Source organism: Pseudomonas sp. Leaf48 (genome assembly GCF_001421885.1).
Taxonomy (GTDB): Bacteria; Pseudomonadota; Gammaproteobacteria; order Pseudomonadales; family Pseudomonadaceae; genus Aquipseudomonas.
In genome coordinates this window covers 1-230,686 of the sequence record NZ_LMLH01000023.1, presented here as the reverse complement: position 1 = coordinate 230,686, position 230,686 = coordinate 1, and the positions used below count along the sequence as shown (strand labels likewise).

Here is a 230,686-nt window from a genome sequence, read left to right as displayed (position 1 = left end):
GTTGGCCAGGAAGCCGGAATACTGTTCTTGTTCCGTTACCTTCGAAACACAACCGACCTGAAACACGCAGCTCAGGGCAATACCCGCCATCCATTTATTCGACATGGTCATGTGTTCTGTTCTCTAGTTATGAAAGTTGTCATTCAGGTTCCAACCTGGCCCCGGTACCGACCCGAGCTACGCAAAACTTGCGCTTGCACGTCGGTCATATGCGGGGCGGATGCTCGCCGCAGCGGCTGGAGAATCCGAATCAAAAACCCTCAATAACTATTAAACAAAAGCGTAAATGCCTATCAGCGCAGATGACTTAAAAGCTTCACACGCTTGGGGTATCCCGATCATCCAGGTGCAGATCAGGCACTGGCATCGTCTTCATGCTCATCGGCGAACGCCATGAGTACCTTCAGATCAAGCACGTCCAGCTTGATCCGGGAGATGAAGGCAGAGAAGGCCAGATTGGCGGCCAGACGCCGCAGGTCAGAGGCCCAGGCCGGCTGATAGACCGGGCCCTTGAGCCATCCGGAATCGAAAAGCGGAGCCAGGCGTACGGTGTCCCCAAGGCTCAGGCGCCCGGCAAACAGATGGTTTACCAGTTCCGGGCGGTTGTCGCGGATGGCGATACGCAGCAGGGTATGCACGCCGAGCAATCCTGTCAGGTAGGCGGCGTCCTTGGTGAACGCCGAGCCTCCATGCAGGGGCGCACCGCGGAAAATCCTTTGGGTCGAGCGGAAGGACTCCTCCTGTGACTGACCGGCGGCCAGGAAACCTTCGAATACCTCGATGAAATCGGCGCCATCGAGCGCCTGTTTTACCGCGACCACGCGCAGGGCCAGGCGCCGCAGACGGTTTATGTCCATGCTGGCGGTAAACAATTCGGCCAGGGTGGCAATGCCTTCCTGGGTCTGGGTGGTGCGTGGCGCCCCCAGGCCGAGGCTTTTAAGATTGGGTTGCAGAGCTCCGTTTTGTGCAGTGGCGACGTGCACAAAGGCCTCATGCTGCAAGAGCTGGTTTTTGTCCAGTTCGCAAAACAGGGCGTTGGCACGCAAACGGATGCGGCTCGACCCGGCGATGGCTTTGGCGGCCAGGGTCGTATCAAGCACCACAGTTACCTGACCGGGGCCAAAGAAAGCGTCCAGTTCCGGCTGCATCCAGGCCGCGAAGTCCTGAGCCGGAATGTCGGCCGGGCTCGGTGGAATCCGCGCACCGCCCAGGAGTGCGTCGGTGGTCTTGAGGAAAAATTCTGCCGCGTCGAGCATGCTCAGATTGAGGCTCGGGTAAATGAAATCCGGGCGTCGGTACAAGGCTTGGGAATATTGAGTGAAGGCGGGCGTTCCAATGGCGCCCAGCATGCGTGCGGCGGTGGCATAGCTGCGTGCGGTCATGGCGAGGTAGTTTGCGGCCGGATGCCCCACGTCGCAGCGATCGATGAAGGATTCCAGGGCGGCGATGTCGGCGCTGTGCTCGCGCGGGTGCAGTTCTACAGCGGGCAACTGTGGTTTGCCGGCGCGCCAATGGGCCAGGAATGCCTGCTCGACACCATCGGGCCAGGAAAGGGCGTCGAGCACGCGAATCTTGCGGGCCAAACCTGGCAGAGCGGCATCGAGTTCGCACAGCGGGGCGGCGCTCATGGCGTTCTCCTTGAGAGACTTTGCCATTGCAAAGCTTAGCCCCTGTGCGTCGCAACAGGGCGATGGCGGCCCTTTTTCTCACTGAAAGACAAGACTTCAGGATGAAAAGCCGGATAATGGCGGCCAATTCGCTTAGCTCGTTATTCTGGTAATCCCGCATGGAAATCAAGGTCAACTTTCTCGACAACCTCCGACTTGAAGCCAAGTTCGATGACTTCACGGTGGTGGCCGATCAACCTATTCGCTATAAGGGCGATGGCTCGGCACCGGGTCCGTTCGACTACTTCCTGGCCTCATCGGCTCTGTGCGCGGCTTATTTTGTGAAGTTGTACTGCGACACCCGCAATATCCCAACGGAAAACATCCGCCTGTCGCAGAACAACATTGTCGACCCGGAAAACCGCTACAACCAGATTTTCAAGATTCAGGTCGAGTTGCCGGCGGATATCTCGGCCAAGGACCGCCAGGGCATTCTGCGTTCCATCGACCGTTGCACGGTAAAAAAGGTCGTGCAGACCGGGCCGGAGTTTGTGATCGAGGAAGTGGAAAACCTGGACGCCGATGCCCAGGCATTGCTGATGCCGAACCCGGCTTCGGATGCAGGCACGTACATTATGGGCAAGGATCTGCCACTGGAGCAGACCATCGCCAATATGTCGGGCATTCTGGCCGACCTGGGCATGAAGATCGAAATCGCTTCGTGGCGCAATATCGTGCCCAACGTATGGTCGCTGCATATCCGCGATGCGCACTCGCCGATGTGTTTTACCAATGGCAAGGGCGCGACCAAGGAAGGCGCATTGGCCTCGGCCCTGGGCGAGTTCATCGAACGCCTCAATTGCAACTTCTTCTACAACGACCAGTTCTGGGGCGAAGAGATCGCCAACGCGGAGTTTGTGCATTACCCGGACGAGCGCTGGTTCAAGCCAGGCTCTGGCGATGCGCTGCCGGTTGAAATACTCGACCCGTACTGCCTGGACATCTATAACCGCGATGGCGAGCTGCGAGGCTCCCATCTGTACGACACCAACTCAGGCAATACCCAACGCGGCATCTGTTCGCTGCCCTATGTGCGCCAGTCCGACGGCGAGGTGGTGTATTTCCCCTCCAACCTGATCGAAAACCTGTACCTGAGCAACGGCATGAGTGCCGGTAACACCCTGGCTGAAGCGCAGGTGCAATGTCTGTCGGAGATTTTCGAGCGCGCGGTAAAACGCGAAATTCTCGAAGGTGAAATGGCACTGCCTGATGTGCCTCAGGAAGTATTGGCGAAATATCCGGGCATTCTGGCCGGTATCCAGGGGCTGGAAGAGCAGGGCTTCCCGGTGCTGGTCAAGGATGCTTCACTCGGTGGCGAGTTCCCGGTGATGTGCGTGACCTTGATGAACCCGCGCACCGGCGGTGTATTTGCCTCGTTCGGCGCGCACCCAAGCTTTGAGGTGGCGCTGGAGCGCAGTCTGACCGAGTTGCTCCAGGGCCGCAGTTTCGAAGGCCTGAACGATCTGCCTGCGCCAACCTTTGAGGGGCACGCGGTAACCGAGCCGAATAACTTTGTTGAACACTTCATCGATTCCAGCGGTGTAGTGTCGTGGCGCTTCTTCAGTGCGACTTCCGATTATGAATTCGTCGAGTGGGATTTTTCCGGCAAGGGAGAAAACTCCAATGCCGAGGAAGCCGCGACCTTGTTCGGCATTCTCGAAGACATGGGCAAGGAAGTGTACATGGCCGTGTACGAGCACATCGGTGCAACGGCCTGTCGTATTCTGGTTCCCGATTACTCGGAAATTTATCCGATCGACGATCTGATCTGGGACAACACCAACAAGGCACTGTTGTTCCGCGCCGACATTCTCAATCTGCACAGTTTGAGCAAAGTGGGGCTCAGAACACTGGCCAAGCGTCTGGAAGACAGTGAGCTGGACGACTACACCGACATCACCACCTTGATCGGCATCGAATTTGACGACAATACGCCCTGGGGCAAGTTGACGATTCTGGAACTGAAGCTGCTGATCTACGTTGCCTTGCAGAAGTTTGAAAAGGCCAAAGACCTGGTTGAAGCCTTCTTGCAGTACAACGACAACACGGTGGAGCGCGGGTTGTTCTACCAGGCCTTGAACGTGGTGCTGGAAGTGCAACTGGACGACGATCTGGAACTGGACGATTACGAAGTCAATTTCCGCCGGATGTTTGGCAATGAGCGGATGGACGCTGCGATCGGCTCAGTGGACGGCAGCGTGCGTTTCTACGGCTTGACGCCTACGAGCATGAAGCTGGAAGGGCTCGACAGGCACCTGCGGCTGATCGACAGCTATAAAAAACTGCACAAGGCGCGAGCTGCTGTGGTGGCGTCAGCGAAGTGATCGCGCTGACAAAAAAGCACCTCGGGTGCTTTTTTGTTTTGCTGGCCAGATAATCGTCTAGATTCATACCGGTAGGTCGTGGTCTTGATTGCGCAAAACTATTGAAAAAAACTTCTATTAGCTTTAAATGGGTAGAATGAAGGCATTGCGCCACCATTGAATAAGTAAGCATCGCCATTTTGGGCTCAGGGAGCGCTGATGAGTTTTCCTCCATTGACCGACTCCCTGCGACAAACGAACTCCCGCGAAGTTATTTCCTCTCAACCCAATGTAAACCCGGATTCTGTCGGCATGGCCTACGCGGGCAACAGCGGCATGATCGAACAATTGCTGGACTCGGCGCGAAACTGGGTCCCTACCACCGCGTGGGCAGTTTACCGCGCGGGTGAGCTAATGAACCTGGTGGGGCAGGGCGACCCGGGTTTGCCGTGGCCGTCAAGCGTTGCCAATGAAGAGTTCGACGCCTTTTGCAAGAGCCGGTGCTTGCACCGCTGGCCCACCGGCAAGGGCGAAAGTGAGCTCGGTTGGCTACTTGCTCCACTCAAGGATGCTGCAGATCCGGCGCTCGCCGAGTTTTCCCGGCAGTTGGGCATTGAAGTCCAGACCAATACCCTTGCCCGTGCGCAGATCACTCAGCGTGTGTTGTACGAAATTACCTATCTGGCCAGCTCGACCCGCGACCGATCGGTGTTCCTGGTGGGGGTTCACCAGTTGCTCGCCAGCCTGATCGATGCCGAGAACTTCTATCTCGCGCTGTACGACCCCCACACCGGCAAGATTGATTACCCGTACTACGTCGACATCATCGACGTTGATGCCGTCGAGTCCCAGCACTATGAATTCCTTGACCCTTCGCACCTGTCATTGACCGGGCAGGTGTTGACCTCTGGCCAGCCGTTGCTCATCGACTCCGCCGGGATTCTCGAGGCTCAGGCCCAGCAGCGCTTCTACTGCGTGGGTGATCGTCCCGAATTCTGGATGGGCGCACCGTTGAAAAACGCCTCCGATGAGGTGTTTGGCATGTTGGCCATGCAGGTCTACGACGTTTCCCGTACCTACAGTGCCGAAGACCGCGCGCTGTTCCTGGTGGTGGCTCGCCACGTGGCCATGGCGCTGGACCGGATTCTGCACCGCGAGGACCTGGAAGCGACAGTGGTACGTCGCACCCTGGAGCTTTCGGCACTCAACTATGCATTGAGGCAGGAAGTGACAGACCGCGAGCGCGCCGAGCATCTGCAGAGCGCGCTGTTCCAGATTGCTGAACTGTCCAGCCAGCCCGGCGACATGGCCGAGCTGTTTCAAACCTTGCATGGCATCGTTGGTGAGCTGCTGTTCGCGCGCAACTTCTATATCGCACTGTTCGATGACGCGAGCGGTGAAGTGACCTTCCCCTATTATGTCGATGAGCGGCAGACGACCTGCCCTGCGGCACGGCGTGGCCGCCGGGGGTTGACCGAGTACGTTATCCGTCAGCGGCGCCCCTGCCTGATTGATCGCGCAAAAGCAGAGCGATTGTCAGCAGACAGTGAAATCGAACTGGCCGATGAGTATGTCCGGTCCAATTCCTGGCTGGGCATTCCATTGTTTGATGGCGATGTGGTGCGGGGGGTGCTGGCGGTGCAAAGCTATACCTCGCAGGTGCGTTATACCCTGCGCGACCAGGAGCTGCTGACGTTCGTGTCCCGGCACATTGACACGGCGCTGTCGCGTCGCACCGCCGCCGAAGCGATTCATGCCGCCAACCTAAAGCTCGAAGCCCGGGTGCAGAGCCGCACCCGCGAACTCGATCACGCCAATGCCAAGTTGCAGCACGAAAACTCCCACGATGCGCTGACCGGGCTGCCCAATCGTACTTACCTGCAACAGCGCCTCAATCACGCATGGTCTCGATTCGGCAGCGAAGGCGGGCACCTGGCGGTGATGTTCATCGACCTCGACCGTTTCAAGATGGTCAACGACAGCCTTGGTCACCATTTTGGCGACCTGCTGCTGATGCAGGCCGCCCACCGTTTACGCGGTTGCTTGCGCGATACCGACATGCTGGCGCGTCTTGGCGGCGATGAGTTTTCGGTGCTCGCTCCCGAAGCGCCGCTGGAGGTGATGATCGAAATCGCCGAGCGGATCCTTGTGGCGTTCGACCTGCCGTTTTTCATCAATGGCTACGAAGTTTTTTCCTCGTGCAGTATCGGTATCGTCAGCGCCGACACGCAGTTTCATCAGGAACCGGCCGACTTGCTGCGCGATGCCGACGCGGCCATGTACCGGGTCAAGAGTGCCGGACGCGACAGCTATGCGGTGTTCAACCAGGAGGTGCGCCGGGAAGTCTCGGATCAGGTCGAGCGGGAAGGGGCCTTGCGCAACGCGCTCAAGCGTACGGACGAACTGCTGCCGTATTTCCAGCCGATTGTCAGCGTCGAAACCGGCGAAGTATTGGCCCTGGAGGCACTGATCCGCTGGCATCAGCCGGGTGGCCGGGTAATAGCGCCGGGCGAGTTTTTGCCGGATGTCGAGGGCTTGCGCCTGATCGGTCGACTGGACCTGTACATGCTTGCCAGCATTGCCGCAATTCTCGCTCGACCCGAGCACGCCAACTGGCCGCCTGTGCACGTCAACTGCTCCAGCTACAGCATGACCCGTCCGGATTTCGCCGGTGATGTGCTTTCACTCCTGGCCCAGCACGGGGTCGAGCCGTCGCGGATTTGCCTGGAATTGACCGAAGGTGCGCTGGTGGCGGAGCCGGCCATTGCCCGATTGACCATGCAGCAATTGGCGGACAACGGCATGTCGGTGGTACTCGATGACTTCGGTACCGGGTTTTCATCCCTGAGCTATGTGCATCAGTACCGTTTCAACGGTCTGAAGATCGACAAGTCATTCATCTTTGAACTGACCAGCAGTTCGCGCAGTCGCGCGATCGTCCGGGCGATTGTGCGCATGGCCCAATCCCTGGACCTCAGCGTGGTGGCCGAAGGTGTCGAGGATGAAGCAACCCTGGTATTGCTGCGTGAAATGGGCGCAGAGCAGGCCCAGGGTTACTATTTTGCCAAGCCGATGGGGCTGGAGGCTTTGTTGGCGACGACGCTGGACGTCACCAGGCAGCGTTGAGTTTTCGGAAAATATCGACACGCTGCGCTTGAACCGGGCTTTACTGGAATAAAGTGTGCCTATCAGGTCGAACCCCTTGCCCATGTCCCGGTTCTTCCCCGCCATATTGCTCGCACTGCTGCTCGCCGGTTGTGCCACCGCGCGCTTGCCTCACGACTATAGCGAGGCGCTTCCCGCCACCGATTCGTCGTTCGGGCGCTCGATCCAGGCCCAGGCCGCGCCGCATGAGGGGCGGTCGGGTTTTCGCCTGTTGCCCAACAGCAGTGAAGCGTTCCGCGCGCGCGCCGAGTTGATCCGCAATGCGCAGAAAAGCATCGATCTGCAGTACTACATCGTACATAACGGCCTCAGTACCCGGGCACTGGTGCGTGAGTTGCTGCTGGCGGCCGATCGCGGTGTAAGGATCCGCATGCTGCTCGATGACACGGCCAGCGACGGTCAGGAAGAGGTCATCGCGACCCTGGCCGTGCACCCCAACATCCAGGTGCGTGTCTTCAACCCTTTGCATCTGGGGCGCAGCACCATCGCGACCCGAACCATGGGCCGTCTGCTGAACCTCTCCCAGCAGCACCGGCGCATGCACAACAAGCTGTGGCTGGCGGACAACAGCGCAGCCATCATTGGCGGTCGCAACCTGGGAGACGAATACTTCGACGCCAAGCCCGATCGCAACTTCACCGACATGGACCTGCTGTGCATAGGTCCGGTCGCGCAGCAGTTGGGCCACAGCTTCGATCAGTACTGGAACAGCGCCCTGAGCCAGCAGATCAGTGATTTCGTGCTCAACAGGCCAACCGCCGAAGACTTGCGACAGAGCCGCCAGCGCCTGGAACAATCGCTGCAGTCCACGCGTATCGAGAACCAGGCTCTGTATAACCATCTCATGACCTACCGTACAAAACCCCAGCTCGAGAAGTGGCGCAAGGAATTGATCTGGGCCCATGGCAAGGCGATGTGGGATGCCCCTAGCAAGGTACTGGCCGACGGCGAACCGGCCCGTGCGCTGTTGATGGCTACGCAGCTGCGACCGGAGCTTGATCGCGTCAACAAGGACCTGATCCTGATCTCGGCCTATTTCGTCCCGCAACAGCAGGGTTTGCGTTACCTCACCGGTCGTGCCGATGCCGGCGTCGATGTGCGCCTGTTGACCAACTCTCTGGAAGCCACCGATGTTCCGGCGGTGCATGGTGGCTATGCGCCCTATCGCAAGACCTTGCTCGAACATGGCGTGAAGCTCTATGAGTTGCGCCTGCAGCCGGACGACCCCAGCGGAGGTTCTTCCCGTGGCTTCAGTGGTGGTTCAGACTCCAGCCTGCACACCAAGGCCATGATCCTGGACAAGCAGAAGGTGTTTATCGGCTCCTTCAATTTCGACCCGCGTTCGGTACTGTGGAACACCGAAGTCGGCGTGCTGGTCGACAGCCCTGAACTGGCCGGCTACATGCGCGATCTGGCGCTGGAAGGCATGGACCCGTCCGTGAGTTACCAGGCTCGCCTGGAAAACGGCGAAATCGTCTGGATCGCCGAAGACGATGGGCGCCTGCATACCTTGCACAAGGAGCCCGGCGGCAAATGGCGCAGCTTCAAGGCCTGGCTCAGCGACAAGGTCGGCCTGGAGAAAATGCTCTAGATCCGGGCCTGTGCCTGCAGGTCATCGGGCAGTCAGCAAGCACAACGGCCCCCGACCTTGCCGGCCTTGTGGGGAGGCCTACATCGTCTATCGTTAAAGCTCACCCCCAGGATGATCGTTTTGGGTTTAGTGCGATTGAACGGGGACATCGAGTGATTGAGTACACTTGAACAGGAGTAAATCATGATGCGCAGCCTTTACATGACTGCACTGGCGACACTGGCCATCACGGCTGGGGTGTACGGGGTATCGCTGCCGGCCTACGCGACCGACCAGGCCGATCAACGGCAGGAATCGCGCGATACCAAGCAGGAAGGGCGCGATGCCGCCAGGGAGGTCAAGGAAGAATGCAAAGAGGGTGATGAAAAGAGCCGAAACGACTGCCGCCAGGACAAGCGCGACACCAAGCAGGACAACCGCGATACGGCTCGGGATATCAAATACTGACAGTCAGTGATCCCCGGTTGCACCTGGCTGCCGGGGCTCAAGCGCTAGCGATGATTGCCAACGGCTTGCTGCCATCCGGACTCTTGCCCAGGGAGAGAAGAGTCCGGATGCGGTCCGCAAGTGACCTCTGGATCATGCATCTCAGGGCAGGGCATACACCCGGAACAGTCTTCTGAGCGGCTCGCTGATTCCTCCCAGATACTTGTCGTAGCCTTGCTCGACGGCGCCGAGGCGATAAGCCTCGCTCAGTGCCGTATCGACCAGCAGGCGAAAGTCTTCGTCATTGCGATCGACGATCATGGCCACCGGCGAGTACTCGAAGATGCGGTCCAGGACCATCAGGTCATCGTTGGTGCCGCCTTTGGCCACCTGGTTCTTCAGCAGTATGCGTTCGGCGAAGAAGGCATCGGCCTTGTGCTCGGCCACCAGCCTTGCACCTTCTTCAACACTGGGCACAGTCACCAGTGAAGCGATGACGTTGAGCAAGCGCATGTGAACGCGAATCCAGTCTTCGGTCACACCACCCTCGATGGAACTGAAGGTCTTGTTGGCCAGCCCGCGATTGACCGTAGCCCGCCAGGTCGGACCGCTGTAAGCCACCTGCCCGTTGAGCACGTTGAGCAACGGTTCGGCGGCGTCCTTGCGCACCATGACCGAAAGCCCGGCGGTGTACACCGGGATCGAGTAACTGACCGACTTGCGTCGCTCAAGGGTAGGCGCGGTCGGCGTGCAGAGTATGTCGACCTTGCCCAGTTTAACCGCGCTGGTCTCGTCGGCCACCGTGACGGGCAGGTAGTGCACCTGCAGGTCGGGCAGGTCCAGTTCACTCTTGAGTTTGTCGGCGATCTTCAGGCACAGGTCGATGGCATAACCGCTGGCCTTGTCGCCGTCCTGGACACTGAACGGTGCCAGGTCCGGCACGTAGCCAAGGTTAAAGGTATTGCTGGTGCGTATGCGCTCCAGGGTGTTGGCGCCGGCCACCATCGGTAGCGCGGCGAACATCAGGGTTAGCAACAAGCGGGTGGTTTTTGCAAAAGGTGCGTTCATGTCCTGTTTCCCCGTTTACAGATGTCTGTGCAGTCCCGTCTGGCATGCCTAAACATTGCCGGTCCTGGCTTGGCTAGCGTCTGGTGCGTCAACGAAACGCTTGGCGAGGAAGCCATAGAGCAGGTAGCCGAAGGCGAGCACCAGGGTGCCCCCCATCACCGCATCCTTGCCGCAGGCATACAGGGCGTACAGCGAGTAAGTTACCGCAATCAGCAACACCACCACGTTGCGCGTGTACACCCCGGGCGCGACGCCAGCCTTGTGCATGATCACCAGCAAGCCGGTGAGCGCAGTCAGGTAAGGAATGAGGTTGGTCACGGCCGCCAGGCTCACCAGCTTGCTGAATTGCGCCGCCGCGTCAGGCGAGATGGTCGACAGCGCCATGGCGGTCTGCAACACGCCACACACGATCATGCCGACCACGGGCGCGTTCATGGAGTTGACCTTGCTGAACAGCTTGAGGAACAGGTTCTGGTCAGCGGTCATCTTGGCGGTCTGGGCCAGGGTGAACTGCCAGCCCAGCAGCGAGCCGACACAGGCCATGACCGCCAGGGCCATCACGATGTTGCCCACCATGGGGCTGAATATCTTGGCGTAGACCAGCGCAAAAGGCGCCGAGGAGTTGGCCAGTTCTTCGTTGGGGATGATGCCCTGGATGACGGTGGTAGACAGGACGTACACCACCGCCGCACCCAGGGTACCGAACAGGCACGCCAGCGGCACGTTGCGTTTTGGGTTTTCCACGGCATCGGTCGCCTGTGCCGCCGACTCCATGCCCAGGAAGGCCCAAAGGGTCAGGGGGATCGCCTTGGAGATGGCTTCGGAGATTGGCAGGCTGTTCGGGTTCCAGGCGGCAGCCAGGACACTGGAGTCAAACCAGAACCAGCCGATGATGCTCAGGCCCGCTACCGGAATGATCACGCCCCACACCGTGAAAGCGCCAATCTTGCCGGTGATGTTGGGGCCACCGAAGTTGGCAAAGGTGGTCACCCAGATCAAACCTATTGTGCCAATGCACAGCGGGATGGCGCCGGTGCCCAACCAGGGTACGAACGCGGTCATGTAGCCCACCGCCGAGATGGCCACGGCCACGTTGGCGATGGCCAGCGAGAGAAAGTACAGGTACGAACAGAGGAAGAACCCCGACTTGGCATGAGCTTCTTCCGTGTAGGCAGACAAGCCGCCGGAACGCGAACAGAACACGCCGCATTGAGCGAAGCAGTAGGCAATCGCCATGGAACCGATTGCCGTGAAAATCCACGACAACAGCGAAACCGCACCCAGTTGCGCCATGTTTGTGGGCAACATGATGATGCCTGAGCCCATCATGTTGACCGTCACCAGCGTCGTGAGCCCCATCAGACCCATTTTCTTGCTTGAATCTGCCATCGCAAACTCCTTGCCCTGTTCAGGTTATTGACCCTCGGCCTGGCGCGTTGCTACTGATCGCCAGGCCGGGGCTAGCCTTGATGCTTGTTCAGATAGACGTTGTACGTTGGCGGCTACTGGTTTTTTGCCTTCCATCTCGACGCCGTGGTTGAAGCGCATGAATCCGGAACAACGATTCTCCTTTGGGCAGGCTAAGGGTCAGGTCTTGAGTACGTATCCGTAGGCACGAATCCGTCCTCCTTGCTCTTTGAGGTACACGCCTTGAAGTTCCGGGGTAAATCCGGGCAAGGCGTTGATGCCTTCTTCCAGTGCCAGGAAATACTTGAGCACCGCGCCACCCCAGATTTCCCCCGGCACCACGCACAAAACGCCGGGCGGATAAGGCAGCGCCCCTTCGGCGGCGATGCGGCCGTCGGCATCGGCCAGCGCCACCAGCTCGACATTGCCGCGGATAAATTCGATCTGTGCTTGCTGCGGGTTCATGGCTTTTTTCGGGAAGTGTTCCTTGCGGAACATGTCCTTCTGCAATTGCTGCACGTTATGGCTGCGGTAGAGGTCGTGCATTTCCTGGCAGAGCTGGCGGATGGTGTAGTCGCGGTAGCGATCCTCGTAGCGCGCATAGATGGCCGGCAACACACGGCTCATGGGGGCGTTGTCACTGAGGAACTGTTCGAAACGGGCCAGTTGCGCGGCCAGATGGCTCATTTTTGCCCAGTCTTCGGCTGGCGTGAGCAGGAACAGAATCGAATTGAGGTCGCACTTCTCGGGGACTATGCCGTTCTGGCGCAGGAAGTTGGCCAGGATGCCGGCGTGGATGCCGAAGTCGGTGTAGCTGCCATCGATCGGGTCGATGCCGGGGGTGGTAAACAGCAGCTTGCAGGGGTCGATGAAGTATTGCTTGTCGGCATAGCCTGGAAAGGCATGCCAGCGATCCTTGGGGTGGAACTCGAAGAAGCGGATATCGCTGGCGATATCATCGGTCGGGTGGTCCTGCCATAGACGCCCATCGATGGTTTCCGGCACGAATGGGCGGACCAGGGTGCAGGCTTCGAGAATCAACTTGCGCGCGTTGATGCCGAACTTCACGCAATCTTCCCACAGGCGCAAACCACTGCGTCCGGCATGGATGCGTGCATTGACGTCCAGTGAAGCGAACAGCGGATAGAACGGGCTGGTGGAGGCCTGGGCCATGAAGGCGTTGTTCAGCCGTGCGTGATTGCAGTAGCGCGCCTGGCCCTTGATGTGGCGATCTTTCTTGTGGACCTGTGAGGCCTGGGAGAAGCCGGCCTGTTGTTTGTGTACCGATTGGGTGACGAAAATTCCGGGATCGTCCGGGCCCAGGTCAAGCAGCATGGGCGAGCAATCCTTCATCATCGGGATGAACTGCTCATAGCCCACCCACGCCGAGTCGAACAGGATGTAGTCACACAGCTTGCCGATGCGGTCCACCACCTGGCGCGCGTTGTAGATCGTGCCGTCATAGGTGCCCAGCTGGATGATGGCCAGGCGGAATGGGCGTGGCAGCTGCGCCTTGTCCGGGGCGACCTCATTGATCAGGTCGCGCAAATAGTCCTCTTCAAAGCAGTGGGCATCGATGCCGCCAATGAACCCGTAGGGGTTGCGCGCGGTTTCCAGATAAACCGGCGTCGCTCCGGCCTGGATCAGTGCGCCCTGGTGGTTGGATTTGTGGTTGTTGCGGTCGAACAGCACAAGGTCGCCAGGGGTCAACAGGGCGTTGGTCACCACCTTGTTCGAAGCCGATGTGCCATTGAGCACGAAATAGGTCTTGTCGGCATTGAACACCTGGGCGGCATGTTTTTGCGCCAGCAGGGCAGGGCCTTCGTGGATCAGCAAGTCACCGAGTTTGACGTCGGCATTGCACATGTCGGCGCGGAACAGGGTTTCGCCGAAGAAATCGAAAAACTGGCGGCCGGCGGGGTGCTTGCGAAAGAACTGGCCGCCTTGGTGACCCGGGCAGGCGAAGGTCGCATTGGCGGCCTCGGTGTAGTGCTTGAGGGCATCGAAGAAGGGCGGCAGCAAACACTCTTCATATTGCCTGGCGGCGGTCTCGAGCTGGTTGCCGTAGTACTCGGCGTTATGTTCGTCGAGGTCGAACACGCCATTGACCAGCAGGATCACCTCATGCAGCCGTTTATAGACCTCCAGCGCACGGTTGCCACCATCTCTGGGTATCACCAGAAACAGCGGGATATCGAAGCCTGTGCGTTTGATGGCATCCAGCACGCCACCCATGACATCGTCCACTGTAAGTACCGCAGCGGCGACATTGGTAAAGTCGGTATGGTCCAGGGCAACGAGAGGGCGGGAAGTATGGAAACAGTCTCGAACGGTATCACCGGCAGCGATTTTCAAAGCACTCATAACCAGAGTCTCTCCGTCTGTCTTGACGTTGAGTTACGGGGACAAGCGCCTGCAAGGGCGCTAGCTTCACAGTCAGAACTGATTGCCCTTTCGGTATAGTCCATTTTTGAGACGTTGAACTAATTGGTGAGGTTTTTTCGTATTATCTTGAAACGATTCTGCAGTCGCTCGCCTTATCGCACTTTAAGTCCATGACCTTGGTTATTACATCGGACCAGGGCAGTCTCAGATTGACCGCTGGTTTACGCGCGCCATCAGTTGCTCGGCAGTCTCTTTGCGCTCCGAGTAGCGATCTACCAGAAATTCCTGGCGGTCGCGCAGCAGCACGGTGAACTTCACCAGTTCTTCCATCACGTCGACCACACGGTCGTAGTACGCCGACGGCTTCATTCGGCCTGCGTCGTCGAACTCGGTAAAGGCCTTGGGTACCGAGGACTGGTTGGGGATGGTAAACATCCGCATCCAGCGTCCCAGCACACGGAGCTGGTTGACCACATTGAACGACTGCGAGCCGCCACAGACTTGCATCACTGCCAGTGTCTTGCCCTGAGTGGGGCGAACGGCGCCGAGCTCCAGCGGAATCCAGTCGATCTGCGCCTTGAACACCGCCGACATCGCGCCATGCCGTTCCGGCGAGCACCAGACCTGACCTTCTGACCACATGACCAGCTCGCGGAGCTCCTGCACCTTGGGATGGTCTATCGGAGCATCATCGGGCAATGGCAATCCGGACGGATTGAAGATGCGCGTCTGTGCACCAAAGTGCTGCAGCAGACGAGCAGCCTCTTCGACCAGCAGACGACTGAACGAACGCTCGCGAGTAGACCCGTACAGCAGCAGGATGCGCGGCTTTTGGTCATCGGGGTGTTGCGGGACCTGCGTGTCATCGAACAGCGTTGGATCAAGGTTGGGAAGGTGGTCTGACATATGTCCTCTTGCTCAAAGAGAGCCGATTCGATCCAGCTCACGCATCAGTTCGTCGCGGCTGAGGTTTTTGAAGGGCAGGGCGAGAAAGGCTATGCAGCGTTGCTCGATGTGCGCCAGTGTGGCGCGGAAGGCGGCGTCGACCAGCGCATCATCACCCGTCACGTCGGAGGGATCCTCCAGCCCCCAATGGGATTTCAGCGCCGGGCCGAAATACACCGGGCAGGATTCGCCCGCTGCCTTGTCGCACACGGTAATGACGATATCCGGGGGATTGTCCTCGAAAGCGTCATTGCCCTTGCTGCTCAAGCCCTGGATGCTGATGCCGGCCTGCTTCAGGGTGGCAAGACTGCGCGGCAGCACCTGGCCCCTGGGAAAACTGCCGGAGCTGACCGCTTCGAATCCTTCGGGCGCCAGGTGATTGAACATGGCTTCTGAAAGGATGCTGCGGCAGCTGTTGGCCGTGCACATGAACAGGACTCGCATGGGTTTCTCCTGCCGCTATGGGCGACATCAAAGGCTCAGGCGCAGTGCCAGGGCCGAGAGGGTGATTAACAAAACCGGAAGAGTCAGCAGGATGCCGACCTTGAAGTAGTAACCCCAGGTGATGCGCATGCCCTTGCGCTCCAGTACATGCAGCCAGAGCAGGGTGGCAAGGCTGCCAATGGGGGTGATCTTCGGGCCCAGGTCGCAACCGATGACGTTGGCGTAGATCATGGCCTCGCGGATCAGTCCTTCGGCGCCGCTGGCCTGGATAGACAGTGCTCCGATCAACACGCTGGGCATGTTGTTCATCACCGAAGACAGCAACGCGGACAGCAGTCCGGTACCCATGGCGGTAACCCACAGACCCTGTCCAGCCAGAAAGTCGAGCACCTGGGTGAGCAAGTCCGTCAGCCCGGCGTTCTTCAGACCGTATACCACCAGGTACATGCCCAGGGAGAAGACCACGACCTGCCAGGGGGCTTCACGCAACACCCGCCGCGTGGAGATCCTGTGCCCTCTGGCAGCCACCGCGAAAAGGGTTGCCGCACAGGCCGCCGCTACCGCGCTGATGGGAATGCCCAGTGGTTCCAGGGCGAAAAGGCCGACCAGCAGGACGAGCAACGTCCACCAGCCAACCACAAAAGTAGCGCGGTCGTGAATGGCCGCCGCAGGTTCCGGTAGTGCATCGACGCGATAGCGCGGGGGCAAATCTCGCCGGAAATACACAAACAGCACCAGCAAGGTAGCAACCACACTGGCCAGGTTTACCGGCACCATGACGGAGGCGTACTCGGCGAAACCCAGCCCGAAGTAATCGGCCGACACGATGTTCACCAGATTGGACACCACCAGCGGCAGGCTGGCGGTGTCGGCGATAAAGCCAGCGGCCATCACGAAGGCCAGTGTTGCGGCGGGCGAGAAGCGCAGGGCCAGCAACATGGACATGACGATGGGCGTGAGAATCAGCGCCGCGCCATCGTTGGCAAACAACGCCGATACAGCGGCGCCCAGCAGCACGCAAAACGCAAACAATCGGTAGCCGCTGCCATTGGCCCAGCGTGCCACGTGCAGGGCGGCCCATTTGAAGAAGCCGGCTTCATCCAGTAACAGACTGATTATGATAACGGCGATAAAAGTCGCGGTTGCGTTCCAGACAATGGCCCACACAGTGGGAATGTCCTGCAGCGACACCGCGCCGACCGCCAGGGCGATGATCGCGCCGATTGTTGCACTCCAGCCTACGCCGAGGCCTTTGGGTTGCCAGATGACCAGAATCAGGGTGAAGACGAAGACTGCAGTAGCAACCAGCATCGAAAGTGCTCTCTATCAGGGATTCAACAGCAGGCAACATCGCGGACAGGGCGTCCATCCATGTTCTGCAGGCGGGAGGCATCGTTTTTCAGCCATTCGGTATTGGCCTGCAACGTCATCTGAAGGATTTCGTGTACCCAGGCCGGCAAGCCCGGATTGAGCCGGTAGTAAACCCACTGCCCCTGACGACGATCGAGCAGCAAACCGATGCTGCGTAACTGGGCAAGATGACGGCTGATCTTCGGCTGGCTGTCATCGAGGGCACACATCAGCTCGCAGACACAAAGCTCGCCTTGACCTGCAATCAGCAAGGTGGCGCGGGCACGGGTCTCGTCGGCCAGGCTCTTGAATACTTCGGGTGGGGTCATCATGGGGTGAGTCTTTCACATATGGATAACCTAATATACGGATATCCATATGTTTAAGGCAAGCCGCAAAGCGAGCTTCCAACCCAATGCGGCGCCTCAGCAACGGCTGCAAAGCATCGCGGCGACCGAGCGTGGAAGGCGTATCCGGGGTTGCCAGCCTACGTCTGACAGCACGAACTCGATCGCCTGGCTATAGCGTTCAGTTCTTCTTCTTTAGTAGTTTGCCCAGGTAGTACTTGAGGCTGAAACGGTCTTTGGGCCGTGGCTTGTAGTGGGTCTTGTTTCTTTGGGTCGGATCGATCGCCATGGTTCCTGCGGTGTAGTAATACAGCGCGATGGACCTGCGGGTGATGTGCTCGGGGGTCGTCAAAGGCTCCGGGTGCCCATGATTGCTATCTTTATCGGTATTGAAAATGACGCAGCGGTTGAAAATCGGCAGGATCTTCTTGACGCAGTTCTTCATGCCGATATCCCAGATCTCCAGGTTGCCGCCATATTCCTCTTGCCAGTTTTCATTCAGATAAATGATGACATTCAGTCTGCGCTCGACATTAAGCTTTTTGTTGAGCCGGAAGTCCGAGTGCACCCCCAGGAAACCACCACTTTTGGTTTCATGCAGACCGCCACCGGTGAAATAGGGGTCAGGTATCAAACCTTCGATGCCGGTGAGCTTTTCAAGAAACTGCAGCATCGGCGCCGAGTTGAATGCGTTAAAAACAGTTTTCAGAAAAGGCGGACATTCGTTGGGGCTGATTTGACGTTTAAGCTGACCCTTATAGCCGCGCTCATAGAGCATTTCGTTGTTTGTTGGCTCGGCCGGGAAGTGTGAGCAGATCGCTGCAATCAGCTCTTCGTGCAAGAAGTTATCGATGACGATGTGCGGAAATGGCTCGGCCTGAACATAGTGACTGGTCAAGGAGTGCCCAAAGTCGCTGGCCGCGTTCTGGTCGAAATCAAGCTCCGCAGACAAGGTGATAGGTAGTGCTTGAGTGATGGGTGCCATTACCGCTCCAATAACTTAATGTAAAAACCTGTGGATGCCTCGCAGCAGGGCTGGCAGCACGGCTCGTGCATGCCTGCTCAGCTTAAGCCTTGCCGGCATCCTTGTTCAGGCGTTTAAGAATGTTGTTGTACATTTTGGTTCGTCTGTGGGTGGTCTCATAGCCGCCCGTCGCTGCGACAGTTCCGGCCTGGATATGATCGAGATAGCTGAATATTTTACGTGGCGATAACATCTCGACAACATAGCCAAGCTCGGTCATGCGGTCCTGGAGGGTATAGCCGGGAACACGATCATCCATCGAGAAATGCATGCCGTGTTGCTTGATGAGCTTGCAGTTCCACAGTGTGCAGAAGCTCTTCAGATAGACTTCTTTATAGGGCTTTGGCTCTCTGGATTTTAGCCCCATGGAAATTTTCAAACGCCTGAAGTGATGCTTGAACAAACGTGAGCTAAACCGCCAGAATGTTCGCACGGTTCCACGATTTAGTTGTTCGACACAGCCGACGGCTACGACGTTGCGGTTCTTGATGCACTTGTTCAACATCAGCGAAAAGATATTCTTATCAAAAACAAATGTGTCCGTGTGCATCAAAAATAAATAATCAGTTTCAACTCGCTGCAGCACCATGTCCAGTGCCTTGCCATGGGCGATATGACCTGCCTCCGGTTCGGAAACAGAACGCTCTATCAAATTGATCCAGTCGAGTGTCCGCAGGTATTCAGTGCTTTCATCGGCGGAGTAGTTATCCACTACCCATATCGGCACGTTGTCGCTGGACAGATGCTGGTGCAACAGATCCAGGCAGATCTTGGTGATTTCCGCTGTTTTGTAATTAACTATTACAACGCTGAAAGTTTCAGGGCTTTTAGTCGCAAAACTGGTGTTGTTCATCGTTCAGGGCACTCAGTAATATTATAGTTAGATGTAGAGATGATTGATCCTGTGTCCAGTTTTCGTTTGTATGTATACATGGGTTTCTTGACAACGATAAAGCCCTGTTTGCAGCTTGCTTCTCATACACTGAATGATCATGGCTTAGACAGGCCTGATGGCGAGCAATAGACGCGGACTTCATCGTATTAGAGTCCACTCGTCAGGTAAATATCCATGTAGCAATTTTTTCATTTTCAGACTGATCAGGCAGCGGTGTGGTTGCATGAAATTCAGTTCTGAAGTACGACCCCATCGCAGGTAGAGCCTGCCATTAGCCGATTGCTGCCTGCCGCACAGCGCGCGTTCTTCTGATTTTTCGCTGATTGGCTCGACCGCCTGGCCAATCCTGAAAATGCAACGTTGTGCTTGTCAGTGGCTGTCGAGTGGCGCAGTCAGGCCTGGCAACGACTGTCTTAAAAGTGAAATAAATAGTCGCTCAGAAATATTGCTGAAATATTTCATTCTTATGATCCAGAGAGGTTTACTAAAAGGTCACCCGTCCATGCGTCGAGCCGTGTTCAATCTGAAAGGGGGTGTTGGCAAGTCAAGCATCGCCTGCAATCTCGCTGCCGTGAGTGCTGCCGAAGGCTACAGGACGCTACTGGTGGATCTCGATCCCCAGGCCAACTCGACCTGCTACCTGACAGGGCTGGCCGGTGATGATATTCCCATGGGGATCGTCGATTTCTTCAAACAAACCCTCTCCAGCGGCCCGGCCAGTAAAAGGAATCGCGTGGCCATCACCCAAACCCGCTACGACAATCTGCATCTGGTCACGGCTCACCGCGAGCTGGCTGACCTGCAGACCAGGCTCGAGTCCCGGTTCAAGATCAATAAGCTTCGTCGTTTGCTGGTAGAACTTTCCGAGGATTACGAACGCATTTACATCGATACGCCGCCGTGCCTGAATTTTTATACGATCAGTGCGCTGATCGCCGCCGAGCGGGTATTGATTCCTTTCGATTGCGACAGCTTTTCCCGGCAGGCGCTCTACAAGGTCATCGCGCAAGTGGCCGAGCTACAGGCCGACCACAATGAGTCCCTGGTTGTGGAGGGCGTGGTGGTCAATCAATTTGTGGCGCGTGCCAACTTGCACCAGATGCTGATCAACGAGTTGGTGGCCGAAGGCTTGCCAGTGTTGCCGGATTATTTGAGCAGCACAGTCAAAATGCGTGAATCCCATGAAGCCTCGGTGCCGATGATCCATCTGGCACCACGTCATAAGCTTACGCTGCAATACGTAAGCCTGTTTTCAGCGCTGGAAGGGGCCAGTCATTAGCCGGGCTCAATGTAAGTTCTGCCGGTTTGACGCCGGCTATGCAGTTCAGGAAAACAACAGCTAAACTTTCCTGCGCTGGGGTGGAATGTCGCCTTGGGATGTCAATGTCTGGCAAGGGAGCCACCCGCCATGAGTGTCGAACAGAGTCATTACAGTGCGCCGACCCTGCTGGTGGTCGATGACACGCCCGATAACCTGATGCTGATGACTGATCTGCTCAAAGATCACTATCGGGTCAAGGCCGCCAATAGCGGAGAAAAGGCCTTGCGAATACTGCAGGGCGACGCACTGCCGGACTTGATTCTGCTTGACGTGATGATGCCCGGTTTGTCCGGCCATGAAGTGGCAGAACAGATCAAGCGCGATCCACGAACCCGCGACATTCCTATCATCTTTCTGACAGCGCTGGCCGGAACCGAAGATGAGATCCATGGCCTGGAACTGGGGGCTGTCGACTACATCACCAAACCCATCAGGCCGGCGCTGGTTCTGGCGCGGGTCGACACCCAGCTCAAGCTCAAGGCTGCCAAAGACTTCCTGCGCGATCACAACGACTATCTGGAGCAGGAGGTCGAGCGTCGCACGCGCGAGGTGACGGCGATCCAGGACGTAGCCATTCAGGCCATGGCTTCCCTGGCGGAGACTCGCGATAACGAAACGGGCAACCATATCCGCCGGACCCAGCACTACATAAAGGTTCTGGCGCAATACCTGCGTGATCATCCACGATTCAGTCACTTTCTCAACGAGCAGACGATCGAGTCGCTATTCAAGTCGGCGCCGCTGCACGATATTGGCAAGGTCGGCATTCCCGACCATATCCTCCTCAAGCCAGGTCGTTACACCGAGCAAGAGTTCGAGATCATGAAAACCCATACGACCCTGGGGCGTGACGCCATCCAGCTTGCCGAGGACCGGCTTGGTTTTCGCGCCGACTTTCTCAACCTGGCCAAGGAGATTGCCTACAGTCACCAGGAAAAATGGGACGGCAGCGGCTATCCCCAAGGGCTGGCTGGCGACGACATTCCCATCAGCGCCCGGTTGATGGCGGTAGCCGATGTCTATGACGCGCTGATCAGCCGACGGGTCTATAAAGCCGGGATGCCCCATGCGCAAGCCGTCGAGATTATTCGTCAGGGGCGGGGTACGCACTTCGATCCGGACGTCTGCGATGCCTTCCTGTCCTGTGTTGAACAGTTCCAGGCCATTGCCTTGCGTTTCGCCGATACCGATCAGGACATGGCCGACAAGCTGGTTGCCCAGGAACGTCTCGGTCAGAAGCCCTGAACCCGCTCCTGCGAGCTCCCTTTGCCAGTGTTTTTTTCAGGTTTACGAGGATAGGTCATGGCTCGATTGCGCACCCTGCTTGAGCGCCTCGCGCTATTGCACAAACTGATCCTGGGGTTTTCGGCGCTGTTGGTGTTGGTGCTGGTGCTTGGTGCACAAAGCCTGCGGACCCAGCAATCGCTCAAGCAGGACATGCAAAACCTCCACCTGCAGGAACTGGTCGGCATGGAGCACTTGCAGGAAGCTCGGGTGCAATTGCCGCATATGATGCAAGCGCTGCAGCGTGCGGTAGGCACCGACAGCGCACAGTTGCGGGTCGAATCGCTGCAGCAGTTGGGAGAATTCCAGGACCGCCTGCAAAAGGCCTTGGCGCGCGCCAAAGTGACGCTCAGGCTCGCGGAGAACCTGGCGCGCCTGGCCGAGTTCGACATGCTGCTGCAAAGGTTGCAGCATTATGGCGAACAGGCGTCCCTGTTGATTAACCAGGGCAAGCAGACCCAGGCGCAGTCGCTGGTCAACAGCAACGAGTTCCAGCAGATTGCCCGGCAAGCCGACACCCTCCTGTACGCCATCGCCCAGATCAAGGAAGCCTCGATCCGTGACACGGCCAAGGATATTGCCGAATACGCCGAACGCAGTACCCGGCTGACCTACGTCCTGTTGTTCGGTGGCTTGTCTCTGGCGCTGCTTCTGTCCTGGCTGGTCAGCCAGTCGATTCGCAATCCGCTCAACCGGGTGCGGGTTGCAGTCGATCAGTTGGCCGCCGGGCAACTCGATCAGCCGATTCCCCACACTGATCTGAATAATGAAACCGGCGACCTGGCGCGGGCCATCGCCAAATTGCAGACCGAGTCCCAACAACTGGAGCGTCAGCGCTGGATCAAGGCGCATACGGCCCAATTGCAGGTCGATCTGCAGCAGACCGAAACGCCCGCCGAACTGGCGCAGGTATTCCTGCAACACATGGCCGGCCTGCACGGAGTCTGCCAGGGGGTGCTGTACAGTGCCCAGGAAGACGGCGACCAGTTGCTGCTGATGGGACGCTATGCCACCGATGCCGAGCGACCACCGCAGGAGCAGGTTCTCTTCGGCGATGGGCTGTTGGGACAGTGCGCGGTGGACCGTCAGCCGCGACAGTTTCAGGCGCCGCCCGAGTATTACCGGCGTCTGCACACACCGCTTGGCGAGACCGTGGCCAGTTGCATGCTGTTGCAACCGATCGTGCATGGTGCGCGGTTGCTTGGGGTACTGGAGCTTGCCGCACTGGCGCCGTTAGGCGAGCGCGAGATGCAGCTGTTGCATGAAGCCACCCCTCGCCTGGCTGCGGCCATGGCGATCATGGAGCGCAATCAGGCGGTGAAGTCGCTATTGGCAGAAACTCGTCGCCAGGCCAGTGAAGTCGCAGAACAGGCGTTGCAACTCAAGGAGCAGGCAAAGGTACTCGAGTCCCAGCAATCGGCGTTGCGTGCTACCGAGGCACAGCTGCGCGCAGTGCTCGACAGCAGCCCGGTGGCCATGGTGATCAGAGGTGCCGATGGCCGTCCGACTTACTGCAATCCGCAGTTCGAAAGCTTGTTCGGGGTCCGCTTCGCTGAACTTGAAGCGACGGACCCGGGGCAGTTCTGGGTTGACCCGCAGGCACACCAAAGTTTCCTCGCCGCGGCAGCCCAGGGTACGGTGCTGAACTTCGAAGGCAGCCTGCAGTGCGCCGCCGGTGAACCCCTGGAAGTACTGGTTTCGGCGGTCACGCTCAAGCTGGGGGAGTTGGGCATCGGGGCCAACTGGTACTTTGACATCACCGAGCGCAAGACCGCCGAGGCCGAGGTGCAACGCGCACGCGAGGCGGCAGAAGAGGCGACTCGGGCCAAGAGCAACTTCCTGGCGACCATGAGCCACGAGATCCGCACACCGATGAATGCCATCATCGGCATGAGCCACTTGGCATTGCGCACCGATCTTGACCCGCGCCAGCGCAACTACATCGAAAAGGTCCATCGCTCGGCAGAGTATTTGTTGGTCATCATCAACGACATCCTCGATTTCTCAAGGATCGAGGCCGGCAAGCTGCATCTGGAGCACATTCCCTTTCACCTGGAGGACGTGCTTGAAGGCTTTGCCAGCATGATTGGCCTCAAAGCCGAGGACAAAGGCCTGGAATTGCTGTTCAGCATCGCAGCCAAACTGCCGACCGCGTTGATCGGCGACCCATTGCGCCTGGGCCAGGTGTTGGTCAACCTGGGCAACAATGCGACGAAATTCACCGAGCAGGGCGAGATCGTTCTCGGCGTAGAGCAGCGCGGCGGTGCAGGGGAGCAGGCGCAGTTACACTTCTGGGTGCGTGACAGCGGCATCGGCATGAGCAGCGAGCAATGCTCACGCCTGTTTCAGCCGTTCAGCCAGGCCGACAGCTCTACCACGCGCAAGTACGGCGGGACCGGGTTGGGCCTGGCCATCTCCCGACATCTGGTGGAGCTGATGGGCGGCAATATTTGGGTCGAGAGCGAGCCGGGTCAAGGCTCCGTTTTTCATTTCGAGGTGAGCCTGGGCGTGCAACGCGAAGGCCAGTTGCGGCGCATGGCGACCGCCGACGAATTGGTCGGCACCCGTGTGCTGGTGGTCGACGACAATGCCAGCGCCCGCGAGATTCTTTCCACCATGGCACGCAGTTTCGGCGTCCAGGTCGACGTCGCACACAGCGGAAAAGTGGCACTGAGCATGCTGCAGGAGGCCCAAACCAAGGCACGGCCCTATGACCTGGTGCTCATGGATTGGCGCATGCCGGGCATGGACGGTGTGGAGACGGTGCGGCAGATGCATGCCGCCAAAATGGTACAAACCCCTCAAGTCATCATGGTCACCGCGTTTGGTAACGAGGAGATGCGCTTAGAGGCCGACCGGCATGACATTCAATTGCCGATGGTGCTGACCAAGCCAGTCACTCCGTCGACTTTGCTTGAGTCGTTGTGCGCGATGCTCGGCAAGATCCCCCTCAGCGATACCCGGGCCAGCGCGCGGCTCGGCCAGAGCGCCAGCGTCATGGCCAGCCTGCGTGGCGCGCGACTGCTGCTGGTGGAGGACAATGACCTGAACCGGGAACTGGCGTGTGAACTGCTCGAGAGCGCCGGAATCGAGCTGTGTCTGGCCGTCCACGGAGCAGAGGCGCTCGAGCAACTGGAGCGAGACGCCGACTTCGACGGGGTGTTGATGGACTGCCAAATGCCGGTGATGGACGGCTACACCGCTACCGCCAGAATACGCGAGCAGCCACGCTGGGCGCAGCTGCCGGTGATCGCCATGACCGCCAATGCCATGGCCGGGGACCGCGAGCGGGCGCTTGCCTGCGGCATGAACGATCACATCTCCAAGCCGTTGAACATCGAAGACATGTTCGCCACTCTGGCCCGGTGGATACATCCGCGGGCAGGCCGTAGTGCACCCGCGACCGAAGTTTCACCGGTCACTGCAGTACCGACCACGGGCTTGCCCGGCAGCCTCCCTGGTATTGATCTGCAGGCGGGTCTTGCCACCTGCATGGGCAAAGTCGAACTGTACCTGCGCCTGCTGCGCAAGTTTCACGCCAGCCAGCAGGATTTCTCCACTGCGTTCCTCGCAGCCCAGGATGAAAGTGATCCTTCGGCAACGGCCAGGCTGGCCCATACCTTGCGCGGTACGGCGGGCAACATCGGTGCCCTGGACGTGGCGCAGGCGGCCAGCGCCCTGGAGCTGGCGTGCCAGAGGGGAGCAGACGAGCAGGAACTGGCACAGCGACTGGAGCAAGTCGAACGCTGTCTGACACCGGTGCTGGAAGGATTATCGGCGCTGAACGAACCGACCTCGTCCCTGGATGCATCTGCCACGCCACCTTTGGACAAAGAATGGCACACGCAATTGGCCCACGTCCGATACCTGCTGGCCGAGAGTGACACCGAGGTGCTGACTGCCTTGCACAAACTGCAGGGGCTGGCGTCAGGCCCTCGGGTGGTCGAGCAGTTGCATCGGGTTGTCCGGCAAGCCGAGAGCTTCGATTTCGATCAGGCACTGGAATTACTGGAAACGCTGTCCTGATCCTCCCGCCGGCGAAACAGGCGTATAGCCGGGCTGATTGGCAAGACTGATCTGCCAGCGCTGATCTGCCAGCGTTGGTTGGCCAGGTGCTGCAATGTGCATAGCACCTGGCCCGCCGGTTTCAGTTCAACAGGGCCAAGCTCAAGCTTGCGCCACACCCACTTCAGCTGAGGTCGAGGCGTTGCTGCGCACAGCCTGATACAGCAGGCTGGACACCACGAACCCGATAACGGCCAATACGCTCATCAGACTGAACACGTAGTTGTAGCCCTGCTGTCCAGGGAAATGGTCGAGTATCGCGCCGTAGACCACGTAAGCGAACATGCCCGGTGCATAGCCGATCAGACAACCGATACCGAACGCCGAGCCGGTGATGTGCTGAGGGATGCCCACTTCACCCATGGGTGCCCAGAACACGCCGCGCATGGAAAAGACAATCAGCGCGAAGGACAGGGTGGCGGCCATGCCCGCGTAGATGAAGCTGGGACTCTTGGGGATCAGCAGGATCACGCCCATCAGCGGCAGCAAGGCCAGGAACGCCCATTTCAGGTAACGACTGGTGCTCTTGAACTGCTTGTCGGCGATAAAGCCTCCGGCCGGGCCGCCGAGGATCTTGAGGAAATACTGATTGATGATGCCGTAGGCGCCTACCAGTGCCACCGGCAGCCCATACATCTCTTTGAGGTAGGGAATGAAATAGGTCAAGCCGCAGTAGACGATGTAAACCATGAACACGTTGAGGCTGACCAGCCAGATGCCCGGCACCTTGACCGCTTCGAGCAGGTTCGCCAATCCGTTCTTCGGCTTGGCAGTCGACTGTGCGGTGCCGCTCTTGAGCAGGATCCAGGTCAGGGTACCGGCCAGAATGTCGATGACCGAGTAAAACACAATCGCCGACTTCAGTCCGGTTTCCCCGGAACCCATGGCGACGAAGACTCCCAGCGCAGAGAAGGCGACCAGGGTATCAATGACACCACGGCCACCTTCCAATAGACCGAACAGCCGGCCTTGCTCCTTGTCGTCGCCGAGATTGCGGATGGCCTTGAGCAGCGATGGCCAGAAGAGGCAGTCGGCGCAGACCGCCAACAGGCAAAATACAATCAGCAGGCTGTTGAAGGGCGGGAAGGTCGCCAGGTAGAGCCCCAGGCTGCCGGTGCCGAGCAGGCCCAGAGGAATCAGTTTTCGTGTATCGAAACGGTCCGCCAGCATGCCGCCCACGACGAACAGCGCAGTGGCGATGATGGCATTGGCGCTGAGCAGCAAGCCGATTTGCGTGTGGCTCAGGCCCATGAATTCCTGCATGGGCACATAAAAGGCATCCTTGAGGTTTGCCAGCTTGTAGATGGTGCCGCCACCGAGGATGAGAATCAGGAATCTGAGCCATTTGGCCTTGTCACGAGTTGTCATTTTTGTACTCCAGGCGAATTGGTAATCACTGTTGCGTGTCAGGTCAATGCGTCGAAGGGTTGGCCAGGGTCAATTCGGCCAGAGTTCGAAACTCCGCCAGCAGACTTCTTACGTAAGCGACCTGGTTGTTCGCCCAGCGGTGTTCGTCAGCCAGCATTCGCTCCAGCGAGTAACCCGATGGCAGCGGCGTATCACTCATTTCCCGGTAAGCGATAAAAGGGTCGGCAGCCTCATCGGTCTGCCGGAACGCCGGAGCCACGTAGTGATTTTCCTGTTCGAGGATGAACGCGATCACTTGCGGGGTTGTTTCACCGAGCATCAACAGTTCGAACAACATGCGCGCGTTGGGCAGGTCATCTTCGGCGCAACCTTGCTGCACGCCGTAATGGCCGAAGCCGTTGAGTTCGGGGACGATGCGCACGCCCTTCAGGTGGGTCTGGCGAATGTGCGGCGCCAGTGTACGAAGGGCCTGCAGGGGCTGCTCGCAGGCATTGATCATGTTGCCGAAGTCGAACAAGGCATGCAGGCGAGGGTGATTGAGACGGTTGAGCAGTTGCGCGATCTCGGCGCTCTTGAGTTCCTCGTGCTGTTCGAAATCGAAGTACAGGTCATGCTCGTCAGCTTGCCGGGCAAGGTAATGCAGGTCGGATTCGATCACGTCCATGACCCGCGACAGCGCACCTTCGTAGCGCGAGTAGACGCGGATGTTGCGGGTGCCCACGGCCTTGGCAATGGCGATCACTTGATCGACGTCCTGTTTGCGCGTGCTGCTGATTTCCAGGTGCACATCCAGTTCGAGCCCGCGGGCCTTTTCGGCAAACGCCTGGAGTTGCCCGGCAGTCATCTGGCTCAAGCTGTTTTCCTCGCCGTCGAGCAAATGCAGGCTCAGACCCTGCAGTTCGTGGCGATAGGCGAAGTCCAACAGGTCGGCCGGCTTGACGCGACCGTGGGTGAGGTTGGTCAGCAGGGGATAGGCATGGGCAAACAGGCGCAGTTGGCCCAGGCGGTCGAGCAGCTGCCGAGCCAGCGCTTGAGTCAGTACTGGCGGTGCGTCGGTCTCGACAACCTTGTGGCTGAGCAAGGCATTGAAACGTTCCTGGATCTTATTGTTCATTCGAGTCGTTCCTGGTTCAGACGCCGGGTCTGCCGGCGCAGCCTTTATCGCGCCAGCCGGGAACTCTCGATAGATCCATTATCAGTTAAATCATAAGACCACTTGTCTTACTCAAGTGGCCTTTTGCAGATAGCCCATGTTGCTCAAGGCTTGGGCAAGTGCTTCGACTCGCTCCCTGGCCTGATCTTCAGGTGTGCTGGCAAAACCGATCAGCAGCGCGGGCGGCAGGACATGTTCGAGGCAGTAGTCGCTCAAGGCATAGGTGTGAATATTGTGTTGGGCCAGTTCCCTGGCGATGGCGGCGTCATCCAGATGCGCCGGCAGCCAGGCGATCAAGTGCATGCCGGCATCCACCGCAGTGACCTTGAAGAAACCGTTCAGGCGCTGCTGCAGTTGTTCGACCAAGGCTTGCTGACGAGCCGTATACAGCGCACGCATGCGCCGTATATGGCCGATGAAGTGGCCTTCGCCCATGAAGTCCGCCGTCACGGCCTGCAGCAGTGTGGGAGGGCTGCGATCCATGACCGCACGCAGGGTACAGAAAGGTTCGATCAGGGCCTGCGGCAGTATCACGTAACCCAGTCGCAGCGAAGGGAAGAGCACTTTGCTGAACGTTCCGACGTAGATCACCCTGGCCCCTTGGTCCATGGCATAGAGCGCAGGCAGGAGACGGCCGTTGTAGCGAAACTCACTGTCGCAGTCGTCCTCGATGATCCAGCTCTGGTTGCGGGCAGCCCAATCGATGAGGGCCTGGCGTCGGGCGGAACTCATGGTGATGCCCAGGGGATGCTGGCGCGAAGGTGTGGTAAACGCCAGGCGGGCTTCGGGACACCGGGCCAGGCCTTGTTCGACATCAATACCCTGATCGTCGATGCGCAACGGTACCACCTGACCACCCTGGGCCTGGAAGGCGATGCGAGCCGCGATATGCCCCGGGTCCTCCATCCACACGCTGTCCTGTGGATTGAGCAGCAGCATGCCCAGCAGGTTAAAGGCTTGCTGGGCGCCGGAGACGATCACCACCTGCCCGGCACTGCAGTCGATGCCACGGGCATCAAAGACGTACTCGGCAATGGCCTGGCGCAGGCTCTGCAAGCCTTGCAGTTCGCCATAGCCAAGCAGGGCCTTGGTCGGTTTATGCAGGTGGCGGTTCATCAGGCGCTTCCACACCGCTTGCGGGAATGCGTCGTAGGCGCTGTGGCTGGGCAGGAACGAGGTCGGTGTCTGCGCAGCCCAGCTTTCATAGGAAACGCCCTGAAAGTGACTGCTGCGCAGAGACAGCATGGAGTGGCTCAGGTCAGACAGCCGAGGAGGCGGGGGCTGCGGCTGATCGTCGGCACTACCGCGGTTCTCCCACTCGTTGCCGACATAGGTGCCGGCCCCGGTACGCGAGGTCAGAAAACCTTCGGCAATCAGTTGATCGAATGCATTGAGAATGGTGATTCGCGAAAGCTTCAGCTCGTTGCTCAAGGTCCGGGTCGATGGCAGGCGCACGCCGCCTTGAATCCTTCCACTGAGAATCTGTTTGCGAATCTGCAAGTAGAGTTGGCGGTACAAGGGAATCGCGCTGGCAGGATCCAGTTCGATACCTGACAACAGCAAACCTGCGGAGGATTTCATGATTCGTACGTCTTGCCGGATTGTGGTTTTGACCTGGAGCATTGTCAGGCAACTGGGTACGAAAGGGTATCGAGAGCCGCTGGATAAGTCATCTACCGCTGGCATTGCCCATCGCACTGTCGATTTCACGGTCCCTCGTTCGACTATCCATCAGGGCGCGCCCCCCTGCTGATCGCTGCGATCCCGGGCGCTGCCGGCGTGCTCATCGCCCGCTATGTGCGCAGCGGTGAGGTGCGCACAGGAAGCGTTGCGGGCTAGCCGGCACCCAGCATTTCGCGCATCCGGTACCACAACATGCCCAGGGCCAGCAGTGGTGAACGCAGTGCCCGGCCGCCGGGGAACGTCATGTGTGGCACGCCGCTGAACACGTCGAAGCCTTTGCTGTGACCGGCGTGGATCGCTTCGCCCAACAGTTTGGCGCACCAATGGGTGACGTTCAGGCCGTGGCCGGAGTAGCCCTGGGCGTAGTACACGTTGGGGTGCTGGCTCAAGCGCCCGACCTGGGGGAAACGATTGGCAGAGATGCCGATCATGCCGCCCCATTGGTAGTCGATGCGCGCATTCGCCAGTTGCGGGAATACCTTGAGCATCTGCGGGCGCATGTAGGCGGCGATGTCCGCTGGGTCGCGGCCGGAGTAGTGGCAGGCGCCACCGAACAACAAGCGCCGGTCCGCCGAGAGCCGATAGTAATCCAGGCCGACTTTCTGGTCGCACAGCGCAACGTTGTGCGGAATGAGTTGCGCGGCAGACTCCTCGGACAGCGGTTCGGTGGCGATGATGTAGCTGCCGGCCGGCAGCACCTTGCCACTGAGTCTGGGTTCGAGTTCCTCCAGATGGGCGTTGCAGGCCAGGACCAGGCTGCCGGCGCGCACGGTGCCACCGGCACAGCGTACCTGCACCGTGCTGCCATGGATCAACTCCAGCACCGGGCTCTGCTCGAAGATCTGTACGCCAAGGGACTGCGCGAGCTTCGCTTCGCCGAGCACCAGGTTCAGCGGGTGCAAGTGCCCCGAACCCATGTCCACCAGGCCACCGGCATACACAGCGGAGTTCACCACCTGCTCGCGGATCTGTCCCGCTTCAACCAGGCGGGTTTCATGGGCGTAGCCTGATTCGAGCAGTTGTGCGTGTTCGGCCTTCAGCCCGGCAAAATGCGCCGGTGTATTGGCCAGCTCGCAAAAACCCCAGCGCAGGTCGCAATCGATCCCGTGTTCGCGGATGCGCTCGCCCACCAGTTGCACCGATTCGATGCCGGCGCGCTCAAGGTAACGCACGCCTTCGGTGCCAACATGTTTGGCAAAACCACTGACGTCATGACCAATGCCGCGAATCAACTGGCCGCCGTTGCGCCCGCTGGCGCCCCAGCCAATTCGCCGGGCTTCCAGCAGCACTACCGAGAGCCCGCGCTGGGCCAGTTCGATGGCGGTGTTGACGCCGGTGAAGCCACCGCCGATCACGCAGACATCTGCCTCAAGGTCCGAGGCCAGGGCAGGGCGTGGTGCCATGCCTTTGGCCGATGCAGCGTAATAGGACTGGGTGTGTTCGTTGGTGTACTGATTCATTTGTTGGACTTCACTTTGCTCCACGAACGGGTCATCAGACGCATGATCGACTGGGGCGGGGTGGTGGAAATGTAGAGCTTGTCGAGGACTTCCTGAGGCGGGTAGACCTCGGGATTGTTGACCAGCTCAGGGTCCATGTATTGCTTGGCTGCCGGGTTCGGGTTGGCGTAGCCCACCGCCGCGCTGACCTTGGCAATCACTTGCGGGTCCAGAAGGTAGTTGATGAAGGCGTGCGCTTCTTTCGGATTGCTGGCGTCGGAAGGAACAGCCAGCAGGTCGAACCACAGGTTGGCGCCTTCCTTGGGAATGGAGTAAGCGATGTTCACGCCGTTATTGGCTTCCTTGGCGCGGTTGGCGGCCTGGAACACGTCACCGGAATAACCGAAGGCCACGCAGATGTCGCCGTTGGCCAGGTCCGACACGTACTTGGATGAGTGGAAGTAGGTGATGTAAGGGCGGATGGTCAGCAGCTTGGCTTCGGCCTTTTTGTAGTCTTCGGGGCTTTCGCTGCGTGGGTCCATGCCCATGTAGTTGAGGATCGCCGGGTAGACTTCGTCCGCCGAGTCCATCATCGAAACGCCACACTGGCTGAGCTTCTTCAGGTTCTCAGGTTCAAACAGCACGGCCCAGGAGTCGATGCGGTCGATGCCCAGTACCTGCTTGACCTTGTCGACGTTGTAGCCGATGCCGTTGGTGCCCCACAGGTACGGCACCGAGTGCTCGTTACCCGGATCGTTTTTCTCCAGCAGGGCCAGCAGTTTCGGGTCGAGGTTCTTGAAGTTCGGCAGTTGCTCGCGATCGAGCTTGAGGAACGCGCCGGCCTTCACCTGACGGGCGAGGAAGTGGTTGGAAGGCACCACTACGTCATAGCCGGTGCGACCGGCGAGCAGTTTGCCTTCCAGGGTTTCGTTGGAGTCGAAGACGTCGTAGATCACCTTGATCCCGGTCTTGGCCTGGAAGTCGGCGAGGGTGGTTTCGCCGATGTAGTCGGTCCAGTTGTAGACGCTGACTGTTGGCTGAGCCTGGGCACCGGCGCTGAACAGCGCGGCCAGTGCGATCGGGAACATGGTTTTCAATAGACGCATATCGACACCTCTTGGAGTTATTGGCTTTTTCAGGTGATTCTTTGGCGTTGGGGCGACCGCCTTCGCGAGCAAGCTCGCTCCCTCAGGGGAATGCATTCCAGATGTGGGAGCGGGCTCGCTCGCGAAGAGGCCAGATCAGTCACCATTCATGTTGAATGGCACACCGCATTCGCGAGCAAGCCCGCTCCCACAGGGGAACGCGGACTCATGGGGAGCATTGTCTTTTAAACGCTCAGCATCAGGAACTCCCGCTCCCACGAACTGATCACCCGCTTGAAGTTCTCGTGCTCGGCGCGTTTGACCGCGACGTAGCCACGCACGAACTTGTCGCCCAGATAACGGCCGATGGTTTCGCACTCTTCCATGCGGGTCAGGGCGTCTTCGATGGTGATCGGCAAGCGCAGGTTGCGGCGCTCATAGGCACGACCCTGAACGGCTGCGCTTGGCTCGATGTGTTCGACCATGCCCAGGTAACCGCACAACAGACTGGCGGCGATCGCCAGGTACGGGTTGGCGTCGGCCCCCGGCAAACGGTTTTCCACGCGCATGGCATCGGGGCTTGAAGTCGGTACACGCAGGCCGACGGTACGGTTCTCTTCACCCCACTCGACGTTGACCGGTGCCGAGGTGTCCGGCAGGAAACGGCGGAACGAGTTGACGTTCGGCGCGAACATCGGCAGCAATTTCGGGATGTACTTCTGCAAGCCGCCAATGTGGTGCAGGAACAGTTCGCTCATGTTGCCATCGGCATCGGCGAAAATCGGCTTGCCGGTGGCGATCTCGACCACGCTCTGGTGAATGTGCATCGCGCTGCCCGGCTCATCGCCCACCGGCTTGGCCATGAAGGTCGCCGCGACATTGTGCTTGAGCGCCGCCTCACGCATGGTGCGTTTGAATACGGTGATCTGGTCGGCCAGGTCCAGGGCATCGCCGTGACGGAAGTTGATTTCCATCTGCGCCGGGCCGTCTTCGTGGATCAGCGTGTCGAGGTCCAGGCCCTGCAGTTCGCACCAGTCATAGACGTCTTCGAACAGCGGATCGAATTCGTTGGCGGCATCGATGGAGAACGACTGACGTCCGCTTTCCGCACGGCCCGAACGGCCCAGTGGTGCCTTGAGCGGCAAGTCTGGATCTTCGCAGCGCTGGGTCAGGTAGAACTCCATTTCCGGCGCGACAATCGGCTTCCAGCCTTTGTCGGTGTACAGCTGCAGCACTTTCTTGAGCACGTTGCGCGGCGACAGTTCGATCGGGTTGCCGAACTTGTCGAACGTGTCGTGGATGACGATGGCCGTCGGCTCGATCGCCCATGGCACTACGTAGACGGCGTCGGACACCGGCTTACAGACCATGTCGATGTCAGCCGGATCGAGCAGGTCGTAGTAGATGTCGTCGTCGACAAAGTCCCCGGTTACCGTTTGCAACAACACACTTTCCGGCAGGCGCATGCCTCGCTCATGCAGGAACTTGTTGGTGGGTGCGATTTTGCCGCGTGCAATGCCGGTCAGATCGCTGACGACGCACTCGACTTCGGTAATCTTGTGATCTTTCAGCCATGTGAACAGCTGATCGAAAGGGGCATTCATAAAGACCTCGTTATTGGTTTTATTAACGCCAGGGCAAGCCGATTTCATCTTTCAGGCACTTCCCCTGTAGCGCGTTGACGACTATCTTGGGCGAGCCTTGCCGTTCCATCTATCCACTTTATCCAGCACAAAGCGCACCAAAAGAGTGCGCAGGGTCGCCCATGACAACCTGCAACTCGCTACAGGTCCAAGCGTTCAACACCGCCGATGTCGCCGAGCAGATCCGCGCCACGCCGGGTTGGGTGCAGCATTACCAGCAGATGTCGCCGGGGCATTTCGCCGGCCAGATTCGCTATCTGGACCTGCAGGGCGTGGAGATTTACGAAGAGTCCATGAACACCCGGGTCGAACAGAATTTCAGCGCGCCCCAAGGTTCGTTGGCGTTCTGTTTCGACCGCAGCGACAACGCGCTCTACCTGCTCAATGGCGAAAGCCGAAATATCTGGATCACCCCGGAGAACTATCAGGAAATTGCCGTGGTGTTCGGCCCGCAGTTCGTGCAACGGCACAGCCTGGACATGGCCAGGCTCGAAGGCTTGTTCCTGGCGCCGCTCAACTCCCGGCAGAATGCCTTGTTCAGTCGCTGGCTCAGCGGCACCCTTACGCGCCTGTCGCAGACCTTCGACCCGCCGAGCCGCGAAGCCCTGACCGAGCAGTTGCTGGAAGACTGCCTGTTCATCCTCGATAACGCCTGCGTGTGTCTCGACCAGGGCGCGTTGCAGCGCCGGGCGGGGGAGCGGGCGATCATGAAACGGGTAGGGGAATGGGCCGCGGATACTCCGGAAGAACACCTTAACCTGCTGGAACTGTCCCAGATTGCCGGGGTTTCACTGCGCCAGTTGCAGCATGCCTTCAAGACCTACACCGGCATGGCCCCGACCCAATGGCTGCGCCTGCGCCGACTGAACAGCGCCCGCCGCGAGTTGCTCAGTTGCACGCCGACGCAAACCACTGTGGCCGAAGTGGCGATGAACTGGTCGTTCTGGCATTTAGGACGGTTTTCCAGCAGCTACCGCGCGCTGTTCAAGGAATTGCCGAGTGACACCCTCAAACGCGCGAGCGCCGTGCAAACGAACGGGCGCGGGCGGCGCAAGTAGGTCGGCAGGGTAATCATGCCGATCACCCCCGCTTCCACATCGCGAACCGTGAAGTGGACCGCAATCCACCTGTAGGAGCGAGCCTGCTCGCGATGGACGTCAACGATAACGCGGGTTTCCTGAATACCCGTGGCACCCTCAGGTTTTTCGCGAGCAGGCTCGCTCCTACAGAGAATGTTTTGATCTAAAAGCCCCGGCAGCCCAGGGCATCAGGGCGCTGGTGACCGTGACGTTGGCGGCCGCGAGCATATGTACGATGACGGAGCGATTCATGGTCCGCAGGGGGATATACCGCGGCCGATTCTGCGTGGACGCTGGCCTACGTAGGCTTCGATGTGCCAACGCCGTTTCTGGCGTGGCATGTGCCGTAGATCAGTCGAGACCCGCAAACACTGAAATCGCCGAGACTGGCATTGTTGGCGCAAAAGGCCGACCGGAAACCGGATGCCGGTTGAGAGCTGAACTACAATCTGTCCATGTGAACCACGCCCCTCTGGAGGTCATCATGAACAGGCTTTCGCCACTCGGTCTTTGCGTCGCATTGTCGCTTTTCAGTGCCCCGGGTTGGGCTGCGACGGTGGTGCCGTTGAAAGGCCAGAGTTCCCAGCAAACCCAGGCAGACATGAGCGAATGCAACAGCATTGCCGCCAGCCAGAGCGCGTCGACTACCTCGTCGACTTCCGGTGGCAGGGTCAAGGGTGCTGCCGTAGGTGCCGCCGCCGGCGCAACTGCGGCACAGGTGCGCGGCAATCAACATGACGATGCCTATGACCGCGTTGACGATGATGTTAAACAGGACTATCGGCAGGACCGCGCCAAGGAAACCGCAGCAGCCGGTGTCGTGGTCGGCGGATCGCGTCAACGCCAGGATCGCCGGGAGCAGGAGAAAACCTCGGCGGCGAACACCACCACGGCCTATAACAGTTGCTTGCAGGGCAAGGGATATCAGATCAATCCTTGAGCCTTTGCCACGGTGGCCGACCAATGCCGCGGCAATACCGACAGGCCACCGGTTAGACCTTTCAACCGCCGCACGCTGAAGAAACTACCTAGAGCACTAGGGCAATCGCCGTATTCGACGGTGATTGCCTCAATATCCAGCCCCCGGGCTCTGACATAGGCTTCCTATAGAGAACGCCCAACTGCCGGAGTCGCTATGCGTTTGTTTGAATTGATCACGTTGACCGTACGTGTGCGTACGGTTGCCGAGGCACTGGTGCGCATCGAAGCCGCGCTCAAAGGTCCGCAGGTCGGTGGCGTGTTGATGGGCTGCTGGGCCTCGGAGATTGGCCAGTTGAATCAGATCGCTGTGCTGCGCGGTTTTGCCGATGAACAGCAAAGGCAAGTCGAACGCGAGCGCTTCCTGTTGGACGGCGGCGACTTTGGTGCCAACGAATTCATCACCGATCTGCGTATCGAAAACTACAGCCTGTTTCCCTTCCTCGAGCCCCTGGCTGCTGGCCAGCACGGGCCATTTTACGAAATGCGCGTGTACGACCTGGTCAGCAGCGGCTTGCAGCCCACGCTCGATGGTTGGCGCAAAGCCATTGAAGCGCGAACCGCCGAGCAGTACTCGCCGGTGTACGCAGCTTTCTACGCCACCGACGGTTGCCTGCCGCGCTACCTGCATATCTGGCCGTGGAAGACCCTCGAGCAGCGCGTGCAAGTGCGCACCCAGGCAGTCACCGACGGTGTCTGGCCACCGGAGAATTCCGGCCCGCAGCTGCGTGACATGCGCTCGACAATTTACCTTCCGGCGACGTTCTCTGCGCTGCAGTGACTTCAGTGGGCAGCGCGGGTAGACGGCAGCAGGATGGTCAAAATCCCCAGCAGCGGCAAAAACGAGCAGAGCGTGTACACGTACTCGATGCCGTGGATGTCCGCCAAGTACCCCAGCAGCGCAGCGCCAATGCCGCCGAAGCCGAACATCAGGCCGAAAAATACCCCGGCGATCATGCCGACGTTGCCGGGGACCAGTTCCTGGGCAAAGACCACGATGGCCGAAAAAGCCGAGGCGAGGATGAAACCGATGATGATGCTCAGTGCGGCGGTCCAGAACAGGTCGACGTAGGGCAGGGCGAGGGTGAAGGGCGCTGCACCGAGTATGGAAAACCAGATGACCTGCTTGCGGCCGATCCGGTCGCCGATCGGGCCACCGAAGAAAGTGCCCGCCGCGACCGCACCGAGAAACAGGAACAGGTACAGCTGCGAGCTGGCGACCGACAGGTCGAACTTCTCGATCAGATAGAAGGTGAAGTAGCTGGTAAAGTTGGCCATGTAGAAGTATTTGGAAAACACCAACATCGCCAGTACCACAAGGGCAAAGGTCACCCGTCTCCTGGACAGGCCATGGGTCGCCTTGCCGCCTTGCTTGAGCTTGAACAGGTCCAGATGTTTACGATACCAGCGGCTCAGTCCGTACAGCACGAGAATGGCGAACACTGCGAACAGACCGAACCAGGCGACGTTGCCCTGGCCGTAGGGAATGATGATCGCCGCGGCCAGCAGCGGGCCCAAGGCACTGCCGGCGTTGCCGCCCACCTGGAAAGTCGACTGTGCCAGACCGTAGCGTCCGCCTGATGCCAGCCGGGCGACTCGCGACGTCTCCGGGTGGAAGGTCGAGGAGCCAATGCCCACCAGCGCTGCAGCCACGAGAATGGCCGCAAAACTGCCGACCAGCGACAACATCACAATACCAATCAGGGTGCACACCATCCCCGCTGGCAGCAACCAAGGCTTGGGATGGCGGTCGGTGTAGAAACCGATCCAGGGTTGCAGCAGTGACGCGGTCAGTTGAAAGGTCAGGGTGATCAGGCCAACCTGAGTGAAGGTCAGGCCGTAATTAACCTTGAGCATCGGGTAAATCGACGGTAATACGGCCTGGATCAGGTCATTGATCAGGTGCGCCAGGGCACAGGCGCCGATCACGCGCATGACCAGCGGGCTGGCCTGGCTGGAAATCGAGGTGGTGGCGGTGGGAGACGCGGTAAGGCTGGTGGACATGGGCGAGCTTCCAGACAAAAAAGCGCAAATGCGCTGCCGTTTTTTCGGGGTTTGGCGCTATCCTAAGGGCCGAAGCTCTGCCCGTCTCGCGCAATTGAGGCGCTGACTATCGCAAAAAGGGCGAAATTATTATTCCGTTGAATAAACTTCTGGCTGATATCGACCAAGGCGACTGGAGTGTTCGTAGCAGTGCTACCGACTACCCGGAAGACTGGGTGATCCAGCCGCATTGCCATGAAAAACATCAACTGATCTACGCCATCGAGGGTGTGATGGTGGTGCACTCGGCGCTGAGCCAGTGGACGGTACCACCCAGCCGTGGCATCTGGATGCCCAGCGGGCATATTCACTCGATTCGCTGTGTCGGTGCGATCAAGATGCGCAGCGTGTTTGTGCGTCCTGACGATTGCCTGGGTCTGCCAGCCGAACCGAAGGCGGTCAGAGTGTCCGCGCTGCTGAGCGAATTGATCAAGGTCTCGGTGGATTTCGCGCCATCCTTCGCAGTGGATTCGCGGGAGGACCGGGTGATGCGCTTGATCCTGGACGAGTTGACGATCCTGCCGACCTTGCCACTGAACTTGCCACAGCCCACCGATCCGGCCATCAGAACCATCTGCGACGCGTTGCAGCGTAATCCCGGAGATGGTTCGACCCTGGCGCACTGGAGTTCACGACTCGGTGTCGACGAGAAAACCATCCAGCGCAGATTTCACCGGGAAACCGCCATGACCTTCGGCCAATGGCGCCAGCAGTCGCGCTTGTTGCTGGCCCTGGAGCGCATAGCGGTCGGGGAAAAGATCATCGACGTCGCCGGTGAACTCGGCTACGACAGCCCCAGTGCGTTCACGACGATGTTCAAGAAACAGTTCGGCAAGACACCCAGTGATTTTTTCAGGTAGTCAAAAGCCATTTTCCTGTAATGGAAGTATCGAAACACAAGGCGCGAACGGTTTCACCCGCCGCGCCTGGCGGTCATTTGCTGGCGTCCAGTACCACGCGATAACGCGCCTTGCCGCTGCGCAGATGATCGATGGCTTCGTTCACCCGGCTCATGGGGAACATCTCGACCTGCGGCAAAATCTGATGACGCGCGCAAAACTCGAGCATCTTCGCCGTGTTGGCCGGCGAGCCGACCGGTGAACCGGACAGGCTCTTCTGCCTTGGGATCAGTTCGAACACGCCCACCGGTATGGCGCTGGGCACGATGCCCACGAAGTGCAGGCGACCCTTGCCGCGCAGGGTGGCGAGCATGGCGGACCAGTCGAGGTCGGCGCTGGCAGTCACCAGGAGGAAATCGAGGGTGCCAGCAATGGATTTCAGGGCATTACTGTCGGTCGAGGCGATCACATTGTGCGCGCCCAGACGCCTGGCTTCGTCCTGCTTGTTCAACGACGAGGTGAAGGCGGTGACCTCACAGCCCCAGGCGTTGAGCAAACGCAGGGCCAGGTGACCAAGCCCGCCGATGCCTACCACGCCGACCCGGTCGGTCGGTTTGACGTCGAACTCCACCAGCGGGTTGAACACCGTGGAACCTGCGCAAAACAGTGGGCCGGCCATGGCTGGATCGAGGCTGGCAGGTATCGGCAGCGCCCAGGCCCAGTGCGAACGCAAGCGATCGGCGAAGCCGCCGTTGCTGCCGATGATCGTCGGCTTGGCAGTGTTGCAAAGCTGATGGGAGCCTTCGATACAGGAGGAACAATGCATGCAACTGCCCTTGTACCAGCCGATGCCCACCCGCTGGCCCGCCTTGAGGCCGCGTACCTGTGAGCCCGCCCGCACAATAGTGCCGACCACCTCGTGGCCGGGGATAAAGGGATATTTGCTGACGCCCCATTCGTTATCGATCATCGACTGATCGGAGTGGCACACGCCGCAGTATTCCACTGCAACTTCGACCTCTTCGTCGCCCAATGGGCCAGGGTCGTAGCTGTGTCGCTGCAACGGCCCGCCGGCCGCCGTTGCAGCCCAGCCGGTGAAAGTAGTGAGTTCGCAACTGTCGCTCATTGAACACCTCGGAATCAGGAGACAGGGGTTGCCCCCGGACGCTGCAGCGCAGCCTGAAAAGTGTAGCGGCACCGGGCGCTGTCGCCATCGCCATCCACCGGGCAAATAGGCAGGCATCGCCAATGTGCAATGAACTCCTGCCGGGCGCCTGCCTCTGAACATCAAGAGCGCCGATCAGCTTTCAGATTGCCAGCCAACCATCGTACTTACCGCCGCACCCGGGAGACGCCCCATGAGCAACTCTGCCACCCTGGAACAATTGCTCGAGCCATTTGCGTCCCGCCCTGTAGCGCGCACAGCAGCGGGTGATCTGCAGCGACTGATGCAGAAACTCATCGTGCACGGATTTAGTCACCTGCCTTTACCCGGCCACGGGCAGACCCTGGAGCGCTGGCGAACATTGGCGGCGGTGGCCGCTTGTGACCTGGCGCTGGCCAAAGTGTTTGAAGGGCATACCGATGCGCTGGCGATCATGGCCGAGCTTGAACCTGACGCAACGCCGGTGCCGGGGAGTTGGGGGATCTGGGCCGCCGAACCGCCATTCGCACGGGTCAAAATCATTGGCCGCGAGGGCGATCAGCTGTACCTGCAGGGTAAAAAAGCCTGGTGTTCCGGCGCCCCATTGCTCGATCACGCGCTGGTAACCGTCTGGGACGAGCAGCACCAGCCGCAATTGGTCGCCGTTGCCTTGTCGCAACCGGCTATCAGCATGAGCGAAGAAGGCTGGCAGGCGGTCGGCATGGCCAGCAGTGCCAGCTTGGATGTGCATTTCGAACTGGCGCTGGCCCGTGGCGTCGGCATGCCCGGACAGTACCTGGATCGCCCGGGATTCTGGCAAGGCGGTGCCGGCATCGCTGCGTGCTGGTTCGGTGCGGCCTGCGCCCTGGCAGGCTACTTGCGTCAGCATTGCACCAAGCCACACCACGACGTGCATGCCCAGGCACATCTCGGCACCGTGGATGCGACGCTGGGTGCGGCGGCCGCTGCGCTGCGGGAAACGGCGCAGTGGATCGATGCCCATCCCCGCGACAGTGCCGAACTGCAGGTTCGACGTGTGCGGGCGCAGGTAGAAGCGGCGGTCAGTGTGGTACTCGAACATGTCGGACGGGCACTGGGGGCCACACCGTACTGCCGGGACAGTCACTTCGCCCGGCTCGCGGCAGACTTGCCTGTCTATGTGCGGCAGAGCCATGCAGAAAAAGATCTCGCCGAGTTGGGCAAACAGGTCGCGGCGCAACCGGTGGGGGAGTGGTTACTGTGAAAGCAGGGCAGTCATTGGCGGAAAATCTGATTCGCGGTCCGGGTACATCACTGGCGCAGTGGCAGTCCAGCCCGGCGCTTGCCCGGGTACCGATGATCAGCCATCGAACACTTGTGCCGCAGGGAAGTCGGCTGGTGGTTGTCGCCCCCCATCCGGACGATGAGATCCTCGGTTGCGCAGCAATTCTGGCCGGCATGCAGGGCCGGGAGGCCGACATCTTGATGATCGCAGTCACCGATGGCGAAGCCAGTCATCCAGGTTCGCGGCAATGGAGCCCGGCGCGCTTGCGTCAGCAGCGTCCGCTGGAAAGTGTCCATGCATTGCAGCGACTGGGCCTCGATACCCAGGCGCTGCACTGGCAGCGTCTGAGTGCGCCAGACAGCGCTGTGCCGGATCATGAAGATCATCTGGCGGCCCGACTGATGGCACTGCTTGAACCGGGTGACCGGGTTGTCACGACCTGGCGTCACGACGGGCATTGCGACCATGAAGCCACGGGACGGGCGACTGAGCGTGCCGCCAGGCAAAAGCAGGCCTGTCTGATTGAGGTACCGGTGTGGGCCTGGCATTGGGCACACCCGCAAGATCCGCGAATTCCCTGGGCACGAGCGCACAAGCTGATGCTGGACCCGCCGCAGTTGGCGCGAAAGCGTGAGGCGATTGCCGCCCATGTTTCGCAAGTCAACGCCGATGGCGACAATGGCGCGGTACTGAGCGACGACGCTATCGAACGACTGTTGCAGCCCTTTGAACTGGTATTTACATGAGCCTGTCGCCTGATTACTTCGAACAGATGTTCCGTGCCAGTGACGACCCCTGGTCCTTTCGCACCCTTTGGTACGAGAAGCGTAAACGCGAGCTGACCCTGGCCAGCCTGCCGCGCCAACGCTACTCGCGGATTTACGAGCCCGCCTGCGCCAACGGCGAACTCAGCGCGTTGCTCGCGATGCGTTGTGAGAGTCTGCTGTGCCAGGAGCTCAACGCCAGGGCCGTGGGACTGGCCCGTGCCCGGTTGAGCGGGTACGCCCATGTCAGGGTCGAGCAGGCGCGCATCCCCGCCGATTGGCCAAACGGGCTGTTCGACCTGATCGTATTGAGTGAAATCGGTTATTTCCTCGACGCCGGCGAATGGACGCAGGTTATTGATAACGCCCTGCGCAGTCTGGGCCCGGACGGTGGTGTACTGGCCTGTCACTGGTTGCAGCCGATCGAAGGTTGCTCCCAGGACGGACGCCAGGTGCATGCACTGCTTGCCGAACGGCTGCACCTGTATCGACTGATACGCCATGAAGAAGCCGGGTTTGTCCTCGAATACTGGAGCCGGCAGCCGGCCTCGATAGACCTCGACGAAACCTGCGACTGATCACTCGGCCAACGATTGCAGAAAATCGCCGAAGCCTTCGCGACAGCGACAATCCTTGCGCGCGCTGGTGATCACCCGGTTGGTCGCCGTCCACATGATGTTGGCGCCACTGCGCTCCAGGTCGGCGATCAGTTGCACGTCTTCGTGGGTGGGCAGGGCCCTGAAACCGCCAGCATCGAGATAGGCCGTCGAGGAGACGCCAAGGTTCGCGCCGTGAATATGCCGATGACCTTCGACAATCCGGTAATGGGCGTCGTAGCGCTCGCGTACCGCCAGTGGATGTTCCGACCAGTCGATGACCTGGACCAGACCACAGACCGCATCCACATTGAACTTGAGCTGATCGGCCAGCCACGAGCGCGGCACGATGCTGTCTGCGTCGGTGAAGGCCAGCCAGCGTGCGCCCGCGGCCAACAGATGTTCGGCACCATGGGCCCGTGATTGTCCGACGTTGCGATGGTTGCAGGTCAATGTCCTCACGCCGTAAGCCTGGGCAATCTGCAACGAGTTGTCGGTGCAGGCATCGAGCACGAGCAGTACCTGTACCTCTTCATTGCCCAGGCCTTCGTGAAGCGCGGCCACCAGCAGCGATTCGATGCAGTCATCGAGAAACGCTTCTTCGTTGTGCACCGGCACAATGACTCCGATCATTTGCGGCTCCCCATGACCCATGCATCAGTTACATGGCTTTGGGATGTCGACCGGAGCCCTTTCGCATTGGTTGCAACTTTTTGCGCACAGCCCCGGGGCTGACCATTGATCGCTAGTCACAGTGAAAAAAAGGAACCGCCGGTTCAGCACCTTGCCCTTATTCATATGCCAACCCGGCTAAGGAGCAATGACCATGCGAGCAATGACCTATCACGGCGCCCATAAAGTCAAAGTCGACACTGTCCCCGATCCGGTCATCGAACAGGCTGACGACATCATCCTGCGCGTCACCGCCACAGCGATCTGCGGTTCGGACCTGCACCTGTATCGCGGCAAGATTCCCACCGTGGAGCACGGCGATATTTTTGGTCATGAGTTCATGGGCATCGTCGAAGAGACCGGCTCGGCGGTGACCCGGGTGCAGCGCGGTGATCGTGTGGTCATTCCGTTCGTGATCGCCTGTGGCGAATGCTTCTTCTGCCAGCTGGAGCAGTACGCGGCCTGCGAAACCACCAACGATGGACGCGGTGCCAACCTCAACAAGAAATCTATCCCGCCGGGCGCTGCGCTATTTGGTTACAGCCGCCTGTATGGCGGCGTACCCGGCGGCCAGGCTGAACTTGTGCGCGTGCCAAAAGCCAATACCGGGCCGTTCAAGGTGCCCGGCATTCTGGCGGACGAGAAAGTATTGTTTCTCTCCGATATTCTGCCGACGGCCTGGCAAGCGGTGCGAAATGCCGGCATTGGCCAGGGTTCCAGCCTGGCAATCTACGGCGCCGGACCGGTAGGCCTGCTCTGCGCAGCTTGTGCGCGGATGCTCGGTGCTGAACGGATTTTCATGGTCGACGATCATGACTATCGACTGGCCTATGCCGAGAAAACCTACGGGGTGATCCCGATCAATTTCGAGGACGATGACGATCCCGCCGATACCATTATTCGCCAGACCACAGGCATGCGCGGGGTGGACGCCGTGATCGACGCGGTAGGATTCGAAGCCAAGGGCAGTACTACCGAGACCGTGCTGGCGACCTTGAAGCTCGAGGGCAGCAGCGGCAAAGCCTTGCGCCAATGCATCGCCACGGTGCGCCGTGGCGGTGTGGTGAGCGTGCCCGGTGTCTACGCTGGATTCATCCATGGCTTCATGTTCGGCGATGCGTTTGACAAGGGCCTGACATTCAAGATGGGGCAAACCCACGTGCAGCGCTTTCTGCCTGAACTGCTGGAGCACATCGAGCTCGGCCGGTTGAACCCAGAGGCAATCGTCACGCACCGTCTCTCCCTGGAGCAGGCGGCTGAAGGCTACGAGATCTTCGACAAGTGCCAGCAGGACTGCCGCAAGGTGATCCTGATTCCGGGGGCGACCAATACGCTGCTGACCGAGCCCATTGAAGACACCGAGACCGTCCCGGTGTTTGCCGATCGAGGGGTCACCACCTTGTAGCGACGCTGTAATGTCGAGCGCTAGGGGCCCGAGCGGCGCCTGCCAAGTCGATTGAGTGCAAGCAGGGCACCGCTGACCAACAGCGCGGCGCCGACCACCAGCAGCGCCGAAGGACGAATCGGCGCAGGCTTTGGGGTGTCGGTTTCCAGCTCGAACGTGTCCACGGCATTGCGCACAATTTCATCGGTTGCATAGTAGGGCGGCGATTGCTGCGACTCATACTCCATCAGGTGCAGTTGCAGGCGGGCACCATCGCCCAGGATCAGGGTCAGGTTCTCGATGGTGCCGGCGACCCGCCCCGGATAGACAGGCTCACCGCCAGGGTCCAGTTGGTCATACAGGAACTGCCGGCCTTCGAGCCAGCCGACCGCTGTCTGCAGTTCGGGGCCCAGGTAATACTTTCCATCGAGGAAAAAGCCGGGGAAATGTGGCGTACGTTCACGGCTTTCAACGCTGTAGCGCTCGCCCGGCCGCATTCCGGTTGCCTGGTCGATCATGATGATGTGCTCCTGTCTGATGGTCTGCGATAGAGAACGGCCTGTCTGCAGGGTTCCATCGAGATGAGGAAAGGTAAGCCCGGTGTCCGCAGACAACTATCAGGTAGCGCAGATAAATCGAACTCTGCACGGTCGATCGATTCAACCTTGGACATGACGCCGCCAGGAGATGCAGTTGAACAATCCAGCGATTTTCATCGGATGTGCAGGCTGGCAGCTTGGGCGCGAGCATTTGCCTGCCTTCCCGGTGGCCGGAACTCACTTGCAACGCTATGCAGCGCAGCTTGGCGGCGTGGAGATCAACAGCTCGTTCTATCGCCCGCACCGTCGGCAAACCTACGAACGCTGGGCTGAGTCGGTGCCCAAGGGGTTTCGTTTCTGCGTGAAGGTGCCGAAGTTGATCACTCACGAACGGCGTCTGCAGGGGTGTGCCCGGGAACTTGAAGCGTTTGTCTGGCAGTGTTGCGGATTGAACGATCGACTGGGTTGCCTGCTGGTGCAATTGCCGCCTTCGCTGGTATTCGATCGTGATATCTCTGAAGCTTTTTTCATCGAACTCAGACGATTGCATGACGGCCATGTGGTGCTGGAACCCAGGCATGAATCCTGGCGCGATGCCGAGCCGCTGCTGCAGGAATACCGGGTTGCCCGGGCGGCGGTCGATCCTTCACGCATCGCTGGTGACGCGGCACCGGCGGGCTGGCCGGGATTGCGGTATTGGAGGCTGCATGGCTCGCCGCGAATCTACTTCAGCCCCTATGAGGTGCCAGCGCTGCGGATTCTGGCGGATGAACTACAGACGCCTAGCGGTACTTGCGAAGCGACCTGGTGCATTTTCGACAACACAGCCAGCGGCGCTGCACTCGGCAATGCCTTGACGCTCTCGCATTTCTGTAGGAGCGAGCACGCTCGCGATGGTCGCCAACGATAACGCTGGAAACCTGACACCCCGCGGCGCACTCAGGCTCATCGCGAGCATGCTCGCTCCTACAGTCCGGGTTCCAGTTGCAAAGAGGTGGATATGACCAGCAACTCGCCATACCAGGTGCAAGGCGTCAATGAACCAGACCCGGAGGCTCCGGATCGCTACGACCCACTGACAAAACCCGACGATGAGCGTCCGGACAGTCGGGAAGCGCCGGGCAGGGAAATGCCGGAGGCCGACGAACCCACTCCACTATCGGACGACAGGCGCTGAGACACTTTTGGGAAAGCACGGGAGGCCGTCACTCGACCTCCCGCTCGGCCATCATCTAGTTGCCATCGGCAACCTTGCGCTCGATCTCGTCAATTTTTCGCTGCTGCTCTTCTTCGTCCTGTTCCTCTGTTTCAGAAGAAGAGGGCGTAACGGTCTGATCGACTCCCTCGCTATCACGCAGATCCCTTTCGACCACATTGACGGTTGTGCCGGAAGAATCGGTGGGCGGGGCGTTTGAGTCGGTGTTTTTTTTGGTGTCGTCGATATTCATATCACTTTCCTCCACTGTCCTGAGATATGGATATCAAAGGGGCAAAGGAAGTTTGTCCGCCCCGACTGGCGGAAAAAAGGCCTCCAGTGCTACTCGTCCAAAACGATCCCCGATCCGCCGGATTCCAACGGGATGTCCTTCAACTTGGGCAACCCGTCCTTGATGCGCAATACGCTCTCTTGATAGTGAACGTGTACGCCTGGGCAATACTCGAGGTCCGGGATGACCGCCGCATACACATCGATGAGCCCCATGCCCGGGTGTTCAGTGAACAGATGCCCGCCACAGTTCTTGCACCACTTGCGGTAACTCTGCACTGTCTTGTTGTAGGTACCAATGTTGTCAGCCCCCCGGGTGACTTGCACTGCCTCGGGTTTCCATAGCGTGAAGGCATTGACCGGCCCTGCTGACCAATGCCGGCACGACGCGCAATGGCAATACCCCATGGCGACCGGCTCGCCGCTGACGGTGAACTCGACGGCGCCGCAAAAACAACTGCCCGTGTAAGACCGTTCAGTACTCATGGTATGACTCCTCGCTCAATTGTCAGGCGCTTGGCATGAATCGCCGCCTTTACGCGTCGACGTAGTGCACTGCCGTCGTCGGCGTGCGTCGCACCTGTAGTTCGAAAATGTCAGGGCGCCCATAGTGCCCGGCAACGTCGAGCGTGCGCCGCGCTGGCGCTACGAGTGCAACGTCGATGTCCGCATACAATATGGCCGCCTCCCGGTGTAACGGACCGGCCACGATCCGGCCCTGGGGATCGACCACCACCGAGTCGCCGTCGTTGATCCATTCATCCGGATCGGGGAACAGTTGCGCAAGCGCTGGAACGTCCTGGGGAATATCACTGCCACGCAGCGAGGTGCCGCTGCCGAGCACCCAGCAGCGGCCTTCGAGCGCAATGTGACGCATGGTGCTGATCCAACCCTCGCCACAGTCGTACGTCGGGGCGACGTAGATTTCCACCCCCTGGGCATACAGGGCATAGCGTGCCAGGGGCATATAGTTTTCCCAGCAGATGAGCGTGCCGACCCTGCCGACCGGTGTCTCGACCGTACGCAATCCGGCTGCATCGCCAAAGCCATGCACCATACGCTCGGGATTGGTCGGCATCAGCTTGCGGTGCCGGTTGATCACTTCACCGTTGGCACCGATAACGACTACGCTGTTGAAGAGGGTGCCGCCGCCATTCCCGCGCTCGCATTCATTGATGCCGCACACGATTGTCACGGCATGAACGCTGGCGGCCTCGCACAAGTCGCGCAGGTCACCGCTGGCGATATCGACAGCGTTGGCCTGTAGCTGTGCATGCAACTGGCCCATGACAGCCCCGTTTCTTCCTGCCGCCAGCCGCCAGATCCATGCCGGATAACCTGGAATATACGATTCGGGTAAAACAATCAGCGAGGCACCTGCCGCCGCGGCCTCAGCGACCGATTGCACAGCTCGGGCGATCGTCGCACTGCGATCGAGCAGCACGGGCGGACGTTGAATGATCGCTATCTTGCTCATGGCGTACTCCTGGGCGATTGGCTTTCGAAGGCTTGAGCGTGCGCGCGGCGAAGTCGTGGGGCTAGTTCAGAATCTGAAGCGTTGCAGGTGCGGAGTACAGGCGATGGACGAAAGCTACGGTCAGTTCTGCACGGTCGCACGCGGTGCGCAGGCACTGTGCGAGCGCTGGACGCCATTGGTTGTGCGCGAGCTGATGTGTGGCAGTAAGCGCTTCAACGAACTGCACCGCGGCGTACCACGGATGTCCACCAGCCTGCTGGCACAACGGCTGCGCCATCTGGAAGAGATCGGTGTCATCCATCGCACGGCCGCCGGCAAAGTCTGGGAGTACAACCTGACCGAGGCGGGAGAGGAACTGCGCCCCATCATATTGGCGCTAGGCCACTGGGGGGCGCGCTGGATCGGCAGCCGCTTGCGCGATGACCAGCTCGACGCGGGCCTGCTGATGTGGGACGTGCGCCGATTCGTGCGCCTCGAGACATTCCCGTCCCGGCCGGTGGTCATCCACTTCAGGTTCCGCGACGCACGTTCGGGCGAGCAAGAATGGTGGCTGGTGGTCGAACAGGGCGTGGCGGATCTTTGCCGCGACGACCCCGGCCGCGAACTGACGCTCGTCGTGGACTCCAGCGTGCGCGCGTTGACCGAAGTGTGGACGGGGGACCGCACGTCGAAGGAGGTTCTGCAGTCGCGGGAGCTGCGAGTAGAGGGCGCCGAGCAGGATGCGCAGAATTTGTGGCGCTGGCTGGGCACGAGTGCGTTCGCCGCTACGCGCAGGGCTGCCATCTAGGTTTCGGGATCGTCAGGAGGAGGGCGCATGCCGGCACGAGGGACAGTTGTCCCATCATGCTGCATGCTCCCTGCCGGCCCAAGCACAAGCAATGCCGCAGGCCAGTCAGGGACGTTACATTTTCAACAAGTCGGCACATCTCCTGTGGGCCAACCGCTGCTTCGCTTCCTTTTTTCCGAGCGCGCTTTCCTTGGCTTGAACGCTGGATGGCTCCCGTCAGTTACCAGACCTTGAGCGTGTAGTCGATGTTGACTCGGGTTTCGTTGTCACTTCGGAATGTCGAGGCTGCGCTTTGCTCGTTGCGATAGAACGCATTGCGCAAGCGCAGAGCGAGGCCCTTTGCCGGGCCTGACTGAATGACGTAAGCCAACTCCAGGTCTTTAGACGACTCCGTCAGGTCGCTGCCCCCCAGTTGCGGCAGGTCGATATTGGTACCTCGCAAATAGCGAACCATGCCGGTCAGCCCCGGTAGACCCACCGCGGCGAAGTTGTAGTCGTAGCGCGCCACCCAGGTCCGCTCCTTCGGATTGACGAAGTCTGCACTTAAAGTGCCGTCGCTGAGCACAGCGGGCTCTCCGCCAGCAATGTAAGGTAATGCCGTGTCGCCGGTCTGGTGCATGTAACCCATGCCCAGGGTGTGGGCGCCTAGCTGGTAGCTGAACATGGCGCCGGCGTTCAGGTTGTCTACTTTGCCGGCTTCTGCCCGGCCGTTTTCACGACTGTTGAAGACCCGAACGTCTGTTTTCAGTTTGCCAGGCCCTAGGGGGAGCAGGTGGATGCCCACTGCAAGGTCCTGCGTGTATAAATCCCTTAATTCGGCGTGAAAATAGCGAAGCGTCAATGCGTCGGACCAATGATAGTCGCCACCAATGAAGTCAAACCGCTCGGAGCTCGCGCCCTTCCTGAACCGACCGTTGGGCGACGCCAGTGATATCGGTTGATAGTCAGTAGAGTCCCGCAGGTTCACTCGATCCATGCGCCCGGAGTGCAGCGTCAGGTTGTCAATGTCATCGGAAACGGCATAGGCGCCACGAAAGGATTGCGGCAGTAAACGTGCAGGGCTTGCTGTGATCACCGGCAGGGCAGGGAACTGCGTGCCCACCGATAGCCGGGTCTTCGATATCTTCGCCTTGAGCGCTACGCCCAACTCTGAATATTCGTCTGCGACTTCACGGGTCTGCGGGTTGAAGGGCAGGAGCTGGGTACCGGTGCGATCGGGCGACGAGTCCAGCTTGAGTCCCAGCATGCCCGTGAGGTCCATGCCGAAACCCACGGTCCCTTCAGTGAAGCCGGAATTGGCCTTGAGGATAAACCCCTGGGCCCATTCACGAGCGGCGGAATAAGGGCTGGTTCCTTTGTAATCCCGGTCCAGGTAGTAATTGCGCGTCGTCAGGTTAACGCTGCTGTCGTCCACGAACCCTGCGTATACGGTGGACGAGGCGCAGGCTGTCGCCATGCCCAGGCAATAGAGCCCCGGGCATTTGATTGTGATTTTCATGTTATTTGTCCAGATCTTGTTCTTATGGTTTGCCCGGATCAGGCGTTTGACGCAGTACTCAGTTGCACTAGCCGCAGCGGCTTCAACAGCCAGACGACGAGGGCCGCGAAGACGAAAGCCAGGGCAAACAGCAAGTAAAGGTCGGCGGGTTGCCACTGGGCATCGATCAACCGGCCAGCTACCAATGGCGAGAGAATCGCCCCCGCGCGGCCGATACCAATCCCCCAACCCAGGCCGGTGACACGCTGGGTGGCGTTGTAGATGGTCGGGGTCAGGGCATAGAGCCCGGCGACGCAGCCGTTGACAAAGATTCCGATCAACAGGACCAGGGCGAAGGCCAGGTTCGGGATGGTCGTGAACTGCACGAACACAGCCAGCAGTACCGCATTGATCAGCAGGTAGGCCATCAGCACTCGCGACAGGCGAAAACGCGCCGCCAGCAAGCCGATCAGCGACGTGCCGAGAATGCCGCCGATGTTGAGCATCACGCCGCCAGTGATTCCCTGTTGGTTCGACAGGCCAGCAGAAACCAGCAGCCTTGGCGTCCAGCTCATTACAAAGTAGAAACCGAACATCACCAGGAAGAAGGCGATCCAGATGAGCAAGGTAGAACGCAGCAGGGCTGGTGAGAAGAGCTCGGCGAACGTCTCTCTCAGCGATTTACGGGCGTCCTGGCGCACCTCGGGCAAACGATCGACCGAAGCGATCGCGACGCGTTGCAGCAGTGTATTGATGCGTTTCAGCGCGTTCCGGGGTTGGCGGGACAGCAGGAATGCCAGGGACTCGGGCAACCAGAGTGCGAGGATCGGCAGGATCAGCAACGTTGTGATGCCACCGTAGAAAAACACCGAACGCCACCCCATGGAAGGGATGATCTGCGCCGCGATGATGCCTCCTATTGTTGCCCCCAGAGCGTAGGCCGTGGATTGCAGGCTGATGGCAAGACCGCGCCACTTCTTGTTTGCGTACTCCCCGGCGACCACATAGCTGCTGGCCAGGATGCCACCGATGCCAAGCCCGGTGATCAGCCGCAGCACACCCAGCACCTCGGGGGACGTTGCCCGCGAGGACGCCAGCATGCCGAGCCCCGCGATAGCGACACACAGCAGGATGAGCGGGCGTCGTCCGAAGCGGTCGGCCCAGGGGGCGATAAACAACGAGCCGATCGCCATTCCGACAAGCCCCGCGCTGAGCAGGTAGCCCAGGTGAATGCCACTCAGGCCCCAGTCGGCGGAAATAGACGCGGCGGTGAATGCCATCACCAATACATCGAAGCCATCGAGCATGTTGATCAGAAAGCAGAGCGCAATCACGCCCCACTGGAAGCTGACCATGGGTTTTTCGTCCAGCTGTTGCCCAATCGTTTGGCTCATGTGATCAGGCTCCGAAGCTGTGGGTAAGGGATGAGGGGGCGCGACGGACAGCCGAAGCCGCCCCGCTATGCAGGGGAAACAGTGCGTACATGTAGATACCTTCTTGTTTTTGTTGGTCTGTGGAGCATGCAAGGTGCCCGGGAGCCGGCGATTCGACTCCGGGGCGGCAGGGTGCTCAGATCGTGGGGACGTCTGAGTCAGCCGGTAAATTCAGCGTTCAGGCCGCGCTGAAGGTCTTGTGTGGATCAATGACAAATTTTTTCGGCACACCGGCATCGAACTCGCCATAGCCCTGTGGTGCCTGGTCCAGGCTGATCACCTGTACGCCGACCACTTCGGCGATGTTGATGCGGTCCCACATGATGGCTTGCATCAGTTGTCGGTTGTACTTCATCACCGGGGTCTGGCCGGTGTGAAAACTGTGGGACTTGGCCCAGCCCAGGCCGAAGCGAATGCTCAGGCTGCCGATTTTCGCGGCGGCGTCCACGGCACCCGGATCTTCAGTCACATAAAGGCCCGGGATACCGATTTTGCCCGCCACCCGCACCACGCCCATCAGCGAGTTGAGCACGGTGGCCGGCGCTTCATGTTGCACTCCGGCATGGCCGTGACCACGTGCTTCGAAGCCTACGGCGTCGACGGCACAATCCACTTCAGGCTCGCCGAGCAGTGCGGCGATCTGTTCGTGCAGCGGCGTGTCCAGCGACAGGTCGGCGATTTCGAAGCCCTGGGCCTTGGCGTGAGCCAGGCGCACGGTGTTGACGTCACCGACGATGACTACCGCGGCGCCGAGCAGGCGGGCGGATGCGGCAGCAGCGAGGCCGACCGGGCCGGCCCCGGCGATGTACACCGTGCTGCCTGGACCGACGCCAGCCGTAACGGCGCCGTGGTAACCGGTGGGCAAGATGTCGGAGAGGCAGGTCAGGTCGCGGATTTTCTCCATCGCGCGGTCGCGGTCCGGGAGTTTGAGCAGGTTGAAGTCGGCGTATGGCACCATCGCGTATTCGGCCTGTCCGCCGGTCCAGTCGCCCATGTCGACATAACCATAAGCGCCACCGGGACGTGCCGGGTTAACGCTCAGGCACACACCGGTATGCATTTCCTTGCAGGAGCGGCAGCGCCCGCACGCCACGTTGAACGGCACGGACACCAGGTCGCCGATTTTCAGGTTCTCGACGTCGCTGCCTTTCTCGATGACTTCGCCGGTGATCTCGTGGCCCAGCACCAGACCGGTTTGAGCAGTGGTCCGGCCGCGCACCATGTGTTGGTCGGAGCCGCAGATATTGGTGGAGATAACCTTGAGAATGACCCCATGCTCGATCTTGCGACCACGCGGGTCCTGCATTTTCGGATAGTCGATTTTCTGTACTTCTACCTTGCCCGCGCCCAGATACACCACACCACGATTGCCAGACATACGTATTCCCTCAGTGAAGTTGTTGTGCTCAAACGGTCGATTGGCGAAGTTGTTCAATGATGCGGCGGGCGCGATTGGCACCGACGTCCACGTGGATGTCGATCATCGGGCGCGTGCCGAACCGGCACATGTTCTGGTACTGGGCCTCGATGACTTCCTTGTCTTCATCGAAGGTCAATACAGTTTGCTCAACCACCTTGGCCTTGATGGTTTCGGGGTCGCTCTCGGGGTTGGTGGCAATGGTCCAGAAGTAGTGACTGGTGGTTTCGGTTTCTGGTGTTACCCCATGGAATCCGCGCATATGGAAGCCACCACGATCGGGGTCATCGAGAGAATCGGTGCCGGCATCCACCGCACCGGTCCAGATACGCAGATGACTGACGTGAAACTCGATTTCCTGCCAACGGTCGACGGTGCCTTTGAACGGGTAGGCGGCCGTGTAGGTAGGTGGCGGAACCGAGTCCGGCATGTGGCGCACCACCCGTACCACATCACCTTCACCTTCGACACTCATCCGCGCATTCATGTGGATGCTGGCATTACCACCGATGGTGCGCAGGTGGACATAACCCAGATGACTCAAGTCCATGAGGTTGTCGTGGATTAATTGGTAAGGCGCGTTGTAGTGATAAACGCTACCTTCGAAAAGGTATTTGCCACTGCTGTGAACAGAGTAGGTTGGCGGTTCACAGTCCGGTTCCGGCTGAGCCTGGCTGCCAAACCAGATCCAGACGATTTGATCCTGTTCACGCACGTGATAGGCGGGCACTTTGGCCTTGCTGGGGATCTTGTCCTGGCCCGGGATTTCGACGCACTTGCCACGTTCATCGAACAGCAGGCCGTGGTAGCCACAACGAATGCCGGTTGCTTCGAGTGTGCCGTTCGAAAGTGGCAGTGCTCTATGGCAGCAGCGGTCTTCAAGGGCTGCGACTTCGCCGTTGGTTTTGCGAAACAACACCACAGGTTTGTTGAGTAATGTGCGGCCGACGGGTTTGTCCTTCAACTCCCACCCCAAGGCAGCGACGTACCATTGGTTCAGGGGGAAGCTGGGCAAGGCGGGCGCTGGAATTTCTTCGGCAAGCGCTTGGAGAGAGGATGTATTCATGGTGTTCTCCTTGACGTTATTGGAGTTCAGAGATCAAGAACCAGGCGTGATGATCTGGCGCGCGAGCAGCAGGGGGTAAAGCGATCGTTTGCGGCTTGTTCCACCGCTGTCAGGAACTGGTCCCGATGCTCCGGGATGCCCTTGAGCACACGGGTTACGCAGGTGCCGCAGACGCCTTGTTCGCATGACGACTCGATCGCTATGCCGGCCTCGTCGAGCACTTCGAACACGGTGCGTTCGGCAGGAATCTGAAAAACCTGTCCGGTACTTGCCAGCTCGACTTCGAAGGGTGCGTTGGCGCTTTGATCGACGGGGGCAGCGGCGAAAAACTCTTTATGTACGCGGTCCTGCGACCAGCCAGCGTTCTGCGCCGTATCGAGGATGTAGTTCATGAAACCGGTCGGCCCGCAGACATAGAGATGGGTGCCAGCGTCCGGGGCTGCCAGCACGGTCGACGCATCCAGCTTCTGTATTTGAGCGCCACTGTCGTCATGTAACTTGATGCGACCGGCGAATGGGGTTTGCGCAAGCATCGCAACGAACGCCGCCCGTTCGCTTGATCGAAAGCAGTAGTGCAACTCGAAGTCGGCTCCTTGATTTGAAAGCTCATAGGCCATGGCCAGCATGGGCGTGATACCGATACCGCCGCCAAACAGCAGGTGGCGGTTGGCCGAGTGTTCAAGTGGAAAAAGGTTGCGCGGAGTGCTGATAGTGAGCGTTTGCCCCTGCCGTACCTGTTCGTGCATGGCCTTGGAGCCGCCACGGGAAATCGGATCCTTGAGCACGCTAATCAGGTAGCGATGACGCTCCTCGGGATCGTTGCACAAGGAGTACTGGCGGGTGAGGCCCTCGGCAATATGAATGTCGATGTGGGCACCGGCCTGGAACGCCGGTAGCGCGCTGCCGTCTACAGCGCATAACTCGAAACTGCAGATGCCTTCGGCTTCGTCTGCTTTGCGGGTGACGTTGACTTGAAGCATGACTTGTCCCTCCACACTTAAGTGGCTGCTGAAAAAATGCATGAGTTAGAGCAACAGCTGGGAAGGGGTCAGCCGCTCGCTGGCACGTGGGCGACGACTGTTTGCTCGAGCAAGGAGAAGGGGATGAAGTTGGAAGAGTTCATGACCAGGACCTGATAATTATTTTTATGTGGCAGGGTGACGGCCTATCATGCAGGCAATCAGCCGTGACGTTCGGTAGAGAAATCCTCCGATTATTTAGTTGCGGTGTCAACTAATATTCAAAGACCCGCCGATCCAAGGTGTTTGCTCAATGTCCGTAGAATCTCAGCTGAACCTGTCTCGTTATGTCCCAGCGCTATTGAATTTTCTGTCCAACAAGCTCTCTTCGGGCGCATCGCAGTGCTATCGCAAGCATTTCGGCATAGGTGTGGTCGAGTGGCGAATGCTCTCGATGCTCGCCGTGGAAAATGCCATCACCGCCAATCGAATCTGTCAGACGATCGGTCTCGACAAGAGTGCGGTCAGCCGTTCATTGCAGACGCTCGAAGCTGCAGGGCATATCTGCAGCCAGGTCGATTCAAAGGACGCACGACGCTACACCGTCAGCCTGACTGAAAGCGGAAAAGCGCTGCATGGCCGAGTGCTGAAGGTTGCATTGGAACGAGAGCGGCGGCTGCTCAGCGGGCTCTCTGCCAAGGAAGTGGACACCCTGATCGAGTTGCTGGGCCGCATGCATGCCCAGGTGTCCAACGTGAACGACTACGATCCGGTAGACGCTTGAGCCTGCGTTTCAGATATCGCGATTGCCGATAGGTCACATCCCGACAAGCGATTAGTCAGCGCCGCTGTGTCACGGCAACCTGTGCCCGTCGCCCGGTCTTTGCGGCCAAGTGACGCGCATCGGTTCACGCCATTATTGCTGGCCGAACGTTGCAGGTGACATTGCCTAAAAAACAATAAAAGAAGGCTCGTTCGATGGCTATTCGCTTCATCGTTGCATCCCCGCGTGCGCCTTTCGATCGTACCCCCGCCATTTTCGGAGGTTTGCTAAGCCACCTCAGTGTCGGCGGCAAATTGTTGCTGGGCTTCGGCCTGGTGCTGATCTGCACGATGGGCATGGCATTCACCGCCTGGTATTCGGTGCAGGTCACCCAGTCGAGCGCCACACAGTTACGCGTACTGGATCGTCAGAAAGCCAACCTTGCCCAAGCGCGAGTTGCAGAGAAGGATTTCGGTATGCAGCCGTCGCTGGACGCGGCCAGGCAGGTCGAGGACGCTTTGCGTCAGCTTCAGATCGGTTCGCCGCTTGCGCGTCCGGGCGAAGACTTCGCGCGTACGCTTGCAGACTCATCCGATCGGTACCTGAAGGCATTCAAGGCATATGCCGAGGCGCGCCAGCAGGCGTTACAGGCGAGGATGCGCATGCAGTTGCTGGCGGAGACGACGGGGCAGCGTTTCAGTGAAGTGTTCCTCGACCAACTGGACGATATCAATCTGGATGTTGAACAGCACAACGTGCCGGAGGCGCAGTCAATGCAGCATTTGGAAGAGGCGGCCTCATTACGCGAACGCCTTGCCAGTCTGCGCGACAGCGAGCTGTATTTTTCCCTGGATCCGCAAAAGCGTTACCAGGACGACTGGGTCAACCGGGTAAATGAGCTGGGTACTGCGCTAAGCAGCCTGAGTTCACAACTTGATGGGGACCGACGTCGTGCTCTGGATGAGGCCAGCGCAGCATTGACCGAATATCGTCAGGCCTTTTTGGCTTATGCCGTCAGCGGTGAACAGGCCATGGCGCAACAGGTGAACATGTCGACTTCGGCAGAGAAAGTGACGGGGCTGCTGGAAGACGAGCGCGTCAGGGCTGCGCAATCTTATGAATCACTCCGCCAGCGCCTGGACCTGCAACTTGCCGCAATGGTGCTGCTGGCGGTGGTGCTCAGTATCATTGCGTGCCTTGTGATCCGACGCTCTATTGTCACACCCCTGAAGTTGATGCTGGGTCTGGCGCAACGTGTGGCCGCAGGTGATCTGAAGGACAGCCCCGCGCAGCTCGCTCGCCAAGATGAATTGGGCCAACTGAGCCGCGCTATCGACCTGATGTTGCAGGCGCTGCGCAGTCTTGTGGTGCGAATCGGCAGCGATGTGCAACAGCTTGACTCAGCCGCTGCCACCTTGGGTGCAATGGTACAGCGCACAGGGCAGGGCGTACGTGCACAGCGCGAACAGACCGCTGCGGTGGTTGAGGCAATGCAGCATATGACCCAAGCGGCTGCGCAGGTCAACCAGCAAGCCGCTGGCAGCCAGGCAACGCTGGGCGAAGCCTGCGAACTGATCCATCAGGGGGACGATCTGGTACGACAGGCCAGTCAAAGCCTGCAGCGGCTGTCGCGTGAAATGACCAGCAGCGCAAGTTCCATGGAGCTCTTGCAAACCGAAAGCCAGGCTATCACCCGTGTGCTGGACGTGATCAGCGCCATCGCCGAACAGACGAATCTATTGGCCTTGAATGCCGCTATCGAAGCCGCACGCGCCGGTGAACATGGTCGTGGTTTTGCCGTAGTGGCGGACGAAGTGAGGGCGCTCGCCAGTCGAACGCGTGCCTCGACTGGCGAGATCGACAGCATGATCAGACGTCTCGGCCAGGTGACTGGCGACACTGCCGCCAGTCTGTGCGATAGCCAGCGACTGACCGCCGAAGGCGTTGATCTGACAGTACGCGCGAGCCTGGTTCTGGATGCGATTACCGAGGCCATCTCGCGTGTTGAAGGCACCGGCAAGCGCATCGTCCACGCCGCATCGACCCAACACGACATCGTCTGCCGCGTCGATGCAGCCCTTGGCCAGGTTGATAGGGTGGTAGAGCAGAATGCCGAGGAATGCGCTCGTCTGGACATGGCGAATGGCAATTTGCAGCGCCTGAGCGTCAGCCTTGGAGAAGCGCTTGGAGCGTTTCAAAGCGACCCTGTGGATTGAGCATCCATCGGTGATGATCAATCATTCCTGTAAACCAGAATGGACACAGCATGCGTTATCGACGTCTTGACCTGAACCTGTTGGTGGCCCTGGATGCCTTGTTGAGCGAGTGCAGCGTCAGCAGGGCCGCCGAACGTTTGTGCCTGGGCCAGTCGGCAACCAGTTCGGCACTCGGGCGTTTACGCGAGCATTTCAATGACCCGTTGCTGGTTCAGGTAGGACGGCGCCTGGAGCCCACGGCATTGGGTTTGGAGCTGCTGCCCAAGGTGCGTCAAGCCCTGGCATTGACGCGGGAGATTGTCGATGCACCGGTCAATTTCGAACCGGCCAATTGCACTCGACACTTCACGTTGGTGGCTTCCGACTACGTGGCTGGGGTGCTGCTGCCGGCGGTCAGTCGTGAATTGGCCCGTATCGCGCCCGGCGTGCGCTTGAGTCTGCGGGATATGCCAGTACCGCGTGACGGTGATGTAGTCAGCGAAGCGCTCGATTATCGTCGCAGTGATTGTGTGATCGTGCCGCAGCGACGGTTGAATCCGGCGTACCCCCATTTACCCTTAATGAGTGATGAGCTCTGTTGCATTGTCTGCGCTCAGCAGTCGCAATTCGCCGATGGTTTGAGCCTGGCCAACTATTGCGACGCAGAGCACGTGGTCCGCGAGTTTGCCGATGGCCGAAATCTGGCGATGGATGCCGTGCACCTGCATGAGCTGGGCGTTCAACGGCGAGTGGCGGTGGCCCTTGAAAGCTTCGTACTGATGCCCGAATTTATCGTCGGTACCGCGCGAATCGCTACCGTATTTCGTCGACAGGCGCAGCGTTTCGCTCAGCATTATCCACTGCGTATCCATCCAGCACCGCTGGCGTTTCCCGAGGCCGTTCAGGTGCTGCAATGGCATCCCTATCAAGACCATGACCCGGCCATGCTGTGGTTTCGCGGCCTCTTGCTGGAACAGGCCGCGTTGCTCGATCAGTTGGGCATCTGATCGCCGTTGTCTGCCAGCAGTCCAACCTGGTCGATAGCCTGTAAAGCGCATCGCTCGTCGTTGTCCGAAGTGTCGCCGCTGATACCAATAGCGCCGAGGATCAGGCCCTCGGCATTGCGAATCAGCACACCGCCGGCTACGGGAATCACTTCGCCGCCAGTCAGGCTGTTGATGGCGTCGAAAAATGCAGGCATCGCTTGTGCGCGCCGGGCCAGTTCACGCCCGCCAAAACCCATTCCGAGACAGCCACGGGCCTTGCCGGTGGCTATTTGCGGCCGAAGAAAACTCGCGAGTTCATCGCGCAGGACGGCCAGCGGATGACCTGCGGCATCCAACACGGCAACCGCCAATGGTTTAACCGCCGTTTCCCGGGCGATGCGCATAGCGCTGCTGGCGATGTCGATGGCGGTCATCAGGTCGAGTCGTTGCATGGCGTCAGTCCTCATAGCGCCCACTTGCCCAATTGGGCAACACGGTCGCGGGTGTAAAGATCCGTCCATTTCAGCGAGTTGAAATCAGACACCTGTTTGGGATTGTAGGGGCTGCGTTCCATGCGTACGGGCCGGCCGGCCTTGTACACGGCTTTAAGGCGTGAGCGGTCTTGCAGAATGCGGATGTCGTGCAAGGGTGAACCGTCGAGCAGCAGGAAATCTGCTTGCTTGCCCACTTCGAGGGAGCCGATGGTCTCACCGCGCGGCATGCAGCGAGCGCCGACTGCAGTGGCGGCGTACAACGCTTCTGCCGCTGTGAAGCCCAGACGGGTGACCAGCAATTCCAACTCGCGAGCGTGCCATTCGCCATAAGGCGTCACCGCGAAACCGCTGTCGCTACCACAAGCGAAAGGCACCCCGGCGGCCTTGGCACGCTTGAGCACGGCCGAACCCACTTCCAGGGTGCGCGCGCAGTAGCCAGCGTAGCCGGTACTGATGGCCGGATCGTGGGGTTGGCAGAAATCCACGGTGTTTTGAGGGAACGTCATGGTCGGGGCGAGGATGCTACCGGCCTCGAGCAGCGCTTCAATGCACTCATCGTCCATATAAAAGGCGTGAAACACCAGGTCGACACCTGCGCGAGCGGCGTACATCACTGCTTCGCGGCCATAGGCGTGAGTCGCAACCTTGCAGCCCAGGCGATGCGCTTCTTCAACCATTTCACGGGTTTCTTCAGCGGTGAAGGCGGCGATGATTTCGCCATTCGGGCGGCGGTGGGTACCGTCCATGGCGATCTTGATCAGATCGACACCGTCCTTGGCCTGTTTGCGAATTTCCGCCAATGCATCGCTGCGGCTGGTGACCAGGCACGCGGTGAAGTATTCCGCAGTACCGACGCGGCTCGGGAACCAGTCATTGAGGCTTTGCCGGTTGGTGATGACCCGGCTGCTGGCGGCAATGCGCGGGCCTTCGAACAAACCGGCGGCGATTGCATTGCGCACCGCGATGCTGAGCTGGCCGCTATCGCCCGGGCAGACCATGCTGGTCACACCGGCGGCCAGCACGTGCTGGGCGAAGAACATGCCTCGCAGCGCGCGGAACTCGTCACTGGTCCAGATATCGATGTCTTCTTCGCTCTGGGCGTTGCCGAAGGCCAGATGGGTGTGCACATCCACCAGGCCCGGCATGACAAAGTTATCGCCGGCGTCGATCAGGGTGTCTCCCGGTTGCGGTTGCGGCTGCGGCGCCAGGGCAGTTGGGCCAACATACGACAGCAGGCCGTTTTCGACGACCAGTGTCTGCTGTTGACGGGTTTGCAGGCCAGTACCGTCGAACAAGGTCTGGCATTTGAGGTGCAGGGCGTTCATGGCGTTTTCACTTTGCTGATTGTTATGCAAAGCGAGGCTAGGGCGAGGCCAGGGTGGCCACCAGCAACTTGCATCAATGCCCGTGTATTGATGACATCGATAGCTGCGGTACATCAGCAGCGTCGGGGCCTTTGCGGCTTTGCGTGCCCCCAAGGGACGAGTATCGCGAGTTGCGATGGCTGGCAGACCAGCTCGTTCCCTGGCACACGTGCGCCCGACTGAATTAACGCAAAACGCCGGAAACCTTTAGGGTTGTCCGGCGTATTTCATGCTGCGCGAAGCCCGTTAAGCGGTGTGTCCACCCAGCGTTTCGGCAATCCAGTCTGCAATGTAATGTCCGGCATTGATGCTGTTATCGAAGCTGGAATGCTGCACGCCACCTTCTCGTTCGGTGAAGATCTTCAGCTCGCGTTTTGGACTGTTGACCAGTTGCTCGTAGGTACGCTGCGCCCACTTCAGCGGAATCTGCGAATCCTTTTCACCGTGGGTAACCAGGAACGGCACTTTGATCCGATCCAGTACGCCATCCAGATGCACGTTTTCGGCGATGGCCATGAATTCATCCATGTCTTTTGCACCCCACACCCAGCACACGTGCGCCCAGTAATGCGGTACGGGGAAACTGCCTTCCTTTTCCAGTCGACGCTTCTGCACATCGCGCCAGTCATGGTTTGCACCCCACACCACACCGCAGGCAAACCGTGGTTCAAACGCCACCGCACGCGGGCAGTAATAACCGCCGAGTGAGACGCCTTCCAGGCCAATACGTGTCGCATCCACGTCGCTTCGGGTTTCCAGCCAGTCAACCACGCGGCTGGCCCAATGCTCGCTGTCGAAGCGAGCGATCAGGTTATGCAGGCGCAGCGCTTCACCTGTTCCGGGTTGGTCGATGATCAGCGATGAGATACCGCGCTTTGCCAACCAGGCCGGCAGGCCGACGCGGTATTTCATTTCTTTGGTCGAGTCCAGGCCATTGACCTGCACCAGGATCGGCGCCGGACCGGAAACGCCTTCAGCACGTACCAGCAGGCCGGAGATGTGTTTGCCCTCATAGGGGATTTCAACGCGCTCACAGTTCTCCCGTGACAGCTCGATGCCGCGTTTGAATGTCTGCAAAAAGCGCTGGTACAGCTCGGTACGACCAGGAGCACCGTGGGCTTGAAGGCGTTCGCAGGTGAGGTAATAAGTGGCGGCGCGGCTGTATTTTTCGCCCGCCGACAGCAACCGGCCATGACCCTCGTCTTCTTCAGCCAGGCCACAGAGTTTGTCGGCCATCTTCGCCCAGGTTTCGCGGAATGCCTTGGTTCCTGCGGCGTCGGGCTGCTTGGCTGCCTCCTGCAATGGTGCGCACATCTCTTCGATTTCGCCTATGCGAGCGCCCATCTCGATGGCCAGGTCGACCGAAAGATTCCACACATAATTGGTTGGAAAGTAGCGAAACATGATTGTTGTTGTCCTTGTGGTTGCCTTGAAGGTTACAAGGCAAGGTAAGGACGCGCCGACCATTACGCCAATCGTGACTCGGGATGGGAGGTATCGCGGCGGGCGATAGGAGGGTTTTCCAGGTTCTGGATAACTTCGCTGATGCGCTCGCGCAGCCAGCGGTGCATCGGGTCGCCTTCGACGCTGCGATGCCAGAGCATGACTTCACGCATGACTGGAATCTTCACGGGAGGATTGAGGATGCGTAACGGCAGGTGCTCGGCGTACAACCGTGCCAGACGCTGGTGCATGGTGGCGATGCGCTGGGTGCCGACGACCAGTTGCGGCAGGGTGTTGAAGTCGTTGGTGACGACTTCGATACGGCGGTTGAAGCCGTACTGGTTCATGAACCACTCTTCGATGCTCAAGTGCCGGCTGCGACCAAACCCGACTGAAACATGGCCCATGTCCATGTACTGCTCCAGGCTCAGGCTGTCGCCGACCAGGGTATTGCCGTCCCACACCACGCAGACGTGTTCCTCTTCGAACAGCAGCTTGTGGGGGTGGCCGTCGATGATGTAGCGCTCAGGCACGATCATCAGGTCAACTTCGCCGCGAATCAGCAACTCACCGCTATTGTCGCCGGGGCCGAGCATCTCGAAGGTGATGTTGGGCGCTTCCTGATGGATTGTCTGAATCACCTGGGCAAACAGCACGCTGATCAGGTAGTCCGAGGTCACCAGGCGGAAGTGACGCTTGCTGGTGGTAGGGTCGAACACCGGCTTGGCGGTGATAGATGACTTGATCGTCAGCAATACTTCGCGGATCGGCGTGGTGAGCTCCCGGGCATAGGGCGTGGGTTGCATTTTTCGGCCGACTTGCACCAGCAACTCGTCTTCGAAATAGGTACGCAAACGTCCCAACACACCGCTGGTGGCAGATTGCGTCATGTGCAAGCGTTCGGCGGCGCGGGTAATGTTCTGTTCCTCGAGCAACACATCGAGGGCTACCAACAGATTCAGATCCAGGTGGTTGAAACGCATCAGGCATGTCCGGTTTTGTATTTATTTTCGCGATACATTCGGATGAATACATCAGCGCGTCAACCCTCTCGCCGTTTCTTTTGCTCTTCGCAAAAAACGCGCCCCCGGAAATTCCTGGTATCGCGATTTCCGATAGGTCACATCCCGACACTCGATTAGTCAGCTGCCAAAGCGCCCGGCAATCTTCACGGCAGTCGGCGTTCTTGCCGACACCACCACCGGACAGCCTGCGTTGCTGATGGGCCTATCGAGCCTGCGGCAGATTCGTCCGGATACTAATTTCAATGGAGTGGTAGCCATGAACATCCTTGGCCTTGATGCCCTGATCTTCGGCGTCGATGACATCCAAGCCTGTACCGATTGCCTGCGTGATTACGGCCTTGCGCCTGTCGCCGTCGACAGCAACGGCGGGCGCTTTGAAGCATTGGACGGCACCGCCGTGATCATTCGGCGGGCGGACGATCCGCGCTTGCCTGCCGCCCTTGGTCCGGCACCGTCGATTCGTGAAACCGTCTACGGCGTCGCCAGCGCTGCCGACCTGGACGCCATCGAAGACGAGCTGGCGCGAGATCGCCAGGTCACCCGCGATGATGATGGCGTGCTGCACAGCATCGACGACATGGGGTTTGCAATCGCCTTTCAGGTCACTGTTCGCAAGGCTTACAACGCGCCGGACGACCTGACCAACGCCGCCGGCCATGCGCCACAGCGTCCGCTTAATCAGCCCGGTATCACCCTGGAAATGGAGGCCACGCCACGCACTTTGTCGCACGTGGTGTATTTCGTCCCCGACGCGGCCAAGGCAGAAGCCTTCTACGCCGAGCGTCTGGGCTTCAAAACCACAGACACCTTCATCGGCGCGGGTCCATTCATGCGCCCGGCAGGTTCCGATGACCACCATTGCCTGTTCATGATCCAGACCCCGCCTCACATGAAGGGCTGCGAACACTTCACTTTCCACATGGGCAGCGGCACCGAAGTGCTGCTGGCCGGAACACGCTTCGAGCAAAAAGGCTGGACCAGTTTCTGGGGCCCTGGCCGTCACCTCTTTGGCTCCAACTGGTTCTGGTATTTCAACAGCCCGCTGGGTTGCCACATTGAATACGACGCCGACATGGACAAGCACGATGACGCCTGGGAAGCGCGCCGTGCACCGCTGTCGGCGGATAACTCGCAACTGTTCCTGTTCAACTCCAAAGAAAAATGGGCACCCGGCGGCCCGCCACCCAAAGCGTTGTAGGCGCGAGCCTGTTCCGGGCGGCGTGCCGACGGCGCAGGTCAATGATGTCGCGGGGAGCCTGACGCCCCGCGGTGCTCTCAGGTTTTTCGCGAGCAAGCTCGCTCCTACATAGGTTTGTGTCATGAGCCACAGTGATTTTTACCTGTGCCGGGTGGACGAACTGGTGGAAGGGCAGGCACGCGGATTCGATCCATTGCAGCGCGGCAGAGACAGTGTTTTTGCCTTGGTGCACGAGGGACAGGTGCGGATTTACCGCAATAGTTGCCCACATCTGGACGTACGCCTGGAGTATCGCAAAGACCGGTTTCTCTCGGCGGATGGCCAGTTGATCGTCTGTTACGCCCACGGTGCACAGTTCCTGCCGAGTACCGGTAAATGTATCTACGGCCCCTGTTTGGGCCAAGAACTGGAGGCGTTGCCGTGGCGTATGGAGGAGGGCTGGCTGGTGCTGCAAATCCCCGAGATCGGCAGCGCGCCACCTCAAGTCGAGGTATCGCGTTTGGCGATACATCGCATCCCTACTCGCGATTAGTCAAATCCCTGCTTTGACGGGAAGCTGGACCTAACGACGCAGTGCCTGGCGCTGCAGCGAACCACAAGAATAAAAAGTGAGACAACCATGAGTGCAGTGAACAAAGTTCTGATCGTGGGCGGTGGCATTGGCGGCTTGTGTGCGGCCATCGCACTGCGGCGCAAGGGCATTGAGGTCGACCTGATCGAACTCAAGTCAGAGTGGACGGTTTACGGTGTCGGCATCATCCAGCAGAGCAACGTGGTCCGCGAAATGGCCAAGCTGGGCGTGCTCGACGGTTATCTTGATGCGGCCTATGCCTTTGAAGACGTCGCTATCTATGGGCCGGCCGGTCAGCAGCTGGCGCGCATCCCGGGCCAGCGCCTGGCAGGGCCTGCGTATCCGGCCAACGTCGGTATCTCGCGCCTGGCGCTGCACAAAGTCCTCAGTGAAACGGCGCTGGAGCTCGGCGCTAAAGTGCGCCTGGGTCTGAGCGTTGAATCCCTGAATGACACAGGCGAGAGCGTGGAGGTGCTGTTCACCGATGGCACTGGCGCTGGCTACGACCTGGTGGTGGGTGCTGACGGCCTGTTCTCCAAGGTTCGCAGTTTGCTGTTCGGCGACACCTACACGCCGCGCTTCACCGGCCAATCGGTGTGGCGCTACAACTTCCCGCGCGATCCGCACATCGATCACCTCGCCAACTACCAGAGCGCCGAAGGCAACGCGGGCCTGGTACCGCTGGCCGGTGACCTGATGTACCTGTTCCTCACCTCCCATGAACCTTCCAACCCGTGGATGGACCCGAAGACGCTGGCCGAGCAGATGCGCCAGCGCTTGCAGGGTTTTACCGGCCTCATCGGCGAACTGCGTGAGCAAATCACCGACAACAGCCAGGTGGTTTACAAGCCGATGGAAGTGGTCTTCGTCAACGAACCCTGGTACCGCGGCCGTGTCCTGCTGATCGGCGACGCTGCCCACGCGACCACGCCACACCTTGGTCAGGGCGCCGGCATGGCAATTGAAGATGCCATCGTGCTCAGCGAAGAACTGACTCGCGACGGCGGCATCGAGCAACAGCTGCAGCGCTTTATGGATCGCCGTTTCGAGCGCTGCAAGTACATCAGCGAAAGCTCTGTGCTGGCCGGTGACAAGGAAATGCAGCACGACCGGGAGTTCGACCGCATCGGTCTGGTCAAGCAGATGCTCGCACGCACCGCCGAGCCCATCTGATTCGACTTCATCCACAGCAGTTACCACTATAAAAACAAGAGGTTAACGCGATGGTTAGTTCCACGACTGCGACGCTTGCGCGCCGCCCGGTCAGCATTTCTGCACCCTTTGGTTTCACCTTGGCCGCGGCTTTGGTTCTGTGTAGCCAGGCGGCCCATGCCTTTCAGGTTGATACCGGCAATCCGGATTTCAAACTGCGCTGGGATAACACGGTGAAGTACAGCGCCGCGTGGCGAGCCCAGGATCCAAGCAGCAAACTGACCCAGGGACAGGTTGCGCTCAACCAGGACGACGGTGATCGCGCCTTCAACAAAGGCCTGATCTCCAACCGTTTGGACGTCCTCTCCGAACTGGATATGTCGTTCAAAAGCGTTGGCGCACGCCTCAGTGGTGCCACTTGGTACGACACTGAATACCAGCACGACAACGATAACGATGACCCGACACGCGCCAACGCCCGTTCGGTGGCCTACGACGAATTTACCGATGACACTCGCCACCTGCATGGCGGTGATGGGGAGTTGCTGGATGCGTTTGTGTACTGGAACGGCGACGTAGCCGACCGTGCCACGTCGGTGCGTGCAGGGCGTCACGGGTTGATCTGGGGCGAGAGCCTGTTCTTCGGGGCCAACGGCATTGCCGGTGGCATGGGGCCGGTCGACGTGGTCAAGGCGCAGTCCGTACCCAACACCCAGTTCAAGGAAATCACCCGGCCAGTCAATCAACTGTCCGGGACTTTCCAGCTGACCGACGACGTCTCGCTCGGCGCCTTTTACCAACTGGAATGGGAGGAGACACGTCTGCCGGGCGCAGGTAGTTATTTCTCCACCAGTGACACCATCGGCGAAGGCAATGAACGCCTGATCGTGGGCGCGCCATTCCCTGCGTTCCTCGGCGGCAATCCCGGCAGCCCGGCGGCGTTTTTCCATGGCAATGACAAGGAAGCGAAAAGTTCGGGGCAGGGCGGCCTGCAGTTGAAGTACAGCGCCGAGACGGTCGAATACGGTCTGTACGCCATTCAGTACCACGACAAAACCCCCAAGCTGTACCTCAAACCTTCCACCGGTGTGCCGAACTTCAGTACCGGCCAGGTCGGCGAGTATTACTGGGTGTACCCGGAAGACATCCGCGCCTTTGGAGCGAGTTTTTCCACCACCGTCGACGAATACAGCTTCGCCGGTGAAGCCTCGATGCGCTGGAACATGCCGCTGGTTTCCAACGGTCAGACCGTCCTGCCTGGCGTTGTCGCTGACAACGATGACGACGCCCTCTACGCCGTCGGCCGTACCGCCCACGTCAACCTCAACGTGCTGGCCTCATTCGGACCGAACTTCCTTGCCAGGGAATCGGGACTGGTCGGCGAGATCGCCTGGAACCGTCTGCTGAGTGTCACTGAGAACCGGGCCGCCCTTGACCCCAATGCCACCGATGACGGTCTGGGTTTCAAGGTGGTCTACACCCCGACCTACCGCCAGTTCTTCTCCGGCATCGATATCAGCATCCCGGTCGGCATCAGCTACTTCCCCCTGGGCAAGTCGGCGGTTGTCAGTTCCTTCGGCCCGGACAACGGTGGCGATATGAACATCGGCATCACCGCGACTTACCTGGATCGCGTTACCGCTGGCCTGACCTACACGCATTACTACGGCGCCGAGGACACCAACCTCAACGCCGCCAACCAATTCAATTTCAAGCAATCGCTGAAAGACCGGGATTACCTGGCTTTCTCCGTCAAGACCACGTTTTAAGAGGACTTGCGCATGACCCACAACAAAAAGACCGGAGCCTTCAAGCTCAAAACCCTTTGCCTTGCACTGCTGGGTAGCCTGGCCATTTGCAGCCAACTGACGCTGGCGGCGACGGCTGAAGACGCGGCCAAGCTGTCGAAAAACCTGACGCCTTTCGGGGCCGAGCGCGCCGGCAATGCCGACGGCACCATCCCGGCCTGGGACGGTGGTTACACCAAGGTCGATCCATCGTTCAAGGAGGGTGGCAAACGTTCCGATCCGTTCGCCGCGGACAAACCACTGTTCAGCATCACCTCGAAAAACCTTGCGCAATACGCCGCAAAGCTCAGCGATGGCACCAAGGAAATGTTCAAGCGTTTCCCCGACACCTATCGCATTGATGTGTACCCGACCCGTCGTACAGCTGCCGCGCCGCAATGGGTGTATGACAACACCCTGAAAAACGCCACTCGCGCCAAACTGGTCGACAGCAGCGCCGGCCCCGTCCCCGAAGGCGCCTTTGGCGGCATCCCGTTCCCGGTCCCGCAAAACGGCGCCGAAGCCATGTGGAACCACGTGCTGAATTGGCGCGGTACCTCCCTGTCGATGCATTTTCGTCACTACCTGATGACCGCCGATGGCAAGCAGGTCATGACCACCGACGGCCAGGCGATCCAGGAGATGCCGTATTACTACCAGGAAGGGACGCCGGAGTCGTTTGCCGGTGACTACTGGATGTTCCGCCTGCTCAACGTCGGGCCACCATTGCGCGCCGGCGAGCAAATTCTGGGCCGTACCAACATCAACGGCGACCTGTCCCAGGCCCACGTTTACCTGACCGGGCAACGCCGCGTGCGCAAGCTGCCGAATGCTTGCTGCGATACGCCGACACCGGCGACTGCCGGGGTGATGTCGTTCGACGAATTGAGCGTATTCCAGGGCCGCATGGACCGCTTCAACTGGAAACTGGTGGGCAAGCAGGAGATGTACATCCCCTACAACACCAACAAGGTGCAAGCCGCCGCCAAGCCTGAAGACCTGTTCCTCGCTCATCACATGAACCCGGATTACGTGCGTTGGGAATTGCACCGGGTCTGGGTGGTCGAGGCCGACCTGGCACCGGGCAAACGTCACCAATTGCCGAAAGGTCGTTACTACCTGGACGAAGACACCTGGCAAGCCATTCTGGGCGACCGCTGGGACGCCAACGGCCAACTGGCCAAGACCCTGTGGTCGTTGCCGGCAGTACTGCCGGACCTGCCTGCCCAGGCGCAATTGTCTTCGGGCTTCTATGACCTCACCTCTGGCGCCTGGTTTATCCAGAACGTCTACACCGGCCAGGCAGAGCAGTACAGCGTGGTGGATCGCTACAAGGCCTCCGAGTTTTCGCCAGCGGCGATGGCGGGTGCCGGGGTTCGTTGATTCGGACCGGATCGCGGCTTGATCAGCGTGGTCCGGTTTCAAACGGTTTTTCGAGGTCGGTAATGAACAGATTCTCTCAGGTGGTTGGTCGGCTGATGTGGCTTATGGCGCTGCCTGTGGCGTTGCCGTTGACGCTGGCCCATGCCGCTGTGGTCGGTGACACGCTCAACACACCGGCGATGCAAGCGCCGCAAGCGAAATCTGCGGTGCTGCTGGACCTGGCCCGTGCGGGGGCACGGTTGGTGGCGGTGGGGGAGCGGGGCATCGTGCTGCTTTCCGATGACAACGGTGTCAACTGGCGGCAAGCAGCGGTACCGGTTTCCGTCAGCCTGACGGCCGTGCAGTTTGTCGACGCCAACAGCGGCTGGGCGGTAGGGCATGGCGGTGTGGTGCTGGCCTCCCGCGATGCAGGTGAACACTGGACCGTACAACTGGACGGCCTGCGAGCGGCACAACTGGAGTTGTCCGCTGCCCGCGAGCAATTGCCTTCTGCCAACGACCAGGATGCCGCCGCTGCGCGTGTGCAAACGGCTGAAAGGCTAGCTGCGGAGGGCGCTGACAAACCGTTTCTCGCCCTGCAGTTCGCGGATGCCCGACACGGTCTGATCGTGGGGGCGTACGGCCTGGCATTTCGCACCGAAGATGGCGGCACCACCTGGCAATCGATCATGGGGCAAATCGATAACCCGATGGGCGCGCACTTGTCTGCCATCGCTCAACAAGGAGAGCACTGGTTCCTGGCCGGCGAGCAGGGTTATCTGGCTCGTTCGATGGATGCCGGTAAGTCTTTCAGTCAGTTGCAAAGCCCTTACGCGGGGAGTTTCTTCACCCTGCAAATGCGCGATGACGGTGTCTTGTTAGTGGCCGGTTTGAAGGGCAATGCTTTTTCCTCCAGTGACCTTGGCGAGAGCTTCCATCCGGCGCCGGTATCGATGCCGGTGTCTTTCAGCGATGCGATCCGCACCGATGACGGCCAGTTGCTGCTGGTCAATCAGAGCGGCGCCTTGTTTCGCACCCACAACCAGCCTGGCGCATTGCTGCAGCCCTACGGAAAACCGCTGGGCAAGCCCGTTGCCAGTGTCATCCAGGCCGCCGATGGCAGCCTGACGCTGGCTGGTTTCACTGGGTTGACGCGCGTATCGCCGTCAATCGCTACTGCTTCGGAGTGAGGTTATGAAGTCTTTCGACAACGCCACGGCCAGCCTGGCGAATTTCGATCCACGCTCCGGTTCAGTGGTGGAACGCACGCTGTTCAACCACCGCCTGTGGGTGCTGTTGGTGTGTGTGCTGACCACCTTGGTGCTGGGGTATCAAGCCACCCGCATCGAACTCAATGCCAGCTTCGAAAAGATGATCCCCACACAGCAACCCTACATTGCCAACTACCTTGAGCATCAGAAACAGCTCACTGGCCTGGGCAATGCGTTGCGTATTGTGGTCGCCAACCGGCACGGCGACATCTACGATGCCGAGTACCTCAAGACCCTGCAGGCCCTCAGCGACCAACTCTACCTGCTGCCGGGCGTTGACCGGGCGTACATGAAGTCGCTATGGACCCCGGCCACGCGCTGGGTCGCCGTGACCGAAGACGGCCTCGACGGTGGCCCGGTGATCCCGGATGACTACAGCGGCACCGCCGCCAACCTCGATGCGCTGCGCCGCAACGTGCAGCGTTCCAATGAACTCGGGCAATTGGTGGCTTTCGACCAGACGTCGAGCATCATCTACGTGCCGTTGCTGGCCGCCACTTCTGACGGCAAGCCGCTTGATTACGCAGTGTTGTCCGAGCAACTGGAGACGCTGCGCAGCACATACCAAAGCGCCAATATCGACATTCACATCACCGGTTTCGCGAAAAAGGTCGGCGACCTGATTGACGGTCTGAAACAGATCCTGCTGTTCTTTGCCGTGGCGATCCTGATCACCACCGCCGTGCTGTTCTGGTACACCCGCTGCCTGCGCAGTACCGTGCTGGTGGTGCTGTGCTCGCTGGTGGCAGTGGTCTGGCAGCTCGGTTTGCTGCCATTGCTGGACTACCAACTGGACCCGTATTCGGTGCTGGTGCCTTTCCTGGTGTTTGCCATCGGCATGAGCCACGGCGCGCAGAAAATGAACGGCATCATGCAGGACATCGGCCGAGGCATGCATCGGGTGGTGGCGGCGCGATTCACCTTCCGCCGGCTGTTCCTGGCCGGGTTGACGGCGCTTCTTTGTGATGCCGTAGGTTTTGCGGTGCTGATGCTGATCAAGATCCAGGTCATTCAAGACCTCGCGGTGATCGCCAGCATCGGCGTGGCGGTGTTGATTTTCACCAACCTGATCCTGCTGCCGGTGTTGCTCTCATATGTAGGCGTTTCACCGCGCGCGGCACAACTGAGCCTCAAGAGCGAACAGGCCGAGCAAAACGGTCAGACACGGCATGCCTTCTGGCGTTTTCTGGATCTGTTCACCCATCGCCGCTGGGCCAGCCTGTGCATCGCCATCAGCCTTGCGTTGGCCGCTGTGGGCTTTGTGGTCAGCCTGCAACTGAAAATCGGCGACCTCGACGCCGGTGCGCCGGAGCTGCGTGCCGATTCGCGCTACAACCAGGACGATGCATTTCTGACCCGTCATTACGGCGCCAGCAGCGACCTGTTCGCGGTGATGGTGAAAACGCCGGCCAGCAGCTGTGCACGCTACGACATCCTGGCCAAGGTCGATGCCCTGGACTGGCAACTGCGCGCCTTGCCGGGTGTGGATTCGACCAATTCGCTGGCGTTGCTGAACCGGCGCATGCTGGTTGGCCTCAGTGAAGGCAACCCGAAGTGGTACGAGCTGCAGAACAACCAGGCGATGCTCAACATGATCACCGCCAGTGCGCCGCGTGGCTTGTACAACGAAGACTGCAGCCTGTTGACCCTGTACGCCTACCTCACTGACCACAAGGCCGAGACGCTGACCCGCCTGGTCGAGCACGTGGAAAAATTTGCCGCGGCGAATAACACCGATGAGGTGCAATTCCTCCTGGCCGCCGGTAACGCCGGCATCGAAGCGGCGACCAATATCGTGGTCAAGCAAGCCAACCGCGAGATGCTCGTCTGGGTCTATGGCGCGGTGATTCTGCTTTGCCTGATCACGTTCCGCTCCTGGCGCGCGACGGTGTGTGCGGTGATCCCCTTGATGCTGACGTCCATCCTCTGCGAAGCCTTGATGGTCTGGCTGAACATCGGTGTGAAAGTCGCCACGCTGCCGGTCATCGCCCTGGGCGTCGGCATCGGTGTCGACTATGCGTTGTACGTGATGAGCATTCTGCTGGGTCATCTGCGCCAAGGGGCGAGCCTGTCCGAAGCCTATTACCGCGCACTGGTTTCCACCGGCAAGGTGGTGATGCTGACCGGAATCACCCTGGCCATCGGCGTAGCAACCTGGACCTTTTCACCGATCAAGTTCCAGGCCGACATGGGCGTGCTGCTGGCGTTCATGTTCGTCTGGAACATGGTCGGTGCACTGGTGTTGCTGCCGGCACTGGCGTACTTCCTGTTGCCCGCACGCAGCGAGGCGCAGGGGGACGTTGTGCCGATGACAGTGACTAACGTGGCGGTTTCTGATTCGGCGGTAGTTGCCAACATTCATCACCTGCGCATCAAGGAGCCGTGCCATGGTCGCTAATGTCTTTGTGGAAAACACACACCGACAGGCCGGATGGGCGCAATCGCTGTTGTTGCTGCTGGGCAGCTGTTTACCGGTGCTGGGCGCGGTACTGCTGGCCCCGGTATTGCCGCGGATGCAGGCGCATTTTGCCGATGTGGCCGGCAGCGCCGTGCTGGTCCCAATTGTGTTGACCCTGCCGGCATTGGTGATTGCTCTGCTGGCGCCGTTCGCCGGGCTGATCGCCGACAGACTGGGACGCAAGCCATTGCTGCTGGCCAGTATGTTGCTGTACGTCCTCTGTGGCGTGCTGCCGCTTTGGCTCGACTCGCTGCAGGCAATTGTGCTCAGCCGTGCGGGTATCGGATTGGCCGAAGCGGGCATCATGACCTGCTGCACCACGTTGATGGGCGACTATTACAGCGGTGCCAAACGTGAACGGTTGTTTGCCTTGCAGATGGTCGCTACGTCGTTGTCCGCTGCGGTTTTTATCGCAGTGGGTGGTTTCCTCGGGGAAAACGACTGGCGCACCCCGTTTGCGCTGTATGCAGTGGGCCTGATTTTCCTGCCGCTGATGGCCTGGAAGCTATGGGAACCCCAGGCCCGCCCGCAGCCTGAACAAACAACGCAGCCGCTACTGGCAGGAAAATTTCCGTGGCGCTCGCTCACGCCCCTGTATGCGCTGTCGCTGTTGGCGGGTTTGAGTCTGTTTATTGTGCCGGTACAGGCCGGTTATCTGCTCAACCTGCTGCACGTGGATGCCCCGCAACAGATCGGCATGACCATGGGTGCCAATCAACTGGGCGTGCTCATCGGTGCGCTGAGCTTCCGCTTGTTCAGCGGGATGCGCGGCCAATACATGCTGTTGATTGCCTATGTGCTGGCGGGCATCGGCGGGCTGTTGATGGCTGGGGCCCTGACCCACGTACAAGTGGTGGTCGCAGTGACGATCAGCGGCCTGGGCATCGGCCTGATGTTGCCGACGCTGATCACCTGGATCATGGCGCAAGTCGATTTCCATCAGCGTGGGCGAGCGGCGGGGTGCTTTACCGCGGCCATTTTCGCTGGCGAGTTCATCAGCCCACTGGTGGTGCTGGGCATGACCCGTGGTGAAGCCTCGGCGCTCCCCCATGCGTTGGCCATTGTGGGTGGGGGGCAACTGTTGGTAGCGGTGTTTTGCCTGGCGGTGCCCCGGCTCGGTGGCCTGTCGCCCCACGCGAATGTTGTTGTCGGTGGCACCACCATCGGCGACGGAAACTGAACGAGGATTGTCCATGCAAGCGCTTCCTGAATTCAAACGAGTGGTCACCGGTCACGATCAGCATGGCCAGGCGATTGTCGCCAGTAACGGGCCGACGCCGAACATATTCCCGTTGTCGGCGGTACCAGGCACGGTGTTTCATGAACTGTGGAACAGCAGCACCAGCCCGGCCTTGCTCGACAACGCCAACGATCCAAGCAGCAAACCGTTGCAACTGAGCCCCGGTCCCCTGGGCAGCGTGATTCGGGTGGTGGATATTCCACCGGACAGCGTGCAGAACCAGGTCAGCGCTGAAAGCGCCGCGGCGGTGTTCGCCGAAATTGGCCAATCCCACGCCGGCACCGGCAAAGCCGACTCCCGGCACAAATTGATGCACCGCACCGAGACGCTCGACTACGGCATTGTCACCGAAGGGGAGGTGTGGCTGGTACTGGACGAAGAGGAGGTGCACCTCAAGCGCGGCGACGTCGTGGTGCAACGCGGCACCAACCACGCCTGGAGCAACCGCACCGAAGCAATGGCGCGCATGGTCTTCATTCTTCTCGACGGACGCTTCGCGGCTGAGTTGAACCCTGTCCAAGGAGCATCTGTATGAAACTCGCCACCCTGAAAAACGGCAGTCGTGATGGTCAGCTCGTTGTAGTCTCGCGCAATCTCGCATGGGCGCTGGATGCCAGTTCCGTGGCGCCGACCTTGCAGCAGGCCGTCGAAAACTGGAGCAGCACCGAACCACGCTTGCAGGCACTTTCGCGTCAGTTGAATGCGGGCGAGTCGACTGAAGCCTTTGCCTTCGACCCAAGCCAGGCCATGGCGCCTTTGCCACGGGCCTATCAATGGTGCGACGGCTCGGCCTTCCTTAGCCATGGTGCACTGATGCAGAAGGCGTTCAATCTTGATCCCATCGACGGCGTCGAACACACACCGCTGATGTATCAGGGCGCCGGTGACGATTTCATCGGCCCGCGCGACGATATTGCGCTGCCGAGCGAGAGCCAGGGCATCGATTTTGAAGGCGAGTTCGTGGTGCTGGTTGATGACGTGCCGATGGGGTGTGACGCGCAAGAGGCGCTGCAGCACATCAAGTTGATCCTGCAGATCAACGACGTCAGTTTGCGCGCCCTGGCCCCGCGGGAAATGCGCACAGGCTTTGGATTTTTGCAGGCCAAACCCTCGTCCAGTTTCGCTCCGCTGGCCATTACCCCGGATGAACTGGGCGACGCCTGGCATGACGGGCGGGTGCATTTGCCTTTGCAGGTGCACTGGAATGGCCAATGGTTCGGTCATCCGCACGGCGGGCAGATGAACTTCGGTTTTGGCCAATTGATCGCCCATGCCGCGCTGACTCGCCGGCTGCGGGCGGGCACGCTGATCGGCTCCGGTACGGTCTCGAATGTCGAACGCAGTGCGGGTTCGGCTTGCATTGCCGAACGCCGCGCCATTGAAATGATCGAGCACGGTGCCGCACAAACCGGCTTCATGCGGTTTGGTGACCGCGTGCACATGGATGTTCTGGATAGCGACGGCCAGTCGTTGTTCGGCGCGATCGATCAACGTGTCGTTCAAGCTCAAGGTTGAGGGGCGCCCTATGCGTGTGTTGATTACCGGCGCCAATGGTTTTGTCGGACGAGAGCTGGTGCGTTGTTTGTTGGCGCGGGGCAGCTTGCGAGGGCAAAAAATTGACTCGCTGTTGGTCCTGGACAGGGACTTGCAGGGCTTGCCGGAGGACGCCCGAGTGCGTCGTCATTTCGGCAGCGTGACGGACCCTGCGTTGATGCGCCGGGTGCTGGCCGATGGCATCGACGTGGTGTTTCACCTGGTCAGTATTCCCGGTGGCACTGCAGAAGATCAGTACGAACTCGGTTACCAGGTCAACCTGCTGGCCAGCCTGGAGTTGCTCAACCAACTGCGCAACAAAAGCCAGCCACCCGTTTTGGTGTATGCCAGTAGCGTCGCGGTGTATGGCGGTCATCTGCCGGAACGAATGAACGAGACTGCCGAACTGCGCCCCGAACTGACCTACGGAACGCACAAGGCCATGGTGGAAAGCGCCGTGAGCGACCTTGCCCGGCGAGGTGATGTGGACGGTCGTGTGTTGCGACTGCCAGGCATCGTCGCCCGGCCCCGTGAGCCCAATGGCTTGCGCTCAGCATTCATGAGCGACCTGATGCGGGCGTTCGCCGAGGGTGAATCCTATCAATGCCCGGTCTCGCCAGAGGCGACGGCCTGGTGGATGTCGGCGCGCTGCTGCGTGAACAACCTGATCCACGCTGCAGAGCTCGATGGCGCCTCGTTGGGCGCTCAACGGGTGTGGCAGTTGCCGGTTCTGCATTTGTCCATAGCCCAGGTGATCGACGCATTGGCCGATCGCTATGGGCAGGAGCGCCGCAAGCTGATCAGTTATGCGCCCGACGCCGGGCTGCAAGCGTTGTTCGGACAGATGCCACCCCTGAAAACCCCGCAAGCGCGTGCCGCCGGTTTCAATCATGACCGCACGGCTGCCGCGCTGGTCCGCAATTCCCTCAACCCCTCGGCCCCCCGACACTTGCCGCTGACCGGAGAGAACTTTTATGTCACTGCCAACCAAGCCTAAACGTCGTCTCGTGGACCTTTCGGTCACCCTCGATAATAACCCCTACACCGATCCGCCGCCGTTGCTGCCGAAGATCGAATACATGGATCACCAGCAGGGCTGGCCGGAAATGGCAGCGATGTTTCCGGGCTTGCAACTCGAGCAAATGCCGGGCAACGAATCATGGGCGGCCGAGCGACTGCACATCACCACCCACAGCGGTACGCATATGGATGCGCCCTGGCATTACGCCTCGACCACCGATGGCGGACAGCCGGCGTTTGGCATTGATGAGTTACCGCTCGATTGGTGCCTGCAACCTGGGGTGAAGCTGGACTTTCGGCACATGGCAGACGGTCATGTGGTAACCGCCGAAGAGATCGAAGCCGAACTAGCGCGCATTGGCCATGCCTTGCAGCCGCTGGACATTGTGCTGATCAACACCCGTGCCGGCGCATTGTTTGGTCAGCCGGGCTATCTCGATGCCGGTGTCGGAATCGGTCGTGAAGCCACGATGTATCTGCTGGAGCGGGGAGTGCGGGTGGTCGGCACCGATGCCTGGAGCTGGGATGCTCCGTTCAAGTACACCCGTGAGCGTTTTGCAGCCGACGGCGATGCCTCGATCATCTGGGAAGGGCACAAGGCCGGACGCGATATCGGCTATGGGCAAATGGAAAAGCTCGCCAACCTGGATGTCCTGCCTGCCAATGGATTCATGGTGTCGTGCTTTCCCTACAAGATCAAGCACGCATCGGCCGGGTTCGTACGCGCGGTGGCGATATTCGACGAGTAAGCCGCGCGAAGAAACGCGGGCCAGCTTCGCCAGATCCAGAGGGTGGAGTCGAGTGCAACACGACCTGAGGAAGCCAGGGCGTAAAGCCCTGGCAGACAGCAGCTGTCACTTTTTCTTCTTCGCCGGCTTTTCTGCCTTCTCTGACTTGCTGGCCTTTTCTGGCTTGCTGTCAGCCTTTTTTGCAGATTTCTTTGGTTCGGCAGCTTTTTTCTTGTCTTTCTTATCGGAAGACTTCGAAAGAGCCGCGGCCGCCGCTGATTTCTTTGCCGGTGATGACTTTTTGTCTTTCAAATCCTTGCTGGCTTTCGAAGCGTCACCTTTGCTTTTCTTCTCGTCTTTAGCCACGTTGACCACCTCTCGGAGTGTGCCGGTATTGGCACTTTGCCTGTGGGATTATCCACATGCTGATCATTAGGCGAGCGCGTCGCAAAGCGGTTCAGATTATTTTGATGCGTCGAGACAGGCTTTGGAGGGGGCACCGATATGGACTGAGGTCTGGGCTTCCTGAACAGGTCAACCGCTACGCCTCGAAGTGAGTTTTCACACCATCTGTGCCAAAGCAGCCATTCATATTCCATGAGCGAATGGGACTGGACTCTTCCATCCAGTCCAGCCCCATACGCTTACCCCTCACAAAATGGCTCAGGCCTTCCTGCGCAAGAATCCCTGCTGGGCACCGTTGCGGTTAGGCGCGAAGCCATTGGCCTCCAGGCTTTCTTCAACAGTGTCGTAGAACACGCCGATCTTGCTGATCTCGCGCGCCTGCTGGGCGGTGGCGATCGGGCGACCGAACTCGCGGGAAATGCGCACCAGTTGCTCGATCTGCTCAACGGTGGACATTTTATCCGTTTGCGCTTGGTTCCAGAGGTTATCCTCGATGCCGCAGCGCACGTGCAGGCCCATCGCAATGCCCATCATGTTCACCGGCAGCACGTTGCGCGTCGAGCTTTCCACGGTCAGCACGGCGCCGTCCGGCACGGCACGCACGATGTTGGCCAGGCTGTAGATGTTAGGCACGTCCATCCCGCCGCCGATCGCCACCCAGTTCATCACCAGCGGGCCCTTGTAGATACCGCGACGCATCAACCGCTCGACCGAGTCGAAGCTATTGATGTTGTAGCACTGGAACGCACTCTGGATGCCCGCGGCCGTCAGGCGTCGCACGTGCTCTTCCACCCAGCCCGGCTGGGCCGGCACCGTCATTTCCTTGTAGGCGGTGTAGACAGCCGGGTCTTCCATCGAGGTGCCCTTGATGTCGGCGTCATCCCAGTGCTCGACGACGTTCATCTGCGAGGTGTTCACGGTGACCGTTACCTGGTCCGGCTTGGGATCGAGTTCGGCCAGCATATGGCGCGTATCGTCGCTCAGCCACTTGGCCGCGGCGCCCTCTGTTTCCGGCGCAAAACTGATCGAGCCGCCCACTTGAATGATCATTTCCGGCACAGCTTTACGCACACCGGCGATCAGTTCGTTGAACTTCGACAGACGCTTGGAGCCCTTGCCGTCCAGTTCACGCACGTGCAAATGCAGCACGGTAGCCCCAGCGTTGTAGCAATCCACGGCCTTCTGGACCTGCTCCTCCATGGTTACCGGGATGTCCTCGGGAAAGTCAGAGGGCTGCCACGACGGTGCATAGGGTGCTGCCGTGATGATCAGGGGCTGCTGGTTCTCAGTAAAGAGGTGGCCGTCAAGGAAGTTCATAGAGGATCTCTAAAATATTTTTTATTGTTAAGCGGAACGCCGAAAAGGCTTGGTGCCGATAGGTCGCGCGTTCCATCTTGCGAAGTCAGGGTAGGTATTGCTCGTTGAACTGTAGGCCGAGGGCCTGATCAGGCGCTTCTCATCGCACGACAATGGCATTTCATTTCATGACACGTGTTGCAAAGAATTGAATTTCTAACGATGGGCGCGAGTGGCAAGAAATGCTCCACCGCACTGTCAATGGGACCCGGAATGTTGAATGGAGGAGGGCACTCGCAGCGTTTGTCAGGTCGCGACGAAGTACCCTCGGCGGAGGGGCGGTCGGGTTGAATCTATCGAAATATAGGCATATTATCGAATTTAGATAAACTACCTAATTTAAGTAGAACCCCATGGACGCCATTCGCAATCCTTACGCTCCAGGTGCCGGTACTCGTCCCCCCGAGCTTGCTGGGCGTGACGTTATCCGCGAGAAGCTACGCATCTCCATCGAGCGCCTACGGGTCGGGCGTCCGTCTAAAAGTATAGTTATGGTCGGCTTGCGAGGTGTCGGCAAGACCGTCTTGTTGAATCGAATGCTCATTGATGCAGAGACCGCCGGTATCCATACCGCCTACGCAGAGGCGCCGGAAGGACGATCTCTGCCTTCCTTGCTGGCTCCGCAGCTGCGTTCCGCGTTGCTTCGCATCAGTAGAGTCGAGGCAGCCAAAGATAAGGCTATACGTGCACTCAGAGCACTGACAGGGTTTGCCCGCTCTCTGAAGGTGACCTATCAAGACATTGAAGTCGGCTTCGACTACGAACCTGAGGCAGGACTGGCCGACAACGGCGATCTCGAAGGCGACCTGACCACCTTGCTGACTCAGGTAGGTGAAGCGGCTCGCGGTGCCGAGACAGCATTAGTCATCTTCATCGACGAACTTCAGTACGTCGTCGAGGAAGAGCTGGCCGCTCTGATAACTGCGCTCCATCGCGTATCGCAATTGAGCCTTCCAGTGACAATTGTGGGTGCGGGTCTACCGCAACTCCGTGGGCGTGCTGGAAACGCAAAGTCGTACGCTGAGCGATTGTTCGACTATCCAGAGATTGGTCCGTTAGAGCCACCTGAAGCCAAAGTAGCGTTCGTAAAGCCATCCGAGGACGAGGGAGTGATTGTCGATCCGGATGCAGCCGATCTGGTGGTGACGATGACACAAGGCTATCCGTACTTCATTCAAGAATGGGGCAAGAGTTCCTGGGATGTAGCGAGCAACGACCACATCACCGTTGAGGACGTCAGGGACGCCTCGCCATTGGCGATAGCGGCTCTGGATGAAAGCTTTTTTCGGGTTCGTTTTGACCGGATGACGGTCGCAGAAAAAATCTTTTTAAGAGCGATGGCCGATCTAGGGGCAGGGCCTCACCGGTCTGGCGATATTGCCGGACGGCTTGGCCGGACCAGTCAGTCGCTTGGGCCAATACGCAGCAGCCTTATTACCAAAGGCATGATCTGGAGCCCAAACCACGGTGATACCGCATTCACCGTACCGATGTTCGATCAGTACATGAAACGAATCATGCCGGGTAACGATTGGCAGCCGCCGCCCGTAGGTGCCGGTACTGCTCGCAAAGCTCCCTGACGCGGTGAGATGCAACGGGTAATTGCACAGAGTGGCCCACCCGATAGCATTCGACCTGGCTAGTCATTTGTATCGGGTTGGGCTGACAGAGAACATTTTTCTCCCGTCTCGTTAAATCGATAGAGCAGGGAAGGGATGAGTTCGTTAACGGGAAAAGTTCGTAGGCCATTTACGGTCAAACACGATTAAATTATAACTCAACTAAATAGATGTTTAGTTTAGTTATAATTTAATCATATATAAAGATGAGCAGGGTGCTACCCCCGTCATTCAAATACTGCCAGCCAGACAGTGTGCCCACCGCACAGCGGGTCTTCCGTCAGTTGCTCGACAACCCTGAAACCATGGCGGTTGAGCAAATCGACGTATTCATCGTGGTCCAGGCTGGCGTGGTAAAGCGTCTCACCTTCAAAGGTCCCAAGGGCAATCCCGTGGGCCGTCCCACTGGTGAACATAAGCGCAGCCCCTGGTTGCGCATGGGCCTGGAAGATCGGGAACATTCGGCGCTGATCTTCCGGCGTCAAATGAAAGAAACTGTCCCACGCCAGAATCCCTGCGTAACGTTGACCAAGGTCCATTCGACGCATATCCGCCACACGCCAATCCTGTCCGGGAAAACGCTGCTGACAAAACTCGATCATCGACTCTGAAGAATCAATGCCGCATACGGCGTGACCAGCGTCGATCAAGTAACTGGCCATTGGTTCGGCGCAGCCACAACCAAGATCGAGGACCTGGCCATCAGCGTCAGGCATAACCCGACGAAAACGCTCCAGCCATGAATGTTCGGTACCAAGACGAGAGCGAATGCGATCCCAGGTTTGAGCATGTCGTTCGTAGAGGTCGATAATCTTGCTGGCGGCTTCATGCACGGGAAATCGTCCTTTGAGTACGAAGTGGGGTTTGTGCGTTGAAATGTACAGGGGGAATGGCCGGTATGGAATATCCATAATGTCGCATAATGTATATTATGTTAAATCGAATATGTAGCAGCTTGAGTGAGTAAGTGTCTGTTTCCAATAACCTATGCACTGGATTCGACAAACCCCAGAAATCCCGCGAAATCAATAGCCTCACGACCGTTCCTCAACCATTGCCTCATCTCTCGTTTCATGAACCTGCGAAGCCCGACTGAATCCTCATCACTCGCTTACCCCATCCTTGAAATCAGTTACCGCTCACCAATCACCATCACCATCACCATCACCAACCTAAGTATCGTCACCAAAACAATGGTCATCACTGACCTAAGCATCTTCACCAATACAGTAATAACAGTCCCTACATCAGCCATCCTTAACACCGTCCCGCCAATCCATTTTTTTAGCGTGCGCGTAGCATAACGGCTGCCCGAACGCGCTGAATGCCAAATACTGTCATGCGAAGGAATTCTTCATGACTAACTGGCAAGTGTTGGCAGTCAAGGCTTCGTTTCAGCTTGCTGTGATCGATATCCGGGTCATGCAGGTAGACAAATTCTTCGTCGCATCCGGTGATGAGCACCCAGTGAGGAGCTTTCAAGCGGGTGAACCGATAGCTGCTGATCAGTACCACTGGTTTGAAACCCGCTTCTAATGCAGCGCGGATATGCAGAGTAGAAGCCAGAACCTGATTAACCCTCGTTTCAGCCAAGTCCTTAGCAAAGCCCTCCTCCACCAGCCTCATGATGGCTTTCTTTTCGGGACTACGTACGCCGTGCAGAAAAAGCGAGCCCAGGTGGCTGACCTCTAGACGCACATCAAAACCGCGCCGCCATGCCGCCAATGCCATCCCTTGGGGACTGCAACCACCGTGGCCTGCTGTCATGAAAACGGTGGTCGCCTCCCGCCACAGTTGAATCTCCTCCGACCGAGTCATAGAGCGGTTCGCGTCGATGGCAGCCATGGCCATAAGCAGGCACGCGGCGCCGCAGGTGAACTCGGTGGTCTGCTGGTAATACGGTACCTGACGAGCTGGCGGGGGCGCGTCACGCAGGATGCGCTTCTCGTAGCGCAACGCCTCAGCGTGATCTTCGTAGTAGTCCTCAACGATTGCGAAACGATGATACCCATTTGCTTCATAGAGGCCGATGGCAGCAGGGTTATCAGGGCGCACCTCCAACCGCAGCCATGCGCAGTTTCGCTCTAAAGCACAGGCCTCGGCTTCGTCCAGCAGGCTTTGACCCAGGCTATGCCCTCGCCACGCCCGGTTGACTGCAATGGAATACAACCGCGCAAGCGAGGTGCCACGGTGAAAAAGCAACAGGGCATAACCGGCGAGGTTTCCACCTGAGGTTGCGACGATTAGAGAGGCATTTGCCCGACTGACCATCCAGCTAAAGTTGCGCTGGTTCAAACGATCAAGCGTAAAACATTCCTGCTCCAATTCGACCAAATCATCGACATCGTCCATCGATGCAAAGCGGAAATCAAAAGACATGGCAACACCGTAATTTTTGAGTAACGAACCGGGACAGACTGAGATGCCCGTGATTTATTGAAGCGGCGTCTTCTTCAACAGGGATCAATTACTCATGTCAGCGGTGCAAGCCAACGTGAACGAAGTATTAGATAAATCCGAGTGTTCCACAATCTCCCTCAGCGAGGAACCTCCCAGCATCAAACCCTCAGGGAGCCGATTGCTCATCCTCGTCGAGCGCAAGGATGATTGGGCCGACTATCTCCCTAGTGAAAGCCTCATGCTTGCTCAGGAATACCTTGAGCACAGCGACGACTTTCCTCACCGCACCCAAGTCATCAACCTCTGCCGGAACTATAAATATCTCGGCCAGGGCTACTACTGCTCGTTGCTCGCTGAGGCCCGAGGTCATAAGGTTTTCCCCTCGGTACGCACCGTAAGTGAGCTGGCACGCAAGGCGCTTTACGGGGTCGGGCTGAATGATCTCGAGCGCACCCTGGAACGGGCACTGGCCAACCACCCCTACGGCGAAACTGAAGCTTTCACGCTCTCGTTGTATTTCGGCAAGGCGTCGATTGCATCTCTACAAGAGATCGGTCGTCAGCTTTTTGAGGCATTCCCCTGCCCCATCCTGCTGGTGGAATTTCGCCGTGGTGAGACTTGGCAAATCGCCGGCATCAAAGCCGGGGCACTGCACAAGCTTCGAGACGAGCAACAACATGTTTTCGCCGATGCCCTGGATGCCTTCAACCGCAGGACATGGCGTCAGCCCGCCTCTAAACGCGTTGCCCGATACGACCTGGCCATCCTGCACGATCCTGATGAGGCGCTACCGCCTTCCAATCCTTTGGCGTTGGAGCGTTTCATTGACGCTGGCAAACAACTGGGCATCGACGTCGAGCTGATTGAGAAAAAGGACTATGCGCGTCTCGCCGAATTCGATGCGCTCTTCATCCGGGAAACGACACGGGTGGATGATCACACCTATCGATTTTCGAAAAAGGCGGAAAGCGAGGGTCTGGTGGTCATCGACGACCCCTCCTCCATTCTTCGCTGCACCAACAAGGTTTATCTGGCCGACCTGCTGAAGCGTCGAAGTCTGGGCATGCCTGCAACGGAGATTCTCTACAAGGATCGCCCTCAGGAGCTCGAAAACGTCGGGCGTCGTCTGGGTTTCCCTTTGGTACTGAAGATCCCTGATGGCTGTTTCTCGCGGGGCGTAATCAAGGTCACCGATGCGCAAGCGTTGGCGACTGCTTCCCAGGAATTGTTCGAGCACTCGGTGCTGTTGCTTGCTCAGGAGTATTGCTACACCGAATATGACTGGCGCGTGGGTGTACTTAACGGCGAGGCGCTGTACGCCTGCAGGTACTTCATGTCCAAAGGGCATTGGCAAATTTACAACCACAAGGCGGTTCCCGGAGAAATCAACGGGATGTGTGAGGCCGTACCCGTGGATCAGGCCCCGCCCGAGGTGGTGCAGCTTGCCGTGCAAACCGCTCGTCTTATCGGTGATGGCCTTTACGGCGTCGATTTGAAACAGGCCGGTGAGCGGGTATTAGTAATCGAAGTTAATGACAACCCCAATCTCGACGCCGGTATCGAAGACGCGGTGCTTGGGGACGAACTGTATCGTCGCGTGCTGCAGGCCTTCATCCAAAGGCTGGAACTGAAACACCGTGGCCAGGCGTCATAACCCATGATTGAAGGTTACTGCATCCAGTCCGGCGCGCTGTGCAACGCCTCTGAAGACGAGGCAAATATTTGGCTGTCCATCGCCCCTGACGCAGCCGAGCAATCTGAGTTGCAGAGACGCTTGGGCATTGGCAGTCAAGCGATGGAGTCGTCTTTAGATCCGGACGAGGTTGCCCGCATCGAGATCAAGCCAGATCACCTGTTCCTGATTTGGAAACGCCCGGAAAGCTTCGATGGACGAGCATTCAACATTTCGTCGTTCGGAGTGGTGTTGAGCGAAAAGCGACTGGTAGTAATTTGTGCAAGCAACTCGCTGCTGTCCAGCCTGGAACGTGGGTCGCAAATGACTGGCCCGCTGGATGTCCTTATGGCCCTTCTCGCCGAAAGCGTTCATCACTATCTCGGGCATTTGAGGGTGGTCAAACAAATCGCTCGAGAGATTCAGCAGCAATTCACCCGAGCGATGGACAACCAGCAGTTGGCTCAGATGTACAACCTGAGCGAAAGCCTTGTGTACTACGTGAACGCGATCCAGAGCAATGGAGCGGTACTGACTCTGCTACGAAGCCACGGCCAGCGACATGGCTTCAGTGACGGACAGTTGGATTCGCTCAACGATCTAATCGTGGAAAACGAACAAAGCTATCAGCAGGCAAAGATTCACGCCAAGGTGTTCGCCAATCTCATTGAGTCGCACGGGAACCTTGCAAACAACAGCATGAACCGAGCCCTGCGCAAGCTCACGCTGATCAATGTCGTGTTCCTCCCGCTGAACCTTATTGCCAGCATCGGTGGGATGTCGGAGTTCAGCATGATGACATCCGACGTTACCTGGTGGGTGTCATTCCCAGCTCTGCTTACGTGCATGGGACTTCTTGGAGCGGTAATGGTCGTCGCCTTGCGGCGTATGGCCTGATGAACTCGAAATTTTCTAACGAGCATGGCCTTTGGAGTAAACGATGCAATCCTCGGATATTGGTATGTTGATGCTGATTGTGATTGCTGTGCTGGGTAGCTTGATCAGTTTTCTTGACCACCGCTCTCTATTCAGATCCGGCACACGCAAGTCACCATCAAAAGAGAAAGCTATTCGAACCAATACGAATCAGAAATGAGAAAATCAGTTTCATATCACCAAAGAAGCGCCATATCAGCGTTCACGTTCGGCCAAAGACCGCGTGCCTTTTTACATCTCCACTTGGGTACCTAGCTCAATCACCCTGTTCAACGGCAATTTGAAATACTTGAGGTTGCTGTTGGCATTCTTCGGCAGGAACGCAAACAGGCTCTCTCGCCAGCGCGCCATACCGATACGCTTCGTTGGGATCACCGTCTCCCGGCTGAGAAAATAGGTCGTGCGCATTGGACTGAAATCGAGCTCGTTGATATCACAAAGCATTAAAGCGATGGGGACGTCGGGTTGTAGACGCTGACGCCTAATTGACCCACGTGCCGACGCAAGGCTGCCCTACCCTAGGTAGGCAGAAATCCAGCATAGGTAATGGTTCGCGAGGAAAAAGACTGGGTCAGTGACATCTCGGCCACTGGGTTAATTCGGCGTCAGCACCAAGACTGGAGCAACAAACTGCGCGCCATGATCGGATCGGTGAGATTTACCGGTGTGCGATAGACATCGCGGATAATCAGGCAGATCTGATTGAGCGTACCTTTCCTAAACTGAACCGCTGCCTCACCGGTTATGACTTGGCGCATCTTCGCGAACAGGGTGATAGGTTCAATCTCAATAGTGTGCTGTGCGGCTCCGAAGGCTCTCTGGGTTTCATTGTTGAGGCCAAACTCAACGTCTTGCCGATCCCGAAGTATTCCATCCTGGAGTGCCGGTCTTAAGTTGAGTGCCGAACAGCTTGACTGCCCTCTGTTCGAGCTGGCTGGCGTTCCGCTAGTGACGCCTGGCGGTGGGGTGGGGTTAAGGCTGCTGATCGAACGTACATTCGCCAGAGAAGATGTTGCGTTGAACATTATCGCCGACATCGACTCACTGCCGACCATGATCGAAATAGCGTGTCGTGGCACTGCCTGCACCATCCTGCCGCCCTCCTCTCTGATGACCAAAGCCCGGGACTCGTGGCCGCTAGTGCGTAAAATCAGCAAGCCAGGCATAAGCCGACCAGCTAGCCTTTGCTGGCCCACATCGCTGCCCACAACCGCCGCCAACCTAGCAATCAGACACTTGATTCCCTCGCTGGTAACGCAGCTGCAAACCAGTGGTGAATGGATCGGTATTACTTTGCGAGAAGCGCCTTGATTCTAGGGAATTTGCGAAACACTCAACCGATCTAAGTTCAGCCAGCGTATTGCAGCAGTGGTCTGCATTGAGGCTGCCGGCACGTAGGTGGTCTACCAACGGTGCATATACGTCCTGCTCGGCTGTTCTGGGCTTACGACACGCTGATTCGCTTCCCGGAACTCGTCCCAAAAACAACAGGCATCAGATTCATCCGGTAAAATCAGCCGATACCTACCGAGCGAGCTATATATGCCTTACCTGGAAGCCTATCCAGCGTTTCAGGGCTACTTGATGAGCACATCATGTTGGGATTGCTTCAGCTTATGGCGCAGTTGTTCGACCTCGTTCTGAGTCGACTCCAGAAGCGCCTGCGCACTCTGGGCTCGTGTCTCAGCCTGAATGACGGATTCGCGCAGGGAAGCGGATTCTTCGCGGGAAAGGGATAGCTGCACGAAAAGCTGCTCTTTAGCCCCCTCCTCTCTAGCTGATGCGATGGCCAAGACATTGAGCTCACCCGTGAGTTTCTCAATGGTGTCGTGTTGGGTAGTCAACATCCTGGCCTGCTGGCGGGAGTCGCTGAGCAGGCGCTCGTTGTCTCGATTCAGGCGGCTGAGTTCGTCCTGCTTCACCGAAAGTGTCTGCTGCAACTGACGATGCTCCACCTGGATTTGTTGGAGCTGACCCTCATGACGGCGCTGTTCTTGTTCACGCTGATCTTTCACAGCCGTGCGGTAATGCTCGAGTGCGTCACGAGCATGCAAGTGCTTTTCTTCCAGCGAGCGAATCTGCTGATCTTTCTCATGTATCCGTATTTCCAGATCAGCGCAGCTCTGGCTCAGGCGAGCGTTGCGAGTGAGCTCGGATTGCAAGCTGCTTTGGCACGTACTCATTTCGCCTGCCTGGATGTCGAGCGCTGCCTGAAGATTATCGTGCTGGCGCTGCAAGTCCGCCAAGGCGGCTTGAGTCTGCGCAAGTTGTTCATTGACTGACGCCCGGTGCTTATCGAGCTCAGCCCGCGCCTCGGATACTTCTTGGGCGCCCTCCTCGAGCAAACGATCCAACAGCTGGCCAACCAGCCCGGTGAGCTCTTCACTCAAGCGCTCGCGACGTTCTTTCGGGAGCGGTTCTGCTTTCCCGAGTTCGCCTAGATACCGTGCAATGGTCGTCATCGAGCCAGTATTTCCAAGCTCGACACGCACAGCGTTGATGCTCGGATTTACACCTCGAGCGATCAGCGCATCTCGCGCTATCTGGACGATTGCCTTGTTTACCCCGCCGCGTGCCATGCCATCTCCTACTATTTCGTAGTGTAAAACGTATTACGTAATTACATCTTACGCTAACCTCAAAAAACAGGCAGAAAATTCTATATACTATGAACAAATAATTGAGCGTTATCGCATCATAAAGATGAATTTGATATGTTCCATCACCGCAAAGTTACGTTTCGCGTAGAAGAGTCAAGATGAACAAAGCTGATCGTTATCTGCAGGCGGCAACCCGGGAAAACACCCGACGTAGCTACCGTGCGGCGGTGGAACACTTCGAAGTGACCTGGGGTGGGTTTCTGCCAGCGACGGGCGATGGCATCGTGCGTTACCTCGCGGAGTACGCGGACAAGCACACCATCAGCACGCTGAAGCAGCGCCTGGCCGCCCTGGCTCAATGGCACATCACTCAGGGATTTCCTGATCCAACGAAAACGCCGAACGTGCGGCAGATGCTCAAGGGCATACGTGCATTGCATCCAGCCCAGGAAAAACAGGCGGCCCCTCTTCTCCTGAACCACCTGGAGATGGCGGTGAGCTGGCTTGAGCGCGAAGCGGATCTTGCGGCGCAGCGCAATGACCTCAGGGGCGTGATGAAATGTCGACGCGATATTGCCCTGGTGTTGATCGGATTCTGGCGGGGGTTTCGCGCAGACGAGCTGGCACGACTCCAGGTCGAGCATACTCAGGCGCAGGCAGGCACGGGCATTACGCTCTATCTGCCTCACACGAAAGGTGACAGACAGTACCAGGGGACGACATTCCACACCCCTGCCCTCAAGAAGCTATGTCCTGTTCAGGCTTACATCAATTGGATTACGGTTGCCGGCATTGCCCATGGCCCCGTCTTCCGGAAGATCGATCGCTGGGGCAACCTTGCTGACTGTGGCATAAACTCCAACAGCTTGATCCCAATGCTTCGTCGCATCTTCACGCAGGCAGGTGTGCCATCGGATATCTACAGTAGCCACTCGATGCGGCGTGGGTTTGCCACTTGGGCTAGCGCTAATGGCTGGGACATCAAGTCGTTGATGAGTTATGTCGGCTGGAAGGACATCAAGTCAGCGCTGAAATACGTTGATGCGGGCTCCTCTTTTGGCGGCCTTGCGATGAGGCCGCCGGCGCCCGAAATGGTGCTCCTTTAAAGTCGTCTTAAACTGGATCGATCTGGCTCAAAGGGCCTGGTTCAGCCTGCGTGGCGTAGCGTTATTTGCATTCGTGTGTGATGTCTACCACTGGAATTGGCTCAATCGCCCAGGAGCGAACATTACGGCGCTCGGGGCTTGGTATAGCGCATGCCTTACGTCCCGTGAATTCTCGAGCGAGACGTTCTTCATCAATACGCCAGCCTCGCTGCTCCAGTTCCTGCACGCGTTTTCGGAAAGCAATCTGAAGCGCATCCGACTTCAACGAAACCTCCTGCTGCCATGAGTCCGGGACTCGCTCGGGACGCACGTTTTTGAGTACGCCATGGTCTTGTTCGAAGATACGAATATTGCTGGCAACAAACCTTCGATCAAGCAGTCGAGATCGGAGAAATGTTCTTCCCATCATCCACCAGGTTCGAGTGTGGTTGGCGTCGGTCGGGACGTGCGCCGAGACGATGTGGATTCTCCAGCCATTAGGCAATTCGAGCTCCAGAGTTGTACAGGGGCCTGACAAATGAAAACCCGGAACAGTCGCCACACTCAAGAACTCGGTTGATGATTTGCGCCTTAGCATGCCTTTGCGCGCAGGCCTGCGCATAACCATCTGTGCACGAGCGCTCCACGAATCGGTTTCTACATCGAATGATTCAATCTCAGGATGATCCGGATCACCGAAGGTCGAGCCATGTACAAATGGGGCGTGCGCGAAGTCGAGGCCATTTTCGATAATCCGATCCCAGCTTGCCTCCCAATCAAAATGGCCGGTTACCACCCGGATGGCTGGATCGTCTATCCAATCGAGCGTTGGTAGAGGGGGACGTTCAGGCTCTGGGAGGTCGCCTAAAAAAGCCCAAATCCAACCGTAACGTTCCAGCGTTGGATACGCGTCGACTCGGGCCTTTGCTGGAATCCGCAGGTCTGGCTGCGCAGGTATCCGGGTGCAGACTCCATCCGCCCCAAACCGCCAACCGTGGTATGGACACTGCACGCCGTCTGCGACCTTGCGGCCGGCGGATAGGGAACCTCCCCGATGCACGCAAACATCAGAAAGTAAGTGAGCTACTCCAGCGTTATCACGGAACGCTACAAAAGGTTGTCCAACCAATCGAACTGGCACCAGTCCGTTATTGAGCTGCGATGACGGAAGAACGACATACCAGATATTTTTGAGCATTGCCGTGTGACCAGATGGACTGAGAGTTGTTTGGGGACTCGATGCTTTGAGCTCACCCCATCGAGGGTCGTTCACTTCGATGCCGCACTATCGCCTTGGTCATTCTGCGCGAAAATGTCTCCCCCTCATTGCAATCCCCGGAAGCATCGAAGGGCACTATGGATGTGCGAAACCACCTGCATCGTTGCATCTTCAATCGTTCCTTCATTACGGCACAACACCCAGCCGTTATCCGCAATCGCTTGCTCGAACGCCCGGGTACAAGCGACTTGTTCCTCCAGCTTATACATCACCGTACTGCTCAGCCCACGCCCTCGTGCCGCCGCCCTCGCCCATGAAATTTCAGGGGCGGTGACTACCCCGACATGCAGGTCTGGCACTTGCACGTTGCGATCGATGTTCAACTGCAGAATCTCTGCAAACGGGAGTATCCGGCGAAACGCGGCATCCGACGGGTACCAGCGATCGATCAGGATGATGCTGTCTGCTGGCTGCTTAGCCAGCACGTGCCGGGAAATCCAGGCACGGCTATCCGCAAAGCGCTTACAAATCTCCAGTTCCAGATCCCGGGTGGGCTCTCTGACGAACTTGTTGACCAGGGCCATTGTTTCACCCCTGTTGGGGTCGCTTTTTTTCTCGCAAAGCCGGATCACCTTTTTGTTGTCGGCCCGCAGTGCTTTCGTCACGGCCTCCAGCAATGTGGTTTTGCCGGCGCCCTTGGGCCCATCCAGAGAAACAAACAGCGCTCGATTCATTCTTCACATAACGATTGATAGACGGTTTTTTTGCCCTGTTCGTTCGCTGGAGCCGCTGGGTGCGGCTAGGCGAATCGAGTGGGAGGCTCTTCTGAACAGACATTGCCGAACACTCTAACCTTGTTTCTGGCGATGGGTCTTAAAATCCGGGGTTACGGCCGCTGTGGCCGGGATAAAGCCATGCCCACAACACCACATAACCCTCAAAGCTCCCTTTAAATGGCAGAATCCCCCTATCTTGACCGTTTCGGAGACCACCATGCTTGGCGCATTTGAACAAAGGCTCGACCCCTTTCCGCCCGACGAGGTTCCACCGCCACCCGCAGGCCTGGCTCGATTCCTTTGGGCGTGCACACGAGGTGCCCGGGGCTATATTCTTGCGTTTGCGCTACTCAGTGCCGGGGTGTCGATCTACGAAGCCTGGCTGTTTTCTTTTCTCGGTCAGGTCGTGGATCTGCTCTCCACCTGGCAGGCCGGTGGTGACGCGGCCGCGCAGGAAAGTCGTGTGTTATGGGGCATGGGCATCGTCATGTTTACCAGCATCGCGCTGGTGGCGTTGCGTACCATGGTGCAGCACCAGATATTGGCGATCAATTTGCCGTTGCGCCTGCGTTGGGACTTTCACCGGCTGATGCTGCGGCAGAGCCTTTCGTTCTTTTCCGATGAGTTCTCCGGTCGGGTCACCACCAAGGTGATGCAGACGGCGCTGGCCGTGCGCGACGTGCTGTTCACCCTTATCGAAATCGCACTCGGGATCGGCGTGTATTTCATCGCGATCATTGCATTGGCCGGCGCTTTTTCATTGAAATTGATGCTGCCCTTTGTTGCCTGGATCGTGCTGTTCGGGCTGGCCATGCTCTACTTCGTGCCACGCTTGGGCAAGGTCGGGCAGGAACAGGCCCATGCGCGCTCCTCGATGACCGGACGTATCTCAGACGCTTACACCAACATCACGACGGTGAAACTGTTCTCCCACTCCAATCGTGAAGCGCACTTCGCCCGTGCGGCCATGGAGGATTTCAAGCAGACCGGCTTTCGCCAGATGCGCCTGGTCAGCCAATTCGAGATCGTCAACCAGGCGCTGGTGGTGGCGTTGATCATGGCGGCAGGCGGTTATGCGCTTTGGCTGTGGCACCTGGGCGAAGTCGGTACCGGTGCCGTGGCGGCGATTACCGCCATGGCGTTGCGTATCAACGGCATGTCGCACTGGATCATGTGGCAAATGACCTCGCTGTTCGAGGGCATCGGCACCCTGCAGGATGGCATGGCCACCCTCACCCGCGGCCCCAAGGTGCAGGATGCGCCGGATGCAGGCGTCCTGACGACCACCGGCGGCGCGGTAACCTTCGACAACGTGAGCTTCAACTACAATGGCGAACGCCAGGTGCTCGATGGTCTGAGCCTGAACATTCGTCCCGGTGAAAAAATCGGCCTGGTGGGCCGCTCCGGCGCGGGAAAATCCACACTCATCAACTTGTTGCTGCGCTTCTATGACGTCGACAGCGGGCAGATTCGCATTGACGGGCAAGACATCGCGCACGTGACGCAAGACAGCCTGCGCAGCGCCATCGGCATGGTCACCCAGGATACGTCCCTGCTGCACCGTTCCATTGGCGACAACATCGCCTACGGCCGACCCGATGCAAGCTCCGCGCAAATTCGCCGTGCCGCGGCCAATGCCCAGGCCGATGAGTTCATCAGCCAACTGAGCGATCGGCAGGGCAACACCGGCTACGACACTCTGGTGGGCGAACGCGGCATCAAGCTTTCGGGCGGCCAGCGCCAGCGCGTCGCGATTGCCCGTGTGATGCTCAAGAACGCCCCCATCCTGCTGCTCGACGAGGCTACCAGCGCGCTGGATTCGGAAGTCGAAGTGGCCATTCAGGAAAGCCTCGATGAAATGATGGAGGGCAAAACCGTCATCGCCATCGCCCATCGGCTGTCCACGATCGCGGCGATGGATCGACTTATTGTGATGGACGATGGACGCATCGTTGAACAGGGTACGCACACCGAATTGCTCGCCAGGAACGGCATCTATGCGCGGCTTTGGCACCATCAGAGTGGCGGGTTCCTGGGTGAGGATCAGGGGGTCGCCGAGGCAGCGGATCAGGTTTGAGCGGTAACCGGCCGGCGCTGATCTTAAAGTGGCCGGTTGGCGCAGTTGTTAGCCCTCGTAACTGAATTTTTTACAACGACAGGAATCACTATCTGGAGCGATCCGGACGAAAATGTCCGAGAAAGATCACCAACAGTTGAAGGCCAAGCGACAGCTCGTCTGACTGCGGCGGCCTTAACAACGAATGTAATCCAGAAAGGTGAAGGGTTTGGCTTATCTTGATTGGGTTCAGTGGCCGGCGATGTTCGTCACCGTGCTTGCTGCGTGGCTGATTGGCTCCCAGCAGCCAAAAAGGCGAATGATCGGGTTCGTATGTTTCAGTTTAAGCAATGTGCTCTGGGTGATCTGGGGGCTGTACGCGCAAGCCTGGGCGCTGATCGTCTTGCAAGTTTGCCTGTTCCTCTTGAACCTTCGCGGGTTTAAAAAGAATTCTGAAGGCCAGTAGAACTGTGCTCCAGGTCGAGCTTACCTGGATTGATCGACGACCTTGATCTGCGTCACCCCTACTCGCTCAGCCTGCTCTAAAACTTCTCTTGGTGTCGCGTCGGCGTTGGGCATCATCAGGCTGTTTTCTCCATCCCCAAAATGCAGCTCAAGCAGGTGCATTGCCGCTTCGTGTAGAGGCAATCGAGTCTGCTTGAGTTCAAGTACGTGTGTACGAGGCTCACCATTGAACAGGTATTGCAGGACGAATTTACACATATCGGGTTCCTCCTATGGTCCGCTTGTCGTGTTGCCAGACGCTTGATCAACTGCTGTATCAGCTATTTCATATGTCCTGCTGCCTGGAGCAACAGTCTTGTAATCGCCCCCCTCGATGGCACGTAGATAAGATTGATCCGCCATCACCCGAAGGTCTCGCCATTGCTCCCAACTGACCATGCCCTGGCGATCCATTTCGTCGGCCTGACGAATCAACTCCTCGTGGTAGGCATCGGGACAATCCATGCGCAGCGAGCGGTTCTCGAGGGTTCGATACCAGCAATCCAGGGCGCAAAGTCTGCGCTCATATTCCGGGGTAAGCAGTTCTCTGAAAGTGCTCATGGCAGACCCGTCCTGGTGATGTTAATGAATGGAGCAAAAGATCTGGTTGCGGGTTCATGGAGGCCGACAGGGGGTATTTTTTCGATGGCCACCCAGTGGGCCGGGTCGAAAAATGCGCCTTTCGGCGCTGGCCCAATTGCGGGAGATCGCCTGGCGGCAAGGTTTACCAGGTGGCAGCGCAGATCGCCGGAATAGACGCTCGCACTGGCGTCGATGCCGGGAACTGGAACACTTCCTGCATCGCCCCCCCTTTTACTCGCAACGAACAACATTTCATTGACGGTTGTATGCCGGGAGTAATACCGCGCACCCCGTCGTGAGTCGCAACGTGCCGGCTGAAAATTTCCTCTACATCGAGACGGCGCCTGGCAGTTGCCTGCTGCCAGTTCGAGCACACTTCGCCTCCTATTTAATTCGGTGTGAACATGACAGATACCCCCTCCGCCAACGGTGCTCACCTGGCTTGTGCAATCCAGCCCGTCGATGAGTGCGAAGTGCTGGTCGCGCAGCAGCCTCTTCTGGAAGACGGCGAGCCGCCAGTCGGCGTGGTCATCCATGCCTATGATCCCGATGTACTGCGCGACATTCTGGTCCGCTTGATCAACCTGTATGAACGCCTGCACCTCTACGTGACTTGCGTGGCCAGCTGTGAGGCTGCGGTGCGCGCCCAACTGGCGGCCAGCGGGCTGAGTTATTCGCTGTACCGGGTGCCGAACCACGGCAGGGATGTCTTGCCATTCCTGCAGATGCTGCCATTTTTACGTGCCGATAACATTCGCACGCTGGTCAAGCTGCATACCCTGCGCTTGGGGGGCACGAACGCCCTCACCGATGACGTATTCGATGACCTGCTGAACCCCGTGCGCTTTCGCCAATCGATAGAACACCTGGCCGATCCGGCGCGTCATCCACTGCTGGGCACCGAGAAGTACTGGCTGCCGGTCAGCAGAAACCTTGCTGAAAACACCCGCGCACATCTGGTCAGCCTGTCCGAGCGTGCCAGTTTTGACCCACGAGGTATCGACAGTTCGCATTTTTTTGTCGGCAGCATGTTCTTTGTGCGCACCGAAGCCTTGGCCCCCCTGCAACGGATGCACCTGACGGGCAAGGATTTCGAGCCTGAATGCGGCCAGCTCGAAGGCACCCTGGCTCACGCTGTGGAACGTTTTTTCGGCGTTCTGGCGGATGCCGGCCAACAGCAGCGCAATGTCGACCTGTATCGCAGCTGGCTGGACACCCGCCAACTGTCTGCCGCCGAGTTGGACAATCTGCCGGCGCGGCTGGCGAGCTGGCCGCGGCAGCCGGACGTGTTGCTGGTATTGACCGATACCACCGGTGACATTGCGTTGTTGCGCTCCAGCCTGGAAAGCATCGACCGCCAGCTCTATGGGGCGGCCGCTATCGTCGTGCTGTCCAATGCAGAACCGGTAGGGGTCACACCGGCCGACAATCTGGTCTGGCTACCGCTGGCTGAATCCTGGCCGAGCCAGCTCAATGAGCTGCTGCAGGGCATTGAGGTCGACTGGTGGTACCTGCTGCGCGGCGGCGACCAACTTGACCCCCACGCCCTGCTCCTGCTGGCCGAAGGCATTGCCCTGAATCCCGGCATCAGCGCCTGCTACAGCGACGAAGACTCGCTGACTGCAACCGGCTGCCAGGACCCGGTCTTCAAGCCGGACCTGAACCTGGATCTGTTGCGCAGTTATCCGTATGTCGGCCGAGCCCTGGCCTTCAGTCGCGAGGCCGCGCTGGCTGCCGATGGCTTCGATCCCGACTTCGCCGAATTGGCGCCCCATGACCTGCTCTACAGGCTGCTTGAAAATCATGGGCTGGGCACCGTCGGGCACATCAGTGATGTGCTGGTGCACCAGGCAATCAACTTCGCCCAATGGCTCGGTGAACCCCAAGTCACCGCGCACTCCGCGGCTATCGTCCAGGCGCACTTGCAACGCCTGGGCGTGGCTCATGAACTGCGCGCCGGGCCTTTGCCGATGGCCAACCGCGTGGTGTACCAACACGCCGGGCAGCCTTTGGTGTCCATCATCATTCCCACCAAGGACTGCCTGCCGATGCTGCTGCGCTGCATCGAAAGCATCATGGAGAAAACCCGCTACACGAATTACGAACTGATCATTGTCGATAACAACAGTGAAACCGCCGAAGCCCGGGATTGGTTCGGGGGCATGGAAAGCCTGGACGACGCCAAGGTGCGCATCCTGCGTTACCCTCACCCGTTCAACTATGCGGCGATCAACAACTTTGCCGCCGGCCACGCCCGTGGCGAATACCTGGTGCTGCTCAACAATGACACGGCAGTCATTGACGGGGACTGGCTTGACGCCCTGCTCCATCACGCCCAGCGGCCGGAAGTGGGCGTAGTCGGCGCCAAACTGTTGTTCCCCGACGGCACTATTCAGCATGCAGGCGTGGTACTGGGCTTGTGCGGTGTCGCAGACCACCCATTTATCCGCGACCCCATGCAGTCCAACGGCTACCTTCACCGTTTGCAGGTTGACCAGAACTACAGCGCGGTCACCGCCGCCTGCCTGATGATCCACACTGAGCTGTACCACCAGGTGGGCGGTCTGGACGAGGCCGACCTGACGGTTTCCTTTAACGACGTGGATCTGTGCCTGAAAGTCGGCCAGGCCGGGCGCCTGATTGTCTGGACGCCCTATGCTGTGCTGATGCATGAAAACAGTGTGAGCCAGCACACGGTCGACACGACCAGACTGCAAGACAAACGCGAACGCTTCAAGCGCGAACAGTCGACAATGTACCAGCGTTGGCTGCCGCTACTGGCCAACGACCCAGCCTATAACCGCAACCTGACCCTGGAAGGCAGTGGCTTCGCCTCCAATTGCCGCAGCGAAGCCGACTGGCAGCCTCTCGCCAGTCGCGCGCTGCCTTACGCACTGTGCTACCCCGGTGATTTTTCCGGCTGCGGACACTACCGGGTACGCCAGCCCTTCGCGGCCATGAAAGACGCGCATCTGGTCGAGGGTACGGTGAGCTACTGGGCGCTTACGCCCGTAGAGTTGCAGCGACTGGCGCCGGACACGATCATTTTCCAGCGGCAATACACCACGCCCCAGCTGGAATCGATGCAGAACACCAAGGCGTTTTCCAAAGCCTTCAAGATCTACGAGCTCGATGACTACATTCTCGACATGCCCCCCGGCGCAAGCCGCGAACTGCCGCCCAAAGACATTGCCCAGCGCCTGAAGAAAGCCGTGGGTCTGTGCGACCGGCTGGTGGTGTCGACGCAGCCACTGGCCAATGCACTGAAAGGTTTCAACACCGACATTCGCGTAGTAGAGAACCGCCTGCCAAGCCAGTGGTGGAGCGGTCTGAACAGCCTTCGCCAACAAGGACGCAAGCCCAGGGTCGGCTGGGCGGGCGGTTCGGGCCACGGCGAAGACTTGCACGTCATTGCCGAAGTGGTTCGGGAACTGGCCGGGGAAGTGGAATGGGTGTTTCTGGGCATGTGCCCACCGGCACTGCGTCCCTATGTCCATGAATTCCATAGAGGCGTGAATATCGAGAAATACCCGGAACGCCTGGCCAGCTTGAATCTGGACCTGGCTTTGGCGCCGCTCAAGGACAATATGTTCAACGCCTGCAAAAGCAATCTGCGGCTATTGGAATACGGCGCCTGTGGCTTCCCGGTAATCTGTTCCGACATCCTCTGCTATCGCGGTGACTTCCCGGTGACCCGGGTCAGGAACAAGGCCAAAGACTGGATTGGCGCCATTCGCGAACATCTCGCCGAGCCCGACGCCAGCGCGAAGGCCGGTGATGCCTTGCGCGACGTGGTCCTCGATAACTGGATGCTCAGGGACGAACACCTGTTGGCGTGGCGAAAGGCCTGGTTGGCGGATTGAATCAGAGGCCAGCGTTTGCGCGCTGGCCTTGTTTCGCTGCAACAGCAAAAGGTGATTCAACTTCCCGAGAACCGATCCCGGCTATTGGTCAAGTGCAGCACCATCGCAGCCCGGGCCGCATCGGGATCTTGCCGCTTGATCGCGTTGAAAATCGCTTCATGCTCCATATTCGCCAACTGGCCCAACTGCGAAAAGTCGGCGCCTCCACGTTCGTCGACCTTCACTTGGGTGCGAGGAATCATGGCATTGCCCAAGTGCTGCATGATTTCTGTGAAAAAAGTATTGCCGGTGGCCTCGGCAATGATCTGATGGAAGCGCTTGTCTTCCTCGACGCAACTGTCGTTGTTGGCCAACGAAGCCTGGTAATCACTCAAGGCCTGGCGCATGCGAGCAAGCTGATCGTCAGTTCTGCGAACAGCTGCCAATGCAACAGCCTGCACCTCCAGGCCCAATCTCAGTTCAAGCATGCTCCTGACACTGGCCACCGTATCCACATGCAGGCGTAGCCCTGGCTGAGATTGTTGCGCCAACACAAACGTCCCGATGCCGTGTCGTGTTTCTACCAGACCCGAAGCTTGCAGTTTGGAGATCGCCTCGCGGACAACGGTGCGGCTTACGCCGTGTTCCAGAACGATGGTCGATTCAGAGGGCAGCTTTTCGCCTGGCTTCAATTGCCCGAGCAAAATGCGCTGGGTCAGTGCTTCAACCACACCCTGGGCCAGGTTAGTGGATCGTCTACGGACCGGGATCCCGCTTTCAATTTGCATAGATTTGCGTCCAGAGTTTTTCTGTAAAGAGCTTAACACCGGCCAGGGAGTCTTCGGTGAAATGACGGCGTACTTCGGTGGGGCGGATCAAGAGTCGCCTTACTTGTATGACAACATAGCTCATTCATCTTTTAAATAAGCACCGCCGCCGCCAGCTGACTGACGTCACAAGCCGTGCCAGCCGCGCAACAATCACCTATTTATCTCAATGAATGCTGGATTGTATTGTCGAATCAGCGGCTCTCAGGCATTCGCCAGACAAACAAAACTCAGCCGCCAGCATTGCGAACCGAAAAATAACTTGTATGATGTCTATCAACGCAAGACATCCTAGACACATCAACAAAAACCAGCGATGCAGGCGAATCACATGAATCCTCAAAAGCTCAAATCCTCCTCAGAAGACCTTCTGCCTTTGCCGTTGACCGATTTCAACGCAGCCGGCGATTTCCGTGCTCAGACCTGTCTGCTGCCCAATGGGACGCAAGAACTGGATGCCCTGATCAAGACGCTCGGCGCCCTGTAATTCGACCCCTGCTACCGACGGCCAAGCCGCCGGCGTCACGCTCAAACCCGCATAAAAATAATCAGTGGGAGATTTGAATTGTGAACAATTCAAGCAACGCATCTGTCGTTCCAGAAGGTGATTCGGTTCTCGCGCGCGCCGTGAGCAAAGTGAAGAGACATGTGCTCCCGCTTTTCGTGATCATGTTCATCCTCAACTATATCGACCGGGTCAATATCGGTTTCGTGCGCACGCACATGGAACATGACCTCGGGATCGGCGCTGCCGCCTACGGCCTGGGTGCAGGCCTGTTCTTCATCGGCTACGCGCTGTTCGAAGTGCCTTCCAACATGCTGCTGCAAAAAGTCGGTGCGCGGATCTGGCTGACCCGCATCATGTTCACCTGGGGCATCGTCGCCACAATGATGGCGTTCATCCAGAATGAAACCCATTTCTACATCCTGCGTTTTCTGCTGGGCATTGCCGAAGCAGGTTTCTTCCCTGGCGTGATCTACTACTTCACCCGCTGGTTGCCGGGCGTCGAACGCGGTAAAGCCATTGCCATTTTCCTCAGCGGCTCAGCCGTAGCCTCGCTGATTTCCGGCCCGCTGTCGGGTGCCCTGCTGCAGATCGAAGGTTTCGGTTTTCACGGCTGGCAATGGATGTTCGCCATCGAAGGCCTGGCCTCGGTATTTCTGGGCTTTTTCGTCTGGTTCTGGCTTGATTCCAAACCTCACGACGCCAAGTGGATGACCCGTGAAGAGCAAGATGCGCTGGTCGGTGCCATCGATCAGGAACAACGCGAGCGTGAGGCATTGACCCGCGTCAAACCGACCATTGGCAAGCTCCTCAAAGACCGCCAGATCCTGCTGTTTTGCGCCTTGTACTTCTGCATTCAGCTGACGATTTACGCCGCGACCTTCTGGCTGCCCAGCATCATCAAGAAGATGGGTGACCTGAGTGACGTACAGGTAGGGTTTTTCAACTCGATTCCCTGGCTGATCTCGATCATCGCCATGTACACCTTTGCCTCGCTGTCGAGCAAGTTCAAGTTTCAGCAGGCCTGGGTCGCAACGGCCCTGTTGATTGCAGCAGCCGGGATGTTCCTGTCCACCACCGGTGGACCGATATTCGCGTTCGTCGCTATCTGTTTCGCGGCCATCGGCTTCAAGTCGGCGTCTTCGCTGTTCTGGCCAATTCCCCAAGGCTACCTGGATGCGCGTATCGCCGCCGCCGTCATCGCGCTGATCAACTCGATCGGCAACCTGGGTGGTTTCGTGGCACCGACGACCTTCGGTTTCCTTGAGCAGACAACCGGGTCGATTCAAGGCGGCCTCTATGGCCTGGCCGGCACCTCGGTGCTTGCCGCGATACTGGTGTTCTTCGCCAAGACCTCGCCCAAAGCATCGTCCCTGCTGACACCGCCGAACGCCGCGCCAACGGTTGCGGCAGTCAGCAAATCTCTCTGAGCCCATTGATCGCTGAATAACCTTATTTTTAGGAACTTGCCATGAACGCTGAACATACTGCCAACATCACCAAGTCGCCTGTCGTCACCAGTTTCCAGGTCGTACCCGTAGCGGGTCACGACAGCATGTTGCTGAACCTTAGCGGTGCCCACGGGCCGTTCTTCACCCGCAACATTGTCATTCTCAAGGATAGTTGCGGTAACACCGGGGTGGGCGAAGTACCAGGTGGCGAACGCATCCGCGAAACGCTCGAAGACGCACGCGCCCTTGTGATCGGCCAGCCCATCGGCCAGTACCAACGCATCCTCAATCAGATGCGCACTACCTTTGCGTCCCGTGACGCGGCAGGTCGCGGCCTGCAAACCTTCGACCTGCGCATCACCATTCATGCGGTGACCGCGATGGAAGCCGCGCTACTCGACCTGCTGGGTCAATTCCTCGAAGTTCCCGTAGCTGCATTGCTCGGCGAAGGGCAGCAGCGCGACGCGGTGAAAATGCTCGGTTACCTGTTCTACATTGGCGACCGCAATGTCACGGATCTGGCCTATCGCAACGAGCCCGACGCTGAAGACGAGTGGTTGCGGATACGCCATGAAAAAGCCATGACCGCGGACGCGGTCGTGCGCCTGGCTGAAGCCGCAAAGGCCAGGTACGGCTTCAACGACTTCAAGCTCAAGGGCGGGGTGCTGCGTGGCGATGAAGAGATCGAGGCTGTCACCGCCCTGGCCGAACGTTTTCCTGACGCCCGAATCACCCTGGACCCCAATGGTGCCTGGTCGCTCAAGGAAGCCATCCGTCTGTGCCGGGACCAGCACCCTGTCCTCGCCTACGCCGAAGACCCATGCGGTGCCGAAAACGGTTATTCAGGTCGCGAAGTCATGGCCGAATTCCGCCGTGCCACGGGCTTGAAGACCGCCACCAACATGATCGCGACCGACTGGCGCGAAATGGGCCACGCCATTCAATTGCAATCGGTCGACATACCGCTCGCCGACCCGCACTTCTGGACAATGCAGGGCTCGGTCCGGGTCGCCCAGATGTGTCACGAGTGGGGTCTGACCTGGGGCTCGCACTCCAACAATCACTTCGATATCTCCCTGGCCATGTTCACTCAAGTAGCCGCCGCCGCACCGGGAGAAATCACCGCGATAGACACACACTGGATCTGGCAGGACGGCCAGCGCCTGACCAGGGAGCCGCTGAAAATCGAAGGTGGCTACGTGAAGGTTCCGTCAAGGCATGGCCTCGGGGTAGACATCGACATGGACGCCGTGGCCAAGGCCCACGAAGTGTATAAAGGCATGGGACTCGGCGCGCGGGATGACAGCGTCGCGATGCAGTTCCTGATTCCTGGCTGGAGCTTTAACAACAAGCAGCCTTGCCTGGTACGCTGATTCACAGATCAATAATTGGGTGACCCAAGTACTTTAGAGCTTCAACCTGGCGCAACGGGGGGCACGCAAAGTGCCCCTCCCCTGGCATCGTGGAGATTCAAAGATATGAATCCGACAACACCGGACGGTCGCTACTTCGTGGTCAAAGGGCAGTTGTGGCGTTGCGCCAATCCATCGCTCAATGACGATGTGCGCCAGCGCCTGGTCAACGACCTGATGGCAGCTCGTCGTGAGGTAAAGGCAGCGAAAGCCTCTGGCGATGTCCAGCAGATGAAAGAAGCCAGAGCTGGCGTTCACACAGCGAAGGTGGCGCTTGGTGAGCGCGGGCCGGTGTGGTGGAACGACGGATCCCCTGACTTCAATCGGTACCAGGTCTCGAATACCCCCTATGCCGATTGGTACCTCAACTTGCGGCACTAACCGCATTCATCTATGGGCAGGCGCAAGCAATCATTGTTCCCTGCCGGCGAATAAGGCGCGGATCGGTTCCACCCTCGGTCAGCCGCACAGGTCGGCCCTCCGATCGCCACGCATGCAAACCCTCACCAGGACAGCAATACCATCGCCTTGGCCAGAAACAGGATGCCAAGCATATGCACCAGCACGCTGAGGTGGATCCGCCGTGATCGTTGCGCAGTCATTTGCCCCGTTCGCATCAGATAAACCACATAGCCGAATTGGCCCAGAATACTCAGGGCCAGGCCGATTTTCAGCGCTAGCAAGGTGCCGAAACTGCCGGTTAAAGGATCGCGCAGCAATGCTCGATACTGCCATGCCAACCCCAGTCCTGCCCCATACAGCGCCAGCACGACCAAATGCATGACACGTCGTGCCCGTGCGCCCAGAGCCTTCGATAACTGCTCGCGAGGCGCCAAATCCAGCTGGCGGGCTGCGGGACTGAGGATCATCACCTCGAAGAACACCCCGCCAATGAAGAAAGCCGCCGCCGTCAAATGAATGAACTTCAACAATAGGTAACTCATACTTTCTCCATCAGCCGGGTTGACCATCAGCGCGAGCACGACAGAGCATGGGTGCATAGCAGCACAGATACTGGACAAATGCGCCGACCCAACAGATAGCCGCCAACCAGATCGCGGGCTGATACCAGACACCGACAGCCAGCACACGGAACAGGCCACCCAGGTTGAGCAGCATGAATGCCAGGGTAAAACCCCGTGGCAGCTGCAACGGTCGTCCGGTATGACCTAGGGAAACCCGCGCCAGCATGGCCAGGATCGAGCCGCCCAAAGCCCCGACCGTAAGGGCGTGCAGCGCCTGACTGATACCGCCGTGAAGTCCGAAATGCCAGAGCGCCATGCTGATGCAGGCAATCACCAGCCAGGCATACGCCAGGTGCAGTGACCACAACAGGGGAACCCGCAGCACGCCGCCATCAAACCAGCGTACCAGGCGAATGCCGTGGCCGACGGCCAAGGCGGAAAAAACCAGACCCAGCCACGCATGCGCCTGCAGAGCAACTCCCAACGCAAACAGAGTCGCCACCAAGGCAGTGACAACCAACAGAGCATTGTCCAGCCACCCCCAGGGCTTGACGGCGCAAGCTCGTCCGAGACCACGCTGGGTGAAAAATGGAATCACCCGTCCGCCAATCAATCCCAGCATCGCCGCGGCGAGCCAGACGGCAGCCCAGGTGCCCTGCCGCTGCCAGGCGTCGTTTGCCTGCAGCACCCCAAGCAACGTCAGCGCATCGGCGCCCAGCAACAATGCCAGCACCGCCACGATTGGGTAGTTGCGCGTTTGCCGCACAGCCCAAAGCAAATGCGCCATGATCAATGCCACGCTGGCAAAGAACAGCAGGTTGGCCAGCAACAGCAACTGCGGCGAGCCCGACCACCATGCCAGCCGCGCCACCAACCAGATCGCCACCAGTACGCCGAGCGGCTTGCCGCCAAGGCTGGAGCGCCCCGTCCATGCCTGTACCGCAGTCAGCAAAAAACCGGCAATGATCGCGCCGGCAAAACCGAAGATCAGCTCATGCCGATGCCACGCCAGCCAACCACCCAAGGGCGGGCCCCAGAAGTTGTAGCCTTGCATGGCGAAAACCCATAACGCTATCACCAGGGCAGCCAGCGTGCTGCCCAGCAGGAAGAAAGGACGAAAGCCCAGGCGTAGCAATGGCCACGTACCCACCGCCTTGCGATTGTCGAGAATCTGCATGGTCTCTCCAACAGGCTGGCCTTCGCGGGTGCGAAAGTCGCTTCAGTCTTACAGTATTGTTGATAGCCGATATGACACACATCAAAACTCGGCCTTATGCGTCCGCAATCCAGCAATGAACCATTTTGCTGTCGACCATCGGCAAGTTTTCAACTCTTTTGAATTTTCGTAATACCGGGCCTCTCTGACTTACATACCGAGAAAAGTCAGCAGGCCTGCCATGACGTCCTTACAGATTCATTCCGAGCATTCATCCAAGACGCCAATAGCCTTGGGCGCCAATTTTTCGCTGTATACCCGGCTGATCCGGACACCGGGTGAAGTAGAGGAGGAGACTGTGCGTCGCTACCTGCAGGATCAATTGCAGGCTGCGAGGTGTCTCACTGCCAACCTGCCAATTGGTCTGGCAGATCTGCCCGGCTGGGTAGCACACAACAGCCAGGCCGTCGCCGAGCGTTACCGCACCTACCTGGAAGGTCGACGCGCTGGGGAAGGCAGGAAATTTTTCACCAACAAAGCTCATGCGTTGTATTTCTTGCAACATGTGGCACCGAGCAAACTGGTGGACGGGGCGTGGCTATATGGCACTACCCAGCACGTCGATGACTGGAGATACCGCGGTCTGATCCGCACCTATCTCGAGGAACTGGGCGACGGCGAACCCGCTCTCAATCACGTCCTGCTTTTTCGTAACCTGCTCACTGAGCACGACTGTGCACCGCACGCCCCGCTCGATGACGCGCTCTATCTACAGGGGGCGATACAACTGGCACTGGGAAGACTGTCAGATGATTTCCTGCCAGAAATGCTTGGCTACAACCTTGGCTACGAACAACTGCCCTTGCATCTTCTGGTCACGGCTTTCGAACTCAACGAACTGGGTATCGACCCTTACTACTTTACGCTGCATGTCACCATCGACAATGCCAGCTCCGGGCATGCACTCAAGGCCGTGGAAGCGGTTTTGAATTTCTTGCCCAACGACGAAACGAAGGCTGCATTTCTGGAGCGCCTGCGCGCCGGCTATCTGCTCAATGATCTCGGAAAAAACTCCACGGACGTCATTCGCTCGTTTGAGCTTGAGCAGGAACTGGTCGCCATGCTTGAGACCAAGAGCGCCTTTGGCCAGCACATGCATTCAGATTACTGTCGCCTCGAAGGCCGCACCATCAACCAGTGGCTGGCCACCCCTGGCCAAAGCCGGCAGTTGCTTGCAGCTTTGGAAAACAGGGGCTGGATCAAGCGCCATCAAGACCCTCGGGACAGCCGTTTCTGGCAGCTTGTCGAGGGTCCGGGAGCCGCCATGTTCGGAGTGTTCAATGGCTACGAGAAACAGCTGTTGAAAGACTGGATTGCAGGTGACTGGCAAGGCGAAGCAGCCAATCCGTTTCGCAACCGGTTCCCTCGGCGCGATAGCAGAGTTTCGCCAAACCCGTTGTCACCCGCTTTGCTGTCGGCGTCTGTTGAAGAGCTTATTGCGCTGATGGGGCCCGACTCGCACCCGACACCCGAAGGTCTGGCCGCTACCAGAATCTACTCTCAACGTCTTTCTCAAGGGTCACTGACATCATGAATCGATCCGACCTTTGCGACTCGAGCGCGAATACGGCTGTATCGGAACACCACAGTCAAGATCTGGCCTTGTTGCATCTGGGGCAACGTCTACAGCAACAGCAATATCGGTTCGTGACGGTGACACCATTGACTCATCTGCGGGTCAATGGACGAGAGGAAAACCGCACGGCGCACAATCTGAGAGATATCTTCGGCTGGAGTCGCCCGTTCGAGGCCGGTTTGCTTGGGGCGCAAGAGCATCAGGCGCTATTTCAAAGTGGCTTCCTGCACCCCCAGGCTGACATGTGGGTGAGTGGCGTACGCTGGTCGAGCCTCGACGATTTGCTCCTGGTTCATTCCAGTTTTCCTACCCAGGCTCACGACTCGGTTTTTTTCGGCCCCGACACCTATCGTTTCGCTCAGGCAGTGGAGGGCTTCCTGCAATCTTCCGTGCATCCGATCCAGACGGCAGTGGACATTGGTTGCGGTAGCGGGGTCGGTGCCATTCTGATTGCCAAAGCGCGACCCGGCGCGCAGGTCATCGCCCTGGACATCAATCCCCTTGCCCTCAGATTCACCGCCGTCAATGCATCGCTTGCAGGAGTCGACAATGTTTGCGCGTGCCACAGCGACATCCTTGCAGGAACAACAGGCTGTTTTGACCTGATCGTCGCCAACCCACCATACATGCAAGACACTCAACGTCGCGCCTACCGACATGGCGGGGAGCATTTGGGTTCGGAGTTATCGGTGCGTATTTTGACCCAGGCGATCGATCGCCTGACGCCGGGAGGCAGCGTGATTCTGTATACCGGCGCGCCTTGTGTAGAGGGCGTGGATTTGTTTCTTGAGCAGGCGCTGCCGCTGGTTGACCGCCCGGGACTGGCCTGGAGCTATCGGGAGATGGATCCCGACGTCTTTGGGGAGGAACTGGAGACGGTGATCTACAGAGAAGTCGAGAGAATTGCGGCGGTCGTGCTTATCGTAACCAAAAGACAGTAGGTCTTGCGGGTATGGCATCTCCCCTTCTTGGTCCTCCCACTGACTTATATGAGTGTTGAAGGGGAGCGCACAGCCCCCCTTGAAAGAGTCGCCTTCGGATTATTTTATGTTATATGATAACATTATATTGACTGCCGGCCGTTAACTGGCAGCGCTATCCACCCCCTTGCCTGCGGCTTTCAATGACAACCCTTTATCAAACCCCACCCGCCACCCGCGCCAGTCAACGCCTGATGTCCATCGATGCCCTCAGGGGTTTGGTGATCCTGTTCATGCTGCTGGATCACGTACGCGAGACGTTCTTTCTGCACCGCCAGGTGGCTGACCCGATGGCCATCGACACCACCGAGCCGACGTTGTTTTTCAGCCGCACCCTCGCCCATTTATGTGCGCCGGTGTTCGTGCTGCTCACCGGACTGTCCGCTTACCTGTATGGCGAAAAGCACCAGGGCCGGAACGCGGTGTCGATGTTCCTGTTCAAGCGTGGCCTGTTCCTGGTTCTGCTGGAGTTCACGCTGGTGAATTTCGCCTGGACCTTCCAGTTCCCGCCCCATGTAATTTACCTGCAGGTGATCTGGGCGATTGGCATGAGCATGCTTGCCCTTGCTGCGCTGGTCTGGCTGCCGCGGCCGATTCTGTGGGTTGCGGGTGCGGTCATCGTCGCCGGGCACAACCTGCTCGATCCGCTGCACTTCCCGGTCGGATCAGCCATGCACCTGCCGTGGGCCATTTTGCATGATCGCGGCTGGATCGAGTTCTCTGACGGCCTGCGCCTGCGCAGCTCCTACCCTGTGCTGCCGTGGATCGGTGTCATCGCCCTGGGTTATTGCATCGGCCCCTGGTTCGCGCATTCAGCCTCTGCCCGCCTGCGTCAACGCCATCTGTTGCTGGGGGGTGCCGGCGCGCTTTTGGGCTTTGTCGCACTGCGCCTGGTCAACGGGTATGGCGAGGCGCAATGGAGGGTGCATGAAACCACCACACAGACCCTCATGAGCTTCTTCAACATCACTAAGTACCCACCTTCCCTGCTGTTCCTTGCGCTGACACTCGGGGTGGGCCTGTTGCTGCTTCTTGGCTTCGAGCGGGCTCGGCAACGCCAGTGGATCAGCGCTTTGGCGGTGTTTGGTGCGGCGCCGATGTTCTTCTACCTGCTGCACCTTTATGTGCTGAAGGTGCTCTATCTGACCAGCGTCGCGTTGTTCGGTCTGAACCAGAGCGACTACTTCGGTTTCGATAGCATTTTTTCGGTGTGGCTGACGGCGGTGCTGCTGACCGCCGCGCTGTATCTGCCTGTGCGCTGGTTTGCCGCCGTGAAGGCCCGCCGTCGTGATATCGGCTGGCTCAAATACTTCTGATCCAGAGAGGGTTCGCCTCGGGCGGCATGATCGACTAACATGCCGCCGCCGGTTTCCAAATGGGATTAATAGGGAATCCGTGATGCGTGCAACGCATCAAACGGAACTGCCCCCGCAACTGTAGGTGCTGAGCGTGCTCCTGAACTGCCACTGGGATTGAACCCCGGGAAGGCTGGAGCATGCGATGACGCATCAGTCAGGAGACCTGCCGGCCAAGCAACAATCACTGACCGGCGGGGTGTCCGGGAAGGACATCCTTGCGCGCGCGTCACTCAGGTGATCGCCCTGCCCTGCTTTTTGGCAGCGTTCGATGATGTGTTTCCAGACCGTGCACCCTTGCTCCGTGTACGGTTCAAATGGAGATGCATCATGCTGTTGCCCCGCTTTGTCACCCTATTCGCTGGCCTGGGTCTTTGCTCGCTGGTCTGTGCCGCGCCTACTGAATATCCGCTGACGGTCGAGAACTGCGGTGCCACGGTGACCTTCCCACACGCACCGGCTCGAACCGTCACGATCGGCCAGGCCGGCACCGAAATGCTCTTTGCCCTCGGGCTGGGTGACAAACTGGCCGGCACTTCTCTGTGGTTCAACGATGTGCTGGATAAGTACAAGGGGCAAAACGACAAAATCGAACGCCTGGCGGATAACGAGCCGAGTTTCGAGTCGGTGATCGGCAAACGACCGGAACTGGTCGCTGTCGAGCTGGAGTGGATGGTCGGCCCGCAAGGCGCAGTCGCTACCCGCGAGCAGTTTCACGAACTGGGAATCGCCACTTACCTCATGCCCTCGGATTGCGAATCCAAGGACAACCTGGTCGGTGCCGACGGCACTCGCCTGGCGCCGTTTCGTGTGCAAAGCATCTACAAAAGCATCACTGAGCTGGCGAGGATTTTCGATGTTCAGGCCCGTGGCCAACAGTTGAACGCGCAACTCAAGGCCAGTCTGGCCAGGTCCGTTGCCGCAGTGCAAGACAAGAACCACACCAGTGCACTGGTGTGGTTTTCCAGTGCCAGTCTGGATATCGACCCCTATGTCGCCGGTCACAAAGGCATTCCAGACTTCATGCTCAAAACGCTGGGTGTGCGCAATGTGGTGCAGTCCGACGAAGAGTGGCCAACGGTCGGTTGGGAAACCATCGCAAAAGCCAACCCGACTTTCCTGGTCATCGCCCGCATGGATCGCCGTCGTTTCCCCGCTGACGACTACCAAAAGAAGCTCGCATTCCTGCACAGCGATCCGGTGACCCGCAACATGGACGCGGTAAAAAACAACCGCATCATCATCCTCGACGCCATGGCCATGCAGGCCAGCCTGAGAATGTTCGATGGGCTGCAATCCCTGGCAATGGCCATCAACAGCTACGACCTGCCAAAATGACTGCAGCGCTGATTCGTACCCTGCTGGCGTTGGTGGCCCTGCTTTTAAGCGTGGTTGCCGGTGTCGCTATCGGTGAAACAAGCATCGAACCCGGCGTGGTACTCCAGGTGCTGGCCAACAAACTGTGGAATGCCGGCTATGTTCTCGACCCCATCGACGAAGGCATCGTCTGGAACTACCGCCTGACCCGCGCGTTGGTCGCAGGAGCTTGTGGTGCGGGCCTGGCGACGTGCGGGGTGATCCTGCAGTCGCTGTTGCGCAACCCGTTGGCCGATCCCTATCTGCTCGGCATTTCCGCGGGCGCTTCGACGGGGGCCGTTCTGGTGGCGTTACTCGGTATCGGTGCCGGAGCCATTTCGATGTCGGTCGGGGCGTTTGCCGGAGCCGTTGCTGCCTTTGCTGTCGTGGTTTTACTGGGGCGCGCCAGCGGTGTCCCTGGCAGTACCGGTCAGATCATCCTGGCGGGGATAGCCGGTTCGCAGCTGTTCAATGCGCTGACTGCATTTTTGATCACCAAGTCGGCCAGCTCCGAACAGGCACGCGGCATCATGTTCTGGTTGCTGGGCAACCTCAGTGGTGTGCGCTGGCCTTCGGTGTGGCTGGCCGTTCCCGCTGCCATGGCCGGTCTGGCCGTTTGCCTGTGGCACCGTCGCGCGCTGGATGCCTTCACCTTTGGCACCGACTCCGCCGCCTCGCTCGGCATTGCCGTACGTCGCGTGCAATTTCTGCTGATCAGTTGCGCCGCACTGGTGACGGCGGTGATGGTGTCGATTGTCGGCTCCATAGGTTTCGTCGGTCTGGTCATTCCCCACGCCGCAAGGCTGTTGTTGGGTACCGGGCATACACGCCTGCTACCGGCCAGCGCGCTGGGTGGTGCCGTGTTTCTGATTGCCGCCGATGTGCTCTCCCGCACCCTCATAAAAGGCCAGGTTATCCCGGTCGGCGTGATTACTGCATTGGTCGGAGCGCCGGTGTTCGCCCTGATCCTGATCGGCCGAAGGAATGCCCGATGAATGCTGCCATGCCCGTTATCGACCAGCCTGTATTGAGCTGTTCCGGCCTCGGATTGCAAATTCGCGACGTTGAATTACTGGACGAGATCCACCTGGACATCCGCCACGGCGAGACCCTGGGCCTTATCGGGCCCAACGGTTCGGGAAAATCCACACTGCTCAAGCTGCTGGCCGGCGTGCGCATGCCAAGCCGGGGAAGCATCCATCTCGACGGCCAATGCCTCAAGGCACAGTCAAGACGAACCATAGCGCGAACCCTGGCGCTGGTTGAGCAACAGGCCGATACCCTGGATGCCATCAGTGTATTTGATGCCGTGGCCCTGGGCCGAACACCCTGGCTGTCTGCCTTGAGCTCGTGGTCGGCCGAGGACACCGAGATCGTTCATCAAGCGCTGCGCAACGTGGATGCGGCGCATCTGACCACGCGCACCTGGCGCAGCCTGTCTGGCGGAGAGCGTCAACGTGTGCATATCGCTCGTTCCCTGGCTCAGTGCCCGCGCATCCTGCTGCTGGACGAGCCAACCAATCACCTGGATATCCAGCACCAGATAGGGATTTTGAATCTGGTTCACGCATTGCCCGTGACAACGGTGATCGCCCTGCATGACCTCAACCAGGCCCTCACCTGCGATCGTCTGGCCGTGCTGGAACGTGGACGCCTCGTTGCCCTGGGCAAACCGCTAGAAGTGCTGACCCCGCACCGCCTTTTGCAGACGTTCGGAGTCCACGCGCACTATCTCGTTGACCCGTTTGACGGAGCGAAAATCCTGCGATTTCGCTCTTGGTGACTGGGTGCCGCGCCTCAGGGTGATGACCCGCGAGTGCCCTTCAGCGCAAATAGCTGGCGGCCAGCCATCAGCTACAATCACAACCGCACGCCCACACCGCCATCACTCTCGAGATGGCCAGCCTGAAAACGGAGTGACGGATGCTGTATTTTCAGCAAATGCTGGGCACCGCGGTATTCGCCATTACCGGGGTACTGGCTATTCACAAGGTGGGGGTCGATGTATTCGGCGCCGTGGTACTGGGCATCATTACTGCCATTGGTGGCGGCACCATTCGCGATCTACTGCTCGATCAACCGATTTTCTGGATAGCAGACTTCAACTACATCTGGGTCGGCGGCGGTGCCGCACTGCTGGCTTTTTTCCTCACCAAGAGATTCCAGCAACGTTATCGCCTGTTGTTGTACCTCGATGGATTCGCGGCCGCTCTGTTTGGATTAGTGGCTACCGAGAAAGTGCTGGGACTACAACTTGCTGCGCCTTTTGCTGTGATGATGGGTGTACTGACCAGTATCGGAGGAGGCATCGCTCGCGATGTGCTGGCCGGCAGAACCTCGTTGTTGATGTCACGTGAGATCTACGCCACGCCGATCCTGCTGGGGTGCATTTTGTATGTCTTGTTACGCGATGTATTCGGGTCAATCCAGATCGCCGGTTGGCTGGCCCTGATATTCACCTCTTCCTTGAGGTTTCTTGCCATTTACAAAGAACTGCAAATGCCGGCTATTTTATCCACCAGCCAAGGCTAGGCCCGCCAAACATCGTCAGCCAGCCATTCCATCACGATAATTTCACATTCACCGGCGTAGGCTTAACCCAACTCCTTTGTGATTCCTGGCCCGCACCCCCCATCGCGGGCCTTTTTTTTGCCTGCAATAAGCCCCAGGCCTGCAAGTCGCCTTCATCCTGCCTATGTTCGCCAGCGAACAGACGAACACCCCTGCCAATCGTCAAACTCAAGGTACAAAAGGTACGTCCAGCACGTGCTGCCCGGTGCGCACGCAATGGAGTGGCGCACCTGCCGCAACACGCGCAATTGTATTCAGGCATTCCAGGATCAGGACCTTATGAACAGCATATGGACACGCATGCAAAAGGTGTTTCCCCGTTCGTCCGGATTTTGGCGAACCGGTCAGTTGTCCCGCCCCCGATTCGAATACGAGCCGATATTACGCTCGGAGCTGTTTAACGCCGATCAGATGGCCAGCCACGGTATCGCCCTGGCCGGACAGCATCGCCTGAGCGCGTTGTCCGCAAAGGACGCCATGCTGCGTCGACTCGATGACAACGAGCAACTGCTCAAACGCAGTTGCACGGCGCTGACCCACGCGCAAATGTCCAGCCGACGGGTAACGCCGGCAGCAGAGTGGCTGCTGGACAACAACTTTCTGATCGAAGACCACATCCGCACCGCCCGCACGCACCTGCCCAAAGGCTACAGCCGTGAGTTGCCACGCCTGATCAACGGCCCGTCCGCCGGGCTGCCGCGGGTCTATGACATCGCGCTGGAGACCATTTCCCATGGCGACGGCCGAGTCGATGAGCAAACCCTCAGTCGCTTCATCGATGCCTACCAGACGGTGATGCCTCTGGCACTGGGAGAGCTGTGGGCGATCCCGATCATGTTGCGCCTTGCGTTGATCGAAAACCTGCGTCGCGTGGCGTCGCGGGTCATGGCCAACGCCGACGATCGAAACCTCGCCGATGACTGGGCCGAGCGCCTGATCGAAACCTCGGAACGGGATATCAAGAGCGTGGTGCTGACCGTTGCCGATATGGCCCGCTCCGCACCGCCGATGACCCCGGCTTTTGTCGCCGAACTGACCCGCAGCCTGCAGGGTCAGAGCGCAGCCCTGGCCCTGCCGCTGAGCTGGATCGAGCAGATGCTCAGCGAGACCGGTTCGAGCATCGAACGCCAGGTGCAGCTCGATGCGCAGCAACAGGCCGCGGATCAGGTGTCCATCGGCAACAGCATCGGCAGCTTGCGCCTGCTGTCCGCCACCGACTGGCGCGAGTTCGTCGAATCGATGAGTCATGTCGAACAGATTCTCGCGCAAGACCCGGCGGCGATTTACCCGACCATGGATTTCGCTACCCGTGACAGCTACCGGCATGTCATTGAACGCCTGGCCCGAAGCAGCCCCCAATTATCGGAAATCCAGGTCGCCCGCGCCGCGATCGATCTCGCCACAGCCGGGACCGCCACGGTCCCCTGCCCGTTGCTGGCCCGCCACGTCGGCTATTACCTGATCAGCGCCGGGCTGCCAACCCTGGAGCGCCGCATCGACGCCCGGGTGCCGCTGCATAAGCGCTGGAACCGGTTGTTGCAGCAATCCCCGCTGATTTTTTATCTGGCCCCGGTCGCTATGCTGACGCTGCTGTTTGCCTGGCCGCTACTGGCCTCGGCGCGACGCGACGGATTGCCTGACGTAGCGCTCCTGCTGCTGGCCATTCCATGCCTGATCATGACCAGCCGACTGGCCGTCAGCCTGATCAACTGGCTGGTGACCTTCAGTCTTTTGCCGGCGGTTCTGCCGAAAATGGATTACGCCAACGGCATTCCCGACGAGGCGCGAAGCCTGGTAGTAATCCCGACGCTGATCGCCAGCCTGGCCGATGTCGATGAGTTGGTCGAAGGCCTGGAGGTACGTTTTCTCGCCAACCGCGACGACAACCTGTATTTCGCCTTGCTCAGCGATTTTCTCGATGCCAATGAAGAATCCCTGCCGCAGGACGCCGATTTGCTCAACCACGCCTCCCGTGCAATCACCCTGCTCAACCAGAAGTACGCGGACGGACTCAACGACCGATTCTTTCTGCTGCATCGGCCACGGCGCTGGAACGCCAGTGAACGCGTGTGGATGGGCCACGAGCGTAAACGCGGCAAGCTGATCGAGCTCAACGCCCTGTTGCGCGGCAACGGACAGGAACGTTTCGACACGATCGTCGGCGATATCACGCCATTGCGCCAGGTTCGCTACGTCATCACCCTGGACACCGACACCCTGCTGCCGCGCGACGTCGCCCGCCAATGCGTGGCGGCGATGATGCACCCGTTGAATCGTCCGTTGTTCGACAGTGCCGGCGAGCAGATCATTTGCGGCTACGCCGTGTTGCAACCGCGGGTCGGTATCAGCCTGACCAGCGCCACGCGCTCAAGCTATGCCCGGCTGTTCGGCAGCGATGCCGGGGTCGATCCCTATACCCGGGCGGTGTCGGACGTTTACCAGGATCTGTTCCAGCAGGGCTCGTTCATCGGCAAGGGCATCTACGACGTGGATGCTTTCACCTGTGCCCTGGAAGGTTGCCTGCCGGATAACCAGATTCTCAGCCACGACCTGATCGAAGGTTGTTATGCCCGTTCCGGCCTGCTCAGCGATGTGCAGGTCTACGAGCAATACCCCTCGCACTTTGCCGCCGATGTAAAACGCCGGCATCGCTGGATACGCGGCGACTGGCAACTGCTGCCGTGGACCTTGCCCTGGGCGCGCAACGCCGATGGAAAACGGGTGCGCAACCGGCTGAGCGTCATGGCGCGCTGGAAGATTCTCGACAATCTGCGCCGCAGCCTGGAACCGCTGGCGCTGTTACTGATGTTTGCATGGGCCTGGCTGGCCAGCAGCGAACCGCTGAGCTGGACCGTCGCGGTCATCGGTTTGCTGGTGATTCAACCCTTGCTGCGAGCGGCGAGCGATCTGCTCCGAGCCCCAGCCGACGTCCCCTACAGACAATATCTGGGGGCGCTGCTGGGCGATCTGGGACAGGACCTGGCCAGGGCGTGTCTGGCGCTCGCCTGGCTGCCTTTCGAAATGCTCTACAGCGTCGATGCGGTGCTGCGCTCGCTCTGGCGGATCGGCTTCAGCCGGCGTCGCCTGCTGCAATGGCAACCCTCGCGCGAGGTGGAACGCACCACCGATAACCGGTTGTCCGGCCTCTACCGGCAGATGTGGATCGGGCCCGTGTCAGCCCTTGCCTCTTTGGCCCTGCTGGTGGACAACCCGCAGACGCTGGCCATCGCCAGCCCGCTGCTGTTGTCGTGGCTGGTTGGCCCCTGGGTCGCCTGGCGGCTCAGCTCACCCCCCGGTCAGTCGGTGTTCGCGCCGTCGGCGCAGGAGTTACGCTTTCTGCGGATACTGGCGCGCAAGACCTGGGCATTTTTTGATCAATACGTCGGGCCTGACGACAATTGGCTGCCCCCAGACAACGTGCAGGAACAACCCAGGCCGGCCATTGCCCATCGCACCTCCCCGACCAACATGGGCATGTCCCTGCTCGCCCACCTGGCGGCCCATGACTTCGGCTATTTGAGCACTGAGCGCCTGCTGAACCGGCTTGGGGCGTCACTGGACAGCATGGACGGCCTGGAGCGTCATCGGCAGCACTTCTACAACTGGTACGACACCCAGACCCTGGAGCCGCTTCGACCGCATTACGTCTCAACTGTCGACAGTGGTAACCTGGCGGGCCTGCTGCTGACCTTGAGCACCGGCCTGACGCAACTTGCAGACTCGCCGCTGTTCGGCCCTGCACTGATCAAGGGCCTGCGCGACAGCCTCGACATCCTTGTCGAGTGCCAGGGTGGCGCAAGTGCGGATCAACCCGCCTTGAATCAACTGGGCAAGCGCCTTGATCTTGTCTCGCCAGAGGCGACGCCAGGCATGCTGGTCGATCTGCTGCACACGGCACGCCTCGCGGTCGCAAACATGCAAGCGGACAGCAACGAGGAAAGCCTTTACTGGCGCGAGGCGTTTAGGCTTCAGTGCAATGACTGGACAGAAGAACTGCTGCGTTACCAGCTCCCTGCCCCGCTAACCGCTACCGCGTCGACGACCTTGCGTCAGCTGGCAGCGTTGAACCCCGCCGACTGGGCGGCCGAACATCACCCGCAAATAGAGCGGGTGCGCAGTGTCGCCGGATCGCGTCTGGCGACACTGGAGCGTCTGGCTGTATTGGCGACCGGGTTGGCACAGATGGACTACTCGCTGCTTTACGATCAACAGCGCGACCTGTTCGTCATCGGTTACAACGCCGAAGAGCTCCGGCTGGACAGCGGTTACTACGACCTGCTGGCGTCCGAGGTGCGACTGCCCATTTTCGTCGCCATCGCTCAAGGACAGATCCCCCAGCGCGCCTGGTTCACCCTGGGCAGGCTGCTGGGTGAAAACGCCGGGGTACCGACCTTGTTGTCCTGGTCGGGCTCGATGTTCGAATACCTGATGCCCATGCTGGTGATGCCTAACTACGAGGGCAGCCTGCTCGACCAGACCTGCCGGGCCGCCGTGGCGGTGCAGATCGAACATGGCAACACGCTGGGCATCCCCTGGGGCGTTTCGGAGTCCGGTTACTACACCGTCGACGCGCACTTCAATTATCAGTATCGCGCCTTCGGCGTTCAGGCCCTGGGGCTAAAGCGCGGGCTCAGCGATGACGTGGTGATTGCGCCCTATGCCAGCGTTCTGGCGTTGATGGTCGACGCCGAGGCGGCCTGCAAGAACCTGCAGCGCCTTGCCGGGCAAGGTTCTGCAGGCCGATTCGGTCTGTATGAAGCGGTGGACTACACCGAGGCCCGCGTGCCCCGCGGTCAGACCCTCGCCGTGGTCCGCTCGTTCATGGCTCACCACCAGGGCATGAGCCTGCTGGCGTTGACCAGCCGACTGCTCGATCAACCCATGCAACGGCGATTCGAGGCCAACCCGGCGTTGCAATCAGCCCTGTTGCTGTTGCAGGAACGGGTGCCCAAGTCTGCTGCGCCGTACCTGCAGACCGCGCAATCACCGGCGCCCGTCAATGCCGGCGAGGGCCAGAGCGAGGAAAACGGCCTGAGGGTGTTCGTCGATCCGGGACGCAAACGTCCGGCCGTGCAATTGCTCTCCAATGGTCGCTACCACGTCATGCTGACCAGTGGCGGCGGAGGCTACAGCCGCCGCCACGACATGGCCGTCACCCGTTGGCAGGAGGACATCTCACAGGACAACTGGGGGACGTTCTGTTACCTGCGCGACGTCCAGACCAATACGCTTTGGTCCGCAGCTTATCAACCAACCTTGCAGCAAACCGAAAGCCACGAGGCGATCTTCAGTGATTCGCGCGCCGAATTTCGCGCGCGCAATCTGGATTTCGACACCCACCTGGAAATTGTTGTCTCGCCTGAAGACGACATGGAACTGCGGCGCCTGCATGTGACCAATCGCGCGTCAGTGGCCAAGACGCTGGAGGTCACTACCTATGCCGAAGTCGTGCTGACGCCCCCGGGCAACGACGCGATGCACCCGGCATTCAGCAAGCTGTTCGTGCAAACCGAACTGCTGCCTGAGCTTCAAGCCATTATCTGCAGTCGCCGCCCCCGGGCCAGCGATGAAGCGACGCCGTGGATGTGCCATTTGCTGGCCGCACACGGGGTGGATATCGATGCGATCTCCTACGAAACCGATCGTGCCCGATTCATCGGCCGTGGACGCAGCCTGGTATCGCCCGCAGCCCTCGATGGCGATTGCCAGATGTTGTCAGGCAGTGCTGGCCCGGTGCTGGATCCGATAGTCGCGATTCGCTGCAGGATTACCCTGCAACCTGGCCAACAGGCCACCATTGACCTGGTCACCGGTGTCGCCGACAGCCGTGATGGTTGCCTTTATTTGATCAACAAATACCGCGACCGCCACCTCGCCGACCGGGTGTTCGACCTGTCCTGGACCCATAGCCAGGTGCTGCTGCGTCAGCTCAACGCTTCGTTATCCGACGCCCGCCTATTCGAACAGATGGCTTCGTCCCTGCTATATGCCAACGCCTCGATGCGCACCGACAACACGGTGCTGATGAGCAATCGGCGCAATCAGACAGGGCTCTGGGGCCAGGCCATCTCCGGCGACTTGCCCATCGTGTTGCTGCGGATCCACAGCCTGGACAACATCGCCCTGGCGCAGCAGATGATTCAGGCCCACGCCTACTGGCGACAAAAAGGCCTGGTGGTCGATCTGCTGATCTGGAACGAAGATCAGGCCGGCTATCGCCAGCAACTGCAGGACGCGATCATGGGCCTGATCACCTCCGGCAGTGAAGCCACCCTGCTGGACCGTCCGGGTGGCATTTTTGTGCGGCCGGTGCAGCAAATGTCGAATGAGGATCGCGTGCTGGTGCTCTCGGTGGCAAGGCTAGTGCTCAGCGAAGGTTCGGGCAGCCTCGCCGAACAGGTTCACAGGCGCAATGTGTCGCCGGTGCACGCGCCGTTTGTGGCGACCCGGCCGTATAAAGCCGGGCCGCTTTCACCACAGCCCAAGCCTTCGGCGCTGCTGCTGGAAAATACCTATGGCGGCTTCAGCGCTGATGGCAATGAATACATCATCAGCGGGCTGGCCGACCACCCGCCACCGGCGCCCTGGGTCAACGTGATCGCCAATGCCCATCTCGGTACCGTGGTATCGGAGGCCGGCAGTGCCTACACCTGGGCGGAAAACGCCCATGAGTTTCGCCTGAGCCCCTGGCATAACGACCCGGTCACCGATCGCAGCGGCGAAGCCATTTACCTGCGGGATGAAGAGACCGGGCATTTCTGGTCGGCGGCACCCCAGCCCTGCCCCGGAAAAGGCCCATACCAGACTCGTCACGGTTTCGGCTACAGCGTGTTCGAACATGAAGAAGACGGCATTTACAGCGAGCTGTGGATCTACGTGGCGCTGGATGCGCCGATCAAATTCTCGCGGTTGTTGTTGAGCAACCGCTCGGGGCGCAGCCGCAAACTGTCGGTGACCGGGTATGTGGAATGGGTGCTGGGCGATCTGCGCGGCAAGTCGGCCATGCATGTGGTCACTCAATCGGATCCGGTCAGCGGCGCCCTCTTCGCCCGCAACGCCTACTCGGTGGAGTTTTGCGAGCGGGTCGCGTTCTTCGACACCGACACGGTGAATCACGGCGTCAGCGCCGACCGTACCGAATTCATTGGCCGCGGCGGCACCCTGGCCGCGCCGGCGGCGATGCGGCACGCCGGGTTGTCCGGGCGTATGGGCGGTGGGCTGGACCCTTGTGCCGCCCTGCAGGTGGCGGTCGACCTCGTCGATGGCGCCAGCCAGGAAGTTATCCTGCGCCTGGGCGCGGCCGACTCCGGCAACGCCGCCACCCAACGGGTGCAGCGCTATCGGGGCAGCCTGGCGGCCGCCACGGAGTTGCAGAAAGTTCGCGACCACTGGCGCTCGCTGCTTGGCGTCATTCGTATCGAATCGGCAGCGCCCGCGGTCGACGTCATGGTCAACGGCTGGTTGATGTATCAGGTCATCGCCTGCCGCTTCCAGGCCCGCAGCGGCTACTACCAATCGGGCGGTGCCATTGGTTTTCGCGACCAGTTACAAGACAGCATGGCAATGATCCACGCCGATCCGGCTGCCGTGCGCGCGCATCTGTTGCTGTGCGCCGGTCATCAGTATGCCGAAGGTGACGTGCAGCACTGGTGGCACCCGCCAATGAATCGAGGGGTACGCACTGGCTGTTCCGATGACTTCCTGTGGCTGGTGGCCGCCACCAATCGCTACGTGGAAGTGACCGCAGACGTGGCCGTGCTGGACGAGTCCGTCGGCTACCTGGAAGGACGCCTGCTGGCTGCTGCTGAAGAATCCTACTATGACCTTCCGGGCACCTCGCCGCTGCACGAGTCCTTGTATCGACACTGCGTGCGGGCCATCGAACACGGCTTGCGTCGCGGCAAGCACGGCTTGCCGCTGATGGGCTCCGGTGACTGGAACGACGGCATGAATCGAGTCGGCCATCTGGGTGCCGGGGAAAGTGTCTGGCTGGGCTTTTTCAGCTATCAGGTGCTGGAGCAGTTTGCCGTGACTGCCCGTTTGCACGGGGATGACGACTTTGCCAAACGCTGCAGCGAGAGCGCGCGCACCCTGCAAAGCAACCTCGAGCAAAGCGCCTGGGACGGCGCCTGGTATCGCCGGGCCTGGTTCGATGACGGGCAATTGCTCGGCTCGGCCAGCAATGAAGAGTGTCGCATCGACTCGATTGCGCAAAGCTGGTCGGTGCTGTCAGGGGCCGGTGCTGCGCACCGCCAGATCCAGGCCATGCAGTCACTGGATGAGCATCTGATCAAGCGCGACATCCGCGCCGTGCTGCTGCTCGATCCGCCGTTCGACAAGGGCACTCTGGACCCTGGTTATATCAAGGGCTACGTGCCCGGCGTGCGCGAGAATGGCGGGCAGTACACCCACGCTGCCGTGTGGGCGGGCATGGCGTATGCGCAACTGGGTGAAGCGGGCAAGGCCTGGGAGCTGCTGAACCTGATCAACCCCGCAGTTCCTGCCAACAATGTTCGAATCGACACCTACAAGGTCGAACCCTACGTGATGGCCGCCGATGTCTACGGCACCGCGCCCCATGCCGGGCGCGGTGGCTGGACCTGGTACACCGGCTCCGCCGGCTGGATGTACCGGTTGATTGTCGAGTCATTGCTGGGCGTACAGCGCAGCGGCCGAACACTGAAAATCGAACCGCTGATACCGGCGGACTGGCCGGGTTTCATGCTGCACTACCGCTATGGCAAGGCCCTCTACCACTTTGATGTGCGTCAGGGCAGTGCAACCGCCACCACCATGACCATCGACGGCCAGCCAGTCGGCGGCAACGCGCTGACCCTGGATGACGACGGCCTGGAGCATTGGCTGCGGGTAGACTGCCGCGCTCGCTCCCCACAGCCCCTGCCGCTGGCCTACGAGCAAGCCGTCGATCAGTAGACATCGATCACCAGCCCGGGCGCGCATGGGAGTACCCTGAGTCGGTACGTCCCCTACCGCCACGGTGCTTTGCCATGTATGCCTCACCCCAGCCAAACCACAATCATCTGCTTGCGGCGCTCCCGGCCTTCGACCTCAAGCGCCTGATGCCGCACCTGGAGCAAGTCAGCCTGGTGCTGGGCGATGTGCTGTATGAACCGGGGGATACCTTGCGCCATGTTTACTTCCCGACCGACGCTATCGTTTCACTGCTGCACGTCACGGAAAACGGCTCGTCAGCGGAAATCGCCGTGGTCGGCAACGAGGGCTTGATCGGCATCGCCCTGTTCATGGGCGGCGAAAGCACCTCCAGCCGGGCGGTGGTGCAAAGTGCCGGCAGCGCATTTCGCCTGCCCGGGCAAAAACTCAAGAAAGAGTTCAACCGCCATGGCGATCTGCTCCTGCTGATGCTGCGCTACACCCAGGCGCTGATCACGCAGATGTCCCAGACCGCCCTGTGCAATCGCCATCACTCGATCGACCAGCAATTGTGCCGATGGCTGCTGTTGTCCCTGGATCGTCTGCCCGGCAATCGCCTGAACATGACCCAGGAGCTGATTGCCAACATGCTCGGCGTGCGTCGCGAAGGCGTTACCGAAGCGGCTGGCAAACTGCAGCGCCAAGGCGTCATCGAGTACAGCCGCGGGCAGATCACCGTACTGGACAGAGTGCGCCTGGAGCGGCTCAGCTGCGAGTGCTACCTGGTGGTCAAGACCGAAACCGATCGTTTGTTGCATTACACCCGGCGGCAGGACGAATGATGATGCTGGTGTCCGGCCGCACCATTGGCCAAGTACCGAGTTTAAAGATAGGCTCTGGCCGACCTCCCTATCGAACATTCAGACCATGACCGGCCCAGACTTTTCCCCTGACGTCCACGCCATCCGCAGCATTGATGCCGTGCCCGTCATCTTGAGCATGGTCAAGCATCTGACCGGGATGCGTTTTGCCGCTGTCGCCAGGGTTACCGACAGAAGCTGGGTCGCCTGCGCCGTCGATGATTCAATCGATTTCGGTTTGAAGCCTGGCGGCGAACTGGTCCTCGAATCGACCATCTGCCATGAAATCCGCCAGCACAGAAAACCGGTCATCTTCGGTCACGCCAGTGCACACCCGGTTTTTTCGCTGCATCACACCCCGAGAACCTACGGTTTGGAGAGCTATATCTCCATCCCTATCATCAGGGCCAATGGCGATTTTTTCGGGACCTTGTGTGCCATCGATTCGGTACCGGCCAATCTCGACGAGCCTGCCATTGCCAAGACACTGACACTTTTCGCCCAACTGATCGCCATGAGTCTTGATACGCAAAGCCGTCTGGAGACAACCAAAGCCGCGCTGGTCGATGCCACTGAACATGGACGGCTGCGTGAGCAGTTCATCGCCGTATTGGGGCATGACCTGCGCACGCCCTTGAGCGCGATTCGGCTGAGCGCCGACCTGCTGGAAACGAAAACTACCGAGGTGCGATCACTGAACCTGATCGCTGCGATCCGCAATAGCTCGACGCGAATGGGTGTCTTGATAGAAAACGTGCTGGATTTTGCCCGGGGAAGAATGGGGGGCGGGATCCCGGTCAGGCGCCAGTTGACCGATGATCTGGGGCGCACGCTGAAACTGACCCTGGATGAAATACAGGCTTCACACCCCCAGGCGACCCTGATCCACTCTCTGGACATACCGCCCGGCATCTATTGCGACTCGTTGCGTTTGAGCCAGTTGCTTTCCAATCTCCTGGGCAATGCGGTCACCCATGGCTCACCGACCGCGCCCATCAACGTGCGGGCCTATGCCGAAGGTGATGAAATCGTCGTATCGGTGACCAATCAGGGCGCTCCGATTCCAGCACAGCTGATGCCGCTGCTGTTCGAACCCTTTACCCGCTCCGAAGCGGGTCAGCGCGGTGAAGGTCTGGGATTGGGGCTTTATATCGCTTCGCAGATTGCCACGGCGCACAACGGCAGCTTGAATGTCTCCTCGACGCGGGAGACAGGAACTTGTTTCGTCGCAAGATTCCCGGCTGCGTTCAAATGGATCAGATGAGTGTCTGCCCTGTACGCTCAGCGGCAAAAATAGCGGGAAGCCGGTTCAGACTTCCCGCTAATCCTGCTACCCCTTACGAAGTACCCAATCCTCTGGACAGATCGGCGGGACCACTGCTGGTTTCGGCTTGAGCCTGTTGCGGCTTGTTCTGTGCATCCGGGTGATCCGTCGTTTTGGTGACGGTATCGCGCACCGCCTCAAACCCCTCCCGTGCCTGCTGTTTGACCTTGTCGGCCAAGCCGGCGCTGGTCTTGCCCATGTAACGTTGCTCCGTCGCCGTCGACGGTAATGCCGCGCCGAGCATGGCGCCCAGTGCAATACCCGCAGCGGCGACCATCAGCGGTTGTTCCTTGAGCAAACGGCCCAACTGATCACCCACTACCTGCGTGCTGTGCACCAAACGGTCGCTGGCGTCGTGCATGGCGTGGCTGATGTTGTCGCTGGCCGCGCCGAGGTTGTCTCCCAGGTTCGCCGCCTTGTCTTTCACGCTCTGATAACCCTCCTTGAGCGTGTCGGCAGTCTGGTGCAAATGGTCTCGCGCACTGTCGATACCCTCCGCCAAGCCATCGGCCCACTCTCCGGCCTTGTTCTTATCCGGCGTCACGGGGTAAGTCAGGCGCGGCGTCGGCGCACGGTTCTGGCTCATCATCAGCCACAGCAAACCAACCGATGTGAGCACGGCTGGAACGGGATTATTGCGCACGCTGGTGCCCAGGTTGCTCAGGAAAGTCGTCCCGTTGTTCTGCATGAAAGACAACGCCTGATCGAAGGCCTGGCCCGGGGTGAACTTGCTTTCCAGTGCGTCGACAATGTTGCCGATGCTTTCCCGCTGCGCATCGATATCGCGCTCGATGGCCTCTGGACTTTTCTGCGACTCGTATTCGAATTCACTGTTCATGAGACTCTCCTGCGCAGCGCTTCCTGGTCTTTGTTCAAGGCGTCCAGCGTCCGGTCAGGCTTTAAATGGGACGGCTCGAACTGTTTTTTTCCAGCCTGGAGCATGGCGAACCCGACGATCATCACCACGACGCCAACAATCAGCGCAGCCAGCCACGGCGCCATCACGATGCTCAGCCCATAGACGGCGGACATCAACAGGATGATGAAGCCTGCCAGCAGCACAATCGCACCGCTCGCGACCCCGGCAATGCCTGCCTTGAGCGTTGTCAGGCTGGTCTGTAGCTCGGCTTTGGCCAGCGCCAGTTCCTTGGTGAACAGCGCGGGCACTTCGCGGGCCAACTGCCGTAGCAGGCCGACGACCGAAACGTCAGGATCAGGTACGGGCATCGGTCTTGCGCCAGGGAAATCCGGATCTTCTCTGTTCATCACAGTGCTCCATTGAAGTTTGTCGAACCAGGGGTCGGGCGAGTAGCAAAGTCCGAAGTGTGGTCTTGCTCGTTGGGCGCGGCCGGCGTAATGCCAGTGGCCAGGCCAGGGCCTTGACCCGCGTGTGATGGTAGGGGCGATTCGTAGGGCCGCTGCGCTCCAAAACCACCTGACGCAGGCATTGAATGGTCTGCGGCCGGATCCCTGGAATCGGCAAATGTCGCCGCGGGGGCGGCACCGGCCTTGAGAAAGCGCGACAGGCCAAAGCCCAGGGCAATGCTGCCGGCAATGAACAACGCAGGGTTGTTGCGGGCCAGGTCGGCGCCGTCATGGAGCAACTGTTCGGCACTTTTGCCTCGCAGATTGCCGGCCAGCCCGCTCATGGATTCGGCCATGTCCGCGAGGTAGTCGGACATGCCAAGGGCGTCCTTGTCCTCCAGTTCCGAAACGAAAGACTTCGCCCCTTGGGCCAGCGCCTCGATCTGGTCGGCGGCGGTATCGCGATATTGGCCGAACTGCGCATCCGCCTGCTGCCGGGCGCCGCCCAATGCCTCTGTGACGTTTTCCTTCAAGTGTTCAAAGCCTTGCTCTGGCCCTCCTGAATCAGGTTTATCTGGCTGGCTATCGGTGCCGCTGTCTGTAGTGTTCATGTCGCCCCTCGCCTTCTGAATGAAAAAAGCGTTATCAGGGATCGCCACGAAACAGCCGCAGCCCCCCTCAATGCAGATGACGGAGCGGCGTTATGGGGAGTTCCAATGGAATGATGAGTGCACGTTTAAAGATCGCAGCCTTCAGCAGCTCCGACACGTTTAGGCGACTCCCTGCGGGAGGCGGCGATCTTTTAAGTCATTGACAGAGGACGCTGGACACCAGATTCAACAGCCGCAAGTCGGTCCTGACTATGCCGATGACACTTTTGAGGTAAACCGCCTGGGCTTGTGACCGGATAATCCAAAGCTTACTAACGGAATGCCGGGGTCCACCATGACGAATGCAGCTACCGAACAAGTCAGTGTAAAAACGCTGAGGAAAGTGATTGTGGCTGCCGGCATCGGCAATTTTGTCGAGTGGTTCGACTTCGCCGTCTATGGTTTTCTAGCCACAACCATCGCCCAGCAATTTTTCCCCAGCGGCGATGCCAGCGCCGCCTTGCTCAAGACCTTCGCGGTGTTTGCCGTGGCCTTTGCGTTTCGGCCCCTTGGCGGGATTTTCTTCGGCATGCTGGGCGACCGGATCGGCCGCAAGCGCACCCTGGCCATCACGATTCTGCTGATGGCCGCGGCGACGACCTTGATCGGTCTTCTGCCCACCTACGCCGCGATCGGGGTCATGGCGCCGGTGCTGCTATCGCTGATCCGTTGTGCCCAGGGCTTTTCCGCAGGCGGGGAATACGCCGGTGCCTGTGCCTACCTCATGGAACATGCACCAAGTGATAAACGCGCCTGGTACGGCAGCTTCATCCCTGTGTCGACATTTTCCGCGTTTGCCGCAGCAGCGGTGGTGGCCTACGCACTCGAGGCGTCATTGTCGGCCGAAGCGATGGGCAGCTGGGGCTGGCGCCTGCCGTTCCTGGTTGCCGCGCCGCTGGGCCTGGTTGGACTCTACCTGCGCTGGAAACTCGATGAGACCCCGGCATTCCAGGCGGTAACCCAGGACCATGCGGTCGCGCACTCCCCGCTCAAGGAAACCCTGCGCAACCATGGCGCGGCGATCTGCTGCCTGGGCGCCTTCGTGTCATTGACGGCCCTGTCGTTCTATATGTTCACCACCTACTTTGCGACCTACCTGCAAGTCGCCGGTGGCCTCACTCGTGCAACGGCGTTGCTGGTGTCACTGATTGCGTTGCTGTTCGCCGCGGCGATCTGCCCCCTCGCCGGGTTGTATTCGGACCGGGTCGGTCGGCGAATGACAGTGGTGACCGCTTGCGTCCTTCTGATCGTGGTGGTGTATCCATCGTTCCTGATGGCCAGTTCCGGCTCGTTCGCCGCGTCCATCGTCGGCGTCATGCTCCTGGCGATTGGCGCGGTGTTATGTGGCGTGGTCACTGCGGCCTTGCTTTCGGAAACCTTCCCGACCCGAACCCGATACACCGCCTCGGCAATTACCTACAACATGGCCTACACCCTCTTCGGCGGTACCGCCCCGCTGGTGGCGACGTGGCTGATCAGCACCACCGGCAGCAACCTGTCACCGGCGTTCTATCTGATCGCGGTGGCATTGCTGGCGCTGGCGGGTGGCTTGGCGCTACCCGAGACTTCGCGGATTTCCCTGCATGACATTGCGCCCCGGAACAACGGAGCAGGCGTCAGCGCCACGGCCTGAAAGGCGCAAAAAAGGGGACGGCACTGACCCTGCCCCTTTGCCACCAACCCCTCATCAGATAGCAGCGATCAGCCCGGGTGAATCCGGGCTCGATCCATGTTCAAAGCAGCGCTTACCCTGACAGGCTCTGGAGGTGAACTGTTTTCTGATTGGGTCCTGTCACTGGGGCAGTGCCAATTACTGAACGGTCGCCTCGGGGTACATCGCCGGCGCGGCGCGAAGTATTCGCATACCGAGCAGCACGACCACAACCAATACAACCCCCGCGACAATACCAACACCGAACCCTGCCCGCGCGCCGTAGACGTCGATGACCAGGCCCGCAAGTACCCCACCGAGCGCTACGCCGGTGCTTATACCTGTCGTCATCCAGGTCAGCCCTTCGGTGATCCTGGACGATGGAACGATGATCGAACCAAGATTCATGACAATGACCATAGTGGGTGCGAACGAACTGCCTGCTACAAAAAGCATCCCGGCAAGGATGTAGACATCCGCAGAGAAAATCGGCAGCACGCCCGTTACCGCTGTTACCAACACTCCTGCAAGGAACTGCTTTTCAATCGACAGGGTGAGCCTCAACATGCCGAATGTCAGGCCAGTGATCAATGAGCCGAGGGCATAGGCCGCGAGGATGAAACTGGCAGACGCGGGCCAACCTTGTTCGTTGGCGAAAGCAACCACAGCCACATCGATTGATCCGCCGATCACCCCCATCACCAGAAGCGCCACCACGATGGTGCGAACACCAGGGATAAACAAGGTCGAACCTGTGCTTTTGCTGCTGGATACGACGACCTTCGGCTCGGTCTGACGCTGCAGCAGAAAAGCCGTGACGCCGATAATCAGCAGCACCACCGCGGCAAGGGGGCCGGCTTCGGCGAAGAAACTCGTACTCAAGCCAATGGCGATGGGTGGGCCGATAATAAAGGCGAGTTCAGTCAGTACCGTGTCCAGCGAGAAGGCCGTGTGTAGTTGCGGCTTGCCACGGAAAAGCTGTGTCCAGCGCGCCCTTATCATGGCGGGCATGCTGGGCATCATGCCCGCCAATGCCGCAAGAATAAAAAGCAGTACGACCGGAGCACTCAGATACACAGCCAGTATCAGCGCCAGCAACATGCCAACGCTGAAGGCCGTCACCAGGGGCAGGACTCGACTCTGACCGCGCTGATCAACGAGTTTCGACACTCGTGGGCCGATCAAGGCATTGGCCAGGGTAAAAGTACCTGCGACAGCACCGGCCAGCCAATACAACCCGGTATGCTGCACCAACATGGTAATGATGCCGATGCCGATCATGGCGTGCGGTAGACGGGCAATGGAACTCGCGATGACTAACCCCATTACCCCGGGGGTTGTCAGAAGCTCGCGATAGGGATTAGCCATGATTTCTCCACTTTTATGATTTGACGCGGAGAAATACCCCGCTACAGGCGGTTTGAACTATGGGCAGGGAAGTCAAGGCGCCAACACTTTATTCCACCATACTTCTTGCCAGTTACTACGAGCCGCCAGCAGAGAATCAGCGAAAAAGGAAGCATCCTACTTGGCTATCGGAAAGAGCTGACAATGCGAGCAATGTGTTCAGAGTTCACGCAAAAAAATCATACGCGATTGATTGCAAAGACCCTGTCGCAGCCATCAAAACAGTGAATACTGTTTATATGTAATCTTGCGTTCAGCGATAAAAATCGCCTGACGCAATAAGCATTTTATTCAATTAAATATCTATCGCCCCGCAGATTGCGCGTGGTCCTGATCACTCGACAGCGGTGGACGGGATCAATGACAAGATCAAAAGCCAACGCGTCAGTTTTCACTGGACGATTGACACCGGGCACTCTGCCGGCAGTCAGATGTCCTTCGGCTCCTGCGCAGGCGCGGTAAACCACTTGTCCCTCGGCACCCACTTCTCTGCCTGCGGGTCGCCCAGATAGTGCGGCGACATGATCTGCACGCCGTACTCATTGAACACATCCTGGATATTGGCGTGCAGCATGCTCAGCAACACCGCGCGCGGCCGGGGCTCGCTCGGAATGGCCTGGGCCACCAGGCGGTATTCGGGATAAAAGTCCGACAATGCCGTCTGGAATACCTGCGCCGGTGGTTTCTCCAGAATGCCGGGAGTGCGCCGGGCCGCTTCCAGCAACATCCCTTCGACCTGCCGCCACGGCGTGTCGTAGCCGATGGTCACCACCGTATCGACCACATAACCGGGGCCCTGAACGACCCGCGAATAGTTCTTGGTGACTGCACTGGTGATCATTGAGTTGGGCAATGTCAGAACCTCGCCCAGACCTGTGCGGATGCTGGTGGTGAACATGCCCAGTTCTGTGACGGTGCCTTCGTGATCGCCAATACGCACGAACTCGCCCGGCCGCAGGGTACGGGTGTAGGTCAGGATCAATCCGGCGGCCGCCTGGCCCACCACACTGGACGCCCCCAGGGAAATCATCAGACCGATCAGCACCGACAGGCCCTTGAAGGCATCGGTGCCGGCACCCGGCAAGTAGGGATAGGCCATGGCCAGGGCAAACAGCCAGATCGCCAGGGACGTCAGGCGTTGGGTTGGTTGCAGGGTTTCATGGTTCAGCCAACTGACAGTGCCGGGGCCGGACATGCGCCGCAGAACCCTGTGAGAGAAGGCGCTTACACCGCGGGCGATGAAAAAGATCGCCAGGGCCACGCCAATCCCGGGGATGGCCCCGAGGATCCCTTCCAGTAGATAGTCGGCGACATTCAGCAGATAGTTATTGAGGCTTTCGCCCCATGGCCGGGTGTAGGGAAACCGCGACAGGACAAAACCCAGCCACTCGTAGGTGAGCAGCAATACCAGGGCCCAGCGCAGCAACTCCAGCAGGCGGCTGACCACTGGATACAGGTAATTGGCGTCAATCAGCGGTACTTGCCCGACCTTCAGCGCCTGGGTATGTCGACGCATCAGCCCGGGTAGTTTGGCCAGTAGTTTGCGGCGCACAAACACCATGCCAAGGAGCAGGCCCAGGTAGATAGCCGTGGCGAGCAAGACAGCCCCCACTGACCAGATTATCAAGCGCAGGCTGCGAGACTCATGGACTTCCGCCACCACCTGGCTGAGTTTTGCGGCCGCGGCTTCGGCGGCCTGCTGCGCCGAGTCGAATTCAGTGGGGTCGAAATCCTTTGGCGTCACGATAAACGCGCGCCTGCTGCCCAGCAGCACCATGTAGCTGTTGAGCACCGGGTCTAGGGTGACGTTAAGGTCCTGCGCCTCATCCAGCGCTTCAATAATCACCGTCTTCGCCCGCTTGACCCGAGAAACCGGTGTTTCGCCCAGCATGGTCGCGCGAAACACCATGATGCTGCGGTTGGCCACTTTCAATTCAGCGGGAGCGTCAACCACCTGCGGTGCATCCTCGGCCCAGAGCAACACTGACCAGAACAGCCCGAAGACAGTAAACAATACCGCGAGCAGCCTGCTGCGCATGGCTTGGTTCCTTTCATCACAAAGATTCAGGACAAGGGTTTCTAACGCAGCCTAGTTCAGCGATGAATGGATGTCAGATTTGCCGAAGCGCCTACCCGCTGATTCCGCGCTCGACTCCAATCCCCTGCAGGAGCTGGCTTGCCAGCGATAGCGGCGTGTCAGCCGCCAAAGATGGTGGATGTGAGGGCCTCATCACTGGCAAGCCAGCTCCAGGTTTGGATGGGGAATTCGGCATCCGCGCATGACACAAGTCCTGTGGGAGCTGGCCTGCCGGCGATGGCGGCGCGTCAGGCGCACTTGGGAAGAGCGAGCTGACCGTTCAAGCCTGATCGAGGATGACCTATGATATTCATCAATTATTCCTTCGGTTCTCCCTAAATGATAAAGCGCTGCACTTTGCTCGACCATGATGGTTGGCTGCCCCTGCGTGTTGCTCTGTGGCCGGATTCCGCTTCGGACAATGACCATGTCAAAAACACCATACTGAGCGCGCCAGAGCGCTATCTGGTACTGATCTTCGTTGATGAACAGGGCAATGCTTCAGGGTTTGCCGAGGCTTCGCTCCGAGCGGACTATGTCAACGGTACCCATTCATCGCCTGTGGCCTTTCTCGAAGGACTGTACGTCCAGCCCGCCAGTCGGGGCCAAGGCATCGCGCGACAACTCGTTGCGGGTATCCAGCAGTGGGCCGAAGAAATGGGATGCACCGAGTTGGCTTCGGACGCACTGCTCAATAACCAGGGAAGCCACGCCATGCATGAGGCTCTGGGTTTCACAGAGACCGAACGGGTGGTTTATTTCTTGAAGTCTTTAGGGGCCAACAAGGCGTAGTAGTGCGCAAGTCCACGTCGGTGTAAACCAAGGTACGTTCGCCGAACAAAGACGACGGGGGAGCAAGTAGAGGCGCTTGATCTCCAGGAATCTATTGAGCTCACCTGCTGTGGCGAGGAAGCTGGCTCCCTCACCACCTGGTTCAATGTTTATTCCAGCGGGGCGACGTTATCCGGTTGACGGCCAGGTCCGCCAGCATGATGACCTGCAACCCGGTTAACACGCGTAATCGTTCACGACCTTCGCGAGCAGGCTCGCTCCTACAGTGAGTCTGCAGCGGACACAAAATCTGCGTACGGCCACATTCCCCTGTGGGAGCTGGCCTGCCAGCGATGGCGGCGTGTCAGGCGCCAGTGATGTTGGATGAGCCGGCCTCATCGCGAGCAGGCTCGCTCCTACAGTGAGTGTGCAGCGGACGCAAAATCTGCGTACGGCCACATTCCCTTGTGGGAGCTGGCTTGCCAGCGATGGCGGCGTGTCAGGCGCCGGTGATGTTGGATGGGCCGGCCTCATCGCGAGCAGGCTCGCTCCTACAGTGACTCTGCAGCGGGCACAAAATCTGCGTACGGCCACATTCCCCTGTGGGAGCTGGCCTGCCAGCGATGGCGGCGTGTCAGGCGCCGGTGATGTTGGATGGGCCGGCCTCATCGCGAGCAGGCTCGCTCCTACAGTGATTCTGCAGGGACACAAAATCTGCGTACGGCCACATTCCTCTGTGGGAGCTGGCCTGCCAGCGATGGCGGCGTGTCAGGCGCCGGTGATGTTGGATGGGCCGGCCTCATCGCGAGCAGGCTCGCTCCTACAGTGAGTCTGCAGGGGACACAAAATCTGCGTACGGCCACATTCCTCTGTGGGAGCTGGCCTGCCAGCGATGGCGGCGTGTCAGGCGCCAGTGATGTTGGATGGGCCGGCCTCATCGCGAGCAGGCTCGCTCCTACAGGGTCTTTGGTGTACCGGGTTTTTGCGGAAAATGGCGGAAGGCAGCCGGAGTCGAACCTGCCCGGGAACGGATGCCGTCCCCAACCGGGTTTGAAGCCCGGCCGCGCCACCGGGCGCGATTGCCTTCCTTGAAATCTTGCCCTTGAATCAGTCTCCTGTGCCCAGGGCCAGTGCGTTGTCCCGGCGGATCTGGCGTCGGTCGCCCATGCGCCTGGTCAGGCCGATGCGGTCGAAGTATTCAAGAATCTGGATGCTGCGCTTGCGCCCCAGACCCACCGCGTCACGAAACGCCGCCACCTGGATCACCGGGTCAGCGTCCGCCAGTTGCACAAGCATAGCCGCCAATCGGCGGATCATGCTGTCGGGGTAGAACAGATCACGGACCACTTGATGGACCAGTCCCAGGCGCGCCATTTTGCGCAGCAGTGTGCGCACGGTCGCCTCGTCATGCCCCAGGTTGCGCACCCATGGCGGATCAAACCCGGCAGTTTCGAACAAGGGTTGAAGCTTTTGCCAAAGGGCTTCGTCCGCTTCGCTCAAGCGCACCTGATGCCCGGGCAGATGCAGCCATGGCCCGTTGCTGGCAATGGCGCCGCTGGCCATCATCTCGTCGAGCAAACTGAGGAATGTCGGTCGCTCCAGGGCACTGGCGCTAAAGCGGCGCAGGCGATCCCGATCCGGGCCCATCTGGTCCGGCTCCAGTTCATGGAAGCGTGCGAGGTGTTCCAGCAGTGGCGTTTTCAAGGCTTCCCAGCGAGGGGTGCTGAACAGCAAGGGGCCCTGGCGGGTATCGATCAGGCGTACGTCATCGGGTAAAACCCAGGTGCTGCGTGGCCGGTTGAACTGACGCTCCAGAAGACGCGGATCGAGCCCGCTGTCGCTGTGGGCCAGCAACGCCGGCAGCACGTCCTCCAGCCGAGAACTGCGGACCAGCGCCTGCAACTGCGCCAGGCGCTCGGGGCTGCGGCGTTGTCGGGTCGGGGCAAAGGGATCGAGCACGCGACCACCACCAAGGGTGCGCTGGGCGCTCTGATCACGCAGGATCAACCGATCGCCTTTGACCGCCTGAACCGGTGTATTGAGCAGCAACTGCGCGAACATCCGCCCGCCCGGTGCCAGGCTGGCCCCCTGCAGCAACGCCACGCGCCCGGTCACGTCCTGGGTACCCACATGCACATGCACCGGCTGGAAGTGTTCGAACGCCCGCGCCTCGGCGGGCAGCAATTGCATGTCGATATCCAGGCGAAAAGTCGGCGCGTACAACGTATCAGCCAGCAACCAATGGCCCCGATGAATCTGCTCCAGTGCCAAGCGTTCGGCGCTCAGGTTCAAGGCCACGCGCTGACCGGCAAACGCACCATCCGCAGGCTGGTTCTGCGCATGCAAACCGCGAATGCGCACGGGTTTGCCCTGGGGGCCCAGCAGCAAGGTATCACCCACTGCGACCCGCCCGGACAATGCCGTGCCAGTGACCACGATCCCGGCGCCGGCGACGCTGAATGTGCGGTCGATCGCCAGTCGAAAGCCGCCCTCGGTACTGCGTTGCCGCACATTGCGCTGCGCCTGTAGCAACAGTTCACGCAGGGGCTCGACACCTTCGCCCGTCACACTCGATAACGCCGTTATTGGCGCATCGGCATAAGGCCCGGGAGCCAGCAGCGCCTGGATCTGCTCGCGAACCTCAGCGACCCTGGCCGCGTCAACCCGGTCACACTTGCTGATCGCCACCAGCGCCCGGGGAATGCCCAGCAGCTCGACGATCGCCAGATGCTCGCGGGTCTGCGGCATCACGCCGTCATCGGCCGCCACCACCAGCAGTACCAGATCAATGCCTTGGGCGCCAGCGAGCATGTTATGGGTGAAGCGCTCATGGCCGGGCACGTCGATGAAACCGGTCAGGGCGGCGCCCGGCTCCAGCGCGGCGTAAAGGTAACCGAGGTCGATGGTCATGCCGCGCTCACGCTCTTCCCGGCGGCGGTCACCGGCCTGGCCGGTCAGGGCCTGGAGCAGTGCAGTCTTGCCGTGGTCGATGTGTCCTGCGGTGCCAACAATCACCCTGCCCGGCCCTCCACCTGCAACTGATCGAGCTGCGCCAGCCACGCCGGTTCATCGTCCAGTTGCCGAAGATCCAGCCACAGGGCGTCGTCGTCAAGGCGCCCGAGCACCGGTACCGGCAAGCCGCGAAAGGCCGCCTCAAGATTGAGCAGGCTGCGTCCGCGCAGGCGTTTCGATACCAGCGGACGAAGGCACAGCGCCGCACTGGGAAGCCGCGCCACCGGTTGGCTGCCGCTGCCGATCATGCCCTGCGCCTTCTGCGCGCTCACAGCCCAGGTGTCGCCTAATGCTTGCGCCAGTGAAGGTTGCAAGCGCTCGGCCTGGGCAAGGATGTCGGCCTGGGGCCGGGTCAGCAAGCGCAGGCTGGGCAAGCGTTCGGCCAGTCGATCCGGGTTGCGGTACAAGCCCAGTACGGCTTCGAGGGCTGCGAGGGTCAGCTTGTCGACCCGTAACGCGCGTTTCAGCGGGTTCTTCTTGATTCTGGCGATCAGGTCCTTGCGCCCGACGATCAACCCGGCCTGGGGGCCGCCAAGAAGTTTGTCGCCACTGAAGGTGACGATGTCCGCGCCATCGAGCAGCGCCTGGCGCACGGTCGGTTCGGCGGGCAGGCCCCAGCGGGTCAGATCCAGCAGACTGCCGCTGCCGAGGTCCTCGAGTAGCGGCAGGCCATGTTGATGGGCCAGCGTTGCGAGTTGCGCAGTCGGCACGCTGGTGGTGAAACCCTGGATGCTGTAGTTGCTTGCGTGCACACGCATGATCAAGCCGCTGCGCGGGCCGATGGCCGCTTCGTAATCGCGGGCATGGGTGCGGTTGGTGGTGCCAACTTCATGCAGCTTCACTCCGGCCCGGGCCATGATGTCGGGAATGCGGAAGGCGCCGCCGATTTCGATCAGCTCGCCCCGGGAAATGATGCCTTCCTTGCGCGCGCCCAGGCTGTTGAGGGCCAGCAGCACTGCGGCGGCGTTGTTGTTGACCACGGTCACCGCTTCGGCACCGGTGAGCTCGCGGATCAGCCCTTCGATCAAGTCGTCGCGATCGCCGCGCTTGCCAGTGTGCAGGTCGAACTCCAGATTGAGCGGATAGCGCGCGGCAATCTGCACCGCATCTATGGCCTCCTGCGGCAACAATGCCCGCCCGAGGTTGGTGTGCAGCACCGTGCCAGTGAGATTGAATACCCGACGCACATGGCTGCGATGTTGTGCCTGTAAACGTTCGCCAGCCCTGCCCGCCAGCACTTCAGGGCTGATCTCAACCGCTTCGAGCAACCCTTGCTGCACCCCTTCGCGCAGTTCATCGAGCAGTTGGCGCAAGGTGGCCAGCAAGGCATCGCGCCCATAGCGCCCGGCCAGCGGCTGGCATGCCGGGTGACGCAGCAGGCTGTCGATGGAAGGCAGACGCAGGGGTTGGCTGCTACCGCGTGCGGACATCGGGTGCTCCTGAAAACCAATAACCGTCGCGCCAGAGTGTAGACGCTGTGGTCATTCGTCTCCCGGTGCCAGCATCAGATTCGGTGCCAGGCGCTGATAACCGTCCTGGGCCAGGCGCATGTCCAGCAGCAGGCTGGACAGGTCCGCCGACAGCGGCTCGGCATCGGCGTCGTTTTCCAGGTAGAGCAACTTCAGATAGCTGTTGCAGCCCGGGCACATCTCGGCGCGCAGCGGCGCCTGATTGGCGGCGTGGCGTTCGTCTTCAAGACTGAGATACTCAAGCCCCTTGCTCTGTTCGCAATACACGCATTTGACCCGCACCACATGCCACTCGCAGGCACACAGGGAACAGGCCAGATAGCGCAAGCCGTTGTGCTTGCCGCGATGTCGGATCACCCCGGCCATGGCCGGTGAGCCGCAGGCCGGGCATTGGCTGAGGCTGTCACCCGGCGTCAATTTCAAGTCCGGCGTACTCAGCAGCCAGTGGCTCCAGGCCGTCTGCAGGGCCGCGCCCAGAAATGGCACCAGCGCCGCTGGCACCATGGAAAACTGACCGCTGACCAGCGCGACTGCCCAGGCACGCCGTTGCCCGGAGTTGGCGGCGCGTATCGTCGCAACGGCGTCGGCCACGGCCGGTTGCTCTGGCACGGCATAATGTTGCAGGAAGGCATCGAGGTACAGCTGCCAGTCGTCCTCCCGCGCCAGGCTGTCTGCGGCAAAGGGTGGCAAGCCGTGTTGCTGGCACAAGTCGATGCGCTGGCGGTCCAGCGGCTCGCTCAAGGGCGGATCGTCGAGCACCCGCTGCTGCGTCCGACAGACGCCGGCGATAAGAAGCAGGTAATCGGCCAACGCATGTCCCTCGGCCAGATGCTCCAGGCGCATCGCACGCAGGCTGAACAGGTTGTGGGGTGGCAGGTAGAGAAACGGCGGCGAACTGGCCGCCGCTTCGATTTGTCCGGGTTCGAGAATGGTTGCCAAAGGCTCAGCCCTTTTTCCTGATCGGTGGTTGCGGCGCCTCGTCGCGAGTCACCTCGCGGTACCAGAGTTCATGGTGCTTCTTCGCCCAGGCGCGGCTGACCCGGCCATGCATCATCGCGCTGACCGAGCCTTTGATCCAGATCCCGGCGTAGATGTGCACAATGATGCAGAGGATCAGCACAAACCCCGCCAACGCATGCAACAGCATCGCCCAGCGAATCGTGGTGATACCAAAGTAGTCGCTGAAATACGCGCGCCAGATCACCAGGCCAGTCAACAGCAAACCCAGCATGCACAGCAGTAAAGTCCAGAACAGCAACTTCTGCCCGGGGTTGTACTTGCCGATGGCGGGCACGCCCTCCTCTTCGTTACGCATCACCCGGTCAATGCGCCTGAGCCACAAGCGGTCATTGGCAATGAAATAGTTGGCGCGCCAAAAACGAAACACCAGGCCGAGGAACAGCACGAACATCACTACACCCATGAACGGATGCAGGATGCGCGTCCAGGGCCCTCCACCGAACAGGTTGCTCAGCCAGAACAGCGCCGGGTGGAACAACGCCAGCCCGGACAAACCGGCCATGAAGAACACAATCGCCACCAGCCAGTGGTTGGTGCGCTGGTTGCTGGTGTAGCGCAGGATGGTTTTACGACTCATGGCCGGTCCTCCCCACGGGGATCGAAGGTGTGCACCGAGGGATCGACCTGATGCACGGAAGTATCCGCAAGGTCAGGTTGTTCATCCTCTTCGACCCGCTGCGGTCCGACCCTCACATAGTGGAAGAACCCGGCCAGCACCGCCGCGCCCATGGCCAGCAGCGCCAGGGGTTTGCTGATGCCTTTCCACAGGCCTACCAAGGGGCTGATGACCGGCGCGCTGGGCAGCCCGGCGTACAACTGCGGCGTGTCGGCGTGGTGCAACACGTACATCACGTGGGTACCGCCAACCCCTTGCGGGTCGTACAGGCCGGCGTGTTCGAAGCCGCGACTCTTGAGGTCGACGATGCGCTCGGCGGCGTGCTCCTTCATGTCGACCTTGGTGCCGAACACGATGGCCCCGGTCGGGCAGGTTTTCACGCAGGCCGGCTCCAGACCTACCGCCACCCGGTCCGAGCACAAAGTGCACTTGTAGGCCTTGTGGTCCTTTTGCGAAATACGCGGAATGTTGAACGGACAACCGGTGATGCAGTAACCACAGCCGATGCAATGATCCTGGTTGAAGTCGACGATGCCGTTGGCGTGCTTGATGATCGCCCCGGGGCTGGGGCACGCCGCCAGGCAACCGGGTTCGGCGCAGTGCATACAGCCGTCCTTGCGGATCAGCCATTCAAGATTGCCGGCGTCGGTTTCGTGCTCGGTAAAGCGCATCAACGTCCAGGTCTCGGCCGTGAGGTCCTGGGGGTTGTCGTAGGTGCCGTGATTGTGCCCGACCTCGTCACGCAGCTCGTTCCATTCCGAACAAGCCACCTGGCAGGCCTTGCAACCTATGCACTTGGTGGTGTCGATCAGCTTGGCGACTTCCTCCAGGTTGCGCACCGAAGGCGGCACGGTGGTGGTGGCCGAACGGGCGATGATGTCTTGGCTGGCCATTTAGACTTTCTCCACGTTGACCAGGAATGACTTGGATTCCGGGGTCTGGGTGTTGCCATCGCCGAGGAACGGCACCAGGGTGTTGGTCAGGTAACCGTGGCGCGTGAGCCCGGTAAAGCCCCAATGCAACGGAATGCCGATCTGGTGCACCACTTGATTGTTGACCTGCAGTGGACGAATCCGCTTGGTCACCACCGCCACTGCTTCGATAAAGCCGCGCTTGCTGCTGACCCGCACCCGGTCACCGGCGGCTATGCCTTTCTCCTTGGCCAGCACTTCGCCGATTTCGACGAATTGCTCCGGCTGGGCGATCGCGTTGAGCTTGCAGTGCTTGCTCCAGAAGTGAAAATGCTCGGTCAGGCGATAGCTGGTGGCGGCGTATGGGTAGTCCTTGGCCACGCCAAGGGTGTCCCACACCGAATCGAAGATCCGCGCCGCCGGGTTGCTGGTGGCCTGCTTGTTTTGCGGGTGCAGCGGATTGATGCCGATGGGCGTCTCGAACGGCTCGTAGTGTTCGGGGAATGGCCCTTCGTTCATCTTGTCGACGGCAAAGAACCGCGCCACGCCTTCAGGGTTCATGATGAACGGATTCATACCCGCTTCCGGTGCCACGTCAGCCTTGAAGTCCGGCACGTCGGTGCCGGTCCAGAGTTTGCCGTTCCACCACACCAGGCGCTTTTTCGCATCCCAGGGTTTGCCTTGCACGTCAGCCGAGGCGCGGTTGTAGAGAATCCGCCGGTTGGCCGGCCAGGCCCAGGCCCAGCCCTGATGCTGGTGCATGCCATAGGGATCATTGTTGTCGCGCCGGGCCATCTGGTTGCCCAGCTCGGTCCAGCTGCCGCAGAAGATCCAGCAACCGGAGGCGGTGCTGCCGTCGTCCTTGAGCTGGCCGAACCCGGCCAGCTGCGCATTGGCCTTGACCGCAACGCCGGTGGCGTCGGTGAAGTCGGTAGTGGCGTAGCCGTTGATCTCCTTGGCCACTTCCTCCGGTGATGGTTCCTCGGGGATTTTGTACTGCCATGACAGTTTCAGCATCGGATCGGGGTATACCCCGCCATCAGCCTGATAGCGCTGACGCAGGCGCAGGAACAGCTCGCTCATGATCCGTATGTCGGTGTGCGCTTCACCCGGACCGTCGGCGCCTTTCCAGTGCCATTGCAGCCAGCGGCTGCTATTGACCAGCGAGCCATCCTCCTCGGCGAAACAGGTGGTGGGCAGCCGAATGACTTCGGTCTGGATGTCGGCGCTCTTAACATCGTTGTAAGGCCCGACATTGCGCCAGAACTCAGAGGTTTCGGTGGCCAGCGGGTCCATCACCACCAGCCATTTCAGTTTTGCCAGCGCCGCCATCACCCGGTTCTTGTCGGGCAACGCGGCGATCGGGTTGAAACCCTGGCACATGTAGCCGTTGACCTTGCCCTGGCCCATCAGGTCGAACACCTTGAGGATGTCGTAGTTGGGAATGTCGAGTTTGGGCAGGTAGTCGTAGGCCCAATTGTTTTCCGCCGTGGCGTTGGCGCCGTACCAGGCCTTCATCAGGCTGACGTGGAACTTGCCGTAGTTCTGCCAATAGGACAACTGCCCCGGGCGCAACGGTTTCTGGGTGCGCTTGATGATGTAGGCGTTGTAATCCTGCTCGGCATCCACCGGCAACGTCAGGTAGCCGGGCAGCGAGTTGGACAACAGGCCGAGGTCGGTCAGGCCCTGGATATTGGAGTGCCCGCGCAAGGCATTGACCCCGCCGCCAGGCATGCCGACGTTGCCCAGCAGCAGTTGCACCATGGCCGCGCTGCGGATGATCTGCGCGCCGATCGAATGCTGGGTCCAGCCCAGGGCGTAGAGGATGGTCATGGTCTTGCCCGGTTGCGAGCAAGTGGCGATCTCCTCCCAGATTTTCTGCATGGCATCGACCGGCATCCCGCAGATCTGGCTGGCCAGGTCGATGTTGTAGCGGCTGTAGTGCTGCTTCATCAGTTGATAGACGCAGCGCGGGTCCTGCAGGGTCGGGTCGACCTTGGCAAAACCGTCTTCCCCGAGCTCATAACCCCAGCCGGATTTATCCGTATATACGCGCTTGGTCGCATCGTAGCCGCTGAAGATTCCGTCCTCGAAGCCATAGCCGGCTTTGACGATGAACGAGACGTCGGTGTAGTTGCGCACGTACTCGTGCTGGATCTTGTCCTCGGTCAGCAGGTAATTGATCAGCCCGCCCATGAAGGCGATGTCGGTACCGGTGCGGATGGGGGCGTAATAGTCGGCCACGGATGCTGTGCGGGTAAACCGCGGGTCGACCACGATCAGCCGCGCCTTGTTGTGCGCCTTGGCTTCGGTCACCCATTTGAAGCCGCACGGATGCGCTTCTGCTGCGTTGCCACCCATCACCAGAACCAGATTCGCGTTGGCGATATCGGTCCAGTGGTTGGTCATGGCACCACGGCCGTACGTCGGGGCAAGACTTGCCACCGTCGGGCCGTGTCAGACACGCGCCTGGTTATCGAACCCCAGCATGCCAAGACTGCGAATGACCTTGTGGGTGATGTAACCCGCTTCGTTGGACGCCGCCGAGGCCGCGAGGAAACCGGTGGTCAGCCAGCGGTTCACCGTCTGGCCTGCCGCGTTCTTCTCGATAAAGTTGGCGTCGCGGTCGGCCTTCATCAGGTTGGCGACACGATCGAGTGCTTCATCCCAGGACATGCGCGTCCATTCGCTGCTGCCGGGCTTGCGCACCTGCGGGTACTGCAGGCGGCCGGGGCTGTGAATGAAGTCGAGCAGGCCGGCGCCTTTTGGGCACAGGGTGCCGCGGTTGACCGGATGGTCGGCGTCACCTTCGATGTGAATGATATTTTGCGCGACATTCTTGGAGGCATCGCCCTGGCTGTACATGATCAAGCCGCAACCGACCGAGCAATAAGGGCAGGTGTTACGGGTTTCATGGGTGTGGGCAAGCTTGAAGTGACGCACCTGTTCGGCAAACGCAGGCGTCGGGGCCATACCCAACGCACCCAGGCTAGAGCCTGCAAGGCCGATACCGGCGACCTTGAAGAATTGACGACGGCTGAGATCCATCGTGCACTCCTGATCAGGTGGAACCCGGTGCATGGCCGGGCCTTTTTGAACAACCACGGTGCCAGCAGCCTGGCTGCCGACATTTGACACTTTAGTCAAGGTATTGGCGCACGGTGTGAAAACCGACCGTCGGCCAGATTTGGTGCACACACAAAACCCTGTGGGGCCGGTTGGGTGGCCCAAATCATCAAGGCGAGCAGGCTCGCCCCCAAAGGGCCATGGGCTTATCATGGCGACCCTGCACAACCCGCCTTTACGAGACCTTCCATGACTTACGATTTTGATCAGGTGTTCGACCGCCACGGCACTGGCAGCACCAAATGGAGCCGCTACCCGGCTGACGTGTTGCCAATGTGGGTGGCCGACATGGATTTCGCCGCGCCGCCGGTAATCATCCAGGCCCTGCAAAAGCGTCTGGAGCACCCGATGGTCGGCTACAGCGTGGCCCAGCAAGACCTGCGCGAGGCTATCGTCGCCGACCTCTGGAACAAATACGCCTGGCGCGTCGAACCCCAGGCACTGATTTTCCTGCCGGGTGTCGAGTCAGGCGTCAACATGGCACTCAAGGCACTGGTGCAGGCGCAACAGAACGTTGTCGTGCAAGTCCCCAACTATCCGCCGCTGCGCCACGCGCCTGGCCATTGGGGGCTGAACAAGGTCGAACTGAATTTTGACACCCGCGCGGACGGCACCTATGCCACGCCGCTCGATACCTTGAGCCAGTCGTTGCAAGGCGGTGGTGCGCTGCTGTTGAGCAACCCGCACAACCCGCTGGGCAAGGCGTTCCCCCGGGAAGAACTGCAAGCGATTGCCGACATCTGCCTGGAGCAGGACGCCTGGATCATTAGCGACGAAATCCACGCCGAGCTGTGTTTCGACGGCCGCCAGCACACTCCGATAGCGACCCTGAGCCCGCAGGTTGCCCAGCGCACCATCACGCTGATGTCGGCGAGCAAGGCGTATAACATCGCCGGCATGAAAACCTCGTTCATGATCATTCAGGACAGCCACCTGCGCGAGCGGGTCAACCAGGCCCGCTGCGGCATGGTCGACAGCGTCAACCCGCTGGGCATGGAGGCCACCCGCGTCGCCTACAGCGAAGCGGCGCCCTGGCTGGCACAGCTCAAGGACTACCTGCAGGGCAACCGCGACTATCTGGTCGATGCCGTGCGCAGCCGTTTGCCGGGCATCAGCATGCACGTGCCGCAAAGTACCTACCTGGCGTGGCTCGATTGCTCGGCACTGGGCCTGGACAACCCGCAGCAGTTCTTCCTCGACGAGGCCCGGGTCGGCCTGAGCGCCGGGCTGGACTTCGGCGATGAGTGCCAACAGTTCGTGCGCCTGAACTTCGGCTGCCCACGGTCGCTGCTCGAAGAAGGCATCGCGCGCATGGAGCGCAGTTTGCGTAACCGGCGGGCCTGATTCATCCTCCTGTGGGAGCGGGCTTGCTCGCGAAGGCGGTGTGCCAGTCACCTCATGCGTGAATTGACACATCGCCTTCGCGAGCAAGCCCGCTCCCACAAGGGCGCTGTGTGTTACCCGGGTTAGCGCACGCTCATCCGAAATCCAACCGAACTCAAGACAAAACGCCAGAGTCCACCGTTTGACTCCTTAACCTTGAGACCGGAGATTGACGATGAACGACTACCCACGCCCCCCCTTCCCCAAGCAGCCACAACCGGTCCCCGGCTCTCAACGTAAAATGGACCCCTACCCCGACTGCGGCGAGCAAAGCTACAAAGGCTCCGGTCGCCTTGCGGGCAAGATTGCCCTGATCACCGGTGGCGACAGCGGCATTGGCCGGTCGGTGGCGATTGCCTATGCCCGTGAAGGCGCCGATGTGGTCATCGCTTACCTCAACGAGCACGAAGACGCCCGGGAGACCGCGCGCTGGGTCGAGCAGGCCGGCCGCCAGTGCCTGCTGCTGTCCGGGGACCTGGCACAGCGGGCGCACTGCCTGGAACTGGTGGAAAAAACCGTCGAACGCTTCGGCCGCATCGACGTACTGGTCAACAACGCCGCCTTCCAGATGACACACGACAATCTCGAAGACATCGCTGATGAAGAATGGGTGATGACTTTCGACGTCAACATCACGGCGATTTTCCGGGTTTGCCAGGCTGCGCTCAAGTACATGAAGCCGGGTAGCTCGATCATCAACAGCAGTTCCGTCAATTCCGACATGCCCAACCCCACCCTGCTGGCCTATGCCACGACCAAGGGCGCCATTGCCAACTTCACCGCCGGGCTTGGGCAAATGCTCGGGCCGAAGAATATCCGGGTCAACAGCGTGGCGCCTGGGCCCATCTGGACGCCACTGATCGTCTCGACCATGCCCGATGAGAGCGTGCAGGATTTCGGCGCCAACACGCCCCTTGGCCGCCCCGGTCAACCGGTCGAGGTCGCGCCGATCTACGTGCTGCTGGCTTCGGATGAAGCCAGCTACATTACCGGCCAGCGATTTGGCGTCACGGGCGGCAAACCGATTTTATGAGTGTGCCGAAAAAAATGAACCCGATGCCGTCTCCAGCGCTCAACACCGTATAGCCACTGTTATGGCGGTTGTTCCAAGCCTGGAGGTCGTCATGTCCGCACCTATCGTCAAGCTGTTCACCCAACCCAACTTCGCGTGGACGGATATTCGCAAGGAAGAGGAAGCCCACCCACGTCACTATCTCCCTCACCTGCTGCTGCTCGCCTTGATTCCGGCCGTGTGCCTGTTTATCGGGACCACCTACGTAGGCTGGAGCCTGGCGGAGAACGAAACGGTTCGACTCAGTACCCAGAGCGCCCTGCAACTGTGCGCCATGCTGTATGTGGCCATTCTGATCGGCATAGCGGTGATGGGCCTGTTCATCCGCTGGATGTCCCGCGCCTTCGAGGCCCGGCCGACGATCAATCAGTGCATAGGCTTTGCCGCGTATACCGCCACGCCTTTTTTCCTCGCCGGCATTGCCGGTCTGTACCCCAGTCGCTGGCTGGCGATTGTGGTGTTGGGGGCGGCTTCGGCCTACTCGACCTTCCTGCTGTTCGTCGGTTTGCCGACCTTCATGCATGAGCGCAAGGAACAAGGCTTGCTCAACTCGGCATGCGTCTGGGGTGTCGGGCTGCTGGTACTGGTGACAATCCTGGTGTCGATGATTCTGTTGTGGTTCAACGTGCTCACCCCTGAGTACCTGCGCGCTACTGTCGGTTAATGGGCTTTATCGCCTGGGTGGCAGTGTTTGGCGCGGTGCTGCTCACCCTGGCACTGACTTCGTCCTACCTGCGCTGGCTGCCGGTGACCACTTCGGCGGTGTGTCTGGTTCTGGGCATGGCCATCGGCCCGGCCGGCTTTGCCTGGTTGAATCTGGCGACCCAGGACATCTCCGGCTGGATGGAACACCTCACGGAAGTGGCCTTGTTGTTCTCGCTGTTCGTTTGTGGCTTGAAGTTGCGCTTGCCGTTGAAGGATCGAAACTGGCGTGTCGCAGTCTGCCTGGCCGGGCCGGTAATGCTCCTGACCATTGGCGGCGTGTGCCTGCTGTTGCACTACGTGATTGGCTTGTCGTGGGGCATTTCAGTGCTGATCGGCTCGATTCTCGCGCCGACCGACCCGGTGCTCGCCTCTCTGGTACAGGTCAACGACGCAGCCGATGTCGACAGCGTCCGGTTCGGCCTGTCCGGCGAAGCCGGCCTGAATGACGGGGTCGCCTTCCCTTTCGTGATCCTCGGCTTGCTGATGGTCCAGCATGACAGCTACCCCGGCTGGCTCGCTGACTGGGCCCTGAGCAATCTGCTATGGGCGATCCCTGCCGGCTTGCTGGTGGGCTACTCGATGGGACGTGGCATTGGCCGGCTGACATTGCTGCTGCGCACCCGCTATGGCGACAGCACCCTTTCCCATAATGACTTCCTGACTCTGGCGTTGATCGCGCTGGCCTATGTGGGCGCCGAAGCCATTCATGGCTTCGGGTTCCTGTCGGTGTTCGCCGCCGGCCTCGGTTTGCGCCAGGAAGAGGTCAAATCCATGGGCAGTCACCAGACACCGGCCGAACATGTGGTGCAAGCGGTCGTCGGCCACCAGAACGTCGAACCACAGCACGCAGTGCATGGTGATACCGATAGCCTGGAGGATAGCCAGGTCGCCGCCGGCATCATGATGGGAGACATGCTCGCCTTCGGCAGCCTGGTGGAACGGGCCATGGAAGTGTTTCTGGTGACGCTGCTCGGGGTGGTGCTCAGTGCCCATTGGGACTGGCGGGCAATACTCCTGGGCGGCGTACTGTTTTGCCTGATTCGCCCCCTCAGCGTCGTGCTCGTACCCTGGGCATCCCTGCTTGATGTACGCCAACGGCTGTTGATCGGCTGGTTTGGTATTCGCGGTATCGGCAGCCTGTACTATCTGTTCTACGCCGTGAACCACGGACTCGATCCGTCCGTGGCGGCGCTGTGCACCAATCTCACCCTGTCCGTGGTCGCGCTGAGCATCCTGGTGCACGGGATCAGCACCCAGCCGATTCTCGCTCGCTATGAACAGCGCAAGTCACTCACTTCATCGCCTGGGCAATGACCTGCACCAGATTGAGTTGGGTAAAGGGTTTGGACAGCCGAGGCAGGTGCGCGGCAAAGCCTTCCAGTCTCTCGGCGTAACCGGTGGCCAGAATGATCGGCACGCCCGGTTTCTGGATGCGGATAGCGTGGGCCAGTTGTGCGCCACTCATATGCGGCATGGCCATGTCCGTGATGATCAGGTCAATATCCGACTCGCTGGCGAACAGTTCAAGGCCCCTCGCACCCGATGTCGCGCTGATGACCCGATGCCCCAGGTCTTCGAGCAGCAGGCAGGTGCTCGTCAATACCAGGCTGTCATCGTCCACCACCAGAACGCACAAGCGTGGCACCTCGGCGATCATCCTCTGGGCCAGCGGCTGGACGACCGCCCCACCCCTGGCCACAGGCAACCACAGTTCCGCCGTCGTGCCCTGACCCTGTTCGCTCTTGAGGATGAAGCGCCCGCCCAGTTGTTCTATAAAACCATGGACCATCGATAGCCCAAGGCCGGTGCCTTTGCCGACACCCTTGGTAGTAAAAAACGGATCCATCGCCAACGCCAGGGTGGCCTGATCCATGCCCTCCCCGGAATCAGCCACCGTCAGACAGACATATCGCCCCAGCGCCAGGGCAGATTGCTGGCTGTCGACAACCTCCTCGGTGTGGGCACTGAAGACGATTTTTCCGCCGTTGGGCATGGCATCACGGGCATTGGTTGCCAGATTAAGGACTGCCAGTTCCAGTTGATTGGAATCGGCCAGAACCGATTCCAGATCGGCTGGAAAACAGGTCTCGATCTTCACCGAGGGCCCCAGGGAGCTGCGCAACAACCCGGAGATTCCGGTGACCAGGGCCGGAATAGCCACCGGCTCGGACTTCAGCTCTTGACGTCGGGCAAAGGCCAGCATGCGCTGGGTCAGGGAAACACCGCGCAAGGCTCCCTGGGTCGCGTTGTCGATCAAGCGGATGACTTTCGGATCGTCCGCAACCCGTTTGCGGACGATTTCCAGATTGCCGAGGATCACCGTCAGCAAATTATTGAAGTCGTGGGCAATGCCGCCGCTGAGCTGGCCGATAGCCTGCATTTTTTGCGCCTGGAACAGGGCTTCGCGGGTTTGCTCCAGTGCCTGCTGGGCCTGGGTGACCTCGGTAATGTCGCGGGTGATCTTGGCAAAACCGAGCAGAGTACCGGTGTCGCCCCAGATCGGATCGACAACCACATGGGCGAGGAAGCGCGTACCGTCCTTGCGTACCCGCCAGCCTTTGTTTTCGAAGCGGCCTTCGGTGCGGGCAATTTCCAGTGTCCGCTGCGGTTCGCCGGCTTCGCGGTCTTCGGGTGTGTAGAACAAAGAGAAGTGCTGGCCGATGACTTCCTCGGGCAAATAGCCCTTGATGCGCTGTGCGCCAGGATTCCAGTTGGTCAGGCGTCCATCGGGGGCGAGCATATAGATCGCATAGTCCGTCACGCTTTGCACCAGCAGGCGGAATTGCTGTTCGCTTTGCTTGAGGACCTCCTCGGCCATCTTGCGGTCGGTCAGGTCACGGGTGATCTTGGCGAACCCCAGCAGGGTGCCGGCTGAATCGCGAATCGGATCGATTACCACGTGGCACCAGAAATGCGTGCCGTCCTTGCGCACCCGCCAGCCTTCGCCTTCGAAACGCCCCTCGTGAATGGCCGTGTCCAGCGCCCGTTGCGGCAAGCCGGCACGGCGATCGGCATCGGTGTAGAACCGGGAAAAATGCTGACCGAGAATCTCGGCTTCTTCGTAGCCCTTGAAGCGCTTGGCGCCGGTGTTCCAGCTGGTAATGATGCCATCGGGGTCAATCATGTAGATCGCGTAGTCAATCACCGCATCAATCAGCAGCCGGAAACGACTGTTGTCGATGGCGCTGGTTTTGCTTCGATCTTCGCTCATTGAACACACCGAATTATTATTTCAATGGAGTATGCGACAAACCGCCAATTTGAAAAGGCACAAAAAATCGCGCTGAGCGCCAGATCACGAAGAGGCGTTTAGAACCAGCGGTGCAATGGCCCACCAGCGAGGCAGTAACTGTTTGACCTTGCTCTCGCCAAAACGGTCATCAATCAACATCACTACACCCCGATCCTGCTGGGTGCGAATCACCCGTCCGGCGGCCTGCACCACTTTTTGCACCCCAGGGTACAGGTAGGTGTAGTCGTAACCGGCGCCAAAGATGGCCGACATGCGTCGTTTCAGCTGTTCATTGACCGGGTTGAGTTGCGCCAGCCCCAGGGTGGCGATGAATGCGCCAATCAGACGCGCCCCGGGCAAATCGATGCCTTCACCAAAGGCACCACCCAATACTGCGAAACCGATACCGCGACTGTCGGCGCGAAATTGCTCGAGAAAGGCCTGGCGCTGCTGCTCGCCCATGCCTCGGGACTGCGACCACAGGTTGATGTGCGGATGCTTTTGCGCCAGCAACTGCGCCACCTGCTGCAAATAATCGAAGCTGCTGAAAAAGGCCAGGTAGTTGCCCGGACGCTCGCTGAACTGGTTGGCGATCAGGTCCACAATCGGCTCCAGGGATGCCTGCCGATGGACGTACCGCGTGGAAATTCGGCTGACGATGTGTACTTGCAGCTGGTCGGCGTGGAACGGCGATTCAACGTCAATGCACACCGTGTCAGCCGGTGTTCCCAACAAGTCGGCGTAGTAGTGCCGGGGGCTCAAGGTTGCGGAAAACAGGACAGTGCTGCGTGCAGCGGTCAGGCGTGGGCGAATGAAACCGGCAGGCACCACATTGCGCAGGCACAGCTGGGACAGGCTGCGTTTGCGCTCGAGGTCGCGCTTGCTGATGTCGAACAGATACTGCTCATCGAAGAGTTCCGCCACCCGACAAAACTGCAACAGGTCGAAGTAAAAGCTCTGCAATGCGCTGTCCAGCCCCTGGGGGTGATCATTGAGGTAATCGCCGATGCTCGCGCTGCAGGACGACAGCGCCTGCAACAGCTTTTGCGGCGCACGGTCGTAAGCCTGATAGGCACCCGTTTGCAGGTTGTGCAGGGCATTCCATTCGCGGTTGACTCGCTGTAGCGGCTTTTTCAGTACCTCGGGAGCGGTTTTACGCAAACCGCCGAGCGCCGCTTGATCGAGGGAGGCGCTGTACATCTGGCGGCCACGCTCCACCAGGTTGTGGGCTTCGTCGACCAGTACCGCGACTTTCCAGTTATTGGCCTGGGCCAGGCCGAACAGCAACGCGCTGAAATCGAAGTAGTAGTTGTAGTCGGCAACCACGACGTCCGCCCACCGTGCCATTTCCTGGCTCAGGTAATACGGGCATATTTCATGGCCCAGGGCGACCTCGCGCAAGGCGCTCTGGTCCAGCAGGCTCAGTTGGCTGGCGGCCTGACGCGCAGCGGGCAGGCGATCATAAAACCCCCGGGCCAACGGGCAGGACTCCCCATGACAGGCCTTGTCCGGATGTTCGCAGGCCTTGTCCCGGGCGACCATCTCCAGCACCCGCAGCGGCGGCGCATCGGTGCTTTGAAGCAGCACTTGGGCGGCGTCCAGGGCCAGTTTGCGCCCCGGGGTTTTCGCCGTGAGGAAGAACACCTTGTCCAGCTGCTGCGCCTGCATGGCCTTGAGCATCGGGAACAGCGTGCCCAGGGTCTTGCCGATACCGGTCGGTGCCTGGGCCATCAGGCAGCGTCCGGTGCTGACGGCCTTGAACACCGATTCGGCCAGATGGCGCTGCCCCGGTCGAAAGTCGGCATGGGGAAACGCCAGGCGCTGGGTCGCCATGTTGCGTCGTTGCCGGTGGGCCATTTCCAGCTCGGCCCAGTGCAGGAAGCGTGCGCAGTGCAGCTCGAAGAACGCTTGCAGTTCGCTGGCGCTGCAAGCCTCGACCAGACAGGTTTCCTTTTCACTGACGATATCGAAGTACACCAGTGCCACGTTGATTTGCGGCAGATTCAGTCTATGGCACATCAACCAGCCATAGATCTTCGCCTGTGCCCAATGCAACGCACGGTGGTTGGCCGGTAGTTTGCTCAGGTCGCCGCGATAGGTCTTGACCTCCTCCAGGCAGTTTTGCCCGGGATCGTAGCCGTCCGCCCTGCCCTTGACTGTCAATGCCTGGTAGACGCCTTCAAGTGCCACTTCGCTCTGATAACCCTCGCTGCGTCGCGACGCCACGGTGCGGTGCCCGACAATGCCCTCAAGCGCCGTCGGCGACGGCGTGAAACGCAGATCCAGATCACCGCTCTTGGCGGTGAACTCACTCAACGCCCGTACCGCAATGCTGTAGCTCAAGCGCTCTGCTCCACCCACTGCACATAACAAACGGCAATTGGCATGCGGTGTTCGTGGCAGAACTCGAGCCAGCGAAGCTGGTTGTCCTGCAGGCGATCGCCCGGGCCCTTGACCTCGATCATGCGGTAGGTCTTTTGCTGCGGCCAGAACTGGATCAGGTCGGGCATGCCGGCGCGATTGGCCTTGATGTCCAGCAACAGACGATTGAACCAGTGCTTGAGATGCTCCGCCGGAAGGCAATCCAGTGCCTGGTCGAGCAGTTCCTCGCTGAGTACGCCCCAGAACACGAACGGCGACTGCACGCCCCACTTGCTGGCATAACGCTCACGGATCGTCTGCACATAGCGCCCGTCGTCGAGCTCGGCCAGGCACTTCTGGAAAAGCTCGGCCCGGCGATCATGGAAATCTTCGCTGAGCAGATCCACCGGACCGCGCTGGAACGGGTGGAAGAATGCCCCCGGCAATGGCGCGAAAATCGCCGGCCAGCAGAGCAGCCCGAACAGCGAGTTGATCAGGCTGTTCTCGACGTAGTGCACCGGCGCTGTCTGTTCCGACAAATGCGCCTGGACGTAATACTCCACCGACAAGGCCGGGTCGGTTCTGGGCAGTTGCAGGTCCAGGCGTTGCATTTGCCGGGCAGAGGCACGTTTGATCGGCGGGCCACCGAGTTTGCGCCGCAATCTGGGCATCACCCGCAGCAGTTGCTGTTGTTCGGCGGCGCTTTGCGGGGCCAGTTCGGCCTGACTGGCGAGGTCCATGGCCTGTTGGTACTCGGCGCAGCGTTCCAGCACACGGATCAGGCGCAGGCGCGCACCGGGATAAGCACAATCGCGGTACAGGCCCAAGGCTGTGGAGAAATCCGCGATGCGCTCGCAATGCTGCGCGATCTGGAACAGCAACTTGTCCCGGCGTCTATGCAGCCAGGGATTGCCCAGAACCAGATCCCTGATTCGCTCGATAACGCTTTGCAGTGCTTCGCCGGCTTCGAACTGTTGCTGGCATTCATGCAGGAAAAGGCAGGCGTCCACGTCCTCGCGGCTGCGCAGCCCACGGGAGTCGGCGCAGAATTCGACTTTTTCGTAGGTATGGATGCCCAGGTCGGCCAGCACGAATTCTGACCAGTCCTGATAAAGGTTGCCGAAAAACATCAAGCGCAGGCGATCGCACAGGCCCATGATGGTCAGACTGAACAAGCGCTCATCCAGTGACGGACACCAGTCGTTGAAACTGTTCATTTGCGGGAAATGCATGCTCAGCGCCGCCAGCCATTGGCTCTTCTTGCCCTTCGGCTGATCGATGACTGAAGCAAAGCACTGGAGGATTTCTGCCTTGAGCAACACCTCGAACAATGTCTCGACCGGCACCGGCATGCGTTCATCGACCCAACCCAGTTCAAGCAAAGGGCCGACAGCGGCCTGGACGTCACCGATCTCGGTGTAGACCAGCTTGCTCGCGCGAAAGTGAATGCCCTTGCGCATCACCATCCTGACCAGCAACGCCCTCGATTCACGGGGCAAGACCTTGAAGGTGGCAATGAAGCGTTGCTCATCGACGCTCAGTACATCGGCATAGCGAAGCTCAAGCCACTCAAGCACTTGCATGAAGTTGTTCAAGTAATAGAACGGGTCATCGAGGGGGTTTGCGGTCACGGGAAAATGCGCCATGGCGATCGAGTACTGGTTATGCGTACAGATAACAGTTACGCCCCGCCCGGCGCAAACGGAAAAAGATAAGTGGCGGATAACTCCGCTATATTTTCAAGGTAGTAGAACTTTTTATCGATCCAAGGCACCAACCGCGGTAGCGGCGTGGTTGTTCAGATAATCGCGCTGTTTTTTTAGCGATGAGAGGTAGTTATGAACATCAAGACCCTGGGTTGGCCCCTGGCATTAACTGCCTTGCTGGTCTTGGCCGGATGCGCGACGCCAACGGTTGTCACCCTGCAAAACGGCACCCAGTATCTGACCAAGGACATGCCGGACACCAGGACTGAAGACGGCTTCTTCGAGTTCGAGGATATTTCCGGTGCCAAAGTGAGGGTGCGGTCTGACGAAGTAGCGACGATTCGCGTCGAAGACTGAGGGTCGGCAATCCCAACTGCTCCTTTTCCTCTTGGTGAGGCAGTTTCCGGGCACTGCCTTACACTGCGATAGACCTCATGGGATGGATCGCGCTTCCACGCAGGCATCACGTCATGATTCAGGTGAAACCGAAATGAATAGGGTCACGCGACTTCTGGTCTCTCTGGCCGCCGCCAGTGCGTGTGCGGCAACGAGCCTGTGTGCGGTTGCCGCGAAGCCTGCGCCGGTGTTCAAAACCAGCTTCGATTGCACCGGCACCCGGGCATCTGTCGAAAAGCTGATCTGCCGCGACTCGCAACTGGCGCAGATGGATCTGGAGTTGCAGCGACTCTATCTGCTGGCGCTGACGGATGACCATTCGCAGCCGCCCCCACGTAAAGTCGAGACCGATCAACTGTTCTGGATCGATGCCCGCAATCAGTGTGGCTCCGGGCCCGAGCCCAAGGTGTGCACGCTCCAGCGTTATGCCGAGCGCGCCTACCAGTTGCGCAAGGGTTCGGCCATTGCCAGGACCCGGGATCCAAGCCGACTCACCGATGGCCCCGCAGCCTTTCGCTGCGCAGGCCTCAACTCACCGATTGAGGCAACTTACTTTCATGTGCAACCGGGTATCGTGTTCCTGAAGTGGGCAAACACCTCAGCCTCACTCAGCCAGGTGCCGACCGGCTCAGGAAACCTGTATACGAGCAAGGATGCCCGAGCGAACTACCGCTTCTGGCAAGACGGCAACGATGCGACTTTCCAGATGCCAGGCTCAGGGCAGTTGAGCTGTACAGGCGAGCCGGCCATCTGACTGGCCCGGTTGATGGCAACGGGACGTTCTGTCCCGCTGACCTGAGCCGTGTTCTCAACTGCCGGTACGAATCTTGTTCCAGACCCGGGTACGAACCCGGTCGATGTTCAACGGCATGGCTTCCAGGGCGAACAACTTACCCATCATTTCCGGGCTCGGATAGACTTTGGTATCGTTCTTGATCGCCGGTTCGATCAGGCTGTCGGCCTGTTCGTTGCCATTGGCGTAATGCACGTAGTTGCTGACGCCGGCCATGACGTCCGGGCGCAACAGGTAATCCATGAAAGCATAACCGGCCTTTTCATCCGGAGCGTCGACGGGCATCGCGACCATGTCGAACCAGATCGCCGCGCCTTCCCTCGGGATTGAATAACCGATGTCGATGCCGTTGTTAGCTTCTTTGGCACGGTTTTCCGCTTGCAGGATGTCGCCAGAGAAACCGACTGCTACGCAGATGTCCCCGTTAGCCAGGTCACTGGTGTATTTGGACGAATGGAAATAGCTGACATACGGCCGCACTTTCAGCAGTAGAGCTTCGGCCTTTTTATAATCTTCCGGGTTTTTGCTGTGATGGGGCAGGCCCAGGTAATTCAGCGCAGCCGGGAGCAATTCCGGGCCGTTGTCGAGGATGGCTACCCCGCACTTCTGCAGCTTCTGCATATTCTCGGGCTTGAAGATCAGGTCCCAGGAATCCACTGGCGCGTTATCCCCCAACACCGCCTTGACCTTGGCAATGTTGTAGCCGATGCCGGTGCTGCCCCACAGGTACGGGAAGCCATGCTCGTTACCCGGATCGTTGCTCTGCAAGGCCTTGAGTAGCACCGGGTTGAGGTTCTTCCAGTTCGGTAACTGGCTCTTGTCGAGTTTCTTCAGGGCCCCGCCTTCGATCTGCCGTGCCATGAAGTGATTGGACGGGAACACCACGTCGTATCCGGATTTGCCGGTCATCAACTTGCCGTCGAGGGTCTCGTTGCTGTCATAGACGTCGTAGGTGAACGCGATGCCAGTTTCCTTCTGGAAGTTTTTCGTGGTGTCCGGGGCGATGTAGTCCGACCAGTTATAGATCTTGACGGTGTCCGCCGCCTGGCTGAATGACGCAACGAGCATCAACGGGGCAAGGGTCAGTGTCTTTCGCAGCATGGGTCGATTCCTGTAGGGGTGTTGTTTTTATTGGCGAGCTGGCAGGCAATCAAGGGATCAAAAAATCAAGACGTAGGTCTTGCGCACGGTTTCCTGGATATCCCAGATGCCGAGGCTGTTGGCCGGCAACATCAATGCGTCACCGGCTTCGATGTGCAGGGTTTCGCCGTCGTCCGGGGTGAAGGTGCAGCGGCCCTGGATGAAGTGACAGAACTCCTGGGCGACGATCTGCCGCCGCCAGCGCCCCGGGGTGCATTCCCAGACACCGGTTTCTACGCCATCGCTGCGTTCGACGCTGGTGGTCGAGGCCACTGCGACCAGTGTGCCCAATGGCACGGCGACCGGGTTGGACTCTTCAAGCTGGAGGGTTGCGGTGTTCTTGAATTGAGTGATGCTCATGGGAGTACCTTGTCGATGAAGCCTGTAGATGAAGTGCACGCCGTTCAGTGCATGAAACCTTCCATGAACCCCGCGACCCCGCTGGCGAGCTTGCGTCGCCAGGGCGCAGTGGACGGGTTGGCCAGGGTCTGGTCTTCATGGACGAAGCTGCGGATGATTGCGTTGTAGCCGAGCCAGCGGATGGGCTCTGGCTCCCAGGCCCTGAGTGCGTCGAGGCCGCGTTGGGGCATGACCCATGGCTGGCGAACCAGCTCGGTGTCTTGCTCGAGGATCAGGTCCGCCAGGGTTCTTCCACCCAGGTTGCTGGCGCCGACACCCTCCCCGCCGTATCCGCCGGACAAGGCGATACCACTGGCCCGGTCGCACAGCATGTGTGGTCTGAAGCGCCGGGACATGCCCAGATTGCCGCCCCAGGAGTGGGTGATCTGCACGTTCTTCAGTTGCGGGAACAATTCGCCGAACAGGTAGCGCCGCAACTCTACTTCGCTGCGGGTCAAGTCAAAGTCGTGACGCAGTTTGCCGGCGAAGCGGTAACCGCCCCGGGCCCCGAAAATCAAGCGGTTGTCTGCAGTCCGCTGACCATAGGTGACCTGGCGGCTGGCTTCGCTGAACGCCTGGCCATGGCTCAGGCCGATTTCGTCCCAGGTGGCAGCGGACAGCGGCTCGGTCGCGACGATCAGGCTCTGCACCGGCAACTGATAACGCCCCAATGGCGGCAACGTCACCGAGTACCCTTCTACCGCCGGCACCACCCAGCGGCTGCGCACCGAGGCTTTCGACGTGCGCAGGCTGCCCGACTGCCAATGGGTGACCGGGCTGTTTTCGTAGATTTTCACGCCCATGCGCTCCACCGTACGTGCCAGGCCCCTGACCAGTCTGGCCGGGTGAATGGTCGCAACGTGAGGCGCATAGATGCCGCCATAGGGCTTGGCGACTCTGATCTGTTGGGCCAATTGCTGCGCAGTTAACCAGTGGTAGTCGTGCTCGGTCAGGCCCTGGCGGTAGAGGTCATCCAGATACTGGCGCAGACTGCTTTCCTGTTCCGGATAGCGAGCAGCGCAATATAACACTCCGCCCTTGCGGTAATCGCAGTCGATACCTTCACGTTCGATGACGATCTCCACCTCATCCGGAATGCTGTGCAGAAGATCATAGGAGGCCCGACGGTCCTCGGTAGACAAGCCGGCAAGCAAGCGATCTTCGCCGAGCAGGTTGCCCATCAACCAGCCGCCATTGCGCCCCGACGCACCAAATCCGGCGGTTTGCGCTTCGACAATGGCGATGCTCAGGCCGGGGGCCTGGCGCTTGAGGTAATAGGCAGTCCAGAGTCCGGTATATCCCGCGCCGATGATGGCGACGTCGACATCCAGATCCTGTTCCAGGGACGGACGCGCCAACAGGGGCTCTTCGAGCTGGTCCATCCATAAACTGATAGTGCGCCACGCCGTCATGCAAGACTCCGCCACTCAAACTTCGATGGCGTCGATCCTAGTGTGTGGGCTCAGCGACTGTCTTGCGCGCGTGCACGCAAAGAAATTTGTTTAACGTACGCCTTGGGCGACTGGCCCGTGTGCTGACGGAAACAGCTGTAGAACGCCGACAGCGAATTGAACCCGGCGGCGAAGGCCAGCTCGTCAATGCGCAGTGGCGGCGTGGCGGTGTCCAGTGCCGCCAGCAAATGCTGCAGGCGCGCCTGGTTGACGTAGCGGTAGAAGCTTTGACCGAGCACCTGATTAAGCAGGTAGGAAATCTGATTGCGGCTGTATCCGCACTCTTTCGCCACCCGTTGCAGATCGAGCTCCGGGTCCAGATACGGCTGCTGGCCCTGGAAGTACTGCTGCAAGTCATCGGCCATGAAACTCAGTTGACGTGGCGACAGCCCCAGGCGGCTGACTGCCGGGCGCTGGTTGCCGGACGCCTTGCTCGGCGGCCGCTCGTGCACCAGAGAGGCGTATTCATTGACCCGCCAGATCAACCCGTCCTTGACGGTAATCGCCTCACTGGCACGGAACGACACCAGCCCTTCACCGCCGTTCAGGGTGATGCGGTACTGGATGAATGCGGTGCTGCCGTCCAGACGGATCCGGTCGGTGTGTTCCAGCGCCTCGTCGGGGTCACGCGGCATGCTGCTTTGCACGTACTCGCGCAGATCGGCCAGGCCCATCACCCGATTCTGGAAAAAATCGTTGTACTGGACATCCGGGTGATACAGCGCCATGACCCCATCCAGATCCCGGTGTTTCCAGCGCAAGTGATAGCGCATGACCGCCTCGCCGGTAGCCTCGGTTTGCAGCGGGCCATCATCATCGGCGTGCATAAAGTTCTCGTCGCGAAAAAGCCGAGCTTGCCCAACTTCTGCAAGCGCTTCAACGACTAAGCCGACGCCGGCATTTTGCCATCCACCCTGCAACCTGTGATCTGAATCAAAAAGATTCGCATCAATCGCCAAACGGCCTGAAAAATCCGCTTACTTTTCACACACCGATGCTACTTTAAGAGACTGTCACCGGTCGAACCAATGAAGGTTCTTCCCTCCTACCATGAGCTAAAGGAAGCGCTCGTTAATGAAGGCGGGCAACATATGAATAAAGGATTTAGCAAGGTCACTTTTCCAAACGCCTGCCAGCTGATGCGCTGGCATTTTCATCCCATGGGTTTCGAGGCGAGCATGGACGCACCGGGCAGCATGATTGCCCGTCTGTTTGACCGCGTGACAGGCGAGACCATGATCGCCATTGCGGGAATTCCTTGTGCAACGGTGATGAATGCCGCCGATGTGGAACGAATTATCGAAGCGGTGGAGGATGAGCTGGAAGCGTTCGTGCCACCGCAGATCCTCAGGAGTTATGCCTGAAGGCTGAGGATTGAAAAGCCCACGTTTTGTGGGCTTTTTCATGGCTGCTGTTCAGTGCACGGCAACCCGAATCACGCCGGTGTCTTGCCTTTACGGTGATCGGCAAAAAACGCCTTGCCCTTGCCGATCCGGTCGGAAGCCTTGGGCATATTCGCCGCCTGGGTGTCTTGCCCATCGACGTACCAATAGCAATGGCTCACAGCTCGGGTGATACCCACGTAGGCCAGGCGCAGGATCTCGTCCTTTTGCGCGCTGTCATACGGTTCGCTGTCTCCAGCCTTGCCCAGGCCCGCCATCCGGTAGACCTGGTTCTTGTAGGGTGAACTGGTCAGGTGCTGGCAATCCCCAAGCAGAAACACCGCGTCAGCCTGCAAGCCCTTGGCGCTGTGGTAGGTCAGTTGCTTCAGTCGCCGGGAATCATAGGGCAAGCTAGAATCAACATTAATTACCGACTGAATATGCTGTTCTATCAATGACTTATCGCTACTTTTTCGATAAAGCATCAAGATTGTATCGCCCTTTCTGTAATGCTCCATCAATTGCGTGGCCATGCCTTGATCATCACGATCAAGCACGTTTACCGGCAACAGCGCCCTGGGCTCACCGCTCGCCTTGGCCTTCTTGCCCGCAATCGCCGGCGCCGCCCGTACGATATGCTCGGCGGCGTCGATGATGTGCTGGTGACTGCGATAGTTATCACTGAGCATGACTCTGGTAGTGCCCGGCGACGGGAATTCCTTGTTGAACTCCATGAAGTACGTCGGTGAACTGCCGCGCCAGCCGTAAATGGACTGCCAGTCATCCCCCACACAGAGCAACGAAGAGCGCTGGGCACCGCGCCCGACGTGCATGGCCGGCCCACGACTGCGGATTTCCGTCAGGCTGGCGCGAATCCAGGAGACAATTTGCGGCGAAACGTCCTGAAATTCGTCGATCATCAAGTGTGACAAGGGCCGTAGCAGATCATCGCCGAGCAATTTGAGGTTTTCCGGCGAATGCTCACTGAACAAGGCGAACATGCGGTTGTAGGTCATCACCGGCGGTTTCTGATCGAGCAGATGATCTTCCAGCGCACGCCAGTACAGGCCCAGGGCCTCAAAGAAGTACCGGTCCGGGTCATCCTTGGCGAAACTCATCTGGCCGACAGCAGCGGGCACGTCCAGGCCGAGGTTTTCGATAAACCCGGCGGCGGCGACGAAACAGTCCAGCAGCGGCGCGCTGGCCAGCTCACCCTTGACCTTGTAATCGAAGCCCGGCCCGGCGCTGGCATCACCAGCCAGAGAGGCCAGCACCCGCTTGGATGATTCGTAACTATCTAACCAAATCAATGGCTTACGACAAAAAGCTTGAAACAGTGTGCGCTTTACAGCCCACTCCGCGCGCACGCTCAACTTGGCATTCGGGCGGCTCAGCTGCGGATTTTCCCGCGGATCAAAGCCCAATACCACCCAGGCGTCCAGGGACGGAATGTAGCCGTGGCTATGAAACTTCGCGCCGTTGATGTCGAACGCCTGCCGACTGGGCTCAATACCCTTGATCGGCCAGGCGCCGGCGCGAAACCACAGGTCTTCGAGGGTGTCACAGAGTTCTTCATCGCGTTTGGCGGCGAGTTCGGTGACCGCCACACGTTTTTGCACGTCCGGGTGGTCGCGCTCCAGCTCCTTGAGCTGCAAGGCATGGCGGGACAGTGGCCTGATCAGCTCGCGAAAGCGCTCATCGCTGCTATGCAGGCGGTGATAACAGGCGTTGAGCTGCTGGCGCTGGGCGTCGTTGATGCGCAAGTCGAACGGATTGCTGTCGACCTCGTCATCGCCACTCTGCGCCCGATGGCTGAGGTTCTCGAAAGCCTGCAGGCGCTCGAAACCGGGCAAGCTGCGAACCATCGGCAGAATCCGCGAGTGGAAGGTGCGCACCAGATCCCGCGCTTGCTTGAGGCTGATCGCCCGGCCCCAGAGCGCAAAGAGTTCGATCAGTTTGTTGATGAAGTCCTTGCGCGACTCGCGGGTGAACGTCACCACCGTCATTGAGTCGAGTTCGAATCCCAGGTAATGGCTCAGCAACAGAATGCGCAACACCAGGGTCGTCGACTTCCCTGCCCCGGCCCCTGCGATGACCGACGTGGACGGCGTATCGCTGAAGATCATTTTCCACTGGGCGGCGCTGGGCTGGGCATGGGCCGGCAGCAGTCGGGCAACATCGGCCTTCATGCGTTTTTTCAGTTCAGCGCTCAAGGGCAAGCGCCAATCGTCAAACAACATCTCGTCGACATTGGGTGGCCGGTGTTCGGTGCAGCGCGTATCCCGTATGAGCAGGACTTGCCGGCCTTCCTCCAGCCCTTCTGCCTTGCCTTCCTTGAAGCCGTAATCGACGCCGGCACTGTGCCCGCTGCGAAATCCATCAGCCTGGCCATGCAACCAGGATGCACGGTGTTGTGCATGCAGACGGGTCAGGCTGTAGCCGAAGAACCGTGCCAGCAGGCGCTTGACCAGCGGCATCTCGGCCAGGGGACGAAGTTCAGGAGGAAGATCGGGGGTGTGTTGCGGCACGCGGACTGTCTCCAGGGTGTGAGGCTGTTGAGGGCTATGGTGTCTGCATTTGCCGTGGAGTTCTAGTGAAATGCTTATGACTCATTGGCTTATACGCTGATTTGAAGGTTGCACGAGAAAGTTTCGAACCTCATTCATATCAATAGTTTCGATAGGAATACTGCAATTTTTACGCTTTTTATCGATTGTTACCTGATGGATTATGGCCAGCATCAACCACCGGTCTCGCTTCGTGGCTTAGGCGCTGCGCCCCATGACGAACCTTTTCAGGAGACGATCATGCTTGAACTCAGACCTTTCAACTCCCTCGGTGGCGCCCACCACGGCTGGCTGGATGCCCATCACCATTTTTCGTTCGCCGAGTACTACGATCCCAAGCGCATGAACTGGGGCAACCTGCGGGTATGGAACGACGACGTGATAGCCCCGGGCACCGGCTTTCCACAGCATCCGCACCGGGACATGGAAATCATCACTTACGTGCGTGAAGGTGCGATCACCCACCAGGACAATCTGGGTAACAAGGGGCGTACCGAAGCGGGTGATGTCCAGGTCATGAGCGCCGGCACCGGGATCGCCCACAGCGAGTACAACCTGGAGGCGACCGAGACGCGGATTTTCCAGATCTGGATCATTCCCAATGAATCCGGCCTGGCACCGTCATGGGGCGCCAAGCCGTTTCCAAAGGGCGAGCGTGAAGGTTTCGTGACCCTGGCCAGCGGCAAGGACGGCGACGACCAGAGCCTGCGGATCCGCGCCGACGCCAGGCTGGTGGCCGCCAACCTCAAGGCTGGCGAGTCTGCGGAGTACCGACTGGACAATGGCCGTCGTGCTTATCTGGTTCCGGCGACGGGAGTTATTGAAGTCAATGGCTTGCGCGCACAAGCTCGAGACGGCGTTGCCGTGGCCGAAGAGCAGGTGTTGCGGGTGACGGCCATCGAGGACAGCGAGATTGTGTTGGTGGATCTGGCTTGATTCACTGAACCCTTGGCAAAAAAATGGGGCGACCGATATGGTCGCCCCTTTTTTTTGTTCAATTGTGTCGTGGCGAAGGGCTTTTGTGGCGAGGGGGCTTGCCCCCGTTGGGTGGCGAAGCCACCCCCATTACAACCACCCGGGCCTTACAGATAAACCGTGCGATCTGTTTTTAGGGCGGCTGCGCAGCCCATCGGGGGCAAGCCCCCTCGCCACAGGGACGCCGGCTCGCCACAAGAACGCTGCTTCGTCACAGTAACATCGATTATTTCGCGCTAATCGCGCCATCCACCAGGGTCTGCGCCTCGGCCACCAGTTGCTTGAGGTGGTCGTCGCTGACAAAACTTTCGGCGTAGATCTTGTAGATGTCTTCAGTGCCCGACGGCCGCGCCGCGAACCAGCCGTTTTCGGTCATGACCTTCAAGCCGCCGATGGCCTGGTCGTTGCCCGGAGCGTGACTGAGGATGCTCTGAATTGCTTCGCCCGCCAGCTCGGTCGAGGTGACCTGCTGCGGTGACAGTTTGCTCAGCAGGGCCTTTTGCTCCGGGTTGGCCTTGGCATCCACGCGCACCGAGAACGGCTCGCCCAGTTCGTCGGTCAGGGCACGGTAGGCCTGGCTCGGGTCACGGCCGGTGCGGGCCGTCATTTCAGCCGCCAGCAGTGCCGGGATCAGTCCGTCCTTGTCGGTGCTCCAGACGCCGCCGTCCTTGCGCAGGAACGATGCCCCGGCGCTTTCTTCACCGCCAAAGCCCAGCGATCCGTCGAACAGGCCATCGGCAAACCATTTGAAACCGACCGGCACTTCATACAGGCGACGTCCCAGGCGTTTTGCCACGCGATCGATCAAGCCGCTGCTGACCACGGTTTTACCTACCGCCGCATCGGCGCGCCATTGCGGACGGTTCTGGAACAGGTAGTCGATAGACACCGCCAGGTAGTTGTTCGGTGCCAGCAAACCACCGGACGGGGTCACGATGCCATGGCGGTCGTGATCCGGATCACAGGCAAAGGCCACGTCGTAACGCTCTTTCAGACCGATCAGGCCTTGCATGGCGTGACTGGAGGATGGGTCCATGCGAATCTGCCCGTCCCAGTCGACCGTCATGAAGCGGAACGTCGAATCGACCTCCTTGTTCACCACGTCCAGGTCCAGGCGGTAGTGCTCGGCAATCGCCGACCAGTAGCGCACCCCTGCTCCACCCAGCGGGTCGACGCCCAGGCGAAGCTTGGCATCGCGGATCGCGTCGAAGTCGATCACGTTGATCAGGTCGGCGACGTAGGTATTGAGGTAGTCGTGACGATGGGTGGTGCCGGCCTTGAGCGCCTGCTCGTAGCTGATGCGTTTGACCCCGGCGAGCTTGTTGCTTAGCAGCTCGTTGGCCTTGGCTTCGATCCACTTGGTGATGTGGGTGTCGGCCGGGCCGCCGTTGGTTGGGTTGTACTTGTAGCCACCGCTTTGCGGCGGGTTGTGCGACGGCGTGATGACAATGCCGTCCGCCAGGCCCGAGGTGCGCCCACGGTTGTAGCAGAGGATTGCGTGGGAAACGGCCGGCGTCGGGGTGTACTCGTCGCCTTCGGCAATCATCACGGTCACACCGTTGGCCGCCAGCACTTCGAGGGCACTGGCCCCGGCTGGAGTGGACAGTGCATGGGTGTCAATGCCGACGAACAGCGGCCCATCGATGCCCTGTGCCTGGCGATACAGGCAGATTGCCTGGCTGATCGCCAGGACGTGCCATTCGTTGAAACTCAAGTCGAACGAGCTGCCTCGATGCCCGGACGTGCCGAAAGCCACGCGCTGGGTCGAAATGGCCGCATCAGGCTGGCCGGTGTAATAGGCCGTAACCAGTCGCGGGATGTCGACCAACAATTCTGCCGGTGCCGGTTTGCCCGCAAAAGGACTGAGTGTCATGCAAAACCTCTGGAAAAGAGTGGCTCGATAATAGGTCGCAGTTTACTGGCAGTTTGACCGCAACGCGACGGGATCGATTCAGGCTTTGGCAGAAGTTTTTTAACGTTGTGCTCAGTCGATTGATTCCAGGCGTAGCGCATCCCCCAGTAAACCCAAGGCCGTAGCGAGGTCGTGATCGCCGCCAAAGGTATGACTCAAGCGCAAATGCTGGGTGTACAAACCCTGCAGACTGAACAGTTCACCGGGCGCTATCACCACTTGATGAGCGACCAGACGCTGGAACACCCGGCGCAGGTTCACCTTGCGCAGCGAGTGCGCCCAGATCGTCGCGCCACCCTGAGGCTCGACCAATTGCAGGGCGTCGCCCAGGCGCTCGTGCAATAACTGGATCATGTGCCCCTTGCGCTCCTTGAGCAGGCGCCGCAACACCAGCAGATGCTGATCGATACGTCCGTTGCTGTACAGACGTGCAATGGCTTTCTGGCGAATCGGTGACAAGCGGAATGAGCGCAAGAGAAAATGTCGCTGCAACTCGGTGTTCAAATGCCGCGAAAGCAGATAGCCGTAGGGCGCTTCCGGGCCGATGAATTTTTCGAAGGTGGAAAATACCATCAATCGCTCGGGCGCCAGCAGATCGCGAAAGCGCATGGTGTCGGCTTCGAAGCCAAGTTCGCCGTGACAGTCATTCTCCAGTACCCAGCTGTCGTAGCGCTCCAGCAAGCGAGCGATGGCCCGACGGTTAGCGTCCGGCGCCAGGCTGCCATGGGGCATGTTCAACCCCGACGAAACCATCACCAGCCGCACAGGTTCAGTGTCCAGCAGCTCCTTGAGTCGATCGGGATCCAGGCTGCCATCAGTCTGCAATGGCAGCTCGATCACCCGCACGCAAGACGCCTGAAACAAACGCAGTATGGTCCAGTCGCACGGGGATTCGACCACCACGGTGGCATCCTTGAGACTGAGCACTGTGATCAGTATTTCCAGAACGCCGCGAAGGTCTGCGCCGATATAGACATTATCGGCGTGCCAGCAGCGCACCGGCGAAGTGGTATAGCGCGCGGCCAGCGCCGTACGCAGCTCCAGCTCGCCACAAGGTTGTGCGCAGGGCTGCGGGTGGCGCGGGTATTGGCGCAGCAACTCTCTTTCCATGAGCAGCAAGGGGCTATCGAGCGGCTGTAACAACGCCGGCTCATCGGCGCTCAAAACCAGCATGCCCGGACGCCTGGTACTGACATAAACGGTTTCGAGCAGATCGTTGCCGCTGTGCAGCAGGTTGATCGACGACACCGGCAATGCGTAATAACCGGATTTTGCCACCGAATAGACGCGCCCTTCTTTCTCCAGCAATGAATAGGCATATTGAATGGTCGAAATCGACACATTCAGGCGATCCGCCAGGCTGCGCAGCGACGGCAAACGCGCGCCAGAGTCGCCCACCGATTCGTTGATCAGACTGGTCAGGTATCGGTACACCGCCTGATAGGCAAAATCGGTTTCTCTCAGGTTTTTCATGGGCGCAGGCCGAACACAAAATCAGTCAGTCGACGCACGCTCAATGACCCGCTGACCATTCATCCACCACTGCGGCACCAGCAGCATCATCGGCATGACCCGAGCCCTTGGTGCTCTGCACAGCGTCCGCCAGCCGAAACACCGGCCCCATGCGATAAAGACTGGCAATCAAACTGAGGGGTAAACCGCTGACATCGACCATCCATTGCGTGATCTGTTCGGCGACCGGTTCCCCCTGCAGGGCCCGATGCAGATCAGGCATGGCCACCAGCATGCCCGGATGGCATTGACGCAGAAAACGCTCAAGTCCCGCAGCGTTGTTGGCAAAAGGTGAAAATAGCAGGCACACCAGCTGCGCCTCACTCAGGCCAAAGTTCAGCTGTACCTGCGCGGCGATCCGCCCGCGCTGCTCAGCCAACTGCACCGGGCTGCCAAATGCCGCCATGGCCTGCTGGCACAAACGCTCCGGTAGCCGCTTGCGGCGAATCATCACCAGGACGCGTTGCAGATACTCGGCGACCCCGAGCGCATAACTGCGGCCTTGAACGTATTGCGCGTGCAACCCATGCAGGTGCACCGAAATCGCCAGGCTAACGTGCTCGCTGTCACGCAGTTGTGCCTCCAGTTCGTCGACCTGACAGCCAAGAAACTCTGTCATCAGCGGCCAGCGTTCTTCCAGGTTGCTGACCAGGATGTCGTGAATATCAACGCAAGTCGTGCGACGACACATTTCAAACTTATCACCCGGTCGCCACATCGCCTGGCCTTGCTCGCCGTAGAAAGCCTGAAAACAGTCACTGCCCAGCTCATCGAGCAGCGTGAACAAGCCTTCGTAGTCGGCTGCGCCAGGTTCAGACGTGGTAATCCCGGCCCTGGCGGCAGCACGTCTGAGGCCCTCGATAAAATACTTCTGCTGACGTGGTGTATCGCCACTGATCAAGGCGTCGACACCGCCCTCCCATCGCGAGATCTGCCCGTAGAACTCGGCTGTGGCCAGATACCCCCCATCCCACAGATCGAGCGGCTCGTCCCAGGCCCGGCGATGCCCGACCAACAGCAGATTCAAGCGATTGGATTCGCGTCCGGCATCAGACATGGGGGTCAGGTGACAGAAAGGTAAAACCTCTCGGTCATCCACCATCAGCAGCTCCACTCGCGGGTCGTCATAGACAAACAGTGCGCTGTGGGTGCGATGCATGTTGTCCACCGTCGCCGGGGTCACTCCATTCAAGCGCAAGGAAGCGATGCGCAACTTGAACGTTGCTGGCGACCGGGTGGCGATAGCCAGTTGCGCGGCGCGCAGCAACGCCAGTCTGTAGCAACTGTCTCGGGACCCCGTCTGAATCGCCAGTACCTTGAAGTCGCCGATGTGCCGCATGCCCCCCGCCGCTACCCCCAGACGCTGTATCAACAATTGCAATGCCGTACGTTCGGCTCGGGAGAAAAAACCCAGCAATCGTTGCAACACTTGTTGGTAGACGTAGTTCATCGCTTGATCATGAATGCTGCTCATCTTTATTTACCTGGTACTCGTGAATTCGATATCGCGCAAACAGCGACAGGCAAACGGAGCCTGTACGGTCTGGGTCATGGACATTATTACCAAATGCTAACACTTGAATTTTCTGGCAATCATTCCAGACGTGCGAAGTTCGCCCGCCCTTTAGCCTCCGGTAAAAGCCCGAAGTGCCAGAAGGACAGGCCCTGCAGCGGTTTTATTGAAGGTCCTAGGAAATGTCCGACAGCGTCCCACAGACATTTAGCACATGAAATAAAGAAAGAAGCCGTGGTTGTCTTTGCGGTTATTACGTAACAACGCACTACTTCTGAAACATGCACCCATAATGCAAATTGATAAGCATCAGCCTGACAAACAGACATGACTCGTTCCTTGAGATGAAAGTAATCATTCAATTATCAGGGCTTAATGGCTGATTAGAAGCTACAGATTGAGAGCAAAAACCAGTTCAGTTGCTGAATCGGTCCAGCCGCAGGGCTGTGGGGGCGTTGTTGGCGGGGGTAAAGCGGCTTGTACTTGTAGGAGCGAGCATGCTCGCTCCTGCAGATGACGGCATCCGTGCGGGATTACGCCGGTTCGACCTCAAGGGCGACCCGTTCGCGGCATGGGCATTCGTCCATGTAGCGGTGAGCTTCGACAAACTGGGCAAAGGGGAAGACCCGAGTCTTGAGCGGCAGCAGAACGCGATCGGCGGTCATCTGGTTGATGTCGCGCAACGCACGCTGCAGTGCCGCCTGATCCTGGACGATGCCCAGTTCAGGTTTGCCGGTGAAGTTGCCGATGCAGTGCACGAAGAACTGAATGTTCTTCTGGAACGCTGCACAGGCCGGGAATGGCGTCTGGTTGCCACCTTGCAAGCCGTACAGCACCAGGCTGCCGCGTGGTGCCAGCACATCACCGAGCAAGGACATCTGCGGGCCGCCCAGGCCATCGAACACCACGTCCACACCACGGTTGTCGGTGATTTTGTTGACCCGCATCAGCAGATCTTCTTCCTCGGTAACGATGACTTTCTCGGCACCCAGCGCCAGCAGGTTTTCCCGCTCGTCCGCGCTTTTGGTGGCGGCAATCACGCGAATACCCATTGCCTTGCCCAGCTGTACAAAAGAAGGTCCGGCGCAGTGACTGGCATCAGTGACCAGGGCAAATTGCCCGGGTTTGACCCGCGCCAGATCGGTATAAGCGAAATAGGCGATCAACAGCGGCGTGTAATGCACGCTCGCTTCGATCGGGCTCAGGATGTCCGGGTAGCGGGTCAGTGCCGAACGCGGCAAGACAATCTGCTCGCCATAGACAGGATAATCATTGGGGCTTTCGGCCGGGAAGCTGGCGACCTTGTCACCCACTGCCAGGTCATCGACGCCGTCACCGACCGCGGTCACGATACCGGCCATTTCCTGGCCAAGGCCGGAAGGCAGGCGTGCGTGGGACGGGGCCAGATTCTGCCGCCAGAGGGTGTCGTACCAACTGATGCCAATGGCTTCGACGCGCACCTGCACTTCACCCGGTGCAGGCTGAGCGGCCGCATGCTCTTCGCATTTGAGCACCTCGGCTGGACCAAACTTGTGAAAACGGATCGTGCGGGACATCGCAAACCTCGCCAATTGAACCTCTAATGCCATGAACTCTAGCCGGGCTTTTACCCCAACACTATCTGTGGCTATTGATAGTCGACATGCCTGTCATTGATTCCGCAACCGCAGCGACATCACCCTGAACCGCAGCCGACCTGCACGGCCTGTGCAGGAAATCTGAATTACCCGTGCAGAGTACCAGCCTTTGCCCGTAATATTCCTGCTGGCCATTGTTCTCATATGGCCGCTCACGTCAAGTTTGCTGACTCTGCCAGGACTCCAGATGAATCGTAATGACCTGCGTCGTGTCGACCTGAACCTGTTGATCGTATTCGAAACCTTGATGCACGAACGCAGCGTGACCCGCGCTGCGGAAAAACTGTTCCTCGGCCAGCCAGCGATCAGTGCGGCGCTTTCGCGCTTGCGCGGTCTGTTCGACGATCCGTTGTTCGTGCGCACCGGTCGCAGCATGGAGCCGTCTGCCCGGGCGATCGAGATCTTCGCCCTGCTCTCTCCGGCACTGGACTCGATTTCCACGGCGGTGAGCCGCGCCGCCGAATTCGATCCGGCCACCAGCACCGCGGTGTTCCGCATCGGCCTGTCGGACGACGTCGAATTCGCCTTGTTGCCCATGCTGCTCAAACGCCTGCGCGCCGAATCACCGGGGATTGTCCTGGTGGTACGGCGGGTCAACTACATCCTGATGCCGGGATTGCTCGCCTCCGGGGAGATTTCCATCGGCGTCAGCTACACCACCGACCTGCCGGCAAACGCCAAGCGCAAAGTGCTGCGCCGCAGCCAGCCCAAGCTGTTGCGCGCTGACACCGTGCCGGGGCCGTTGAGCCTGGATGATTACTGCGCACGACCTCATGCGCTGGTTTCCTTCGCCGGCGACCTCAGCGGCTTTATCGATGAAGAGCTGGAAAAGCTGGGGCGCAAGCGGCATGTGGTGTTGGCGGTGCCGCAGTTCAATGGGTTGAGCACCCTGCTTGCCGGTACTGACATTGTCGCTACCGTGCCTGATTACACCGCAGATGCGCTGACGGCCGCAGGCGGTGTGCGGGCGGAAGATCCGCCGTTGCCAGTGCGCAGTTTTGAATTGCACATGGCCTGGCGTGGCTCTCAGGATAACGATCCGGGGGAGCGTTGGTTGAGATCGCGGATTCAGATGTTTTTTGGGGATCCGGACAGTCTGGCCTGATCCAGATATTTTGTTGAGGCCGATGGCGTCTTCGCGGGCAAGCCCGCTCCCACATTTGATTTGTGTGCCCCCTGTGGGAGCGGGCTTGCTTTCGAAGAAAGCAATTCGCTCCAGAGCCGAAACGTTGCATATATGCAAACCCACAACTGCCATCAAACAGATTGATTTCCTGCTGACACAAGGCGCAGCCTAGAGAGCTGAGCAGCCCTCTCATATCATTCCGAATGATAGTTACCTTCGCCCCATTCGATTCGTCCGATACAACCCCGCCGCGCATCATTCGCCAATCTCAACACATTGGCGGATTCATCCATGGAACAGTCACTCAAACATTTGCGCATCCCGTTGGCTCTGTTAGCCATAGCGGTGCTGAGCGCCTGCGGCAAGGCTCCGGAGTCCGCCGCTACATCGCCTGCAGCCAAGGTCAGCGTAGCCAGGGTGCTGGAGCAACCGGTCAACGAGTGGGACGAGTTCACCGGACGCCTTGAAGCTCCGGAAACCGTCGAGATTCGTCCACGGGTCTCCGGGCAGATCGATGAAGTGGGGTTCACCGAAGGCGCCCTGGTCAAGAAAGGCGACTTGCTGTTCCAGATCGACCCGCGTCCGTTCCAGGCCGAGGTCCGCCGCCTCGAAGCCCTGGTCGCGCAGTCCCGTGCCAATGCCACCCGCAGCGAAAACGAAGCCCAGCGTGGCGAACGCCTGCGCACCAGCAACGCCATCTCCGCTGAACTCGCCGACTCGCGCACCAGCGCCGCACAGGAAGCCCGTGCCGCCGTCGGCGCTCTGCAAGCGCAGCTGGACCTGGCGAAATTGAACCTGAGCTTTACCCGCGTCACTGCGCCTATCAGCGGTCGTGTCAGCCGCGCTGAAATCACCGCCGGCAACCTGGTGACCGCCGACACCACCCCGCTGACCAGCGTGGTCTCCACCGACAAGGTCTACGCCTACTTCGATGCCGACGAGCGCGTGTTCCTCAAGTACACCCAGCTCGCCCGCCAGGGCAAACGCGGCGCCACCACCCCGGTGTACATGGGCCTGTCCAATGAGGACGGCAATCCGCACCTGGGCCAGATGAACTTCATCGACAATCAGGTCAACCCGAAAACCGGCACCATCCGCGGTCGCGCCGTATTCGACAACAGCGACGGCAGCTACACCCCCGGCCTGTATGCGCGCCTGAAGCTGGTCGGCAGCGGCACCTACTCCGCGGTGCTGATCAACGACGAAGCGGTCGGTACCGATCTTGGCAAGAAGTTCGTGCTGGTGATGGATGCCGACAACAAGACCGCCTACCGCGCGGTGGAACTGGGTCCGAAAATCGAAGGCTTGCGCATCGTGCGCAGCGGCCTGAACAAGGACGACACGGTCATCGTCAAGGGCTTGCAGCGGGTGCGTCCGGGTTCACCGGTCAGCCCTGAAGTGATTCCGATGGCCAGCGAACAGACCCTCGCGGCCCTCGCACAACAACGACAAGCGCTGGAAGCCAGCAACCTGCCCCAAGTCGCGCCTGCCAGGGTTGCACCGGGTACGGCTGTGAAACTGGCCGCCACGACCCCACGCGGTTAAGGGAACTCGACGATGAATTTTTCCCAATTCTTCATTTCTCGGCCGATCTTCGCAGCGGTACTGTCGCTGCTGATCCTGATCGCCGGTGCCATCTCGCTGTTCCAGTTGCCGATCAGCGAATACCCCGAAGTGGTACCGCCGACCGTGGTGGTGCGCGCCAACTTCCCGGGTGCCAACCCGAAAGTCATCGGTGAAACCGTGGCCGCCCCACTGGAGCAAGCCATCACCGGCGTCGAGAACATGCTGTACATGTCCTCGCAGTCGACCGCCGACGGCAAGATCACCCTGACCATCACCTTTGCCCTGGGCACCGACCTGGACAACGCCCAGGTTCAGGTGCAGAACCGCGTGACCCGCACCGAGCCGAAACTTCCCGAGGAAGTGACACGCATCGGTATCACCGTGGACAAGGCGTCGCCCGACCTGACCATGGTGGTGCACTTGACCTCGCCGGACAAACGCTACGACATGCTGTACCTGTCCAACTACGCCTTGCTCAACATCAAGGATGAGCTGGCACGCCTGGGCGGTGTCGGTGATGTACAGCTATTCGGCATGGGTGACTACTCGCTGCGGGTGTGGCTCGATCCGAACAAGACCGCTTCACGCAATCTGACCGCCACCGATGTGGTCACCGCGATTCGCGAACAGAACCGTCAGGTGGCGGCCGGTGCCTTGGGTGCGCCTCCTGCACCGAATGCCACGGCCTTCCAGTTGTCGGTCAACACCCAGGGCCGCCTGGTGTCCGAGGAAGAGTTCGAGAACATCATCATTCGTTCTGGCGACAACGGTGAAATCACTCGCCTCAAAGACATTGCCCGGGTTGAACTGGGCTCCAGCCAGTACGCCCTGCGTTCGTTGCTGAACAACCAGCCGGCGGTGGCGATCCCGATCTTCCAGCGCCCGGGTTCCAACGCGATCGAGATCTCCAATGAAGTCCGGGCAAAAATGGCCGAACTGAAGAAGAGCTTCCCCGAAGGCATGGACTTCAGCATCGTCTATGACCCGACGATCTTCGTGCGCGGCTCCATCGAGGCGGTGGTTCACACCCTGTTCGAAGCGCTGATCCTCGTGGTGCTGGTGGTGATCCTGTTCCTGCAGACCTGGCGCGCCTCGATCATCCCGTTGGTGGCGGTGCCGGTTTCGCTGATCGGTACGTTCGCGGTGATGCACCTGTTCGGCTTCTCACTTAACGCCTTGTCCCTGTTCGGCCTGGTGTTGGCCATCGGTATCGTGGTGGACGACGCCATCGTGGTGGTGGAGAACGTCGAACGCAACATCGAGCTGGGGCTGACCCCGGTGGAAGCCACCAAGCGTGCCATGCGCGAGGTGACCGGCCCCATCATCGCCACGGCGCTGGTGCTCTGCGCGGTATTCGTACCCGCGGCCTTCATCTCGGGCCTGACAGGTCAGTTCTACAAGCAATTTGCCCTGACCATTGCCATCTCGACGGTGATCTCGGCCTTCAACTCCCTGACCCTGTCGCCAGCGCTGGCCGCCGTGTTGCTCAAGGGCCATGACGCGCCCAAGGATCGTTTCTCCAGGGTCCTGGACAAGCTCTTCGGTGGCTGGTTGTTCCGTCCGTTCAACCGTTTCTTTGAAAAGGCCAGCCATGGTTATGTCGGCACCGTTGCCCGTGTGATCCGCTCAAGCGGCATCGCCCTGCTGCTGTACGCAGGCCTCATGGTCCTGACCTTCTTCGGCTTCTCCAGCACCCCGACCGGTTTCGTACCTGGTCAGGACAAGCAATACCTGGTGGCCTTCGCGCAATTGCCGGACGCCTCGAGCCTGGATCGTACCGAAGACGTGATCAAGCGCATGTCCGAGCTGGCCCTGAAACAGCCTGGCGTGGAAAGTGCGGTGGCCTTCCCCGGCCTGTCGATCAACGGCTTCACCAACAGCCCGAACGCCGGCATCGTGTTCGTAACGCTCAAACCGTTCGACGAGCGTAAAGACCCGAGCATGTCCGCCGGGGCGATTGCCGGTGCGTTGAACGGCCAGTACGCGCAGATTCAGGAAGCCTACATGGCGATCTTCCCGCCCCCGCCGGTACAAGGCCTGGGCACCATCGGTGGTTTCCGCCTGCAGATAGAAGACCGGGGCAACCTGGGCTACGAAGAGCTGTACAAGGAAACCATGAACATCATCAACAAGAGCCACAACGTGCCGGAATTGGCTGGCCTGTTCACCAGCTACACCGTGAACGTGCCCCAGGTCGATGCCGCTATCGACCGGGAAAAAGCCAAGACCCACGGCGTGGCCGTCAGCGACATCTTCGACACCCTGCAGATCTACCTGGGTTCGCTGTATGCCAACGACTTCAACCGCTTCGGGCGCACCTATCAGGTCAACGTGCAGGCCGAGCAGCAATTCCGTCTTGAATCCGACCAGATCGGCCAGCTCAAGGTGCGCAACAACAAAGGCGAGATGATCCCGCTGGCGACCTTCATCAAGGTCAGCGACACCTCGGGCCCGGACCGCGTGATGCACTACAACGGCTTCATCACTGCCGAAATCAACGGTGCGGCCGCCCCGGGCTACAGCTCCGGCCAGGCCGAGAAAGCCATCGAGAAACTGCTCAAGGAAGAACTACCTAACGGCATGACCTACGAATGGACCGACCTGACCTACCAGCAGATCCTGTCCGGCAACACTGCGCTGTTCGTGTTCCCGCTCTGTGTGCTGCTGGCGTTCCTGGTGCTGGCGGCCCAGTACGAAAGCTGGAGCCTGCCGCTGGCGGTGATCCTGATCGTACCGATGACATTGCTGTCGGCGATTACCGGGGTGATTGCCTCCGGTGGCGACAACAACATCTTCACCCAGATCGGCCTGATCGTATTGGTAGGGCTTGCCTGCAAGAACGCGATCCTTATCGTCGAGTTTGCCAAGGACAAACAGCTGGAAGGCATGAACCCGCTGGCGGCGGTCCTGGAAGCGTGCCGCCTGCGTCTGCGGCCGATCCTGATGACCTCCTTCGCCTTCATCATGGGTGTGGTGCCCCTGGTGTTCTCCAGCGGTGCCGGTGCCGAAATGCGTCACGCCATGGGTGTGGCGGTGTTCTCCGGGATGCTCGGGGTGACCTTCTTCGGCCTGTTGCTGACGCCGGTGTTCTACGTGTTGATTCGTAACTTTGTCGAGCGGGGTCAAGCGCGCAAGGCAGCCAGGGCCACTTTGAAGCTGGAGTCGCAACAATGACGTTGAAAGCCTTCCTGCCGAGCCTGCTGGTGCTGGCCCTGAGTGCCTGCACCGTCGGCCCGGACTATAAGACCCCGACCACCGAGGCGGCGCATATCACGGCCGCCACCGATGGCGCCGCCGGCCAGAAGAACTTCGACCGCTCGCGTTTCGAAGGCATCTGGTGGCAGCAGTTCGAAGACCCGACCCTCAACCAGCTGGTGACGCAATCGCTGGCCGGCAACCGAGACTTGCGCGTGGCCTTCGCGCGCTGGAAAGCGGCGCGGGCGATTCGTGATGACGTCAGCAATGACGCCATGCCGACCATCACCAGCCGTGCGAGCAGTGACCTGGGCAAAGGTCAGATTCCCGGGGAAACCACCGATCGGGTGAATATCGAGCGCTATGACCTGGGCCTGGACATGGCCTGGGAAATCGATCTGTTTGGCCGGATCCAGCGCAACCTGGAATCGGCCAACGCCGAGCAGCAAGCTGTCGAAGCGGACCTGTACCAACTGCAAGTGAGCATGATTGCCGAACTGGTGGACTCCTACGGTCAACTGCGCGGTGCACAACTGCGGGAAAAAATCGCCTTGGCCAACCTGCAGAACCAGCAGGAGTCGCGCAAGATCACCATCAACCTGCGTGACGCAGGCGTCGGCGATCAGCTCGATGTCGAGCGCGCCGATGCGCGTCTGGCCTCGGTCGAAGCCAGCGTGCCGCAATTGCAGGCCGAGCAGGTGCGCCAGAAAAACCGCATCGCCACCCTGCTGGGCGAACGCCCGGACAAGCTCAGCGTCGACCTGAGTCCGAAAGACTTGCCAGCGATTGCCAAAGCCCTGCCGATCGGCGACCCGGGCGAACTGCTGCAACGGCGTCCGGACATCCTCAGCGCCGAACGCAAACTGGCCTCGGCCACGGCGCGCATCGGGGTAGCCAAGGCCGATCTGTTCCCGCGGGTCAGCCTCAGCGGCTTCCTTGGCTTTACTGCCGGGCGCGGTTCGCAGATCGGCTCCTCGGCGGCCAACGCCTGGGCGCTGGGCCCGAGCATTACCTGGGCGGCGTTTGACCTGGGCAGCGTGAAGGCCCGTTTGCGCGGTGCCGACGCCGATGCCGAAGGCGCCCTGGCAACCTACGAGCAGCAAGTGCTGCTGGCCCTGGAAGAATCGGAGAACGCCTTCAGCGACTACGGCAAACGCCAACAGCGGCTGATTTCGCTGATTCGCCAGAGTGAGTCCAGCCGCTCGGCGGCGAATCTGGCGGAGATTCGCTACCGCGAAGGCACAGCGGACTTCCTCGTGCTGCTCGACGCGCAGCGTGAACGCCTGGCCGCCGAAGACACCCAGGCCCAGGCCGAAGTCGACCTGTATCGCGGCATCGTCGCGATTTACAAGGCCCTCGGTGGTGGCTGGCAGCCGGAGACCGTCGCCAGCAGGTGATACCGTTTTTAAAGCGCTCCTTTGGTTGGCCGCAACCAACCAATTTCCTTGCCCCGCGTCTCATTCGGTCGCGGGGCTTTTTTTGCCTGCGTATTTTCAGGTCTACCACCATTTCCTTGTGCACACGGGACCTGTGGCGAAGGGGCTTGCCCCCGCTGGGCTGCAAAGCAGCCCCAGGATTTCTGCACCGCCAACGATTTTGTGAGTGCTGCGCACTCAATCGGGGGCAAGCCCCCTCGCCACAGCAAGCCCCCCTTGCCACAAGGTTGGCCGCAACCAACCATTTTCCTTGCCCCGCGTCTCATTCGGTCGCGGGGCTTTTTTTGCCTGCGTGTTTTCAGCCCTACCACAATTCACCGGACCTGTGGCGAGGGGGCTTGCCCCCGCTGGGCTGCAAAGCAGCCCCAGGATTTCTGCACCGCCAACGATTTTGTGAGTGCTGCGCACTCAAWCGGGGGCAAGCCCCCTCGCCACAGAAAGCCCACTCACCACAGCAAGCCTCCTCACCACAGCAAGTCCCCCTTGCGACAAGGTTGGCCGTAACCAACCAATTTCCTTGGCCCGCGTTTCATTCGACCGCGGGGCGTTTTTTGCCTGCGTGTTTTCAGGCCTACCACCATTTTCCTTGTACGCACCGGACCTGTGGCGAGGGGGCTTGCCCCCGCTGGGCTGCAAAGCAGCCCCAGGATTTCTGCACCGCCAACGATTTTGTGAGTGCTGCGCACTCAAACAAGCCCCCTCGCCACAGAAAGCCCACTAATCACAGCAAGCCCCCTCGCCACAGAAAGCCCACTAATCACAGCAAGCCCCCTCGCCACAGAAAGCCCACTAATCACAGCAAGCCCSCTCGCCACATGGCTCGCTTCTACAGGGAGGGTCAGGGGTGATCTTGGGGTTTGTGGTTTTCCAGGACCGTTACTGTGGCCGTCGTCCCGGCCCGCAACTTGTCCTTGCCGGCGTAATCGGCGTCGATCTGTATCCGCACAGGCACCCGTTGCGCCAGTTTGACCCAAGTGTAGCTGGGATTGATGCTGGCCAACAGCCGTCCACCGGGCAGGTTTTCCCGGTCAGCGATGGCGAAGGCGATGCTTTGCACCGTGCCGCCGAAGGTCTCACCGCTCATCAATTCGATTTTAACCCGGTCGCCCTCTTCGATCCGCGGCAGCTTGGTTTCTTCAAAATAACCACTGACATAAAACGAGGCGCTGTCCACCAGCGCCAGCAAGGGACTACCTGCCGTGGCGTAATCGCCCTGACGGGTCAGCAGGTTGGTGACAAAACCACTGACCGGGGATACGACCCGGGTACGCTGCAAATTGAGTTCAGTCTGGGTCAATGCCGCGACGGCCAGTTGCACATTGGCCTGGGCCAGAATCAGGTTGGCCTGGTTGCGCAACAAATCGGCCTGGGCGACCGTCACGTCGGTGTGGGCTTTTTCCCATTCTTCCCCGGAAATGGCCGAACGATCCTTGAGGGTGCGTCGTCGTTGCTCCTCGCTCTGGCGTTGCCTGAGCAACGCTTCACTGGCGGTAATGTTCGCCTCGGCCTGCCCCAGCGACGCTTTCGCTACTTCCACGGAACGCTTGGCATGTTCCACGGCCAGCGTGTAGCGCGCCGGGTCAATCGCCAGCAAAACCTGGCCTTTTTCTACATGCTGGTTGTCCTGCACGCTCAGGCTGACGATGCGCCCCGTGACATCGGCGGACAAGGTCACCACATCGGCACGCACCCGCGCATCACGGGTCCAGGGCGCGCGGGTGTAATGCTCCCAGGCAAACCAGCCAAGGACCAACGCCAGCAACACCACGGCCACCGTCGAGAATCGGGAAAGGATATTCTTCAAGGCCTCAGGCTCCCATCAGCAGAATCAACGAGGCGCAGACGCAGACGTACAACGCGCCTTCGAACAGCGCCTCATGCCAGACGAACTGCAGTACACCGAAACGCCGCAAGACCCAGTCCAGCAGCAGGAAAACCGGCAAGCCCAGCAACAATGCCTGGGCAATCGGCGGGAGATAGACGCCTCCAATCTCCAGGTCAATGGGCAAGGGCCGTCACTCCTTCAACAGATCCGGGCTCAAAGAAGCCACGATAGCGCTCCACGAACGACACCACGATCAACAACGCGACGCGCATGCGAAATACTGACCATAGATGTTCGTGAACGCTGGCATGCAGACCATCGAGCTCGTCGCCCAACGTGCGCAGATTTTCCAGCACCTGGCCCGGCTCGACGCCCGGTCGGCCGGCGACCAGCCTCCCGGTCTCGCGGACCGTTGCGAACAGGCGGGTTTTGACTTGTGCACTCAACAGATCGTTGTTCTGTCCCTGTTGCCGCAGCTGATTCAAGGCAATGCCCAAGGCCATACACCCAAGGCTCACCTGAAACAAATCCCGGGACTGCGAATCCTGAGTGGCCGGCAACAAACCCAACATCATGGTCAGGCGATCAACCATGCGACTCTCGAAGGCAAACTGCTGCTGGTCGGTGGGCGGTACTTTCAACAAGGCGTAAACCTGCTCGCAGTTCTCCTTGTACAGCCGGCGTATCCGCAACACGGGCCTGAACGGGAAGATCAGTGCATAGACGCTCAACGCCAGCACGGTAGCGCAAGTATAGGCCCCGGCGAATTCGAACCACTGGACAGCGCTGTTCTGTCCTACCCCTGCGTTCACCGGACCGAGCATTAGAAAAGTGGTCAGGCCCAGGCCGATCCCGGTGCCTGTGGTTGCCGGGTTGGCCAGTCCCACCGCGACGGCGTAGAGCAGCGGCATCAGCAGCAAGGCGAGCATCTCGAAGTTACTGATCATCGGCACGAACATGAACTGCAACAGCGCCGACGCCACCAGCGCCAGCCCGAACCCCCTGGCATAACTTTGAACCGCCAGCAGCGGCCGTGGAAAAGTCGACATCAGCGAGCACAGAATCCCCACCAGGACCATGCCGCCCCGCGCGCCGTCCCAGCCGGTTTCGATCCAGATCAGCCCGGCCACCAACAAGGCGGTGAATGCGCGGATGGCATTCATGGTGGCCAGGGTAAAGTCCAGGTGCAGCGGGTTTTCCTGGCCTGCAAACATACTGCTGGCTGGCCGCCCGCTCTGGATCGCGTCACTGAGTTCCAGTATCTGTTCAAGCTGCTGCAACAGGCGCGCCTGCTCCCAGCGCAGTGACCAGGCCAGCGAGCGCAGGGTGGCCGGCATGGTCTCGGTCAATTGTTCAGCCTTGTACGCCAGCTCATCGAAACGCTGTTGCAGCGAGGTGAAATGGTGACGCTTGTCGCCGGGCAGCGAACGTCCGTGCAGTGCCAACTGATCGAGAAAGGCCAGTTCTTCGGCGCGCAGACGCTGGATTTCTTCGGGCAATTCCCCTTCCCAGCGCTCCGTCAGCAGCAGTCGCTGGTGACGCAGGGCGGTGAGTCTCGCTGTCAGCAGCACCAACTGATTACCCAACAATTGCACCAGAGCGTTTGCGCTGCGCAGGCGCGGCGCATCAAAGTACAGGTGCCGACGCACGCCCTCCAGCGCACTGATCTGGCCCAGCAACTGCATTTGCCGACGTTGAAAATCCTCCTCGCTTTCTTCAGTACGGATCACGGCACTGGCATGGGTCGCCAGCAACCTGGTGATCTGATCGATTTTGGCGAAGTAGTCCCGGGCCACCGCTTCCGGCCGCGCCGTCAGCAGGCTGACCACGCACACACAGGCCACGGCCAACAAGGTCTCGGTCACACGGGTCACCGCCAGCAAAAACGTGGCGTCCTGATCGGGTATCGCCAGTAGCGCGATGACCACGGCGGTGTAGCCACTGAGCACGAACGCCTGGGAACTGGTGTAGCGCAAAAGCGTGCCACCGGCGGTGCACAGTGCCAGCCACAGGGCCAGGGTGGTGATGAAAGGCAACGGCGCCTGGGGAAAAATCGCCATGATCGCCACCGCCACCACCGCGCCCAGGGTGGTACCGATGACCTGGCCAAAACTGCGTGCCAGCACCATGCCGCCCAGCGGCTGGCTGATAATCACCACGGCCATGATCGACCACTTGGGTTGGTCGAGGTCAAACACAAACGCCAGGTACAAGGTCAACAACCCCGCGGCGATGGTTCTCAAGGCAAACAGCAGTACCCCGCGGTCGGGGAAGAGCATCGCCTTGAAGTACTGCAGCATTGCTTGCATGAAGTTACCTGTCGAGTGATCTTAAGCAAGCGTAGTCACTGCTTCGGGCTCTCGACAGCTTTCGGGGCGAAGCGCCCTGATGGTGGGTTACACGGGTGTTCTACGACGTCAACGTTTGACTCACAGCCTGACCTGACCGAAGCTGGCGCCTCTGCAAAAGCTTGCCAGTTCCGGATTCCTGCATGCCCAAGTCCCGTCGCTACCTGCTCATCAGCCTCTGCGCCCTTTTTGTCATCGGCCTTGCGTGGTTGTCCCTGCGCAGCACCACACCGGTGGTTCCCGATGCGATCAAGCACGGCTACAGCGAAGCGCTGGCGGCAGCCCGGGCGGGTCAGCCGGGTGCCGCGCGGGTGCTTTATCAGCAACTGGCCCGCCCTGACCTGTCGCCCAAGCGGCGGGTGTGGCTGCATGCGGAGTTGCCCAACTACCCAAGCTCGGTGGCCTTGAAACTGGCCGATGCGGACTTGCAGAACGATTCGCCCGAGGTGCGTATCGCGGCGATCAAAAGCATCAACGCCCTGGTGCCCACCGGCCAGCGCAGCCTGCTGCTGGGGCCCTTGCTCGATGACCACGAGCAAAGTGTCCGGCTGGCCGCCGTCAATGCCCTGCTGGGTTTGTCACCGGATGATCTGGGGTTGTATTTCGGGCCTTTGGAGCAGGCTATAGATGCCTGGGAACAGGTGCTTAAAAGCGAGCCGCAAAGCGCCGACAACCAATATCAGCTGGCCCGACTGCACTTGCACAACGCCGAGCTCAAAGAAGCGCAACAGGCTCTGGACAATACCCTGCGCCTGGCACCGGGCAATCTGCCGGCGCTGGTCATGCAGATCGAAGTACTCGACAAGCAGGGCCAGAGCGACGCCGCCCGGCAGCTGTTGGCCAGGCAACTGCAGGCACAACCCAATTCCGCCTATCTGCAACATGCCCTGGGCATGTGGTTGCTGCATCACGACCAAAGTGAATTCGCCCTGCTTGGCCTGTCCAAAGCCGTCGAGCTGGAGCCTGATAACAAGGATTACCGCTACGACCTGGCCGTTACCCTACATGACGAACAGGAGCTTGAAGCGGCCCAGAAACAGTTGCAGGAAATCGTTCAGCGCCACCCGAATGACCGCAAGGCGCGGGTCATGTTGATCAATTACTGGAAAGAAAGCGGCCAGCTGCAAAATGTGCAGATCCTGCTGGCGCAACTCGAACAGCTCAATCCTGATGACCCGGCCCTGCAGCAAGGGCTCTGAGGTGAGCAAAAAAATTCGTTGAACGGTCGTGGCGACAAAAGGTCAAGTGATAAGGCAGCCACGGCGATTTGCACTGACCTGCCCCGCATCCCCTTGGACAAGAGAGGACGTTTTTTGTCTACATCCAACGAATTCAACCAACTCAAAGCCGCGACCGGCATCGAAGGCCTGGATGATATCCTCGCCGGCGGATTGTCTCGCGGCCATGTGTTCCTGCTCGAAGGTGAACCGGGCACCGGCAAGACCACGGTGGCCTTGCACTTCTTGATGGCCGGCGCGGCAGCCGGCGAGCGCTCGCTGTATATCACCCTCTCCGAAACCGAACGCGAGCTGCGCCAGGGTGCGCTGTCCCACGGCTGGGAACTGGGTGAAAACATCCATATTTTCGAACTGACCCCACCGGAAAGCCTGCTCAATGCCGAGCAACAGCAGACATTGCTGTATTCCTCCGACCTTGAGCTGGGTGAAGCGACCCGACAGATCTTTGAAGTGGTGGAACGCTTCAAGCCAACCCGCGTCATACTCGACAGCCTGTCCGAGATTCGCCTGTTGGCCCAGAGCTCACTGCGTTATCGTCGTCAGATCCTGGCCATCAAGCACTACTTTGTGCGTTACAACGCCACGGTTTTGTTGCTCGATGACCTGACCACCGAGTCACTGGACAAAACCGTGCACAGTGTCGCCCATGGCGTGATTCGCCTTGAAGAATTGACGCCCAGCTACGGTGCCGAACGACGACGCATACGGGTGGTTAAATACCGGGGTCAGAAATACCGTGGCGGCTTTCATGACTTCACCATCATGGCCGACGGCGTGCATGTTTTCCCGCGCCTGGTGGCCGCCGAACATCGCAGTACCTACATCCGCCAGCAATTGACCAGCGGCATACGGGAAATGGACGCCCTGCTCGGAGGCGGTATCGAGACCGGTTCCAGCACCCTGATTCTCGGCCCGGCCGGTACCGGCAAATCACTGATCTCGATGATCTTTGCCGCCTCTGCGGTTGCCAGGGGCGAAAAAGCCGCGCTGTTCATCTTCGACGAAGAACTGGGGTTGCTGTTCGAGCGCATGAAGAACATCGGCATTGATCTGCAAGTGCTGCAAGACAGCGGTAACTTGCTGATCGAGCAAGTGGATGCCGCCGAACTGTCCCCCGGCGAGTTCTCCCACCGGGTCAGACGTTGCGTCGATGAACGCAATATCAAGACCGTGGTCATCGACAGCATCAACGGCTACCAGGCGGCGATGCCGGAAGAAAATGCCCTGGTGCTGCACATGCACGAGCTGTTGCTGTACCTCAATCGCCAGGGTGCCGCGACCTTCATGACCGTTGCCCAGCACGGGCTGGTCGGCGACATGCAGGCTCCGGTGGACATCACCTATCTGGCCGACACGGTCATTCTGCTGCGCTATTTCGAGGCCCTGGGCAAGGTCCGCCGGGCCATCTCCATCATCAAGAAGCGCACCGGCAGCCATGAATCGACCATCCGTGAATATCGCATCAGTGCCCAAGGCATGACCATCGGCGAACCGCTCGATGCATTCCAGGGCGTATTGCGTGGCGTGCCCACGTATCTGGGCGCCAGTAGCCCGCTGCTTGAGGAAGACCACCGGTGACGGTGGTGAGAGCGACTTCCGAGCGTGCGATCATCCTCGCGCCACTGGGACGCGACAGCCAGATCGCCTTGATGTTGCTCAATGAAGCCGGTTTCGACGGGGTCATCAGCCGTGATCTGGCCGCCTTGTGCGGGGAGCTCGAGCAAGGCGCGGGACTGCTGCTGATCTCCTCCGAGGCCCTCATGGGCAGTGATCCCGAGCCGCTGCTGCGCTTGCTCGAGCAACAACCGGCGTGGTCCGACCTGCCGATCGTATTGCTCACTCACCATGGCGGCCCGGAACACAATCCCGCGTCACGCATTGGCCCGCAGCTGGGCAATGTCACGTTCCTCGAGCGACCTTTTCACCCGGTCACCTTGATCAGCCTGGTGACCACCGCCCTGCGGGGACGGCGACGCCAGTATGAAGCCAGGGACCGGCTGATCGACCTCAGCCAAAGCGAACTGCGCCTGCAAAACACCCTCGAAACCCTGGAACAGCAAGTAGAGGAACGCACCGCCCAGTTGCGCCACAACGAAGAGGCCCTGCGCCAGTCGCAGAAAATGGAAGCGGTCGGCCAACTCACCGGCGGCATCGCCCATGACTTCAACAACATGCTCACCGGCATCATCGGCAGTCTCGAGTTGCTGCGCCGCCGGCTGGCCCGGGGGCGCACCGAAGATCTGGACAGCCTGATCGATCTGGGAGTGACCTCGGCCAACCGCGCGGCGGGCCTGACCCATCGCCTGCTGGCGTTCTCCCGGCGCCAGTCACTGGATTCAAAACCGGTGGAAATGAACACCCTGGTAGTCTCCATGGGTGAACTGCTGCAACGCAGCATCAACGAAAGCATTCGCCTGGACATACAGTTGAGCGACAACCTTTGGGTTGCCGAAGCCGACCCCAATCAGCTGGAAAGCGCCCTGCTCAACCTGGTGATCAATGCCCGCGATGCCATGCCCGACGGCGGGAAACTGGTGGTCAGCACTTGCAATCAGCATCTGGATGAAGACTTCACCCGGGCCCACGGCAACCTCGGTGTCGGCGATTACGTGGTATTGAGTGTCACCGATACCGGCTGCGGCATGTCGCAAAGCATCATCGACCGAGCCTTTGATCCGTTTTTCACCACCAAGCCCATTGGCCAGGGCACTGGTCTTGGCCTCTCGATGATCTATGGCTTCAGCAAACAATCGGGCGGTCATGCCAGCATCCAGAGTGAACCTGGCCAAGGCACCACCGTCAGCCTCTACCTGCCGCGCTTCGGCGGCGACCTGCCCCAGGACCAGCCGGCCGACCGGCAGTACGATTCGTTCGCGTATCACGGCGAGACGGTACTGATCGTCGAGGATGATCCGGCTGTGCGCGTGCTCGTCTGTACGGTACTGAGCGATCTGGGCTATGCCTTTGTCGAGGCCGCTGATGCCGACAGCGCGGTGCCGATTCTCGACTCACCGCAGCGCATCGATCTGTTGATCAGTGACGTCGGTCTGCCCGGCATGAATGGCCGGCAGCTGGCGGAAATCGGTCGGCAGCTGCGCCCTGATCTCAAGGTGTTGTTCATCACCGGCTACGCCGAACATGCCGCCGTGCGCGGCGGCTTCCTTGACCCGGGGATGCAGATGATCACCAAGCCGTTCACCTTCGACCTGTTGACGGCGAAGGTGCAGGAGATGATCCGAATCTGAAACAAGCGCAAAACCTGTGGGAGCCAGACTGCTGGCTCCCACAGGGTCCATCGGTTCAGGCAGACATGTTTACGACAACATGTCCTGCATCAACTCCTGCAACCTGTCCAGATCAAACGGCTTGTCCAGAATCGGTGCGGTGCGCGTGATCGGGCTGTCCGTCTCGCGGATTTCCTGGGCATAGCCGCTGATGAAGATCACCTTGAGCTCCGGTCGCAGCTTCACTGCCGGCTCGGCGATCTGCACGCCGGAGATACCACCGGGCAGGCGGAAGTCAGTGATCATCATGTCCAGGTGCGGTTTGCTGGCGAGGATTTCGAAGGCCTGCTCACCGTTTTCGGCTTGCAGCACCCGGTAACCCTCCCCCGACAGATAAGCGACCAGCACCATCAGTATGGAGGGATCGTCTTCGACGACCAGTACAACATCTTGCGCATCTTCACTCATGGGAAGCCTTTGTTCGGTCAATTGCTGCTGATACGACCATAGGGCCGATCAGAGGTTGCGTTTATCCGGCTGTTTTCCTACAGCGGCAGACAAACGCGAAACAGGGCGCCTTCGCCAATCCGGCTCTCGACGGTAATGGTACCGCCATGGGCGGTGACAATCTGCTCCGAAATGAACAATCCCAGGCCGAGGCCGGCAACGGCATGATTGACCGATACCCGCTCGAACTGCTGAAAAATCCGCTGCTGGTTCTCCTCACTGATGCCAATCCCTTGATCACGCACTTCCACTATTGCCTGCGGCCCGTCACTGTACACCTTCACGCTGACCGGACTCTTGGCGCCATAACGCAGGGCGTTGGTCAGCAAGTTGGAAATGACCTGTTCGATGCGAAACTCATCCCAACTGCCGATGACCGGTTGACCGGCATCCAGTGTCACCGAGGACTCGGCGGCCTCGACCTGAGGGGCGAAACTCTCCAGCAAGCCACGTACCAATGCCGCCAGATCAAAACTTCTGGCCTGGATTGACAGTTTACCGGTACGAATCCGCGACACATCGAGCATGTCTTCGATCAGGCGAATCAGGCTTTTGATCTGCCGTTCGTCGCGCTCGACCATGGCCTGCATTTTGTCCAGGGTGAACGCGGCGGCGTTGTCCCGCGCCAGATGCATCTTGCGCAACTGGGTTTCAAGAATCAGACCGTTGAGCGGCGTACGCACTTCGTGGGCGACGATGGACATGAAGTCATCGCGCATGCGCACCGCCTGCTCCAGTTCCAGCTGGGTGTTTTGCAAGCGATTGAGCAACGCCTCCTGCTCGCGGCGACTCTCCTGCAGGGCCAGCACCTGCTCTTTCATCGCCTTGCTCTGGCGGTACAGGTCGACGAAGACATTGACCTTGCTCTTGACCGCATGGATATCCAGCGGCTTGTGCAGGAAATCCACGGCGCCGCTTTCGTAGCCCTTGAATGCGTAGTTCAGTTCACGGCCGGCGGCACTGACGAACACGATCGGAATGTTCCTGGTCTTTTCCGTGCCGCGCATCAGTTCGGCCAGTTCAAAGCCATTCATGCCAGGCATCTGCACGTCGAGAATGGCCATGGCAAATTCGTGTTGCAGCAACAGCGACAAGGCCTCGTCAGCGGACAATGCCTTGTACACCGTACGGTCCTCCCGCTTGATCAGCGCTTCAAGCGCCAGCAGATTCTCCGGCAGATCGTCGACGATCAGCAGTTTGGCCTGGATAGTACTTAGCATGCGATTCGTTCCAGCTCGACAAGCAGACGGCCGATGCCGCGTGTGGTGAGAATATGGTCTGGCTGGTGCAAATCCAGCGCAGCCTGAGGCATGGTGGCCACCTGGGCCTCAAGGGGGTCCTGCACGACGGTCAGGCCGCCGCGCTGTTTAACCTGAGCCAGGCCCAGCGCGCCGTCACGGTTGGCGCCGGTCAGCAACACCGCCAGCAGATTGGCTCCGTATGCATCGGAGGCCGATTCGAACAGGTAATCGATCGCCGGACGCGAATGGTGCACCCGGGGCTCCAGGCTCAGGGAAAAGCTGCGGTCCTGCTCTACCGACAAGTGATAACCGGGCGTGGCGAAATACAGGGTGCCGGCTTCCACCAGCGTCTTGTCCCCCGCCTCCACGACCGGCAGCGCGACCCTGCGCGAGAACACCTCGGCCAACTGGCTATGGCGCTGGTCCGGCAGGTGCAGCACGACGATGATCGGCAAGGCGAAGCCCGCCGGCAGCGGTTCGAGTATATGCAGCAATGCTTCGACGCCTCCGGCAGAGGCACCGATCACTATTGCTTCGATGGCGGGCTGGCCCGTTGCGCTGTTCATGATTTACGGTAGATCCGTTCCTGTTTGACCATAGCCTGGAAGTGATCGCCAAAGGCCGAAAAATCCGGGGTTTCCTTGCTGCCCAACACCAGGAATCCTCGATGGCAAAGGGATTCATGAAACAATCCAAATGCTCGATCCTGAAGCTTTTTATTAAAATAAATCAATACGTTACGGCACGATATTAATTGAGTTTCTGAAAATACGCTGTCCGTCGCCAGGCTGTGATCGGCGAAGGTCACGTTCTCGCGCAGGGTCTTGTCGAAAATGGCGTAGTCGTACGCCGCCGTATAGTAGTCGGCAAACGAACACTGGCCACCTGCCTGCTGGTAATTGGCAGTGTAGGCACGGACATTCTCCAGCGAGAAAATCCCTTGCTTGGCTTTTTCCAGTGAGTGCGGGTTGATGTCGGTGGCATAGATAATGGTGCGATCGAGCAAACCCTCCTCGCGCAGCAGAATCGCCATCGAATACACCTCTTCGCCCGTGCTGCACCCGGCAATCCAGATTTTGATCGAGGGCCAGGTCCGGAGCAAAGGCACCACTTCCTTGCGAATGGCCAGGAAGTGCGAAGGGTCACGGAACATTTCACTGACCGGTATCGTCAGCAATTGCAGCAGTTGCATGAACGCCGCGGGATCGTGCAGGACCTTGTCCTGCAGCGCCGAAATGGTATTGCATTCGAACTGGCTCAACGCATGATTGACCCGACGCTTGATCGACGCGCCGGAGTAATCGCGAAAGTCATAGCTGTATTTGAGGTAGATCGCCTCGATCAACAAGCGCAATTCGATTTCGCTATTTCGCTCCACTAGAAACGTTCCATCTTCGGTAACCACACTCTGATCAGTGAAAACAGGCGATCGAGGTCGATGGGCTTGGCCAGGTAATCGTTGGCGCCCGCCTGCAGGCAGCGCTCCTGATCGTCCTTCATGGCCTTGGCCGTGACCGCGATGATCGGCAGCTTGCGCCAGCGCGGGTCCTTGCGGATCTCGATGGTGGCTTCAAAGCCATCCATCTGCGGCATCATCACGTCCATCAACACCAGATCGAAGTCGTCGACTTCATTCAATTTATCGATCGCTTCCTGGCCATTGCGGCCGATGACCACAACGGCGCCCTTTTGCTCCAGCGCACTGGTGAGGGCAAAGATGTTGCGGACATCGTCATCCACCAGCAGCACCTTGCGCCCCTCGAAGACTTTGTCTCGACTGCGCGCCACCTTGAGCATCTTCTGCCGTTCCTGAGACAGCCGCGATTCGACTTTGTGCAGAAAAAGTGTCACCTCATCGAGCAAACGCTCGGGCGAGCGTGCGCCCTTGATGATGATCGAGCGCGAATACTTGCGCAGTTCCGCCTCTTCGTCCCGGGTCAGGTTGCGACCGGTATAAACAATCACCGGCGGAAACGAGCAGATATCCTCGGTAGACATGCGCTTGAGCAGGTCGTTACCGAGCATGTCCGGCAATTTGAGGTCGATGATCATGCAATCGAAGACCGAGCAGCGCAGCTGGTCCAGCGCCTCCTGGGCCAGGCCCACGGCGGTGATTTCGATATCGTCGTCTCCGATCAGCCGGGCAATGCTGTCACGTTGCAGATCGTCATCTTCGACCAGCAGCACGCGTTTGACCTTCTGGGTCAGCTTGGCTTCCAGGCGGGCGAACACATCCTTGAGTTCTTCACGGGTAGTCGGCTTCACGGCGTAGCCGACGGCGCCCAGATGCATGGCCGCTTCCACCCGGTCTTCGACGGAAATCACATGCACCGGAATATGCCGGGTTTGCGCATGCTCCTTCAGACGTTGCAGCACCGTCAGGCCGGAATGATCCGGCAGGCGCATGTCCAGCAGAATGGCGTCGGGAATGAACGCTGTGGCCAGGTCATAGCCTTCATCGGCGCCATGGGCCACCAGGCACTGATAACCCAGCTCATGGGCGAGGTCGTAAAGAATATTGGCAAAGTTCGGTTCGTCCTCGACCACCAGGATGCAACGGCTGGTGAAAGGGCCCCGATGGCGATCGTCGTCGAAACGCGCAATGGCGACGTCGGCAATCTGCGGCGCAAGGATCGGTGCCGCAACGTCCGGCTTCATCGGTACCGCTGCCATTCTCATGGGTTCGGGGGTTTCCTCCCCAGGCTCAATGTAATGTTGCGGCAGCACCAGCGTGAATACACTGCCCTGCCCCGCAGTGCTGGAAACGCTGATGGAACCGCCGAGCAGCGCGGCCAGGTCCCGGGAAATCGACAGCCCCAGCCCGGTGCCACCGTAGCGGCGATTGGTGGTGCCGTCGGCCTGGCGGAAGGCTTCGAAAATGCTTTCCTGCTGATCCGCTGCAATGCCAATCCCGGAATCGCGGACAATGAATGCAATGCCGTCATTTGGCGTTGCGGCAACAGTCAGGCTGACACTGCCGTTTTCAGTGAATTTCACCGCGTTGGACAACAGGTTCTTGAGCACCTGCTCCAGGCGCTGCCGATCGGTGAACATCATCAACGGGGCACCGGCCTGCAGTTCCACGCGAAAGTCCAGCTGCTTGTCTGTCGCCAACGGCTGGAACATGCCGCGCAAACCGTCGACCAGACGCTCGACGTTGGCGTTCTCCGGACGGATTTCCAGCTTGCCGGCCTCGACCTTGGAAATGTCGAGGATATCGTTGATCAAATTCAGCAAATCGTTGCCGGCCGAATAGATCGATTCGGCGAACTTGACCTGCTCGGCGCTAAGATTTTCCTGAGGGTTTTCCGCGAGCAGCTTGGCCAGGATCAACGAACTGTTGAGCGGTGTGCGCAGCTCATGGGACATGTTGGCGAGGAATTCCGACTTGTACTTGCTGGAACGCTGCAACTCCTGGGCGCGGTCTTCAAGCTGGCTTTGCACCTGATTGAGCTCGGTGTTCTTGCGGTCCATGGCATCGCGCTGGTCGGCAAGGATCTGCGCCTGCTCGGCAAGTTGCTCATTGGTTTGTTCAAGCTCGACCTGCTGGGTTTCCAGGTGCGCCTGGGACTCCTTGAGAATTCGCGACTGTTCTTCAAGTTCTTCGTTGGCAGTCTTGAGCTCCTCCTGCTGCACTTGCAGTTCTTCGTTGAGTTGCTGGGATTGCGCCAGTACCTCCTGCAAGCGCTGGCGATAGCGAGCAGCTTCAACCGAGGTGCCAATGTTGCCGGCAATCAGCTCCAGCAGTTCAACGTCACGGTCGTTAAGCGGGCGCAGGAAGCCCAATTCGATGACACCATTGACCCGGTCGTCGTCGCTGGTCGGCACCACCAGCACACTGCGCGGCAAACCTTCACCAAGGCCGGAGCTGACTTTGAAATAGTCCTGCGGCACCTCGTCGAGACGAATCAGACGAGCCTGACTGGCCACCTGACCGATAATGCCCTCGCCCGCGTCAATCTGCTGGTCCAGTGCTTCCTGCTCCCGAGAAAAGCCATAGGAAGCGATGCGTTTGAGGCTGCCTTGCTCCTCGCGGACATAAATGGCCGCCACGGCTGAACCAAGATACTGCGCGCAAAACTGCAGAATGTTGCGTCCCAGCATGTTCAGGCTCAACTGGCCCAGCACCTGCTCGGCCAGTTCCGTTTGGCCATTGCGCAACCAGGCTTGCTGTTCCAGGCGATGGGCGCTGGCCTGTTGCGCGGCGAGATTAACGCTGTAGCTTTGCGACAGGCCCAGCAGATCACGCCGGCCGATGTAGGACAACACTGCGCTGACAGCGGCAATGAACAAGATATAAAGGCTGATGCTCCAGATCGTGGTGCGGCGGACCTCTTCGTTGCGCGCGGTACGCAGCTGTTGTTCGGTACTGATCACTTCATCATATTGCTTGCGAATTTCATCAGTCAGGCGTTTGCCCCGCCCGGCCCTGACCGCGCTGCGGTAATCGCCGCTGGTACGCTGCAAGTCGATCATCGATTGCGCGTAAGCCGTCCATTCCGCATGCAACGCCTGCAACCGGCGCAGGCGGTCGGTCTGCACCGGGTTGTCGGCGGTCAGTTCAAGCAAGGTGTCCACGGCGACAGCGATCCGCGGTTTGGCGGTTTCGTAAGGGTCGAGGAAATGCTCGTCTCCACTGAGCAGATAGCCGCGCATCCCGGTTTCCAGGTCAACAGTCAGCTTGACCGCTTCGTTGGCGTTATTGATCACCCGGTCGGTGTGCTCCACCCACTGGATCGTCGATAACAAATAGGTGATCAGCGAAACGAAAAACACCGCGCTGATGACACCCAGCCCCAACGGCAGGCTGACGTTGCGGCTAAGTAGTTTACGAAATCGTTGCTCATCAACCGAGGACGCGGAGGTCATGGGGCAGGCCTTGTGATGCTGTCGGAATGCTAGGAGTTTGCCGCAAAAATGCCACTGGGATCCAATTTTCTGACATCTTTGTTCCTAACTTCCTACATTCCGCTGCGCACGCTCACGGGCACGGGTTATTCTTGGCGCAGGTGGGCACCTGTTCTTTTTCCATACCGCCGGGAACTTGTCGGGAGCCGCCGCTTACTGATGCATGAGACCGGTGATTTCGCTCGACCGGTTACTGCCAATTATCTTCGGGAAATACATTATGTCCGCCGTCAGCGCCTCCACCATTCTTGTCGTCGAAGACGATGCCATCGTGCGCATGCTGATCGTCGATGTGCTCGAAGAGCTGGAGTACAAAGTGATCGAGGCTGATGGCAGCGAACAGGCTCTGGCGTTTCTCGACGATCGCCAGTTGCACATCGACCTGATGATGACCGATGTCGGCTTACCGGGTATGGATGGTCGCGAATTGGCCACTCGGGCCAGGACGTTACGCCCTCTGCTCCCCATCCTCTTTGCCAGCGGCTACGCCGAAAGCATTGAAGTGCCCGCAGGCATGCACGTGATCGGCAAGCCGTTCTCGATAGACCAGTTGCGTGACAAGGTCAAAGGCATCCTGGGTTGAAGCAATGCCGTAACAGGCACGCACGAGCGACTTCAGTTTCACTATCGGCTCGCGGACCGCAGCGCATTGCAGCCAGGCTGCTGATCCGTGGCGCCACCAAGGGAGCGACTATGGTTTAATTGCCACCCTCGACACTCCCTCGCTTCCCGCCCGTTTCAAGGAAATTTCCGTTCATGAGTCAGCCCCGCGCAACCAAAGTCCTGGTCATTGGTTACGTCTGGCCCGAGCCCCGCTCTTCCGCGGCCGGCGGGCACATGATGCAGATACTCGAAGCCTTCCTGCAGCGTGGCTGGGACATCACCTTCAGTAGCCCCGCCAGTTCCGGGGAACACCGGGCTGACCTGACGGCGCTGGGTATTGGCGAGGTGCCGATCGAGCTGAACAACAGCAGTTTTGATGAGTTCATTCGTGAGCTTGCCCCGGAGGTGGTGCTGTTCGATCGCTTCATGATGGAAGAGCAATTCGGCTGGCGCGTTGAAAAACACTGCCCCGATGCCATGCGGGTGCTTGAGACGTCAGATCTGCAGAGTTTGCGCGACGCCCGGCATCAACGCCTCAAGGAGCGTTTGAAAGCCTGTGACGATAACGATGATTTCAGCGAACTGTTCGCGCCGGCCTTGCGCGAAGAGTTCGAGCTCATGGCCAATACCGACGTGGCCAAACGCGAAATCGCCGCCATCTATCGGTGTGACCTGAGCCTGATGATTTCCCCCGTGGAAATCGAGCTGCTGGTCTCGCAGTTCCAGGTGCCGCGCAGCTTGCTGCATTGGTGTCCGTTGATGGTCGATCTACCGTCGACCCCGCCCGTCCCATTCGAAGACCGCGCGCACTTCCTGCACATCGGTAACTTTCGCCATGCGCCAAACTGGGATGCCGTGCTTTGGCTGAAAACCGCGATCTGGCCGATGATTCGCGCCCAGATGCCTGGCGCGCAGCTACATATCTACGGCGCCTACACCCCACCCAAGGCTACCGCCCTGCATAACCCGGCCCAAGGCTTTCATGTAATGAACTGGGCCGAAGACGCCCTGCAGGTCATGTCGGCAGCGCGGGTATGCATGGCGCCCTTGCGTTTCGGCGCGGGCATCAAAGGCAAAATCGTCGATGCAATGCTCTGTGGGACGCCTAACGTCACCACTCCCGTAGGTGCCGAAGCCATGCACGATGAACAACCCTGGCCCGGCGCCGTGACCCGCACGGCTCGAGAGTTCGCCGACAGCGCCGTACGGCTGCACAACGACAAGGCCCTTTGGCTGAACGCCCAGACCCAGGCGCATGCCTTGCTGGCCAGTCGTTACCAACAGGTTGTTCACGGACCGGCCGTGACTGAAAAGCTGCTCGATTGCCAGGCTCGCCTGCACCAGATCAGAAGAGATAACTTCACCGGCGGCATGCTGCGCCATCATCAGCACAAAAGTACTCAGTACATGGCGCAATGGATCGAAGCGAAAAACCGGATTCCACAGTGACCCTTTGAAGAGTGAACAACTATGTATCTGGTGTGTGGTGAAGCGCTGTTCGATTTCTTCAGTGAGAACGACGGGAACGGTGCAGCTTCAAAAGCGAACTTCCAGGCCATTGCCGGCGGCTCGCCGTTCAACGTTGCGGTAGGTTTGCGCCGCCTGGGCGTGGAAGCGGCGCTATTGGCCGGGTTATCCACCGACTACCTGGGTCGGCGCCTGCTACAGGTGTTGCAGGATGAAGGGGTGTGCCAGGACTTCCTTCATGACTTTGCCGCACCGACCACCCTGGCAATGGTCGCGGTAGGGGCCAACGGTTCGCCGCAGTACAGTTTCCGTGGTGAAGGTTGCGCTGATCGCCAACTGCAAGCGCATCACTTGCCAGAACTGGGATCGCAGGTGCGCGGCCTGCACGTCGGCTCGTATTCGCTGGTGGTTCAGCCAATTGCCGACACCCTGCTGGCGCTGGTGCGTCGCGAATGCGGCCAGCGCCTGATCAGTCTCGACCCGAACGTGCGGCTCAATCCCGAACCCGATATCCAGCTGTGGCGTTCGCGGATCGCAACGCTGGTGGAACTGGCGGACCTGATCAAAGTCAGCGACGAGGATTTGCACCTGCTGTATCCCGGACAAGAGCCGGCACAGGTGATCGACGACTGGTTGCAGCACCGCTGCCAGTTAGTGTTCCTGACCCGTGGCGGTAACGGAGCAACGGTTTTCAGTCGGGCGCACGGCTCGTGGTCGTTGCCCGCCCGCGAGGTGAAAATCGCTGACACCGTTGGTGCCGGCGACACCTTCCAGGCAGCATTGATCGCCTGGCTGACCGAGCGACAACTCGATTGTGTGCAAGGCGTAGCGCAATTGGGCCGCGAGCAGATCAATGAAATGCTCGCGTTTGCGATGCAGGCGGCGGCATTGACGTGCAGCAAGACCGGGCCGGACTTACCGTACCGCCACCAGCTGGGGTGAACAGATCAATCATCAAGGCGACAGGTGGCATTTTGCCGGGTTAACCTTCGCTTAACCCTGCGGTCCATACTTTACTGGACCGCACGCCCTCAGAAAATTCTGACGCCTGGTGCGGCAGGCTCGACGGTTGTCACGTCGAGCAGACTTTCCGTCCGCATCGGAGATCGTTCATGAACACTTGCACATTGCTGGTTGGCACAGCCTTCGCTTGTGCCGCATTTTCCGGCCTGTCCCAGGCCAATGAAACTACAACTTCACAAGCGGTGCCCTATCACTACGGCATGCCGTTGCACGTTAGCAAGGTGATATCGCTGACCGAACCCGACACCCTGGAGTGCAAAGTGGTGCAGGCTGACATGAAGTACATCGACGAAACCGGAAAACCGGCGCAAATCTCCTACCGTAAACTTTCCGACGCCTGCGAGAACCAAGGCTGACGGTAAAGTCCCATTGGCGTGGCGCCGGGCCTGGCGTTTGTCCAGACCTGGCGCTTGTCGGGGGCATTCGAAAACGCAGGCTAAAGAGCCTTGCTCATTCTCGGCTGGGGCTGGAAATCCATTGGATGCGGCTGATGCTGCCGTGTGCGCAGTTGAGCAACCAGCTCATTGATTTCCCGACAACCATTGAGCCCCGAGGCATCAATACCGGTCACGAATAGATCAAGGTTATCGGTTTGACTGTCGGCATAGACTTTCACCGTCATTGATAACTCGGGTGACAGCGTGCATTGGCAGCGTTTAGGCAGAAAACTGCTTTCAATGATGTTGCGAAGTTCCAAGGCAGAAAGAAACATGGCGACCCTCCATTTTGAGACAGCCTATCAATGCTGGCTCATAGGTAATCGCGGCCAGCTTTCAACAGCTACAGCACAAAACATGCCTGACTCTGCAATGAGCAGTTCATCCGCAAATCAGGAACTTAGGCCGTTCATCCAGTTATGGCCTCATGCAAATTGCAATAACTCACTTTTTTAACCCTGCAATTTACCCGCTGCCGGAGACGGATTTGCATTCGCCGCCTATGGCAGCAAGAATGCTCCAAACCATTTTACGCCAGGAGGCATCATGCGCCCATTGAAACTCAATACAACCTTCGGCTTGATCGCAGCCGCCTTTTGCAGCCTGGCGCAAGCCGGTAAACTTGAAGAAGTGGCCCCCTTTCCGAAAGCTGAAACCGGCTTTACCCGCCAGGTCATTCACCTTACCCCGCAAAGCCGGGAAGGCGACTTTCAGGTGGAAATCCTCGCCGGCAAGACCCTGACCGTGGACTGCAACCAGCAACGCCTGGGCGGCATGCTCGAGGAGAAAAACCTCGAAGGCTGGGGCTACCCGTTTTATCGTCTGGAAACAGTCATCGGCCCCATGAGTACGCTGATGGCCTGCCCCGACGGCAAGCGCAAACAGGAGTTCGTCCCGGTGGTCGGCGACGGCTTCATGCTGCGCTACAACAGCAAACTGCCAATCGTTGTGTACGTCCCCAAGGACGTCGAAGTGCACTACCGAATCTGGTCGGCATCGAGCAAGGTCGAAAAAGCCGTTCAGGAATAACCTGACCTGAGCCGCAGTTAAGTGAGGGCTACTTCAAGCCAACCTTGTACAGCCCTCCGTCAGCCTCATCGGTCAACACGTACAAATACCCGTCCGGCCCCTGTCGCACGTCGCGAATGCGCTTGTTCAGCTCTCCGAGCAAGCGCTCTTCATGCACCACCTTGTCACCCTCGAACTGCAAACGGATCAACTCCTGGCTCACCAGCGCGCCGATAAACACGTTGTGCTGCCAAGCCTTGAAACGATCGGCATCGTAAAACGCCATGCCGCTCAATCCCGGGGATTTTTCCCACACATGGTGCGGTGCAACCGTGCCTTCGGCGATTTCGCCCGTGGCTTCCGGAATCGGCTGACCGGAATAGTTGATGCCATGGGTCGCCAGCGGCCAGCCGTAATTCTTGCCTCGCTCAATGACGTTGATCTCGTCGCCGCCCCGGGGGCCGTGTTCATTTTCCCAGAGCGTGCCAGTCCACGGATTGAGCGCAGCACCTTGCGGGTTGCGCTGGCCGTAAGACCAGATTTCCGGGCGCACGCTGGCCTGACCGACAAAGGGGTTGTCTTTCGGCACCTTGCCGTCCGGATAGATGCGCACCACTTTGCCTTGCAGCTTGTCGAGGTCCTGGGCGGTCGGGCGGTCGTTGTTCTCCCCAAGGGTGACAAAAAGATAGCCGTCACGATCGAACACCAGTCGCGAGCCAAAATGGTTGCCTACCGATAGTTTGGGTTCCTGGCGCAGGATCACATGGAAATCCTTGATGGCTGCCAGGTCCTCCGACAGCCGCCCGCGCCCGACCGCGGTGCCGGCCTTGTCGCCCTGGCCACCGCCCTCGGCGTAGGACAGATAAACCATCCGGTCCTGCTTGAAGTCAGGTGACAGCGCTACATCGAGCAAGCCGCCCTGCCCCTTGGCCCAAACCTTGGGCACTCCGCTGAGCGGTGCCGACAGCTTGCCGTCGGCCGTCACCAGGCGCAGGTTGCCGGGCCGCTCCGTCACCAGGATGCCTGTACGATCGGGCAAGAACGCCAAGGCCCAGGGATGCTCCAGTCCGGTCACGATCGCAGTGACCTCAACAGTGCCCTGTTCGCTTTTCATTTCCTGCATCGGCGCCGCAGATGCCGTCGTCGTGGTGCTGATCAATGCGCTGGCGCAGAGGGTGGCGAGAAGGGTTTTACGCAACATGCACAATTCCTTTTTTCGTCAGAATGGCCGGCGGGCCGCAGCCTGCCGTTCAACGGTTGCCGGTGCCGGCATCCCGAGAGGGTGGATTGGGGATGAATACCGGCGGGCTCGCCGGGGCTTTCTGCTGCGGATAACGATTGCCGATACCACCGTTATCCAGTGTCGGCGGGCGCGGCACCGGTACCGTGTTGGGGCCACGGATTGCCGGGGCACCGGGTTGAGTACCCTGCATGCTGTTGGGATTGGCCCGGCGGATCGGGCTGTTGTACGGATTGTTGCGGGTACTGCCCGGCAGGTTTTGCGCCACCTGCAAAGAAGGCTGCAGAGGAAAGGAGGTATCCGCCACGGCCAGTGGGCTAAGGGCTGCGCTCAGGGCCAGGGCTATTGCGCCAATCACGTATCGATTCATGGGGAGCCTCTGTGCGTCAGCGTGGATAACGTCTTCGATACCACGCTACGCCCGGGGTTCGGATTTGTTAATCAAAACCTCCCCGCCAAGATGTAACACGACGTTGATCCGAGACCGCGCCGGGGCGCAAAAGCCATCGAAACTTTTGCCCGCGGCCACAGGTCACCTGAACATCACTTTCAGGAAGACGACCATGGCACGGGCAATCTGGAAAGGCGCAATCAGTTTCGGCCTGGTGCATATCCCCGTGGCACTCGTTTCGGCGACGTCTTCGCAAGGAGTGGACTTCGACTGGCTCGACAGCCGCAGCATGGACCCGGTGGGCTACAAACGCGTCAACAAGATCACCGGCAAGGAAGTCACCAAGGAGCACATCGTCAAAGGTGTGCAATATGAAAAGGGCCAATACGTGGTGTTGAGCGAGGAGGAAATTCGCTCCGCTCACCCCCTCTCGACCCAGACCATCGACATTTTTGCTTTTGTCGACAGCGATCAGATTCCTTTGCAGAACATCGATACGCCCTACTACCTGGCACCGGACAAACGCGGCGGCAAGGTCTATGCGTTGCTGCGCGAAACCCTGACCAAAACCAACAAGGTGGCGCTCGCCCGCGTGGTGTTGCACACCCGTCAGTACCTGGCGGCATTGATGCCAATGGAGTCGGCCATGGTGCTGGTAAAACTGCGTTGGCCGGCGGAGGTACGCAGCCTGGACGAGCTGGCACTGGGGGCCGATGTCACCAAAGCCGAGCTGGCCAAAGGTGAACTGGACATGGCCAAACGCTTGGTGCAAGACATGAGCGCCGACTGGTCACCGGAGGATTACCGCGACAGTTTCGAAGAAAAAATCATGGCCCTGGTGGACAAGAAAGCCCATGAAGGCAAGATCGAAAACGTTGAAACCGCCACGGGCGAAGAAGAGCGTAAAACGGCAGATGTCATTGATCTGACTGAACTGCTCAAACGCAGCCTCGGGGGCAAAAGCGCCAGTAAGGCTCCAGCCAAACCGAAGGCGAGCACCAAGCCGGCAGCGAGGAAAAAAGTCAGTAAGTGACCAATTGGATGCACCGGCCTCAAACCATGAATCAGATCAGAACAAAAACCGCCAGCAATCCGGCAAAGATCGACCATTTCTGCAGGTAATAAAGCTTTCGGTTACGCTTTTTCAGCTCCTTGCCGCGCAGGCGGAACTTATAGACTTTACCGAACAGACGGTTGATCCCGCCGACCTTGTCGCCAGCATCATTCGGTGCCCCTGCCGCAGACATCACATTGCGGCTGAACCAGCTATTGAACGCGGCCGCCCAGCGATACTTCATCGGGCGCTCGACATCGCAGAACAGTATGATGCGGTTGCTCTGCGTGGTGTTTTCGGCGTGGTGAATATAGGTCTCGTCGAACATCACGGCTTCGCCATCGCGCCAGTGATAGTTCTCGCCATCGACATTGATATAGCAACCGGGGTCATTGGGCGTTTCCAGGCCCAAGTGATAACGGTAGGAACCGGCATAAGGATCGCGGTGACGCACTAGCTTGGAGCCCGGTGGCAACTCGGCGAACATCGCGGCCTTGATCGAGCCGATACTTTGAACCAGCTCGGTGGTGCGCGGGCAGAGCTTCATCGCTGACGGATGGCTTTCGCCGTACCACTTCAGGTAAAAGCGTTTCCATCCAGTCTTGAAAAACGAATTGAAGCCGACGTCGTCGTATTGGTTCGAACGCTTGATTTCACCGGCCCGAAGCAAGTTCTGGCCTTCGGCGCGAATTTCTTCCCAATGGGCCTGCAACGGGCTCAGATCCGGAAAATCCGCAGGATTGAGGTAAGGCTTGTTGGGGATTTTCGAGCACAAGTAAAGGAAGCAATTGATCGGCGCCAGAAACGTCGAGTGATCGCTCAGTTGGCGCCCCAGCTTATGGCGCACTCGACCACGCAGATGGACATACGCAATCGATACCAGATAGATAACGGCAATGATGAGTTTCACAAATATCGTCACAGGTCAGAAGTAAACAGACTGCGCCCCTTGCCGGCCAGGCAGACCTTGAGTCTCAGGTAGCATCCGGTTACGAACCGGCGGCCTCGTAGCACATCGTTGAGCCCTGCCGACGATCGGCATCAGGCTGACAGGTGGCATTTTAGCCACAGTTTGTAACCAATAGTTAACCTGAAACTGTGAAAATCTGTCCTGTCAGGCTGTCAAAGCGTCACAGGATCCTCAACGCCCTATCGTTTAAAGAGCCAGACCAGTACAATCGCCGCCAAACTTTACGCGCTCCTCGTTGATCACGGGCAACCATCCCGGCTCAGCGCACTTTGACTCGGGTCAAGCGCGGTACAGGCGCAACCCTGGCCACTCTGAATGCTTCGCAGGAAAAACCTTTGATTTCTACAGCTAACATCACGATGCAGTTCGGCGCCAAGCCGCTTTTCGAAAACGTTTCGGTCAAATTCAACGGTGGCAACCGTTACGGTCTGATCGGCGCCAACGGTTGCGGCAAGTCGACCTTCATGAAAATTCTCGGCGATGACCTCGAGCCTTCCGGTGGCCAGGTCATGCTGGAGCCGAACGTGCGTCTGGGTAAATTGCGCCAGGACCAGTTCGCCTACGAAGAATTCACCGTGATCGACACCGTGATCATGGGTCACGAAGAGTTGTGGAAGGTCAAGGCCGAGCGCGACCGCATCTACTCGCTGCCGGAAATGAGCGAAGAAGACGGCATGGCCGTGGCCGAGCTGGAAACCGAATTCGCCGAGATGGACGGCTACACCGCCGAATCCCGCGCCGGCGAACTGCTGCTGGGCCTGGGTATCCCCCTGGAACAGCATTTCGGCCCGATGTCCGAAGTGGCTCCAGGCTGGAAACTGCGGGTATTGCTGGCCCAAGCGCTGTTCTCCGATCCGGAAGTGCTGCTGCTCGACGAACCGACCAACCACCTGGACATCAACACCATTCGCTGGTTGGAAACGATTCTCAAGGCGCGTAACAGCACCATGATCATCATTTCCCACGACCGTCACTTCCTCAACAGCGTCTGCACCCACATGGCTGACCTGGACTACGGTGAGTTGCGCCTGTTCCCGGGCAACTATGACGAGTACATGACGGCGGCCACCCAGTCCCGCGAGCAGTTGCTGTCGGACAACGCCAAGAAGAAAGCCCAGATCTCCGAACTGCAGACCTTCGTCAGCCGCTTCTCGGCCAACGCCTCGAAAGCCAAGCAGGCCACTTCCCGCGCCAAGCAGATCGACAAGATCCAGCTGGCCGAGGTCAAGCCATCGAGCCGCGTGAGCCCGTTCATCCGTTTCGAACAGACCAAGAAGCTGCACCGCCAGGCCGTGACCATCGAGCAGATGTCCAAGGGCTTCGACGGCAAGACCCTGTTCAAGAACTTCAGCTTCACCGTCGAAGCCGGCGAGCGCCTGGCGATCATCGGCCCGAACGGTATCGGCAAGACCACCCTGCTGCGCACCCTGATGGGCGAGCTGACCCCGGACGCCGGCTCCGTGAAGTGGACCGAAAGCGCGGAGCTGGGCTACTACGCCCAGGACCACGCCCACGACTTCGAAGACGATGTCAGCCTGTTCGACTGGATGGGCCAGTGGACGCAGGGCGAGCAGGTCATTCGCGGCACCCTGGGACGGATGCTGTTCTCCAACGACGAGATCCTCAAGTCGGTCAAAGTCATTTCCGGTGGTGAGCAAGGCCGCATGCTGTTCGGCAAGCTGATCCTGCAAAAGCCGAACGTACTGGTGATGGACGAACCGACCAACCACCTGGACATGGAATCGATCGAGGCGCTGAACCTGGCGCTGGAAAACTATCCGGGCACGCTGATCTTCGTCAGCCACGACCGTGAGTTCGTATCGTCCCTGGCCACCCGCATCATCGAGCTGAGCCCGAATGGCGTGACCGACTTCAGCGGCACCTACGATGACTACCTGCGTAGCCAGGGTGTGGTGTTTTAAAGGCCACACGGGATCGCGGCACCTGTAGGAGCGAGCCTGCTCGCGATGGACTAAAGAACGCCGCGTAAAACCGGCAATCACGCGTAATCGTTGACGACCATCGCGAGCAGGCTCGCTCCTACAGGGGGTCGCGTTCCCCTACAGGTTTTGCGTTCATCCGGCTCTGTCAGCAGGCTGCGATCTTTTGATCGTTAGCCTGCTTTCTTTTATTCCCCCGCCACGCCATCATGCTGCTCTTCCACCGACGCTCGCGAACCCGCCCTCATGCCTGCGCAGCAAGTGCCTCCTCAAAGCTCCATGGCGATCACCTTGCAGATCGTCTCAATTGTTTTCTATACCTTTGTTGCCTTTCTCTGCATCGGTCTGCCAATTGCCGTATTACCCGGCTATGTCCATGATCAACTGGGTTTCAGCGCCGTCATTGCCGGCCTGACCATTGGTTCACAATACCTCGCCACCCTGCTCAGCCGCCCCATGGCCGGGCGCATGTCGGACAATATCGGCACCAAGCGCGCGATCATTTACGGCTTGTCAGGCATTGTGTTAAGTGGTGTGCTGACCTGGCTGTCGGTCTTGTTGCAAAGCTTGCCCCTCGTCAGCCTGTTGATCCTGATCGCCGGACGACTGTTGCTCGGTGTTGCCCAGGGTCTGATCGGTGTCGGCACCATCAGTTGGTGCATGGGCCAGGTCGGCGCTGAACACACCGCTCGATCGATCTCCTGGAATGGCATCGCATCCTATGGCGCCATTGCCATAGGCGCCCCCTTGGGTGTGGTGATGGTCGACCGCCTGGGATTCGCCAGCCTCGGGATTGCGCTGTCGCTGCTGGCCCTGGCGGCATTGCTGTTGATTCGTGGCAAGCCTTCGGTGCCGGTGGTTCGCGGCGAGCGCCTGCCGTTCCGGGCGGTGTTCGGGCGTATAGCCCCCTTTGGCGCCAGCCTGAGCCTGGCCTCGATCGGCTACGGCACCCTGACGACATTCATCACCTTGTTTTACGTCAGCCGTGGCTGGACAGGCGCAGCGTACTGCCTGACAGTTTTTGGCGTGTGTTTCATCCTGTCGCGCCTGCTGTTCATTTCCAGCATCAACCGCTTTGGCGGATTCGCTTCTGCCATTGTTTGCATGAGCATCGAAACGGTTGGCCTGGTACTGCTGTGGCTCGCGCCATCGGCAGGTTATGCCTTGATCGGCGCCGGGCTGACCGGTTTTGGCCTGTCGCTGGTGTATCCGGCTCTGGGCGTTGAAGCGATCAAGCAGGTGCCCAATTCCAGCCGTGGCGCGGGCCTGAGTGCGTACGCGGTATTTTTCGATCTGGCGCTGGCGATTGCCGGCCCTTTGATGGGTGCGGTGGCGTTGAACCTTGGGTATTCGTGGATATTCTTTTGTGCGGCGCTACTGTCGGTGACCGGGCTTTTTCTCACTTTGTTGCTGTCACGTCGCGCCATGAGTATGGCCAGTTGAAATAGCCATTATATAAATCCATTAAAACGCTTCCAGACTCAATAACATGCAATATCCCGAATCGATTAATGCAGAGTGCCATCGTTGTTTTAAATATCAACTTCGACAAACTATCGAACACGCACTTTCATCAACTCGAATTCAGGAAATACATATAATGCGTACAACACTGACACTCCTCGCTCCGACGCTGGTGTTTTTACTTTCCCCCACCGTCCATGCGCAAGACTCGGTTCAACAGCAAATCTGCCACAATGGTGTCTGCTATGACGTAGGCGGCCCAGGTGGCATTGGCGGTGAATGTTGCCCGTTCAGTGATGAACGTCTGAAACAAAATGTGAAACCTTTGGAAAACCCAACCCAGAACCTGCTTAAACTGAATGGCGTAACATTCAACTGGAAACAAAACAACCAGGCTGATGTAGGACTTATCGCTCAGGACGTACAAAAAGTTTACCCTCAGCTGGTCCGCACTGAAGGTGATCTCCTTCAAGTGGATTATCAAAAACTTGTCGCACCGTTAATTGAATCGGTTCGCGAACTGAATGCCAGGGTACAAACCCTGGAAACAGCTTTGGCCGAAAAGTAACGGATAATGATAAGCGCCGGTCATCGCCTATTGATCGGCGGTCTGCATCCCCGCCCGTGTGGCTCTGCCGAGGGTGCGCGAGAAAAAGCTTCCGGCTTCGGAAATAAGGTTGCGGTGAATATCCGCCCGATCGACACCGTCGGCATCGGTGCACAACGCCGGCATCGAGACGATCTGCTCCTCATTGCACGGCGCCATGAACACGAAGTGCCCTGCCCCGGCCAGCAATTTGAAATCCGGGGCGACGGGCAGTTTGCGCGCCAGTGCGGCAGCGTTCTTGTCGAAGGCCACCAACTTGTCGCCATCGCCGCTGTAAAGCAGCACTGGCACGTGCACATCGGCCAGGGTGTGGCGACCAAACTTGAGGCTCAACGGAGCCATCAGCAGCAAGGCGTGGACGCGTGGATCAGCGACCGGTTGCAAATCATCGCGGTCGACAATCAGTTCCCCTTGGGTGTTACAGGCATCGCGATCATCCGGGCGCTCCTGGCAGTAGCGACGCAGGCGATCCAGGTCTGGCGTCGCGCCCGACAGAATCAATGCGGTCTCGCCGCCTGCCGAATAGCCAATGACACCCACCTGCCCGGCATTGACGAAGGGCGCTAGCATAGGGTCGCCCAAGGTAGCGGTAATGGCTTCGGAAATCTGGATCGGCCGTCCGTAGAGGTTACTCAAAGTACCGAGGCGACTGTGGTCCCTGGAATTGTCACCGGGGTGGATCACCGCCACCACCACAAAACCTTTGCGCGCCAGAGACGTGGCGAGGTCGTGCAGCGCCAGAGGTGTTCCGGTATTACCGTGGGACAGCATCAGCATTGGAAAGCGGCCGATGGCGACCTTGACGTCCTCCCCGGCCTCGACCGTATAGCCCTCCAGCTTGCTGGTGTGTTCACGGTCGCTGGAAGGATAGAACGCGATGGCCCGCATCGGTTGCAGATCAAGCGGATCGAGGAACGTCAGCTCGTGGAAGCCGACACTCCAGTGAGGACGGGACGCAGGCGCGGCGTGCACTATATTCAGGCTGGCGAGCAGGCAAATCAATAAAGCTGCACAAAGACGCATCATGGGATGCCCCACCCTGTTACCGGACCTTGAGACGTTCACCTGTGACTGCATAACTCGAGCCACAAGATGAAATCCTGCAACGACCAGAAACAAAAAAACTCCGCACCTGGTACTTGCGTATCCAGAATACAGAGTTTTTTTTGGCTTACCTGAACGCTTGCTGCCTTTTACGCAAATCTTACGCGGCAGCGAACAACTGCTCGCTGATTTGCGTGTGAGCGTCACTCATGGCTTTGTTGCGCACTTCATCGCCGTAGGCCAGGCCTTGGGCGCGAACGAACTCGATGTCGGTGATGCCGATGAAGCCGAACAGCACCTTCAGATACTCTTCGTGGGCCACACCGCTCGCCTGGCCGGCGTGCATGCCACCGGAAGTCGAGACGACCACCACTTTCTTGCCACCACACAGCCCTTCAGGACCGGCTTCGGTGTAGCGGAAGGTTTGACCGGCAACGGCAATGCGGTCGATCCAGGCCTTTAATTGCGTAGGGATGGTGAAGTTGTACATAGGCGCTGCAATCACCACGGCATCGGCGGCGAGGAACTCGGCCAGGGTCTGTGCACTCAGCTCGGCTTCGTACTGTTGCGCCGCATTACGCAGTTCAGCGGTCGTACCGGCGGCGACCAGGGTGGTGGCCGAGAAATGGCTGATAGCATCGGCGGCCAGGTCACGGTAAGTCACGACGGCGGCGGGCTCGGCGGCTTGCCAGGCTTTGACCACTTCACCACTCAACTGACGGGAAGCCGAGTTATCGCCAAGAATGCTCGAATCGATATGCAGTAGTTTCATGTGGGGTCTCCAGGTGAGGATCGCCCACAAGGGCGACCTGATGGAAACAATCCTACAGGCGAAACCAATGGCTGATTAGACGGCAACAATGCGATAGTTTGTCCCACAGACAGGACAATAAGGCTCGCACCGTGCAAGATCTCAATGACTTGTATTACTTCGCCAAAGTCGTGGAAGCCGGAGGTTTCGCCGCGGCCGGACGACTGCTGGGCATTCCCAAATCGCGGTTGTCCCGGCGCATTGCCGAACTGGAGGAGCGCCTGGGTGCCCGGCTATTGCAGCGCACCACCCGCCAGCTGAAGCTGACTGCCGTAGGCGAACGCTACCTCAGGCACTGTCAGGCCATGCTGCTGGAAGCGGAAATGGCCGACGAGGCGGTGCTCAGCATGTCCAGCGAACCCCGGGGCCGGTTACGGGTGTCCTGCCCGGTGGGGCTGGCCCACGAAATCCTGCCGGGGGTGATCCGCGACTTCCTGGAAAAATTTCCCCAGGTGCAACTGGAAGTCATGCTGCTCAACCGCCGCGTCGACCTGGTGAACGAGGGCATTGATGTCGCGTTGCGGGTACGCGAACTGGGTGACGAAGACCCACTGCTGGTCACCCGCCGCCTGCGTCAGGCGCAGATGATAATGGTCGCCAGTCCCGGGTTTTTGCATGGCCGTGCAATCAGTCATCCCGACGATCTGAAAACCCTGCCGGTGCTCGGCGCCCTCGAACCTGATCGCATGGTGCATATCCGCATGCTCGATCTGCAGGGCAAAAGCGTTGAACTGGCGCTCGAAGCGCGCCTGGGCATCGACGATTTCATCGTACGCAAGGCCAGTACCCTTGGCGGCCTGGGCTTTACCATGCTGCCAATGATGTATTGCGAACAGGAACTGGAAAATGGCTCGCTGGTGCAGTTGCTGCCCGACTGGTCCCTGCCGGGTGGCTGGCTTCAGGCGGTCTACCCTCATCGGCGCGGAGTGATGCCGGCGGTACGCGCCTGGATCGACCATCTGGTGGAATCATTCGAGGCCTGTGGAGAACGATTGCTATGAAGGACGCACGCATGAGTGAAGAAGAAGTCGCGACGTTCTGCCTTGCCTTGCCTGGAGCACGGGAAGACTACAAATGGGGTGGCGTGCGGGTGTTTTCGGTTGCCGGGAACAAAATGTTCGCCTTGCAGGGCCTGCGCGGCGATTCCCTGGCCTTCAAGGTCGATAAGGATTTGTTTCTCGGCCATTGCGACCGCCCGGGAATTGCCCCGGCCCCCTATCTGGCCCGCGCCCAGTGGATCATCATGCAAACCCCCTACCCGCTGGGCCGTGATGAGCTGCAAGACCTGTTGCGACGGTCCCACCAATTGGTCGTCGGCAGGTTGCCCAAGCGCATTCAGGTCCGATTGTTGCTTTGAACCTTGATTAGCGGAACGCACCGGACAGGTGCGAGCCGAGAAACAACAGGTCTATCCAGAACACCTGATGCAGCAACACGATGAACCAGAACACCAGTTGAAAGGAAACCTTGCGCGTCTTGTGCCGGAACACTTGTTGGGCCAGCAAGGCACCTGGCCAGCCACCGGCGAACTCCAGTGCGTGCAGGACGTTTTCCGGGGTGCGCCATTGATCGGCCTGGGCCTTGCGCTTGTCGCGCCAGTACAGCAAGAACGCCAGCACGCTGAAAATGCCGTAGGCCACCAGGGGAACCAGCGACACCCCTCGCAGCCAGAACGTAATCGAGCCCGTCAGCGGCAATGCACACAGCACCGCAAACACCAGCCATTTCAGCCGTGGGTTGCGTATTGGCCCAGCGGGCTGGCGGCCAGGCTGGCTGCGTGCATTGTATTGGCTCACGGCTTGGCCGCAGTCCAGTCGACCCAGCCGAACTGCCAGGTGGCCAGGATCAGCAAACCGAACACGATCCGATACCAGGCGAATGCCGCATAGCTGTGGTTGGCGATGAACTTGAGCAGGCCGCGCACGGCGATCATGGCGAAAATGAATGCGGTGACGAAACCGACGGCAAACACCGGGAAATCCGCGGGCACGAACAAATCACGGTACTTGTAGCCCGAGTACACCGCAGCACCGACCATGGTTGGCATTGCCAGGAAGAACGAGAACTCGGTAGCCGTCTTGCGCGACAGGCCGAACAGCAAACCGCCAATGATCGTCGAGCCCGAGCGCGAAGTGCCGGGAATCATCGCCAGGCACTGGGCGAAGCCGACTTTCAGGGCGTCCTTCCAGGTAATGTCATCCACCGTCTCGGCGTGCACTTGGTGCTGACGGCGCTCGGCCCACAACATGATGACCCCGCCAACCACCAGGGCGCTGGCCACGGTGATCGGGTTGAACAGGTAATGGTGAATCAGGTCGGCGAAGATCACCCCCAATACCACGGCCGGCAGGAATGCGATCAGCAGGTTGGCGGTAAAACGCCTGGCACTCGGCTGGGTCGGCAAACCGATAACCACATCGAAGATCTTGCGACGAAATTCCCACACCACCGCCAGAATCGCACCGAGCTGAATGATGATGTTGAAAGCCATTGCCCGCTCACCACCGAACTCGAGCAAATCGGCCACGATAATCTGGTGGCCGGTACTGGAAATGGGCAGAAACTCCGTCAGCCCTTCTACAACCCCAAGAATCAATGCCTGAAAGGCGGTCCAAAGATCCATCAATCCCCCAAAAGGCTATGCACCTGCATGCCCCAATAGTATTTTTCAAAGCAATCATTGCGATGAGCGTAACTGAAATCCCGCGTGAAACAGCCCCCACAGAACTGTGAAAGTCCGCTGATAAATCATTCAGGACCGAGAGCTTTCCATTCGGGGCCGAAATCCTATCAGACAAGCCCGGTAAACGCTGCCGCGTATTTGGACATCCGCTGCCAAGGCAGGCTGGAGACGGTTTTTTACAAGAACAACAAAGGCAGTTCGAAAACCTCGCGGCCGGCGGGTACAATCCGCCCCCTCTTCCATTTCCCCCAAGGAACCTCCATGTCCGGGCTTGAACTGTTTGCCGCCGCCCTCGGTGTCATTGCCGTCTGGCTGACGGTCAAACAGAACCCCTGGTGCTGGCCGATCGGCCTGGTCATGGTGCTGCTTTACAGCTGGATATTTTTTACGGTGAAGCTGTATTCGGACATGCTGCTGCAAGTGATTTACGCCGGCTTGCAGCTGTACGGCTGGTGGCAATGGACCCGCCCCGGGCAAACTCTACAGGGCCGCGCGGTCAGCCGCCTGGGTGGCAAGGCCGTAGCCATCAGCCTGGCGATTGGCGCATTCGGCAGCCTGTTGCTGGGCGCGGCCATGGCCCACTGGACCGATGCCGCGCAGCCTTGGCTCGATGCGGCGCTCACCGGATTCAGCCTGGTGGCGCAGGTGTGGATGGCGCAAAAACGGGTGCAATGCTGGGCGCTGTGGATTGCCCTGGATGTGATTTTCGTTGGGTTGTTCGTTTATAAAGAGCTGTACCTGACCGCCACCCTGTATGGCTTGTTCGCGATTATCGCCGTGCAGGGCTGGCGTGAATGGCGCGCCGATCCGGCGTTACGCGCATGAAAGTCCTGGTGCTGACCGGTCCGGAATCCAGCGGCAAAAGTTGGCTGGCAGCCGGGTTGCAGGAACATTTCGGCGGCGTTCGAGTGGACGAGTATGTGCGCCACTTCATAGAGCAGAATCCGCGGGACACCACCCTTGCCGACATCCCCGACATTGCTGCCGGGCAATTGCGATGGGAGGACGAGGCCCGCGCCCGACACCCGCAACTGCTGATTCTCGACACCCACTTGCTGAGCAACATCCTCTGGAGCCAGACCCTGTTTGGCGAATGTCCGGCCTGGATCGAACAAGCCCTGCTGGCCCGGCACTATGACTTGCACCTGCTGTTGTCACCGCAAGACGTCGAATGGACAGATGATGGTCAGCGCTGCCAGCCCGACCTGGGCGAACGCCAGGCATTTTTCGACAGGACTCAGGTCTGGCTCGACAGCCACGGCCAAGCTGTTCAGATTCTGGATGGAAACTGGGCACAACGCCGGCTTCAGGCACTCGACTGCGTGACTCGACTTTTGCATCCCTGCCCCTGAATTCGGGGCGTTTGCCCCCTTCGCTCCCCTGATCCAGGAAAAAACTGTCCGCTGCTGAAACACACTCCCCTGCGCAAGTGGCCCGTTTAAAAGCCCCTCATCGTTTAACGACCTGACCTGTCACGACTTTGAAACACATCGACTAGAACCCCTGTTCCAGAGCGGTGCAACGACTTTATCGGGTCCCAACCCGGTAGTTATGTCTCAGGACTGATACAGAATCAACATTGATCTATCGGCCAAATTCTGCAAGCTATTGATTTTCCAATGAAATCAAAAACCGGCACAGCTTTCGCTCCTTATCCCTGCCAGCCCACATAAAGAAGGAATTGTGCCGTGGGGATGTTCATCGATAAAGGCTTGTCCTGCCTCCTGCTGATCGCAGGTGCTGCCAGTACGCTCCTCACATTCGACGTCCAGGCTGAAGGCAACGGTGTCATCGTGCTGCAACGCGATGTACAGCCGCAGTATTTCGGTCGCAATGGTGGCAGGGACCCCTATCCGAGCACCATCAACGCCAACCCATCGGCACGGGTCACCGGCGAACTGAGCGACGCAGACATTGCCGGCGTCACCACCGGTACCGCCCTGCGCAGTAGTAATGGCCAGCACCTGAACGGTATGCAAGGCCTCAACGTCATCAGCAATCCCAATGGTATGCCCGGCATGCGCGCCAGTCACGGCGGCGGCAGCGGCAACGCCATTTCGGGGACCGTCAACCGCGCCATGAGTTCCGGCCTCGCCCCACTGGGCAGACTGGCTGGAGGTCAATGAGATGCGGCATTTCCTCATGTTCCTTGCCCTGTTCGGGTGCACCAGCGTGATGGCCGACTCCGGGGTCAGCACGGTGAACAACGCCAGCATGGTGGATGCCGGCACCCGCTACAAAGGCAACTTCAACGTCAACCAGGCCTCGGGTGATCAGCATCAGCAGGCCAACGTCCGTGCAATCGCCATCGGTACCGACGCGAGCGCCACCACCCGCATCAATCAGAAAATCAACACCCAGGCCGATAGATCGGTTGATGCAACCACCACCCTCGGCGGCACATCTTTCAGTAATGGCAACGGCGTCCTGGGTGTGAACCAGGGTGCGGGGGCCAACAACCAGATGGCCAACGCCATGCGAATCAGCGTCAGCGCTGCACCGCAAGCCGTGGACGACAGCGCCCTTTCTCAACAAAACGTGGCGTTGCTACCTGGCTCGGGGGCAAGTGGCGCCCCAACCGGCGCTCGCCAGGTGGTGACAAGCGACCAGGCCTTTGCTGGTAGCCGGGGAGTGATCCAGGTCAACCAGAGTGCCGGTGTAGGCAACCGCATGACTAACACCCTAAGCATCCGGGTCGCTGAATGACCCGAAGGCAGTGCAATTAGAAAAGTAACAACATTTGAATAACGCATAAGCACGGAGATCACCATGAACTCTACAATGGCCTTGAAACCAATGGTTTTCGCTCTGGCAGCGGTGATGGCATTCGCAGTGCAAGCCACCCCTGACGATGACCAAGGCAATGGCAATCAGCCTGCAGGCCCGTCGCTGGACCAAGTTCTGCAGATCACTGCGGGCGCCGGGGCCGTCGTGGTGGATGAGCAGGAGAGCAACACCGGCTCAGTACGCAACCAGGGCACCCAAAATGATGCCAGGGTCAGAGATTCGGCGGAATCCTCAAACGGCAACCTGGGCATGAACAATGCCTCCGGCGACGGCAACCAGCAAGATAACGCTGCCGCACTGGCGACCGCGGACGAAAGCTTCATCTTCGGCAGTGCAATCGCTGTCACGAGCGCGTCTCAGACGATCTCTGGCAACACCGCCAGAAACCGCGCGAGCGCCGCCAACGCCAACATGACCAACGTGGGTAACAATGGCTCTGGCAACATTGGCGTAAACAACTCGGCCGGCAGCTTCAACCAACAGAAAAACAACCTGGCGATTGCCGTGTCCGGCGGACGTGTAGCAGTCGCAGCGGCGGCAGCCAACCAAAGCTCGTCCGGCCTCACGGCCAACAACAGAGCCTTCGTCGCCGTTGGCGCAACAGGTCTGGCTGGCGTAACCACCCAACAAATGGTGACCCCGGCGGGCTGGAACCCTGTCACCAACACTGCAACACTCAATAACGTCGGCAACAATTTCTCCGGCAACGCTGGCTTCAACAACTCTGCCGGTACCGGCAACCAGCAAAGCAACTCGCTCTCCATCGCTGCAGGTTGCAGTGGCTGCTAGTGATTGCGGTCGACATAAAAGCCCCGGCGACGGGGTTTTTCCTCGGCCCGAAGGCGTGATGACAATGCGCAAGGCTGCACTGTTCGCCCTCCTCTGCCTGTCCGGCCTGACCCAGGCTGGGCAGATGCCGGTGGCCGCCTTGCCTGGCGGGGTGCTGGTGTACAAGCAGGTGCAGAGTTTGCGTGAGCGCAAGTTCAGCAATATCGTCGAGCAGAAAACCGATTTCAGCTGCGGCGCCGCGGCATTGGCAACGGTCCTGCGCCAGGCGTACTGGCTTGATGTCGATGAAGAACATGTCATCAAAGGCATGTTGATCAATGCCGACCAGGACCTGGTGCGTACGCAAGGCTTTTCCATGCTGGACATGAAGCGCTACATCGAAAGCATCGGCATGCGCGCCCGGGGCTACAAGATCCCGCCTGAAAGGCTCGACGCAGTCACGATCCCGGTAGTGGTCCTGATGGAGATTCGTGGTTACAAGCACTTCGTGGTGATGCAGCGCGCCGACAGGAACTGGGTCTATATCGGCGATCCGGTACTCGGTCACAAGCGCTACTCCCATGATGACTTCGTCAAAGGCTGGAATGGCATTGTGTTTGCCGTCGTAGGCCCCGGTTACGACAAAACCAATGCATTACGCAGTCCACCGGAACCGCTGACTGCCAAGTACAAACTGGACAACTTCAACCCGGTCAAAGATGCCGAATTGATGGATTTCGGTTTCATACAGAGCGATTTTTTTTAATCGCCAACAAGCCAACAAACAGAGGGCAGGACGCTCCGGGAGCAGTAAATGAAAACCTCCTATTGGCTGGCCGCTGCTTGTCTGGTGACGAGCACCACCGGCTTTGCCAATGATTTCAATCCCGTCGAGATAAAGGATGAAGAGCTGGCCCAATTGCGCGGCCGGTATGTCATGCCGGGGCGCGTTATCAGTTTCGGCGTGGTCATGAGCAGTACCTGGCGCAATGCCAGTGGCGACCTGATCGGGGCAGCCACTACGATGCAAATTCAGGCCGCGACGGTAAAACCCCAATTTTACGTATCAACCATCAAGGAAAGGGGCAACGGCAGAACGCCCACGCTGGGCTCCGGCACAGTGCTCGGTGGTGCCAGCCTGAACACCAGCCAGGCAATTACCCAGGTCACACGGGCCGCCGGTGATGACAACACGGCAAACAACAGCATCACCATCGACGTCAAAGAGGCCAGTATCGCCCCGGCACCGTTGCCCGCTCAGGGCGAGGCGCTGGTAGCCGGCCAGACGATCAGCGGCAACAATGCAGCAGGCAGTGTCGCCGTTTCCGCCACCGGTGGCGGGGTCCAGATGGCGATTACCGCCAATAACAATCAAGGTTCGTCCCTGCACAAAATCGCGCAGAGTGGCCTGGTACAAAACACCCGCTTGCAGGGCAATAACAATATGGTCAACAACCTCACTCAACTGAGTGTGATTCTCAATAATGACGGTTCGGGCACGGGTGGCCAGAACTTCAATCTGAATCAACTTACCGCACTTCGTACGCAGGGGTACTAAACTACCCTGAGGCTCGAACATTGGGCATCAAGGGACGGCATATTTCATGTATCGATCAGTACCCCTGCGTGCAGTCGTATGTTTGAGCGCCCTATTCCCCGCGGCAGTATTGCAGGCAGCACCCGATGCCGAACTACAGGCTCTGAAACAGGAACTGCTGGAGTTGAAGCAACGATACGAAGCCCAACAAAAAGCCTTGGCGGTACTCGAACAACGAGTCCGCCAGGTTGAAGAACAGCCCGCAGCACCGCAACCCAAGCGCCTGGTCAAGTCACCAGCGGATATGAAAGGCAATTCGAAAGTCGCCACGGGCACCGGGGCAGCACCAGCCTCCGCAGGCGGCAGCTCATATGGACAAACGCTGGTAGAAGACTCGCAACCGGCCCAAAGCGTTTCCAATCTCTATGACGAAGCCAGCGGATTCTTCGGCGGCGGCAAGTTCAGCGTCGAAACCGGCATAACCTACTCGCGTTACGATACGCGGCAATTGATTCTCAACGGCTTTCTTGCGCTGGACTCGATCTTCCTGGGCAACATCAACCTGGACCGAATCAAGGCCGACACCTGGACCCTTGACCTTACCGGTCGCTACAACTTCAACAATCGCTGGCAGTTCGACCTGAACGTCCCGGTGATCTACCGCGAATCCACGTATCAATCCGGCGGCGGCAACGAGGGTTCGGCAGGCGTCACCTCCGAAGCATCCGTTACCCGGGACCCGAATATCGGCGACGTCAACTTCGGCATCGCCTACAAGTTCCTCGACGAGTCGGTCAACACGCCGGATGCGGTGGTGACCTTGCGCGTGAAGGCGCCCACCGGCAAGGACCCGTTCGGTATCAAACTGCGCCAGGTCGACGCCAACTCCAACCTGTTCGTACCTGACACATTGCCTACCGGCAACGGGGTCTGGTCGATCTCGCCAGGTATCTCGCTGGTTAAAACCTTCGACCCGGCAGTGTTGTTCGGCAGTTTGTCCTATACCCACAACCTGGAGGAGTCGTTCGACGACATCAGTTCGACGGTCAATCAAAAGACGCCGGGTAAAGTACGAATCGGCGACAGTATCCAGATCGGTGCCGGTATCGCTTTTGCGTTGAACGAAAAGATGAGCATGTCGTTCTCGGTCTCTGACCTGGTACAACGCAACAGCAAAATCAAACAGGACGGTGGAGAGTGGGAAAAGGTGATATCCAGCGATGCCAACGCCGGTTACTTCAACATCGGCATGACGATTGCCGCCACTGACAGCCTGACCATCGTGCCTAACCTGTCCATCGGACTGACCGACGACGCCCCGGACTTCCAGTTCAGCCTGAAACTTCCTTATTACTTCTGACCCTTCGACCATACCCCGTTGATGTGAGTACACGCTGATTGCATGGCCCCCCATAAATCTGGAGCCGGCAAGCCAGCTCCTGGAGGAACTGGTGCAGGCTGCGATCTTTGCAATCAGCGAATCTGGTGTTTATGCAACAACCGGTAGAAGGTCGGCCGAGACACACCCAGTACCTTGGCGGCGACACTCAGGTTGTCGCTGTGGCGGCTCAATACATCACACAGTGCCTGGCGCTCGGCACGGGTCTTGTAATCTTCGAGGGTACCCATGGGGGCGGTAATGGCCTGCTGACTGATCAACCCCAGATCGCGGGCCTCGATCTGCCGGCCTTCGGCCAACACCAGGCCGCGCCTGACCCGGTTGGCCAGCTCGCGAACATTGCCCGGCCAGTCGTGCTTGCCCATGGCAATCAGTGCGTCCTCGCTGAAGCTGCGCGGACGCCGGCCGGTTTCGTGGCTATAGAAATGCGAAAAGTGGTTAGCCAGCACCAACAAGTCGCCGTGGCGCTCACGCAGCGGCGCCGTTACCACTTGCAATACGTTCAGGCGGTAATACAGGTCTTCGCGAAAGCGGCGCTTTTGGATGGCAGATTCAAGGTCGACGTGAGTCGCCGCCAGGACCCGCACATCCACCGGGATCGGCTGACTGCCACCAACACGCTCGATGTGTTTGTCCTGGAGAAATCGCAGCAGGTTGGCCTGCAATTCCAGCGGCAGGTCACCAATCTCGTCAAGAAACAATGTCCCGCCATGGGCCGCTTCAATTCGCCCGACCTTGCGCTGGTGCGCACCGGTGAAGGCGCCTTTTTCATGACCAAACAGCTCGGACTGGATCAAGTGCTCGGGAATCGCGCCGCAATTGATGGCGACAAAGGGCTTGCTGTGACGCTGGGATTGTCGGTGCAGAGTCCGCGCCACCAGCTCTTTGCCCGTGCCGCTTTCCCCCCGAATCAATACCGGTGACTCGGTCGGTGCCAGCTTGCTCAGCAGCTTGCGCAACTCACGGATAGGTTTGCTGTCACCTAGCAGCTCGTGCTCAGGCTGGTCGACATGTACCGTGCCCTGCCCGCGCAGGCGTGCCATGCCATACGCGCGGCCCAGTGTAACCTGCACCCTCGCCACATCGAACGGTAAGGTATGAAAGTCAAAAAACCATTCGCAGACAAAGTCCCCGACATTCTGCAGGCGCAGGACTTCCTGATTCAGCACTGCTATCCATTCGGTACCACTGCGACTGATCAATTCCTTGACGGCGTCGGGCCGCTCAAGGTGATAGGGCTGCAAGCGGATCAATCCGACGTCACAGGAGCGATCGGCGGCATTTTCCAGCGAGCAGCTATCCACGTCCCAGCCCACAGAGCGCAATCCCGGGAGCAGGCGATAGCAGTCATCGCAGGGGTCCACTACTAACAACCGCCGTAAGGCAGGCGCATCGCTCATGACTGTTCCTTGGCGCCAAAATTAAGGAATATTTAGTAAAAACAGTCGTTTGGCGGACCTAGGTGTAACGTTAGCAAGAAGTTGACGGGGCCTTGTACCGTTTGTCTATAGCGTTGATACCAAACTAGTTATAAGAAGCAGGTTTATTAGTTACCTAACGACTATTTCCTTTCAGCCAGCTTTCAAAACAAGGCTCCCTCTTGAATAGATGCAAGAAAGTGAAAATTTATTGTGATTGTGTGTGACCCGGGGGGCGCTTGCGGGCATCAGTAAAAGTAAGAAACCGAACGGTAAGCCCAACCTTCGGCATTTCACTTGATTGGGCATAATTGAGAGAAGACCTTATGAACGCCCCGCTCCGTATCAACGAAGCTCTTTTGATTGCTGATCGCGCATTCAAGCCATTTAAATGTGTGGCATGGGCCCCGCAGGACGGTAACGGCGAACTGACTCTTACGGTTATCGACCGCACCAGTACCAACATCGGTCGCACGCAGATTCCAAGCAGCGCCTATACCGATCCCGAACAGCTCGAACACGTGCTGGAACAGGCCCGCGCGGAATTGAGCGAGGAAGGCTACACGCTGCAATCGTGGTCGATGCCGCACTAATTGTCTTGCGGATTACTTCCCGGTAATCCGCTCCCTCCTCTCGTTAGTTAACTGGCCTTTTACGGCCAACTGTACTCATCGACACTGACTGAGTGGAACTTCTATCGCCTGATTGATTTGCAGGCTAGTCAGTGGTTCGAAAAGACACTGTTGTGGCACACAGCGACCCTCCGCCTGTTAGTTCTTGCAGTTGTGCATCTTGTCATTCAGGGATTGAATGTTTTCCTGATAGTCGCCATCCCGACTCTGGACCAGGCCAACTCGCAAGGAGATGCGTGCATGTCAATCCAGTCTGCTGTTGCCTTCCCCTGCACCCGTGACGACGACGGTAAACTCGATATCACGTTCGCCGCCAACGGCAGAACCCAGGTGTATTTTGCCGGCAGCCTTTGCAGCGTGGCCAACGGGGTAGCAATAGATGCCCAGGGTCGCTTGCTGGTGTCCGCGAAGGTCACAATGCCCGATGGCAGCCGCTTCGGTCTGGCCAGATTGCTCGAAGATGGCTCAGCGGACCTGGCATTTGGCCGACAAGGCAGTGTCATCGGCCAATTCGAACCGGGCTTCGAAGCCATGGGGGCCAAAGCCGTGGTGTTGGCCGACGGTAATATCCTGCTGGCCGGCCTGCATTACGAAGACGCCCATCGCACGCTGCCGGCCGTGGCACTGTTTGATCCACAGGGGTTACCGGTTCAAGGCTTCGGCAACAATGGTCGCAGCGTGGTGCGCTTGCCCGGCGACCTGTCCCGGGGAGTGCGTGATGCCTGGCTGCCTCCCGGTGTACCCGGCGCGGAAGCCTGCGATGTCGGCATACAGAAGGACGGGCGAATCCTGCTACTGGCCAATCACCACTTCGAACTCGCCGATCACGTTGGCCTGCTGATGCGCCTGGACGTGGAAGGCTCGCTGGACAGTTCGTTCAATGGCCGCGGTTTCGTCATGGTCAGGCATTTACTGATGAACACCTGGCTAAGCTGCCTGACGGTGCAGCGCGATGGACAAATCCTGGTGGGTGGATCGATCAACTTTCCCGAAGAAGGTCTGCTGGCGCGCTATCAAACCGACGGCAGTCTCGACGAAAAATTTGCCATCGATGGATTCATGACCTTCAAGGCACAGAGGCACAACGCGCAGGTTACCCGGGTAGTCCAGCAGGAGAATGGCGACGTGCTGTGTTTTGGCAGCAGCCGCGACCCGATGCATTGCCTGGCATTTAAAACCCACAGCGACGGTCGCCCGGATAACCATTGCCACGGTGGCCAGCCCCAGCTTCTGGAAATTGGTCACTGCGGCTGCCAATGGACCGCCGCGCAAGCACAACCCGACGGCACTGTACTGACAGTTGGCGCAACCATCGGCGGCAGCGAGGCAGACTTCATTCTGGGGCGGTATCTGCCCGGCGGCCAACTCGACGCCGGGTTCGGCGACGGCGCGGGATGGGTGCGCACCCGCTTCGGTCGCAGCCTGGATACGGCAACCTGCGTTGCCGTGCAGGCCGATGGGAACATCGTTGTAGGAGGTTACTCACTGGACGGCACATACAAGGCAATCGTCGCACGCTATCTGGCGTAGGCCACTGTATTTTTCCTACGCTTGATCTTCTCTCGCGCTTGCGGCAACTTGCGCGCTTCTTAAGACAAGGAGCAGCTGATGTCCGGTTCAATGGCCCAGGCGTTCGCGCACAACTTTCTCGGGCAATCGCCCCGCTGGTACAAGGCCTGCATCGTCGGCTTTCTGATCCTCAATGCCCTGGTGCTATGGACGGTGGGGCCGGTGGCAGCCGGCTGGCTGCTGGTACTGGAGTTCATCTTCACCCTGGCCATGGCGCTCAAATGTTATCCGTTGATGCCCGGTGGCCTGCTGCTGGTTGAAGCACTGCTGCTGAAGATGACAACGCCCCAGGCGCTGTATGACGAGTTGCTGCATAACTTCCCGGTGATCCTGCTGCTGATGTTCATGGTCGCCGGCATCTACTTCATGAAGGACTTGCTGCTGTTCCTGTTCTCACGCCTGCTGCTCGGCGTGCGCTCCAAGGCCTTGCTCGCCCTGATGTTCTGCTTTTTATCGGCGTTTCTGTCGGCGTTTCTCGACGCCTTGACCGTAACCGCCGTGATCATCAGTGCGGCCGTGGGGTTCTACTCGGTGTATCACCGCGTGGCCTCGGGTAATGATCCACGCCAGGACAGCGAATTTGGCGATGACCAGCACTTGCCGACACTGCATCACGGCGATCTGGAACAGTTCCGTGCCTTTCTGCGCAGCCTGTTGATGCATGGCGCCGTGGGCACCGCACTGGGCGGCGTCTGTACCTTGGTTGGCGAACCGCAAAACCTGTTGATCGGCCACGAGATGGGCTGGCATTTCTTGGAGTTCTTCTTGAAGGTTGCGCCGGTATCCCTGCCGGTACTCGCGGCAGGTCTGGTGACCTGCGTGCTGTTGGAGAAACTGCGCTGGTTCGGCTATGGCACCGTGCTGCCCGATAACGTTCGCGCGGTGCTGGCCAACTACGCGGCAGAAGATGATGCCGAACGCACCACACGCCAGCGTGCAGCTTTGATAGTCCAGGGCGTGGCCGCATTGATCCTGATTGTCGGCCTGGGGTTTCACATCGCCGAGGTGGGCCTGATCGGCTTGATGGTGATCGTGCTGATCACTGCGTTCACTGGCATCACCGACGAACACCGCCTGGGCACCGCGTTCAAGGACGCCATGCCGTTCACCGCCTTGTTGGTGGTGTTCTTCGCCGTGGTGGCCGTGATTCACGACCAGCAACTGTTCACGCCGCTGATCCAGTGGGTATTGGCGCTGCCGGCGAATCAGCAGCCGGGTATGCTGTTTATCGCCAACGGTCTGTTGTCGGCCATCAGCGATAACGTATTCGTGGCGACCATTTACATCACAGAAGTGAAACGCGCCTTTATTGCCGGCGCCATGACCCGCGAACATTTCGAGACATTGGCCATTGCGATCAATACCGGCACCAACCTGCCAAGCGTGGCGACACCCAACGGCCAGGCGGCGTTTCTGTTTCTGCTGACGTCGGCGATTGCACCGCTGATTCGCCTGTCTTACGGGCGCATGGTGTGGATGGCGTTGCCGTATACCGTGGTGATGGGCGTGCTTGGCTGGTACGCCGTCAGCTACTGGCTGTAACCCTGCCGTCCCCCCCTCCATCCCTGTAGGAGCGAGCACGCTCGCGAAAAACCTGAGAGCGCCGCGGGGTGTCAGCGCCCCAGCGTTATCGTTGACGACCATCGCGAGTCAGCTCGCTCCTACAGGATTTGGCGTTGCTACCCGAGACGGTGCCAGACTCGACCATCGCGGGCCAGCAACTCCTCACCGGCCTTGGGGCCGTTTTCCCCGGCTGCGTAGTCCTGCACGCTTGAGTCCTGCTGCCAGGCATCGAGGAACGGCTGCACGGCACGCCAACCGTTCTCGATATTGTCGGCACGCTGGAACAGCGTCTGATCGCCCGTCAGGCAATCGTAGATCAGGGTCTCGTAGCCGGTGGACGGCTGCATCTCGAAGAAGTCCTTGTAGGCAAAACCCAGCTCGATATTGTCCATTTTCAGCGACTGGCCCGGTCGTTTGGCCAGCAGATCGAACCACATGCCTTCGTTGGGCTGAATCTGGATACGCAGATAGGTGGGTTTCAGCTCCTCAACCTCGGTATCACGAAACTGCGCGTAAGGTGCCGGCTTGAAACAGATGACGATCTCGGTGTCACGCACGCTCATGCGCTTGCCGGTGCGCAGGTAGAACGGCACACCCACCCAGCGCCAATTGTCGATCATGACCTTGAGCGCGACATAGGTTTCGGTCGTGCTGTCGGGCGCCACGTTGTTTTCCTGGCGATAACCCGGCAACGCCTTGCCGTCTACCTCACCGGCGCAGTATTGGCCACGAACCGAGTTGGCCCGGGCCTCCTCGACGGTCCATGGCCGGATCGCGCCAACCACCTTGGCTTTTTCGCCACGCACCGCGTCGGCGCCAAAGGCCGCTGGCGGCTCCATCGCCACCATTGCCAACAACTGAAACAGGTGATTGGGCACCATGTCGCGCAGGGCGCCAGTGTTTTCGTAGAAACTGCCACGGGTTTCCACACCGACGGTTTCGGCGGCGGTGATCTGTACGTGGTCGATGTAGTGATTGTTCCAGAATGCTTCGAACAGGCTGTTGGAGAACCGGCTGACCAGGATGTTCTGCACGGTCTCTTTGCCCAGATAGTGATCGATCCGGTAGATCTGCTTTTCCGTCATGACCTTGAGCAAGCAGGCGTTCAACGCCTCGGCGGTATGCAGATCGGAGCCGAAGGGCTTCTCGATGACCACCCTCCTGAAGGCATCCTGTGATTCCTCCAGCAAGCCGGCGGCGCCGAGACGACGGGCCACCTCACTGAAAAAGCGTGGCGCGGTGGCCAGGTAGAACACCGCATTGCCGGTACCGCTGTCGGCGATTTTCGCCGCCAGCGCCTGATAAGTGCTGTCGTCCAGAAAATCGCCCTGGACGTAGCTGATTCCTTTGGCGAGCCTGGCCCACACGACCGGATCAAGGGCTTGATCGCCCTTCCCGACCTTGGTGGCCACCTCGTTGCGAATGAAGTCTTCGAGTTTTTGCGCGAAGCCTTCATCGCTGATGGCGTTGTGGTCAACGCCGATGATCCGCAGGCCATCCCCGAGCAGTCCGTTGCGACTGAGGTTGTACAGCGCCGGCATCAGCAGACGCTTGACCAGATCTCCGTGAGCGCCAAACAGGAACAGCGTGGTTGGCGGTGCGGGCTCGGTCTTGGATTTCCTGCGGATCCCGTGGGTCATTTTTTCGCTGTCTCCACGTGACCGCCGAAGCCGAAGCGCTGGGCCGAGAGAATCTTGTCGCCAAAGGTGCCTTGCCCACGGGAGCGGTAGCGCGAGAACAGCGAGTTCGACAGCACCGGTACCGGTACCGCTTGTTCCATGGCGGCTTCGATCGTCCAGCGGCCTTCACCGCTGTCCGCCACCGAGCCTGAGAAACCTTCGAGTTTCGGATCGCTGGCCAGGGCATCAGCGGTCAGGTCGAGCAGCCAGGAGGACACCACGCTGCCGCGACGCCAGACTTCGGCGATATCGGCGACGTTCAGGTCGAAACGCTGATCCTCGGGCAGAATCTCGCTGGACTTGGTCTTGAGGATGTCGAAACCTTCGGCGAACGCCTGCATCATCCCGTACTCGATGCCGTTGTGGATCATCTTCACAAAGTGACCGGCACCGGCGGGACCGGCGTGAATGTAGCCGCGCTCGGCGCGATCATCGTCAGACTTGCGATCCTTGGTGCGCGGGATGTCACCCAGGCCCGGGGCCAGGGTTTCAAACAACGGGTCGAGACGCTTGACGGTCTCGGTATCACCGCCAATCATCATGCAGTAACCGCGCTCCAGGCCCCAGACGCCGCCGGAGGTGCCGACGTCGATATAGTGCAGACCTTTTTCCGCCAGGGTTTTCGCCCGACGAATATCATCCTTATAAAAAGTGTTGCCGCCGTCGATGATGGTATCGCCGGCTTCGAGCAAGGTGCTCAGCGTGTCGATGGTGTCTTCGGTCGGTGCGCCTGCCGGCAGCATGACCCACACCGCTCGTGGCTTGGCCAGTCCGGCGACCAGGGCCGGCAGGTCGGCCACACCGGTGGCGCCCTCCGCGGCCAGGGTTTCGATGAAGGCGGTATTGCGGTCATAAACAACGGTGGTGTGCCCGTTGAGCATCAGGCGACGCGCAATATTGCCGCCCATGCGGCCCAGTCCAATAATCCCGAGTTGCATGTGCTGATGCTCCCTACTACAAATAAATGTGTGTCAAAGGTTATAGCGCAACGTGACCAATGAAGCCCAAAGAAGCTTTAGTCAGGTGCGTTGCCATGAAGTTTCCGGGCATTGTGCCCGATCCTGACTGATAACGCCTGCAATCAAGCCGAAGACACAACGACAATGCAAAATAAAAAAGTTCCCTTCGAGGGAAAAAGAAATCAAAATTGGCGCCGATAGCAGGTCGACCTCCCGTTGCGAGGCTTACCTGTAGTTGAGACACGCCATTTGCGAGGTGAGCAATGGGCACAGTACACGCCGTACAGCCAGCACAAACCCTTTACGTCACTATCCGTCGCGATGAATTGCGCCAGTTGAAAGACGAGCGCGATCAATTGAAACAGGAGCTGACCCAACTGCGTCTGTTGCTGCAAGGAAACGAGACCAAGCCGTTACCTGTCACTCACCGCGTTCCTCACGTCTGATCCTTCCTCAACGCGCAAGCGGTCTGCACTGCTTGCGCTCGCTGCACGTCGGGCCGATACCGGCAACTCACAAAATTTTCACATTCAGAAACAGATAATTTACGGTTGATGGCCGCTCGCTATTCGCGCGGCCCAGTTCCGTCGTCCGGGATGTTCAACGTCCCGGAAATGGAAGTGTTTTATCGGCTGGAGCGCTGAATGAATGTGTTTGAACGCAGCAACAAGTCTGCGAAAGGTTTCGATTGGGCCGGGTTCGTCTGGCTGTTTGTCTTCTTCTGGTATTTTTCCGGCATCACCCAGCTGCTCATCCAGCTGACGGGTACCTCCGGATTCTCCGGGTTCCGCCAGGCCTTCGTGATGAGTGCCCTCTGGCTTGCGCCGATGCTGCTGTTCCCCAGGCAGACGCGTGTACTGTCGGCGTTGATCGGTGTGGTGCTGTGGGCGTGCTCCATGGCCAGCCTGGGTTATTTTTTCATCTATCAGCAAGAGTTCTCGCAAAGTGTCATCTTCATCATGTTCGAATCGAACGTGTCTGAAGCCGGCGAGTACATGACCCAGTATTTTGCCTGGTGGATGGTCCTGGCATTCCTCGCCCACAGTGCTTTCGCCTACTGGCTGTGGACTCGCCTGCGCCCGGTATACCTGCCACGCGGCAAAGCCCTTTTGGCAGCCACCGCAATCGTCATCGCAGTGGTCGGCTATCCGCTGCTCAAGCAGACTCAACGCACCGGCAGTTTCGCAGCAGGCTTCGAGAAGTTCGAAACCCGCATCGAACCGGCAGTGCCCTGGCAGATGGCCGTGGCCTATCACCGCTACCTGGAAACCCTTGCCAGCATGCAAGGGATGCTCGACAGCGCCCGCAAGATCCCGCCGCTGCGCAACCTCAAGGATGCGATGGCCAACCAGCCGGCGACCCTGGTACTGGTGATCGGCGAGTCCACCAACCGCCAGCGCATGAGCCTGTACGGTTATCCGCGCAACACTACGCCAGAACTGGACAAGCTCAAGGATCAACTGGCGGTCTTCGACAATGTCATTACCCCGCGCCCCTACACCATCGAGGCGTTGCAGCAGGTTCTGACCTTTGCCGACGAAGAGAGCCCGGACCTGTACCTGTCGACGCCGTCGCTGGTCAGCATGATGAAACAGGCCGGTTACAAGACCTTCTGGATCACCAACCAGCAGACCATGACCAAGCGCAACACCATGCTCACGACCTTTTCCGAACAGGCCGACGAACAGGTGTATCTGAACAACAACCGCAATCAGAACGCCGCCCAGTACGATGGCGATGTCATCGAGCCATTCAACAAGGCCCTGGCTGACGCGGCGCCACGCAAGCTGATCGTCGTGCATTTGCTCGGCACGCACATGAGCTATCAGTACCGCTACCCGAAGACTTTCGACAAGTTCACCGACCGCACAGGTGTCCCCGCCGGCGTGCGTGATGATCAGTTGCCGACGTACAACAGCTATGACAACGCGGTGCTGTACAACGATTTCGTGGTCTCCAGCCTGATCAAGGACTACGCCAGGACCGATCCGAACGGATTTCTGCTGTACCTCTCTGACCACGGCGAAGACGTGTTCGACTCTGCGGGCCACAGCACTCTGGGACGCAACGAGAATAAGCCGACGGCGCCGATGTACACCATTCCGTTCATGGCCTGGGCTTCGCCAAAATGGCGTGCCAGCCATGACTGGAATTTCACCGCAGCGCTGGATCGACCGTACAGCAGCTCCCATCTGATCCATACCTGGGCCGACCTCGCAGGTTTGAGCTTCGATGAACTGGATCGCAGCAAGAGCCTGGTCAGCGACAGCTTCACGGTGCGCCCGCTGATGATCGGCAACCCTTACGAACGTGAACAGAAAGCCTTGATCGACTTCAGCCTGATGAAGCCCAAAGCGGCGCCGACGGTCGTTAAGCAGTAAACCTTCAAGGGGCCGGTTCCGGCCCCTTTCTCATACCCCGCGCCGCACACTCTCTGCAGCCTCACACCCCTGGTGAAGTTAATTCCCATTTAACGGAATCGGCGGATAATTCTGTTTGTACACCGACTCATTGGCTCATGGATGAAAGGCATCCGATCAGTAGTGGAGGCAAACCATGAAACGTACTGCAATGATCATCGCAGGATTGATGGCACTGGGTACCGCCAGTGCATTTGCCGAAGGTGGCGCCGAACGCATGCGCTATTACTTCGAAAGCCTGCGACTCGCCCAGCAGCAAGCGCTCGGGCAAGCGAGCCAGAGTGCGGAACTTCGGGTCCCCGACGATCAAACTGCGCAAATGACTGAATCCTACAAGGACCGCGATGATCTGTAGGAGCGAGCAGGCTCCGGGCGGCGTTCCGACGATAGACGTTAACGATGACGCGGGCGTCCTGAATGCCAGCGGTGCTCTCTGTTTTTTCGCGAGCATGCTCGCTCCTACAGTTTGTTCTTCAGCGCACGCAGATCCCCTGTAGGAGCGAGCAGGCTCGCGATGGACGTCAACGATGACACGGGCGTCCTGAATGCCAGCGGTGCTCTCTGGTTTTTCGCGAGCATGCTCGCTCCTACAGTTTGTTCTTCAGCGCACGCAGATCCCCTGTAGGAGCGAGCAGGCTCGCGATGGACGTTAACGATGACGCGGGCGTCCTGAATGCCAGCGGTGCTCTCTGGTTTTTCGCGAGCATGCTCGCTCCTACAGTTTGATCTTCAGCGCACGCAGATCCCCTGTAGGAGCGAGCAGGCTCGCGATGGACGTCAACGATGACGCGGGTTTCCTGAATGCCCGCGGCGCCCTCGGTTTTTTCGCGAGCATGCTCGCTCCTACAGTTGCGGCCGTTTTTGCCCGTTGGATCAGAGCGCCTTGGTCCAGAACATCATGCGGCCGTGCGCCGGGTCAAACTCGCCCGCAGCAAAACCGAACTTGCCATAGGACGCCTGGGCCACTGCGTTGCCTTCCAGCACCTCCAGGGTGATTTTGCAGCAGCCCCGTTGCCGGGCGATTTCCTCGACCTTGTGCAGCATTCGCTGGCTCAGGCCCAATCCGCGAAACTTCGGCACCACCGCCACATCATGGACGTTGACCAATGGGCGACAGGCAAAGGTCGAGAACCCCTCAAAGCAATTGACCAGCCCGGCCGGTTCGCCGCCGACGAAGGCCAGGACACTGAACGCATGGGCGCGCTTGGCCAACTCCTCCGGCAAGTGTTCCAGAACAGTCGCAGACAAGGAATGGCCCCCACCCATGGGGTCTTCGGCATAACTGTTCAAGACCAGGCCAATCGCCTCGGCATGCACCGGGTTGCTGTAGCTGGCTTGCAATACAAGTATTTCTGCGAAATCCATTTCCATCCTCGAACACACATGAAGTAGCCCGTGCGCAGTTCACACGGGAATCGCGACCCTAGCGCGAGATGCGACAAATATCAAAGGATCAAAAGACCGCAGCCTGCGACGACGCCTGCCTTAATGCCCCCAGATCAAGGCTTCAGTCCATCCCAGCTCGGCAAAATCCTCGGCCCGCAGGTGCGCTTCACCGGCACAGAAAAATTCGTCCAGTTGCGGTGGTGCGACCGAGGTGCCGCTGAGCATGGCGTGAACCTGCCCCCGATGATGGATCTGGTGCTCGAACAGATGGGACAGCAGGCGCAGGCGGCTGTCATGCTGTGGGGTATCACGGGCGATCGTCACGATTTTACCGAGATCGGCGTCACGCATTTGCTCGCAGTAGGCAATCAGCCGACGGTCGACATGGGCTTGTTCGCGGCCAAGTTCGTCAGCGGCAGTGAACGGCTCGTCTTGCCGGAAAAACACCTGAATATCGGCGTGCGGATCGTCGCCGCGCAACTCACGTTCCAGGGCATCCACATACAACCAGTCGCAGGTCAGAATGTGATTGAGGGTCGCCCGCAGGCTGGGAAAGAAACTGACTCGGGCAGCCGCCAGTTCGTGGGCACTCAACTGCCGCCAGGCCTTGGCGAGGCGATGATTGGCCCAGGCGTTCTGATAGGCCATGGTCAGCAAATGATGTGACAGTGGCTGATGCATGCTCCCTCCTCCCGATCAGCTTTGGGCAAATCGTTGCAACTGCATTTCCTGGAGACGACTGAGGGTGCGACGGAACGGGAACTCCAGATACCCTTCGGTATAGAGCGACGCCATCGGTACCTGCGCTTCAAGATACAACGGCACTTTGCGGTCGTAGCATTCGTCCACCAGTGCAATGAAACGCCGCACTCCATCGTCATGCACCGACAGTTGCGGCAACACGCGATCCCCCGCCTCTACCCGTTCGACGCCATCCTCAGTGCCCCGGGCGATGCGCCCTGCACGCTTTTGCGCGCTCAGGTTTGGCACATCACCCAAAAGAATAGCGCTGTAGGTGTCACACAGGGTCATGAAATCCATGGCGGCAAACGGCTGCTCGCAGAGATTGGCGTAACGGCTCCAGAGCACGCCGGGGCTGGCCTTGACCACATCAAGCGAGCGGTAGCCGACCTTGATCGGCTCACTGCTGACTGGCTGGCCGACGGTCAACGCCGCAAACACCTCGTCCAGCGCGCCAGGCTGCCCCGGTTCGACCACCCAGTAACGTTGCGACGCTGCCCCCGGATGCAGGCGATGATCTTCCCCGCCATCCACCGCGATCACCTGCATATGCTGTTTGATCGCGCTGATGGCAGGGACAAAGCGCTCACGGTTGAAGCCATCGGCGTATAACTGATCTGGCGGCAGGTTGGATGTACAGACCACCACAACCCCCTGCTCGAACATCACTTGAAACAAGCGCCCGAGAATGATCGCGTCGCCGATGTCGTTGACGAACAACTCGTCGAAACACAGCACCCGCACTTCCTCGCTCAGCTCGCGCGCCAGCGCCTTGAGCGGGTCGGCGGTACCGGTCAGTTGAAACGAGCGCTGATGCACCCAGCCCATGAAGTGATGAAAGTGCTGGCGCCGGGCCGGTATTCGCAGGCTTTGGTAAAACTGGTCCATCAACCAGGTCTTGCCACGCCCCACCGGGCCCCAGAGATAGACGCCGGATACTGGCGTGCGACCTTCATGCAATGCTTCGTGGCATTTGTGCAAGGCCCACACGGCATGTTCCTGGGCCTCGTCCTGGACGAAGCCCTTTTGCGCGATGGCCTGCTGCCAGGCGCTCAGGGGGGAGTCGATAGTCATGCGCAGCAGTATGCCATCGCCCTTCGATTACGGGGCCGCTGGTCGGCAAATTTCATGCAGGCGGTAAAACCCATTGACGCATAATATTACGTGCGTAATATTTATTGCATGTTGTACGTCATTCATATTTCCATCCCCTGGAGTCAGGCTCATGCATTACAAAGTCTTCGGCCGTAAAACCGGCTTGCGTGTATCCGAACTGGCGCTGGGCGCCGGCAATTTCGGCACCGGCTGGGGCCATGGTGCAGAGCGTGACGAAGCCCGGCGCATCTTTGACGGCTACCTGGAAGCCGGCGGCAACTTCATCGATACCGCCAACGGCTATCAGGGCGGGCAGTCGGAAGTGATGCTCAGCGAGTTCATCGCTGCAGAGCGTGATCGCCTGGTCATCGCCACCAAGTACGCCCTGGGTACCACCCCAGCGGCGGGAATCTCCCACACCGGCAACAATCGCAAGAACATGGTTCGAGCCGTTGAAGAAAGCCTCAAGCGCCTGCAGATCGATCACATCGACCTGTTCTGGGCACACATGAGCGATGGCGTGACGCCAATGGAGGAGATCCTGCGCGGCTTCGACGACCTGGTGCGCGCCGGCAAGATCCATTATGCCGGGCTGTCGAACTTCCCGGCCTGGCGCATCGCTCGCGCCGACCTGCTGGCCGAAGTGCGCGGATTTGCTCCGGTGGCCGCCATTCAGGTCGAGTACAGCCTTGCCGAGCGCAGCGCGGAACGTGAACAACTGCCGATGGTCGAGGCCCTGGGCCTGGCCGCCACCTTATGGTCACCCCTGGGTGGCGGCTTTCTCACCGGCAAGTATCGCAACAATGACAGCGACAACCGCGCCAACAAGCTCGGCGTCCTGATTCACAGCGAAAAAAGCGCCCGGGAAACCGCCCTGCTCGACGCCTTGCTGGCCGTCGCCGCAGAACTTGACGCCAGCCCGACGCATGTGGCCATTGCCTGGCTGCGGGAAAAAGCCAGGCGCTCGACCACGGCGCTGATTCCGATTCTGGGCTCGCGCACCCGTGAGCAACTGGATGCGACATTGGGGGCGTTGCAGGTGCACATGAGTGCCGATCAATTGGCGCGACTCGATGGCGCCAGTGAAGTAGCCAAAGGTGTGCCGCATCAAACCATTGCCAGTTCGTTCGCGGGGTTCAGCGGCGGGCAGACCCTGGACCTGCCGATCATTCCAGTGGCCTGATAAAGAGCCCCTGTAATTGGAGCTGGCTTGCCAGCGATGGCGCAGTGTCAGTTACCGTGATGCTGGATGTGCTGGCCTCTTCGCCAGCAGGCTAGCTCCCACAATTTGATATTCAGTGAACACAACATACATGGCCGGCCCGCATCCACTGTGGGAGCTGGCTTGCCAGCGATGGCGTAGTGTCACTCACCCGAGATGCTGGATGTGCCGACCTCTTCGCGAGCAAGCCCGCTCCCACAATTTGATCTTCAGTGAACACAACATTCATGGCCGGCCCCCATCCACTGTGGGAGCTGGCTTGCCAGCGATGGCGGCTTGTCAGTCACCCGTGATGCTGGATGTACTGACCTCATCGCCAGCAGGCTMGCTTGTATGGTAGGACTTGAAGGGAGGAGGAGGGACAAGGCTCGATTCTGACTGTTGACGCAGTACAGACCGTGGGAGATTTCGCCCCTCCTCCTTTCNGCTTGTATGGTAGGACTTGAAGGGAGGAGGAGGGACAAGGCTCGATTCTGACTGTTGACGCAGTACAGACCGTGGGAGATTTCGCCCCTCCTCCTTTCACCCAAGCGCCGATAAAGAATGCATCTGGCTAGACCGACGATAGGAACAAGCCTGCGCCTCTGGGTGAGCCCTTCAAGTGCTCAAACCTTATCCCGGAGGAAATGCTGTGGCAATGTCAGTCGCTCTATCAAAACCGATCGTGGGCGTGGATGTCGCCAAGAATGAACTGGTGATTTATCAGGCTGATGGGGATGTGCTTAAAGCGATTCCCAACACCAAGACGTCCATCAAACAGTGGCTGAAGGCCTTGCTGGGGCCAGTGTCTATTGCCATTGAGGCAACCAACATCTACCACCTGGAGTTCGCTGATCTGGCCTATGAAGCCGGCTGCACAATTTACATGGTGGGCGGCTATGAACTTAAACATTACCGAGAAGGCGTAAAGATCCGCGCCAAAACCGACGCCTTGGACGCTAAGCTGCTGGCCCGTTATCTGAAAAACGAAGCCGAGGAGTTGCGCCCCTGGACCCCGCCATCACCGATGTACCGCCAGCTTCTGAGCCTTTTCCGCCGTCGCGCGGCTTTGGTCCAGGCCAGGGTCGGCCTGGTGCAGAGCTGGTCGAATGAGCCGCTGCTGAAGGCCGCATTTGCCGAACAAATCAAGTCCATGCAGCGGCTTGAAACAATGATCGAAAAGACGATCAACGATCAGCTCAAACAATCCGGTTTGCTCGGTCAGCTGAAGCGTTGCCTGAAAGTCGAAGGCATTGGATTTCTGACCGGCGCGCGCTTGCTCACGGCGTTTCAGCGGGGGGAATTTAGCAACGCGGACGCGTTTATCGCCTTCTTGGGCATGGATTTGCGGGTATCGAAATCAGGCCAGAAGGACGGTCGCCGCAGCTTGACCAAGCGCGGAGACCCCGAGGCCCGCCGACTTCTGCACAACGCAGCGATGTCGGCCAGCCGTACGAAAGCCTGGAAAGGGTTTTACGAAGCCCAAAGAGCTCGGGGTTTCAGCACTACGCAGGCGCTGGTGATGCTGGCTCGCAAGCTTGCTCGGGTGGTATTCGCCTTGCTGAAAGGACAAAGCGAATATCAGCCAAAAGTCAGTTGAGGGCTTCCCCTCAACCATAGAATCTCCCACA

General features: G+C 59.4%; 189 protein-coding genes, 1 tRNA gene, 5 pseudogenes and 1 riboswitch (1 of these 196 cut by a window edge). Of the genes and pseudogenes, 102 read left to right on the top strand and 93 right to left on the bottom strand.

All coding sequences use genetic code 11. From position 1 onward, the window contains the following. Together ASE98_RS15245 and ASE98_RS15240 are read right to left on the bottom strand one after the other, a co-directional pair. Positions 1 to 111, bottom strand: partial view of a DUF3313 domain-containing protein gene (locus ASE98_RS15245; RefSeq protein WP_060542166.1) — the beginning only. The gene continues 570 nt to the left of window position 1, outside the view; only the first 111 of its 681 coding nucleotides appear in the window; its start codon is at positions 109 to 111; its stop codon lies off the left edge, out of view. A gap of 242 nt (positions 112 to 353) precedes the next feature. Continuing rightward, positions 354 to 1,628, bottom strand: coding sequence for a flavohemoglobin expression-modulating QEGLA motif protein (locus ASE98_RS15240; RefSeq protein WP_060542165.1), 1,275 nt, complete (start codon positions 1,626 to 1,628; stop codon positions 354 to 356). A gap of 158 nt (positions 1,629 to 1,786) precedes the next feature. Between ASE98_RS15240 and ASE98_RS15235 the strand changes: the two genes are divergently transcribed. The 4 genes from ASE98_RS15235 (at position 1,787) to ASE98_RS15220 (ending at position 9,173) form a co-directional block, all read left to right on the top strand. Then, complete coding sequence (locus tag ASE98_RS15235) at positions 1,787 to 3,991, top strand: OsmC domain/YcaO domain-containing protein (protein WP_060542164.1); 2,205 nt, start codon at positions 1,787 to 1,789, stop codon at positions 3,989 to 3,991. A gap of 198 nt (positions 3,992 to 4,189) precedes the next feature. Next, positions 4,190 to 7,096, top strand: a complete 2,907-nt coding sequence (locus ASE98_RS15230) for a sensor domain-containing phosphodiesterase (protein ID WP_060542163.1) — start codon at positions 4,190 to 4,192, stop codon at positions 7,094 to 7,096. Positions 7,097 to 7,178: 82 nt separating this feature from the next. Further along, a complete protein-coding gene (locus ASE98_RS15225) occupies positions 7,179 to 8,726 on the top strand; it encodes a phospholipase D family protein (RefSeq protein WP_060542162.1) in 1,548 nt (515 codons plus the stop codon). Positions 8,727 to 8,909: 183 nt separating this feature from the next. Continuing rightward, positions 8,910 to 9,173, top strand: coding sequence for a hypothetical protein (locus ASE98_RS15220; protein ID WP_060542161.1), 264 nt, complete (start codon positions 8,910 to 8,912; stop codon positions 9,171 to 9,173). Positions 9,174 to 9,314: 141 nt separating this feature from the next. Here the strand turns inward: ASE98_RS15220 and ASE98_RS15215 are convergent, their stop codons facing one another. From ASE98_RS15215 to ASE98_RS15175, 9 genes are all read right to left on the bottom strand, one after another. Then, positions 9,315 to 10,220 (bottom strand): amino acid ABC transporter substrate-binding protein, encoded by a 906-nt coding sequence (locus ASE98_RS15215; protein ID WP_060542160.1) that lies wholly within the window; start codon positions 10,218 to 10,220, stop codon positions 9,315 to 9,317. Positions 10,221 to 10,268: 48 nt separating this feature from the next. Further along, on the bottom strand, positions 10,269 to 11,609 hold the full coding sequence (potE, locus tag ASE98_RS15210; RefSeq protein ID WP_060542159.1) for a putrescine-ornithine antiporter: 1,341 nt from the start codon (positions 11,607 to 11,609) through the stop codon (positions 10,269 to 10,271). Between the two features lie 198 nt (positions 11,610 to 11,807). Further along, positions 11,808 to 13,991 carry an ornithine decarboxylase SpeF gene (speF, locus tag ASE98_RS15205; RefSeq protein WP_060542158.1) on the bottom strand — a complete coding sequence of 728 codons (2,184 nt, stop codon included), beginning with the start codon at positions 13,989 to 13,991 and terminating at the stop codon, positions 11,808 to 11,810. Positions 13,992 to 14,216: 225 nt separating this feature from the next. Further along, on the bottom strand, positions 14,217 to 14,918 hold the full coding sequence (gene arsH / locus ASE98_RS15200) for an arsenical resistance protein ArsH (RefSeq protein WP_060542157.1): 702 nt from the start codon (positions 14,916 to 14,918) through the stop codon (positions 14,217 to 14,219). Positions 14,919 to 14,930: 12 nt separating this feature from the next. Further along, positions 14,931 to 15,401: an arsenate reductase ArsC gene (locus ASE98_RS15195; RefSeq protein WP_060542156.1), complete on the bottom strand. Its 471-nt coding sequence runs from the start codon at positions 15,399 to 15,401 to the stop codon at positions 14,931 to 14,933. A gap of 27 nt (positions 15,402 to 15,428) precedes the next feature. Continuing rightward, entirely contained in the window at positions 15,429 to 16,712 is a 1,284-nt protein-coding gene (locus ASE98_RS15190) for an arsenic transporter (RefSeq protein WP_060542155.1), read from the bottom strand. Positions 16,713 to 16,735: 23 nt separating this feature from the next. Continuing rightward, on the bottom strand, positions 16,736 to 17,083 hold the full coding sequence (locus tag ASE98_RS15185) for a metalloregulator ArsR/SmtB family transcription factor (protein ID WP_060542154.1): 348 nt from the start codon (positions 17,081 to 17,083) through the stop codon (positions 16,736 to 16,738). A 196-nt stretch (positions 17,084 to 17,279) separates the two neighbouring features. Next, entirely contained in the window at positions 17,280 to 18,083 is an 804-nt protein-coding gene (locus ASE98_RS15180) for a 2OG-Fe(II) oxygenase (RefSeq protein ID WP_060542153.1), read from the bottom strand. 82 nt (positions 18,084 to 18,165) lie between these two features. Further along, on the bottom strand, positions 18,166 to 18,975 hold the full coding sequence (locus tag ASE98_RS15175; protein WP_060542152.1) for a glycosyltransferase family 2 protein: 810 nt from the start codon (positions 18,973 to 18,975) through the stop codon (positions 18,166 to 18,168). Positions 18,976 to 19,519: 544 nt separating this feature from the next. On the opposite strand from ASE98_RS15175, the gene ASE98_RS15170 reads away from it, so the two are divergent. The 3 genes from ASE98_RS15170 (at position 19,520) to ASE98_RS15160 (ending at position 25,648) form a co-directional block, all read left to right on the top strand. Next, on the top strand, positions 19,520 to 20,296 hold the full coding sequence (locus tag ASE98_RS15170; RefSeq protein ID WP_060542151.1) for a ParA family protein: 777 nt from the start codon (positions 19,520 to 19,522) through the stop codon (positions 20,294 to 20,296). A 129-nt stretch (positions 20,297 to 20,425) separates the two neighbouring features. Further along, positions 20,426 to 21,583 (top strand): response regulator, encoded by a 1,158-nt coding sequence (locus ASE98_RS15165; protein ID WP_060542150.1) that lies wholly within the window; start codon positions 20,426 to 20,428, stop codon positions 21,581 to 21,583. 57 nt (positions 21,584 to 21,640) lie between these two features. Next, positions 21,641 to 25,648 carry a response regulator gene (locus tag ASE98_RS15160; RefSeq protein WP_060542149.1) on the top strand — a complete coding sequence of 1,336 codons (4,008 nt, stop codon included), beginning with the start codon at positions 21,641 to 21,643 and terminating at the stop codon, positions 25,646 to 25,648. A gap of 141 nt (positions 25,649 to 25,789) precedes the next feature. On the opposite strand, the gene ASE98_RS15155 is transcribed toward ASE98_RS15160, so the two are convergent. The 6 genes from ASE98_RS15155 to ASE98_RS15130 all read right to left on the bottom strand — a co-directional run bounded on the left by ASE98_RS15155 (position 25,790) and on the right by ASE98_RS15130 (position 34,019). Further along, positions 25,790 to 27,055, bottom strand: a complete 1,266-nt coding sequence (locus ASE98_RS15155; RefSeq protein ID WP_060542148.1) for an MFS transporter — start codon at positions 27,053 to 27,055, stop codon at positions 25,790 to 25,792. A 43-nt stretch (positions 27,056 to 27,098) separates the two neighbouring features. Then, a complete protein-coding gene (locus tag ASE98_RS15150; protein WP_060542147.1) occupies positions 27,099 to 28,169 on the bottom strand; it encodes a sugar phosphate isomerase/epimerase family protein in 1,071 nt (356 codons plus the stop codon). Positions 28,170 to 28,280: 111 nt separating this feature from the next. Next, positions 28,281 to 29,789 carry a MocR-like pyridoxine biosynthesis transcription factor PdxR gene (pdxR, locus tag ASE98_RS15145; protein WP_060542146.1) on the bottom strand — a complete coding sequence of 503 codons (1,509 nt, stop codon included), beginning with the start codon at positions 29,787 to 29,789 and terminating at the stop codon, positions 28,281 to 28,283. Positions 29,790 to 30,043: 254 nt separating this feature from the next. Continuing rightward, positions 30,044 to 31,351, bottom strand: coding sequence for an NAD(P)/FAD-dependent oxidoreductase (locus ASE98_RS15140; protein ID WP_060542145.1), 1,308 nt, complete (start codon positions 31,349 to 31,351; stop codon positions 30,044 to 30,046). Further along, complete coding sequence (locus tag ASE98_RS15135; RefSeq protein WP_060542144.1) at positions 31,348 to 32,436, bottom strand: polyamine ABC transporter substrate-binding protein; 1,089 nt, start codon at positions 32,434 to 32,436, stop codon at positions 31,348 to 31,350. Before ASE98_RS15135 ends, ASE98_RS15140 begins: the two co-directional genes overlap by 4 nt. 224 nt (positions 32,437 to 32,660) lie before the next feature. After that, positions 32,661 to 34,019: a glutamine synthetase family protein gene (locus ASE98_RS15130; RefSeq protein WP_060542143.1), complete on the bottom strand. Its 1,359-nt coding sequence runs from the start codon at positions 34,017 to 34,019 to the stop codon at positions 32,661 to 32,663. Positions 34,020 to 34,180: 161 nt separating this feature from the next. Here ASE98_RS15130 and ASE98_RS15125 point away from each other — a divergent pair, with 161 nt between their 5' ends. The 4 genes and pseudogenes from ASE98_RS15125 (at position 34,181) to ASE98_RS15115 (ending at position 36,896) form a co-directional block, all read left to right on the top strand. Then, positions 34,181 to 35,116 (top strand): helix-turn-helix domain-containing protein, encoded by a 936-nt coding sequence (locus ASE98_RS15125; RefSeq protein WP_060542142.1) that lies wholly within the window; start codon positions 34,181 to 34,183, stop codon positions 35,114 to 35,116. Positions 35,117 to 35,321: 205 nt separating this feature from the next. Then, a pseudogene (locus tag ASE98_RS27270) lies at positions 35,322 to 35,484 on the top strand (NAD(P)H-dependent oxidoreductase); the annotation flags it as partial. Positions 35,485 to 35,621: 137 nt separating this feature from the next. Beyond that, positions 35,622 to 36,077 (top strand): YMGG-like glycine zipper-containing protein, encoded by a 456-nt coding sequence (locus ASE98_RS15120; protein ID WP_060542141.1) that lies wholly within the window; start codon positions 35,622 to 35,624, stop codon positions 36,075 to 36,077. A gap of 195 nt (positions 36,078 to 36,272) precedes the next feature. Beyond that, positions 36,273 to 36,896: an NIPSNAP family protein gene (locus ASE98_RS15115; protein ID WP_060542140.1), complete on the top strand. Its 624-nt coding sequence runs from the start codon at positions 36,273 to 36,275 to the stop codon at positions 36,894 to 36,896. A gap of 2 nt (positions 36,897 to 36,898) precedes the next feature. Here the strand turns inward: ASE98_RS15115 and ASE98_RS15110 are convergent, their stop codons facing one another. Beyond that, positions 36,899 to 38,119 (bottom strand): MFS transporter, encoded by a 1,221-nt coding sequence (locus tag ASE98_RS15110; protein WP_060542139.1) that lies wholly within the window; start codon positions 38,117 to 38,119, stop codon positions 36,899 to 36,901. 125 nt (positions 38,120 to 38,244) lie between these two features. Here ASE98_RS15110 and ASE98_RS15105 point away from each other — a divergent pair, with 125 nt between their 5' ends. Beyond that, entirely contained in the window at positions 38,245 to 39,018 is a 774-nt protein-coding gene (locus ASE98_RS15105) for an AraC family transcriptional regulator (RefSeq protein ID WP_060542138.1), read from the top strand. Between the two features lie 73 nt (positions 39,019 to 39,091). On the opposite strand, the gene ahr is transcribed toward ASE98_RS15105, so the two are convergent. Beyond that, positions 39,092 to 40,123, bottom strand: a complete 1,032-nt coding sequence (gene ahr, locus ASE98_RS15100) for an NADPH-dependent aldehyde reductase Ahr (protein WP_060542137.1) — start codon at positions 40,121 to 40,123, stop codon at positions 39,092 to 39,094. Between the two features lie 232 nt (positions 40,124 to 40,355). Between ahr and ASE98_RS15095 the strand changes: the two genes are divergently transcribed. The 3 genes from ASE98_RS15095 to ASE98_RS15085 are packed head-to-tail and all read left to right on the top strand — an operon-like array spanning position 40,356 to position 42,747. After that, positions 40,356 to 41,384 carry a hypothetical protein gene (locus ASE98_RS15095; protein ID WP_060542136.1) on the top strand — a complete coding sequence of 343 codons (1,029 nt, stop codon included), beginning with the start codon at positions 40,356 to 40,358 and terminating at the stop codon, positions 41,382 to 41,384. 14 nt (positions 41,385 to 41,398) lie between these two features. Beyond that, a complete protein-coding gene (locus ASE98_RS15090) occupies positions 41,399 to 42,151 on the top strand; it encodes a PIG-L deacetylase family protein (RefSeq protein WP_060542284.1) in 753 nt (250 codons plus the stop codon). Beyond that, positions 42,148 to 42,747, top strand: a complete 600-nt coding sequence (locus ASE98_RS15085) for an SAM-dependent methyltransferase (RefSeq protein ID WP_060542135.1) — start codon at positions 42,148 to 42,150, stop codon at positions 42,745 to 42,747. Before ASE98_RS15090 ends, ASE98_RS15085 begins: the two co-directional genes overlap by 4 nt. Here the strand turns inward: ASE98_RS15085 and ASE98_RS15080 are convergent, their stop codons facing one another. Beyond that, positions 42,748 to 43,398 (bottom strand): glycosyltransferase, encoded by a 651-nt coding sequence (locus ASE98_RS15080; protein ID WP_060542134.1) that lies wholly within the window; start codon positions 43,396 to 43,398, stop codon positions 42,748 to 42,750. It lies immediately after the preceding gene. 193 nt (positions 43,399 to 43,591) lie between these two features. Here ASE98_RS15080 and ASE98_RS15075 point away from each other — a divergent pair, with 193 nt between their 5' ends. Next, positions 43,592 to 44,842 (top strand): zinc-dependent alcohol dehydrogenase, encoded by a 1,251-nt coding sequence (locus ASE98_RS15075; RefSeq protein WP_060542133.1) that lies wholly within the window; start codon positions 43,592 to 43,594, stop codon positions 44,840 to 44,842. Positions 44,843 to 44,862: 20 nt separating this feature from the next. On the opposite strand, the gene ASE98_RS27760 is transcribed toward ASE98_RS15075, so the two are convergent. After that, on the bottom strand, positions 44,863 to 45,339 hold the full coding sequence (locus ASE98_RS27760; RefSeq protein ID WP_060542132.1) for a hypothetical protein: 477 nt from the start codon (positions 45,337 to 45,339) through the stop codon (positions 44,863 to 44,865). A 175-nt stretch (positions 45,340 to 45,514) separates the two neighbouring features. On the opposite strand from ASE98_RS27760, the gene ASE98_RS15065 reads away from it, so the two are divergent. Together ASE98_RS15065 and ASE98_RS26950 are read left to right on the top strand one after the other, a co-directional pair. Beyond that, positions 45,515 to 46,270 (top strand): DUF72 domain-containing protein, encoded by a 756-nt coding sequence (locus ASE98_RS15065; RefSeq protein WP_236707804.1) that lies wholly within the window; start codon positions 45,515 to 45,517, stop codon positions 46,268 to 46,270. Positions 46,271 to 46,360: 90 nt separating this feature from the next. Next, positions 46,361 to 46,537: a hypothetical protein gene (locus ASE98_RS26950; protein ID WP_177336975.1), complete on the top strand. Its 177-nt coding sequence runs from the start codon at positions 46,361 to 46,363 to the stop codon at positions 46,535 to 46,537. A gap of 55 nt (positions 46,538 to 46,592) precedes the next feature. Here ASE98_RS26950 and ASE98_RS15060 read toward each other — a convergent pair whose 3' ends face one another. From ASE98_RS15060 to ASE98_RS15050, 3 genes are all read right to left on the bottom strand, one after another. After that, positions 46,593 to 46,808, bottom strand: coding sequence for a hypothetical protein (locus tag ASE98_RS15060; protein ID WP_060542130.1), 216 nt, complete (start codon positions 46,806 to 46,808; stop codon positions 46,593 to 46,595). Between the two features lie 89 nt (positions 46,809 to 46,897). Continuing rightward, positions 46,898 to 47,332: a GFA family protein gene (locus tag ASE98_RS15055; RefSeq protein ID WP_060542129.1), complete on the bottom strand. Its 435-nt coding sequence runs from the start codon at positions 47,330 to 47,332 to the stop codon at positions 46,898 to 46,900. 49 nt (positions 47,333 to 47,381) lie between these two features. Continuing rightward, positions 47,382 to 48,323 carry a carbon-nitrogen hydrolase family protein gene (locus tag ASE98_RS15050; RefSeq protein ID WP_060542128.1) on the bottom strand — a complete coding sequence of 314 codons (942 nt, stop codon included), beginning with the start codon at positions 48,321 to 48,323 and terminating at the stop codon, positions 47,382 to 47,384. 103 nt (positions 48,324 to 48,426) lie between these two features. On the opposite strand from ASE98_RS15050, the gene ASE98_RS15045 reads away from it, so the two are divergent. Then, positions 48,427 to 49,110, top strand: a complete 684-nt coding sequence (locus ASE98_RS15045) for a winged helix-turn-helix transcriptional regulator (RefSeq protein ID WP_060542127.1) — start codon at positions 48,427 to 48,429, stop codon at positions 49,108 to 49,110. A gap of 220 nt (positions 49,111 to 49,330) precedes the next feature. On the opposite strand, the gene ASE98_RS15040 is transcribed toward ASE98_RS15045, so the two are convergent. The 5 genes from ASE98_RS15040 to ASE98_RS15020 all read right to left on the bottom strand — a co-directional run bounded on the left by ASE98_RS15040 (position 49,331) and on the right by ASE98_RS15020 (position 55,483). Further along, entirely contained in the window at positions 49,331 to 50,608 is a 1,278-nt protein-coding gene (locus ASE98_RS15040) for an OprD family porin (RefSeq protein ID WP_156465510.1), read from the bottom strand. Between the two features lie 38 nt (positions 50,609 to 50,646). Further along, on the bottom strand, positions 50,647 to 51,981 hold the full coding sequence (locus tag ASE98_RS15035) for an MFS transporter (RefSeq protein ID WP_060542126.1): 1,335 nt from the start codon (positions 51,979 to 51,981) through the stop codon (positions 50,647 to 50,649). Between the two features lie 217 nt (positions 51,982 to 52,198). Further along, on the bottom strand, positions 52,199 to 53,398 hold the full coding sequence (gene fdhA, locus ASE98_RS15030; RefSeq protein WP_060542125.1) for a formaldehyde dehydrogenase, glutathione-independent: 1,200 nt from the start codon (positions 53,396 to 53,398) through the stop codon (positions 52,199 to 52,201). A gap of 28 nt (positions 53,399 to 53,426) precedes the next feature. Next, on the bottom strand, positions 53,427 to 54,503 hold the full coding sequence (locus ASE98_RS15025; RefSeq protein ID WP_060542124.1) for an aromatic ring-hydroxylating dioxygenase subunit alpha: 1,077 nt from the start codon (positions 54,501 to 54,503) through the stop codon (positions 53,427 to 53,429). A gap of 26 nt (positions 54,504 to 54,529) precedes the next feature. After that, positions 54,530 to 55,483 carry a PDR/VanB family oxidoreductase gene (locus tag ASE98_RS15020; RefSeq protein ID WP_060542123.1) on the bottom strand — a complete coding sequence of 318 codons (954 nt, stop codon included), beginning with the start codon at positions 55,481 to 55,483 and terminating at the stop codon, positions 54,530 to 54,532. 292 nt (positions 55,484 to 55,775) lie between these two features. Here ASE98_RS15020 and ASE98_RS15015 point away from each other — a divergent pair, with 292 nt between their 5' ends. The 3 genes from ASE98_RS15015 (at position 55,776) to ASE98_RS15005 (ending at position 59,427) form a co-directional block, all read left to right on the top strand. Beyond that, positions 55,776 to 56,246, top strand: a complete 471-nt coding sequence (locus ASE98_RS15015) for a MarR family winged helix-turn-helix transcriptional regulator (protein WP_060542122.1) — start codon at positions 55,776 to 55,778, stop codon at positions 56,244 to 56,246. Positions 56,247 to 56,440: 194 nt separating this feature from the next. Then, the gene (locus tag ASE98_RS15010; protein ID WP_082457553.1) at positions 56,441 to 58,441 is read left to right on the top strand and encodes a methyl-accepting chemotaxis protein; all 2,001 of its coding nucleotides are present in this window, start codon (positions 56,441 to 56,443) and stop codon (positions 58,439 to 58,441) included. 50 nt (positions 58,442 to 58,491) lie between these two features. Beyond that, positions 58,492 to 59,427 (top strand): LysR family transcriptional regulator, encoded by a 936-nt coding sequence (locus ASE98_RS15005; RefSeq protein ID WP_060542121.1) that lies wholly within the window; start codon positions 58,492 to 58,494, stop codon positions 59,425 to 59,427. On the opposite strand, the gene ASE98_RS15000 is transcribed toward ASE98_RS15005, so the two are convergent. The 4 genes from ASE98_RS15000 to ASE98_RS14985 all read right to left on the bottom strand — a co-directional run bounded on the left by ASE98_RS15000 (position 59,412) and on the right by ASE98_RS14985 (position 63,690). Then, a complete protein-coding gene (locus ASE98_RS15000) occupies positions 59,412 to 59,858 on the bottom strand; it encodes a GlcG/HbpS family heme-binding protein (protein ID WP_060542120.1) in 447 nt (148 codons plus the stop codon). The two genes, ASE98_RS15005 and ASE98_RS15000, sit on opposite strands and share 16 nt — an antisense overlap. Before the next feature lie 11 nt (positions 59,859 to 59,869). Then, a complete protein-coding gene (locus ASE98_RS14995; RefSeq protein WP_060542119.1) occupies positions 59,870 to 61,225 on the bottom strand; it encodes a metal-dependent hydrolase family protein in 1,356 nt (451 codons plus the stop codon). A 285-nt stretch (positions 61,226 to 61,510) separates the two neighbouring features. Beyond that, positions 61,511 to 62,668, bottom strand: a complete 1,158-nt coding sequence (locus ASE98_RS14990) for an alpha/beta hydrolase family protein (RefSeq protein ID WP_060542118.1) — start codon at positions 62,666 to 62,668, stop codon at positions 61,511 to 61,513. A 62-nt stretch (positions 62,669 to 62,730) separates the two neighbouring features. Continuing rightward, entirely contained in the window at positions 62,731 to 63,690 is a 960-nt protein-coding gene (locus ASE98_RS14985) for a LysR family transcriptional regulator (RefSeq protein WP_060542117.1), read from the bottom strand. A 298-nt stretch (positions 63,691 to 63,988) separates the two neighbouring features. Between ASE98_RS14985 and ASE98_RS14980 the strand changes: the two genes are divergently transcribed. From ASE98_RS14980 to ASE98_RS14925, 13 genes and pseudogenes are all read left to right on the top strand, one after another. Then, positions 63,989 to 64,930, top strand: coding sequence for a VOC family protein (locus ASE98_RS14980; protein WP_060542116.1), 942 nt, complete (start codon positions 63,989 to 63,991; stop codon positions 64,928 to 64,930). A 22-nt stretch (positions 64,931 to 64,952) separates the two neighbouring features. Then, positions 64,953 to 65,039, top strand: a pseudogene (locus tag ASE98_RS27260) (outer membrane lipoprotein carrier protein LolA); the annotation flags it as partial. A gap of 12 nt (positions 65,040 to 65,051) precedes the next feature. Next, positions 65,052 to 65,462 carry a Rieske (2Fe-2S) protein gene (locus ASE98_RS14975; protein ID WP_060542115.1) on the top strand — a complete coding sequence of 137 codons (411 nt, stop codon included), beginning with the start codon at positions 65,052 to 65,054 and terminating at the stop codon, positions 65,460 to 65,462. 87 nt (positions 65,463 to 65,549) lie between these two features. Then, a complete protein-coding gene (locus tag ASE98_RS14970; RefSeq protein ID WP_060542114.1) occupies positions 65,550 to 66,674 on the top strand; it encodes an FAD-dependent oxidoreductase in 1,125 nt (374 codons plus the stop codon). Between the two features lie 50 nt (positions 66,675 to 66,724). Then, on the top strand, positions 66,725 to 68,422 hold the full coding sequence (locus ASE98_RS14965; RefSeq protein ID WP_060542113.1) for a DUF1302 domain-containing protein: 1,698 nt from the start codon (positions 66,725 to 66,727) through the stop codon (positions 68,420 to 68,422). 12 nt (positions 68,423 to 68,434) lie between these two features. Then, a complete protein-coding gene (locus ASE98_RS14960) occupies positions 68,435 to 69,823 on the top strand; it encodes a DUF1329 domain-containing protein (protein WP_060542112.1) in 1,389 nt (462 codons plus the stop codon). Between the two features lie 62 nt (positions 69,824 to 69,885). Then, entirely contained in the window at positions 69,886 to 70,992 is a 1,107-nt protein-coding gene (locus ASE98_RS14955) for a WD40/YVTN/BNR-like repeat-containing protein (protein ID WP_060542111.1), read from the top strand. 4 nt (positions 70,993 to 70,996) lie between these two features. After that, a complete protein-coding gene (locus ASE98_RS14950; protein ID WP_060542110.1) occupies positions 70,997 to 73,471 on the top strand; it encodes an efflux RND transporter permease subunit in 2,475 nt (824 codons plus the stop codon). Continuing rightward, positions 73,461 to 74,711, top strand: a complete 1,251-nt coding sequence (locus tag ASE98_RS14945; protein WP_060542109.1) for an MFS transporter — start codon at positions 73,461 to 73,463, stop codon at positions 74,709 to 74,711. Before ASE98_RS14950 ends, ASE98_RS14945 begins: the two co-directional genes overlap by 11 nt. Positions 74,712 to 74,724: 13 nt before the next feature. Beyond that, a complete protein-coding gene (locus tag ASE98_RS14940; RefSeq protein ID WP_060542108.1) occupies positions 74,725 to 75,306 on the top strand; it encodes a cupin domain-containing protein in 582 nt (193 codons plus the stop codon). Continuing rightward, positions 75,303 to 76,286 carry a fumarylacetoacetate hydrolase family protein gene (locus ASE98_RS14935; RefSeq protein WP_060542107.1) on the top strand — a complete coding sequence of 328 codons (984 nt, stop codon included), beginning with the start codon at positions 75,303 to 75,305 and terminating at the stop codon, positions 76,284 to 76,286. The genes ASE98_RS14940 and ASE98_RS14935 overlap by 4 nt, the downstream gene beginning before the upstream one ends. Positions 76,287 to 76,296: 10 nt before the next feature. Then, the gene (locus tag ASE98_RS14930; protein ID WP_060542106.1) at positions 76,297 to 77,301 is read left to right on the top strand and encodes an NAD-dependent epimerase/dehydratase family protein; all 1,005 of its coding nucleotides are present in this window, start codon (positions 76,297 to 76,299) and stop codon (positions 77,299 to 77,301) included. Beyond that, entirely contained in the window at positions 77,279 to 78,073 is a 795-nt protein-coding gene (locus tag ASE98_RS14925; protein WP_060542105.1) for a cyclase family protein, read from the top strand. Before ASE98_RS14930 ends, ASE98_RS14925 begins: the two co-directional genes overlap by 23 nt. 105 nt (positions 78,074 to 78,178) lie before the next feature. On the opposite strand, the gene ASE98_RS14920 is transcribed toward ASE98_RS14925, so the two are convergent. Together ASE98_RS14920 and ASE98_RS14915 are read right to left on the bottom strand one after the other, a co-directional pair. After that, the gene (locus tag ASE98_RS14920; RefSeq protein WP_236707803.1) at positions 78,179 to 78,418 is read right to left on the bottom strand and encodes a hypothetical protein; all 240 of its coding nucleotides are present in this window, start codon (positions 78,416 to 78,418) and stop codon (positions 78,179 to 78,181) included. Positions 78,419 to 78,715: 297 nt separating this feature from the next. Next, positions 78,716 to 79,774, bottom strand: a complete 1,059-nt coding sequence (locus ASE98_RS14915; RefSeq protein ID WP_060542103.1) for a 3-keto-5-aminohexanoate cleavage protein — start codon at positions 79,772 to 79,774, stop codon at positions 78,716 to 78,718. A gap of 392 nt (positions 79,775 to 80,166) precedes the next feature. Between ASE98_RS14915 and ASE98_RS14910 the strand changes: the two genes are divergently transcribed. Beyond that, the gene (locus tag ASE98_RS14910; RefSeq protein WP_060542102.1) at positions 80,167 to 81,393 is read left to right on the top strand and encodes an ATP-binding protein; all 1,227 of its coding nucleotides are present in this window, start codon (positions 80,167 to 80,169) and stop codon (positions 81,391 to 81,393) included. Positions 81,394 to 81,659: 266 nt separating this feature from the next. Here ASE98_RS14910 and ASE98_RS14905 read toward each other — a convergent pair whose 3' ends face one another. Both ASE98_RS14905 and ASE98_RS14900 read right to left on the bottom strand, forming a co-directional pair. Next, positions 81,660 to 82,265 (bottom strand): class I SAM-dependent DNA methyltransferase, encoded by a 606-nt coding sequence (locus tag ASE98_RS14905; RefSeq protein WP_060542101.1) that lies wholly within the window; start codon positions 82,263 to 82,265, stop codon positions 81,660 to 81,662. Positions 82,266 to 82,716: 451 nt separating this feature from the next. Continuing rightward, positions 82,717 to 83,811, bottom strand: a complete 1,095-nt coding sequence (locus ASE98_RS14900) for a GNAT family N-acetyltransferase/peptidase C39 family protein (RefSeq protein WP_060542100.1) — start codon at positions 83,809 to 83,811, stop codon at positions 82,717 to 82,719. Positions 83,812 to 83,905: 94 nt separating this feature from the next. Between ASE98_RS14900 and ASE98_RS14895 the strand changes: the two genes are divergently transcribed. Continuing rightward, the gene (locus tag ASE98_RS14895; protein WP_060542099.1) at positions 83,906 to 85,486 is read left to right on the top strand and encodes a RimK family protein; all 1,581 of its coding nucleotides are present in this window, start codon (positions 83,906 to 83,908) and stop codon (positions 85,484 to 85,486) included. Positions 85,487 to 85,489: 3 nt separating this feature from the next. Then, on the top strand, positions 85,490 to 86,401 hold the full coding sequence (locus ASE98_RS14890) for a magnesium transporter CorA family protein (RefSeq protein ID WP_060542098.1): 912 nt from the start codon (positions 85,490 to 85,492) through the stop codon (positions 86,399 to 86,401). A 270-nt stretch (positions 86,402 to 86,671) separates the two neighbouring features. Here ASE98_RS14890 and ASE98_RS14885 read toward each other — a convergent pair. After that, positions 86,672 to 86,908: pseudogene (locus tag ASE98_RS14885) on the bottom strand (KUP/HAK/KT family potassium transporter); the annotation flags it as partial. A gap of 164 nt (positions 86,909 to 87,072) precedes the next feature. Between ASE98_RS14885 and ASE98_RS27255 the strand changes: the two are divergent. Together ASE98_RS27255 and ASE98_RS27755 are read left to right on the top strand one after the other, a co-directional pair. Beyond that, positions 87,073 to 87,318 (top strand): annotated as a pseudogene (locus tag ASE98_RS27255) (hypothetical protein); the annotation flags it as partial. Further along, positions 87,212 to 87,751, top strand: coding sequence for a LysR substrate-binding domain-containing protein (locus tag ASE98_RS27755; RefSeq protein ID WP_442962707.1), 540 nt, complete (start codon positions 87,212 to 87,214; stop codon positions 87,749 to 87,751). The pseudogene ASE98_RS27255 and the gene ASE98_RS27755, both read left to right, overlap by 107 nt. Before the next feature lie 266 nt (positions 87,752 to 88,017). Here the strand turns inward: ASE98_RS27755 and ASE98_RS14875 are convergent, their stop codons facing one another. Then, on the bottom strand, positions 88,018 to 89,019 hold the full coding sequence (locus tag ASE98_RS14875; protein WP_060542095.1) for a DNA-binding protein: 1,002 nt from the start codon (positions 89,017 to 89,019) through the stop codon (positions 88,018 to 88,020). A gap of 179 nt (positions 89,020 to 89,198) precedes the next feature. Here ASE98_RS14875 and ASE98_RS14870 point away from each other — a divergent pair, with 179 nt between their 5' ends. Continuing rightward, the gene (locus ASE98_RS14870; protein ID WP_060542094.1) at positions 89,199 to 90,146 is read left to right on the top strand and encodes a site-specific integrase; all 948 of its coding nucleotides are present in this window, start codon (positions 89,199 to 89,201) and stop codon (positions 90,144 to 90,146) included. A gap of 61 nt (positions 90,147 to 90,207) precedes the next feature. Here ASE98_RS14870 and ASE98_RS25895 read toward each other — a convergent pair whose 3' ends face one another. Together ASE98_RS25895 and ASE98_RS14865 are read right to left on the bottom strand one after the other, a co-directional pair. After that, on the bottom strand, positions 90,208 to 91,323 hold the full coding sequence (locus ASE98_RS25895) for an aromatic ring-hydroxylating dioxygenase subunit alpha (protein WP_082457550.1): 1,116 nt from the start codon (positions 91,321 to 91,323) through the stop codon (positions 90,208 to 90,210). 125 nt (positions 91,324 to 91,448) lie between these two features. Next, positions 91,449 to 92,078 (bottom strand): dTMP kinase, encoded by a 630-nt coding sequence (locus ASE98_RS14865; RefSeq protein WP_060542093.1) that lies wholly within the window; start codon positions 92,076 to 92,078, stop codon positions 91,449 to 91,451. A 259-nt stretch (positions 92,079 to 92,337) separates the two neighbouring features. Here ASE98_RS14865 and ASE98_RS14860 point away from each other — a divergent pair, with 259 nt between their 5' ends. Next, complete coding sequence (locus ASE98_RS14860; protein WP_060542092.1) at positions 92,338 to 94,197, top strand: ABC transporter ATP-binding protein; 1,860 nt, start codon at positions 92,338 to 92,340, stop codon at positions 94,195 to 94,197. A gap of 208 nt (positions 94,198 to 94,405) precedes the next feature. After that, positions 94,406 to 94,642 (top strand): hypothetical protein, encoded by a 237-nt coding sequence (locus ASE98_RS14855; RefSeq protein ID WP_060542091.1) that lies wholly within the window; start codon positions 94,406 to 94,408, stop codon positions 94,640 to 94,642. A 20-nt stretch (positions 94,643 to 94,662) separates the two neighbouring features. Here ASE98_RS14855 and ASE98_RS14850 read toward each other — a convergent pair whose 3' ends face one another. Continuing rightward, a complete protein-coding gene (locus tag ASE98_RS14850; RefSeq protein WP_060542090.1) occupies positions 94,663 to 94,899 on the bottom strand; it encodes a hypothetical protein in 237 nt (78 codons plus the stop codon). A 12-nt stretch (positions 94,900 to 94,911) separates the two neighbouring features. After that, positions 94,912 to 95,241 carry a hypothetical protein gene (locus ASE98_RS14845; RefSeq protein ID WP_060542089.1) on the bottom strand — a complete coding sequence of 110 codons (330 nt, stop codon included), beginning with the start codon at positions 95,239 to 95,241 and terminating at the stop codon, positions 94,912 to 94,914. Positions 95,242 to 95,666: 425 nt separating this feature from the next. On the opposite strand from ASE98_RS14845, the gene ASE98_RS14840 reads away from it, so the two are divergent. Further along, the gene (locus ASE98_RS14840; RefSeq protein WP_060542088.1) at positions 95,667 to 99,125 is read left to right on the top strand and encodes a glycosyltransferase; all 3,459 of its coding nucleotides are present in this window, start codon (positions 95,667 to 95,669) and stop codon (positions 99,123 to 99,125) included. A gap of 56 nt (positions 99,126 to 99,181) precedes the next feature. On the opposite strand, the gene ASE98_RS14835 is transcribed toward ASE98_RS14840, so the two are convergent. Next, the gene (locus ASE98_RS14835) at positions 99,182 to 99,892 is read right to left on the bottom strand and encodes a FadR/GntR family transcriptional regulator (RefSeq protein ID WP_060542087.1); all 711 of its coding nucleotides are present in this window, start codon (positions 99,890 to 99,892) and stop codon (positions 99,182 to 99,184) included. Between the two features lie 370 nt (positions 99,893 to 100,262). On the opposite strand from ASE98_RS14835, the gene ASE98_RS26945 reads away from it, so the two are divergent. From ASE98_RS26945 to ASE98_RS14820, 4 genes are all read left to right on the top strand, one after another. Continuing rightward, positions 100,263 to 100,418 (top strand): hypothetical protein, encoded by a 156-nt coding sequence (locus ASE98_RS26945; protein WP_177336974.1) that lies wholly within the window; start codon positions 100,263 to 100,265, stop codon positions 100,416 to 100,418. An 80-nt stretch (positions 100,419 to 100,498) separates the two neighbouring features. Beyond that, positions 100,499 to 101,866, top strand: a complete 1,368-nt coding sequence (locus tag ASE98_RS14830; protein WP_060542086.1) for an MFS transporter — start codon at positions 100,499 to 100,501, stop codon at positions 101,864 to 101,866. Positions 101,867 to 101,907: 41 nt separating this feature from the next. Further along, complete coding sequence (gene gudD, locus ASE98_RS14825) at positions 101,908 to 103,260, top strand: glucarate dehydratase (RefSeq protein WP_060542085.1); 1,353 nt, start codon at positions 101,908 to 101,910, stop codon at positions 103,258 to 103,260. A 105-nt stretch (positions 103,261 to 103,365) separates the two neighbouring features. Next, positions 103,366 to 103,680, top strand: coding sequence for a hypothetical protein (locus tag ASE98_RS14820; protein WP_060542084.1), 315 nt, complete (start codon positions 103,366 to 103,368; stop codon positions 103,678 to 103,680). Positions 103,681 to 103,802: 122 nt separating this feature from the next. Here the strand turns inward: ASE98_RS14820 and ASE98_RS14815 are convergent, their stop codons facing one another. Continuing rightward, the gene (locus ASE98_RS14815) at positions 103,803 to 104,243 is read right to left on the bottom strand and encodes a CopD family copper resistance protein (RefSeq protein ID WP_060542083.1); all 441 of its coding nucleotides are present in this window, start codon (positions 104,241 to 104,243) and stop codon (positions 103,803 to 103,805) included. 10 nt (positions 104,244 to 104,253) lie between these two features. Continuing rightward, on the bottom strand, positions 104,254 to 105,441 hold the full coding sequence (locus ASE98_RS14810; protein ID WP_060542082.1) for an NnrS family protein: 1,188 nt from the start codon (positions 105,439 to 105,441) through the stop codon (positions 104,254 to 104,256). Between the two features lie 220 nt (positions 105,442 to 105,661). Here ASE98_RS14810 and ASE98_RS14805 point away from each other — a divergent pair, with 220 nt between their 5' ends. From ASE98_RS14805 to ASE98_RS14760, 10 genes are all read left to right on the top strand, one after another. After that, positions 105,662 to 107,014, top strand: coding sequence for an iron-containing redox enzyme family protein (locus ASE98_RS14805; protein ID WP_060542081.1), 1,353 nt, complete (start codon positions 105,662 to 105,664; stop codon positions 107,012 to 107,014). After that, the gene (locus ASE98_RS14800; protein WP_060542080.1) at positions 107,011 to 107,997 is read left to right on the top strand and encodes a methyltransferase; all 987 of its coding nucleotides are present in this window, start codon (positions 107,011 to 107,013) and stop codon (positions 107,995 to 107,997) included. Before ASE98_RS14805 ends, ASE98_RS14800 begins: the two co-directional genes overlap by 4 nt. Positions 107,998 to 108,179: 182 nt before the next feature. Next, positions 108,180 to 109,352: a DUF1624 domain-containing protein gene (locus tag ASE98_RS14795; protein ID WP_060542079.1), complete on the top strand. Its 1,173-nt coding sequence runs from the start codon at positions 108,180 to 108,182 to the stop codon at positions 109,350 to 109,352. 32 nt (positions 109,353 to 109,384) lie between these two features. Continuing rightward, a riboswitch (cobalamin riboswitch) is annotated at positions 109,385 to 109,579 on the top strand. Between the two features lie 142 nt (positions 109,580 to 109,721). Further along, on the top strand, positions 109,722 to 110,729 hold the full coding sequence (locus ASE98_RS14790; protein ID WP_060542078.1) for an ABC transporter substrate-binding protein: 1,008 nt from the start codon (positions 109,722 to 109,724) through the stop codon (positions 110,727 to 110,729). 8 nt (positions 110,730 to 110,737) lie between these two features. Continuing rightward, complete coding sequence (locus ASE98_RS14785) at positions 110,738 to 111,742, top strand: FecCD family ABC transporter permease (protein ID WP_177336978.1); 1,005 nt, start codon at positions 110,738 to 110,740, stop codon at positions 111,740 to 111,742. Then, positions 111,739 to 112,530: an ABC transporter ATP-binding protein gene (locus ASE98_RS14780; protein ID WP_060542076.1), complete on the top strand. Its 792-nt coding sequence runs from the start codon at positions 111,739 to 111,741 to the stop codon at positions 112,528 to 112,530. The genes ASE98_RS14785 and ASE98_RS14780 overlap by 4 nt, the downstream gene beginning before the upstream one ends. 140 nt (positions 112,531 to 112,670) lie before the next feature. Then, positions 112,671 to 113,279, top strand: a complete 609-nt coding sequence (locus ASE98_RS14775; protein WP_060542075.1) for a trimeric intracellular cation channel family protein — start codon at positions 112,671 to 112,673, stop codon at positions 113,277 to 113,279. A 318-nt stretch (positions 113,280 to 113,597) separates the two neighbouring features. Further along, on the top strand, positions 113,598 to 122,252 hold the full coding sequence (locus ASE98_RS14770) for a glycoside hydrolase family 94 protein (RefSeq protein ID WP_060542074.1): 8,655 nt from the start codon (positions 113,598 to 113,600) through the stop codon (positions 122,250 to 122,252). Between the two features lie 74 nt (positions 122,253 to 122,326). Continuing rightward, on the top strand, positions 122,327 to 123,052 hold the full coding sequence (locus ASE98_RS14765; RefSeq protein WP_060542073.1) for a Crp/Fnr family transcriptional regulator: 726 nt from the start codon (positions 122,327 to 122,329) through the stop codon (positions 123,050 to 123,052). An 85-nt stretch (positions 123,053 to 123,137) separates the two neighbouring features. Continuing rightward, positions 123,138 to 124,334, top strand: a complete 1,197-nt coding sequence (locus tag ASE98_RS14760; protein ID WP_060542072.1) for a GAF domain-containing sensor histidine kinase — start codon at positions 123,138 to 123,140, stop codon at positions 124,332 to 124,334. A 73-nt stretch (positions 124,335 to 124,407) separates the two neighbouring features. Here the strand turns inward: ASE98_RS14760 and ASE98_RS14755 are convergent, their stop codons facing one another. Genes ASE98_RS14755 through ASE98_RS14745 form a run of 3 tightly spaced genes read right to left on the bottom strand, consistent with a single transcriptional unit; the run spans position 124,408 to position 126,310 of the window. Continuing rightward, positions 124,408 to 125,232 carry a DUF3618 domain-containing protein gene (locus tag ASE98_RS14755; protein WP_060542071.1) on the bottom strand — a complete coding sequence of 275 codons (825 nt, stop codon included), beginning with the start codon at positions 125,230 to 125,232 and terminating at the stop codon, positions 124,408 to 124,410. After that, positions 125,229 to 125,660, bottom strand: a complete 432-nt coding sequence (locus tag ASE98_RS14750) for a phage holin family protein (protein ID WP_060542070.1) — start codon at positions 125,658 to 125,660, stop codon at positions 125,229 to 125,231. Before ASE98_RS14750 ends, ASE98_RS14755 begins: the two co-directional genes overlap by 4 nt. Then, positions 125,660 to 126,310: a hypothetical protein gene (locus tag ASE98_RS14745; protein WP_060542069.1), complete on the bottom strand. Its 651-nt coding sequence runs from the start codon at positions 126,308 to 126,310 to the stop codon at positions 125,660 to 125,662. The genes ASE98_RS14750 and ASE98_RS14745 overlap by 1 nt, the downstream gene beginning before the upstream one ends. A 334-nt stretch (positions 126,311 to 126,644) precedes the next feature. Here ASE98_RS14745 and ASE98_RS14740 point away from each other — a divergent pair, with 334 nt between their 5' ends. Continuing rightward, positions 126,645 to 127,982 carry an MFS transporter gene (locus ASE98_RS14740; RefSeq protein ID WP_060542068.1) on the top strand — a complete coding sequence of 446 codons (1,338 nt, stop codon included), beginning with the start codon at positions 126,645 to 126,647 and terminating at the stop codon, positions 127,980 to 127,982. 177 nt (positions 127,983 to 128,159) lie between these two features. Here ASE98_RS14740 and ASE98_RS14735 read toward each other — a convergent pair whose 3' ends face one another. Both ASE98_RS14735 and ASE98_RS14730 read right to left on the bottom strand, forming a co-directional pair. Continuing rightward, positions 128,160 to 129,368: an MFS transporter gene (locus ASE98_RS14735; RefSeq protein WP_060542067.1), complete on the bottom strand. Its 1,209-nt coding sequence runs from the start codon at positions 129,366 to 129,368 to the stop codon at positions 128,160 to 128,162. Between the two features lie 466 nt (positions 129,369 to 129,834). Next, entirely contained in the window at positions 129,835 to 131,445 is a 1,611-nt protein-coding gene (locus tag ASE98_RS14730; RefSeq protein WP_060542066.1) for a mechanosensitive ion channel family protein, read from the bottom strand. A 378-nt stretch (positions 131,446 to 131,823) separates the two neighbouring features. Here ASE98_RS14730 and aac(6') point away from each other — a divergent pair, with 378 nt between their 5' ends. Next, positions 131,824 to 132,276, top strand: coding sequence for an aminoglycoside 6'-N-acetyltransferase (gene aac(6') / locus ASE98_RS14725; RefSeq protein WP_060542065.1), 453 nt, complete (start codon positions 131,824 to 131,826; stop codon positions 132,274 to 132,276). A gap of 971 nt (positions 132,277 to 133,247) precedes the next feature. Here aac(6') and ASE98_RS14720 read toward each other — a convergent pair. The 7 genes from ASE98_RS14720 to fdnG form a co-directional block, all read right to left on the bottom strand. Beyond that, positions 133,248 to 133,343 (bottom strand) — tRNA-Sec (locus ASE98_RS14720). 19 nt (positions 133,344 to 133,362) lie between these two features. After that, entirely contained in the window at positions 133,363 to 135,270 is a 1,908-nt protein-coding gene (gene selB / locus ASE98_RS14715) for a selenocysteine-specific translation elongation factor (protein ID WP_060542064.1), read from the bottom strand. Further along, the gene (gene selA / locus ASE98_RS14710) at positions 135,267 to 136,697 is read right to left on the bottom strand and encodes an L-seryl-tRNA(Sec) selenium transferase (protein WP_060542063.1); all 1,431 of its coding nucleotides are present in this window, start codon (positions 136,695 to 136,697) and stop codon (positions 135,267 to 135,269) included. The genes selB and selA overlap by 4 nt, the downstream gene beginning before the upstream one ends. A 51-nt stretch (positions 136,698 to 136,748) precedes the next feature. Further along, positions 136,749 to 137,675, bottom strand: a complete 927-nt coding sequence (fdhE, locus tag ASE98_RS14705) for a formate dehydrogenase accessory protein FdhE (RefSeq protein WP_060542062.1) — start codon at positions 137,673 to 137,675, stop codon at positions 136,749 to 136,751. Positions 137,676 to 137,679: 4 nt separating this feature from the next. Continuing rightward, positions 137,680 to 138,333 carry a formate dehydrogenase subunit gamma gene (locus tag ASE98_RS14700; RefSeq protein WP_060542061.1) on the bottom strand — a complete coding sequence of 218 codons (654 nt, stop codon included), beginning with the start codon at positions 138,331 to 138,333 and terminating at the stop codon, positions 137,680 to 137,682. Then, positions 138,330 to 139,265: a formate dehydrogenase subunit beta gene (gene fdxH, locus ASE98_RS14695; RefSeq protein ID WP_060542060.1), complete on the bottom strand. Its 936-nt coding sequence runs from the start codon at positions 139,263 to 139,265 to the stop codon at positions 138,330 to 138,332. The genes ASE98_RS14700 and fdxH overlap by 4 nt, the downstream gene beginning before the upstream one ends. Beyond that, positions 139,266 to 142,331, bottom strand: a complete 3,066-nt coding sequence (gene fdnG, locus ASE98_RS14690) for a formate dehydrogenase-N subunit alpha (protein ID WP_156465509.1) — start codon at positions 142,329 to 142,331, stop codon at positions 139,266 to 139,268. Between the two features lie 267 nt (positions 142,332 to 142,598). Here fdnG and ASE98_RS14680 point away from each other — a divergent pair, with 267 nt between their 5' ends. From ASE98_RS14680 to ASE98_RS14665, 4 genes are all read left to right on the top strand, one after another. After that, positions 142,599 to 143,753: a MalY/PatB family protein gene (locus tag ASE98_RS14680; protein ID WP_060542057.1), complete on the top strand. Its 1,155-nt coding sequence runs from the start codon at positions 142,599 to 142,601 to the stop codon at positions 143,751 to 143,753. A gap of 214 nt (positions 143,754 to 143,967) precedes the next feature. Next, on the top strand, positions 143,968 to 144,825 hold the full coding sequence (locus tag ASE98_RS14675) for a glucose 1-dehydrogenase (protein WP_060542056.1): 858 nt from the start codon (positions 143,968 to 143,970) through the stop codon (positions 144,823 to 144,825). Positions 144,826 to 144,916: 91 nt separating this feature from the next. After that, positions 144,917 to 145,528 (top strand): Yip1 family protein, encoded by a 612-nt coding sequence (locus ASE98_RS14670; RefSeq protein WP_060542055.1) that lies wholly within the window; start codon positions 144,917 to 144,919, stop codon positions 145,526 to 145,528. Next, positions 145,528 to 146,883 carry a cation:proton antiporter gene (locus ASE98_RS14665; protein WP_060542054.1) on the top strand — a complete coding sequence of 452 codons (1,356 nt, stop codon included), beginning with the start codon at positions 145,528 to 145,530 and terminating at the stop codon, positions 146,881 to 146,883. The genes ASE98_RS14670 and ASE98_RS14665 overlap by 1 nt, the downstream gene beginning before the upstream one ends. Here ASE98_RS14665 and ASE98_RS14660 read toward each other — a convergent pair. The 3 genes from ASE98_RS14660 to ASE98_RS14650 all read right to left on the bottom strand — a co-directional run bounded on the left by ASE98_RS14660 (position 146,861) and on the right by ASE98_RS14650 (position 152,808). Next, complete coding sequence (locus ASE98_RS14660) at positions 146,861 to 148,780, bottom strand: hybrid sensor histidine kinase/response regulator (RefSeq protein WP_060542053.1); 1,920 nt, start codon at positions 148,778 to 148,780, stop codon at positions 146,861 to 146,863. The two genes, ASE98_RS14665 and ASE98_RS14660, sit on opposite strands and share 23 nt — an antisense overlap. 84 nt (positions 148,781 to 148,864) lie before the next feature. Next, positions 148,865 to 151,144, bottom strand: a complete 2,280-nt coding sequence (locus tag ASE98_RS14655; RefSeq protein ID WP_060542052.1) for an ATP-dependent DNA helicase — start codon at positions 151,142 to 151,144, stop codon at positions 148,865 to 148,867. Continuing rightward, positions 151,141 to 152,808, bottom strand: coding sequence for a VRR-NUC domain-containing protein (locus tag ASE98_RS14650; RefSeq protein ID WP_060542051.1), 1,668 nt, complete (start codon positions 152,806 to 152,808; stop codon positions 151,141 to 151,143). The genes ASE98_RS14655 and ASE98_RS14650 overlap by 4 nt, the downstream gene beginning before the upstream one ends. 192 nt (positions 152,809 to 153,000) lie before the next feature. Between ASE98_RS14650 and ASE98_RS14645 the strand changes: the two genes are divergently transcribed. Both ASE98_RS14645 and ASE98_RS14640 read left to right on the top strand, forming a co-directional pair. Next, the gene (locus tag ASE98_RS14645) at positions 153,001 to 153,225 is read left to right on the top strand and encodes a YgdI/YgdR family lipoprotein (RefSeq protein WP_060542050.1); all 225 of its coding nucleotides are present in this window, start codon (positions 153,001 to 153,003) and stop codon (positions 153,223 to 153,225) included. A gap of 133 nt (positions 153,226 to 153,358) precedes the next feature. Further along, positions 153,359 to 154,018, top strand: a complete 660-nt coding sequence (locus ASE98_RS14640; RefSeq protein WP_060542049.1) for an MliC family protein — start codon at positions 153,359 to 153,361, stop codon at positions 154,016 to 154,018. Positions 154,019 to 154,072: 54 nt separating this feature from the next. On the opposite strand, the gene ASE98_RS14635 is transcribed toward ASE98_RS14640, so the two are convergent. From ASE98_RS14635 to ASE98_RS14620, 4 genes are read right to left on the bottom strand one after another with little or no spacing between them, the layout of a single operon-like run. Continuing rightward, entirely contained in the window at positions 154,073 to 155,158 is a 1,086-nt protein-coding gene (locus ASE98_RS14635; RefSeq protein WP_060542048.1) for a polyamine ABC transporter substrate-binding protein, read from the bottom strand. A gap of 57 nt (positions 155,159 to 155,215) precedes the next feature. After that, entirely contained in the window at positions 155,216 to 155,557 is a 342-nt protein-coding gene (locus ASE98_RS14630; protein WP_060542047.1) for a cupin domain-containing protein, read from the bottom strand. A 44-nt stretch (positions 155,558 to 155,601) separates the two neighbouring features. Beyond that, the gene (locus ASE98_RS14625) at positions 155,602 to 157,008 is read right to left on the bottom strand and encodes an NAD(P)/FAD-dependent oxidoreductase (protein WP_060542046.1); all 1,407 of its coding nucleotides are present in this window, start codon (positions 157,006 to 157,008) and stop codon (positions 155,602 to 155,604) included. Positions 157,009 to 157,058: 50 nt separating this feature from the next. Then, positions 157,059 to 157,874: a helix-turn-helix transcriptional regulator gene (locus ASE98_RS14620; protein WP_060542045.1), complete on the bottom strand. Its 816-nt coding sequence runs from the start codon at positions 157,872 to 157,874 to the stop codon at positions 157,059 to 157,061. A 264-nt stretch (positions 157,875 to 158,138) separates the two neighbouring features. On the opposite strand from ASE98_RS14620, the gene ASE98_RS14615 reads away from it, so the two are divergent. Further along, positions 158,139 to 158,411 carry a DUF1652 domain-containing protein gene (locus tag ASE98_RS14615; protein WP_060542044.1) on the top strand — a complete coding sequence of 91 codons (273 nt, stop codon included), beginning with the start codon at positions 158,139 to 158,141 and terminating at the stop codon, positions 158,409 to 158,411. A gap of 71 nt (positions 158,412 to 158,482) precedes the next feature. Here the strand turns inward: ASE98_RS14615 and ASE98_RS14610 are convergent, their stop codons facing one another. Then, positions 158,483 to 160,957, bottom strand: coding sequence for a UvrD-helicase domain-containing protein (locus tag ASE98_RS14610; RefSeq protein ID WP_060542043.1), 2,475 nt, complete (start codon positions 160,955 to 160,957; stop codon positions 158,483 to 158,485). 279 nt (positions 160,958 to 161,236) lie between these two features. Between ASE98_RS14610 and ASE98_RS14605 the strand changes: the two genes are divergently transcribed. Next, positions 161,237 to 161,932 (top strand): pirin family protein, encoded by a 696-nt coding sequence (locus ASE98_RS14605; RefSeq protein ID WP_060542042.1) that lies wholly within the window; start codon positions 161,237 to 161,239, stop codon positions 161,930 to 161,932. A 265-nt stretch (positions 161,933 to 162,197) separates the two neighbouring features. On the opposite strand, the gene pgm is transcribed toward ASE98_RS14605, so the two are convergent. From pgm to ASE98_RS14585, 4 genes are all read right to left on the bottom strand, one after another. Further along, entirely contained in the window at positions 162,198 to 163,844 is a 1,647-nt protein-coding gene (pgm, locus tag ASE98_RS14600; protein ID WP_060542041.1) for a phosphoglucomutase (alpha-D-glucose-1,6-bisphosphate-dependent), read from the bottom strand. A 111-nt stretch (positions 163,845 to 163,955) separates the two neighbouring features. Beyond that, the gene (locus tag ASE98_RS14595; protein ID WP_060542040.1) at positions 163,956 to 165,356 is read right to left on the bottom strand and encodes an aminotransferase-like domain-containing protein; all 1,401 of its coding nucleotides are present in this window, start codon (positions 165,354 to 165,356) and stop codon (positions 163,956 to 163,958) included. A 40-nt stretch (positions 165,357 to 165,396) separates the two neighbouring features. After that, the gene (locus ASE98_RS14590; protein WP_060542039.1) at positions 165,397 to 166,869 is read right to left on the bottom strand and encodes a hypothetical protein; all 1,473 of its coding nucleotides are present in this window, start codon (positions 166,867 to 166,869) and stop codon (positions 165,397 to 165,399) included. A gap of 572 nt (positions 166,870 to 167,441) precedes the next feature. Further along, positions 167,442 to 168,464: a zinc-dependent alcohol dehydrogenase family protein gene (locus tag ASE98_RS14585; RefSeq protein ID WP_060542038.1), complete on the bottom strand. Its 1,023-nt coding sequence runs from the start codon at positions 168,462 to 168,464 to the stop codon at positions 167,442 to 167,444. Between the two features lie 268 nt (positions 168,465 to 168,732). Between ASE98_RS14585 and ASE98_RS14580 the strand changes: the two genes are divergently transcribed. From ASE98_RS14580 to ASE98_RS14565, 4 genes are all read left to right on the top strand, one after another. After that, positions 168,733 to 169,650, top strand: coding sequence for a LysR family transcriptional regulator (locus ASE98_RS14580; RefSeq protein ID WP_060542037.1), 918 nt, complete (start codon positions 168,733 to 168,735; stop codon positions 169,648 to 169,650). Between the two features lie 312 nt (positions 169,651 to 169,962). Next, positions 169,963 to 171,216 carry a multidrug efflux RND transporter periplasmic adaptor subunit MexE gene (gene mexE, locus ASE98_RS14575; RefSeq protein WP_060542036.1) on the top strand — a complete coding sequence of 418 codons (1,254 nt, stop codon included), beginning with the start codon at positions 169,963 to 169,965 and terminating at the stop codon, positions 171,214 to 171,216. A 12-nt stretch (positions 171,217 to 171,228) separates the two neighbouring features. Further along, positions 171,229 to 174,411: an efflux RND transporter permease subunit gene (locus ASE98_RS14570; protein WP_060542035.1), complete on the top strand. Its 3,183-nt coding sequence runs from the start codon at positions 171,229 to 171,231 to the stop codon at positions 174,409 to 174,411. After that, complete coding sequence (locus ASE98_RS14565; RefSeq protein ID WP_060542034.1) at positions 174,408 to 175,829, top strand: efflux transporter outer membrane subunit; 1,422 nt, start codon at positions 174,408 to 174,410, stop codon at positions 175,827 to 175,829. The genes ASE98_RS14570 and ASE98_RS14565 overlap by 4 nt, the downstream gene beginning before the upstream one ends. Positions 175,830 to 176,706: 877 nt before the next feature. Here ASE98_RS14565 and ASE98_RS14560 read toward each other — a convergent pair. Genes ASE98_RS14560 through ASE98_RS14550 form a run of 3 tightly spaced genes read right to left on the bottom strand, consistent with a single transcriptional unit; the run spans position 176,707 to position 180,002 of the window. Beyond that, positions 176,707 to 177,672 carry an HlyD family secretion protein gene (locus ASE98_RS14560; protein WP_060542033.1) on the bottom strand — a complete coding sequence of 322 codons (966 nt, stop codon included), beginning with the start codon at positions 177,670 to 177,672 and terminating at the stop codon, positions 176,707 to 176,709. A gap of 4 nt (positions 177,673 to 177,676) precedes the next feature. Then, positions 177,677 to 177,877, bottom strand: coding sequence for a DUF1656 domain-containing protein (locus ASE98_RS14555; RefSeq protein WP_060542032.1), 201 nt, complete (start codon positions 177,875 to 177,877; stop codon positions 177,677 to 177,679). Beyond that, positions 177,867 to 180,002 (bottom strand): FUSC family protein, encoded by a 2,136-nt coding sequence (locus ASE98_RS14550; RefSeq protein WP_060542031.1) that lies wholly within the window; start codon positions 180,000 to 180,002, stop codon positions 177,867 to 177,869. Before ASE98_RS14550 ends, ASE98_RS14555 begins: the two co-directional genes overlap by 11 nt. A gap of 182 nt (positions 180,003 to 180,184) precedes the next feature. On the opposite strand from ASE98_RS14550, the gene ASE98_RS14545 reads away from it, so the two are divergent. The 3 genes from ASE98_RS14545 to ASE98_RS14535 all read left to right on the top strand — a co-directional run bounded on the left by ASE98_RS14545 (position 180,185) and on the right by ASE98_RS14535 (position 184,524). Continuing rightward, complete coding sequence (locus ASE98_RS14545) at positions 180,185 to 181,240, top strand: tetratricopeptide repeat protein (protein ID WP_060542030.1); 1,056 nt, start codon at positions 180,185 to 180,187, stop codon at positions 181,238 to 181,240. Between the two features lie 114 nt (positions 181,241 to 181,354). Beyond that, positions 181,355 to 182,857 (top strand): ATPase domain-containing protein, encoded by a 1,503-nt coding sequence (locus tag ASE98_RS14540; protein ID WP_060542029.1) that lies wholly within the window; start codon positions 181,355 to 181,357, stop codon positions 182,855 to 182,857. After that, a complete protein-coding gene (locus ASE98_RS14535; RefSeq protein ID WP_060542028.1) occupies positions 182,854 to 184,524 on the top strand; it encodes an ATP-binding protein in 1,671 nt (556 codons plus the stop codon). The genes ASE98_RS14540 and ASE98_RS14535 overlap by 4 nt, the downstream gene beginning before the upstream one ends. A 69-nt stretch (positions 184,525 to 184,593) precedes the next feature. Here the strand turns inward: ASE98_RS14535 and ASE98_RS14530 are convergent, their stop codons facing one another. The 5 genes from ASE98_RS14530 to ASE98_RS14510 form a co-directional block, all read right to left on the bottom strand. Then, positions 184,594 to 184,971, bottom strand: a complete 378-nt coding sequence (locus ASE98_RS14530) for a response regulator (RefSeq protein WP_060542027.1) — start codon at positions 184,969 to 184,971, stop codon at positions 184,594 to 184,596. 77 nt (positions 184,972 to 185,048) lie between these two features. Further along, positions 185,049 to 186,230 carry a hybrid sensor histidine kinase/response regulator gene (locus ASE98_RS14525; protein WP_060542026.1) on the bottom strand — a complete coding sequence of 394 codons (1,182 nt, stop codon included), beginning with the start codon at positions 186,228 to 186,230 and terminating at the stop codon, positions 185,049 to 185,051. Then, positions 186,224 to 186,817: a chemotaxis protein CheB gene (locus tag ASE98_RS14520; RefSeq protein ID WP_060542025.1), complete on the bottom strand. Its 594-nt coding sequence runs from the start codon at positions 186,815 to 186,817 to the stop codon at positions 186,224 to 186,226. The genes ASE98_RS14525 and ASE98_RS14520 overlap by 7 nt, the downstream gene beginning before the upstream one ends. After that, positions 186,814 to 187,629, bottom strand: coding sequence for a CheR family methyltransferase (locus ASE98_RS14515; protein WP_060542024.1), 816 nt, complete (start codon positions 187,627 to 187,629; stop codon positions 186,814 to 186,816). Before ASE98_RS14515 ends, ASE98_RS14520 begins: the two co-directional genes overlap by 4 nt. After that, positions 187,629 to 191,120, bottom strand: coding sequence for a response regulator (locus ASE98_RS14510; RefSeq protein WP_060542023.1), 3,492 nt, complete (start codon positions 191,118 to 191,120; stop codon positions 187,629 to 187,631). Before ASE98_RS14510 ends, ASE98_RS14515 begins: the two co-directional genes overlap by 1 nt. Positions 191,121 to 191,379: 259 nt before the next feature. On the opposite strand from ASE98_RS14510, the gene ASE98_RS14505 reads away from it, so the two are divergent. From ASE98_RS14505 to ASE98_RS14490, 4 genes are all read left to right on the top strand, one after another. Then, positions 191,380 to 191,742 (top strand): response regulator, encoded by a 363-nt coding sequence (locus ASE98_RS14505; protein ID WP_060542022.1) that lies wholly within the window; start codon positions 191,380 to 191,382, stop codon positions 191,740 to 191,742. Between the two features lie 173 nt (positions 191,743 to 191,915). After that, a complete protein-coding gene (locus ASE98_RS14500) occupies positions 191,916 to 193,211 on the top strand; it encodes a glycosyltransferase (RefSeq protein WP_060542021.1) in 1,296 nt (431 codons plus the stop codon). A gap of 21 nt (positions 193,212 to 193,232) precedes the next feature. Further along, on the top strand, positions 193,233 to 194,171 hold the full coding sequence (locus tag ASE98_RS14495; RefSeq protein ID WP_060542020.1) for a carbohydrate kinase family protein: 939 nt from the start codon (positions 193,233 to 193,235) through the stop codon (positions 194,169 to 194,171). 170 nt (positions 194,172 to 194,341) lie between these two features. Continuing rightward, positions 194,342 to 194,608, top strand: a complete 267-nt coding sequence (locus ASE98_RS14490) for a DUF2790 domain-containing protein (protein WP_060542019.1) — start codon at positions 194,342 to 194,344, stop codon at positions 194,606 to 194,608. An 80-nt stretch (positions 194,609 to 194,688) separates the two neighbouring features. Here the strand turns inward: ASE98_RS14490 and ASE98_RS14485 are convergent, their stop codons facing one another. Then, positions 194,689 to 194,964 carry a DUF1652 domain-containing protein gene (locus tag ASE98_RS14485; RefSeq protein WP_060542018.1) on the bottom strand — a complete coding sequence of 92 codons (276 nt, stop codon included), beginning with the start codon at positions 194,962 to 194,964 and terminating at the stop codon, positions 194,689 to 194,691. 271 nt (positions 194,965 to 195,235) lie between these two features. Between ASE98_RS14485 and eco the strand changes: the two genes are divergently transcribed. Beyond that, positions 195,236 to 195,718 (top strand): serine protease inhibitor ecotin, encoded by a 483-nt coding sequence (gene eco / locus ASE98_RS14480; protein ID WP_060542017.1) that lies wholly within the window; start codon positions 195,236 to 195,238, stop codon positions 195,716 to 195,718. 28 nt (positions 195,719 to 195,746) lie between these two features. On the opposite strand, the gene ASE98_RS14475 is transcribed toward eco, so the two are convergent. Together ASE98_RS14475 and ASE98_RS14470 are read right to left on the bottom strand one after the other, a co-directional pair. Continuing rightward, positions 195,747 to 196,898 carry a PQQ-dependent sugar dehydrogenase gene (locus ASE98_RS14475; RefSeq protein ID WP_060542016.1) on the bottom strand — a complete coding sequence of 384 codons (1,152 nt, stop codon included), beginning with the start codon at positions 196,896 to 196,898 and terminating at the stop codon, positions 195,747 to 195,749. 49 nt (positions 196,899 to 196,947) lie between these two features. Further along, positions 196,948 to 197,307, bottom strand: coding sequence for a hypothetical protein (locus ASE98_RS14470; protein ID WP_060542015.1), 360 nt, complete (start codon positions 197,305 to 197,307; stop codon positions 196,948 to 196,950). Positions 197,308 to 197,500: 193 nt separating this feature from the next. On the opposite strand from ASE98_RS14470, the gene ku reads away from it, so the two are divergent. Continuing rightward, positions 197,501 to 198,361 carry a non-homologous end joining protein Ku gene (gene ku, locus ASE98_RS14465; RefSeq protein ID WP_060542014.1) on the top strand — a complete coding sequence of 287 codons (861 nt, stop codon included), beginning with the start codon at positions 197,501 to 197,503 and terminating at the stop codon, positions 198,359 to 198,361. A 31-nt stretch (positions 198,362 to 198,392) separates the two neighbouring features. On the opposite strand, the gene lpxO is transcribed toward ku, so the two are convergent. Continuing rightward, positions 198,393 to 199,292, bottom strand: a complete 900-nt coding sequence (gene lpxO, locus ASE98_RS14460) for a lipid A hydroxylase LpxO (RefSeq protein ID WP_060542013.1) — start codon at positions 199,290 to 199,292, stop codon at positions 198,393 to 198,395. A 395-nt stretch (positions 199,293 to 199,687) separates the two neighbouring features. Between lpxO and ASE98_RS14455 the strand changes: the two genes are divergently transcribed. The 3 genes from ASE98_RS14455 (at position 199,688) to ASE98_RS25885 (ending at position 203,324) form a co-directional block, all read left to right on the top strand. Beyond that, positions 199,688 to 201,274 carry an ABC-F family ATPase gene (locus ASE98_RS14455; RefSeq protein WP_060542012.1) on the top strand — a complete coding sequence of 529 codons (1,587 nt, stop codon included), beginning with the start codon at positions 199,688 to 199,690 and terminating at the stop codon, positions 201,272 to 201,274. Between the two features lie 264 nt (positions 201,275 to 201,538). Further along, a complete protein-coding gene (locus tag ASE98_RS14450) occupies positions 201,539 to 202,735 on the top strand; it encodes an MFS transporter (RefSeq protein ID WP_060542011.1) in 1,197 nt (398 codons plus the stop codon). 157 nt (positions 202,736 to 202,892) lie between these two features. Beyond that, positions 202,893 to 203,324, top strand: a complete 432-nt coding sequence (locus ASE98_RS25885; RefSeq protein WP_082457547.1) for a tail fiber domain-containing protein — start codon at positions 202,893 to 202,895, stop codon at positions 203,322 to 203,324. A gap of 27 nt (positions 203,325 to 203,351) precedes the next feature. Here ASE98_RS25885 and ASE98_RS14440 read toward each other — a convergent pair whose 3' ends face one another. Both ASE98_RS14440 and ASE98_RS14435 read right to left on the bottom strand, forming a co-directional pair. After that, on the bottom strand, positions 203,352 to 204,389 hold the full coding sequence (locus tag ASE98_RS14440) for an alpha/beta hydrolase family protein (RefSeq protein WP_060542009.1): 1,038 nt from the start codon (positions 204,387 to 204,389) through the stop codon (positions 203,352 to 203,354). A 178-nt stretch (positions 204,390 to 204,567) separates the two neighbouring features. Continuing rightward, the gene (locus tag ASE98_RS14435) at positions 204,568 to 205,179 is read right to left on the bottom strand and encodes an FMN-dependent NADH-azoreductase (protein ID WP_060542008.1); all 612 of its coding nucleotides are present in this window, start codon (positions 205,177 to 205,179) and stop codon (positions 204,568 to 204,570) included. A gap of 131 nt (positions 205,180 to 205,310) precedes the next feature. Between ASE98_RS14435 and ASE98_RS14430 the strand changes: the two genes are divergently transcribed. Next, positions 205,311 to 206,219, top strand: a complete 909-nt coding sequence (locus ASE98_RS14430) for a LysR substrate-binding domain-containing protein (protein ID WP_060542007.1) — start codon at positions 205,311 to 205,313, stop codon at positions 206,217 to 206,219. After that, a complete protein-coding gene (locus ASE98_RS14425; protein ID WP_060542006.1) occupies positions 206,216 to 206,575 on the top strand; it encodes an MmcQ/YjbR family DNA-binding protein in 360 nt (119 codons plus the stop codon). Before ASE98_RS14430 ends, ASE98_RS14425 begins: the two co-directional genes overlap by 4 nt. Positions 206,576 to 206,582: 7 nt before the next feature. On the opposite strand, the gene ASE98_RS14420 is transcribed toward ASE98_RS14425, so the two are convergent. Continuing rightward, positions 206,583 to 207,014: a DUF1294 domain-containing protein gene (locus ASE98_RS14420; protein ID WP_060542005.1), complete on the bottom strand. Its 432-nt coding sequence runs from the start codon at positions 207,012 to 207,014 to the stop codon at positions 206,583 to 206,585. Continuing rightward, positions 207,011 to 207,841 (bottom strand): undecaprenyl-diphosphate phosphatase, encoded by an 831-nt coding sequence (locus tag ASE98_RS14415; RefSeq protein ID WP_060542004.1) that lies wholly within the window; start codon positions 207,839 to 207,841, stop codon positions 207,011 to 207,013. Before ASE98_RS14415 ends, ASE98_RS14420 begins: the two co-directional genes overlap by 4 nt. A gap of 321 nt (positions 207,842 to 208,162) precedes the next feature. Between ASE98_RS14415 and pnuC the strand changes: the two genes are divergently transcribed. From pnuC to ASE98_RS14375, 8 genes are all read left to right on the top strand, one after another. Next, entirely contained in the window at positions 208,163 to 208,726 is a 564-nt protein-coding gene (gene pnuC / locus ASE98_RS14410) for a nicotinamide riboside transporter PnuC (protein WP_060542003.1), read from the top strand. Further along, a complete protein-coding gene (locus ASE98_RS14405) occupies positions 208,723 to 209,253 on the top strand; it encodes an AAA family ATPase (RefSeq protein ID WP_060542002.1) in 531 nt (176 codons plus the stop codon). The genes pnuC and ASE98_RS14405 overlap by 4 nt, the downstream gene beginning before the upstream one ends. Positions 209,254 to 209,595: 342 nt before the next feature. Beyond that, on the top strand, positions 209,596 to 210,027 hold the full coding sequence (locus tag ASE98_RS14400; protein WP_256352851.1) for a hypothetical protein: 432 nt from the start codon (positions 209,596 to 209,598) through the stop codon (positions 210,025 to 210,027). A 1-nt stretch (position 210,028) separates the two neighbouring features. Continuing rightward, positions 210,029 to 210,607 (top strand): hypothetical protein, encoded by a 579-nt coding sequence (locus ASE98_RS14395; protein ID WP_060542000.1) that lies wholly within the window; start codon positions 210,029 to 210,031, stop codon positions 210,605 to 210,607. 63 nt (positions 210,608 to 210,670) lie between these two features. Beyond that, positions 210,671 to 211,477 carry a hypothetical protein gene (locus tag ASE98_RS14390; RefSeq protein WP_060541999.1) on the top strand — a complete coding sequence of 269 codons (807 nt, stop codon included), beginning with the start codon at positions 210,671 to 210,673 and terminating at the stop codon, positions 211,475 to 211,477. A 64-nt stretch (positions 211,478 to 211,541) separates the two neighbouring features. Then, positions 211,542 to 212,222 (top strand): C39 family peptidase, encoded by a 681-nt coding sequence (locus tag ASE98_RS14385; RefSeq protein WP_060541998.1) that lies wholly within the window; start codon positions 211,542 to 211,544, stop codon positions 212,220 to 212,222. A 48-nt stretch (positions 212,223 to 212,270) separates the two neighbouring features. Beyond that, positions 212,271 to 213,014, top strand: a complete 744-nt coding sequence (locus tag ASE98_RS14380; RefSeq protein WP_060541997.1) for a hypothetical protein — start codon at positions 212,271 to 212,273, stop codon at positions 213,012 to 213,014. Positions 213,015 to 213,060: 46 nt separating this feature from the next. After that, positions 213,061 to 214,353 (top strand): transporter, encoded by a 1,293-nt coding sequence (locus ASE98_RS14375; protein ID WP_060541996.1) that lies wholly within the window; start codon positions 213,061 to 213,063, stop codon positions 214,351 to 214,353. A 113-nt stretch (positions 214,354 to 214,466) separates the two neighbouring features. Here the strand turns inward: ASE98_RS14375 and ASE98_RS14370 are convergent, their stop codons facing one another. Continuing rightward, a complete protein-coding gene (locus ASE98_RS14370; RefSeq protein WP_060541995.1) occupies positions 214,467 to 215,792 on the bottom strand; it encodes a sigma-54 dependent transcriptional regulator in 1,326 nt (441 codons plus the stop codon). Positions 215,793 to 216,136: 344 nt separating this feature from the next. Between ASE98_RS14370 and ASE98_RS14365 the strand changes: the two genes are divergently transcribed. From ASE98_RS14365 to nhaB, 3 genes are all read left to right on the top strand, one after another. Further along, positions 216,137 to 216,403: a hypothetical protein gene (locus ASE98_RS14365; RefSeq protein ID WP_060541994.1), complete on the top strand. Its 267-nt coding sequence runs from the start codon at positions 216,137 to 216,139 to the stop codon at positions 216,401 to 216,403. 279 nt (positions 216,404 to 216,682) lie between these two features. Then, positions 216,683 to 217,972 (top strand): hypothetical protein, encoded by a 1,290-nt coding sequence (locus tag ASE98_RS14360; protein WP_060541993.1) that lies wholly within the window; start codon positions 216,683 to 216,685, stop codon positions 217,970 to 217,972. 78 nt (positions 217,973 to 218,050) lie between these two features. Next, the gene (gene nhaB, locus ASE98_RS14355) at positions 218,051 to 219,553 is read left to right on the top strand and encodes a sodium/proton antiporter NhaB (protein WP_060541992.1); all 1,503 of its coding nucleotides are present in this window, start codon (positions 218,051 to 218,053) and stop codon (positions 219,551 to 219,553) included. 24 nt (positions 219,554 to 219,577) lie between these two features. Here the strand turns inward: nhaB and ASE98_RS27750 are convergent. The 3 genes and pseudogenes from ASE98_RS27750 to gnd all read right to left on the bottom strand — a co-directional run. Then, positions 219,578 to 219,655 (bottom strand): annotated as a pseudogene (locus ASE98_RS27750) (outer membrane lipoprotein carrier protein LolA); the annotation flags it as partial. A gap of 35 nt (positions 219,656 to 219,690) precedes the next feature. Then, positions 219,691 to 221,214 carry a glucose-6-phosphate dehydrogenase gene (gene zwf, locus ASE98_RS14350; RefSeq protein WP_060541991.1) on the bottom strand — a complete coding sequence of 508 codons (1,524 nt, stop codon included), beginning with the start codon at positions 221,212 to 221,214 and terminating at the stop codon, positions 219,691 to 219,693. Continuing rightward, a complete protein-coding gene (gene gnd / locus ASE98_RS14345) occupies positions 221,211 to 222,191 on the bottom strand; it encodes a phosphogluconate dehydrogenase (NAD(+)-dependent, decarboxylating) (protein WP_060541990.1) in 981 nt (326 codons plus the stop codon). Before gnd ends, zwf begins: the two co-directional genes overlap by 4 nt. Before the next feature lie 284 nt (positions 222,192 to 222,475). On the opposite strand from gnd, the gene ASE98_RS14340 reads away from it, so the two are divergent. From ASE98_RS14340 to ASE98_RS14330, 3 genes are all read left to right on the top strand, one after another. Beyond that, a complete protein-coding gene (locus ASE98_RS14340) occupies positions 222,476 to 222,658 on the top strand; it encodes a DUF6026 family protein (protein ID WP_060541989.1) in 183 nt (60 codons plus the stop codon). Between the two features lie 198 nt (positions 222,659 to 222,856). Further along, positions 222,857 to 224,593, top strand: a complete 1,737-nt coding sequence (locus tag ASE98_RS14335) for a phosphoethanolamine transferase CptA (RefSeq protein ID WP_060541988.1) — start codon at positions 222,857 to 222,859, stop codon at positions 224,591 to 224,593. A gap of 175 nt (positions 224,594 to 224,768) precedes the next feature. After that, the gene (locus ASE98_RS14330; RefSeq protein WP_060541987.1) at positions 224,769 to 224,987 is read left to right on the top strand and encodes a hypothetical protein; all 219 of its coding nucleotides are present in this window, start codon (positions 224,769 to 224,771) and stop codon (positions 224,985 to 224,987) included. A 518-nt stretch (positions 224,988 to 225,505) separates the two neighbouring features. Here the strand turns inward: ASE98_RS14330 and ASE98_RS14325 are convergent. From ASE98_RS14325 to zapE, 3 genes are all read right to left on the bottom strand, one after another. Next, entirely contained in the window at positions 225,506 to 225,997 is a 492-nt protein-coding gene (locus tag ASE98_RS14325; protein ID WP_060542281.1) for a GNAT family N-acetyltransferase, read from the bottom strand. A 120-nt stretch (positions 225,998 to 226,117) separates the two neighbouring features. After that, positions 226,118 to 226,699, bottom strand: coding sequence for a DinB family protein (locus ASE98_RS14320; protein ID WP_060541986.1), 582 nt, complete (start codon positions 226,697 to 226,699; stop codon positions 226,118 to 226,120). 15 nt (positions 226,700 to 226,714) lie between these two features. Then, complete coding sequence (gene zapE / locus ASE98_RS14315; RefSeq protein WP_060541985.1) at positions 226,715 to 227,833, bottom strand: cell division protein ZapE; 1,119 nt, start codon at positions 227,831 to 227,833, stop codon at positions 226,715 to 226,717. Between the two features lie 151 nt (positions 227,834 to 227,984). On the opposite strand from zapE, the gene ASE98_RS14310 reads away from it, so the two are divergent. Both ASE98_RS14310 and ASE98_RS14305 read left to right on the top strand, forming a co-directional pair. Further along, positions 227,985 to 229,037, top strand: a complete 1,053-nt coding sequence (locus tag ASE98_RS14310; protein WP_060541984.1) for an aldo/keto reductase — start codon at positions 227,985 to 227,987, stop codon at positions 229,035 to 229,037. Between the two features lie 676 nt (positions 229,038 to 229,713). Then, positions 229,714 to 230,655: an IS110 family transposase gene (locus ASE98_RS14305; protein WP_060541983.1), complete on the top strand. Its 942-nt coding sequence runs from the start codon at positions 229,714 to 229,716 to the stop codon at positions 230,653 to 230,655. Positions 230,656 to 230,686 lie beyond the last annotated feature (31 nt).

Bases quoted from the DNA above. Each gene is read 5' to 3' on its own strand.
- ahr (WP_060542137.1), bottom strand. From the start codon at position 40,123: ATGAGCGACAGTTGCGAACTCACTACTTTCACCGGCTGGGCTGCAACG.
- ASE98_RS14380 (WP_060541997.1), top strand. From the start codon at position 212,271: ATGAAAACCTCCTATTGGCTGGCCGCTGCTTGTCTGGTGACGAGCACC.
- ASE98_RS15225 (WP_060542162.1), top strand. From the start codon at position 7,179: ATGTCCCGGTTCTTCCCCGCCATATTGCTCGCACTGCTGCTCGCCGGT.
- ASE98_RS14945 (WP_060542109.1), top strand. From the start codon at position 73,461: ATGGTCGCTAATGTCTTTGTGGAAAACACACACCGACAGGCCGGATGG.
- ASE98_RS14310 (WP_060541984.1), top strand. From the start codon at position 227,985: ATGCATTACAAAGTCTTCGGCCGTAAAACCGGCTTGCGTGTATCCGAA.
- ASE98_RS14810 (WP_060542082.1), bottom strand. From the start codon at position 105,441: ATGCAGATTCTCGACAATCGCAAGGCGGTGGGTACGTGGCCATTGCTA.
- gudD (WP_060542085.1), top strand. From the start codon at position 101,908: ATGAACGCTGAACATACTGCCAACATCACCAAGTCGCCTGTCGTCACC.
- nhaB (WP_060541992.1), top strand. From the start codon at position 218,051: ATGTCCGGTTCAATGGCCCAGGCGTTCGCGCACAACTTTCTCGGGCAA.
- ASE98_RS14990 (WP_060542118.1), bottom strand. From the start codon at position 62,668: ATGTTTCGCTACTTTCCAACCAATTATGTGTGGAATCTTTCGGTCGAC.
- ASE98_RS14640 (WP_060542049.1), top strand. From the start codon at position 153,359: ATGAATAGGGTCACGCGACTTCTGGTCTCTCTGGCCGCCGCCAGTGCG.
- ASE98_RS14670 (WP_060542055.1), top strand. From the start codon at position 144,917: ATGTCCGCACCTATCGTCAAGCTGTTCACCCAACCCAACTTCGCGTGG.
- ASE98_RS14580 (WP_060542037.1), top strand. From the start codon at position 168,733: ATGAATCGTAATGACCTGCGTCGTGTCGACCTGAACCTGTTGATCGTA.
- ASE98_RS15140 (WP_060542145.1), bottom strand. From the start codon at position 31,351: ATGAATCAGTACACCAACGAACACACCCAGTCCTATTACGCTGCATCG.
- ASE98_RS14615 (WP_060542044.1), top strand. From the start codon at position 158,139: ATGAATAAAGGATTTAGCAAGGTCACTTTTCCAAACGCCTGCCAGCTG.
- ASE98_RS14500 (WP_060542021.1), top strand. From the start codon at position 191,916: ATGAGTCAGCCCCGCGCAACCAAAGTCCTGGTCATTGGTTACGTCTGG.
- ASE98_RS14700 (WP_060542061.1), bottom strand. From the start codon at position 138,333: ATGAGTCGTAAAACCATCCTGCGCTACACCAGCAACCAGCGCACCAAC.
- ASE98_RS15175 (WP_060542152.1), bottom strand. From the start codon at position 18,975: ATGAACAACACCAGTTTTGCGACTAAAAGCCCTGAAACTTTCAGCGTT.
- ASE98_RS14765 (WP_060542073.1), top strand. From the start codon at position 122,327: ATGTATGCCTCACCCCAGCCAAACCACAATCATCTGCTTGCGGCGCTC.
- ASE98_RS14635 (WP_060542048.1), bottom strand. From the start codon at position 155,158: ATGCTGCGAAAGACACTGACCCTTGCCCCGTTGATGCTCGTTGCGTCA.
- ASE98_RS14525 (WP_060542026.1), bottom strand. From the start codon at position 186,230: ATGCTAAGTACTATCCAGGCCAAACTGCTGATCGTCGACGATCTGCCG.
- ASE98_RS14775 (WP_060542075.1), top strand. From the start codon at position 112,671: ATGCTGTATTTTCAGCAAATGCTGGGCACCGCGGTATTCGCCATTACC.
- ASE98_RS14800 (WP_060542080.1), top strand. From the start codon at position 107,011: ATGAATCGATCCGACCTTTGCGACTCGAGCGCGAATACGGCTGTATCG.
- pgm (WP_060542041.1), bottom strand. From the start codon at position 163,844: ATGACACTCAGTCCTTTTGCGGGCAAACCGGCACCGGCAGAATTGTTG.
- ASE98_RS14870 (WP_060542094.1), top strand. From the start codon at position 89,199: ATGAACAAAGCTGATCGTTATCTGCAGGCGGCAACCCGGGAAAACACC.
- ASE98_RS14760 (WP_060542072.1), top strand. From the start codon at position 123,138: ATGACCGGCCCAGACTTTTCCCCTGACGTCCACGCCATCCGCAGCATT.
- selA (WP_060542063.1), bottom strand. From the start codon at position 136,697: ATGTCCGCACGCGGTAGCAGCCAACCCCTGCGTCTGCCTTCCATCGAC.
- ASE98_RS15095 (WP_060542136.1), top strand. From the start codon at position 40,356: ATGAGCAACTCTGCCACCCTGGAACAATTGCTCGAGCCATTTGCGTCC.
- ASE98_RS14530 (WP_060542027.1), bottom strand. From the start codon at position 184,971: ATGAGTGAAGATGCGCAAGATGTTGTACTGGTCGTCGAAGACGATCCC.
- pnuC (WP_060542003.1), top strand. From the start codon at position 208,163: ATGTCCGGGCTTGAACTGTTTGCCGCCGCCCTCGGTGTCATTGCCGTC.
- ASE98_RS15190 (WP_060542155.1), bottom strand. From the start codon at position 16,712: ATGCTGGTTGCTACTGCAGTCTTCGTCTTCACCCTGATTCTGGTCATC.
- ASE98_RS15010 (WP_082457553.1), top strand. From the start codon at position 56,441: ATGGCTATTCGCTTCATCGTTGCATCCCCGCGTGCGCCTTTCGATCGT.
- ASE98_RS14780 (WP_060542076.1), top strand. From the start codon at position 111,739: ATGAATGCTGCCATGCCCGTTATCGACCAGCCTGTATTGAGCTGTTCC.
- ASE98_RS14340 (WP_060541989.1), top strand. From the start codon at position 222,476: ATGGGCACAGTACACGCCGTACAGCCAGCACAAACCCTTTACGTCACT.
- ASE98_RS14425 (WP_060542006.1), top strand. From the start codon at position 206,216: ATGAAGGACGCACGCATGAGTGAAGAAGAAGTCGCGACGTTCTGCCTT.
- ASE98_RS14995 (WP_060542119.1), bottom strand. From the start codon at position 61,225: ATGAACGCCCTGCACCTCAAATGCCAGACCTTGTTCGACGGTACTGGC.
- ASE98_RS14955 (WP_060542111.1), top strand. From the start codon at position 69,886: ATGAACAGATTCTCTCAGGTGGTTGGTCGGCTGATGTGGCTTATGGCG.
- ASE98_RS14770 (WP_060542074.1), top strand. From the start codon at position 113,598: ATGAACAGCATATGGACACGCATGCAAAAGGTGTTTCCCCGTTCGTCC.
- ASE98_RS14510 (WP_060542023.1), bottom strand. From the start codon at position 191,120: ATGACCTCCGCGTCCTCGGTTGATGAGCAACGATTTCGTAAACTACTT.
- ASE98_RS14305 (WP_060541983.1), top strand. From the start codon at position 229,714: ATGTCAGTCGCTCTATCAAAACCGATCGTGGGCGTGGATGTCGCCAAG.
- ASE98_RS15195 (WP_060542156.1), bottom strand. From the start codon at position 15,401: ATGCGAGTCCTGTTCATGTGCACGGCCAACAGCTGCCGCAGCATCCTT.
- ASE98_RS15035 (WP_060542126.1), bottom strand. From the start codon at position 51,981: ATGAGCCAAACGATTGGGCAACAGCTGGACGAAAAACCCATGGTCAGC.
- arsH (WP_060542157.1), bottom strand. From the start codon at position 14,918: ATGTCAGACCACCTTCCCAACCTTGATCCAACGCTGTTCGATGACACG.
- ASE98_RS15045 (WP_060542127.1), top strand. From the start codon at position 48,427: ATGGACGAAAGCTACGGTCAGTTCTGCACGGTCGCACGCGGTGCGCAG.
- ASE98_RS14750 (WP_060542070.1), bottom strand. From the start codon at position 125,660: ATGAACAGAGAAGATCCGGATTTCCCTGGCGCAAGACCGATGCCCGTA.
- ASE98_RS15005 (WP_060542121.1), top strand. From the start codon at position 58,492: ATGCGTTATCGACGTCTTGACCTGAACCTGTTGGTGGCCCTGGATGCC.
- ASE98_RS14390 (WP_060541999.1), top strand. From the start codon at position 210,671: ATGAACTCTACAATGGCCTTGAAACCAATGGTTTTCGCTCTGGCAGCG.
- ASE98_RS15075 (WP_060542133.1), top strand. From the start codon at position 43,592: ATGCGAGCAATGACCTATCACGGCGCCCATAAAGTCAAAGTCGACACT.
- ASE98_RS14745 (WP_060542069.1), bottom strand. From the start codon at position 126,310: ATGAACACTACAGACAGCGGCACCGATAGCCAGCCAGATAAACCTGAT.
- ASE98_RS14505 (WP_060542022.1), top strand. From the start codon at position 191,380: ATGTCCGCCGTCAGCGCCTCCACCATTCTTGTCGTCGAAGACGATGCC.
- ASE98_RS14590 (WP_060542039.1), bottom strand. From the start codon at position 166,869: ATGAGCAGCATTCATGATCAAGCGATGAACTACGTCTACCAACAAGTG.
- ASE98_RS14335 (WP_060541988.1), top strand. From the start codon at position 222,857: ATGAATGTGTTTGAACGCAGCAACAAGTCTGCGAAAGGTTTCGATTGG.
- pdxR (WP_060542146.1), bottom strand. From the start codon at position 29,789: ATGAAATCCTCCGCAGGTTTGCTGTTGTCAGGTATCGAACTGGATCCT.
- ASE98_RS14665 (WP_060542054.1), top strand. From the start codon at position 145,528: ATGGGCTTTATCGCCTGGGTGGCAGTGTTTGGCGCGGTGCTGCTCACC.
- ASE98_RS14565 (WP_060542034.1), top strand. From the start codon at position 174,408: ATGACGTTGAAAGCCTTCCTGCCGAGCCTGCTGGTGCTGGCCCTGAGT.
- ASE98_RS14730 (WP_060542066.1), bottom strand. From the start codon at position 131,445: ATGCGCAGCAGGCTGCTCGCGGTATTGTTTACTGTCTTCGGGCTGTTC.
- ASE98_RS14585 (WP_060542038.1), bottom strand. From the start codon at position 168,464: ATGTCCCGCACGATCCGTTTTCACAAGTTTGGTCCAGCCGAGGTGCTC.
- ASE98_RS14950 (WP_060542110.1), top strand. From the start codon at position 70,997: ATGAAGTCTTTCGACAACGCCACGGCCAGCCTGGCGAATTTCGATCCA.
- ASE98_RS15155 (WP_060542148.1), bottom strand. From the start codon at position 27,055: ATGACAACTCGTGACAAGGCCAAATGGCTCAGATTCCTGATTCTCATC.
- ASE98_RS14330 (WP_060541987.1), top strand. From the start codon at position 224,769: ATGAAACGTACTGCAATGATCATCGCAGGATTGATGGCACTGGGTACC.
- ASE98_RS15015 (WP_060542122.1), top strand. From the start codon at position 55,776: ATGTCCGTAGAATCTCAGCTGAACCTGTCTCGTTATGTCCCAGCGCTA.
- ASE98_RS15055 (WP_060542129.1), bottom strand. From the start codon at position 47,332: ATGAGTACTGAACGGTCTTACACGGGCAGTTGTTTTTGCGGCGCCGTC.
- ASE98_RS14835 (WP_060542087.1), bottom strand. From the start codon at position 99,892: ATGCAAATTGAAAGCGGGATCCCGGTCCGTAGACGATCCACTAACCTG.
- ASE98_RS14360 (WP_060541993.1), top strand. From the start codon at position 216,683: ATGTCAATCCAGTCTGCTGTTGCCTTCCCCTGCACCCGTGACGACGAC.
- ASE98_RS14930 (WP_060542106.1), top strand. From the start codon at position 76,297: ATGCGTGTGTTGATTACCGGCGCCAATGGTTTTGTCGGACGAGAGCTG.
- ASE98_RS15160 (WP_060542149.1), top strand. From the start codon at position 21,641: ATGGCTCGATTGCGCACCCTGCTTGAGCGCCTCGCGCTATTGCACAAA.
- ASE98_RS14375 (WP_060541996.1), top strand. From the start codon at position 213,061: ATGTATCGATCAGTACCCCTGCGTGCAGTCGTATGTTTGAGCGCCCTA.
- ASE98_RS14965 (WP_060542113.1), top strand. From the start codon at position 66,725: ATGGTTAGTTCCACGACTGCGACGCTTGCGCGCCGCCCGGTCAGCATT.
- ASE98_RS14900 (WP_060542100.1), bottom strand. From the start codon at position 83,811: ATGTCTTTTGATTTCCGCTTTGCATCGATGGACGATGTCGATGATTTG.
- ASE98_RS14485 (WP_060542018.1), bottom strand. From the start codon at position 194,964: ATGTTTCTTTCTGCCTTGGAACTTCGCAACATCATTGAAAGCAGTTTT.
- ASE98_RS14910 (WP_060542102.1), top strand. From the start codon at position 80,167: ATGGACGCCATTCGCAATCCTTACGCTCCAGGTGCCGGTACTCGTCCC.
- ASE98_RS14970 (WP_060542114.1), top strand. From the start codon at position 65,550: ATGAGTGCAGTGAACAAAGTTCTGATCGTGGGCGGTGGCATTGGCGGC.
- ASE98_RS14940 (WP_060542108.1), top strand. From the start codon at position 74,725: ATGCAAGCGCTTCCTGAATTCAAACGAGTGGTCACCGGTCACGATCAG.
- ASE98_RS14795 (WP_060542079.1), top strand. From the start codon at position 108,180: ATGACAACCCTTTATCAAACCCCACCCGCCACCCGCGCCAGTCAACGC.
- ku (WP_060542014.1), top strand. From the start codon at position 197,501: ATGGCACGGGCAATCTGGAAAGGCGCAATCAGTTTCGGCCTGGTGCAT.
- ASE98_RS15125 (WP_060542142.1), top strand. From the start codon at position 34,181: ATGACAACCTGCAACTCGCTACAGGTCCAAGCGTTCAACACCGCCGAT.
- ASE98_RS15170 (WP_060542151.1), top strand. From the start codon at position 19,520: ATGCGTCGAGCCGTGTTCAATCTGAAAGGGGGTGTTGGCAAGTCAAGC.
- ASE98_RS14925 (WP_060542105.1), top strand. From the start codon at position 77,279: ATGTCACTGCCAACCAAGCCTAAACGTCGTCTCGTGGACCTTTCGGTC.
- ASE98_RS14850 (WP_060542090.1), bottom strand. From the start codon at position 94,899: ATGTGTAAATTCGTCCTGCAATACCTGTTCAATGGTGAGCCTCGTACA.
- fdhA (WP_060542125.1), bottom strand. From the start codon at position 53,398: ATGTCTGGCAATCGTGGTGTGGTGTATCTGGGCGCGGGCAAGGTAGAA.
- ASE98_RS15025 (WP_060542124.1), bottom strand. From the start codon at position 54,503: ATGAATACATCCTCTCTCCAAGCGCTTGCCGAAGAAATTCCAGCGCCC.
- ASE98_RS14645 (WP_060542050.1), top strand. From the start codon at position 153,001: ATGAACATCAAGACCCTGGGTTGGCCCCTGGCATTAACTGCCTTGCTG.
- ASE98_RS15180 (WP_060542153.1), bottom strand. From the start codon at position 18,083: ATGGCACCCATCACTCAAGCACTACCTATCACCTTGTCTGCGGAGCTT.
- ASE98_RS14450 (WP_060542011.1), top strand. From the start codon at position 201,539: ATGCCTGCGCAGCAAGTGCCTCCTCAAAGCTCCATGGCGATCACCTTG.
- ASE98_RS15060 (WP_060542130.1), bottom strand. From the start codon at position 46,808: ATGAATATCGACGACACCAAAAAAAACACCGACTCAAACGCCCCGCCC.
- ASE98_RS14755 (WP_060542071.1), bottom strand. From the start codon at position 125,232: ATGAACAGTGAATTCGAATACGAGTCGCAGAAAAGTCCAGAGGCCATC.
- zapE (WP_060541985.1), bottom strand. From the start codon at position 227,833: ATGACTATCGACTCCCCCCTGAGCGCCTGGCAGCAGGCCATCGCGCAA.
- ASE98_RS14915 (WP_060542103.1), bottom strand. From the start codon at position 79,774: ATGAACTTCCTTGACGGCCACCTCTTTACTGAGAACCAGCAGCCCCTG.
- ASE98_RS14985 (WP_060542117.1), bottom strand. From the start codon at position 63,690: ATGCGTTTCAACCACCTGGATCTGAATCTGTTGGTAGCCCTCGATGTG.
- ASE98_RS14960 (WP_060542112.1), top strand. From the start codon at position 68,435: ATGACCCACAACAAAAAGACCGGAGCCTTCAAGCTCAAAACCCTTTGC.
- ASE98_RS14595 (WP_060542040.1), bottom strand. From the start codon at position 165,356: ATGAAAAACCTGAGAGAAACCGATTTTGCCTATCAGGCGGTGTACCGA.
- ASE98_RS25885 (WP_082457547.1), top strand. From the start codon at position 202,893: ATGCGTACAACACTGACACTCCTCGCTCCGACGCTGGTGTTTTTACTT.
- ASE98_RS15185 (WP_060542154.1), bottom strand. From the start codon at position 17,083: ATGATGACCCCACCCGAAGTATTCAAGAGCCTGGCCGACGAGACCCGT.
- ASE98_RS14620 (WP_060542045.1), bottom strand. From the start codon at position 157,874: ATGCACGCCGATGATGATGGCCCGCTGCAAACCGAGGCTACCGGCGAG.
- ASE98_RS14550 (WP_060542031.1), bottom strand. From the start codon at position 180,002: ATGCAAGCAATGCTGCAGTACTTCAAGGCGATGCTCTTCCCCGACCGC.
- ASE98_RS14790 (WP_060542078.1), top strand. From the start codon at position 109,722: ATGCTGTTGCCCCGCTTTGTCACCCTATTCGCTGGCCTGGGTCTTTGC.
- ASE98_RS15235 (WP_060542164.1), top strand. From the start codon at position 1,787: ATGGAAATCAAGGTCAACTTTCTCGACAACCTCCGACTTGAAGCCAAG.
- ASE98_RS14680 (WP_060542057.1), top strand. From the start codon at position 142,599: ATGACTTACGATTTTGATCAGGTGTTCGACCGCCACGGCACTGGCAGC.
- ASE98_RS14675 (WP_060542056.1), top strand. From the start codon at position 143,968: ATGAACGACTACCCACGCCCCCCCTTCCCCAAGCAGCCACAACCGGTC.
- ASE98_RS14895 (WP_060542099.1), top strand. From the start codon at position 83,906: ATGTCAGCGGTGCAAGCCAACGTGAACGAAGTATTAGATAAATCCGAG.
- ASE98_RS26945 (WP_177336974.1), top strand. From the start codon at position 100,263: ATGAATCCTCAAAAGCTCAAATCCTCCTCAGAAGACCTTCTGCCTTTG.
- ASE98_RS14630 (WP_060542047.1), bottom strand. From the start codon at position 155,557: ATGAGCATCACTCAATTCAAGAACACCGCAACCCTCCAGCTTGAAGAG.
- ASE98_RS15240 (WP_060542165.1), bottom strand. From the start codon at position 1,628: ATGAGCGCCGCCCCGCTGTGCGAACTCGATGCCGCTCTGCCAGGTTTG.
- ASE98_RS15230 (WP_060542163.1), top strand. From the start codon at position 4,190: ATGAGTTTTCCTCCATTGACCGACTCCCTGCGACAAACGAACTCCCGC.
- ASE98_RS14490 (WP_060542019.1), top strand. From the start codon at position 194,342: ATGAACACTTGCACATTGCTGGTTGGCACAGCCTTCGCTTGTGCCGCA.
- ASE98_RS15135 (WP_060542144.1), bottom strand. From the start codon at position 32,436: ATGCGTCTATTGAAAACCATGTTCCCGATCGCACTGGCCGCGCTGTTC.
- ASE98_RS14365 (WP_060541994.1), top strand. From the start codon at position 216,137: ATGAACGCCCCGCTCCGTATCAACGAAGCTCTTTTGATTGCTGATCGC.
- ASE98_RS14370 (WP_060541995.1), bottom strand. From the start codon at position 215,792: ATGAGCGATGCGCCTGCCTTACGGCGGTTGTTAGTAGTGGACCCCTGC.
- ASE98_RS15120 (WP_060542141.1), top strand. From the start codon at position 35,622: ATGAACAGGCTTTCGCCACTCGGTCTTTGCGTCGCATTGTCGCTTTTC.
- ASE98_RS14935 (WP_060542107.1), top strand. From the start codon at position 75,303: ATGAAACTCGCCACCCTGAAAAACGGCAGTCGTGATGGTCAGCTCGTT.
- ASE98_RS15020 (WP_060542123.1), bottom strand. From the start codon at position 55,483: ATGCTTCAAGTCAACGTCACCCGCAAAGCAGACGAAGCCGAAGGCATC.
- ASE98_RS14470 (WP_060542015.1), bottom strand. From the start codon at position 197,307: ATGAATCGATACGTGATTGGCGCAATAGCCCTGGCCCTGAGCGCAGCC.
- ASE98_RS14865 (WP_060542093.1), bottom strand. From the start codon at position 92,078: ATGAATCGAGCGCTGTTTGTTTCTCTGGATGGGCCCAAGGGCGCCGGC.
- ASE98_RS14435 (WP_060542008.1), bottom strand. From the start codon at position 205,179: ATGAAACTACTGCATATCGATTCGAGCATTCTTGGCGATAACTCGGCT.
- zwf (WP_060541991.1), bottom strand. From the start codon at position 221,214: ATGACCCACGGGATCCGCAGGAAATCCAAGACCGAGCCCGCACCGCCA.
- ASE98_RS14325 (WP_060542281.1), bottom strand. From the start codon at position 225,997: ATGGATTTCGCAGAAATACTTGTATTGCAAGCCAGCTACAGCAACCCG.
- ASE98_RS14400 (WP_256352851.1), top strand. From the start codon at position 209,596: ATGTTCATCGATAAAGGCTTGTCCTGCCTCCTGCTGATCGCAGGTGCT.
- ASE98_RS26950 (WP_177336975.1), top strand. From the start codon at position 46,361: ATGACCAGCAACTCGCCATACCAGGTGCAAGGCGTCAATGAACCAGAC.
- ASE98_RS14805 (WP_060542081.1), top strand. From the start codon at position 105,662: ATGACGTCCTTACAGATTCATTCCGAGCATTCATCCAAGACGCCAATA.
- ASE98_RS14735 (WP_060542067.1), bottom strand. From the start codon at position 129,368: ATGGCTAATCCCTATCGCGAGCTTCTGACAACCCCCGGGGTAATGGGG.
- ASE98_RS27760 (WP_060542132.1), bottom strand. From the start codon at position 45,339: ATGATCGACCAGGCAACCGGAATGCGGCCGGGCGAGCGCTACAGCGTT.
- mexE (WP_060542036.1), top strand. From the start codon at position 169,963: ATGGAACAGTCACTCAAACATTTGCGCATCCCGTTGGCTCTGTTAGCC.
- ASE98_RS15165 (WP_060542150.1), top strand. From the start codon at position 20,426: ATGAGTGTCGAACAGAGTCATTACAGTGCGCCGACCCTGCTGGTGGTC.
- ASE98_RS14520 (WP_060542025.1), bottom strand. From the start codon at position 186,817: ATGAACAGCGCAACGGGCCAGCCCGCCATCGAAGCAATAGTGATCGGT.
- ASE98_RS15040 (WP_156465510.1), bottom strand. From the start codon at position 50,608: ATGAAAATCACAATCAAATGCCCGGGGCTCTATTGCCTGGGCATGGCG.
- ASE98_RS14395 (WP_060542000.1), top strand. From the start codon at position 210,029: ATGCGGCATTTCCTCATGTTCCTTGCCCTGTTCGGGTGCACCAGCGTG.
- ASE98_RS15130 (WP_060542143.1), bottom strand. From the start codon at position 34,019: ATGAATGCCCCTTTCGATCAGCTGTTCACATGGCTGAAAGATCACAAG.
- ASE98_RS14820 (WP_060542084.1), top strand. From the start codon at position 103,366: ATGAATCCGACAACACCGGACGGTCGCTACTTCGTGGTCAAAGGGCAG.
- ASE98_RS14975 (WP_060542115.1), top strand. From the start codon at position 65,052: ATGAGCCACAGTGATTTTTACCTGTGCCGGGTGGACGAACTGGTGGAA.
- ASE98_RS15115 (WP_060542140.1), top strand. From the start codon at position 36,273: ATGCGTTTGTTTGAATTGATCACGTTGACCGTACGTGTGCGTACGGTT.
- ASE98_RS15085 (WP_060542135.1), top strand. From the start codon at position 42,148: ATGAGCCTGTCGCCTGATTACTTCGAACAGATGTTCCGTGCCAGTGAC.
- ASE98_RS14875 (WP_060542095.1), bottom strand. From the start codon at position 89,019: ATGGCACGCGGCGGGGTAAACAAGGCAATCGTCCAGATAGCGCGAGAT.
- eco (WP_060542017.1), top strand. From the start codon at position 195,236: ATGCGCCCATTGAAACTCAATACAACCTTCGGCTTGATCGCAGCCGCC.
- ASE98_RS14625 (WP_060542046.1), bottom strand. From the start codon at position 157,008: ATGACGGCGTGGCGCACTATCAGTTTATGGATGGACCAGCTCGAAGAG.
- ASE98_RS15080 (WP_060542134.1), bottom strand. From the start codon at position 43,398: ATGATCGGAGTCATTGTGCCGGTGCACAACGAAGAAGCGTTTCTCGAT.
- ASE98_RS15220 (WP_060542161.1), top strand. From the start codon at position 8,910: ATGATGCGCAGCCTTTACATGACTGCACTGGCGACACTGGCCATCACG.
- ASE98_RS14440 (WP_060542009.1), bottom strand. From the start codon at position 204,389: ATGATGCGTCTTTGTGCAGCTTTATTGATTTGCCTGCTCGCCAGCCTG.
- ASE98_RS15150 (WP_060542147.1), bottom strand. From the start codon at position 28,169: ATGAACAATAAGATCCAGGAACGTTTCAATGCCTTGCTCAGCCACAAG.
- potE (WP_060542159.1), bottom strand. From the start codon at position 11,609: ATGGCAGATTCAAGCAAGAAAATGGGTCTGATGGGGCTCACGACGCTG.
- ASE98_RS14815 (WP_060542083.1), bottom strand. From the start codon at position 104,243: ATGAGTTACCTATTGTTGAAGTTCATTCATTTGACGGCGGCGGCTTTC.
- ASE98_RS15110 (WP_060542139.1), bottom strand. From the start codon at position 38,119: ATGTCCACCAGCCTTACCGCGTCTCCCACCGCCACCACCTCGATTTCC.
- ASE98_RS14545 (WP_060542030.1), top strand. From the start codon at position 180,185: ATGCCCAAGTCCCGTCGCTACCTGCTCATCAGCCTCTGCGCCCTTTTT.
- ASE98_RS14650 (WP_060542051.1), bottom strand. From the start codon at position 152,808: ATGGCGCATTTTCCCGTGACCGCAAACCCCCTCGATGACCCGTTCTAT.
- speF (WP_060542158.1), bottom strand. From the start codon at position 13,991: ATGAGTGCTTTGAAAATCGCTGCCGGTGATACCGTTCGAGACTGTTTC.
- ASE98_RS14605 (WP_060542042.1), top strand. From the start codon at position 161,237: ATGCTTGAACTCAGACCTTTCAACTCCCTCGGTGGCGCCCACCACGGC.
- ASE98_RS15050 (WP_060542128.1), bottom strand. From the start codon at position 48,323: ATGAGCAAGATAGCGATCATTCAACGTCCGCCCGTGCTGCTCGATCGC.
- ASE98_RS14405 (WP_060542002.1), top strand. From the start codon at position 208,723: ATGAAAGTCCTGGTGCTGACCGGTCCGGAATCCAGCGGCAAAAGTTGG.
- ASE98_RS14660 (WP_060542053.1), bottom strand. From the start codon at position 148,780: ATGAGCGAAGATCGAAGCAAAACCAGCGCCATCGACAACAGTCGTTTC.
- ASE98_RS14840 (WP_060542088.1), top strand. From the start codon at position 95,667: ATGACAGATACCCCCTCCGCCAACGGTGCTCACCTGGCTTGTGCAATC.
- ASE98_RS14570 (WP_060542035.1), top strand. From the start codon at position 171,229: ATGAATTTTTCCCAATTCTTCATTTCTCGGCCGATCTTCGCAGCGGTA.
- ASE98_RS25895 (WP_082457550.1), bottom strand. From the start codon at position 91,323: ATGCTCAAAAATATCTGGTATGTCGTTCTTCCGTCATCGCAGCTCAAT.
- ASE98_RS14860 (WP_060542092.1), top strand. From the start codon at position 92,338: ATGCTTGGCGCATTTGAACAAAGGCTCGACCCCTTTCCGCCCGACGAG.
- ASE98_RS15000 (WP_060542120.1), bottom strand. From the start codon at position 59,858: ATGCAACGACTCGACCTGATGACCGCCATCGACATCGCCAGCAGCGCT.
- ASE98_RS14385 (WP_060541998.1), top strand. From the start codon at position 211,542: ATGCGCAAGGCTGCACTGTTCGCCCTCCTCTGCCTGTCCGGCCTGACC.
- ASE98_RS14495 (WP_060542020.1), top strand. From the start codon at position 193,233: ATGTATCTGGTGTGTGGTGAAGCGCTGTTCGATTTCTTCAGTGAGAAC.
- ASE98_RS14890 (WP_060542098.1), top strand. From the start codon at position 85,490: ATGATTGAAGGTTACTGCATCCAGTCCGGCGCGCTGTGCAACGCCTCT.
- ASE98_RS14320 (WP_060541986.1), bottom strand. From the start codon at position 226,699: ATGCATCAGCCACTGTCACATCATTTGCTGACCATGGCCTATCAGAAC.
- ASE98_RS14980 (WP_060542116.1), top strand. From the start codon at position 63,989: ATGAACATCCTTGGCCTTGATGCCCTGATCTTCGGCGTCGATGACATC.
- ASE98_RS14415 (WP_060542004.1), bottom strand. From the start codon at position 207,841: ATGGATCTTTGGACCGCCTTTCAGGCATTGATTCTTGGGGTTGTAGAA.
- ASE98_RS14845 (WP_060542089.1), bottom strand. From the start codon at position 95,241: ATGAGCACTTTCAGAGAACTGCTTACCCCGGAATATGAGCGCAGACTT.
- gnd (WP_060541990.1), bottom strand. From the start codon at position 222,191: ATGCAACTCGGGATTATTGGACTGGGCCGCATGGGCGGCAATATTGCG.
- fdxH (WP_060542060.1), bottom strand. From the start codon at position 139,265: ATGGCCAGCCAAGACATCATCGCCCGTTCGGCCACCACCACCGTGCCG.
- ASE98_RS15215 (WP_060542160.1), bottom strand. From the start codon at position 10,220: ATGAACGCACCTTTTGCAAAAACCACCCGCTTGTTGCTAACCCTGATG.
- ASE98_RS14475 (WP_060542016.1), bottom strand. From the start codon at position 196,898: ATGTTGCGTAAAACCCTTCTCGCCACCCTCTGCGCCAGCGCATTGATC.
- ASE98_RS14740 (WP_060542068.1), top strand. From the start codon at position 126,645: ATGACGAATGCAGCTACCGAACAAGTCAGTGTAAAAACGCTGAGGAAA.